The sequence below is a fragment of the Microbulbifer sp. Q7 genome (assembly GCF_001639145.1).
Lineage (GTDB): Bacteria > Pseudomonadota > Gammaproteobacteria > Pseudomonadales > Cellvibrionaceae > Microbulbifer.
This window is the reverse complement of sequence record NZ_LROY01000001.1, coordinates 982,915-1,213,600: the sequence shown is the minus strand read 5'-3', so window position 1 is coordinate 1,213,600 and position 230,686 is coordinate 982,915. Positions and strand designations below refer to the sequence as shown.

Annotated in this window: 194 protein-coding genes and 1 other RNA gene (2 of these 195 running past the window's edge); 90 read left to right on the top strand and 105 right to left on the bottom strand. The window is 58.5% G+C overall.

Translation table 11 applies throughout. From position 1 onward, the window contains the following. Positions 1 to 537, top strand: the 3' portion of a protein-coding gene (locus AU182_RS04920) for a hemerythrin domain-containing protein (RefSeq protein ID WP_066961380.1). 21 nt of this gene lie to the left of the window's left edge; the window shows 537 of its 558 coding nt (coding positions 22–558); the start codon falls outside the window, past its left edge; its stop codon occupies positions 535 to 537. A 41-nt stretch (positions 538 to 578) separates the two neighbouring features. On the opposite strand, the gene fnr is transcribed toward AU182_RS04920, so the two are convergent. The 5 genes from fnr to AU182_RS04895 form a co-directional block, all read right to left on the bottom strand. Then, positions 579 to 1,304, bottom strand: coding sequence for a fumarate/nitrate reduction transcriptional regulator Fnr (gene fnr / locus AU182_RS04915; RefSeq protein ID WP_066961377.1), 726 nt, complete (start codon positions 1,302 to 1,304; stop codon positions 579 to 581). 71 nt (positions 1,305 to 1,375) lie between these two features. Continuing rightward, positions 1,376 to 2,812: an oxygen-independent coproporphyrinogen III oxidase gene (hemN, locus tag AU182_RS04910; protein ID WP_082859218.1), complete on the bottom strand. Its 1,437-nt coding sequence runs from the start codon at positions 2,810 to 2,812 to the stop codon at positions 1,376 to 1,378. Positions 2,813 to 2,981: 169 nt separating this feature from the next. Beyond that, on the bottom strand, positions 2,982 to 3,671 hold the full coding sequence (locus AU182_RS04905) for an OmpW family protein (protein ID WP_066961374.1): 690 nt from the start codon (positions 3,669 to 3,671) through the stop codon (positions 2,982 to 2,984). Between the two features lie 157 nt (positions 3,672 to 3,828). Beyond that, the gene (mmsB, locus tag AU182_RS04900) at positions 3,829 to 4,737 is read right to left on the bottom strand and encodes a 3-hydroxyisobutyrate dehydrogenase (RefSeq protein WP_066961370.1); all 909 of its coding nucleotides are present in this window, start codon (positions 4,735 to 4,737) and stop codon (positions 3,829 to 3,831) included. 73 nt (positions 4,738 to 4,810) lie between these two features. Continuing rightward, positions 4,811 to 5,917: an enoyl-CoA hydratase/isomerase family protein gene (locus AU182_RS04895; protein ID WP_066961367.1), complete on the bottom strand. Its 1,107-nt coding sequence runs from the start codon at positions 5,915 to 5,917 to the stop codon at positions 4,811 to 4,813. Between the two features lie 569 nt (positions 5,918 to 6,486). Here AU182_RS04895 and ettA point away from each other — a divergent pair. The 3 genes from ettA (at position 6,487) to AU182_RS04875 (ending at position 10,785) form a co-directional block, all read left to right on the top strand. After that, positions 6,487 to 8,151, top strand: coding sequence for an energy-dependent translational throttle protein EttA (ettA, locus tag AU182_RS04885; RefSeq protein ID WP_066961362.1), 1,665 nt, complete (start codon positions 6,487 to 6,489; stop codon positions 8,149 to 8,151). Between the two features lie 214 nt (positions 8,152 to 8,365). Continuing rightward, on the top strand, positions 8,366 to 10,237 hold the full coding sequence (locus AU182_RS04880) for an ATP-binding protein (RefSeq protein WP_066961359.1): 1,872 nt from the start codon (positions 8,366 to 8,368) through the stop codon (positions 10,235 to 10,237). Positions 10,238 to 10,272: 35 nt separating this feature from the next. Next, positions 10,273 to 10,785, top strand: a complete 513-nt coding sequence (locus tag AU182_RS04875; RefSeq protein ID WP_066961356.1) for an NYN domain-containing protein — start codon at positions 10,273 to 10,275, stop codon at positions 10,783 to 10,785. 28 nt (positions 10,786 to 10,813) lie between these two features. Here AU182_RS04875 and AU182_RS04870 read toward each other — a convergent pair whose 3' ends face one another. Further along, positions 10,814 to 11,347 (bottom strand): DsrE family protein, encoded by a 534-nt coding sequence (locus AU182_RS04870; protein WP_066961353.1) that lies wholly within the window; start codon positions 11,345 to 11,347, stop codon positions 10,814 to 10,816. Between the two features lie 59 nt (positions 11,348 to 11,406). After that, positions 11,407 to 13,107: a diguanylate cyclase gene (locus AU182_RS04865; RefSeq protein ID WP_066961350.1), complete on the bottom strand. Its 1,701-nt coding sequence runs from the start codon at positions 13,105 to 13,107 to the stop codon at positions 11,407 to 11,409. A gap of 335 nt (positions 13,108 to 13,442) precedes the next feature. Here AU182_RS04865 and AU182_RS16190 point away from each other — a divergent pair, with 335 nt between their 5' ends. After that, on the top strand, positions 13,443 to 16,586 hold the full coding sequence (locus tag AU182_RS16190; RefSeq protein WP_082859217.1) for an autotransporter domain-containing protein: 3,144 nt from the start codon (positions 13,443 to 13,445) through the stop codon (positions 16,584 to 16,586). A gap of 126 nt (positions 16,587 to 16,712) precedes the next feature. Further along, positions 16,713 to 17,522, top strand: coding sequence for an MOSC domain-containing protein (locus AU182_RS04840; protein ID WP_066961342.1), 810 nt, complete (start codon positions 16,713 to 16,715; stop codon positions 17,520 to 17,522). A 68-nt stretch (positions 17,523 to 17,590) separates the two neighbouring features. On the opposite strand, the gene urtE is transcribed toward AU182_RS04840, so the two are convergent. The 6 genes from urtE to AU182_RS04810 form a co-directional block, all read right to left on the bottom strand. Next, on the bottom strand, positions 17,591 to 18,286 hold the full coding sequence (gene urtE / locus AU182_RS04835; RefSeq protein WP_066961333.1) for an urea ABC transporter ATP-binding subunit UrtE: 696 nt from the start codon (positions 18,284 to 18,286) through the stop codon (positions 17,591 to 17,593). After that, a complete protein-coding gene (gene urtD, locus AU182_RS04830) occupies positions 18,283 to 19,128 on the bottom strand; it encodes an urea ABC transporter ATP-binding protein UrtD (protein WP_066961330.1) in 846 nt (281 codons plus the stop codon). Before urtD ends, urtE begins: the two co-directional genes overlap by 4 nt. Next, positions 19,125 to 20,321, bottom strand: coding sequence for an urea ABC transporter permease subunit UrtC (urtC, locus tag AU182_RS04825; protein WP_066961327.1), 1,197 nt, complete (start codon positions 20,319 to 20,321; stop codon positions 19,125 to 19,127). Before urtC ends, urtD begins: the two co-directional genes overlap by 4 nt. Continuing rightward, entirely contained in the window at positions 20,318 to 21,940 is a 1,623-nt protein-coding gene (gene urtB / locus AU182_RS04820; RefSeq protein ID WP_227718120.1) for an urea ABC transporter permease subunit UrtB, read from the bottom strand. Before urtB ends, urtC begins: the two co-directional genes overlap by 4 nt. A gap of 282 nt (positions 21,941 to 22,222) precedes the next feature. Further along, positions 22,223 to 23,509, bottom strand: coding sequence for an urea ABC transporter substrate-binding protein (gene urtA, locus AU182_RS04815; RefSeq protein ID WP_255359336.1), 1,287 nt, complete (start codon positions 23,507 to 23,509; stop codon positions 22,223 to 22,225). Between the two features lie 65 nt (positions 23,510 to 23,574). Next, positions 23,575 to 24,732 (bottom strand): hypothetical protein, encoded by a 1,158-nt coding sequence (locus AU182_RS04810; protein WP_153039112.1) that lies wholly within the window; start codon positions 24,730 to 24,732, stop codon positions 23,575 to 23,577. A 264-nt stretch (positions 24,733 to 24,996) separates the two neighbouring features. Between AU182_RS04810 and AU182_RS04805 the strand changes: the two genes are divergently transcribed. Continuing rightward, entirely contained in the window at positions 24,997 to 28,404 is a 3,408-nt protein-coding gene (locus tag AU182_RS04805; RefSeq protein WP_066961325.1) for an ATP-binding protein, read from the top strand. After that, positions 28,401 to 29,351, top strand: a complete 951-nt coding sequence (locus AU182_RS04800) for a response regulator transcription factor (protein ID WP_066961323.1) — start codon at positions 28,401 to 28,403, stop codon at positions 29,349 to 29,351. Before AU182_RS04805 ends, AU182_RS04800 begins: the two co-directional genes overlap by 4 nt. A 155-nt stretch (positions 29,352 to 29,506) precedes the next feature. Here the strand turns inward: AU182_RS04800 and AU182_RS04795 are convergent, their stop codons facing one another. The 9 genes from AU182_RS04795 to AU182_RS04755 form a co-directional block, all read right to left on the bottom strand. Next, positions 29,507 to 29,713, bottom strand: coding sequence for a hypothetical protein (locus AU182_RS04795; protein ID WP_066961321.1), 207 nt, complete (start codon positions 29,711 to 29,713; stop codon positions 29,507 to 29,509). 37 nt (positions 29,714 to 29,750) lie between these two features. Continuing rightward, entirely contained in the window at positions 29,751 to 30,392 is a 642-nt protein-coding gene (gene ureG / locus AU182_RS04790) for an urease accessory protein UreG (protein ID WP_066961319.1), read from the bottom strand. 23 nt (positions 30,393 to 30,415) lie between these two features. Then, complete coding sequence (locus AU182_RS04785; protein ID WP_153039136.1) at positions 30,416 to 31,090, bottom strand: urease accessory UreF family protein; 675 nt, start codon at positions 31,088 to 31,090, stop codon at positions 30,416 to 30,418. Continuing rightward, positions 31,071 to 31,598 (bottom strand): urease accessory protein UreE, encoded by a 528-nt coding sequence (gene ureE / locus AU182_RS04780; RefSeq protein ID WP_066962182.1) that lies wholly within the window; start codon positions 31,596 to 31,598, stop codon positions 31,071 to 31,073. The genes AU182_RS04785 and ureE overlap by 20 nt, the downstream gene beginning before the upstream one ends. Before the next feature lie 29 nt (positions 31,599 to 31,627). Further along, positions 31,628 to 33,343 carry an urease subunit alpha gene (gene ureC, locus AU182_RS04775; RefSeq protein ID WP_066961314.1) on the bottom strand — a complete coding sequence of 572 codons (1,716 nt, stop codon included), beginning with the start codon at positions 33,341 to 33,343 and terminating at the stop codon, positions 31,628 to 31,630. Beyond that, the gene (locus AU182_RS04770; protein ID WP_066961311.1) at positions 33,340 to 33,675 is read right to left on the bottom strand and encodes an urease subunit beta; all 336 of its coding nucleotides are present in this window, start codon (positions 33,673 to 33,675) and stop codon (positions 33,340 to 33,342) included. The genes ureC and AU182_RS04770 overlap by 4 nt, the downstream gene beginning before the upstream one ends. 27 nt (positions 33,676 to 33,702) lie before the next feature. Continuing rightward, entirely contained in the window at positions 33,703 to 34,005 is a 303-nt protein-coding gene (locus AU182_RS04765) for an urease subunit gamma (RefSeq protein WP_066961307.1), read from the bottom strand. Positions 34,006 to 34,051: 46 nt separating this feature from the next. Further along, a complete protein-coding gene (locus tag AU182_RS04760) occupies positions 34,052 to 34,936 on the bottom strand; it encodes an urease accessory protein UreD (RefSeq protein WP_066961304.1) in 885 nt (294 codons plus the stop codon). 361 nt (positions 34,937 to 35,297) lie between these two features. Further along, on the bottom strand, positions 35,298 to 36,005 hold the full coding sequence (locus AU182_RS04755; protein WP_066961301.1) for a gamma-glutamyl-gamma-aminobutyrate hydrolase family protein: 708 nt from the start codon (positions 36,003 to 36,005) through the stop codon (positions 35,298 to 35,300). A gap of 178 nt (positions 36,006 to 36,183) precedes the next feature. On the opposite strand from AU182_RS04755, the gene AU182_RS04750 reads away from it, so the two are divergent. Then, positions 36,184 to 36,939 (top strand): OmpW family protein, encoded by a 756-nt coding sequence (locus AU182_RS04750; RefSeq protein ID WP_066961298.1) that lies wholly within the window; start codon positions 36,184 to 36,186, stop codon positions 36,937 to 36,939. Here the strand turns inward: AU182_RS04750 and AU182_RS04745 are convergent. After that, entirely contained in the window at positions 36,927 to 37,169 is a 243-nt protein-coding gene (locus tag AU182_RS04745) for a hypothetical protein (protein ID WP_066961295.1), read from the bottom strand. The two genes, AU182_RS04750 and AU182_RS04745, sit on opposite strands and share 13 nt — an antisense overlap. A gap of 59 nt (positions 37,170 to 37,228) precedes the next feature. On the opposite strand from AU182_RS04745, the gene AU182_RS04740 reads away from it, so the two are divergent. After that, positions 37,229 to 38,830 (top strand): AbgT family transporter, encoded by a 1,602-nt coding sequence (locus AU182_RS04740; RefSeq protein WP_066962179.1) that lies wholly within the window; start codon positions 37,229 to 37,231, stop codon positions 38,828 to 38,830. Positions 38,831 to 38,913: 83 nt separating this feature from the next. After that, on the top strand, positions 38,914 to 40,224 hold the full coding sequence (locus AU182_RS04735) for a M20 family metallopeptidase (RefSeq protein WP_066961292.1): 1,311 nt from the start codon (positions 38,914 to 38,916) through the stop codon (positions 40,222 to 40,224). Between the two features lie 52 nt (positions 40,225 to 40,276). On the opposite strand, the gene AU182_RS04730 is transcribed toward AU182_RS04735, so the two are convergent. Beyond that, the gene (locus AU182_RS04730) at positions 40,277 to 41,698 is read right to left on the bottom strand and encodes a DEAD/DEAH box helicase (protein ID WP_066961289.1); all 1,422 of its coding nucleotides are present in this window, start codon (positions 41,696 to 41,698) and stop codon (positions 40,277 to 40,279) included. Positions 41,699 to 42,254: 556 nt separating this feature from the next. Here AU182_RS04730 and AU182_RS04725 point away from each other — a divergent pair. After that, on the top strand, positions 42,255 to 43,172 hold the full coding sequence (locus AU182_RS04725; RefSeq protein WP_066961285.1) for a bile acid:sodium symporter family protein: 918 nt from the start codon (positions 42,255 to 42,257) through the stop codon (positions 43,170 to 43,172). Positions 43,173 to 43,200: 28 nt separating this feature from the next. Here the strand turns inward: AU182_RS04725 and AU182_RS04720 are convergent, their stop codons facing one another. Further along, entirely contained in the window at positions 43,201 to 43,893 is a 693-nt protein-coding gene (locus tag AU182_RS04720) for a Crp/Fnr family transcriptional regulator (RefSeq protein ID WP_066961282.1), read from the bottom strand. Between the two features lie 106 nt (positions 43,894 to 43,999). Between AU182_RS04720 and AU182_RS04715 the strand changes: the two genes are divergently transcribed. The 4 genes from AU182_RS04715 to AU182_RS04700 all read left to right on the top strand — a co-directional run bounded on the left by AU182_RS04715 (position 44,000) and on the right by AU182_RS04700 (position 47,186). Further along, a complete protein-coding gene (locus AU182_RS04715) occupies positions 44,000 to 44,773 on the top strand; it encodes a class II aldolase/adducin family protein (protein ID WP_066961280.1) in 774 nt (257 codons plus the stop codon). Positions 44,774 to 44,820: 47 nt separating this feature from the next. Further along, positions 44,821 to 45,429 carry an HD domain-containing protein gene (locus AU182_RS04710; protein WP_066961278.1) on the top strand — a complete coding sequence of 203 codons (609 nt, stop codon included), beginning with the start codon at positions 44,821 to 44,823 and terminating at the stop codon, positions 45,427 to 45,429. A 128-nt stretch (positions 45,430 to 45,557) separates the two neighbouring features. Then, complete coding sequence (locus tag AU182_RS04705) at positions 45,558 to 46,229, top strand: cupin domain-containing protein (RefSeq protein WP_066961275.1); 672 nt, start codon at positions 45,558 to 45,560, stop codon at positions 46,227 to 46,229. Between the two features lie 216 nt (positions 46,230 to 46,445). Continuing rightward, on the top strand, positions 46,446 to 47,186 hold the full coding sequence (locus AU182_RS04700) for a hypothetical protein (RefSeq protein WP_066961273.1): 741 nt from the start codon (positions 46,446 to 46,448) through the stop codon (positions 47,184 to 47,186). A gap of 421 nt (positions 47,187 to 47,607) precedes the next feature. Here the strand turns inward: AU182_RS04700 and AU182_RS04695 are convergent, their stop codons facing one another. Next, positions 47,608 to 49,509: a hypothetical protein gene (locus AU182_RS04695; protein ID WP_066961271.1), complete on the bottom strand. Its 1,902-nt coding sequence runs from the start codon at positions 49,507 to 49,509 to the stop codon at positions 47,608 to 47,610. A 262-nt stretch (positions 49,510 to 49,771) separates the two neighbouring features. On the opposite strand from AU182_RS04695, the gene AU182_RS04690 reads away from it, so the two are divergent. Beyond that, complete coding sequence (locus AU182_RS04690; RefSeq protein ID WP_066961268.1) at positions 49,772 to 50,857, top strand: AraC family transcriptional regulator; 1,086 nt, start codon at positions 49,772 to 49,774, stop codon at positions 50,855 to 50,857. A gap of 119 nt (positions 50,858 to 50,976) precedes the next feature. On the opposite strand, the gene AU182_RS04685 is transcribed toward AU182_RS04690, so the two are convergent. From AU182_RS04685 to AU182_RS04620, 14 genes are all read right to left on the bottom strand, one after another. Next, complete coding sequence (locus tag AU182_RS04685; protein WP_066961264.1) at positions 50,977 to 51,384, bottom strand: hypothetical protein; 408 nt, start codon at positions 51,382 to 51,384, stop codon at positions 50,977 to 50,979. A 2,248-nt stretch (positions 51,385 to 53,632) separates the two neighbouring features. After that, positions 53,633 to 54,121 (bottom strand): hypothetical protein, encoded by a 489-nt coding sequence (locus AU182_RS04675; protein ID WP_066961258.1) that lies wholly within the window; start codon positions 54,119 to 54,121, stop codon positions 53,633 to 53,635. Between the two features lie 101 nt (positions 54,122 to 54,222). Beyond that, positions 54,223 to 54,588, bottom strand: coding sequence for a Rap1a/Tai family immunity protein (locus tag AU182_RS16395; RefSeq protein ID WP_153039111.1), 366 nt, complete (start codon positions 54,586 to 54,588; stop codon positions 54,223 to 54,225). A 220-nt stretch (positions 54,589 to 54,808) separates the two neighbouring features. Beyond that, a complete protein-coding gene (gene parE / locus AU182_RS04670; protein ID WP_066961255.1) occupies positions 54,809 to 56,695 on the bottom strand; it encodes a DNA topoisomerase IV subunit B in 1,887 nt (628 codons plus the stop codon). Between the two features lie 55 nt (positions 56,696 to 56,750). Next, positions 56,751 to 57,398: a YqiA/YcfP family alpha/beta fold hydrolase gene (locus AU182_RS04665; RefSeq protein WP_066961252.1), complete on the bottom strand. Its 648-nt coding sequence runs from the start codon at positions 57,396 to 57,398 to the stop codon at positions 56,751 to 56,753. A 55-nt stretch (positions 57,399 to 57,453) separates the two neighbouring features. After that, positions 57,454 to 58,128, bottom strand: coding sequence for a hypothetical protein (locus tag AU182_RS04660; RefSeq protein WP_066961249.1), 675 nt, complete (start codon positions 58,126 to 58,128; stop codon positions 57,454 to 57,456). A gap of 232 nt (positions 58,129 to 58,360) precedes the next feature. Then, complete coding sequence (locus AU182_RS04655) at positions 58,361 to 59,170, bottom strand: phosphodiesterase (protein WP_066961247.1); 810 nt, start codon at positions 59,168 to 59,170, stop codon at positions 58,361 to 58,363. 52 nt (positions 59,171 to 59,222) lie between these two features. Further along, positions 59,223 to 59,777 (bottom strand): DUF1249 domain-containing protein, encoded by a 555-nt coding sequence (locus AU182_RS04650; protein WP_082859215.1) that lies wholly within the window; start codon positions 59,775 to 59,777, stop codon positions 59,223 to 59,225. 215 nt (positions 59,778 to 59,992) lie between these two features. Continuing rightward, positions 59,993 to 60,619: an NUDIX domain-containing protein gene (locus AU182_RS04645; protein WP_066961243.1), complete on the bottom strand. Its 627-nt coding sequence runs from the start codon at positions 60,617 to 60,619 to the stop codon at positions 59,993 to 59,995. A gap of 31 nt (positions 60,620 to 60,650) precedes the next feature. Beyond that, positions 60,651 to 61,229, bottom strand: coding sequence for a DUF4136 domain-containing protein (locus tag AU182_RS04640; protein ID WP_066961240.1), 579 nt, complete (start codon positions 61,227 to 61,229; stop codon positions 60,651 to 60,653). A gap of 107 nt (positions 61,230 to 61,336) precedes the next feature. Continuing rightward, complete coding sequence (locus tag AU182_RS04635; protein ID WP_066961237.1) at positions 61,337 to 61,900, bottom strand: DUF4136 domain-containing protein; 564 nt, start codon at positions 61,898 to 61,900, stop codon at positions 61,337 to 61,339. Between the two features lie 57 nt (positions 61,901 to 61,957). Beyond that, entirely contained in the window at positions 61,958 to 64,318 is a 2,361-nt protein-coding gene (locus AU182_RS04630) for a PqiB family protein (RefSeq protein WP_082859214.1), read from the bottom strand. Beyond that, positions 64,315 to 64,986, bottom strand: a complete 672-nt coding sequence (locus AU182_RS04625; protein ID WP_082859213.1) for a paraquat-inducible protein A — start codon at positions 64,984 to 64,986, stop codon at positions 64,315 to 64,317. Before AU182_RS04625 ends, AU182_RS04630 begins: the two co-directional genes overlap by 4 nt. After that, on the bottom strand, positions 64,983 to 65,699 hold the full coding sequence (locus AU182_RS04620) for a paraquat-inducible protein A (RefSeq protein WP_082859212.1): 717 nt from the start codon (positions 65,697 to 65,699) through the stop codon (positions 64,983 to 64,985). Before AU182_RS04620 ends, AU182_RS04625 begins: the two co-directional genes overlap by 4 nt. 468 nt (positions 65,700 to 66,167) lie before the next feature. On the opposite strand from AU182_RS04620, the gene AU182_RS04610 reads away from it, so the two are divergent. Both AU182_RS04610 and AU182_RS04605 read left to right on the top strand, forming a co-directional pair. Beyond that, positions 66,168 to 67,682 (top strand): TolC family outer membrane protein, encoded by a 1,515-nt coding sequence (locus tag AU182_RS04610; protein WP_082859211.1) that lies wholly within the window; start codon positions 66,168 to 66,170, stop codon positions 67,680 to 67,682. A gap of 207 nt (positions 67,683 to 67,889) precedes the next feature. After that, entirely contained in the window at positions 67,890 to 68,918 is a 1,029-nt protein-coding gene (locus AU182_RS04605) for an NAD-dependent epimerase (protein ID WP_066961232.1), read from the top strand. A gap of 90 nt (positions 68,919 to 69,008) precedes the next feature. Here AU182_RS04605 and AU182_RS04600 read toward each other — a convergent pair whose 3' ends face one another. Together AU182_RS04600 and AU182_RS04595 are read right to left on the bottom strand one after the other, a co-directional pair. Further along, positions 69,009 to 69,728, bottom strand: a complete 720-nt coding sequence (locus AU182_RS04600) for a 3-deoxy-D-manno-octulosonic acid kinase (RefSeq protein WP_066961229.1) — start codon at positions 69,726 to 69,728, stop codon at positions 69,009 to 69,011. A gap of 116 nt (positions 69,729 to 69,844) precedes the next feature. Then, a complete protein-coding gene (locus AU182_RS04595) occupies positions 69,845 to 70,750 on the bottom strand; it encodes a glycosyltransferase family A protein (RefSeq protein ID WP_066961226.1) in 906 nt (301 codons plus the stop codon). Between the two features lie 191 nt (positions 70,751 to 70,941). Between AU182_RS04595 and AU182_RS04590 the strand changes: the two genes are divergently transcribed. The 3 genes from AU182_RS04590 to AU182_RS04580 are packed head-to-tail and all read left to right on the top strand — an operon-like array spanning position 70,942 to position 73,448. Beyond that, positions 70,942 to 71,628 (top strand): hypothetical protein, encoded by a 687-nt coding sequence (locus tag AU182_RS04590; protein WP_153039110.1) that lies wholly within the window; start codon positions 70,942 to 70,944, stop codon positions 71,626 to 71,628. A gap of 30 nt (positions 71,629 to 71,658) precedes the next feature. After that, a complete protein-coding gene (locus AU182_RS04585; RefSeq protein WP_066961220.1) occupies positions 71,659 to 72,537 on the top strand; it encodes a glycosyltransferase family 2 protein in 879 nt (292 codons plus the stop codon). 11 nt (positions 72,538 to 72,548) lie between these two features. Beyond that, a complete protein-coding gene (locus tag AU182_RS04580; RefSeq protein ID WP_066961218.1) occupies positions 72,549 to 73,448 on the top strand; it encodes a glycosyltransferase in 900 nt (299 codons plus the stop codon). 88 nt (positions 73,449 to 73,536) lie between these two features. Here the strand turns inward: AU182_RS04580 and waaA are convergent, their stop codons facing one another. Next, positions 73,537 to 74,877 carry a lipid IV(A) 3-deoxy-D-manno-octulosonic acid transferase gene (gene waaA / locus AU182_RS04575; RefSeq protein WP_066961214.1) on the bottom strand — a complete coding sequence of 447 codons (1,341 nt, stop codon included), beginning with the start codon at positions 74,875 to 74,877 and terminating at the stop codon, positions 73,537 to 73,539. A gap of 255 nt (positions 74,878 to 75,132) precedes the next feature. Here waaA and AU182_RS04570 point away from each other — a divergent pair, with 255 nt between their 5' ends. Genes AU182_RS04570 through AU182_RS04560 form a run of 3 tightly spaced genes read left to right on the top strand, consistent with a single transcriptional unit; the run spans position 75,133 to position 78,274 of the window. Then, complete coding sequence (locus tag AU182_RS04570; protein WP_193754288.1) at positions 75,133 to 76,449, top strand: O-antigen ligase; 1,317 nt, start codon at positions 75,133 to 75,135, stop codon at positions 76,447 to 76,449. A gap of 32 nt (positions 76,450 to 76,481) precedes the next feature. After that, the gene (locus AU182_RS04565) at positions 76,482 to 77,609 is read left to right on the top strand and encodes a glycosyltransferase family 4 protein (protein ID WP_066961208.1); all 1,128 of its coding nucleotides are present in this window, start codon (positions 76,482 to 76,484) and stop codon (positions 77,607 to 77,609) included. Next, positions 77,606 to 78,274 (top strand): YrbL family protein, encoded by a 669-nt coding sequence (locus AU182_RS04560; RefSeq protein WP_066961205.1) that lies wholly within the window; start codon positions 77,606 to 77,608, stop codon positions 78,272 to 78,274. The genes AU182_RS04565 and AU182_RS04560 overlap by 4 nt, the downstream gene beginning before the upstream one ends. A 56-nt stretch (positions 78,275 to 78,330) precedes the next feature. Here AU182_RS04560 and AU182_RS04555 read toward each other — a convergent pair whose 3' ends face one another. Together AU182_RS04555 and AU182_RS04550 are read right to left on the bottom strand one after the other, a co-directional pair. Then, complete coding sequence (locus AU182_RS04555) at positions 78,331 to 79,449, bottom strand: glycosyltransferase family 4 protein (RefSeq protein WP_153039109.1); 1,119 nt, start codon at positions 79,447 to 79,449, stop codon at positions 78,331 to 78,333. A 2-nt stretch (positions 79,450 to 79,451) separates the two neighbouring features. Then, a complete protein-coding gene (locus AU182_RS04550; protein ID WP_082859209.1) occupies positions 79,452 to 80,387 on the bottom strand; it encodes an ELM1/GtrOC1 family putative glycosyltransferase in 936 nt (311 codons plus the stop codon). A 277-nt stretch (positions 80,388 to 80,664) separates the two neighbouring features. Between AU182_RS04550 and AU182_RS04545 the strand changes: the two genes are divergently transcribed. Together AU182_RS04545 and AU182_RS04540 are read left to right on the top strand one after the other, a co-directional pair. Then, positions 80,665 to 81,690 carry a glycosyltransferase gene (locus AU182_RS04545; protein WP_066962161.1) on the top strand — a complete coding sequence of 342 codons (1,026 nt, stop codon included), beginning with the start codon at positions 80,665 to 80,667 and terminating at the stop codon, positions 81,688 to 81,690. Positions 81,691 to 81,819: 129 nt separating this feature from the next. Further along, complete coding sequence (locus AU182_RS04540; protein ID WP_066961196.1) at positions 81,820 to 83,163, top strand: UDP-glucose/GDP-mannose dehydrogenase family protein; 1,344 nt, start codon at positions 81,820 to 81,822, stop codon at positions 83,161 to 83,163. Between the two features lie 211 nt (positions 83,164 to 83,374). On the opposite strand, the gene AU182_RS04535 is transcribed toward AU182_RS04540, so the two are convergent. The 3 genes from AU182_RS04535 to glnE all read right to left on the bottom strand — a co-directional run bounded on the left by AU182_RS04535 (position 83,375) and on the right by glnE (position 88,942). Next, the gene (locus tag AU182_RS04535) at positions 83,375 to 84,283 is read right to left on the bottom strand and encodes a hypothetical protein (protein WP_066961192.1); all 909 of its coding nucleotides are present in this window, start codon (positions 84,281 to 84,283) and stop codon (positions 83,375 to 83,377) included. 180 nt (positions 84,284 to 84,463) lie between these two features. Continuing rightward, on the bottom strand, positions 84,464 to 85,420 hold the full coding sequence (locus tag AU182_RS04530; protein WP_066961189.1) for a branched-chain amino acid transaminase: 957 nt from the start codon (positions 85,418 to 85,420) through the stop codon (positions 84,464 to 84,466). Between the two features lie 660 nt (positions 85,421 to 86,080). Further along, complete coding sequence (gene glnE / locus AU182_RS04525) at positions 86,081 to 88,942, bottom strand: bifunctional [glutamate--ammonia ligase]-adenylyl-L-tyrosine phosphorylase/[glutamate--ammonia-ligase] adenylyltransferase (protein WP_066961186.1); 2,862 nt, start codon at positions 88,940 to 88,942, stop codon at positions 86,081 to 86,083. Between the two features lie 574 nt (positions 88,943 to 89,516). On the opposite strand from glnE, the gene AU182_RS04520 reads away from it, so the two are divergent. The 3 genes from AU182_RS04520 to AU182_RS04510 are packed head-to-tail and all read left to right on the top strand — an operon-like array spanning position 89,517 to position 94,361. After that, positions 89,517 to 90,485 carry an ABC transporter ATP-binding protein gene (locus AU182_RS04520; protein ID WP_066961183.1) on the top strand — a complete coding sequence of 323 codons (969 nt, stop codon included), beginning with the start codon at positions 89,517 to 89,519 and terminating at the stop codon, positions 90,483 to 90,485. Then, positions 90,475 to 93,384, top strand: a complete 2,910-nt coding sequence (locus tag AU182_RS04515) for a Gldg family protein (RefSeq protein WP_066961180.1) — start codon at positions 90,475 to 90,477, stop codon at positions 93,382 to 93,384. The genes AU182_RS04520 and AU182_RS04515 overlap by 11 nt, the downstream gene beginning before the upstream one ends. A gap of 14 nt (positions 93,385 to 93,398) precedes the next feature. Further along, a complete protein-coding gene (locus AU182_RS04510) occupies positions 93,399 to 94,361 on the top strand; it encodes a DUF4340 domain-containing protein (RefSeq protein WP_066961178.1) in 963 nt (320 codons plus the stop codon). Positions 94,362 to 94,438: 77 nt separating this feature from the next. Here the strand turns inward: AU182_RS04510 and AU182_RS04505 are convergent, their stop codons facing one another. After that, positions 94,439 to 96,214 (bottom strand): GspE/PulE family protein, encoded by a 1,776-nt coding sequence (locus AU182_RS04505; RefSeq protein WP_066961175.1) that lies wholly within the window; start codon positions 96,212 to 96,214, stop codon positions 94,439 to 94,441. Positions 96,215 to 96,437: 223 nt separating this feature from the next. On the opposite strand from AU182_RS04505, the gene AU182_RS04500 reads away from it, so the two are divergent. The 3 genes from AU182_RS04500 to AU182_RS04490 all read left to right on the top strand — a co-directional run bounded on the left by AU182_RS04500 (position 96,438) and on the right by AU182_RS04490 (position 99,334). Then, positions 96,438 to 97,115, top strand: a complete 678-nt coding sequence (locus AU182_RS04500; RefSeq protein ID WP_066961173.1) for a TIGR00153 family protein — start codon at positions 96,438 to 96,440, stop codon at positions 97,113 to 97,115. Between the two features lie 15 nt (positions 97,116 to 97,130). Continuing rightward, a complete protein-coding gene (locus AU182_RS04495; RefSeq protein ID WP_066961171.1) occupies positions 97,131 to 98,408 on the top strand; it encodes an inorganic phosphate transporter in 1,278 nt (425 codons plus the stop codon). A 116-nt stretch (positions 98,409 to 98,524) separates the two neighbouring features. Beyond that, entirely contained in the window at positions 98,525 to 99,334 is an 810-nt protein-coding gene (locus tag AU182_RS04490; protein WP_066961168.1) for a PhzF family phenazine biosynthesis protein, read from the top strand. 17 nt (positions 99,335 to 99,351) lie between these two features. Here the strand turns inward: AU182_RS04490 and AU182_RS04485 are convergent, their stop codons facing one another. Then, a complete protein-coding gene (locus AU182_RS04485) occupies positions 99,352 to 100,617 on the bottom strand; it encodes a Xaa-Pro peptidase family protein (RefSeq protein WP_066961164.1) in 1,266 nt (421 codons plus the stop codon). Between the two features lie 114 nt (positions 100,618 to 100,731). Continuing rightward, on the bottom strand, positions 100,732 to 101,211 hold the full coding sequence (locus tag AU182_RS04480) for a DUF6314 family protein (protein WP_153039108.1): 480 nt from the start codon (positions 101,209 to 101,211) through the stop codon (positions 100,732 to 100,734). A 6-nt stretch (positions 101,212 to 101,217) separates the two neighbouring features. On the opposite strand from AU182_RS04480, the gene AU182_RS04475 reads away from it, so the two are divergent. The 4 genes from AU182_RS04475 to ilvD all read left to right on the top strand — a co-directional run bounded on the left by AU182_RS04475 (position 101,218) and on the right by ilvD (position 106,841). Beyond that, positions 101,218 to 102,087: a DMT family transporter gene (locus AU182_RS04475; RefSeq protein ID WP_066961161.1), complete on the top strand. Its 870-nt coding sequence runs from the start codon at positions 101,218 to 101,220 to the stop codon at positions 102,085 to 102,087. Between the two features lie 30 nt (positions 102,088 to 102,117). After that, on the top strand, positions 102,118 to 103,272 hold the full coding sequence (gene argE / locus AU182_RS04470) for an acetylornithine deacetylase (RefSeq protein ID WP_066961158.1): 1,155 nt from the start codon (positions 102,118 to 102,120) through the stop codon (positions 103,270 to 103,272). Between the two features lie 248 nt (positions 103,273 to 103,520). Beyond that, positions 103,521 to 104,834 carry an amino-acid N-acetyltransferase gene (gene argA / locus AU182_RS04465; protein ID WP_066962155.1) on the top strand — a complete coding sequence of 438 codons (1,314 nt, stop codon included), beginning with the start codon at positions 103,521 to 103,523 and terminating at the stop codon, positions 104,832 to 104,834. A gap of 171 nt (positions 104,835 to 105,005) precedes the next feature. Further along, positions 105,006 to 106,841: a dihydroxy-acid dehydratase gene (gene ilvD / locus AU182_RS04460; protein ID WP_066961155.1), complete on the top strand. Its 1,836-nt coding sequence runs from the start codon at positions 105,006 to 105,008 to the stop codon at positions 106,839 to 106,841. A 62-nt stretch (positions 106,842 to 106,903) separates the two neighbouring features. Here ilvD and AU182_RS04455 read toward each other — a convergent pair whose 3' ends face one another. The 10 genes from AU182_RS04455 to lgt all read right to left on the bottom strand — a co-directional run bounded on the left by AU182_RS04455 (position 106,904) and on the right by lgt (position 115,558). Further along, positions 106,904 to 107,461 (bottom strand): energy transducer TonB, encoded by a 558-nt coding sequence (locus AU182_RS04455; protein WP_227718119.1) that lies wholly within the window; start codon positions 107,459 to 107,461, stop codon positions 106,904 to 106,906. Positions 107,462 to 107,801: 340 nt separating this feature from the next. After that, complete coding sequence (locus AU182_RS04450; protein ID WP_066961152.1) at positions 107,802 to 109,139, bottom strand: lipopolysaccharide assembly protein LapB; 1,338 nt, start codon at positions 109,137 to 109,139, stop codon at positions 107,802 to 107,804. A gap of 13 nt (positions 109,140 to 109,152) precedes the next feature. Continuing rightward, positions 109,153 to 109,773 carry an energy transducer TonB gene (locus AU182_RS04445; RefSeq protein ID WP_066961150.1) on the bottom strand — a complete coding sequence of 207 codons (621 nt, stop codon included), beginning with the start codon at positions 109,771 to 109,773 and terminating at the stop codon, positions 109,153 to 109,155. Positions 109,774 to 109,778: 5 nt separating this feature from the next. Further along, a complete protein-coding gene (locus AU182_RS04440) occupies positions 109,779 to 110,180 on the bottom strand; it encodes a biopolymer transporter ExbD (RefSeq protein ID WP_066961147.1) in 402 nt (133 codons plus the stop codon). Between the two features lie 153 nt (positions 110,181 to 110,333). Continuing rightward, entirely contained in the window at positions 110,334 to 110,861 is a 528-nt protein-coding gene (locus AU182_RS04435; RefSeq protein ID WP_066961144.1) for a MotA/TolQ/ExbB proton channel family protein, read from the bottom strand. Between the two features lie 14 nt (positions 110,862 to 110,875). Continuing rightward, complete coding sequence (locus tag AU182_RS04430; RefSeq protein WP_066961141.1) at positions 110,876 to 112,246, bottom strand: MotA/TolQ/ExbB proton channel family protein; 1,371 nt, start codon at positions 112,244 to 112,246, stop codon at positions 110,876 to 110,878. After that, the gene (locus AU182_RS04425) at positions 112,243 to 113,025 is read right to left on the bottom strand and encodes a DUF3450 domain-containing protein (protein ID WP_066961138.1); all 783 of its coding nucleotides are present in this window, start codon (positions 113,023 to 113,025) and stop codon (positions 112,243 to 112,245) included. Before AU182_RS04425 ends, AU182_RS04430 begins: the two co-directional genes overlap by 4 nt. A gap of 273 nt (positions 113,026 to 113,298) precedes the next feature. Next, on the bottom strand, positions 113,299 to 113,805 hold the full coding sequence (gene folA, locus AU182_RS04420; RefSeq protein WP_066961135.1) for a type 3 dihydrofolate reductase: 507 nt from the start codon (positions 113,803 to 113,805) through the stop codon (positions 113,299 to 113,301). Further along, positions 113,805 to 114,638, bottom strand: coding sequence for a thymidylate synthase (locus tag AU182_RS04415; RefSeq protein WP_066961133.1), 834 nt, complete (start codon positions 114,636 to 114,638; stop codon positions 113,805 to 113,807). The genes folA and AU182_RS04415 overlap by 1 nt, the downstream gene beginning before the upstream one ends. 65 nt (positions 114,639 to 114,703) lie before the next feature. Further along, positions 114,704 to 115,558 carry a prolipoprotein diacylglyceryl transferase gene (gene lgt / locus AU182_RS04410; protein ID WP_066961130.1) on the bottom strand — a complete coding sequence of 285 codons (855 nt, stop codon included), beginning with the start codon at positions 115,556 to 115,558 and terminating at the stop codon, positions 114,704 to 114,706. Positions 115,559 to 115,625: 67 nt separating this feature from the next. Between lgt and AU182_RS04405 the strand changes: the two genes are divergently transcribed. From AU182_RS04405 to AU182_RS04385, 5 genes are all read left to right on the top strand, one after another. Further along, positions 115,626 to 116,447, top strand: coding sequence for an NRDE family protein (locus AU182_RS04405; protein WP_066961127.1), 822 nt, complete (start codon positions 115,626 to 115,628; stop codon positions 116,445 to 116,447). A gap of 431 nt (positions 116,448 to 116,878) precedes the next feature. Beyond that, positions 116,879 to 118,843 carry a murein L,D-transpeptidase gene (locus tag AU182_RS04400; protein WP_066961124.1) on the top strand — a complete coding sequence of 655 codons (1,965 nt, stop codon included), beginning with the start codon at positions 116,879 to 116,881 and terminating at the stop codon, positions 118,841 to 118,843. Positions 118,844 to 119,052: 209 nt separating this feature from the next. Beyond that, the gene (locus AU182_RS04395; protein ID WP_066961121.1) at positions 119,053 to 120,381 is read left to right on the top strand and encodes a murein L,D-transpeptidase; all 1,329 of its coding nucleotides are present in this window, start codon (positions 119,053 to 119,055) and stop codon (positions 120,379 to 120,381) included. A gap of 15 nt (positions 120,382 to 120,396) precedes the next feature. Beyond that, on the top strand, positions 120,397 to 121,920 hold the full coding sequence (locus AU182_RS04390; RefSeq protein WP_227718118.1) for a murein L,D-transpeptidase: 1,524 nt from the start codon (positions 120,397 to 120,399) through the stop codon (positions 121,918 to 121,920). A gap of 536 nt (positions 121,921 to 122,456) precedes the next feature. Then, complete coding sequence (locus AU182_RS04385; protein ID WP_066961118.1) at positions 122,457 to 122,990, top strand: DUF882 domain-containing protein; 534 nt, start codon at positions 122,457 to 122,459, stop codon at positions 122,988 to 122,990. A gap of 112 nt (positions 122,991 to 123,102) precedes the next feature. On the opposite strand, the gene AU182_RS04380 is transcribed toward AU182_RS04385, so the two are convergent. Together AU182_RS04380 and AU182_RS04375 are read right to left on the bottom strand one after the other, a co-directional pair. Beyond that, on the bottom strand, positions 123,103 to 124,314 hold the full coding sequence (locus AU182_RS04380) for an imelysin family protein (protein WP_227718117.1): 1,212 nt from the start codon (positions 124,312 to 124,314) through the stop codon (positions 123,103 to 123,105). A gap of 81 nt (positions 124,315 to 124,395) precedes the next feature. Further along, the gene (locus AU182_RS04375; protein WP_066961115.1) at positions 124,396 to 125,088 is read right to left on the bottom strand and encodes an HAD family phosphatase; all 693 of its coding nucleotides are present in this window, start codon (positions 125,086 to 125,088) and stop codon (positions 124,396 to 124,398) included. Between the two features lie 429 nt (positions 125,089 to 125,517). Here AU182_RS04375 and AU182_RS04370 point away from each other — a divergent pair, with 429 nt between their 5' ends. Together AU182_RS04370 and ptsP are read left to right on the top strand one after the other, a co-directional pair. Next, positions 125,518 to 126,021: an RNA pyrophosphohydrolase gene (locus tag AU182_RS04370; RefSeq protein WP_066962146.1), complete on the top strand. Its 504-nt coding sequence runs from the start codon at positions 125,518 to 125,520 to the stop codon at positions 126,019 to 126,021. A 102-nt stretch (positions 126,022 to 126,123) separates the two neighbouring features. Beyond that, on the top strand, positions 126,124 to 128,400 hold the full coding sequence (ptsP, locus tag AU182_RS04365; protein ID WP_066962143.1) for a phosphoenolpyruvate--protein phosphotransferase: 2,277 nt from the start codon (positions 126,124 to 126,126) through the stop codon (positions 128,398 to 128,400). A gap of 94 nt (positions 128,401 to 128,494) precedes the next feature. Here ptsP and gcvH read toward each other — a convergent pair whose 3' ends face one another. After that, a complete protein-coding gene (gene gcvH / locus AU182_RS04360) occupies positions 128,495 to 128,884 on the bottom strand; it encodes a glycine cleavage system protein GcvH (protein WP_066961112.1) in 390 nt (129 codons plus the stop codon). A gap of 105 nt (positions 128,885 to 128,989) precedes the next feature. Further along, positions 128,990 to 130,078 carry a glycine cleavage system aminomethyltransferase GcvT gene (gene gcvT / locus AU182_RS04355; RefSeq protein ID WP_066961109.1) on the bottom strand — a complete coding sequence of 363 codons (1,089 nt, stop codon included), beginning with the start codon at positions 130,076 to 130,078 and terminating at the stop codon, positions 128,990 to 128,992. Between the two features lie 342 nt (positions 130,079 to 130,420). On the opposite strand from gcvT, the gene AU182_RS04350 reads away from it, so the two are divergent. Both AU182_RS04350 and AU182_RS04345 read left to right on the top strand, forming a co-directional pair. Further along, complete coding sequence (locus AU182_RS04350) at positions 130,421 to 132,193, top strand: SLC13 family permease (RefSeq protein WP_066961106.1); 1,773 nt, start codon at positions 130,421 to 130,423, stop codon at positions 132,191 to 132,193. Between the two features lie 207 nt (positions 132,194 to 132,400). Beyond that, complete coding sequence (locus tag AU182_RS04345) at positions 132,401 to 133,057, top strand: 2OG-Fe(II) oxygenase (RefSeq protein ID WP_153039107.1); 657 nt, start codon at positions 132,401 to 132,403, stop codon at positions 133,055 to 133,057. 44 nt (positions 133,058 to 133,101) lie between these two features. Here the strand turns inward: AU182_RS04345 and AU182_RS04340 are convergent, their stop codons facing one another. The 6 genes from AU182_RS04340 to AU182_RS04315 all read right to left on the bottom strand — a co-directional run bounded on the left by AU182_RS04340 (position 133,102) and on the right by AU182_RS04315 (position 140,003). Then, positions 133,102 to 134,304: a hemolysin family protein gene (locus tag AU182_RS04340; protein ID WP_082859203.1), complete on the bottom strand. Its 1,203-nt coding sequence runs from the start codon at positions 134,302 to 134,304 to the stop codon at positions 133,102 to 133,104. 6 nt (positions 134,305 to 134,310) lie between these two features. Beyond that, positions 134,311 to 135,324 carry a rhomboid family intramembrane serine protease gene (locus AU182_RS04335; RefSeq protein ID WP_066961104.1) on the bottom strand — a complete coding sequence of 338 codons (1,014 nt, stop codon included), beginning with the start codon at positions 135,322 to 135,324 and terminating at the stop codon, positions 134,311 to 134,313. Between the two features lie 142 nt (positions 135,325 to 135,466). Beyond that, the gene (locus AU182_RS04330) at positions 135,467 to 136,702 is read right to left on the bottom strand and encodes a UbiH/UbiF/VisC/COQ6 family ubiquinone biosynthesis hydroxylase (RefSeq protein ID WP_066961101.1); all 1,236 of its coding nucleotides are present in this window, start codon (positions 136,700 to 136,702) and stop codon (positions 135,467 to 135,469) included. Positions 136,703 to 136,786: 84 nt separating this feature from the next. Continuing rightward, complete coding sequence (gene ubiH / locus AU182_RS04325) at positions 136,787 to 138,064, bottom strand: 2-octaprenyl-6-methoxyphenyl hydroxylase (RefSeq protein WP_066961098.1); 1,278 nt, start codon at positions 138,062 to 138,064, stop codon at positions 136,787 to 136,789. Continuing rightward, on the bottom strand, positions 138,061 to 139,395 hold the full coding sequence (pepP, locus tag AU182_RS04320) for a Xaa-Pro aminopeptidase (protein WP_066961095.1): 1,335 nt from the start codon (positions 139,393 to 139,395) through the stop codon (positions 138,061 to 138,063). Before pepP ends, ubiH begins: the two co-directional genes overlap by 4 nt. A gap of 23 nt (positions 139,396 to 139,418) precedes the next feature. Then, positions 139,419 to 140,003 (bottom strand): UPF0149 family protein, encoded by a 585-nt coding sequence (locus AU182_RS04315; protein WP_066961091.1) that lies wholly within the window; start codon positions 140,001 to 140,003, stop codon positions 139,419 to 139,421. Between the two features lie 322 nt (positions 140,004 to 140,325). Between AU182_RS04315 and AU182_RS04310 the strand changes: the two genes are divergently transcribed. The 4 genes from AU182_RS04310 (at position 140,326) to AU182_RS04295 (ending at position 141,890) form a co-directional block, all read left to right on the top strand. After that, positions 140,326 to 140,532, top strand: a complete 207-nt coding sequence (locus AU182_RS04310) for a TIGR02449 family protein (protein WP_066961088.1) — start codon at positions 140,326 to 140,328, stop codon at positions 140,530 to 140,532. Continuing rightward, positions 140,529 to 140,843 carry a cell division protein ZapA gene (locus AU182_RS04305; RefSeq protein ID WP_066961085.1) on the top strand — a complete coding sequence of 105 codons (315 nt, stop codon included), beginning with the start codon at positions 140,529 to 140,531 and terminating at the stop codon, positions 140,841 to 140,843. Before AU182_RS04310 ends, AU182_RS04305 begins: the two co-directional genes overlap by 4 nt. A gap of 177 nt (positions 140,844 to 141,020) precedes the next feature. Continuing rightward, positions 141,021 to 141,200, top strand: a non-coding RNA gene (gene ssrS / locus AU182_RS04300) — 6S RNA. A gap of 57 nt (positions 141,201 to 141,257) precedes the next feature. Then, positions 141,258 to 141,890, top strand: coding sequence for a 5-formyltetrahydrofolate cyclo-ligase (locus AU182_RS04295; RefSeq protein WP_066961081.1), 633 nt, complete (start codon positions 141,258 to 141,260; stop codon positions 141,888 to 141,890). A 109-nt stretch (positions 141,891 to 141,999) separates the two neighbouring features. Here the strand turns inward: AU182_RS04295 and AU182_RS16630 are convergent, their stop codons facing one another. Together AU182_RS16630 and ilvA are read right to left on the bottom strand one after the other, a co-directional pair. Beyond that, positions 142,000 to 142,140 carry a hypothetical protein gene (locus tag AU182_RS16630; RefSeq protein WP_162276141.1) on the bottom strand — a complete coding sequence of 47 codons (141 nt, stop codon included), beginning with the start codon at positions 142,138 to 142,140 and terminating at the stop codon, positions 142,000 to 142,002. Positions 142,141 to 142,483: 343 nt separating this feature from the next. Then, positions 142,484 to 144,022 carry a threonine ammonia-lyase, biosynthetic gene (ilvA, locus tag AU182_RS04290; protein ID WP_066961078.1) on the bottom strand — a complete coding sequence of 513 codons (1,539 nt, stop codon included), beginning with the start codon at positions 144,020 to 144,022 and terminating at the stop codon, positions 142,484 to 142,486. A gap of 148 nt (positions 144,023 to 144,170) precedes the next feature. On the opposite strand from ilvA, the gene rpiA reads away from it, so the two are divergent. From rpiA to AU182_RS04275, 3 genes are all read left to right on the top strand, one after another. Further along, on the top strand, positions 144,171 to 144,860 hold the full coding sequence (gene rpiA / locus AU182_RS04285; RefSeq protein ID WP_066961075.1) for a ribose-5-phosphate isomerase RpiA: 690 nt from the start codon (positions 144,171 to 144,173) through the stop codon (positions 144,858 to 144,860). Positions 144,861 to 144,878: 18 nt separating this feature from the next. Continuing rightward, positions 144,879 to 145,502: a transglycosylase SLT domain-containing protein gene (locus tag AU182_RS04280; RefSeq protein WP_066961072.1), complete on the top strand. Its 624-nt coding sequence runs from the start codon at positions 144,879 to 144,881 to the stop codon at positions 145,500 to 145,502. Positions 145,503 to 145,721: 219 nt separating this feature from the next. Beyond that, entirely contained in the window at positions 145,722 to 146,066 is a 345-nt protein-coding gene (locus AU182_RS04275; protein ID WP_066961069.1) for a DUF4168 domain-containing protein, read from the top strand. A 13-nt stretch (positions 146,067 to 146,079) separates the two neighbouring features. On the opposite strand, the gene AU182_RS04270 is transcribed toward AU182_RS04275, so the two are convergent. Beyond that, the gene (locus AU182_RS04270) at positions 146,080 to 146,406 is read right to left on the bottom strand and encodes a helix-turn-helix domain-containing protein (RefSeq protein ID WP_066962137.1); all 327 of its coding nucleotides are present in this window, start codon (positions 146,404 to 146,406) and stop codon (positions 146,080 to 146,082) included. 234 nt (positions 146,407 to 146,640) lie between these two features. Here AU182_RS04270 and AU182_RS04265 point away from each other — a divergent pair, with 234 nt between their 5' ends. Then, the gene (locus AU182_RS04265) at positions 146,641 to 147,696 is read left to right on the top strand and encodes an AraC family transcriptional regulator (RefSeq protein WP_227718116.1); all 1,056 of its coding nucleotides are present in this window, start codon (positions 146,641 to 146,643) and stop codon (positions 147,694 to 147,696) included. An 80-nt stretch (positions 147,697 to 147,776) separates the two neighbouring features. Here AU182_RS04265 and AU182_RS04260 read toward each other — a convergent pair whose 3' ends face one another. Further along, complete coding sequence (locus tag AU182_RS04260) at positions 147,777 to 149,000, bottom strand: OmpA family protein (protein WP_066961066.1); 1,224 nt, start codon at positions 148,998 to 149,000, stop codon at positions 147,777 to 147,779. A gap of 232 nt (positions 149,001 to 149,232) precedes the next feature. On the opposite strand from AU182_RS04260, the gene AU182_RS04255 reads away from it, so the two are divergent. After that, positions 149,233 to 150,561: a DASH family cryptochrome gene (locus AU182_RS04255; RefSeq protein ID WP_066961065.1), complete on the top strand. Its 1,329-nt coding sequence runs from the start codon at positions 149,233 to 149,235 to the stop codon at positions 150,559 to 150,561. Positions 150,562 to 150,571: 10 nt separating this feature from the next. On the opposite strand, the gene mnhG is transcribed toward AU182_RS04255, so the two are convergent. The 8 genes from mnhG to nhaA all read right to left on the bottom strand — a co-directional run bounded on the left by mnhG (position 150,572) and on the right by nhaA (position 157,821). Next, entirely contained in the window at positions 150,572 to 150,907 is a 336-nt protein-coding gene (gene mnhG, locus AU182_RS04250; protein WP_066961062.1) for a monovalent cation/H(+) antiporter subunit G, read from the bottom strand. After that, positions 150,900 to 151,265: a cation:proton antiporter gene (locus tag AU182_RS04245; protein WP_227718115.1), complete on the bottom strand. Its 366-nt coding sequence runs from the start codon at positions 151,263 to 151,265 to the stop codon at positions 150,900 to 150,902. The genes mnhG and AU182_RS04245 overlap by 8 nt, the downstream gene beginning before the upstream one ends. Then, entirely contained in the window at positions 151,265 to 151,738 is a 474-nt protein-coding gene (locus AU182_RS04240; protein ID WP_066961058.1) for a Na+/H+ antiporter subunit E, read from the bottom strand. Before AU182_RS04240 ends, AU182_RS04245 begins: the two co-directional genes overlap by 1 nt. A gap of 17 nt (positions 151,739 to 151,755) precedes the next feature. Further along, positions 151,756 to 153,276: a Na+/H+ antiporter subunit D gene (locus tag AU182_RS04235; protein ID WP_066961055.1), complete on the bottom strand. Its 1,521-nt coding sequence runs from the start codon at positions 153,274 to 153,276 to the stop codon at positions 151,756 to 151,758. Then, positions 153,276 to 153,668: a Na+/H+ antiporter subunit C gene (locus tag AU182_RS04230; protein ID WP_066961052.1), complete on the bottom strand. Its 393-nt coding sequence runs from the start codon at positions 153,666 to 153,668 to the stop codon at positions 153,276 to 153,278. The genes AU182_RS04235 and AU182_RS04230 overlap by 1 nt, the downstream gene beginning before the upstream one ends. Position 153,669: 1 nt before the next feature. Then, positions 153,670 to 154,086, bottom strand: coding sequence for a Na+/H+ antiporter subunit B (locus tag AU182_RS04225; RefSeq protein WP_066961049.1), 417 nt, complete (start codon positions 154,084 to 154,086; stop codon positions 153,670 to 153,672). Continuing rightward, entirely contained in the window at positions 154,083 to 156,395 is a 2,313-nt protein-coding gene (gene mbhE / locus AU182_RS04220; RefSeq protein ID WP_066961048.1) for a hydrogen gas-evolving membrane-bound hydrogenase subunit E, read from the bottom strand. Before mbhE ends, AU182_RS04225 begins: the two co-directional genes overlap by 4 nt. Positions 156,396 to 156,591: 196 nt before the next feature. Next, complete coding sequence (gene nhaA, locus AU182_RS04215) at positions 156,592 to 157,821, bottom strand: Na+/H+ antiporter NhaA (RefSeq protein ID WP_066962131.1); 1,230 nt, start codon at positions 157,819 to 157,821, stop codon at positions 156,592 to 156,594. A gap of 149 nt (positions 157,822 to 157,970) precedes the next feature. Between nhaA and AU182_RS04210 the strand changes: the two genes are divergently transcribed. Further along, positions 157,971 to 159,503, top strand: a complete 1,533-nt coding sequence (locus AU182_RS04210; protein ID WP_066961045.1) for a cryptochrome/photolyase family protein — start codon at positions 157,971 to 157,973, stop codon at positions 159,501 to 159,503. 114 nt (positions 159,504 to 159,617) lie between these two features. Further along, entirely contained in the window at positions 159,618 to 160,352 is a 735-nt protein-coding gene (locus tag AU182_RS16185) for a glycine zipper 2TM domain-containing protein (RefSeq protein WP_082859200.1), read from the top strand. 30 nt (positions 160,353 to 160,382) lie between these two features. Here AU182_RS16185 and AU182_RS04200 read toward each other — a convergent pair whose 3' ends face one another. The 4 genes from AU182_RS04200 to AU182_RS04185 form a co-directional block, all read right to left on the bottom strand. After that, entirely contained in the window at positions 160,383 to 161,024 is a 642-nt protein-coding gene (locus AU182_RS04200; RefSeq protein ID WP_066961042.1) for a 1-acyl-sn-glycerol-3-phosphate acyltransferase, read from the bottom strand. Between the two features lie 96 nt (positions 161,025 to 161,120). Beyond that, positions 161,121 to 162,386, bottom strand: coding sequence for an MFS transporter (locus AU182_RS04195; protein ID WP_066961039.1), 1,266 nt, complete (start codon positions 162,384 to 162,386; stop codon positions 161,121 to 161,123). Positions 162,387 to 162,603: 217 nt separating this feature from the next. Next, complete coding sequence (locus AU182_RS04190; protein ID WP_066961036.1) at positions 162,604 to 163,653, bottom strand: META domain-containing protein; 1,050 nt, start codon at positions 163,651 to 163,653, stop codon at positions 162,604 to 162,606. 109 nt (positions 163,654 to 163,762) lie between these two features. Continuing rightward, a complete protein-coding gene (locus AU182_RS04185) occupies positions 163,763 to 166,669 on the bottom strand; it encodes a pitrilysin family protein (protein ID WP_066961032.1) in 2,907 nt (968 codons plus the stop codon). Positions 166,670 to 167,077: 408 nt separating this feature from the next. On the opposite strand from AU182_RS04185, the gene AU182_RS04180 reads away from it, so the two are divergent. The 5 genes from AU182_RS04180 (at position 167,078) to AU182_RS04160 (ending at position 173,913) form a co-directional block, all read left to right on the top strand. Next, the gene (locus tag AU182_RS04180) at positions 167,078 to 168,163 is read left to right on the top strand and encodes a ComEC/Rec2 family competence protein (protein WP_066961029.1); all 1,086 of its coding nucleotides are present in this window, start codon (positions 167,078 to 167,080) and stop codon (positions 168,161 to 168,163) included. Next, positions 168,160 to 169,500, top strand: coding sequence for an ABC-three component system protein (locus AU182_RS04175; protein ID WP_066961026.1), 1,341 nt, complete (start codon positions 168,160 to 168,162; stop codon positions 169,498 to 169,500). The genes AU182_RS04180 and AU182_RS04175 overlap by 4 nt, the downstream gene beginning before the upstream one ends. Next, complete coding sequence (locus tag AU182_RS04170; RefSeq protein WP_066961023.1) at positions 169,493 to 170,065, top strand: ABC-three component system middle component 1; 573 nt, start codon at positions 169,493 to 169,495, stop codon at positions 170,063 to 170,065. The genes AU182_RS04175 and AU182_RS04170 overlap by 8 nt, the downstream gene beginning before the upstream one ends. Further along, positions 170,055 to 173,231 (top strand): AAA family ATPase, encoded by a 3,177-nt coding sequence (locus AU182_RS04165; RefSeq protein ID WP_066961020.1) that lies wholly within the window; start codon positions 170,055 to 170,057, stop codon positions 173,229 to 173,231. The genes AU182_RS04170 and AU182_RS04165 overlap by 11 nt, the downstream gene beginning before the upstream one ends. A gap of 424 nt (positions 173,232 to 173,655) precedes the next feature. Next, entirely contained in the window at positions 173,656 to 173,913 is a 258-nt protein-coding gene (locus AU182_RS04160; RefSeq protein WP_066961017.1) for a hypothetical protein, read from the top strand. 115 nt (positions 173,914 to 174,028) lie between these two features. On the opposite strand, the gene AU182_RS04155 is transcribed toward AU182_RS04160, so the two are convergent. Beyond that, positions 174,029 to 174,772, bottom strand: a complete 744-nt coding sequence (locus tag AU182_RS04155; protein ID WP_082859198.1) for a type 1 glutamine amidotransferase domain-containing protein — start codon at positions 174,770 to 174,772, stop codon at positions 174,029 to 174,031. A gap of 29 nt (positions 174,773 to 174,801) precedes the next feature. Then, the gene (locus AU182_RS04150; RefSeq protein ID WP_066961014.1) at positions 174,802 to 175,830 is read right to left on the bottom strand and encodes a Gfo/Idh/MocA family protein; all 1,029 of its coding nucleotides are present in this window, start codon (positions 175,828 to 175,830) and stop codon (positions 174,802 to 174,804) included. Between the two features lie 131 nt (positions 175,831 to 175,961). On the opposite strand from AU182_RS04150, the gene AU182_RS04145 reads away from it, so the two are divergent. From AU182_RS04145 to AU182_RS04100, 10 genes are all read left to right on the top strand, one after another. After that, complete coding sequence (locus AU182_RS04145) at positions 175,962 to 176,888, top strand: LysR family transcriptional regulator (RefSeq protein ID WP_066961011.1); 927 nt, start codon at positions 175,962 to 175,964, stop codon at positions 176,886 to 176,888. Positions 176,889 to 176,959: 71 nt separating this feature from the next. Then, positions 176,960 to 177,259: a hypothetical protein gene (locus AU182_RS04140; protein ID WP_227718114.1), complete on the top strand. Its 300-nt coding sequence runs from the start codon at positions 176,960 to 176,962 to the stop codon at positions 177,257 to 177,259. A gap of 34 nt (positions 177,260 to 177,293) precedes the next feature. Next, a complete protein-coding gene (locus AU182_RS04135) occupies positions 177,294 to 177,800 on the top strand; it encodes a GNAT family N-acetyltransferase (RefSeq protein WP_066961004.1) in 507 nt (168 codons plus the stop codon). A 64-nt stretch (positions 177,801 to 177,864) separates the two neighbouring features. Continuing rightward, positions 177,865 to 178,131, top strand: a complete 267-nt coding sequence (locus tag AU182_RS04130; RefSeq protein ID WP_066961001.1) for a hypothetical protein — start codon at positions 177,865 to 177,867, stop codon at positions 178,129 to 178,131. 383 nt (positions 178,132 to 178,514) lie between these two features. Next, positions 178,515 to 179,000: an RDD family protein gene (locus AU182_RS04125; RefSeq protein WP_066960998.1), complete on the top strand. Its 486-nt coding sequence runs from the start codon at positions 178,515 to 178,517 to the stop codon at positions 178,998 to 179,000. Positions 179,001 to 179,165: 165 nt separating this feature from the next. Continuing rightward, positions 179,166 to 179,891, top strand: a complete 726-nt coding sequence (locus AU182_RS04120) for an SIMPL domain-containing protein (RefSeq protein ID WP_082859197.1) — start codon at positions 179,166 to 179,168, stop codon at positions 179,889 to 179,891. Positions 179,892 to 180,052: 161 nt separating this feature from the next. After that, entirely contained in the window at positions 180,053 to 180,982 is a 930-nt protein-coding gene (locus AU182_RS04115) for a hypothetical protein (RefSeq protein ID WP_066960991.1), read from the top strand. Positions 180,983 to 181,264: 282 nt separating this feature from the next. Beyond that, positions 181,265 to 182,539, top strand: coding sequence for a DEAD/DEAH box helicase (locus tag AU182_RS04110; protein ID WP_082859196.1), 1,275 nt, complete (start codon positions 181,265 to 181,267; stop codon positions 182,537 to 182,539). Then, positions 182,536 to 182,904, top strand: coding sequence for a PH domain-containing protein (locus tag AU182_RS04105; RefSeq protein ID WP_066960988.1), 369 nt, complete (start codon positions 182,536 to 182,538; stop codon positions 182,902 to 182,904). The genes AU182_RS04110 and AU182_RS04105 overlap by 4 nt, the downstream gene beginning before the upstream one ends. A gap of 36 nt (positions 182,905 to 182,940) precedes the next feature. Further along, the gene (locus tag AU182_RS04100; protein WP_066960986.1) at positions 182,941 to 183,672 is read left to right on the top strand and encodes a spermidine synthase; all 732 of its coding nucleotides are present in this window, start codon (positions 182,941 to 182,943) and stop codon (positions 183,670 to 183,672) included. A gap of 71 nt (positions 183,673 to 183,743) precedes the next feature. Here AU182_RS04100 and AU182_RS04095 read toward each other — a convergent pair whose 3' ends face one another. Beyond that, on the bottom strand, positions 183,744 to 185,384 hold the full coding sequence (locus tag AU182_RS04095) for an acetolactate synthase large subunit (RefSeq protein ID WP_066962123.1): 1,641 nt from the start codon (positions 185,382 to 185,384) through the stop codon (positions 183,744 to 183,746). A gap of 178 nt (positions 185,385 to 185,562) precedes the next feature. On the opposite strand from AU182_RS04095, the gene AU182_RS04090 reads away from it, so the two are divergent. From AU182_RS04090 to AU182_RS04070, 5 genes are all read left to right on the top strand, one after another. Next, positions 185,563 to 186,378: a hypothetical protein gene (locus AU182_RS04090; RefSeq protein WP_066960982.1), complete on the top strand. Its 816-nt coding sequence runs from the start codon at positions 185,563 to 185,565 to the stop codon at positions 186,376 to 186,378. A 243-nt stretch (positions 186,379 to 186,621) separates the two neighbouring features. Continuing rightward, entirely contained in the window at positions 186,622 to 187,227 is a 606-nt protein-coding gene (locus tag AU182_RS04085) for a hypothetical protein (RefSeq protein ID WP_066960979.1), read from the top strand. 175 nt (positions 187,228 to 187,402) lie between these two features. Then, on the top strand, positions 187,403 to 189,010 hold the full coding sequence (locus AU182_RS04080; RefSeq protein WP_066960976.1) for an ABC-F family ATPase: 1,608 nt from the start codon (positions 187,403 to 187,405) through the stop codon (positions 189,008 to 189,010). A 156-nt stretch (positions 189,011 to 189,166) separates the two neighbouring features. Continuing rightward, on the top strand, positions 189,167 to 191,056 hold the full coding sequence (locus tag AU182_RS04075; protein ID WP_066960973.1) for a DUF4382 domain-containing protein: 1,890 nt from the start codon (positions 189,167 to 189,169) through the stop codon (positions 191,054 to 191,056). Between the two features lie 190 nt (positions 191,057 to 191,246). Continuing rightward, complete coding sequence (locus AU182_RS04070) at positions 191,247 to 191,456, top strand: cold-shock protein (RefSeq protein ID WP_066960971.1); 210 nt, start codon at positions 191,247 to 191,249, stop codon at positions 191,454 to 191,456. 74 nt (positions 191,457 to 191,530) lie between these two features. Here AU182_RS04070 and AU182_RS04065 read toward each other — a convergent pair whose 3' ends face one another. Together AU182_RS04065 and AU182_RS04060 are read right to left on the bottom strand one after the other, a co-directional pair. After that, positions 191,531 to 193,375, bottom strand: a complete 1,845-nt coding sequence (locus AU182_RS04065) for an ABC transporter transmembrane domain-containing protein (RefSeq protein WP_066960968.1) — start codon at positions 193,373 to 193,375, stop codon at positions 191,531 to 191,533. 71 nt (positions 193,376 to 193,446) lie between these two features. After that, a complete protein-coding gene (locus AU182_RS04060; RefSeq protein WP_227718113.1) occupies positions 193,447 to 193,866 on the bottom strand; it encodes a VOC family protein in 420 nt (139 codons plus the stop codon). A gap of 250 nt (positions 193,867 to 194,116) precedes the next feature. Here AU182_RS04060 and AU182_RS04055 point away from each other — a divergent pair, with 250 nt between their 5' ends. Together AU182_RS04055 and AU182_RS04050 are read left to right on the top strand one after the other, a co-directional pair. Beyond that, positions 194,117 to 194,539, top strand: a complete 423-nt coding sequence (locus AU182_RS04055) for a DUF3574 domain-containing protein (protein WP_066960962.1) — start codon at positions 194,117 to 194,119, stop codon at positions 194,537 to 194,539. Between the two features lie 206 nt (positions 194,540 to 194,745). Beyond that, the gene (locus AU182_RS04050; protein ID WP_082859195.1) at positions 194,746 to 195,669 is read left to right on the top strand and encodes a transglutaminase domain-containing protein; all 924 of its coding nucleotides are present in this window, start codon (positions 194,746 to 194,748) and stop codon (positions 195,667 to 195,669) included. A gap of 87 nt (positions 195,670 to 195,756) precedes the next feature. Here AU182_RS04050 and AU182_RS04045 read toward each other — a convergent pair whose 3' ends face one another. Next, a complete protein-coding gene (locus AU182_RS04045; RefSeq protein WP_193754286.1) occupies positions 195,757 to 197,949 on the bottom strand; it encodes a transporter substrate-binding domain-containing protein in 2,193 nt (730 codons plus the stop codon). Between the two features lie 323 nt (positions 197,950 to 198,272). On the opposite strand from AU182_RS04045, the gene AU182_RS04040 reads away from it, so the two are divergent. Then, positions 198,273 to 200,501, top strand: a complete 2,229-nt coding sequence (locus AU182_RS04040; RefSeq protein ID WP_066960956.1) for a hypothetical protein — start codon at positions 198,273 to 198,275, stop codon at positions 200,499 to 200,501. Positions 200,502 to 200,787: 286 nt separating this feature from the next. Further along, complete coding sequence (locus tag AU182_RS04035) at positions 200,788 to 203,247, top strand: choice-of-anchor D domain-containing protein (RefSeq protein WP_227718112.1); 2,460 nt, start codon at positions 200,788 to 200,790, stop codon at positions 203,245 to 203,247. 72 nt (positions 203,248 to 203,319) lie between these two features. On the opposite strand, the gene AU182_RS04030 is transcribed toward AU182_RS04035, so the two are convergent. The 6 genes from AU182_RS04030 to AU182_RS04005 all read right to left on the bottom strand — a co-directional run bounded on the left by AU182_RS04030 (position 203,320) and on the right by AU182_RS04005 (position 208,303). Further along, the gene (locus AU182_RS04030) at positions 203,320 to 204,066 is read right to left on the bottom strand and encodes a TerC family protein (protein WP_066960953.1); all 747 of its coding nucleotides are present in this window, start codon (positions 204,064 to 204,066) and stop codon (positions 203,320 to 203,322) included. Between the two features lie 84 nt (positions 204,067 to 204,150). Further along, a complete protein-coding gene (locus tag AU182_RS04025; protein ID WP_066960951.1) occupies positions 204,151 to 204,540 on the bottom strand; it encodes an STAS/SEC14 domain-containing protein in 390 nt (129 codons plus the stop codon). Between the two features lie 141 nt (positions 204,541 to 204,681). Then, positions 204,682 to 204,993, bottom strand: coding sequence for a hypothetical protein (locus tag AU182_RS04020; RefSeq protein WP_066960948.1), 312 nt, complete (start codon positions 204,991 to 204,993; stop codon positions 204,682 to 204,684). Positions 204,994 to 205,362: 369 nt separating this feature from the next. Next, entirely contained in the window at positions 205,363 to 206,880 is a 1,518-nt protein-coding gene (locus AU182_RS04015; RefSeq protein WP_066960944.1) for an aldehyde dehydrogenase, read from the bottom strand. A 98-nt stretch (positions 206,881 to 206,978) separates the two neighbouring features. Beyond that, a complete protein-coding gene (locus AU182_RS04010; protein WP_066960941.1) occupies positions 206,979 to 207,503 on the bottom strand; it encodes an asparaginase in 525 nt (174 codons plus the stop codon). A 137-nt stretch (positions 207,504 to 207,640) separates the two neighbouring features. Next, complete coding sequence (locus AU182_RS04005; RefSeq protein WP_066960938.1) at positions 207,641 to 208,303, bottom strand: fumarylacetoacetate hydrolase family protein; 663 nt, start codon at positions 208,301 to 208,303, stop codon at positions 207,641 to 207,643. Positions 208,304 to 208,458: 155 nt separating this feature from the next. On the opposite strand from AU182_RS04005, the gene serA reads away from it, so the two are divergent. Together serA and rarD are read left to right on the top strand one after the other, a co-directional pair. Beyond that, entirely contained in the window at positions 208,459 to 209,691 is a 1,233-nt protein-coding gene (serA, locus tag AU182_RS04000) for a phosphoglycerate dehydrogenase (protein ID WP_066960934.1), read from the top strand. A gap of 164 nt (positions 209,692 to 209,855) precedes the next feature. Beyond that, positions 209,856 to 210,767: an EamA family transporter RarD gene (gene rarD / locus AU182_RS03995; protein ID WP_066960931.1), complete on the top strand. Its 912-nt coding sequence runs from the start codon at positions 209,856 to 209,858 to the stop codon at positions 210,765 to 210,767. 27 nt (positions 210,768 to 210,794) lie between these two features. Here rarD and AU182_RS03990 read toward each other — a convergent pair whose 3' ends face one another. The 3 genes from AU182_RS03990 to AU182_RS03980 form a co-directional block, all read right to left on the bottom strand. Beyond that, on the bottom strand, positions 210,795 to 211,793 hold the full coding sequence (locus tag AU182_RS03990; RefSeq protein WP_227718111.1) for an alpha/beta hydrolase: 999 nt from the start codon (positions 211,791 to 211,793) through the stop codon (positions 210,795 to 210,797). 122 nt (positions 211,794 to 211,915) lie between these two features. Further along, positions 211,916 to 212,980, bottom strand: a complete 1,065-nt coding sequence (fba, locus tag AU182_RS03985) for a class II fructose-bisphosphate aldolase (RefSeq protein WP_066962110.1) — start codon at positions 212,978 to 212,980, stop codon at positions 211,916 to 211,918. Positions 212,981 to 213,189: 209 nt separating this feature from the next. Then, positions 213,190 to 214,353, bottom strand: coding sequence for a phosphoglycerate kinase (locus AU182_RS03980; protein ID WP_066960928.1), 1,164 nt, complete (start codon positions 214,351 to 214,353; stop codon positions 213,190 to 213,192). 401 nt (positions 214,354 to 214,754) lie between these two features. Between AU182_RS03980 and AU182_RS03975 the strand changes: the two genes are divergently transcribed. The 3 genes from AU182_RS03975 to AU182_RS03965 all read left to right on the top strand — a co-directional run bounded on the left by AU182_RS03975 (position 214,755) and on the right by AU182_RS03965 (position 217,358). Then, positions 214,755 to 214,949 (top strand): CPXCG motif-containing cysteine-rich protein, encoded by a 195-nt coding sequence (locus AU182_RS03975; protein ID WP_066960926.1) that lies wholly within the window; start codon positions 214,755 to 214,757, stop codon positions 214,947 to 214,949. A 261-nt stretch (positions 214,950 to 215,210) separates the two neighbouring features. Next, positions 215,211 to 216,773: a S8 family serine peptidase gene (locus AU182_RS03970; protein WP_066960923.1), complete on the top strand. Its 1,563-nt coding sequence runs from the start codon at positions 215,211 to 215,213 to the stop codon at positions 216,771 to 216,773. 186 nt (positions 216,774 to 216,959) lie between these two features. Further along, on the top strand, positions 216,960 to 217,358 hold the full coding sequence (locus tag AU182_RS03965) for a globin (protein WP_066960920.1): 399 nt from the start codon (positions 216,960 to 216,962) through the stop codon (positions 217,356 to 217,358). 126 nt (positions 217,359 to 217,484) lie between these two features. On the opposite strand, the gene AU182_RS03960 is transcribed toward AU182_RS03965, so the two are convergent. Continuing rightward, positions 217,485 to 217,823 carry a hypothetical protein gene (locus AU182_RS03960; RefSeq protein WP_066960917.1) on the bottom strand — a complete coding sequence of 113 codons (339 nt, stop codon included), beginning with the start codon at positions 217,821 to 217,823 and terminating at the stop codon, positions 217,485 to 217,487. Positions 217,824 to 218,272: 449 nt separating this feature from the next. Here AU182_RS03960 and AU182_RS03955 point away from each other — a divergent pair, with 449 nt between their 5' ends. From AU182_RS03955 to AU182_RS03945, 3 genes are all read left to right on the top strand, one after another. After that, positions 218,273 to 218,503: a DUF350 domain-containing protein gene (locus tag AU182_RS03955; RefSeq protein ID WP_043320183.1), complete on the top strand. Its 231-nt coding sequence runs from the start codon at positions 218,273 to 218,275 to the stop codon at positions 218,501 to 218,503. 9 nt (positions 218,504 to 218,512) lie between these two features. Then, the gene (locus AU182_RS03950) at positions 218,513 to 219,328 is read left to right on the top strand and encodes a transglutaminase domain-containing protein (protein ID WP_066960914.1); all 816 of its coding nucleotides are present in this window, start codon (positions 218,513 to 218,515) and stop codon (positions 219,326 to 219,328) included. 135 nt (positions 219,329 to 219,463) lie between these two features. Then, entirely contained in the window at positions 219,464 to 221,404 is a 1,941-nt protein-coding gene (locus AU182_RS03945; RefSeq protein WP_066960911.1) for a S8 family serine peptidase, read from the top strand. Positions 221,405 to 221,486: 82 nt separating this feature from the next. Here the strand turns inward: AU182_RS03945 and AU182_RS03940 are convergent, their stop codons facing one another. Together AU182_RS03940 and AU182_RS03935 are read right to left on the bottom strand one after the other, a co-directional pair. Then, on the bottom strand, positions 221,487 to 226,709 hold the full coding sequence (locus AU182_RS03940) for a PKD domain-containing protein (RefSeq protein WP_066960908.1): 5,223 nt from the start codon (positions 226,707 to 226,709) through the stop codon (positions 221,487 to 221,489). Between the two features lie 655 nt (positions 226,710 to 227,364). After that, positions 227,365 to 229,755, bottom strand: a complete 2,391-nt coding sequence (locus tag AU182_RS03935) for a zinc-dependent metalloprotease (protein WP_066960906.1) — start codon at positions 229,753 to 229,755, stop codon at positions 227,365 to 227,367. A gap of 273 nt (positions 229,756 to 230,028) precedes the next feature. On the opposite strand from AU182_RS03935, the gene AU182_RS03930 reads away from it, so the two are divergent. After that, positions 230,029 to 230,686: the 5' portion of a sulfite exporter TauE/SafE family protein gene (locus AU182_RS03930; protein ID WP_066960903.1), read on the top strand. The gene runs 161 nt beyond the window's last position; 658 of the gene's 819 nt are visible here — the first part of the coding sequence; the start codon lies at positions 230,029 to 230,031; the stop codon falls past the right edge of the window.

The window sequence follows — 230,686 nt, the reverse complement described above, 5'->3', positions numbered from 1 at the left end:
CTTTGCTGCGACCACAAACATATGCAGCGACTTCTCGAAGTATTTGAAGGTTTGCTGGAGCAACTGACCAAACAGGAACGGGATCCGGCGACGTTGGGAATGATTCTGGAGGCGCTGGATTACTTTTCCGTGTATCCGGACCAGTGGCACCACCCGATCGAGGACCTGGTGTTTGAGCACTTGCTGGGCAAGCCCGTCGATGTGCGCGATGTGATCAACAAGACCCTCAAGGAACACCACCAGATTGCGGCCGCCACCCGCAAAATGAGCAAACTGTTTAACGCCGTGGCCAACGATGCCGCCGTGGAACGAGAGGCGCTATTCGGCGCCGCGCGGGAATATATCGATTTGCAGCGCCGCCACCTGCAGCGTGAAAACGAAATCCTGTTCCCGCTGGTCGCCGACCTGCTGACTATTGATGAGTGGAATGCCATCCAGGATCGCCTGCGCGAACAGCAGAGCGTGCATTTCAACGCCGGCGTGAAGCGGCTGTACGACGCGATGTATGAGACGCTGGCGGAAGACACTGCCGCATAGCCGAGCAGAGGACACCGCCGCACAAGCGGCGGTGTAGGGGATTAGTTTTCGTAACTGCAGTGGGTGCCGGCGAGTTCGCTCAGAGCGATGAAATCCAGAATGGTCACCGAGCGCCCCTGCACCTGGATCAGCCCCTGCTTCTGAAAGCGGGAAATGAGTCGGCTGACGGTTTCTGCAGTCAACCCCAGGTAGTTGGCAATATCCATGCGCGGCATGGACAACACAAATTCGCTCGCGGAATAGCCACGGCGGGAGTAGCGGCTGGAGATATTCACCAGCAGCGCCGCGAGCCGACTGTCCGCCGAGCGCTTGCCCAGTAACAGCAGGGCTTCGTTCTCCTGCTTCAGTTCTTCGGAAAAGATGCTGTAAATCTGCTTTTGTAGCGCCGGCACCTGCTGCGCGAGTGCCTCCAGCTGGGTGAAGGGCAATACGCACACACTGCTGTCTTCCAGTGCTTCCGCAAACCCGGGATGTGAACCGCCGCTATAAGCGTCCAGACCCAGCAACTCCCCGGGCAACGCAAAATGCGTGACCTGGGTATCGCCGTCCGCACCAATCACCGCCGACTTGAAACTGCCCGAACGAATCGCGTACAGGCTGGCAAAGGGGTCACCGGCACGAAACAGGGTTTCGCCGGCCCTGACCACCCGTTTCTTGCGCGTCACCTGCTCCAGGCGGGCGATATCGTCATCGCTCAGGCCAACAGGCAGGCACAGCCGGCGCACGGAGCAACTGCCGCAACTGACCGCTGTCGAATTTTCTTTCATCGAAGTACCGTTTTCGCCACACGGCGCATATATCTGGTTTGCTATTGCGGAATTGTATCGATTCCCGACGTCTAAAGCACCCGCGAGTAAAGGGCTGACGGCTCGGTGCCGTGCAGATAGGTATCAAAGGCCGCGGCGGCATTGCGCAGGAACCAGCGTCCGCGCTCGGTGACGAAAAGGTCACTCTCGGTCTGCCCCAGCAATCCGTCGTCAAACATGGGCTGCAGGCGCGCCAGTTCCGGGGCAAACCCGTCGGCAAACGGCAACCCTGTGCGCTGTTCCAACGCCCGCTTGTCGAGGCGCAGGTGGCACATCAACTCCATGATCAACCACTGGCGCAGGCGGTCATCTTCGCTCAGCTGCCAGCCGCGACAGATGGCTTCGCCGCGTGCGTTGATTGCGCCGGCGTACTCTTTGAGACTGTGGTGGTTCTGCCAGTAACCATCGCGGCTGTAACTGATGGCCGAGGCCCCCAGACCGACCAGCGCATCCGCCGGCATCAGTGTATAACCCTGGAAGTTGCGCGCGAGGCGCCCTTCTGTGGCAGCAGTCGCGAGCGCATCATCCGGGCGCGCAAAGTGATCCATCCCCAGAAAGACGTAGCCGGCGTCCGTGAGTCGGCGGCTGGCCGCGAGCTGCATGGCAATTTTTTCGGCCGGCGGGGGCATCAGGTCGCTGTCGATCAGACGCTGTGCCTTGAAGCGATGGGGCAGATGGGCGTAGTGATACAGGGCAATGCGATCCGGCGCCAGGTCGAGCACGGCGTCGACCGTCTTTTCCAGGCTCGCCACATCCTGCCCCGGCAGGCCGTAAATCAGGTCGTAGGAAATAGAGCTGAACCCGCGCGCGCGCGCGCCTTCGGTCAGCGCCCGCACCTGCTCCACACTGCAGATGCGATTGATTGCCCGCTGAACGTCCGGATTAAAATCCTGAATGCCCAGGCTCAGGCGATTGAAGCCCAGCTCCCGCAGGGTATCCAAAGTTTCGATTTCCAGCGTGCGCGGATCGGCCTCGATGCTGTACTCCACATCGTCGCCAATGCGCAGGTCAAAAATTTCCCCCAGGCCCTCCATCAGGCGTCGCAGGTCGCCGTCGTTCAGGAAGGTCGGTGTGCCGCCCCCCAGGTGCAGCTGTACCACCGGCGCCCGCGCGACCCGGTCGCGGTACCACTGGGCCTCTTTCAGTACATTGTCGAGATAACTGGAGGCCAGGCCGTATTGCCGGGTGATGATCTTGTTGCAGGCGCAGAAGTAACACAGCGAACGACAAAACGGGATGTGCACATACAGTGACAGCGTTTCCACGTCCTTGAGTGCATGCCAGGGCTTTGCCGTGCCGTCGTCTCCCTGCATCGCGACAAAGCGGTCAGCGGTGGGATAAGAGGTGTAACGTGGACAGGGCCCCGCATAGCGGGACAGCAGTTCCGTGGAAAGGGGCGCAGTGGATTGGTCGCCCGCGCCGCGTGGCGTGCTGATGTCGGAAACTGCGGAGTCGCTTTGATCGACCATCGGAGGAGGCACCTCTTGTCCTTACTTGTGCGGGGAAGCGATTGTGCTTCGTACTGCCGCGTAAGGTACCGAGGCGGCCACCCCCGACACTTGATTTAGGTCAATTGCCGGGGGCTTAGCCTGTCGCTCAACGGCATTACCGTGAGCCACAGGCGTGCAGGAGAAACGGTTAGAAGCGGTAGCCAAACCCTGCGCTGTAGACCAGCGGATCCAGCTCAACGGCGGCGCTGATGGTGCCGACACCCGGCACGTCCACCGTGGCCTCGGTATCGATATCCATCCACCACACCGACAGGTTCAGTAACCAGCGCTGATCCGCGCCAAACGCGACATCGACACCGGCTTCGGCAGCAATGCCAGAGGAATTCTTCAGGGTTACCGAAGCGTCGCCGGTTGCGCCGAGGGAGGCAAAAATATCATTGGCCTCGCGGCTGACCTTTTCCTCAAAGAAGACCGTGTAATTCAGGCCCAGCCCCACGTAAGGCTGCACACGGGAAGAGGCCTGCAACGGGTAGTACTGCAGCACCACGGTAGGCGGCAGGTGACGGGTTTCCCCCAGGTCGAAGGTTTCGCCCAGGCCGGACACCTTCAGGTCATGGCTAAACGGCGTGGCTGCAATCACTTCCACTCCCCAGTGATCGCGCAACATATAGGTGCCGATCAGGCTCAGTGCCGTGCCGTCGTCAACGCCCGCGGCCGTCCCTTCCAGGGTGGCACCCCCCAAAGACAGTGCACTGGAACTCACCTCCGGGCTCACGGTAATTGCGCCACTGCGGAAAATAAAATCACCGCCGTCATAGGCAAAAGCGGAACCGGAAATACAGGCGGCCAGAGCAGTGCCAAGCACCATTTTTTTCATGATGATCTCCCAATCATTTATCTATGCTTCCGTCTCGCCGGCACGCTGTTTAGCGTTATTGGTGTGGCGCTTCTTTGAGACGGGCACAGGGTAACGATTGGGCACACGCGCCCTTTGATTCAAATCAATCGCACAGGACGCCGCGCTGATTTTTCTATCAGTCCCCCACCGGGCGACGAAACAGGTTTTGAATGGAAGAAAAGTCCAGTACCTGGTTGATGGGATCGCCACCGTGCAGCTGGTAAAGATTTTTGGCGAGTGCACCGAGCGGCGTCGAGGACGCGCTGCCTGCCGCCGTATCCATGGCGAGCCCCAGGTCTTTCAGCATCAAACCCACCGAAAAACCGCCCTCATAGTTACGCGCGGCGGGGACATTCTCCATCACGCCGGGATAAGGATTGTATTTCTCCAGCGACCAGTTACCACCGGAGCTGGCCCGCATGATGTCGGACAGCACCGCCGGATCAAGGCCGTTATCCACCCCCAGCTGCAACGCCTCGGCGGTGCCGATCATTTGAATGGCCAGCAGCATGTTGTTGCAGATTTTCGCCACCTGACCGCTGCCGGCAGGGCCCGCGTGAAAAACATTCGCACCCATGGCTTCCAGCACCGGACGCGCGCAGGCGATGGCGTTTTCATCACCGCCACACATAAATGACAGCGTACCCGCTGTCGCCGCTGCCGTGCCACCGGAAACCGGTGCGTCCAGCGCAGCAATGCCGCGCTCGCCGGCAGCGGCGATCAACTGGCGTGCATCGTTGGCGGCAATGGTAGAGCAGTCAATCAGCAGGGTTTCCGCATTCATCCCCTGCAGCAAACCATGCACCCCGAGGTACAAAGAGCGCACCGCTTCGCCGCTGGGCAACATGGACACTACCGCATCCGTACCTTCGATAGCCTCATGGGCGCTGTCCGCCTTTTGGCAACCGTTCGCTACCGCCTTCTCCAGCATGGGCGCGGACAGGTCGAAGGCGGTAACGTTAAAACCCTGCCGGACCAGGTTCGCAGCCATGGGGCCACCCATATTACCGAGGCCAATAAAGGCAATATTCTTAATCGGGTTCATGCTCTCAACTCCATCGATTTATTCTTTTTATTCAGCTGCTTGTTCAGCTCGCTGCTCTGCCAGAGTGGCGAATTTACAAATCCGCCAGGGGATGCTCTCCGTCCCACGGCGCGTGAAAGCACGCCTCTACCTGCTCCAGGGTGACGTCTTCGATCCGCGCAGGCTGCCACTGCGGGTTGCGATCCTTGTCGATCAACAGGGCACGCACCCCTTCTTTTACCTGCCCATTGCTGCACATATTCATGGCCAGTGCCAGTTCCATCTGCAGCACCTGTGCCAGCGACAGGTGTTTGCCGCGACGCAATTGCTCCCACACAATCCAGGCCGTCAGCGGGCAACCAGCCTTGAGTGTTTTGGCGGCGCGCTGCAGCCAGGGGTCTTCACCGCTGTAATTGACGATATCCCGGTAGACTTCTGGCAGGGTGGGAGCATCGGTGAGTTGCTGGATCGCATCGTAATGCGTGCGCAGATTGGGCGCCGGCTGCTCCGCTGCAGTCAGTTCCAGCGACTGCACGGCGCGGCTGACCAGTGTATGGTTCTCCGGGCCATTGTCAGCAAAAGGTTGCTCTGCCAGCCGATCGAGCAGCGCCCCCCTGGCCTCGCTCGGCAGCAAGCGATCCGCCATGCCGCAGTAGAGCGCATCGGTGCCATTGAACTGCGCACCGGTAAGGCCGAGAAACAGACCGGTACGGCCGGGCATGCGATTCAGGAACCAGCTACCCCCCACGTCCGGGAACAGGCCGATGGTGATTTCCGGCATGGCCATACGGGTGGTCTCGGTAACAATGCGATGGCTGGCACCACTCATGATCCCGATGCCGCCCCCCATAACAATGCCGCTGCCCCACACCACAATGGGCTTCGGATAGGTATGAATGCGGTAGTCGAGGCGATACTCGCGGGTGAAGAAGTCCTGCACAAACTGGCTCGCACCCTGCTCACCGTAACTTCCTGATGCCTTGTACAGTGCCACCACATCACCACCGGCACACAGGGCCTTGCCGCCGGCACCTTCGATCCAGATGCAGGCAACACTGTCATCAGATTCCCACACATCCAGCTGGGCTGCCATCCGGTCAATCATGTCCAGATTAAGTGCGTTCAGGGCTTTTGGCAGATTGAGCGTCAGTTTACCGATGGGGCCCTGACGCTCGACGATAAGAGGTGATTCCTGGGTCATACTGGTTCCCGCTTGTCTTATTTGGGGCAAAGTTAAACATAGATGGGGTGGTGGTGGCATTACCTCCTTCACCCTGCGATGTTCGGTGGTACGTCCTAACGCTCCTATGGTGGCGGCGAAGCACCGGGGAAAGGTTTTCAAAACCGCTGTGGATACATCCCTGTACGCTGCGTCGGCGACGTGGCCCGGCCGCTTCAACGCGGCGCCTTCGGCCCCTGTCGCCGACGCTTTTAAAAACCTTTCCCCGCCACTCCGCCTTAGCACTGACCTCCCTTACTTCGTAGCCGGCAACTCGGAAGACCGTAGAAAGCACGATACTCAAAGCAAAGGCGCTGATATCGGGAAACCCCTCGCAAGACGGTACGCGGCCTGGACGGCCGCGTCCGAGCCCCCATGGATGGGTTGAGGGGGGGCGCCTAGCTCGTGTCTCGCATGGGGTTTACCGGTAGCAGCGACGCCACTAAACCTGACCGAAAACCACCGCAGGGCTATCCGCCCCCCACAGGTTGAAGTTTCCCACCAACCTGATAACTTGCGCGCAAATTCTGACCGACTGGATTAGAGCTCTAATGGCTGAATACGTATACACAATGAACCGCGTGGGCAAGGTTGTTCCGCCCAAGCGTGAAATTCTGAAAGATATTTCCCTGTCCTTCTTCCCTGGCGCCAAAATCGGCGTACTCGGCCTCAACGGTGCCGGTAAGTCCACCCTGCTGCGCATCATGGCCGGGGTCGATCAGGACTATAACGGTGAAGCCCGCGCCATGCCCGGCATCAAGGTCGGCTACCTGCCGCAGGAGCCCCAGCTGGACCCCGCCAAGAACGTGCGCGGTAACGTCGAAGACGGCATGCGCGAAGCCATCGACGCCCTCGCCGGCCTGGAACAGGTCTACGCCGACTACGCCGAGCCCGACGCCGACTTCGACGCCCTGGCCAAAAAGCAGCAACAGTTCGAAGACATCATCCAGGCCTGGGACGCGCACAACCTGGAACACCGCCTCGAAGTGGCCGCCGACGCCCTGCGCCTGCCACCCTGGGACGCCGACGTGAACAACCTGTCCGGCGGTGAAAAGCGCCGTGTGGCCCTGTGCCGCCTGTTGCTGTCGCGCCCGGACATGCTGCTGCTGGACGAACCCACCAACCACCTGGATGCGGAATCCGTATTCTGGCTGGAGCGCTTCCTGCACGACTTCGACGGCACCGTGGTGGCCATTACCCACGACCGCTACTTCCTCGACAATGTGGCCGGCTGGATTCTGGAACTGGACCGCGGTTACGGTATTCCCTGGGAAGGTAACTACACCACCTGGCTGGAGCAGAAAGAGAAGCGCCTGGAGCAGGAGCAGAAAGGTGAACAGGCCCGTGCCAAGGCCATGCAGAAGGAACTGGAGTGGGCGCGACAGAACCCGAAGGGCCGCCAGTCCAAGAACAAGGCGCGCCTGTCCCGCCTCGAAGAAATGCAGTCCCAGGAATTCCAGGCCCGCAACGAGACCAACGAGATCTACATTCCGCCGGGCGAGCGCCTGGGTGACAATGTGATCGAGCTGGTCAACGTGAGCAAATCCTTCGGCGACCGCGTACTCATCGACAACCTGTCGTTCCGCGTACCCAAGGGTGCCATCGTCGGCATCGTCGGCGGTAACGGCGCCGGTAAATCCACCCTGTTCCGCATGATCACTGGCAAGGAGCAACCGGATTCCGGCGAAATCAAAATCGGTGAAACCGTGCAGATCGCCAGCGTCGACCAGAGCCGCGAGAACCTGGACGACAACAAGACCGTGTGGGAATGCATTTCCGACGGCCACGACCTGCTCAAGATCAACAACTACGAAGTGGGCTCGCGGAACTATATCGGCCGCTTCAACTTCAAGGGCAGCGATCAGCAGAAACGCGTCGGCGAACTCTCCGGTGGTGAGCGCGGTCGCCTGCACCTGGCCTACACCCTGAAACAGGGCGCCAACGTGCTGCTGCTGGACGAACCCTCCAACGACCTCGACATCGAAACCCTGCGCGCACTGGAAGAAGCCCTGCTGAGCTTCCCCGGCTGCGCCATGGTGATCTCGCACGATCGCTGGTTCCTCGACCGGGTGGCAACCCACATCCTCGCCTACGAGGGCGACAGCAACGTGGTGTTCTTCGAAGGCAACTATACCGAATACCACGAGGACTTCGTGGCGCGCAACGGTGAGAATGCTACGCCGCATCGGATGCAGTACAAAAAGCTCAAAACCTGATCGGTTTTAGAGAAAGCAAAGAAGCCCGCTCATGCGGGCTTTTTTGCGCCAAAACGTTTGTCAGCTTCTAATCAACGAAGAAAAAAATAACCAGCACGTCTTGTTACTCCCGGTAGATTTCCACTTTCCAGTGAATTTCACCGCTGTAGGATATTGCCTGAGCCAGCCAGCATGCGTAGTGTGATAGGCCTAAACGCCATTACAGAACTCCGCTATGATTTTTTCATCCCGGACCCAGTTCCCACTCAAGCGCTACTATCTGCCTGGGGGCCTTGCGGTTGTAACCTTATTGGGCATCAGCGAGTGGATGCTCGTCCTGTGGCTTCCACGCGACCAGGAGTTACTGGGTACGCTGGCAAGAATCTTCCTTGCCGTCGCCCTGGTTGGTATCGGCTGCTATCTGATGTATCGCCGGCACCGTCGGCTCATCGCGCGTCTCTCGGCGATGCTCACACATCAGGAAAGTCTGAACGCTCGCTATCAGCGGGAACTGCTGGAGCGGGAAGCCACTGAGCTGGCACTTTCTGATCAGCTTCAGTTTCTCCAGATCCTGATTGATGCCATCCCCGCGCCGATTTTCTACAAAAATGCCAAAGGTATTTATACCGGCTGCAACCGGGCATTCGAGGTCTTTCTTGGCAAGAGCCGGGAGAACATCGTTGGGCGGTCGGTTTACGGGGTTTCACCGGGTCCACAGGCGAAGATCTATCACGAAAAAGATATCGAACTGATGCTGCAGCGGGGGCAGCAGATCTACGAGGCACAAGTGGTCTATGCCGATGGCAGCCTGCATGACGTGATATTCAACAAGGCCGCCTATGAACTGGAAGATGGCCGCCTGGGGGGGCTGATTGGCGTCATCCTGGATATCACGGATCGCAAGGCGCTGGAACGGGAACTGGTTCAGGCCAAGGAAAAAGCAGAGTTCTACAGCCGCTCCAAGACCCAGTTTCTCACCAACATGAGTCACGAAATTCGCACACCGCTTAACGGTATTGTCGGTTTCAGCCAGTTGCTGTTGAACCGCAGTACAACGCGTGACCTCCCGCCAGAATTTCGCGGCTTTCTGGAAAAAATTGCCATCAGCGGTCAGGGGCTGGCGGAACTGGTCAATGATGTCCTGGACATCTCCCGCATCGAGGCCGGGAAAATCGAAGCCATTGATGAAGACTTCCAATTGCGCGGCCTGATCAAGAGCATCCTTGTTTCCTGTGAGTCGCTTGCCGCCAAAAAATCACTGCACTTTTCGTGCGATATGGATCCACGACTGCCCGAATTCGTCCGATGTGATCGCGGCAAGCTGTCACAGATACTGATCAACCTGATGGGCAATGCCATCAAGTTTTCACCGAAAGCGAGCACGATAGAAGTTAAATTTAATCAACAAACGGATCAGGCTGGCACAGAAATTCTACTCATCGAAGTTATCGATGATGGAATTGGCATCCCCACGGAACAGCGGGCGGTTATCTTTGAGCCGTTTGAGCAGGTAGACAAGTCCGCCGATGGGCAGGCCCGGGGCACCGGCCTGGGGCTTCCGATTACCCGCAGTCTGGTGGAACTTCTGGGCGGCGAGATCTGTTTGGACGGCGAACGCGAACGTGGAACCCGCTTTCAGGTGCGGCTACCACTGCGCTGTGGAAGTCCGGTGGCACCACAGCCAGAAAGTGATAACAGTGCCCTTGCAGAGCTGCGAGGCATCAGGGCGCTGATTGTCGAAGACAACGCGCTCAACCAGGCGCTGATGCAGGCCTTCTGCGATGATATAGGCGTAATCACCACATTTGTCACCAGCGGGCGTGAGGGCGTTGAAAAAGCACTGACGATACGCCCCGACCTGATATTTATGGATGTCCAGTTGCCCGGCCTGAACGGCCTTGAGGCCACCCGGGAAATTCGTCAGCTACCGGAAATCCGCCAGGTCCCAATTATCGGCCTCTCTGCCGCGGCCTTCAGTGAACAGAGAACTGCGGCACTGGAGGCGGGTATGGATGACTACCTGACCAAGCCCATTGCTTTCCCGCAGCTGATTTCTGCCATTCGGAAATACAAACGACACGCAGGGACTCCCGTCGAGACCCAGTAGGAAATATCGAAGCCGCAACCACAAGAAAGGCCCTGATGGATACCAGTGATCAAAATTCAAAACCCTGCGACGTCGAAAAAGTGGCAATTTTTGTGGATGTGCAGAATGTGTACTACACGGCCCGACAGACATTCCGCTGCAACTTCGATTACAACGCTTTCTGGTCCAGGGCCACACAAGGAAGACAGGTCACCACCGCCATTGCCTATGCCATTGATCGCGGTGATCCAAAGCAGCGGGAATTTCAAAATATACTCAGGGCCATCGGCTTCGAGGTAAAACTGAAACCCTATATCCAGCGCTCCGATGGCTCGGCAAAAGGCGACTGGGATGTGGGGATCACCATCGACGCGCTGGAATATGGCCGTGTCGCAGACACCGTCATTCTGGTTTCCGGCGATGGGGATTTTGATCTTCTGGTGAACAAGCTACGCTGCGACTACGGCAAAGTAGTCGAAGTGTATGGGGTTCGCGCACTGACCGCAGGCACACTGATCAGTGCCGCGAGCAGATTCATCCCCATCGACAACGAACTGCTACTGCGCTGACTGGAGAGGACACACCGCGGGTGCCCTTTTAAAACGGATTCAGAGTGTACCCTTGCTGCTGCAGCAGGGCGTTTGCCGTCATGGCTGACAGTGCCATATTGATGCCAGGTAGTAAGTGCGTATTTTCAATGCGGTGGTAAGCGGCCGACTGGCCACACAGGTGTATCGTCACACCATGTTCCTGTAGCGCCTTCAGCAGAGGTGCGTTGGGATTTTTAGCACCGAACTTTTCCTCAAACTGCTGATCATTGAGCAGGTCAAACCCCGCCTTACCATGCACCACCAGCGCCAGCGCAATCTGCTCAGGGGGAACCCCCGCGCGAGCCTGCATATTCAGGAAGCGGGCGAGACTCTCAAAACGGCGATTGGCTTTGTCTTTATCGCCCTGATCCGACACATCGAACACCACCTTGAATCGCTCCTGCCCCGACAGCGGCACGGTCTGCTTCACTTCCGCAACACCGCCATAATTCTTAATCACTGGTCCTTTGGAAAACTCTGCGGACAGCGCCAGCGGTGAGTTGAGTAAAATGGTAAGCAATATGCTGGCAGGGGTTTTCATACTGAATTCCTTCTGGGGGTCAAGTGCCGGGGGTTAGGCGATCGATACTTTCAGTGCGTTTATTGTGTCACCGCTGCCAATGTTGGCGGATTCACATCTGAATCACACTGCGCCAACTCAAACCGATTACGACCAGACTGTTTGGCGCGATACAGTGCGGCGTCAGCGGCTTCAATGAGCTGCACGGCGGAGGTATAGTTTTGGCGTTCGAACGAGGCAATACCGATACTTGCACTCAGCGATATTCCGTCCAGTGCCAGCTCCGACACCAGCTTGAGCAGTCGTTCGGCAACCGCGGATGCCTGCTCACGGTCGGTACGAGGCAGGAGGATTGCGAACTCCTCGCCGCCATAACGACAGGCCAATACCGGTTTGCGCACTTGCTTTCGTAACAGCTGCCCGACCGCACACAGGGCATCATCACCGCGGACATGCCCCAGTCGATCGTTAATCGCCTTGAAATGGTCGAGGTCAAGAAGTAGCAATGCCAGCGGTGTCCCACTGCGAGCGGCGAGGGTAAACTCCCGCGTCAACCGCTCATCAAAGTAGCGACGATTGAATAGCGTGGTTAACTGGTCCGTATAACCGTACCGCTGTATTTCCCCTACCCTGGCACCCAACGCCAGCGACAACAGCACCATTTCCACCAACGCCCCCACCTGAAAGGCGTTGTGGGTAAATGCGTTGTGCGGCACCAGGCCGAACGTTTTCAGCATGTAGATGACTACACTCACCAACAGAGCCGTCCACCCCACCAAAAAGTAACGCGCGGGAACCGAGCCGCGTAACAGGCTGATCACCCCCATCACCATGAACAGAATGGAAAGCACCAGGGTAAATAGCGCAAGCAACACGATCATCGGCCCATAACCGACGAAAGGTGCAATCGCCGTTAACGGGAACAGTGCGTACAGAATCCCACGGGCAACCCGGTCGGTACGCGGTGCCAGTCGGGGGCCAGAGCAAACAGTGCGCACAAACTGGATGCCGAAGATCAATGTCAGTCCGAGCAGAATCAGCAGGCTCTGATTGGCCAGCCAGGGGTTTCCGGGCCACAGGTACTGGAAAGAAACACCATTATGCACCCCGAAATAAAGCCCATAACTGATGGCATAACCCATGTAATAGGCGTAGGCCCGATCCCGCACGGCCAGAAAGAGGAACAGGTTATAGATCACCAGAACCAGGAAGCCACCGTAGTAGATACCGAGCAATAGTTGCTCTTTCCCCAGTTGCGGTAGAAATGCGGCCTCACTGCTGACACTAAGGCCGATATTCATCGAGCCCGCCGTCTGGTAGCGCAGGTAAAAGGTGTGTGTGGTATTCGCCGGTAGCGTGACCGGGAAAACGAAATCGCGCAAATTCAACGGCCGCGAGTTGAATGGGCGCCGGTCACCGGTTGCTGTATGCCGCCAGCCGCCATCAAGGGAAGGCTGCCAGAAATCCAGCTGGTCAATCAGTGGGTAATCCTGGCGAATGATCATCCCCAAGGGGGCATCGCTGGGATTCCGTAGAGTAATTGCTACCCAGTAGGCCGCGTCACTAAAACCAAAGTTTGCACTGGCACCACTCTGCCACCGCTGCTGTGTCGCCGCCCGAACATCCTGAAGCTCCAGCTTACCCGGCTCATCGACCAGGATTTGCAAATACGGAGCAAGGCTTTGCGGACCCTGCCCCTCCCCGGCAACAAACGGGCTCGCCCAGGCGCTCAGCGAAAGGCCGATCAGCGCCACTCCCCAAACCCACCGTGCGAACTCCATCGCGCTCACTTCCCACGCTTATTTTATTGAATAAATGACGCGGAATCGTACCACAGTGCCTGCGAAAACCCCGTCAAACACCGGTGCCGGCCTAAACTTGGGCCATCCCAATAACCAACTAAAGCTGTCAATACTGACATCCGCGGATCAACTACCACGGTCTGGCCAGAAACCGGCACACGGGTCACGGGAAATGACGCTGAGAAACACCTATGGATTTGACGCATCGACAGCCCAGCTACAGGGCAGCGCCCTTCGCACTCCTCGTCATCCTGCTTTGCACATCTGGCGTTTTGGCTCCCTGGGCACAAGCAGACTGCCAGCCGGTCCCGCCGATGTCCGGCGACACCATCACCTGCTCCGGTAGCGATCCTGGATTTGCGGTCGACAACCTCAGAGACTTAACGATTGATATTCTGCCGGGGGCCAGCCTGAATGGGACCATCGCCGCCACCGATGTGCGGACGCTCACCATCGACAATGCCGGCGTTCTCCAAAGTGTCAGCCTGCTCAACATTGGCCTGCTGAACTTTGACAATGTGGGAACCATCAACCAGGGGCTGGAGATGTCCGGCGATGGCGACCACAACATCGTCAACCGCGCCACAGGAAACATCAACCAGTTCCTGACCATTAATGGTGACGGTGACAATTCCGTCGTCAACCAGGGCACGCTGAACCAGGGTATTACGGCGTCTGGCAATGGTTCCCTGCGTATCACCAACGAGGCGAGCGCCACGATTAATTCGGGAATTCTGGTCACTGGTGACGCGGACACCATTGTCGACAACAGCGGCACCATTCAGGGCACAGCCGTGTCACTGGACGGTGGCAGTGACACCGTCATCAATCGCGCCGGTGCCCGTATCAACGCTCAGGTGGATCAGGGCTCGGGCGATGACACCTTCGTGATGGAGGGTGGCTTTGTAAATTCGGTGCAACAGGGCGACGGGAAAGATCAGGCGACGATCCTCGGCGGAGTGCTAACCAGCTATATGGCCGGTGCGGATAATGACGAGCTGACCTGGAGTGGCGGACAGGTCCGCAATCTGGATATGCAAGATGGCGACGATAACGTCCGCCTGATCGGGCTGACCGACACCAACCTGATGGGGTACCCCATCAATGGCGGTCTCGGAACGGACGAGCTGGAGTGGGAAAACACCATCGGTGGCCGACCCGACCGCTTGACCCAATGGGAACAGATCAGACTGCTCAGCGGGTCCGAACTGACCATGAATGGCGACCTGATACTTGGCGACAGTGGGACGAACACGGGCAGCCTTTTTATCGACCGCAGTGCCACACTGTTTGCCAACCAGGGCCAGAGACGAATCGCACCGGCGGTACCCGGCAATAGCGTTGACTTGAGAAACGCTGGCCTGATCGATATGACCGGTAATAACAGCCCCTTCGATATTCTCTCCCTCACCGGCGACTACCTCGGCCAGAATGGGCGCATGGCACTCGATACATTCCTGGCCAGTGATGACTCGCCCTCCGATTACTTGCGCACCATCGGCAATGAGCAGGGCTCTACCCAGCTGTTTATCAACAACACCAATGGCCCCGGCGCACTCACGGTTGCAGATGGCATTCTGGTCAATCTGGTCATCGACGGCCGCAGCACACCGAGTACTTTTTCCCTGGCGAACATTGTCGCTGCCGGGCCCTATGAATACTTGCTGTTTCGCGGAGGGGTAAGTGCGGGTACCGAGAACAACTGGTACCTGCGATCCCATATGGCCAATAGCTCGTCGAGTAGTTCGTCAAGCTCAAGCTCGGGCGGTTCCGGTAGCAGCTCGTCCAGCTCAAGCTCCGGTGGCAGCACTTCCAGCAGTTCCTCCGGCTCGTCGAGTTCCTCAGGCTCCAGTAGCGGGTCCAGCTCCTCTAGTAGCGGCTCCAGTAGCTCTTCTAGTGGTAGCTCCGGCGGCAGCACGTCCAGCAGCTCTTCCGGCTCGTCGAGTTCCTCCGGCTCCAGTAGCGGGTCCAGTTCCTCTAGCAGCAGCTCCAGTAGCTCGTCCAGCGGTAGCTCCGGTGGCAGCACTTCAAGTAGCTCTTCGAGCGGTAGCTCCGGCGGCAGCACGTCCAGCAGCTCTTCCGGCTCGTCGAGTTCCTCCGGCTCCAGTAGCGGGTCCAGTTCCTCTAGCAGCAGCTCCAGTAGCTCGTCCAGCGGTAGTTCCGGTGGCAGCACTTCAAGTAGCTCATCCAGCGGTAGCTCCGGCGGCAGCACGTCCAGCAGCTCTTCCGGCTCGTCGAGTTCCTCCGGCTCCAGTAGTGGGTCCAGTTCCTCGAGCAGCAGCTCCAGTAGCTCGTCCAGCGGTAGCTCCGGTGGCAGCACGTCCAGTAGTTCGTCCGGGTCTTCGAGCTCCTCGGGCTCCAGCTCCTCCGGAAGCTCTTCCGGCAGCAGCTCCAGCAGCGGCTCCAGTTCCTCCGGGAGCTCTTCCAGCAGCTCCAGTAGTTCGTCCAGTGGCAGCTCCAGCTCAAGCGGCAGCTCGTCGTCTGGCGGCACCGGGATCATCACTCCGATCTATCGGCCCGAGGTGCCCACCCATGTTGCACTGCCCTCGGTGAGTCGGGCTCTGACCATGGAGACCGTTGGCACGTTTCACGAGCGCGAGGGCGAGCAAGCTTGGTCCAAGCGCAATAACGGCAGCAGCGCGCTTTGGGTACGCGCTTTCGGCGACCAGCTCAAGCTCAGCCAGGGAGGCACCGTCGACCAGAAGTACGATGGGAACCTGTGGGGAATACAGCTCGGTGTTCCCATTTACGGTCGCAGCAGTGCCGGCGGGCAAAGGGATATATTCGGTGTGATGATCGGTCGCGGTGGCGCCAATGGCGATGTGAGCGGATTCGCGCTGGCGCAGAAAAACCTCGCAACCGGCAAGGTCGAGCTGGATCAACACAACCTGGGCGGCTACTGGACTCACCACTGGCCCGGCGGCGCCTACTTTGACGGCGTGCTGTTGTTATCCAGTTTTGACGGAGAGAGCCGCTCTTACCGAGGGGTGAGCGCGGATATCGATGGCAACGAAATTACGGCCTCCATGGAGGTGGGTATCCCCATTCCACTCGATGGGACCTGGACGCTGGAACCCCAGGGGCAACTGATCTGGCAACACCAAAACATGAGCGGTTCGCAGGACAGATTCTCAAATATCTCATTCGATAATGTAAATGCACTGACCGCACGCATCGGAGGTCGATTTGTTGCCGATATCCTGCATGGAAACAACTTGTGGCGCCCCTACTTCAAGGCCAACATCTGGCACGAAGACCACGGCTCCGACCCGGTCTATTTCAATACCACCCCCATATTCGTAGGCCGGGGGCAGACAATGCTGGAAACCGGGATCGGCCTGACGGTCGACTTCAGTGGCACAACCAGCCTGTTCGGCATCATCGACTACACCCAGGATATTGATTCCGGTGAACTGGAATCGTTCGAGGCGCGCTTGGGATTCCACAAAAAATGGTAGGCAGGGAAACATAGGATCAGGTTAATGTACGTGATGCGCGGCGTGGATTGCGCGACATACTTCAGGAAAGCATCAATCCATGAAAGAATCAGCGTATAAAAGAATCGACCTATTAAGGAATCGACGGTGCGAATCTCCGCGCTCTACCATTTTCCGGTTAAATCCCTGCAGGGGCACAAGTGCAAGTCTTTGCCACTGGACCAGTTCGGTGCGGTCAACGACCGCCGCTGGATGCTGGTAGACGACGAAAATCAGTTCGTTACCCAGCGCCGCCTGCGTTCCATGGCGCAACTCAAAGCCACGGTAACCGGGGTCGGCGTACGCCTGGAAAATGCCGAGGGGGTCAGTATTGATGTACCCCAGCCTGAGATTGGTGCCGATGTGAGAACGGTGCGGGTCTGGGATGACGATGTGCTTGCGCGCGATGCCGGCGATGCGGCCGCGCAGTGGTTGAGTGAGCAGCTAGGCACAGCGGTGCGTCTCGTCGCCATGGGTGAAGAATTCCAGCGGCCGTTGGCGTCGCCGCGGGAAGATCGTCAGGTGGGGTTTGCCGACGCTGCGCCACTGCTGGTGATCAGTCAGGCTTCTCTGGATGATCTCAACAGTCGCCTCGCCGAGCCGGTATCCATGCTGCGCTTCCGCCCCAACCTGGTGATCAGTGGCTGCGAACCCTTCGCTGAAGACCACTGGAAAACCCTCACGATCCATACCCATGACGGCCCCCTGGTATTCGATTGCACCCACCCCTGTGCGCGCTGCGCCATCCCCGGCCTGCATCCGTTTACCGGACGCGCGCAGAAAGAACCCCTGCGCACGCTGGCCAGCTACCGGCGTTGGGAAGACGGACAGATTTATTTTGGGATGAACCTGGCCCCGGCTTCCGCCGTGCAGGCACCGGCCAGCATACACATCGGTGACCGGGTGGAAGTGCGCTGACGCAATCGCGGGATCCTATACCGCGGGACTCTATACCGCCCGATTGCACTCCCCAATCCTGCCCCCGATTACACTGCCAGATATTGCCGAATCAGCGCATCGTCCAGGTTTGCCATCTTGTCCGCGGCCACCACCGAGCCTTTCTGCATCAGGCGGAACTCTTTACCCACCCGCCGCGCAAACCCCAGTTTCTGCTCCACAAGAATCACCGTCAGCCCGTCGCTCTCGTTCAGCTGCGTGACGACATCCCCGATCTGGCGAACGATATTCGGCTGGATACCCTCATTCGGCTCATCCAGAATCAGCACCTTGGGGTCAATCACCAGCGCGCGACCAATGGCCAGCTGCTGTTGCTGACCACCAGACAAGTCGCCACCGCGACGGTGCAGCATATCTTTCAATACCGGAAACAATTCGAACACCCGATCGGGAATTTTCTTCAGCCCGTCCCCCCGCGCCGGTAATCCGATCTGCAGATTTTCCTCCACCGTCAGCAGCGGAAAAATATCTCGCCCCTGGGGCACATAGCCAATGCCCATTTTGGCCCGCGCCTGCGCCGGGCTACCTTCAATCGGTTTACCCCGATACAGAATGCGCCCAGCGCTGGCCGGCAACAGACCCATCAGGCACTTCAGTAACGTCGTCTTACCGGCACCATTGCGGCCCATAATGCAGGTACAGGAGCCCTGCTCGATGTCCAGATCGAGATCCCACAGAATCTGGGTGCCGCCGTATTTCTGATTGAGTTTTTCAATCCGGATCATGCTTCCTCCCCGAGATACACTTCAATAACCTCGCGGTTGTTCTGTACCTGGTCCATCGTGCCCTCCGCCAGTACCGAGCCCTGATGCAGCACCGTGACGGTACGCGCAATACTGCGCACAAATTCCATATCGTGCTCCACCACAATCACCGTGTGCTTGCCCGCCAGAGAGGTAAGCAACTCCGCGGTGCGCTCGGTTTCTTCCGCGGTCATACCCGCCACCGGCTCATCCACCAGCAATAGCCGCGGCTCGGCGGCCAGTAACATGCCGATCTCCAGCCACTGTTTCTGACCGTGGGACAGGGACCCGGCCAACTGGTAGCGGGACTTCTCCAGGCCGATGATATTGAGCACCTCATCGATACGATCCCGCTCACTACCGGAGAGGCGCGCGGTGAGTGCACTCCACACACCCTTGCTCCCCTGCAGGGATAATTCCAGGTTGTGGAACACCGTGTGCGCTTCGAATACCGTGGGTTTCTGGAACTTCCGCCCGATGCCCAGCTGGGCAATTTCCGCCTCGTCGTGGGCCAGCAGGTCGATATTCTGGCCAAACCAGGCGCTGCCACTGTCGCAGGGTGTCTTGCCGGTAATCACATCCATCAGAGTGGTCTTGCCTGCCCCATTGGCGCCGATCAGGCAGCGCAGCTCCCCGTCGTTCACATACAGGGTGAGATCGTTTAACGCTTTGAAACCATCAAAGCTGACATTCAGCGACTCCAGATACAGAATGACATTCTTGGAGACATCCGGAGAGCGCCGGCGCGGCACCAGAAACGGCCACGCCGTATCCCGGCGCAGCAACTCCCGCGCGGGCCCGGTAATTGAATCGAAATTTGTCATGCGTTGACCTCCTGGGGGCCGATTCCTCCGCGGTTGCCCGCAGGGACTTTATCCTGCGCCGGCGGCACAGGGGCGTCATCAGGAGAGCGTTGCAACAAACCTGCCAGCCCTTTGGGCAGGTACACGGTAACGATCACAAACAAGGCGCCGAGGGCAAACAGCCAGCCGTCGGGCATAATGGCGGTAAAGCGGGTCTTGGCGTAGTTCACCAGCAAGGCGCCAACGATGGCGCCGTACAGCGTGCCGCGGCCACCCACCGCCACCCATACCACCACCTCAATGGAGTTGAGCGGGGTAAATTCACCGGGATTGATAATCCCCACCTGCGGTACATACAGTACGCCCGCCAGCGCCGCGATCAGTGCCGAGTACACGAACAGCCATACCTTGTAGTGTTCGGTGCGGTAGCCGAGAAAGCGCGCACGCGCCTCCGCATCCCGCACCGCCACAATCACGCGGCCAAGGCGCGACTGCACAATCGCGCGGCTGCTGATAAAGGCGATCACCACCAGCAGCGTGGTCGTCAGTAACAGCGCCACCCGTGTGCCATCGGCCTGCAAATCAAACCCGAGAATATCCTTGAAATCCGTGAGCCCGTTGTTGCCGCCGAACCCCATTTCATTGCGAAAAAACGCCAGCATCAGCGCATAGGTCAACGCCTGGGTCATGATGGACAGATATACGCCGGTCACCCGCGAGCGAAACGCCAGCCAGCCAAAGATAAAGGCCAGCAGCCCCGGCACGGCGAGTGCCACCAGCATGGCGAACCAGAACTGATCCATACCAAACCAGTACCACGGCAGTTCCTGCCAGTTTAAAAACACCATAAAGTCCGGCAGATCCGGATTGCCATACACACCGCGGTCACCAATCTGGCGCATCAGGTACATGCCCATGCCGTAACCGCCGAGCGCAAAGAACGCCCCGTGGCCGAGACTCAGGATGCCGCAATAGCCCCAGATGATATCCACCGCCATGGCCAACATGGCAAAGCATAGATATTTTCCCATCAGGGTGATGGTGTAAGTACTGACATACAACGGCGATTCCGCAGGCAACAACAGGTTGGCGGCAGACATGGCCAGCGTTGTTACCAGCAGTGCACCCACCAGAATGGAAGAACCCTTACCGGGCTGGCGCAGCTCAGTGAAGAGCCGGCCGATTTTGTTTATTGCGGTATTTACTGTGCTCATTCTGCGGCCCTCCCACGCTGGGGAAACAGCCCTTTGGGACGCTTCTGGATAAACAGAATCAGGCAGACCAGTACGATGATGTTTGCCAGCACCGCGCCCGTCGCCGGCTCGAGAAATTTATTCGCCACACCGAGCGAGAACCCACCCACCAGTGTACCGAGCAGATTACCCACACCACCGAATACCACCACCATGAACGAGTCGATGATGTATGCCTGCCCCAGATTCGGGCCCACATTGGTCAACTGCGACAGGGCAACACCGGCCACACCAGCAATGCCAGAGCCGAGTCCAAAGGTCATGGCGTCCACCATTTCCGTGCGAACACCCATGGCTTTTGCCATGTCACGATTTTGAGAGACCGCGCGCACGTTGAGCCCGAGCGAGGTTTTTTTCAACACCATCACCAGTGCCGCAAACACCGCCAGCGCAAACAGCAGGATATACAGACGGTTATAAGTAACAGAAAAGACTGGATTGATCGCCAGCGAGCCGCTCATCCACTCCGGGGTTACCACCTGCATATTCAGTGGCGAAAAAATACTGCGTACCGCTTGCTGCAAAATCAGGCTGATGCCAAATGTCGCCAGCAGGGTTTCCAGCGGCCGCCCCTGTAGATGACGGATGACACCGCGCTCGATCAGCACCCCCACGCTACCGGACACCAGAAAGGCCGCGGGCACTGCAATCAATAGTGAGTAGCCGATGGCTTCTGGCATCAGCTGCTGAATCACGTAGGTGGTGTAGGCGCCGAGCATGATCATTTCGCCGTGTGCCATATTGATCACACCCATTACACCAAACGTAATGGCAAGGCCGATGGCGGCCAGGACCAGCACAGAGCCGAGGCTGAGCCCAAAAAACAGCTGCTCCAGCTGGCCGTAGAATTCGATGCGCTCGGTAATTTTATCCAGCGCCTTTTGGGCTGCTGCCCTCACGGCATCATCCCCTTCATTTTCATTGTCAAGCAACCGGCGCAGTTGATTGCGCACCGGGGCCTCCAGGTGGTGGCTCATGGCGTTAATCGCCGCAACACGCTCATCGGTGACGTTACTTTCCCGTAGGCGCACCATGGCTTCCGCCAGGCTGATCAGGTCGGCAACCTCGGCACTTACCCCGGCCTCGGAGGCGCTTTGTAGCAGGCGCATGTTGTCGGTAGACAGATCGTCCAGCATGGCCAGTAGCGCCATGCGCTGCTGCTCGGGGTTGCCCTGCAGCAGATTGATCCGCGCGATGGCGTCGCGCAGCTGACCGCGCAGCCGGTTGTTTACGCGAATTTTCTTGATGTCCCGCCGCGCCTGTACCCCCAGATCTGCGCCAGTAAATACATCCCGACCGAGGTAATCGCCGGCGGTATTTTTGCTAACCGCCATCAGATTTCCGGTGGGCTTGTGATAGTGCAGATCACCGGCGAGCATGGTTTCAAACAGTGGCCGCATGGCGGCACCACCGGAATCCTCCAGCTGCTTCACCAGTTCCCCGGTCTCACGCAGGCTGGCCTTCGTTAACTGCTGTAGCGTGGCCTCCACGGCAGGTGGTACAGAGTGCGTCTGCGCCTGCACGCAAATGGCGGCAAATGCCGTCATCAGCAGGGCACAACTCAGTATCAATTTTTTCACAAAAAACTCCGCGACACGGCTCGGCCACAATGCGGCTCGTCACTGGGCAGAAATCGGTCTGCTCCGCGAGGATGATTTGCCAGGCACTGTAACCATACAAAAACGAAACAAGCCCCGGACAGTCCAATACATTAAGTATTGCCGGGGCTAACTCCCTAACCGAAGTGCTCTACAGGCAGAGAGCGCTTCGGCTAACCCTGTGATATGCGGTGAGCTCACTTGAGGTTTTTTCTTTCCATCATCCGTGAAGAAAAAAGGAACCACTCACCGTTATCGTCGGGATTACTGAACCTGGCCGCTGCAAGCTTCGGCCTTGGTGTTGTAATTGCCGCATTTGATGGGTGCGGTCCAGTCGGCGATCAGGTCTTTGGAGCCCGGCAGGAAGTCGGACCAGGCATCGCCGGGTACGACGTCGTCGGTTGCCCACACCACTTCAAACTGGCCGTCATCCTGGATCTCACCGATGAATACCGGCTTGGACAGGTGGTGATTTTTATTCATCTTGGCAACACCGCCGGTCAGATTGGGGAACTCGATACCGATCATCGCCTGTTCTACGGCATCCACTTCCGTGGTACCCGCTTTTTCCACCGCCTTGGCCCACATGTTGAAACCGATATAGGTGGCTTCCATAGGATCATTGGTTACGCGCTTTTCATCACCAATGAACTTCTTCCACTGCTGAACAAAGTAGTCGTTGGCCTCGCTATCGATACCCTGAAAGTAGTTCCATGCGGCCAGGTGCCCAACCAGCGGACCGGTATCGATACCGGAAAGTTCTTCCTCACCCACGGAAAACGCCACCACAGGAATGTCTTCGGAGCTCACGCCCTGGTTGGCGAGTTCTTTGTAGAACGGCACATTGGCGTCACCGTTAATAGTGGAGACCACGGCGGTCTTTTTACCCGCACTGCCGAACTTTTTGATATCGGACACGATGCTCTGCCAGTCGGAGTGACCGAATGGCGTATAGCTGATCATGATGTCTTCTTTGGCGACGCCACTGTCTGCCAGGTACGCCTCAAGAATCTTGTTGGTGGTGCGTGGATACACGTAGTCGGTGCCTGCGAGCACCCAGCGTTCAACTTCCAGGTCTGACATCAGGTAATCCACGGCAGGAATGGCCTGCTGGTTGGGGGAAGCGCCGGTGTAAAACACATTTTTGGAGGACTCTTCACCCTCGTACTGTACCGGGTAGAACATGAGTCCGTTCAGCTCCTCAATCACCGGCAGTACCGACTTGCGCGATACCGATGTCCAGCAGCCGAAGATGACATCGACCTTCTCTTTGGTGAGCAGCTCGCGCGCCTTCTCCGCAAATAGCGGCCAGTCGGAAGCCGGGTCAACCACCACCGCTTCCAGTTGTTTACCCAGCAGGCCGCCCTTGCGATTCTGCTCTTCCACCATCATCAGCACGGTGTCTTTGAGGGTAGTTTCACTGATGGCCATGGTGCCGGAGAGGGAGTGCAGCACACCCACTTTAATGGTCTCTGCGGCCAGTGCGGCGGCACTCACCACGCTGGTGCCCGCAGCGAAAGCCAGGCTGGCGATAATCTTTTTCATGTTCATGGAATGACTCCTTGTATTCTTTTTTGATGGCGCAGCACACCGTGGCGGCTGCGCGTGTACAGGTCTTAAAGCTGGACTTGCATACCGAGACTCAATACATCGACATCCGCGCCCGCATAGCCCGATGCATTGGCATCACCGGAAACAAAACTGAGGTTCAGGCGGGTGTTGTGGCCATTGACCACATAATTGAGGCCCAGCTCGGTGGAACTGCTGCTGTCGGCATCGGAGGGGCTGTTTTCCACGAGGCGCAGGTACGGCTGGAATTTGCCCGGGCCGACATTGCTCGGGAATAAATAGGCTGCGGTGGCAAATGCAGACTCGCCATCAAACAGGCAGAAGCAGTCGCCGGTCATCGGCTGGGAAGCGAGGGTGTAGTCCGCATCGAAGCTCTTGTACTCCGCCTCAACGGTGATCACTCCGCCGGCATCCAGTACGGTTTCCGACAGCATGTCGACTGTCCAGCCGGAGAAGTCACCGGCGGATTCTGCGCTGCCCACACCGTCTTCCTGACTTTGCAGGGAGAGTGCCAGGGTAAAGATATTGCCCAGGCCACCGTAGTAGGTGGAGCTGGTGTAGTACCCGGGGTTGGATTCCATATTCAGGAAGTTGTAGGCAAAGCGCGCGGCGTACAGCGGGTTCTCGTCCTGGTTGCTGTATTCGTCGAGGCCAATAAAGCTACCCGCGGCATACTGGAATTTACCGGCGGTGCCCCAGAAGGTAATCCCTTCGTCACGGCCGATCAGACCCGCCTGGCCGCCCTGGTCGGAGGCGTACAGCGGCTGGCGATACTGGTTCCAGCTGAGGGCATAGTAGGGGCCACTCATTTCAATTCGATCCGCAGGCGTCAGCATGCGCCCGGCCCAGATATTGAACGCGGGGCTGAATTCGAACTGGGCAATGGCATCCAGCACATCCACGGTATCGCCGTCCCGCTGCTGCAGGTTGAAGGTGAACTTCACCGTGTCACTCAGCTGGCCGGAGGTGTACACGCGGATATCCGGCATGGTGAACGCACTATCGCCTTCCACCGACTGGAACTGGGAGCGAAAGCCGGCACCGATACTGAATGTCTGGCCACCTTCGGACTCGAACTGTTTGGCGGCCGCCGGCAGCGACACCATGCTCGCGGCCAGCACACCCACCGCACAAGCACCACGCAACCAGGAGCTTCTCGACTGAAGCGCCTGTTGCGGTCGTTTTCCTGTTGAACACATCTCCATGGTCATCCCCTCTGTTGTCGTCTCGATTGGTTATTTTTTGGTGCTATCGATTATTCGACCGCAGGCACAGGGGAGCCATACGCGTATTGGGGCCGGTAACTACGTCATTTGACGGTTTCCAGAAATATGCGGAGACGTACACTAAAGATGGCAGGAAACCACACAGAATCCGGTATTCTTGTTGCATAAAAGAACAAATAACCAAGGCGGAACCCGGTGGTTGGAATATTTACGGGCAACGATAACGACGGGCAACAACACACCATGCGACCCGCACAACAGGTATTCCGCGTCCGGCGGACCTACAACAAGTGGGTCGGGGACGAGACCCTCGAAGACTTCGCACTGCGATTTACCGCGGTGCGCGGGCGCCGCTTTACCATTGAACAGGTAGCCAAAACCGCTCTGGGGGCCACCGCGTTTCTCGCACTGGAAGCGATCGCCGCTGCGGTCACCCTGAATTACGGGTTCGTCAATACGGTGGCGGCCATGCTCGCCGTGGCCGCGGTCATCTTCATCACCGGTTTCCCGATCACCTACTACGCCGCCAAACACGGGCTGGATATCGACCTGCTTACCCGCGGCGCCGGCTTCGGTTACCTCGGCTCCACCATCACCTCACTGATCTACGCCTCGTTCACGTTTATCTTTTTTGCCATCGAGGCCGCCATTCTCACCTCGGCCCTGCACGCCCTGCTGGGCATCCCTCCCGCCATCGGCTACATATTTTGCGCGGTCGCGGTCATCCCCATCGTGACCCACGGCATCCAGGCGGTAAGCAAATTCCAGATTGGCACCCAGCCCCTGTGGCTGCTGCTGCAGTGCCTGGCGCTGGGGATTGCGGCGTGGTTTGAACTGTCGCGGGTCGACGACTGGACCCAGTACACACCGCAACACAATCCCACGGGGGCGGCATTCGACTGGATGCTGTTTGGCGCAGCCAGTGCGGTGTTTTTTGCGATGGTGGCGCAGATTGGCGAACAGGTGGATTACCTGCGTTTTATGCCGGAGAAAACCCGGGAAAATCGCCGACGCTGGTGGTTCTGGCTAACCCTGGCCGGGCCGGGCTGGATCCTGATCGGGGTTATCAAGATGCTGTTTGGCTCGTTTCTCGCTTACCTCGCCATCACCGACGGCGCTTCGGCCGAGCAGGCCGCAGACCCGGTGTATATGTACCAGAGCGTCTTCAACTACGTGACTCAATCCCCCACCATGGCATTGATTCTGGCGGGCGTGATGGTGCTCATCTCACAGATGAAGATCAACGTCACCAACGCCTACGCAGGCTCCATCGCCTGGTCGAACTTTTTCTCACGGCTGACCCGCAGCCATCCCGGGCGAGTGGTGTGGCTGGTGTTCAATGTCAGCATCGCGCTGATTCTGATGGAGCTTGGTATTTACCGCGCACTGGAAGGCGTGCTCGGTATTTTTTCACTGGTCGCCATCAGCTGGCTGGGCTGCCTCGCCGCAGACCTGATGATCAACAAACCGCTGGGTATCAGTCCGTCCTACGTGGAGTTCAAGCGCTCGCACCTGTACGACTTCAACCCGGTGGGCGTGGGCTCCATGCTGCTGGCATCGGTGATCGGTATCGTGTGCTATCTGGGCCACTTTGGTGAGGGGGCGAAAAATTTCGCCAGCTTTATCTCTCTCGGCATCTGCTTTGTGATGGTTCCGCTGTTGGGCCTTGTCACCCGCGGCCATTTTTATCTCGCGCGTCACCAGGATTTTTTTGATGGCGATGATGCACCTGCGGGCAGCACCCATATCCAGTCCGCACAGACCTGCTGCATCTGCGAAAATGATTTCGAACCCGCCGACATGAGCCACTGCCCGGCCTACCGCGGCCCGATCTGCTCACTGTGTTGCTCCCTGGACTCCCGCTGCCTGGACGCCTGCAAACCGGATGCGCGCCTTTCCCAGCAGCTTGCCGCCTTTGCCAAAATGCTGGTGCCGGAACAGGTGGTGAACGGGGTGGACTCGCGGCTGGGGCGCTTTGCCTTTTTGTTGCTGGGTGCCAGCGTGGGGATTGCGGGGGTTCTGTCGCTGATTTACGGCCAGCTTCAGCCCGCCAGCGAGAGTGATGCCGCTTTGCTCAGCCAAGCGATGTGGACCCTGTTCGTGGTGCTGTTGCTAATCGCCGGTGTGCTCGCCTGGCTGTTCCTGCTGACCCACGACAGCCGCATCGTTGCGCAGATGGAGTCCAACCGCCAGACGCGCCTTTTGCTGAATGAAATCGAAGCGCACAAGGAAACCGACCGCGCCCTGCAGGCCGCAAAGGAGCAGGCGGACCGCGCCAACAGTGCCAAGAGCCGTTACCTCTCGGGCATCAGCCACGAGCTGCGCACCCCCCTGCAATCCATACTCGGCTATGCGCAACTGCTCAACCAGCAGCAGGATATTCCCGACAAACATCGCAATGGGCTGCGCATCATCAAGCGCAGCGGGGAGTACCTGACCGATTTGATTGAGGGTCTGCTGGATATTTCCAAAATTGAAGCGGGACGCCTGGATATCTATCGCAACCACGTGCGACTGCCCGAGTTACTCGAACAGATGGTGGACATGTTTCGTCCACAGGCCGAATCAAAAGGCGTGCGCTTCTATTTCCACATCCACAACCCGCTGCCAACGACGGTAATCGCCGATGAGAAGCGGCTGCGACAGATACTGATCAACCTCCTGTCCAACGCAATCAAGTATACCCGTGAGGGTAAGGTGGAATTCCACATCCGCTATCGCAATCAGGTGGCCGAGTTCACCATTGTTGATACCGGCGTGGGCATACACCGGGAAGACCAGGCGCGCATTCTCAAACCCTTTGAGCGGGTGCGCAACGGCACCACACCGGTGGCTACCGGCACCGGGCTGGGGCTGACCATTGCCTATCTGCTGACGGAAATCATGGGCGGCGAATTGCGCCTGGAAAGTGCAGTGGGCAAAGGCAGCCGCTTCACCGTGTCCCTGTTGCTGTCGTGGGTGGAGGACGAGCGCCGCAGTGAAGTACCGGAACGCCGCATCAGCGGCTATCGGGGTCCACGGCGCAGCGTGATGGTGGTGGACGACGAGCCGATTCACCGCGGGCTGATTGGCGACCTGCTGACCCCCCTGGGCTTTTCCATACTGGAGGCACAAAGCGGCGAGGATTGCCTGGCGCTGGTGCAGCATCAACGTCCGGATCTGTTTCTGCTGGATGTGACGATGCCGGGCATCAACGGGCTGGATCTTGCGCAGGAACTGCGCGCGCGCAAAATATCCGCGCCCATTGTCATGCTCTCGGCGGATGCCCAGGAGCGACACCTCACCCCCGGCGACAGTGAACCCGCCGATCACGATGCCTACCTGGTGAAACCCCTGGTGAACCAGAAGTTGTTCGACACCCTGGCTCGATTACTGAAACTGGAGTGGGTCTACGGGATGGATACCGACACGGCTATTCGGCCCACGTTAACCCCACCCACAGAAGCAGAAGTGCTTCCGGAGCATCCACTGGTAGCGGAGCTGTTGGCGTACGCCCGTATCGGCTACCGCAGCGGTGTGCACCGCACGCTCGACCGGCTTGCGGAAGCGTCGGTGATAAACGCACATCGAGTCGACGAATTCCGCCAGCTGGCGGACACCATGCGCTTCGAGCAGTTGAGCGAAGCGCTGGAAAACAAGGAGCGTGCATGAAAACCTGTGACGATACAGCGAGCCGCTCGCAACCGGCGGCGGACGCGCAAACCGGCGATATCGTGCTGGTAGTGGACGATTCGCCCGACACCCTGAGCCTGATTAACGATATTCTGGAGCAGGCTGGGATCGACGTGCTGGTCGCGCTGGATGGCAGCCAGGCGCTAAACATTGCCCGCCGCCTGCGCCCGGATATGATCCTGCTGGATGCGCTCATGCCGGGGCTGGATGGATTCGAAACCTGTCGCTTGCTGAAGGCCGACCCGGAGCTGGCATCGATTCCAGTGATTTTTATGACGGGGCTGACCGAATCGGAAAGCATTGTGCGGGGCCTCGAAAGTGGTGGCGTGGATTACCTGACCAAACCGATCCAGCCCAATGAATTACTGGCGCGCATGAAGGTACACCTGAGTAATGCGCGCCTGACCTCCAGCGCCCACCAGGCACTGGACTCGACGGGACAGTTTCTGTTTACGGTGGACACCGAAGGCCGCATGCACTGGGCTACCCCGCAAACCTATGCCCTGCTGAGTAGCGCCGGCGCACTGGAACCCGATGCGCAAGCGCAAGTTGCTGGGCATTTACAGGTTTGGCTTTCGCGCAATCCGGACGGAGGGCAGAAGCTGAAGCTCGAGGGTTTACGCCAGCCGCTGGCGGTGGTGTTTATCGAGCAGCGGGATGCAATGATGTTTTTATTAAAGCTGGTGGACGACGGCGGTCCCGCCGGTGAGGATATCTTGCGCGAGAAGTTGTCGCTCACCAAACGGGAGTCGGAGGTGTTGTTCTGGATTGCCAATGGCAAAACGAACCGGGAAATCGGTGAGATTCTCAGCGTGAGCCCACGCACGGTGAACAAACACCTGGAGGGAGTATTCTCCAAGCTCGGGGTGGAGAACCGGACCGCCGCGGCGGGCATTGCGATTCGGGCGATAAACCCGGATTCTTGAGTGATGGGGCTGACAGGGGCTGGCAGCGGCTAGCGGATGCTAGCGGCCTGGATAGCGGCAAAGCACCGGGTAACGCCTGTAAAAACCGTTACCCACCGCCCGTTCTTCGCGTCCCGGTGATTCGTCCGGAGCGCGTCGATTGCTGGTCTCGCGTATCACGGTTTTTCTGAGCGGCTTTTCACGGATTTTCTGATCAGGAAAACCGCCAACGCACTCACCGACAGCGCCATGGCAAGCCACAGCATATGGTGCATTTCGTGAATCACGCCAGCAGGCGCATGGCCTTCGTGAGCCTGGGAAAACAGGCTAAACGTGACGCAAACAAACGTGGTAAACACTAACAGGATTTTTTTCAGTTTCATGTTGCTCTCTACTTCTTGAATTTTATCAGGGGGTAACTTAAGCGATTGCGGGGATGGCCTTTTCTTCCAGCATGCCCTCGCGCACGATGAACTGGATAATCTCTTTCAAGCCCTTCTGCACTTTCAGGTTAGAAAAGACAAAGGGGCGCTCGCCGCGCATTTTTTTGGCATCCCGGTCCATGACTTCAAGCGAAGCGCCAACTAGAGGAGCCAGGTCGATCTTATTGATAATCAGCAGGTCGGAGCGGGTGATACCCGGGCCACCTTTACGCGGGATCTTGTCACCGGCGGATACGTCAATCACGTAGATGGTCAGGTCGGAAAGTTCCGGGCTAAAGGTGGCACTCAGGTTGTCCCCGCCGCTCTCCACAAAAACCACATCGAGCGCGCCGTGGCGGGCGATAAGCTCGTCGATAGCCGCCAGGTTCATCGACGCATCTTCACGAATGGCGGTGTGCGGGCAACCGCCCGTCTCCACACCGAGAATGCGATCCGCACTCAACGCCTCGTGCTGGGTGAGAAACTTTGCATCTTCCTGGGTGTAAATATCGTTGGTGACCACGGCGATGTCGTAGTGCTCGCGCATGGCGCCACACAGCTCACGCAACAGCGCCGTTTTGCCCGAGCCTACCGGGCCGCCGATGCCCACTCGCAGGGTCTGTTTGTTGGATGTGGTCATGGTATTGCTCTCCCAAATACGGATTAAGACCGGAACAGGCGACTGTACTGGTGCTCATGTTGCGCGCTGGCGATAGCGAGCGCGGGCAGGCCAGCACCGAGATCGGCATCTTGCAGCGCACGCGCGTGCAGGATGGCCGCAGGTACCTGTTGTTGTATTTCGCCAATCAATTGCTGGGCCTGCGTCTGCCCCAGCGGCACCAGTTTGGTCGCGGCGGCCACCTGATTCTCCAGCCATGCCCACACCAGGCCGAGTAGCGCGGCGTCCTCATTCAGCTGCCAGTGGTGGGCGGCGATGGCAAAGGCGGCCACGAAGCTGGTTTCTTTCTGGGTGAAGGGCTGCGCCACCTGCAGCTGCACCAGCAGCCGCACCAGGGCATTGCCGGTGGCGGTATCGGTCAGGCGCAGTTCGCGGGTTTCCCGGCAGGCAAGTGCGTAGTCATTCCAGTAGCGCAGCCGTTTCACGTCGTTGCCCTGCAGGGCCCGATGGCAGCGCAACAGAATGGGGCAGTCGACCTGTGCGAGGGATGCCTTCAACTGCACCGAGAGCCAGTCGCGGGTGTGATCCAGTGTTGTCACCCAACCGTCATCCACCGCATATTCCAGCCCCTGGGAGAAGGCATAGCCCCCAACCGGCAGGCTGGCGCTGGAGAGCTGCAGCAGGCGCAACAGCGCCGCGTCAGTGGTGGTGATGTTCATGATGACCGTGACTGTGTTGGTGGCCGCTGGAGTGGCCATGGGCATGCCCACCGCTGTAAGCACCGGACTCGGGGACAAATACCGCGTGTTCCCGCGTCAGGCTGAGCCCGAGCAGCTCAAGCATTTCTTCCAGTACGTGGTCGGGGGTAATCCGCAGCCATCGGCCACTATCTGCATTGCCAAGCTGCAGTTTTACGTGGCGGTTTCCCAGGTGATAGCAGGCGCGGCTAAACAGAAACCAGTCTTCACAGCGGGCGGTGGTTACCGGCTCTTCCGCCCCCACCACCTCCACCAGCTTGCCGCACTGGCTCTGTAGAATTTCACCTACCTGCAGCGGTTTTCCCCGCTCCAAGAAAATGCGCACTTCGCTGCCGTCGGTGGCCTGCGCGCGCAACCGGCCACGGTCACGCTGCAGGTGATCCAGCACCACAACATACTGTGCGGTTTTGCCGCTGTGGGTGCCAAGGCGTTGGTAAATATCCAGTGTCACGTTTGTGCTCCCGTTCATGCGCCGATCCACGCTGTTATCCAGAACCGTCAAAACAGTGTGTAGCGCTGGGCCAGTGGCAGTTCTGTGGCCGGCTCGCATGTCAACAACTCGCCATCGGCACGCACTTCATAGGTTTGCGGATCGACGCTGACGTCCGGCTGCCAGTCGTTCAGCAGCATGTCTTTCTTGCGGATATTGCGCGTATTTTTACACGCCACCAGATTGCGCTGCAGGCCCAGCTTTTGCCCCACGCTGTTTTCCAGCGCCGCCTGCGGCACAAAGGTCACCGAGGTTTTCGCCGCGGCCATTCCGTGGGCGCCGAACATGGGCCGGTAGTGCACGGGTTGTGGCGTGGGAATGGAAGCGTTGGGATCGCCCATGGGCGCGGCGGCAATCATCCCGCCTTTCAAAATCATCGAAGGTTTGATGCCGAAAAAGGCGGGCTTCCACAGTACCAGGTCCGCCAGTTTCCCAACCTCGATGGAGCCCACCTCGTGGGCAACGCCGTGGGTAATAGCGGGGTTGATGGTGTACTTGGCGATATAACGGCGCGCCCGGAAATTATCCGCGCCGGCGGTTTCACCGGAGCAGTCTTCTGCCAGGTTGCCGCGCTGCACTTTCATTTTGTGCGCGGTCTGCCAGGTGCGGGTAATCACTTCGCCCACACGGCCCATCGCCTGAGAATCCGATGCAATCATGCTGAAGGCGCCGAGGTCGTGAAAAATATCTTCGGCGGCAATGGTTTCCTTGCGAATGCGGGAATCGGCAAACGCAATATCTTCCGGAATGCTGGTGTCCAGGTGGTGGCACACCATCAGCATGTCGAGATGTTCGTCTACAGTGTTTACCGTGAACGGGCGCGTGGGATTGGTGGACGACGGCAGAACATTGTCCGACGCGCAGGCCTTGATAATGTCCGGCGCATGGCCGCCACCGGCCCCCTCCGTGTGATAGGTGTGAATCGCACGGCCCTTGAAGGCGCCGATGGTGTCATCCACAAAACCGGATTCGTTCAGGGTGTCAGTGTGAATCGCCACCTGCACATCGTATTTTTCCGCCACCGTCAGACAACAGTCGATCGCCGCCGGTGTAGTGCCCCAGTCTTCATGCAATTTCAGACCGCAGGCGCCGGCATCCAGCTGTTCTTCCAGGGCCTCTGGCAAACTCGCATTGCCCTTGCCGAGAAAGCCAAAGTTCATCGGCAGGCTGTCGGTAGCCTGCAGCATTTTGCCGATATTCCACGGGCCTGGGGTGCAGGTGGTGGCATTGGTGCCCGTCGCCGGACCAGTACCGCCGCCGATCATGGTGGTCACACCGGACATCAGCGCCTCTTCCACCTGTTGCGGACAGATAAAATGGATATGTGCATCGATGCCGCCCGCGGTCAGGATCGACCCTTCCCCGGCAATGATCTCGGTTCCCGGGCCGATAACGATCTCGACCCCGTCCTGCACATCCGGATTGCCCGCCTTGCCGATGCCCGCGATGCGCCCGTTTTTTACCGCAACGTCCGCCTTGACCACGCCCCAGTGGTCGAGAATCAGCGCGTTGGTGATAACCAGGTCAGGGGTCTCGGCGGACGGCCGCTGACTCTGCCCCATACCATCGCGAATGACCTTGCCACCGCCGAACTTCACCTCATCGCCGTAGCGCGTGAAGTCTTTCTCCACCTGTAACCAGAGTTCTGTATCCGCCAAGCGAACACGATCGCCGGTGGTGGGGCCGAACATCTGTGCGTAGCTTTCTCGATCCATGCTGCTCACGGTATTGGCTCTCCCACACTGTCCAGCGGCCCCATCACCGCACCGCGAAAGCCGTAGACTTCGCGGCGACCGGCATAGGCCACCAGTTCCACCTCACGGCCCTGTCCCGGCTCAAAGCGCACGGCAGTGCCCGAAGCAATATTGAGGTGAAACCCGCGCGCCTGCGCGCGCTCAAAACGCAGCGCCGGGTTGGTCTCAAAAAAATGGTAATGGGAGCCCACCTGAATCGGGCGATCACCGGTATTTTCTACCCGCAACCTGCGCGTCTCACGACCGGGATTGAGTTCGATGTCGCCCCGATCGGAAGCGACCTGGATTTCTCCGGGAATCATAGGTGCCCTTTTACTTTTTCGGTTGTATCAACTGATTGGGTTATGCACGGTGACCAGTTTGGTGCCGTCCGGGAAGGTCGCTTCAACCTGGACTTCGTGCACCAGCTCGGGCACGCCCTCCATGACCTGGTCCGCGTTCAAAATCTCGCGGCCATAGCCCATCAACTCGGCGACACTTTTGCCGTCCCGCGCACCTTCCATAATTTCCATGGTAATGAGCGCGACCGCCTCGGGATAATTCAGTTTCAAACCTCGCGCCAGCCGGCGCTCGGCAAGCAGGGCTGCGGTAAACACCAGTAGCTTGTCTTTTTCTCTCGGCAATAATTCCATGCAAAACCTGCAGTGCGTTTGCTCTAACTAAGTGGTTGGATCTTCATCAAGTGCGCCAGATTCTCGGAGCGCAGGGCGGGCGCCCCAGCCATTCCGGGCGCAACCGTTTCCATAATTCCGTGAACAGGCCGCGCACCTCGAATGCGCAACGTCCCAGTGCACGCACCACCAGCAGTTCGCCCACCAAAGTGATGCCCGCTACGCCGGTGTGGTTGTGTGCGGCGATCATGTCCCGGCATTCCTCCAGCCCGGATTCTTCCAGCGCTGCATCGAATGGGCCCATCACCAGAAGCCCGTTCACCGCCTGCCCCTGCAGGCCCGCACGCGCCTGTAAAATTTCCTCGCCGCACAGCCGCAGGGATTCCACCAGCAAGGGGGTACCTTCACGAAAAATTTCCAGCCGCTGTATCAGGGTGCCATCGGCAAACGGGGCATTGCAGGCGGGCAAGCCCAGTGAAGTAACCTCCCACCCCGCAAAACGCGCTCCCTGGGCAAGGTCAACACGCGTGTGCATGGCACCATTGGCGCCAGGGTAGGCAATATTCTCCAGTGGCAACCACTCGAGGCTCGCCCCCGCTTCAACCTGCAGCGCCGTGCTCTGGCACTGCAGCAAACCATCGTGGCGCGCGCGATAAACCCGGCCGGCGCCGGTGGTAGTGACCAGTGCCGCCGCGTCTTGTTGCACCTGTACCCGAATATCCAGCCGGTCCCCGGAAACCAGCCCTCCCGGCGGGTGCAACAGATACACATGGGCCAGGTCAGGACCCTCTGGATAAAAGGGCTTTTGCACATACAACGGCCCCGAATGCCGGTTGCGCGCCAGGCGACAGCCGCGAGGGCCACGCGCAAACTGCAGCTCCAGGTCCGCATGCCAGCGCTGCGCGCCGACGTTGTCGGTCATTCTCGGATCTGGTACGGCGAGTTGGTTCATACACACTCTGACGGCTGCTACCCGCCGCTTGGCCTGATGGCAACGACAGGTTGGATTCAAGGCCAATGGAAACAAGATTCCAGAGCGAGGGGTATGCGTCATTTGACGTAAGGCTCTACCGTAGCCGGGAGACGGAATAGCAACGGCAATGATGCCGGTGCCGCTGTGCGACCGGTTGCGGCTGCGTGGAAAGAAAAAAGAAAAAAGGAAAAAGTAAGAAAGAGAGAAAAGGAGAAAGGGAGAAAGAGAGAAAGAGGCAAAGAAGGAAAGAGACACCGGAGGGTATCCCGTGGCATCCGCAGGCGGGTGTATTGACCTGCCCCGGTGGCGCGCCCGCCTCCGGGGTCAGGTGTACCCCCGGTTAAGAGGCGTTCTTCAAAAAAGCCAGCATCCAGCGCGCCACCGAGCTGGTGTGAATATCGTTGGTCAGGGACTCCTTGCCCTTCTCGACCATATCTTCCCCGAAGACCTCTTTGCGTAACTCCATCAGCCCCTGGGAGTAGGGTTTGGTAAATTCAGGGTGGGCCTGCATGGTCAGCATGTGCTCACCCACCTGCAGCAACGCGTAAGGACAGAAATCACTGGAGGCGATCACCCGGGTGCCCGGCGCCGGCTTAATCACCTGGTCCTGATGGCTCACCAGCAGACTGAAAGAATCCTGCGGCTCCACCATCCACGACGGTGTTTCCTGCACCTCGTAACTATGCACCCCCACGCCCCAGCCTTTTTCCGATTTGCGGGTCTCGCCACCCAGCGCGTGGGCGATCAGCTGATGCCCGAAGCAGATCCCCAGGGTCGGCTTCCGGTGCGCGTGTAGCTCCCGCACAAACGCCATCAGCGGCGCTATCCAGGGCTGGTCATCGTACACGCCGGTTTTACTGCCGGTAATCAGGTAGGCATCGACCTCATCGATATCCTCCGGGTAGTGCCCGTGCTGCACCTCATAGGTCACAAATTCCAGAGACGGATCTTCGCGCTTGAGTAGGTCCGCAAACATCCCCGGGTATTCACCGAACTCCCCCACCAATTGTGGGCGCACATCGTCGGTCTTCAGAACACCAATCTTCATAGCCGCTCCGCTGTCATCCATTGCATCCAATTTTGTGATCACATTATTGCGCCAAGGCGATCGCCGAACAACTGGCAGCAGGCTGACACCGAAACAAACGCAAAAATATTGCGCGATCAAACCCGCAGCTAGACTAAAAGTGTTGTATCCAAACCCTTCGAAGTTCAAGGAGTGAATTATGCAAGCAGCCAGGAAGGCCGCCACCTTTACCGCCGTTGCACTCGCCGCCACCCTCGGCGCCAGCCAGTGTCTTGCCGATTACGAGCAGGGCGATGTCATCGTCCGTATCGGTTGGGGCCTGGTAGACCCCGATGACGATTCCGACTTGCTGCGTATCGACAACACCGTCGACCTGCTGGATACCCGGGTGTACGTGGACGATGGTGACAGCGCCACCTTCACCGGCACCTGGCTGTTTGCCGATCATTTTGGCCTCGGCCTGCTGGTCGCACTGCCGTTCGAGCACGATCTGTCCGTCGGTGGGCTGCCTGACCCGAATAATCCCGGCGACCTGCTGGGCAAGGTGGACCTGGGCAGTATCGAGCACCTGCCACCCACGCTCACCGTGCAGTGGTTCCCGGTGTGCAAAGAGTCCTGGGTACAGCCTTATGTGGGTATCGGCGTCAACTTCACCACCTTTATGGATGAAGACATCAGCAACGTCGCCCAGGACTACTTTGAGGATGTGCTCAATGCCTCCAGCAATGCCAGCCTGAAGCTGGATGACTCCTGGGGTCTCGCCGGCGAGGTGGGTATCGACATCATGTTTGGCCGCGACAGCAACTGGCTGTTCAACGCCGCTGTGTGGTACCTGGATATCGACACCAAGGCGAAGATCGACTTCCGCACCACCCAGGGCGCCAACACGCGCATTACCACGGATGTGGATATCGATCCGTTCGTGTATTCGATCGGCCTCGGCTACAAGTTCTGATTTCCGGCGTCTGCGGGCACCCCGATGCCCGCAGGCACGCCCCAGCCCTGCGCCTCCCACCCACCGGACGCCTCCCCAAGCCCGCTGACAAAGATTGCTTTCTGTGCCAGCTCACTGGCAGCATGCCCCCTGTTGCACCGATAATTGGGCGGAAGATTGCCCGAAATCGCGGCAGCCAGAACATAAAAACCGGAATCGCCGCCCCAAAAGGCATCGCTGTCATTTTTCATGTATGATTGCGCGCCAATTGATCATTTTTTGGCCGGCAGGCAACCTCACAGGAGAAATAATGACGACATCCACCTCCCCCAGTGACATCCAGCCCGCCGGCAACGGTAAGAAAACCGCCTTTACCCGCTTCCTCGATACCGTGGAATGGCTGGGTAACCTGCTCCCCCACCCGATTACCCTGTTTGCCATGTTCGCCGTGGGCGTGGTGATTCTGAGTGGTATCGCGGCCTTTTTCGGCCTGTCGGTGGATGACCCGCGCCCGGTGGGTGCCGCTGGTCGCGCCGCGGACGGCGTCATCCACGTGGTCAACCTATTGTCCGGGGAGGGGCTCAGAACCATTGTCACCACGCTGGTGACCAACTTCACCGGCTTCGCGCCGCTGGGCACGGTGCTGGTCGCCCTGCTGGGTGTCGGCATTGCCGAGCACTCCGGCCTGCTATCCGCCGCCGTGCGCGGCATGGTGCTGAAGGCCTCCAAGCGCACCGTCACGGTGATCGTGGTGTTTGCCGGCATCATCTCCAATACCGCCTCCGAACTCGGTTACGTGGTGCTGATCCCGCTGGCGGCGATGATCTTCCACTCCCTGGGCCGGCACCCCCTGGCCGGCCTCGCCGCCGCCTTCGCCGGTGTCTCTGGCGGCTACAGCGCAAACTTGCTGCTGGGCACCGTAGACCCGCTGCTGTCCGGCATCACCGAATCCGCCGCGCATATGATCGACCCCAACTATGTGGTGGGCCCGGAGGTGAACTGGTACTTCATGATCATCAGCACCTTCCTGATCACCGGCCTGGGCAGCTGGGTAACCCTCGCCATCGTCGAACCCAAACTGGGCAAATACGACAACAGCGAGGCCTCCGTCGACCTGTCCCAGGACAAGATGACCCAGCTGACCACCGAGGAAAAACGCGGCTTGAAGTTTGCCGGCCTGGCGGTACTGGGTGTGTGCGGTTTGCTGGCGCTCACCATCGTTCCCGAGTGGGGCGTACTGCGCAATCAGGAAACCGGTCTGGTATCTGGCTCCCCCTTCCTGAAAGGCATCGTGGCACTGATTGTGGTGTTCTTTGCGATCCCCGGCTTCGTCTACGGCAAGACCGTGGGCACCATGAAGAATGACCGCGATGTGATCGATGCCATGTCCAAGAGCATGGGCACCATGGGCATGTACATCGTGCTGGTGTTCTTTGCTGCCCAGTTTGTGGCCTTCTTCAAGATGACCAACCTGGGCACCATCTTTGCGGTACTGGGCGCCGAGGCCCTGCAGAGCATCGGTCTCACCGGCCCTGTGCTGTTTGTGTTCTTCATCATGATGTGTGGCATCGTGAACCTGAGCCTCGGCAGTGCCTCCGCGCAATGGGCGGTCACCGCGCCAATCTTTGTACCCATGCTGATGCTGTTGGGCTATGCGCCCGAGGTCATCCAGGCCGCCTACCGGATCGGCGATTCGGTCACCAATATCATCACCCCGATGATGAGCTACTTCGGCCTGATTGTGTCTTTCGCCACCCGTTACAAGAAAGATCTGGGCATGGGCACCCTGATTGCCACCATGATTCCCTATTCGATCTTCTTCTTTATCGGCTGGACCGCGCTGTTCTTCCTGTGGGTATTTGTCGCCGGCATGCCGGTTGGACCGGGCGCGGCGACCTACTTCACCATGTAACACCGGGCCATAAGGATTGATTCCGTTTGCAGTGCATGGTTTGCTTCACGGCTGGCCATGTACTGCAACACAGGATTCCACCGGTGAAAAAAACACTAATAGCCCTTTCTCTCTCCTCCCTGGCTTTTGCCACCTCCATTTCCACTGCACATGCGCAATCCGGCGATGCCGACCAACGGCTGGTACAGGCGGAGCCTAAAGTAATCGAGTGGCGTCGCCACTTGCACCAGAACCCGGAACTGGGCAATCGCGAATTCGAAACTGCCAAGTACATTACCGCCCACCTGAAATCACTGGGTATGGAAGTGGAAACCGGCGTTGCCCACACTGGTGTGGTCGCCCTGCTCAAGGGCGGCAAGCCCGGCCCCACCGTTGCGCTGCGCGCAGACATGGATGCACTGCCGGTGACCGAACAGGTGGATATTCCCTTCGCATCGAAAGCAAAGACCGAATACAACGGCGAGCAAGTGGGTGTGATGCACGCCTGCGGCCACGACACCCATGTTGCCATGCTGATGGGCGCGGCGCAGGTGCTGTCCGACATGCGCGATGAGCTGGCCGGCAACGTTCTGTTTATCTTCCAGCCCGCCGAAGAGGGCGCACCGGACGGTGAGGAAGGTGGCGCAGAGCTGATGCTGAAAGAGGGTCTGTTCAAGAAATACAAACCGGATGTGGCCTTTGGCCAGCACGTGACCTCCAGCCTGCCGGTGGGCGTGATCGGCTACCGCTCCGGGCCGCTGATGGCGAGCTCCGACGAATTCCGCATCAACGTGAAGGGCCGCCAGACCCACGGCTCACGCCCCTGGGGCGGGGTTGACCCGATCACCGCCGCGGCACAGATCGTTATGGGTACCCAGACCCTGGTAAGCCGCCAGATCGACATCACCAAGGAGCCGGCGGTGGTCTCCTACGGCGTGATCGACGGTGGAGTGCGTAACAACATCATCCCCGACAGCGTTTACCTGAACGGCACCATCCGCAACTTTGACATGGATAACCGCCAGGAGATTTTCAAACGCCTGAAAGTGACCGCGGAGAAAATCGCCGAAAGCAGCGGCGCAACCGCAGAGGTGGAAATCCTCGAAGGTTATCCGGTGACCGTGAACAACCCGGAGCTGACCGCAGCCGCGATCTCCACACTCAAAGCCGCCGCGGGCGACAAGAATGTCATGGTGATCCCGAAAATTACCGGTGCCGAAGATTTTTCCTTCTTCGCCAACGAAATCCCCGGCTTCTATTACTTCCTCGGGGTAACGCCTAAGGGTACCAACCCCGCCACCGCCCCCAGCAACCATTCGCCGCGTTTCTATGTGGATGAGAGTGCACTGGCGGTTGGTACCAGAACGCTCACGCAGCTGACTCTGGATTATTTCGCAAGCCAGAAAAAGCAGTAACCGGCAGGCACAAAAAAGGCGATCAATGATCGCCTTTTTTGGATTGCGGCATTTACGCCGTCTGCGTGCGCCGCTGCGGGCGACGTCGACGCTGCCCGGGCTTCGCGGCACCGTTACCATCCGCCGAGTTACCGGTGTTGCCAGAGCGATTGCCGCCACGGCCCTCTGAGCGACCCTCTGAGCGGCCATCTGCCGCACGGCCACCAGAGCTGCGGTTATCCGAGTTGCGGCCACCGCCGCCGCGCTTGCCGCCTGCCGGCTTGTTGCCGGAAGGCTTGCTCGCGCCGCCACGACGCACCTGACTGCCCTTGCCGGGCTTGCCACCGGATGCCGGCAGCTGGTGATCGGGCTCGAAGCCCTCAATCTCTTCGCGCTCGATCGGCTTCTTGATCAGCCTTTCGATATCCCACAACTGCTTGGCTTCATCGGCCGAAACCAGGGAAACCGCCTGGCCGCTGGCACCGGCGCGGCCGGTACGGCCGATGCGATGCACATAATCTTCCGGCACATTCGGCAGATCAAAGTTCACTACCTGTGGCAGCTGGTCGATATCGATTCCGCGCGCGGCGATATCCGTCGCCACCAGAATCTGTACCTTGCCCGCCTTGAAGTCCGCCAGTGCCTTGGTACGCGCATTCTGGCTTTTGTTGCCATGAATCGCCGCTGCGGGAATCCGGTTCTGCTCCAGCTGTTTGGCCAGACGGTTGGCGCCGTGCTTGGTGCGGCTGAATACCAACGCCTGGTGCCAGCCGTTTTCCTTGATCAGGTGGCACAGCAAATTCGCCTTGCGCGACTTGTCCACCGGGTGCAGCTTTTGCTGCACCGTCTTGGTGGTGGTGTTGCGCGGGCTTACGTCGATCTCGACCGGATCATTCACCAGGCCCTTGGCCAGGGTGCGGATTTCCGGAGAGAAGGTCGCGGAGAACAGCAGGTTCTGGCGCTTGGGCGGCAGTGCGCGCAGGATTTTCTTGATGTCGTGGATAAAGCCCATGTCCAGCATACGGTCGGCTTCGTCCAGCACCAGGGTTTCCAGCTGGTCAAACTTGATTGCACGCTGGTTGTAGAGGTCCAGCAGACGGCCGGGGGTAGCGACAAGAATGTCCGCACCACCGCGCAGGCGCATCATCTGCGGGTTGATCTTCACCCCGCCAAATACCACCGAGTGGCGCATGGGCAGGTACTGGCTGTAGCTCTGCACGTTGTCGAACACCTGCGCCGCCAGTTCGCGGGTCGGTGTCAGCACCAGTGCGCGCACCTGGTTATTACGCGCGCGTTCGCCGGCACTCAGCTTGTGCAGCAGCGGCAGGGTGAAACCGGCGGTTTTACCGGTGCCCGTCTGGGCGGCGGCCATCACGTCGCCGCCGCGCATGACCACCGGAATGGCCTGTTCCTGAATCGGAGTCGGTTTGGAATAGCCCTGTTCCGCAACAGCGCGCGCGATTTCCGGCGCGAGGCCGAGATCTTCAAAAAGCATAGAATTTCTTACTTGAGAGCGGCCGGCTGAACAATCGCACCGACCCGCGTTACGCCCGAGCCTGTTGCTCCGGGCAAAAATTGGAATGCTCATTCCGCCGCGCCCCTCTCAGGTTCAGAGTCAGGGCCGATGTTCCACGAAATGAGATTGGTTGCCGCCAAAGGCGTTAGCCGAAAATTCTTCTTCGGCAGGGTGCGGCATTCAGTAGAGAGGAATCGGACACACTGATTAGCACAGTGTTCCAGAAATGAGCCGAAAATCACTCCGGCCTACAGATGACGCAACTGGCATTAATGCCAGCCGCGGCACTATAACACAGCGCAACGGACTGCCCAGTTTTATTTCCACGGTCTCGCCCAAAATACCAACACCGAAGCTGTTTCGCGCCTTACCCGGGCCACCAGCCCCCCGCATCCGGGGCTTGGTGGAATCCGCACGAAATGTAAAACCGTTGACATTCTCGCCTCCGAGGGGTTCTCTAGAATGCCAATTGCTATGCACATAGCGTTTTTAGGCTATATAAAAAACATCTAATAATAATTTCCGGAGTTTTCCCATGGAATCGAGCCCTCTGATTTCGTACGGCCTGCCGATTGCCCTGTTTATCATCATGATCGGCATTGGTATGACGCTTACTGCACGTGACTTTCACCAGGTAACCGTCCGGCCTGGCGGGTTGGTCCTTGGGACCATCGCACAGATCCTGCTGATGCCCGCTGCGGCGTTTGCCCTGGCCTGGGCACTCTCGCTACCCCCAGCCATGGCGGTGGGACTGGTGATCATCGCCGCCTGCCCGGGCGGTACCACATCCAACCTGTTTACGCTGCTCGCGCGCGGTAATGTGGCGCTATCCATCGTTCTCACCATCTCCGCCAGCATGATCACCATCATGACTCTGCCGGTCTTCGCCAACTATGCCCTGGAGCTCTACTACGGCGCCCAGCAGCCCATCACCCTGCCCTTTCTGAAAACGGTGCTGATGCTTTCATTCATCGTATTGCTGCCAGTAACCATCGGTATGCTGATCAAGACACTGCGGCCATCCCTCGCCGCCCGCGCCGAGAGCGGGGTGAGCATTTTTGGCGGTCTGGTTCTGGCATTGCTGGTTATCGGCATTGTCTACGGTATTCGCGATCGTTTTCTCGACCTGATGGTACAGGCCGGTCCCGCCACCCTTGCCCTGAATATTCTGGGGATCGGCCTCGGGCTGCTGAGTGCGAAACTGGTGGGACTGGGTAAGCGTGAGGGACTCGCCATCGCGACGGAGCTGGGCATCAAGAACGGCACGCTGGGGCTGATGGTAACCCTGACACTGCTGCACTCCAACGACATGTCGGTACCCTCTGCGATCTACGGTGTGATTATGTTTCCAATCGGCTTTCTACTGGTCTCTTTTGGGCGCCACATTGTGAAGAAGGACGCGGCAGCGGAACCTCTGGCGGATAACGAAAAACCCGCAGCAGAGCTGAGCTGAGAACGGAGCAGCTGATCGACGGGCCGGATCAATCCAGCCCGTCCACATACGCCTGCAGGCGTGCCGTGTCAAAAATGGTGACGCGACCGTAATGAAATTCAATCAGTTCTGCCGACTCGATATTTTTAAGTACACGATGGACGCCCTGACGCGTCATCCCCATCATGTTGGCCAAAAGCTCCCGGGTGAGTGAAAAGCTCACTGCGACGCCCTGGTCGTCGCTGCGGTTGTGCATTTGTGCGAGAAATAATAGTCGACGGCCGATACGCGCCTCAGTACCGCGCAGCACATCGTCCTGAATCACCGACATGGTCGACCAAAGCCGGCGGCTCACCTGATCCAGCGCCACGGCATAGCCCTCCGGGAAGCGCTGCAGCAATGTGCGTAAGCCGTCACCCGGTATCTCCACTAGCTGACAGTCATCGTGTGCGGTCGCACCAAATACCCGCGGCATGCCCGGCGAGAATATCGTATCTCCAAACCAGGCCCCCACATCCAAAATCGCCAGAATCGCTTCCCGGCCACTGGCATTGCTGGAGCAGATACGCACCCGCCCTGAAGCAATGATACACAGGGAACTTTGCTGCGATGCCGGAAGGTAGATGACTTCTCCCGCCGCGTACTGGCGGGAGCGGCACACACCGGTCAATTCCCGCTTTGCCACATCACCGAGGCCACCGAGCAACGGACAGCTTTCGAGAATGGAAAAAGTGTCACTCATACGGTGATCTCACCAGAAGTGTAAAAAAGTTGACAGTCATCAGCGGCCGATGGCTTTTAAACTAAAGCCCAGAGCATAACAACAAACCGATGAAGGAGAGTCGCTCATGGCCCAAAATCTGGATGCCTTGCCATCGCTCGAAGGGAAGGTAAGTGCCGAAGAATGGCAGTTACGCGTTGACCTTGCCGCGGCCTACCGGCTGATCGCTCACTACGGCTGGGACGAAATCGTATTCACGCACCTGTCGGTCCGGATTCCCGGCCCCGACCACCATTTCCTGATCAACCCTTTTGGCTGCCTGTTCGATGAGATTACCGCGTCCAGTCTGGTCAAGATCGACCTGAACGGCGACAAGGTGGATGACAGTCCATTCCCCGTCAATCCTGCGGGTTTCACCATCCACAGCTGCATTCACCAGGCGCGCGAGGATGCGCAGTGTGTAATGCATACTCATACGGTGGAGGGGGTTGCCGTCGCCGCCCACAGCGAGGGGCTTTTGCCTCTATCCCAGCAATCGCTGTTTCCACTCTCCAGCCTGGCGTATCACGATTATGAAGGAATCGCTGTCCGCGAAGACGAAAAGGCACGGCTGGTCAGAGATCTCGGTGAAGCCAACTTTATGATCCTGCGCAATCACGGCCTGCTTACCTGTGCCTCCTCCATTGCCGACACATTCCTTTTTATGTTCATCCTGCAAAAGGCCTGCGAAATCCAGGTAGCGGCCCTTGCTGGCAATCGCCCCTTAACACCGGTGCCCCAGCCAATCATTGACAAAATTGTCAGCGAAGGAAACAAGGTCACCAGCAACCAGGGTGGCAAGGTCGCCTGGCCCGCACTGCTGCGTAAACTGGATCGCATTGATCCCAGCTATCGCAGATAACAGCGCTCACACTTCCACTCGCCTGCAGAATAGAGAGGTTAACCAACATGGAAAACAACGTGCGCACGCGCGCTGCATTCACCCATATGAAAGACGGCAGCGCGGAAGACTGGAAGTGTATCGCCGATGCGTTCCTTTCCTACGCTCGGGCACTGCCGGACCGTATTATTAGACACCTCAAGTTACTCGAAGGTGACTTCGGCGGCTTCCCCGTGGACCGCCTGACGCACTGCCTGCAAACAGCCACCCTCGCCTATCGTGATGGCAAAGACGAGGAATATATTGTCTGTGCCTTACTGCATGACATCGGCGACACGCTCGGCAGTTACAACCACGCGGATGTCGCCGCGGCAATACTGGAGCCATTCGTGAGTGACGCTAACCACTGGATGATCAAGCATCACGCAATCTTCCAGGGATACTACTTCTTTCACTACCTGGGAATGGATCGCAACCTGCGAGACAACTTCCGCGAGCATGAGTATTACGCGCGCACCATGCAGTTCATATCCCGATACGATGCACCGGCCTTCGATGCCAATGGTGAAATCCTGCCCCTGTCATTCTTCGAACCCATGCTCAGACGTGTTTTCGCACAGCCAAAGAAGTCGCTCTACAAGCAATCGCTGGAAAATCGCGACGACGAGGTCGCATGAAGGCAATCGTCCACGCTGTAGACCATCTGATCCCAGCTAGGGCTCAATATCGTGACCGCGGTTACAATCTGGCAATTACTCAGGATCCGTTTTATAAAGACCCACCTTGAACAACCACAGGGTTAACCATGGCCACGAAAATCAATGCAGATTTCAATGAACGGGTTGTGATTCGGCCAGACCAGTACCAATGGGTAGATTCTCCCATGCCCGGCGTTGAGCGCATGATGCTCGACAGAATTGGCGACGAGGTAGCAAGAGCGACCTCCATTGTGCGCTATCAGCCCTTCAGTGAATTTTCACCCCATGAGCATTCCGGCGGAGAAGAATTTTTTGTTCTGGATGGCGTATTTTCGGACGAGCACCAGGACTACGGAAAGGGCAGCTATGTGCGCAACCCCATCGGCACGGCTCACACCCCTAGAATCGGCAAAGAAGGCGCGACCATTTTCGTCAAACTGCACCAGTTCGACCAAGCCGACACGCAACAGAAGGTGATTGATACCAATACACAACCCTGGCTGCCGGGCCTGGTGGATGGCCTACAAGTCATGCCTTTGCACGAATTCCAGGGAGAACATGTCGCGCTCGTGAAGTGGGCACCTAATACGCGCTTCAATCCGCATCAACACTGGGGTGGCGAGGAGATCTTCGTATTGGAAGGTACCTTCCACGACGAGCACGGAAGCTACCCCAAGGGATCCTGGCTACGCAGCCCGCACCTCAGTCAGCACACCCCATTTACCAAAGAAGACGGCGCATTAATTTATGTCAAGACGGGCCATTTGACGAGCCGGTAGAAAACAGCACTCCAAATAAACCTGTCTATACTTTGAGCGGCCAATGCTTCCCAAGTAATCTTCAGTCGGAAGCCATGAGTGCCACAGCCAATACTCGCGCCAAGGATCTGGTGCGAATCCGCGTGCTCCGGGTCGTTTAATGCCGCATTCAGAATCCCCAAACGCCTGTAGCACGGATATTCATGTTTGCCGTGAAAAGGATTTACAGGCACGCCTATGCAAGAGCAATCCCACAACTCAAACGCTCGCGGTCTTCTGCTGACACAGGCACTATTTCAGCTGAAAACGCTGAAAATTCCGCTATTGGCCGTCGGCTGCTCCACGCTCGGAGTGCTATTGCTGCTATACGCCATTGCACAAACCAACGGCATCGCCATTGGTACCTTGACGCGCGACCCCACCGCGGTTCTGAAAGGGGAATTTTACGTAGGGGTTCTGTCGAACACGGGAATTCTTCTCTGGAGCGCAGCCGCCGCTATTTGCGTATTTTCCGGCAGCCTGCTGACACGCAACCCCCAAGCACTTCCCTGGGGTCAATTCCTGCGCGCTTCTGGCGCCTTTACCCTGCTGCTACTATTGGACGACCTGTTTCTGTTCCATGAGGAAATCGCGCCGCATTTTCTCAACATTCGCGAGCGCTATATACTACTGAGCTACGCAACCTTGATGGCGATCTACCTGGTGCGATTCTGGAAGATTATCCTTCGATCCGAATTTATACTCTTCGGCATAGCCGGCGGTTTCTTCGCCATGTCTGTGTTTATCGACAAAAATTCCTTCTCCTGGCTGCCCGACCCATTCCTACTGGAGGACGGCGCCAAGTTCGCCGGCATCGTATTCTGGCTGTTCTATTTCACACGCACATCGTTCAGAGCGCTCAATACCGTTGCAGCGCAGGCAATAGACACAGAAAAAGATCGACCTACCGAAGCTAAAACACTTGAAGCCATACCGTAGGTGCCCAACTACTAGTGGTAGATTTTTCCAGTAGCGCGAGATCGCCAACTAAAGGGATAAACGTTCAGCGGAATAATTACGTGATCAAGTAGGGTTGGCACTTAGCACCAAAGCCAACCCTTAGCTCTCGGACCGAATTTCAACTTGCCTTGTAACCCGAAAAAATTTATTTCCCGACAAAAATATGCCGTTCTGGCCGATACTTCCACGCCTGCGCTATGCGCGTCAGACGAGCCACACCCGGTTGCGCCAGATAGATTAATGCAGGCTTGACGTCCACATCAGAGACGAAATCTATTAACAAAATCCGTTGACTCAGCGCATTTTCTCGAAAGCCAGGCCAGTAAAATGCAGATTACTCTGCTTACAAGAAAAGCCCCACAAGGGGCTTTTTTACTGTTTGTTTTGTATAAACCTCTAACTATATCGATGTCTTACAGCCTAAATTAATCGTTGTGATCGGCTCATTTGTGGGCGTCTTGGTGAAAACCAGAGTCGCGAAATTAAACGTCCCACTGTCGCTACCATCACCCCCTCCACTAGAGTAAAAGGGTTCACTTTCAAAGCTGTCATAGTAATGCGAATTCGCAGACAACATTGTCAACTCATCTGCCGTAGGAATGGTCAATCCATCGCTCTCCCGAAAAAGTCGCGCACAAAGCGTTTTTAGCTTATTGGGAGACTTCTCGATACCGGACTTAAGCAAATCTTGTTTCGCCACTATTTCATTTAAGATGCCATCATTTATAACCAGCAACTCTTCAGTTGACCTCTTGTCCAACATCAGCATTCCTGGCGCAACATCCTTAGTCATTATTAGATCAGATTGGCCAGAGAATATTCGGACAAGCAAACGCTGTTTGGGCGCATCTGAGAACACGACTTTTATAGATTCACCATTTGTCGAAACATACGCTCTCGCACTGAACTTTGTCATACTGAGCGCCTGCAGTTTCAACTTTCTCTCTGATAGATCCGTAGCAGAATAGACCTTCAAATATAAATTTCCATCGCGCCAGCCCTTTGAAAGAAAAACTTCAGGTGGCACACTTTCCACAGCTTGCTTTTCCCCAAGCAGATCATCCACATAATTCGCGGCAAAATGCGGGAAACCATAGGTAAAGCCAGTGTGATGATTAAACCCTAAAGCATGACCAAGTTCATGCATATAGGTCACATAGTTGCCCTTAAAGACTGAATTCGCCTTTGCTAGACTGGCAAAGCCGGAACGGCCCTCTCCCCAAAATTGGTTCGGCATTCTTCCGCCGCCCAAGCCCACCCAACCCTTCTTATAGGTCTCCAATTTACCGACATCCAACCTGTGACCACTAGAGGCCAGACTGAACAAGTAACGCATCATGGATTCGCTAACGGAGTGCTTTACTCCACAGTTCTCGAATCTGCTACATACCTCACCACTTCCAGGTGTAAATCCCATATATGCCTGCTCAAAGGCAAAAGCATCGAGCACATCGGGCAGGTGATAAGTATTCATAAACCATTTGATGTTTGCCGATAGCGCCTTCAAGGTTTTCTGTTCTTCCAGAGTTGGATGGCGCACGCAAGACCACGACTCATCCCCAGATCTCGGTTCATCACAACTTTCGGTCTTTCCACGATAGGAGATATCGGCATTTAGTATTGGCGCAGTCTCTACATACTCCAAAATTCCTTCGGGCACGCCAGAGTAGGTTGTGCTGGAAAAATCTTTCAAAACACTATCGAATGTAATCTTCAGAGGAGAGGAACCAGCATCCGTAGAGCGCATTACAAGAATGGATGAAAAACTTCTTGATGTATTGTTCGTAACCTTGACCAGCCCATTCCCGAGAGACTCGACCCGAATGTCATTCGCCAGGTATCTGGTTTCGGCATTTGAAACTACGGAATCACTGCTGATCTCGGTGACATCAATTGAATCCAAACTCGAAGGTTTCACTAATAGCTCAACTTGAGCATACGACGACTCGCTGAACTTTGAACTCAGATTGGTACTCTGGCAGTTCTCTCCGCAGTCGAAATCCAGCCAAAACTGGTCGGAGTAAGCAGTAGTATCCTCCTCAGGAGGGATATCACTACCGGGAGGGCTCTCGCTTTCAGTTTCGTCGGGATCGCTACTTTGATCATCTTCAGATCCATCGGTCTCGTCATCAATGTCGTCTTCATCGTTATTGACCCCATCGTTATCGGAGTCATCGTCTGCTGGGGGATCGTTCTCGGTGACCTCCGGCGCAGGCTCTTCGATATCAAGCTCCTTCTTCGGCTCTTCTTTACAGGCCACGAGCAGCAATGAGCAGAGCAAAATCAAAATTTTAAACTTCATAACTTCCTCTTAAGGAAAAAAAACCTTAAACAAAATCTAAATTAGATGGAATTTCTCACAGGAGTGACAACCATCATCCATCAATAGAACTAACCGGCGCTGTTTGACTTCGAGAGGAACCCAAAAATGCCAGCGCTGAATGAACTCTAAATGTGGAGGAATTTTCAGCGTGTGACTTAGACGGCGTTTATCCCTTTTGACAGCGAGAATGAGCCGATATGACGAGGGCCGCACTTTTTGATTACAGCGGACATATTAAAATGTGGACTATAAAAATTTAGTTAAGAGTGAAAAAGGACTAACAGGTCAACAAATGGACAATGTTATCTCTCGGGAAAAAATGGAAGCGTTAATTAGTACGTCCGTACAACTTATTGGCGATCCAGGCTACGCCAGCTTTATACGATCGTACAACATACGCGAAATACGCCCAGGGTATGTTTCATTTTTTGATTACATCGCGATTTGGAAAAAACTGATAGCGAGCAATAATGACCCGCTATTGCCCTGCAAGATCGGGGAGCGGGCACACATCGCCGACCTGGGAGTCCCGGGTCTCATCATGATGCATTCAGGTACTCTCGCTCTTGCCCTAAAAAGTGCAGCATCATACAAGCAACTCATTTCAGATTGTTTTATCTTAACCTCTGACTTCAACAGCTCGGAATTGAAAGTTTCTCTTTCCGTAAAAGATCTCGATGAGGATTTTGACTGGCACCACGTGGTTCTGAATCTATTTTCGCAATTTATCAAGACCATCAACTTTCTTACAAATAATCTACACTCGGCAGAACTAAAGCTTGTTCGAGTAGGATTCTCTCGTGAAATAAAAAATCTGGAATCTGTGTATTCCAGCTACTTTCGATGCCCGACATATGGTTCTCAACCTGAAAACTATCTCGTAATCCCGATCCAAATATTGGAACTTCCCATACACAACTCACAAAAGCACCTTTTTGAGACATTGACAAAAATCGGAGATCGGTCGCTAGAATCATTGAGGCACAAGAACTATAGCTATAGCGTTCTCAGGACTCTCAGAACTTATACCTTTCCCGCTATGGCCAGAATCGATTCGGTATCGCAAAATTTAAATCTGAGTGCTGCTACGCTAAAGAGGAAGCTCCAAGCCGAAGACACATCCTTTTCGCAACTTAAGGATTCCCTCCTGTTGGACGAGGCGCAAAGAATCATTGATCTCGGATATTCCAGCCCGGACTATATTGCCAAAGCCCTTGGTTACTCGGACGGAAGCTCTTTCTCGAAGGCATTTAAACGCTGGACTGGCAGCACTTTGGAGGGTTACGTCAAGCGCAATCGTAGATTGGCTATACAGTCAGTCGAATAGCGGTACGCTTAGCTACCCCTATGTCTGGACGCTTTATTGGAGGATAAGGTGGGGGAAACAACCGCGCATGGGTTGAACAATATTAGCCATTGATATTACCCCGATAAAGTAGCCACTGGTCAGATGGTTTCGGAGATAAATTCATACACATTTTTTATGTCGCCTTTGGAAAAAATGGAACGGCTAAGAAATACATGATTTCCATTTTGGTCTACTAATAACAGACCTTTTTTATCCCATGCAGATCTTTCTTGATCAATGCTATCGAGACTAACCTCAATTTCTCCGCCCGCTGACGTGGTGTAGCAGATCTTGTCACGATAAACATTCACTTGCGAGAAGAATGGCTCAAACAACGCCATCAGCATAGTCAACGCCGCCAATATAACCAGATAGAAAAATGTTCCATAAAAGAACGTCTCGCTGACACCAAAATAGCCAAGCGCAGCCAGTACAATTGCGCCCGCAAATATTGGAAGAAGGCGGTTTAACGTCACTAAATGTAGTTTGGGTCTTACTTTGAGCATTCTTTCACCGAAGCCAATGGCAGTAGAGCTATTCAGATATGAGTATTAATATGAGGAAATAGCAGCGTGAAAAGTAGTTTGCCCGTTTTATCTAGGCAAGATCACCATAGTCACTTGTTCAGGTTTTCACTCTTTAGCTGGCTGTGGAATCTTACTCCGGAGGGCCCACATGTCATCTTTTTCACCGGTTGAAAGTCGTATTTGATCGTCATGACTACACAAATACTGGACCCTCTCCAAAGGCAAATTTGTCCAATTCGCGATGGATCTACTGGAGCGCCACTGATTCTGACGAGTATTTTCCTGCAACCAGGTACGGATTCTCTTGGCTTCAATGTAATCTACGCATTTTTTGTGTAGATACTGAATTAGGTACACGGTGATTCCGGCCAGCGAACCTCCAGTTGCACCTATTACGACCCCTTCTATTATTTTTTCTTCCATGGGCTAATTGAATCCTCACGCCGCGCTCAGCCGCGGATAACTTTGTGCGCTTTATGCGCAAAAATGGGAGCGTAGCGACCGCGCATAAAGTGCACAAAGTTAGCCGTCGGCTGCATTGCTTTGTTAAGATCCGGGACCATAGTCTTGGTCCCGCAAGAAAATTCTTAGCATGCAATTCACTGGAATTTCCACACCTCGAAACTGAAAACGGTCAGATCTATCTTTTATGTACCATACAGTAACAAGATTATCTCGGTATCGCCGATGAAGATCTGAGTTTATACACCTTATAGGTGACACTCCTCTACCGTAACGAAATGGCACCCCTTCAACGAAGTAGACGCGATCGTCCTCTTTAGATTTTCTTAGAACTCCAGTCGCAGTGCTAATTGAGCTACTTCTTTGATCAATGAGTTTTACATATTTTTCGACATAAAAGACGCTATACACAAAAAAGTAAAGACCTGCACCCCAGATAAATAGTGCGAACCCTACGATTGAAACAACTAAAGTACTCGGAGGCTTGAACAAATCCTTTATATTCTGGAAGTACTGCTGTTTATCTTCGCTCTTCATCAAGCCAATACATACGATGATATATACAACGAACATCTGAATGAGCGGGATAACGAGAAGCGGCCAAGAATACGAGATCGTCATTTCGTGAAATCTTAACGCCCACAGCAGGGGCGGCTTACCTTATGCGCGTTTTGCGCGAAAATGGGAGCGAAGCGACCGCGCAAAACGTGCATAAGGTAAGACGTCCCGCGGAGGCCCGAAGGGCCGGAGCTTCACTGCCTGTGATTGTTATGCACTACTCGCTAGGAGCCTGGAAAATAGCTTGCCCTGAGACCAAACAATGTTTTGCTCCATCTGTTGAAAACATTGCTTCACAGCGACTTTTCGAATTCGGCCACTCTTCCATCACGCTATTCAGTAAATCTACCTTCTCAGAAATATCATTGCTTCCTAGATAATAGAAAGTAAAGTTACCACGATTCGAGTATGCGGTTACTATACAAAACCTTACGCGACATGAATTTACAACTCTTTCTGAGTTTACTCGATCAATGCTCCAAAGAATAAACTGCCGATCATAGAAGCTCTTTATCTGAGGCTTAAATACCGTGCTGTAAGAACTAGGAAAGCCAGAAACGATATTGCAAAAATTTTCCTTGATTTGCTCATGCAACTCTCCGTATTGCATAACGCCCACAGCAGGGGCGGCTTATCTTATACGCGTTTTGCGCAAAAATGGGAGCGTAGCGACCGCGCAAAACGTGCATAAGGTAAGCCGTCCCGCGGAGGCCCGGAGGGCCGGAGCTTCACTGCCTGTGATTGTTAAGTTTACTCCACTGGGGTCATGACACACTGATTGGACTTGCACTCTAAAGTAAAAGGCAATGTGTAGACCCCACAAACGGCGGTGTCGATGTTTTCACAGTGAAACCGCATTTCTTCGATAGCTTTTTCTGCGTACCGCTTATTGATGGCTTCTGGTCCCGAACACCCCACACAGAGGTTCCCTATGGTTGTGCAATCAGAAGTAACTTCACAATACCTATAAGCTTCAGGGATACCGTAGATGTCCTTCTTGCTAGTCTGAAGATGACTGCTACAGCCAACCATTAAAACAACAAGCCCGAGAAGTAGAATTTTCACTCTCATTCCGGCCACCAAACTTAACGCCCAGCGCAGGCGCAGCCAGCGTGGAGCGCCTTTTGTGTTAATGTTTGAGCGACAGCGAGTAACACAAAACGTGCGTAACGTTGGCTGTCGCTCTGCCGCTGCTTGTTATGGTTTTTCACCCCTCGAAGCACCACAGGTAACGGTCCCGATAGTACTTGTAGGGATTGTCCAGCCGCACAATCGGTGAGTCTTCAAAGTTATACTGGATTAATGCAACATCGTAGATCCCGTGGTTTAGCTCCTCTTTATCAAAATTGCATTTCATTGACTTTCTCTTTCCTTTTGCAATTTTGATATAAAGAACATCACCCATCTCGCTATCATGAGCACTAAATATACCGTGCTCAATTTCCATTGTTTGCAAATCAAGATCAGCAAGCTTTGCCTTCTCCGACTCAGAGAAGCTGACGGGCTTTCCATCTATATACATAGAAATATTTCTTAGATCATCATTTTCCGGATCTAGATCTATCTTCACAGAAACATTTTCATATGGCTCAGGAAGAACTCCCTCTACATAGACATGATGAGAATGCAATTTGGTTGTGTCATAAGCTGCTGCAAACATTGGGAAGACAGCAAGCAAAAGTATGAAATTCTTCATGAGCTCTTGGGAACCATAACGCCCACAGCAGGGGCGGCTGAAGCGCAGCGTAAGCCGTCCCGAGGAGGCCCGAAGGGCCGGAGCTTTACTGCCTGTGATTGTTATACGTTGCACGGGAAGTTGACAATGTTTGCCATAGCTAGAACCTGGTGCCTGGGATAGCTTAGCTTCTCTCTATTATTCAACATCCAAGTAACTGTTTTCTCAGCAGCATCTTTTAAAGAAACACGCTTTGGAATGCAAAACATTCTTTTACCCTTATGTGTCAGTGGAGAAATTGCATCAGCGCCACCAAAACCTGACAGGTAGGAAATACAGATTGCGGCCCGCAATTTTCCATCTTCACTCAGTAGGACACCGTTTTTTCCATCGACTACTTTCTGACAATCAGCCAATAGATCATTGCCATCTTTTGCTTGTACAGAAATGGAGACAGTCAAAAGCAGAGCTGTGATTATATATTTCAATGGTGCTTCCTTACTTATGACGTATAACAGTTTTATTCAAAAGCCCCAGATATAGACATAATGGCTACATCTGGGCATGAGATGTCTAGATATAGCCATAATGCCTACATCTAGGCATGCCGTTCAAGCTGCCGATATGTCTATATCTAGCCATGGAGAGCAAGCATGGAAATTTGCGGTCTACGTAAACAACAAAGCCCCGCAAGGCGGGGCTTTGTGTTCAGCTTACTTCGGCAAGGTTTCCTTTGCTTTCCAGCCACTGCTTGCGGTCGCCGGCCCGCTTTTTCGCCAGCAGCATATCCAGCAACTGGTTGCTGTCGTCGCCAGCCTCAATAAACAGCTGTACCAGCCGGCGCGTGTTCGGGTCCATGGTGGTTTCACGCAGCTGCAGGGGGTTCATTTCACCCAGGCCCTTGAATCGGGTGACCTGAATTTTTCCTTTTTTCTTCTCGGCAGCGATACGATCGAGGATACCCTGGCGTTCGGCATCGTCGAGGGCGTAGTAGACGTCCTTGCCGATATCGATACGGAACAGGGGCGGCATGGCGACGTACACATGGCCATTGGTCACCAGTGGGCGGAAGTGGCGCAGGAACAGAGCACACAACAGAGTGGCAATGTGCAGACCGTCGGAGTCCGCATCGGCGAGGATACAGATTTTGTTGTAGCGCAGGCCTTCCAGGTTATCACTGCCGGGGTCGACGCCGAGGGCTACGGCAATATCGTGCACTTCCTGGCTGGCGAGAATTTCGCTGGAGTCTACTTCCCAGGTATTCAGGATTTTACCGCGCAGGGGCATGATGGCCTGGAACTCGCGGTCCCGCGCCTGCTTTGCGGAGCCGCCGGCGGAGTCCCCTTCCACCAGAAACAGTTCCGAGCGGGTGGTATCACCGCTGGAACAATCGGCGAGTTTGCCGGGCAGTGCCGGGCCCTGAGTGACCTTTTTGCGCGCGACTTTCTTTGCCGAGCGCAGGCGTTTTTGCGCGTTGCTGATACACAGCTCGGCGAGCTTATCACCCTCTTCGGTGTGCTGGTTGAGCCACAAACCAAACGCGTCTTTGGCCACGCCGGAGATAAACGCGGTGGCTTCGCGGGAGCTCAGGCGCTCTTTCGTTTGGCCGGAGAATTGGGGGTCGGCGAGCTTGGCGGAGAGCACGTAGGAGCACTGGTTCCAGATATCTTCCGGGCCCAGTTTGACGCCGCGCGGCAGCAGGTTGCGAATTTCGCAGTATTCGCGCATGGCATCGAGCAAACCGGCACGCAGGCCATTGACATGGGTGCCTCCCTGGGCGGTGGGGATCAGGTTTACGTATGATTCGACCGTGACCTCGCCGCCTTCCGGCAACCACTGTACCGCCCAGTCGGCCGCCTCAGTTTCCGCAGAGAAGTTGCCCACAAACGGTTCCGCGGGCAGCACTTCCCAGCCCTGGTTGGCTGCGGCCAAGTAGTCTTTGAGGCCGTCTTCGTAGTACCACTGATCGGACTCTCCGTCCTGCTCATTAATAAAGGTAACGCTGAGACCGGGGCAGAGCACTGCTTTGGCACGCAACAGGTGGCGCAGGCGTGGCACGGAGAATTTATACGAGTCGAAATATTTCGGGTCCGGCAGAAAACGGACGCTGGTACCGGTGGTGCGCTTGCCACATTCGCCCACCACTTCCAGGTCAGACGCCTTATCGCCATTCTGGAAGCCGATACGGTGCACCTTGCCATCGCGCTGGATGGTCACTTCCAGCACCTTGGACAGGGCGTTCACTACCGATACGCCCACCCCGTGCAGGCCACCGGAGAACTGGTAGTTGTTTTTGGAAAATTTGCCGCCGGCGTGCAGGGTAGAAAGAATCACTTCAACCCCGGGACGACCCTGCTCCGGATGGATGTCCACCGGCATACCGCGGCCGTCATCGCTGACAGAAACCGAGTGGTCCTTGTGCAGTACGACTTCAACTTTTTTCGCGTGGCCGGCGAGGGCCTCGTCGACACTGTTGTCGATCACTTCCTGGGCCAGGTGATTGGGCCGGGTGGTTTCGGTGTACATGCCCGGGCGCTTTCTCACCGGGTCCAGCCCCGTCAATACCTCGATGTCTTCTGCGGAGTAATTGGCCATAGAGTTTTGTTCGCCGTAACCGGCGCCTACTGCTTGGATCTTGTTGTGGGTTTATTCAATGATTCGGAAATAGGAAATCTACCAGTGCCGCGGTATAGCGGGCAAATCCCTGAAAGCTGTGATCGCCGTCCTCTTCGACAGTCTGGCGCTGGCCGCGGTAGAAATCCTCGGCTTCCCGGCAGTCCAGCGTCTCGTCCCCTCGCTGCGCCAGCAGCCAGTAGCGTGCCTGCAGGGGCCCGGCGATGGCGGATTCCAGTTGCTGCATCTTATCCACATCCGCGGGCTGCAGGCGATAGGTTTGTATCTCGCCACTGTAGGGCTTGAGGTCCTGCCCCACATAAGCGGGCATAAAGCGGGAGGGCGTGACCGCGGGATTGACCACCACCGCCGGCAGCCGATACTGCTCGGCCAGCCAGGTGCTCCAGAAGCCGCCCATGGAACTGCCGGTGAGCCCGATCGGCCCCTTATGAGTTTTGGCGAACTCCTTCACGGCGCTGCTGAGCGCCAGCGCCGCCTGCGCGGGGTATGGGGAAATCAGCGGTGCATAGAACACGATGTCCGGGCGGAATTCCTGCAACCACGCTTTGAGCAGCTGGCACTTGTGCGACTGGGGGGATGACAGAAAGCCGTGCAGGTAGATCAGCAGCGGGCGCTCGCCGGCCGGTGATTGATCAAGCACGTTAGAGGAATTATGTGACGACATGGCGGGGATTATAGCGGTGCCGCCGGCAGATGTACCGGCGGCAGTTCCCCGAGGCTTATCGCAGGGATTCGTCGAGGCTGGCAAACGCCCGGCGCAGGTCGACTTTCATGTCGCGCCAGAAGGTGACGCTGGTGAAGCGCTCGAAGCGGCCCCCTGGGCCGAGGTTGCCAAAGTTCTCGCCAATGTCGCGGCGATCACTGAAGCGCATGACGGGGTTGCCATTGCTGTCTTTAAGCTCCCCGGAGAGGGTGCCATAGGCGCTCTGATCGGTGTACACCCGCCACAGATAAGCCTGAGGTTCCAGTGGCGCGCCCAGGGAAAAGTGGCTCAGGTCGAGCTGAAAGACATAATCCGCTTCGGCGCGGTCTGCCACCAGTTCACTACGGCGTGGTGCGAGGAAGCGCTCACTGACGGCCTCACCCATCACCTCCTGCAGGCGCACCATATCCTTGTCACGCAGCTCATAATCCTTGGCGCGTAGCGGTGAGCCCGCGCGCGGGAAGCGCTTGGTATATTCCACGCCCACCGGCTCCAGGTAGACCTTGGCGCCACTGAGATCGAAGGCGTAGGCGGCGCTGACGTGATCAAGGCCGGTTTGTCGCGGCAACAGGCCATCGGCCTCATCTTCCGGGGTGGCGACCGGTTGCTGCGCGCAGCCGGCCAGAAACAGGGCGGTAAACAGCAACAGGGACAGTGTTTTTTTATACGTCGTTATAGGATTTATCTGCATGGTGACCTCACTTCCTGATGAACACGTGGGTGATTGCGGCTGGCAGCGCAGGGAGTGACGCTGTGCACTAGCCTCGCGCTAAATGTGCCCGGGACTCGGCCGCAGGAATCCGGTACCACTGAACCGCGAATTCACGTGCCATATTATGATAGAAGCATGGCTGCCGAGTCATGAAAGACAGGTTAAAAAGTGCAAAGGGACGATTGGCCTGAATTCTGCCATTCGCGCAGAGTCAGTACCCGGAGGACGCCAGATCCACGCTGTATTCTGCGATCGCCACCCGCTCGACGCCGGTCTCGTAGCTGCCATCGTCGCGCAGGTTAAACCAGCGGTATCCGGGCATTTCACTGTCGACGGCAAAAGGACCACTGCCAGGAGTGAACTGCACTGAGGTGGAAGGCGTGGCGTGCAGGCCGATGTGGCCCAGGTGACTGTCAAACTGCTGGTGCACATGCCCCCAGGCGATGGCGCGGACGTTTTCGAGCCCGCGAACCAGCGCGATGAGTTCTTCACGGCCCTGTTTCAGCATATGTCCGTCGATCCAGTGGCTGCCTACGGGCACCGGCTGGTGGTGCATCATCAGCATCAAAGGGTGTTCGCGGTGGTCCTCAAGCAGCTGACCGATACGCGCAAGCTCTTCGTCACTGAGACCGCCACTGATCTGCCCCGGCACACTGGTATCCAGCAGCAGCAGGCGCCACGCCCCCACGGACACTACTTCCGGCCGCCGCCTCGGAGCCAGCTCATCCATCTTACGGGGGGTGTCATGATTGCCGGGAAGCCAGTACCAGGGCGCGGTAACCGGCTGCATCTTGTGCAGAAAGCGACGGTACGCGGCTTCTGAGCCGTTGGCAGAGACGTCTCCGGTCACCACCAGCAAATCGGCCGATGTGGACGCCGTAGGGCCGGACACAGCGGAGAGCACCTCGCTCAGGGTGTGCCCGGTATCCAATCCCAGCAACTGGTAATCCGGCCGGCCACCAATATGGGGGTCGGTAATCTGGATCAGCCGGTGTGCCGGTTGTGCTGCGTCGATATTCAATGTCTCACCTTGCCGTCACATCCATGTTCGCGTGTGCGATGCCCGGCTGACTTCAGGTTGGACTTCCGCGGAATGGAAGCTCGACCTCGGCGCGGCCGTTTGCCAGGCAGTGCGCCAGCCACTCGCTCAGGTAGCGATTGACCTGCTGGCGCTCGTCTTCGTTGTGCATAGCCGGATTGGGGTAGCTGAAGTTCAGCCCATTGCCCCCGATCGGCCCCTGGCCATCCACCGCCACCACTTCGGCCATGCGCGCGTCGTGATACAGGCGCACGGTGATGGGGGGCGGGGTCAACCAGTCGTTTTCATTACCACCACTGTTCAGTGGCGCGGTCCGCAGGCATACCTCGGTGGTGTACCTGCTGCGCTCCAGCACGGTCACTTCGAGTGTGCCGTGCGGTATCCGGTAGGACCAGCTCTGGTGACTTGCCAGCTCCGGCAGCAACTTGCACAGCCGCAGATAATTGGCGTCACAGTCGGCGTGATAAGTCGTCAGGTCGACACGAAAGCGCGTCTTACCATGTGTCCCATGCGGCGCATTTAGCCCTTTCGAGCCCTGCGCTGAGCGCTGACTTGCCTTGCTGCGGCCAGTGCCTGCCGGTACTGCCATTATCGACACTCCTGTTGACTCCGCGCCGTGACTTATCTCTCAAATTGCCCGTGATGATGGGGAATCTAAGCGCCGAGGAAGAATTTTCGTACACTCCCGAGAAGATTTGCGGGTGAACACTCACTACACTGGCAGCCCCGGACAAGAATTGCCATTTGTCTGTAACTATCAGCCGGCACTGCCCTGTTAACTCCCAGGGGGGGCCATCTCGCCGGTCAGACTCCGAGGCGCGATCGGTTCAACTGCAGCCACTGCAGGCTGATGATGCTGGCAGCGTTGTCGACAATCCCATCATCACTGACCATGGCATCCAGCAGCATGTCCAGGGGAAAGACCCGCAGGCGAATATCCTCGTGCTCGTCCAGCAACCCGAAGTACCCCTCGGCATCACTGAGATCGGCACAGGCACAAAACAGGTGCATGCGCTCATTGGTACCTCCCGGGCTCGGCAGGTAACTGCGGATGAAGTGCAGGCTGTCGACCTGCAACCCGGCTTCCTCCTGCAGCTCTCGGTGGGCAACGTCTTCGAGGGACTCCCCCTCTTCCACCATGCCGGCCACCACTTCCAGGCACCAGGGGCCGGCCTCCCGTTCCAGGGCACCGACCCGGAACTGTTCGGTGAGCGCCACCAGCTGGCGTTCAGGGTCATACAGCAGCACCCCCACCGCGTGGCCACGCACGAACAGTTCGCGCTCCATTTCACCGCTCCAGCCGCCGCGAAAGAGGCGATGGCGCAAGCGCAATTTGTGAATCTGGAAAAAGCCGGCGTATCCCGCTTTACGGGAAATCACATCGACAGCACCGCGGGTAAATTGCGGCTTGAAATCTTTGCTTTCGCTCACGGATACGCCCTTAGTCCGCTAAATGGATCACTCAATCAAAACCGACGTCGTTATACGGCGGGAACCTGGCGAGAATCATCCCGGCCTCTTCCCGCAGACGGAACAGCTGCTGCTCGGGGGCAGCGTGGCGGCCTGCCACGGAAGGCATGCTGCCTCGCCAGAGGGGTGCCTGCTCGGGCGACAGTACATCCACGATCAGGGTGGACTCCCGGTATTCGCGCACGCGCAGAGGCGCTCGCCAGCCAAAGCCAAAATAGCGGTAGCCGCCGTAGATACTGAAGGGGTCTTCATACACGGCCACTTTGTCGCTGCTGAACAACTGCACGCGCACCAGAAAGTCCGCTTCTTCAGGCGTGGCCGCGGGCTGGTAACTGCCCTTGAGCACGTCGTTCACCGCCTGGCTGGCACGCTTGCTTTCAAACGGCGATACCGGGCCATTGGCCAGGGTATCCATCAGGTAGTAGCTGCGCAGATTGGCAAACTTGAAGGTGGGATCGTAATCCACGGCGACCGGGTTGGGGCTGGCACATCCGCCAAGCCCCACCACCAGAACCACGCCGAGGGCGGCGACGCGCAGGGTGCTGCGCAAAATAGAAGACAGTGAAGCCATATGCTCTCCTGTTGAGTTTGAGAGTCCCGGCTTCCCTGCCGAACTGAGGTTAACGAGTTATTTGGGGCTAGCCCCAGGATTGTTGCCCAGACGTGTTAAGGAACTCTTTAGCTGGCAGGCGGTAAATCTCGGAGCAGCTCCCCCACCGCTTTGTTGAGTATCCGCTGGCGTTCGCTTTTATCTTCCGGGCGCGCCATCAACTTGGTGGCACTGCCGCCCCAGATCGGCATGCCGTTTTGCGGGCCAATACCCACGGACAGGGTAATCCGCGGCGCACCGCTGCGATCCGGCAGTTCCACCACGCCGCGCTGGGCATTGCTGTCGAACTGCGCATCCCAGCTTTCGTTCTCTTCTTCGCTGGCGAATTCCTCTTCAATGACCGCCACCTGGTATTCCACCACCATCTGCGCGTTCGCCACGCTGGCCACCTGGCGGTAACCCCGGGCCTGCATCAGCGCGCCCACGGTACGGCGCAGCTCGGTATCCAGCTCCACCAGCTGGGCCGGTGCGCCGGTGTCGCCGGTCAAAATCTCGGTACCCCAGGCATAAGTCTGGAAACTCACCGGCGCCGAGCGCGACTCGATCCGATCAATCTTGGTGGGTGTACCGCAGCCAGCAAGTCCAACCGCTACCAGCAGACCTGCAAACAGGCTGGTTATTGTAATACGCATCCGTTCTCCCTATCTCGTATGAAAATGTATTCGACCACCCGGCAACACACCGGCTTGTTACTTGAAGCTGTCTTCCAGCGATGGGTAAAGCTCGATCTTGGGGCTCCACAGCAACCACTCGTCTTCCGGCTTTCCGTAGAGTGGATAATGGCTGCCCGATTCTACTTCAAGGCCCATCTCCGGATTATTCGGTGTGGCAAAGGCAATGCCACCGGCCAGCAATGCCTGCGCCGACTCAGTATGTACGTCCAGGCCGGTCATCACACCAAAATTCACATCCACGCCGCTGGCATTCCAGAACTTGCTGTGCTCGCGCACCAGCGTACGGTATTCCGGTTCTATATAAACATAGATGTACACCCGGTCTGCCAGTTCCCCCAGTTGATAGCCGGTCACCTGCCCGACCTTCACCTGGCGGTAATAGACCGGGCTGCCACGCTTGAGCGATCCGCGCCGCGGCGCGTCGAGGATCAGCGCCAGCCCGGGCATCATCATGGTATCCGCCAGGTCCGGTTCTGGCTTGGCCGCGAGGGCGACGAACTCGGTCTGCGGTTCGTTGCCAAGCCCGGGTTCCAGTTCCAGAAATGGCCCGGTGACCAGGGTATCCAGGTTGTCGACACCGTTCAGGCCGATCTTCGGCCCAACCACCCACAGGCGGGTACCCGTGCGGGCAAAACGCTCGGCACGGCGATAGAGTCGCGCCCGCGCGCGTACACCATCCATTTCATAGTTCAGGCGCAGGCGGGTAATCTCCCCCACCTGGATCCCCCGGTACCGCAGGGGTGTCCCCTCTTTCAGCCCCTCGTCTCCGGTGAGATCGATGTAGATATTGATGCCCTCTTCCATGGCGTCTTCGCGGCTGCTGTACAGGCGGAAGCTGTCTCCGGAGCGCGCTTTGGCGACACTCTTGCTGTGCTGGGGGCCACTGCCAAAGGCGATTCCGCCACGCACCACCGACAGCAACGAGTCGGTTTCCACTTTGACCCCCTGCAGGCTGGCGCTGGCGCGCACGCCACTGACGTTCCAGAAACGGCTGTCGCTGTCGACCAGATGTGCATACCGGGGCTCGATCACCACATACACAATCACACGGGAACCATCGCTCGCCAGCTCCATCCCCTGCACACGCCCCACCTCCATCTGGCGGTAGTACACCGACGCGCCGCGCTGGATAGAACCGGTATTGCGCGCGGTCAGTTGCAGGTGCAATCCCGGAGTACGGGCGTCGCGCGCCGGCGGCGAACTCGCTGCGTCAAAGGAGCGCAGCGAACGGTTACCGGTACGCAGGTCGACCTCGATCCGATTACCTTTCAGCAGGTCGTTGACACCGGAGGTGAAGTCCAGCGTGGGCGGAGCTAGCCAGAATCGTGTGTTTTCGGTCAGCAGGTCATCGGTAATCGGGTCCATCAGTACCTCGACTTCCATACCGTCGATGCTGCGATTGGCTTTGACCGCATTCACCTCCCCCACCCGAATCCCCTGGTAAAAAACCTGGGTGGAGCCTTCGGTCAGGCTGACGCCGCGATTGAAATTCAGGGTGATTGGAATGCCCGCATCCGCATCCGCAAAGCTTTTGTAGAGCTTGAATTCATTACCGTCCTCCGCCTTAGGCGTGTGGATCTGGGAGTCCGGCGTGTAGAAACTGACGCCGCCGGCGATCAGCGAGGCGAGGGATTCCATCTCCACAGTCACACCGCTGATACTGCCCTGAATCGAGACCCCGGAGGCATTCCAGAAGCGGCTGCCGCGGTGCACCAGGTCTGCATATTCCCGACGGATAAACAGGCCGATCTCCACCTCGTTGGCGCCTTCCGACAGGCGGTAGCTTTCCACCTGCCCCACTTCCAGCTGGCGAAAGTACACCGGCGAGCCGCGGCTCAGGGACGCCAGCCGCGGCGCCTTGAGGGTCACCCGCAGGCCATCCCCGCGCACATAGGCTGGCGGCTCAGGGACAGCAACAAAGTGTTTCTGGGTGGGACCGCTGCCCGGCTCGATGGCGATATAGTTCCCGGAGACCAGGGTTTCCAGCCCGCGCACACCGGTCAGCGAAACTTCCGGCTTGACCAGCCAGAACTTGCTTCCCCGGGTCAGCAGATAGCCGGCACTGTGGTTGAAGGAGACTTCGGCGAGTACGCCATCCTGGCCGTTCAGGTCCTTGGCGTTGGGCACCAGGCGAAAGTCATTCACCACCCCGATTTCCACCCCGGAGTATTTGACCGCGGTCTTGCCTTTCACCAGGCCTTCGCCCGATGAAAACAGGATGGTGACGCGAATGTCACCCTGGGTGAAATCCTTGTACAGCAGCCAGACGGCGATCAGTGCGGCAATCAGCGGCAACAGCCAAACCAGCGAGAGACCGCGACTGCGGCGCGCCAACCCTTCGGGCTGGGCGTCGTATTCCAACGGCGGTTCGCTCATTCATTCTCCCTGTGCGATTTATGCTGCGCGAGCCCGGGCTGCGCGGTTATTTTTTCTTCGTACACATCCCAGATCAGCCGCGGATCAAATGCGCGCACCGCGAGCATGGTCACCACCACCACGGTAGCGAAGGCGGTGCTGCCGGCACCGGCGGCCACATCCGCAATGGCGCCCATATCAACCAGCGCCACCAGAATCGAAATCATGAACAGATCCAGCAGCGACCAGCGCCCGATGGCATTCACCACCCGGTATATCCGCATTGCCTGCCGCGGTGACACATCCCAGCGCCGCTGTACGATCAGGCACAAAAGCACCAGCCCCACGAGCTTCATCACCGGTACCGCCACACTGGCGACGAACACGATCAGTGCAATGCCCCACAGACCGTTGTGATAGAGCTCCAGGGTGCCACCGACAATCGTGCTCGGGTCGCCGGACCCGAGATAAATGACGGTCATCACCGGCAAAACGTTGGCCGGAATCAGCAGCAGCGCGCCGGTAATCGTCAGCGCCCAGGTCAGCATGATGCTGCCGTCGATCCGTCCGTGCATGCGCGCCCCGCAGCGGGGGCACAGGCAGGAAGCCGCCGGCGGTTTGGGCACCAGCTGGCGACAACCGAGACACGTCCAGAATCCCTGAGACAGGGCGCGCGCCGGGCGGTTCACTGCGTGCCTCCGGTATCGGCGGGAGCGCTCTCGCCGGAATTTTTGGCATGCCGGGCGAGTCGCGCCCAGACGGTTTCCGCATCAAACGACACGGTGGCGGCACTGGATACCACCATCATCGCCACAAAACAGTAAAGCCCGGGCTCCACGGTCATCTTGCCCAGATCCGACATTTTCACCAGCGCCACGAGGATCCCGAGCATATACACATCCAGCATCCCCCACTCCTGCAAGTGGTGGTACCAGCGCAGCGCCCGCGCCACCGGCCTGGCCATCCCCGCCCAGGCGCTACCCCAGCTGATGAACGCCAACAGGAGAAACTTGCCCAGGGGCGCCAACACGCTGCAGAACAACACCAGCGATGCCAGCCAAAGGTAGCCCGCCGCAAACAGCGCCTGCACGCCATTCAGCAGGGTGTTTTCTGCGCCAAACGAGAACAGGGAAAATTCCAGCAGCGGCAGGGCTGCGGAGGGAATAAACAGCAACAGGCCGCTCAGGCTCAGGGCCGCGGTGTGCGCGACACTGCGATCCATATTGCGGTGCAGGGTGGCGCCACAGCGTGGGCAGAGCAGTCGCTGTCCGACCGGCGCGTGTGCGCGGGTAAACAGTAAATCGCATTGATGGCAGGCGCGTTTCCACCGCGCCGCCGGTTCCGTGAACCCACTGCGCCCGGAAACCGCACCATGTATGCCCTGCCAGGATTCTTGCCCCATGCTCCGCCCAAAACTCGCTTGCTGTCGAACCTTTCGACCCCGCCTGCATCCACTGCGGCCTTCCGCCGCGTCAGAGTCACCGGGAAGCGGGGTTGAACCCGGCGCGCAGACCGGCTCTTGGCAACCTTTGGTCACTGGACGCACATTCACGTCCTTTTAACGAAGATATACCAAATTGCGCCGGTCGTCGCCTCGACGCTCCTGCGCACCGGCGTTAAACTCTCGCGACTGAATGCTCAAATGACGTCCAAAAACGACGCTTGGACGTACAAGAGCACGGCCTGCACTGCCCGCGCGATAACAGGGCAGGCAGGCATGACAGGCATTTCAAATGTGCAGACACCGATAAAAGCACAGGATGTGAAATGACAAGCGGGGTTTGCCGAAAGCCGTGGGCGTATTTTTTCCAGCTCCGCAAACGCCACCAAAAAAATTGAAGACCGCAGCTGTCACAGGAAATCGAACGCAATGACAAGAAGTGCACAAGGGCGCATCGCTCACAAGCTGGGCCGCCCGATGAAATCTCTGCTCGCCGCGACCCTATTCGGACTGGGCGCCGGACTGGGAGCAGTTCAGGCCCAGGCGGACACGCTGTGGGACATCTATATGCAATCCCTCGACAACGATCCGCAACTGGCGGCCGACCGTGCTGCTTACCGCGCGGGCCTGGAAGCGAAAAACATTGCGCGCTCCGCGCTACTGCCCCAGGTGAACGCCGGCGCCGAATACAATCGAAATAAAACCAACTTCGACCGTATCGGCACCCAGATCAATCAGAACACCGGCAACCTGGTTGTGTTCAATCAGTTTGGCAACACCGACACGGACACCACCCTGTACAGCGCGCGCCTGGACCAGGCTATTTTCGATCTCCCTGCCTGGCTGGGCTATAAACAGGGCAAAACCTTCAGTGAGCGGGCAACGGCAGAATTCAGCGCCAACCAGCAGGACATGATGCTGCGTGTCGCCAATGCCTATTTTGACGTGCTGCGCGCCCACGATGTACTGCAGGCCGCGCTTGCCGAAGAGGAAGCCCTGGCCAAGCAGCTGGAGCAAACCCAGCAGCGTTTTGAGGTGGGCCTGACCGCCATCACCGATGTCTACGACTCCCGCTCTGCCTACGACAGCGCCGTGGCGCGCAGACTCACTGCACAGGACGACCTGCTGAGCCGTTTTGATGCCCTGTCGGTGCTCACCGGCAGGGATCACGATACGGTTGCGCCGCTGCAGCCGAATTTCACCGTAGCGCCGCCAAACCCAGCCGACCGCGCCTCCTGGGTGGAATTTGCCCTGGCCAACAACTTTACCCTGAAGGCCGCGCGCCTGGCAGCGGACGCCGCACGCTACGGCGCCCGCGCAGCAGCAGCGCAGCACCTGCCGACCCTGGATGGCTCGATCTCCTACCGCAACGTCGATGAAGAAGGCGACAGCGATGCCGGGGTGCGCCTGGGCTCCATCACTGAGTCCTTTCCGACCACACCGATCGACACCCAAACCGAGACCACCATTGCGGCGATCAATTTCAATATGCCGCTCTACACCGGTGGCCGCCTCAGCGCCAGCCGCCGCGAAGCCCGCAACCTGGCGTTTGAAGCGGAGGACATCCGCAACCTGACCGAGCGCAACACCATCCAGAACACCCGTACGCTGCACCGCGCGGTTACCACGGATACCAGCCGCGTGGAGGCCCGCGAGCAGGCGGTGATTTCCGCCAAGAGCGCACTGGATGCCACCCAGGCCGGTTATGAGGTGGGTACCCGCAATATCGTCGACGTGCTGCTCGCCCAGCGCACCCTGGCACTGGCGCGCACCGATTACGCGAACGCGCTCTACGACTACATCATCAATACCCTGAACCTGAAGCTGGTGGCTGGCCTGCTGGCTCCTGACGACCTGCAACAGCTGGATGCGCGGCTGAACCCTGCCTCTCCGGTTTCCCGCGCCCACATCCTCGATAGCGGCGCCACGGGCTTCAGCAAGTAACAGGCGCGGAAATAACGCCAACCTTCGCGCAGAAAAAAAAGGCCGGCACTGCTATAGTGCCGGCCTTTTTTGTGGGCTGACTACAATTGCGGAACGATCGGGGAGATTCGATCGAAGCCCCTGGCACCATGCGACCCGTTGCGGCGGGCGCTGTCATCCACGCCCCACAGGCTTATCTCAACTGACAAAATTCATGAAGTATCTGGCATGAAGTATCTGGTTACCGGCAACGCCGGCTTTATCGGCTTCCACGTGGCAAAGGCCCTGCTGGCGCGAGGAGACTCCGTCGTTGGCATCGACAACGTCAACGACTACTACGAAACCAGCCTGAAGGAAGATCGACTGAAGGCACTGGCGCAGCATGCCAGCGCGCAGGGCGACACCGTCGAGTACGAATTTGTGCGCGCCAATATTGCCGACAAGGCGATGATCGACGACTGCTTCCAGCGCCACCGCTTCGACCGGGTCATTCACCTGGCGGCCCAGGCGGGCGTGCGCCACTCGATCGAGCACCCGGAGGCCTACGTAGAAAGTAACCTCATCGGTTTTTTCAACCTGCTGGAAGCCTGCCGCCATGCGGGCACGCCGCACCTTTCCTACGCCAGCACCAGTAGTGTCTATGGCGGCAATACCACCATGCCATTCAGCGAAGACCACGGCGCAGACCACCCGCTGCAGTTTTATGCCGCGACCAAACGCGCCAATGAGTTGATGGCCCACAGCTACAGCCACCTGTTTCAGCTGCCCACCACCGGGTTGCGCTTCTTCACCGTCTACGGCCCCTGGGGGCGCCCGGATATGGCGCTGTTCAAATTCACCCGCCTGATCCTGGAAGGCAAACCCATCCCGGTGTTCAACCACGGCCACCACAGCCGCGACTTCACCTATATCGACGATATCGTCGAGGGCGTGATCAAATCTTCCGACCAGATCGCCGCGGCAGATCCCGCATGGTCCAGCGCCGAACCCACACCGGCCACCAGCAGCGCGCCCTTCCGGGTGTTCAATATCGGCAATGGCAACCCCGCCCAGCTGTCGGCGTATATCGATGCTCTGGAGGATGCACTGGGGAAAGAGGCCATTCGCGAGATGCTGCCGATGCAGCCGGGAGACATTCCGGATACCCACGCGGATACCCGCCGGCTACAACAGGCCACGGGCTACCGGCCAGACACCAGTGTGCAGGAAGGGGTACAGAAATTTGTAGACTGGTATCGGGGCTATTATTCGGTATAGCTATTCGGTATAGCTATTCGGTTTAGCTATTCGGTTTAGCTATTCGGTCCAGGCCCGGACGGTGACTCGGTCCCGACGGTAAACCGCCGCTCACTCACCGGCGGCATACCCCTTTTCCAGAGCTTGCCAGTTGTCTTCGGAGAAGTGGAACGGCGTATAGCGGCCCCGCAATTTATCCAGGGAGCGGCGCAGGCGCGACACATTAGAGCGCGCATCCTTGGCGGACAGGGTTTTGCGGATAACCCCTTTATCGAAGTCGATCAGATAGAAATCGCCGCTGCCAGTCAGCAGGATATTGCTGGCGTTGAGGTCGGCGTGGTACACATTGTTCCGGTGAAAACGCGCAATCAACTGACCAAGCTTTTCCCAGCGCCCATTGTCCAGTGGACGCGCACATAACACTTCTGTCAGGTTTTTCGAATCGGGCACCCGCTCGGTGATCAGGGCTGCGCGGTAGGCCAAAGGCGGCACACTCACACAGCGGGCGGCAGCCGGCCGCGGCACTGGCAGGCCCAGTGCGCGCATTTGCCGCAGCATGCTGAACTCCCGCCACACACGGGTGTTTTCCACACGGCTGTAGAGATACGTCTTTTCCACCAGCCGCCCGGCAAGGCCGCCACGATGGTACTGCTTGAACACCAGCGCCACACCATTGTGCTCAAACATGACCGCCGTGCCCCGCTCTACCGTCGCGCCGCCACTGTTGGCTTCAAGCCAGTCTCGCTGAAAAAGCTTCTCGCAATCGGCGCCGACGAGCTCATCGTCATAGATGACCCGGGCAAGCCCGTTGCTGAATTGCCGATACCCCACCGGAAACCCTCTCACTACGCTGCACCAATACCTGCGAAGTCAGCGCTTGTTGTTGATCGTTATTGTTTGTGGTTAATTTTTGTTGTCGGCACAGCCACCGACCCGCTTGCCCGCCGTCAGGATCGGGAGAACAACCCCCGCAGCTTGCGCTCCAGGCGATCCAACAGTTTCAGCCAGCCGGCGCCCTGCATGGGGTCATAGGCCCAAGGCACCTTAACATGGCCGCGCGTGGTCTTCAGGCAGTCTTCAGCCACTGGCAGCCGCGCAGGCTGGGCCGATTTCAAGGCCGCAACCTCCTGCTCGGACATTAGCTGCAAAGGGTACAAGCCGCAGCGCCGCGACCACTCGCCAAAACGCAGCGCCAGCGATTTCTGCTTGCCGCGATAGGCCCGCCCATTGGGCAACCACATGGAAAACGGCGCGCGCATACGGGCCATACGGCAGAAAAGCTTCGCCGCCTTGCGGTTGTTGACCGACTCACCCACCTCAAACTGCCAATTCACCTGCCGCAGCCGGCGCGGATCGGCAATCAACAGCGCGGAAAACCAGGTGCCGGTGGAGCGTTTGCGCGGGTACCAGAACCAGAAGTCGCGCTCCGTATCAAAACGAAAATCCCGGTCTGCTTTCTTCTTCAGGGAGATGCCCCGTACAAACGCCGGAGAAATAAACCCGAGATCCGGCTGTTGCGCAAAACTCTGGCGCAGCGCCTCTATGTCTTCATCGGACAGAGGGCGAACCATCTGCGTATCGTCCTGCAGGAAACAGACCAGCTCGTCGTCCGCGGCCATCTCATAGGCGGCCTGCATATTCGCATACAGCCCACCCAGCTTGTGACCAGACTCGACCGTTTTGTCCACAACCCGGTGCCGCTGACCAATTTCCGCCAGCACCCGCCGCGTATCCGGGTCGTCACTGCCGTCGTCGATGACGGTCAGTCCGCATTGCGGTGCGCAGGCTTCAATGGACCGGATACAGTTCTCGAGAAAGGGCCCGCGGTTATAGGAGAAGACAAAGATATGCATTTCCCGGCGTCCGTAAAAATTTGGCGCAGCATACCAGAAGTTGCGCCCTGCCAATGTCTGCCAGTCCGCAGATGTGTGGGCGCCGGGTCACCATTGCCACTAACATCTTACAGGTGCAGTCACCGGTAAAAACCCCTAGAATGCGCCGTTTTTGCGCCACGGATTCGGCCAAGCGCAACCCCGAGACCAGTATGACCAAGCCATTCGTCATCACCGGCTGCGGCCGATCCGGTACCACCTACACCGCGAGACTCCTGAGTCAGCTGGGGTGTACGTGTACCCACGAGCAATTCTTTACCGGCAGCAAACCGTCTTTGGTCCACACTCTGCTGGCGCGCGGTGGCTTGCGCAAACTGGGATGGCAACCGCCCGTCATTGGTGAGGCCGCATGGGAAGCCGCGCCCTGGCTACCGCAGCTTGCGGACGACACACTGGTGTTTCACCAGGTCCGCGATCCGCTGGAGTTCATTCGCTCCAGGCAGAAAAAAGGCTGGGTGCACGGCCGCTTCCGCAGCCGTCACCTCCCGCACATCCCGAAGATGAACAAAGCGCAATTTGCCGCGCTGCCTCTGGAGCAACAGGCCAGCTGGCTGGCCCGCTTCTGGATCGACTGGAATGCACTGGTAGAATCCCGCTCACACGGCAAGGAGTATCTCCGCTACCGGATCGAAGACTTCGACCTGCCGCTACTGCTGCGCATTCTCAACAAGATTGAGTTCGCCCATAGCGAGGCGAGCGTTGAACAAACCTTCAATGCACTGCCGCGGAACGTCAACACCCGTGGTCAGAAACGGGAAGATATCACCCTGGATCTGCTGCCTGGCACACTGCGCGACGAACTGACCCAGGCCGCCGGCCACTACGGCTATTCACTCTGATATCGTTAGATTGCACTGGAATTACCTGCCATGAAGATCTCCGTGATCATGACCACCTACAACTCTCCAGTCTGGCTGGAAAAAGTGTTGTGGGGGTATAGCTGCCAGAGCGAACCGCCACTGGAGGTCATCGTGGCGGATGACGGTTCCAGCGCGGAAACCGGCGAACTGGTGGCGCGTATGCGCGCCGAAACCGGACTGGACATCCGCCACATCTGGCAAAAAGACGACGGGTTCCGCAAATGCCGGATTCTCAATAAAGCGATCCTGCAAGCCCGCGGCGACTACATCGTGTTCACCGATGGCGACTGCATTCCCCGTGCCGATTTTCTCGCCGTGCACAAACGCCGCGCGGCACCCGGGTACTTCCTGTCCGGCAGCTACTTCAAACTGCCCATGAGCACCAGCGAATCAATCACTCGCGAAGACATCCTGTCCGGGCGCTGCTTTGACTACGGCTGGCTCAAGGCCAACGGCCTGAAGACCCGCCGCAAGACCCTGAAGCTGCGTGCCAGTGAACGCTGGGCACCCCTACTGAACCGGCTCACCCCCACCGCCTGCAATCTGAAAGGCTCCAACGCCTCCGCCTGGAAAGCCGATATCCTCAGGGTAAATGGCTTTGATGAGCGCATGGCCTGGGGCGGGCTCGATCGCGAATTTGGCGTGCGCCTGGAAAACGCCGGGGTCAAGCCACGCCACGTGCGCTTCGATGCCATCTGTATCCATCTGGATCATCCGCGCGGCTACGCCGACCCGCAAATTGTCGCCCGCAACAAAGCCCTGCGTGTGCGCGTTGCCAAGGAAGGTATCGTGGAAACCCCGCATGGCATACGCCAACTGGTTGAAAGTGGCTACGCCCCGAGCGAGCCGGATAGCAACCGGCCGATCACCCCCGACGCCCCTGTATAAGAGTCTCACCAATGAACGCCACCTCTCCAACGAAACACTGGTCGGACCCGATTGTCAGCCGTTTTCTGCGCCTGGCCGCCAGCGGCTGGGTGCCTGCCTCCCTGTTCCAGAAGCCCCTGCCCACGGAGAGCGAGCGTGCAGCGCGCACCGGCGTGCTGGATATCGAAGTGGTCAGCCACTGCTGGCAGTACTCCCACTTTCTGATCTACCAGCTGAGCTCGCTGGTGCTCTACCCGCCCACCAAGGCCACGGTCACCATGACCGTGTACTACAACAGTGAAGATACCCGCACCGCGGCGGTACTGGACTTTTTCGGCCGGCAGCAGGTGCCGGGGGTGACCTGGAACTGGCGCGAGCTACCCAAGGAATCCCTGTACCGCCGCGCCATTGGGCGCAACGAGGCCGCCCTGGCCACCAAGGCCGACTGGATCTGGTTTACCGACTGCGACCTGATGTTCCGCGAGCACTGTATCGACCGGCTGGCTGAGCTGCTGCAGGGCCGTCGCGACAGCCTGGTGTTCCCGTCCCGCGAGCGCATCACCTCGCTGCTCGCCGACGACGATCCCATGCTGAATTTTGACCCGGCAGAGCTGCGCGTTATCGAGATCGATGACACCCGCTTTGTGGAGCAGACCCGCGACCGCGCCACCGGGCCGCTGCAGATTGCCCACGGCGACGTCGCCCGCGCCGGCGGCTACTGCGATTGCCTGAGTTACTATCAGAAGCCCGCCGAACGCTGGTGCAAGGCCCACGAGGACCGGGCTTTCCGCTGGCTGCTGGGCACCCAGGGCGTGCCGCTGGATATTCCTGGGGTGTATCGCATACGCCATGTGAGCAAAGGCCGCTACACCGGCAGCAAGCTCAACACGCAGATTCGCAGCAGCGTGCGCAAGGCAACCGACAAGCACTGAGCGCCCGCACAAGTAGCCACAACAACAAAAAGGCCGACCGCTTTCGCGACCGGCCTTTTTCTGTTCAGGGCCTGGGTTTCAAAGCTCGTCACAAGGTCCGCATCAGCATTTCCACCTCGTCCACCGTACGCGCCAGGGCACCACTATTCTGGGCGGCCACCTCTCGCCCGCGGGCACCGGCAACCTCGCGCTTGTGCGCATCGCGCAGCCAGTCACCCACCTGCGCCGCCAGTTGCGGCGCATCGTCACACACTACCAGGCCGCCGGCCTCTTCCATCAGGTGCGCGACGGTACTGAAGTTGTGCAGATGGGGGCCCGATACCACCGGCACCCCCCAAGCCGCCGGCTCGATCATGTTGTGCCCACCCACCGGCACCAGGCTGCCGCCTACAAACGCCACGTCACAGGCGCCATAAAATCGCAGCAGCTCGCCCATGGTATCGCCCAGCAATACCTGATCTCTGGCACCCGGGGGAATCCCGTCACTGCGCCGCACTACTCGCAACCCCTGGTCGCGGCACAGGCGCGCCACACTGTCGAAACGCACCGGGTGGCGCGGCACCAGTACCAGCAGCAGACTGGGAAACTCCTCCTGCAGCGCCGCATAGGCCTGCAGTACTATTTCGTCTTCGCCACCGTGGGTACTTGCCGCCAGCCACACGGGCCGCCGTTCGGCGCCCCGCCATTGGTGGGCCAGCGCCTGCGCCTCGCTGATCTGTCCCGAACCGATATGCAGGTCAAACTTGATATTGCCTACCGCCACCACCTTGTCCGCGGGCACACCCAGCTGGATAAAGCGCTCGGCATCCGCCGGGTACTGGGCGACCACCCGGGAGAGATGACTCAGCATCTCGCGGCTCAGGCGCGAAAAACGTCCATAGCCGCGGGCCGACTTCGCGCTCAGGCGCCCGTTCACCAGAATGACCGGCGTGTTTCGCCGTTCGCAAATGGCCAGCAGGTTGGGCCACAACTCCGTCTCCATACTCACCAGAATACTGGGGCGCAGCGCCCCGAGGAACGGCGACAGGCACTCGGGCAGGTCAAACGGCAGGTAGTAATGCAGCAGGCGCCCGTTAAGAATGGGCTCGAGCGCGTCGTGCACCCGCTGGGAACCGGTGGGTGTGGTGGTGGTTACCAACCACTGCCAGCCCGGATGGCGGGCCGCCAGGACCTCGATCAGCGGCACCGCCGCCAGGGTTTCCCCTACGGACACGGAATGGATCCAGATCAGCGGCGCCCGGCTGGCACGGTCTGGCACCACACCGAAGCGCTCACGCCAGCGCCGGCGGGCCCCCGGACGATTGGGCACCAGCCCAAAGCGCTCACTCCAGCGCTTGCGGTAGGCCGGATCGGCGCGGCCACGCCACCACAGATGCAACAGCATCAGCGGCAGGGTAAGCCGGAAAAACCAGGTATAAAAATGGCGCATCAAAGTTACAGCAGGAGCCCATACACATTGTCAGAGTGGGGACAAATTCCGTGGACATGCCCCCCGTGTTTGGTAGCATTCTAACCCATCTGCGCGCCACTCTGGTGCGATCCAATTCCCGCAGTGTCAAACTCTGCTGTAGCCGAGCCAATCTTCCCAATGACCACACCGCCGATGAACCCTGCCGGGCAAGCCGCCCCAGTCAGCACCGTTTCGAGCAGACTCGACCCGCAGTATTGGTGGCAGCCCAATCGCTTGCTGCAGTCGCGCGCCTGGCTGCCGCTGATCGGCGTGCCCGCGCTGTTGATCTACGGTTTTTTCGGCATCAGCCTGGATTCCCTGCCGGAAAAAGCCGGGCGACTGGCGATGCTGTGTGGCCTGCTGATGCTGGCAATTTACGGGCGCCCACAACATGGGGTCTCCTTGCGGCGCTCCGGCATTTTGTGGCTCGCCATCGCCGCCATTGTTGTCGCTCTCATATCCTGGGCGTGCTCCTGGTTGACCCACCCGCAGTGGGCGGAGTCTTCGCTCAAGGTGCACCGGCTAACCAACTGGTTCGCGATGATTCCGGTGGCCATCCTGCTGGGCGGCAGCGCAAGAAATGCCGGTGCGCTGTGGTTTGCCGCACTCTGTGGCCTGCTGCTCTCGCCGTGGATTTCCGGTGGCGGCTGGCAGGAGTGGCAGCAGGGGCTGACCGGTGCACGTATCGACTTTGGGCTGCACAATGCACAGCACACCGCCATGCTGTTCGGCACCGCCGCATTGGGGCTGCTGGCCTTTGCCGCAGATATTTTGCGCAGTCGGCGGGGGGGCTGGGTAGTGCGTGCGGTCTGGCTGCTGGCGTTGACCACCTGTATTGCCGCCCTGCTACTGACACAAACACGGGGCGTTTGGGCCGGCATGCTGTTCGCACTGCTGGTGATTGTCTGCGCCGGTGTTGTCGTGCTGCACAAGCATTTCCAGAACCTTCGCCGCTACATACTATCAGCCACCATCGCAGTCTGCGGTGCGGCCACTCTGGTGGGCTACCTGAGTCTTGGCGACATTGTCGGCCAGCGTCTGGAGGCCGAGCAGGACACCATGCTCCAGGTACAGCAGGGGAACTTCGACGACCTCCCGCTGACCAGTACAGGTATTCGTCTCCGCACCTGGGCCGAGGCGCTGGACTGGATTGCCGAGCGCCCGCTGGTGGGTTGGGGCGGCAATGGACGCAGCCTCATTTTCGACCACTCCGAACACCTGCCTGCGGCGATCAAAGAAAATTTTGGCCACCTGCACAACAGTTATCTGGATCTGCTGGTGAACTTTGGCCTGCTGGGGCTGCTGCTACTCGGCGCACTGGTGTATTGGCTGGTCAGCCGCTGCCTGCGTTACTACCGGGCCGGTCTGATCTCCGGCAGCACCCTGACTTTCTGCCTTTCATTTACGGTGTTTTTTGCCATCATCAACCTGTTCGAATCCTACCTGTTTTACACCAGTGGCCGCTTTGTGCTCGCCCTGGTCGGTGGCGGGCTGCTAACCCAGATCTGGGCGGCAAAGCGCCGGCAGGCCGCCGCAAACGATCCGCGCTAGCGGCTGGGAATCGCGTAGGGGAGCGCTTTGCCTTGAAGGTTATTCAATTATTACCGGCACTGAATGCCGGCGGCGTCGAACGCGGCACCCTCGACATGGCCCGTGCGCTGGTGCAACAGGGCCACGAATCCATTGTTATTTCCAGCGGCGGCCGGCTGGTAGAGCAACTGGAAATGGAGGGCAGCCGACACATCACGCTGCCCATTCACAAAAAATCCCTGTCCAGCCTGTTGCAGGTGCGCCCCCTGCGCCAACGGATCCGCGCGCTGCAGCCGGATATCCTGCACGTCCGCTCCCGCGTGCCGGCGTGGATCACCTATCTGGCCTGGAACAAGCTCGACCCGGCCACGCGCCCCCGTCTGGTGAGCACCGCGCACGGCCTGTATTCGGTCAATCGCTATAGCGCGATCATGGCGCGCACCGAGCAGGTCATTGCCATTTCCGACTGCGTGAAGGACTACCTGCTCACTAACTACCCGCAGGATCTGTGCGCAGCGCCTGAGGTCATTTTCCGTGGGGTGGATACCCGCGAGTTTTCCCCGCAGGTTCCGGCCCCCGCAGGCTGGCTCGAAAACACCCTGGGGGAGTTTCCCGAATTGCGCGACCGCCGCTGGCTACTGCTGCCGGCGCGCCTGAGCCGCTGGAAAGGCCAGGAAGCGTTTATTGCCCTGATCGCGGAGCTGTCCCGGCAGGGAGAGGACGTTCAGGGAATCATTCTGGGCGAAGCGGAAAAAAACAAACAGCACTATGCCGAGGAGTTGCACGCGCTGGTGGCAAAGCACGGCATTGCCGGCAGGATCACCTTTACCGGCCACCGCAGCGATATCCGGGAGTGGTACCGGCACGCCGCGCTGGTGTACAACCTGTCGCAAAAGCCGGAGCCCTTCGGCCGCACGGTGATTGAAGCGCTGGCCATGCAGGTGCCGGTCATTGGTTATAACGTGGGCGGCCCGGCGGAATCCCTGCGTGCGGGCTTCCCACAGGGCTTGATTGAAAACGGCGACCGCCAGCAGCTGGTGAGTAAAACACGGGAGCTGCTGCACACTCCAGCCACGCCGCACCTGCCCGCAGCGTTTACCCTGCAGTACCAGGCACATCAGACCCTGGCACTCTACCAGCGCCTGATTGCGCGGAAACAGAACTCGGGAACGGCCGTTTGATTGATCTCAGCAACAGCACACCGTTTGCCTCGGGCGGCAACCGCCACTGCTACCACCATCCTCACTTTGCCGATCGCTGTGTCAAAGTCATGCGGCCCGGCCGCGTCGCGGAGCTTCGCCAGCGTGCGCCCTGGTACAAAGCCCTGGCCCGCGACAGCCAGTTCGACGATAACGCGCGGGAGCTGGCGGGCTACCAGCAGCGGGTTGTACGCAATGCGCCCGCAGACAGCCCGGTATGGGCCCATCTTCCCCGCTGGTACGGCATGACCGACACCAGCGCCGGACCGGGTGCAGTGTCGGAACTGCTGCTGGACGAACAGGGCACACCGGCGATGACGCTGGAAACCCATCTCACCCATTTCGGGCTGGACACCCCTATTCAGGGCGCGCTCGATCGCTTCTCGCAATGGCTGCGCGCCACCGGTGTGCTGAGCAAAAACCTGCTGCCGCACAATCTGGTGGTGGTGACTCGTAAAGGGCAAGCGGAACTCTATCTGGTAGATGGCCTCGGTAGCGCCGCGTTTCTGCCTCTACCGGAATATATTTCGGTATCGCGGAAACGCTATATCGAGCGGCGTATCGAGAAAATGTGGAAACGCATTCACTGGGAAATTTCCGATCGCAGTATTCCCTGGAAAAAAGCCGAGCGGCTCAAGGGAAACTGATCCCGGGCGGCCTTGCACCGTCCGTCATTACAAAGAACACGATGAGTAGAATAGGCTCAGGCCGAAGGCGCCAGCGCCGACAAAAATGCCTGTACCGCAGTCTTCCACTGGGCCGGTCCGCGCGCGAGTTCCGCTGCACGAGTGCCCATTTCCCGGCGCCCGGACTCGTCCCCCAGCAACTTCAGGATTGCCGCAGTGACGTCCTCCGGGTCCGCGCCATTGCACAGGGCGCCGTTACTCCCCTCAGTCACCGCGTCCACCGCGCCACCATCGCGCCCCGCCAACACCGGCACCCCATACCAGTTGGCCTCCCGATAGACGATGCCGAAACCTTCCACCGAACTGCCCTCGCGCCGCACCGGCATCACAAACAGGTCGCTGCGGTCGTACAGCGCCGCTTTTTGCGCATCATCCACCATCCCCAGAAAATGCACACAGTCCAGCACTCCCTGTTCGCGGGCCAGGTGTTCCAGGCGGGTGCGATCCTCGCCGCCACCGGCAACCAGATAAGTGACACCCGGGTAGGCCTGGCGGATCGCCGGCAGTGCGCGGATCACCATGTCCACGCCCTTGCGCGGTTCCAGGCGGGCCACCGTGGTGAGCACGGGAGACGCGTCCCCTACCCGGGCGCGTAGCTCAGCCTGCATTGTTTCCAGCACCGGAGGTTGTGGTCCGATGGGTGGGTTGATCACTATCAGCCGGGTTTTGCCCTGCAGATAGGGCGCAACCTGATCGGCGGTGTATGAGGAGTTGGCAATCACCGTATCGGCACACCGCAGCGCATTGCGGATTCGCGCGGCCTTGCGCGCGGATGGACGGGCCGGGAATTCCATGCCATGGGCGAGCACCGCCAACGGCACAGGCAACCCACCCAGCTTTTCCGCGCTTTTCCACGAATCCGCATACACCCCGGTAATAGCTGGAGCCGTGCTCCCCGACGCCTCGCCAGCCTGAATGGCCGTGCGTATTGCCGCCGCCTTGCGCCAGCGCCGCCAGGGCTTCCAGCCGGCAAAGCGGCGGACGTCATAACCGCAGGGACGAGGCTGCTCGTGCGTGCGCGCCTGATCCGCAAATACCGTTACGGGCTGGCCTGCGGCACACAGCGTATCCGCAAGGCCACCCATCAGCCCCTCGATACCACCGCGGTCCGGGGGAAAACATTGTGTGGCAATCAAAATCACTGCGCTGCCCCCGGCAAGGCGACCTGTGGTGCGGCCCACCCGCTGCGCCGCAGCAGCGCCTGCGCACACAGGACTTCCTGCGCCAGTGGCGCGCGCGGTTCGGGGTAGTGCGGCACCGCGCCGGGCACCTCTTCTGCAACATGGTCCGTCACCAGCCCCTCGTCCAGCAGCCGATCCACCGCCGAGCGGATCTTGTTGCGCGGATTACGGCTCGGCATGGGAATCACGCCCACCGGTGCCCGGCTTTGCAGCGCTTCAAAGATCATCGACACGCTGTCACCGGTCACCCAGATTTCCCCAGCGCGCGCCATCTGCTCTGCCAGCCAGCCCTCGGAGCACGCCTGCCAAGCATGCAGCTCGACGCCATTGCCGGCACACTGTGCCAGAGTATCCGGGGGCGTGCGGCGGCTGTCCGATACGATCCAGCGACGGGACCGCAGCAGTAGCTTGCTGGCCACGGCGGACACCTTCGCCGCATCCCAGTGAAAATGCTTGCTGGGCCCGCCGAGCAACAGCAGGGCGCGATCGGGCTCGGGGGGAAGGTCGGGAAGCGGCTCCGCCAGGGCGCCGCGTGTGAGAATCACGTTTTGCAGCGGTGGCGGCCGATCGTGTTCGGGAATAACCGCAAAGTCGAACCATGCCAGGGGCAGGGAGGGCTGCAGGATCACCACGCTGCGGCCGCCGAACAGGCTGCGTGCCCGCACCACCGGCCAATGGGTACGGTGGCCAGCGCCCAGAATGAAATCGGGTACCGGCAGCTGCGCCAGTGAGGGCGGGGCCTTGCGCCACAGCGGCAAGCGCACCTCGTCGCAGTTCAGGTCACAGCACACCAGCTGGTCCGCACCGAGTACTGCGCGCAGTCCACTCACCAGCGCCGCGCTCTGCTTCTCATGGGCGCGGTTGCCATCCATAAATCGCCAGATTGTCAGCAATGCGCCTGCCTCATACTGCCATCCCGTGCTCACCGGTAGAAAGCCGCATGCTACCGCAGCCGCCATATGGAATGAAGAGAGCGCGCCCTGAGACGCAGCCCCGGCCCGGCCAAACTGGGATCTGGCGCAATTGAACCGCAAGGGCCGGGCAGTATAATGCCCGGCACCGAGAAGCCATGTGACAAACCACGTGACAGACCATGTGGCAAACGATGTGGCAAACTATGCCGCAAACGATTCCATAAACGATGCCGCGACCGCTGGTGCCACCTCCCCTATGCGTATTCTTCACGTCGATAATCACCAGCACCGCAAGTACGGCTACATCCGGGTCAGCTGGGCGCTCAAGCTCTACACGGGCCTGATCCGTGCCGGCCACAATGTGCTGGCCTTCAGCGATCGCGACGTGGCCCGCTTCGAAGCCCCACTGGGTATCCGCGAACTGGGCAAAAAGAAGACCAATCGCCGGCTGCTGCAGACAGTGGATGCGTTTCAGCCGGAGCTGATCGTGTTCGGCCACTGCGACCTGATTGAAAACGACACCTTTGCCGAAATCCGCCGCCGGCATCCGAATATCCTGCTCGCGGCCTGCAATAACGATCCGCTATTCGTACCCCGCAATGCAGCGAACATCGAAAAGCGCTGCGCTATTGCCGACGCCATGTTCGTATCCACCGGCCCCAGCGAACTCCAACGATTTGCCGGCAACCGCGCCCGGCTTTGGCACATGCCGAACCCGGTGGACCCCAGCGTGGAACACGCCGATGTGAGCGCGATCGCCGGCGATGACCCGGCACTGGAGGCCGACCTGCTATTCTGCAGCAACTCCCGCCAGCATACCGAGCGCGGGCAGCTGGTCTCCCAGCTGCGCGAGCACTTGCCGCAAGACTTCCGCTTTCACACCCCCGGGCTCTTCGACCAGCCCACTCTGTGGGGGCTGGATTACGAAGGCAAGCTGGCGCGCAGTAAAATGGGCCTGAACCTGAACCGGCAGGAGGGCTTCCAGTGGTATTCTTCCGCCCGTATTGCGCAGCTGGCAGGCAATGGCCTGCTGGTCTTCACCCATGCGGCGGCGGGGTTTGACGATATCTTCCCGCCGGAGAGCCTGGCTTACTTCGATAGCGAAGACACACTGCAGCGCCAGTTGCTGGTATTTCACCAGGACGACGCCAGGCGTCGCCATTGGGCCGCAAATTGCAGAGCCTTCTTTCACCGGGAAATGAACAACACGCTGTTTGCCCAGTACATTGTGGAAGCGACAACGGATTCGAAATTCAGCCACGACTATGTCTGGATGCGGTGATCAAGCGACACATCACATCCACCTGACGGTGCTGCAGACTAATTGACGTCCCCCGTGTGCTGAACCCGCCTGACGAGGTATCGGGCACGGTATCGGGCCAATGGACAATAAAGGAATTGGAGAACGATTATGAATGTAACGGTTTTTGGCACCGGTTATGTGGGGCTGGTACAGGCGGCGGTATTGGCGGAAGCCGGCCACCGGGTTACCTGTATCGATATCGATGAAAACAAGATTGAACGCCTGAAACAGGGGCATATCCCCATTTTTGAGCCCGGGCTGGAGCCGCTGGTCAAACGCAACAATGAATCCGGCAACCTGACCTTCTCCACCAGCGCCGCCGAGGGTGTGGCCCACGGCGAGCTTATTTTCATCGCCGTAGGCACCCCGCCGGATGAAGACGGCTCCGCCGACCTGCGCTATGTCCTCACCGTGGCCCGCACCATAGCCGAGCACATGGACGGCAAAAAATACATCATCAACAAATCCACGGTTCCAGTGGGCACGGCGGACAAGGTGCGCGAGGAAGTCACCCGCACCCTGCAGGAGCGCAATGCCCTGAACCTGGAGTTTGATGTGATCTCCAACCCGGAATTCCTCAAGGAAGGCTCGGCGGTGGCGGACTGCATGAAGCCCGACCGCATTATTATCGGCACCTCCGAGAATGCGTCCGAGCAGAAGATGCGCCAGCTGTACGCTCCCTTCAACCGCAACCACGACAAAGTGATCGTGATGGATGTGCGCAGTGCCGAGCTGGCCAAGTACGCGGCCAACTGCATGCTCGCCACCAAGATCAGCTTTATGAACGAGATGGCGGTGATCGCCGACCGGGTGGGTGCGGATATCGAATCCGTGCGCCAGGGCATCGGCTCCGACCCGCGCATCGGCTACCACTTTATCTACCCGGGAATCGGCTACGGTGGTTCCTGTTTTCCGAAAGATGTGCAGGCCCTGAAAACCACCGCCACCCAGCTCGGCCTCGACCCGAAAGTGCTGAATGCGGTGGAGGAGCGCAACCACAAGCAGAAGCACTACCTGCTGGAAAAAATCATCGCGCGTTACGGCCAGGACCTCTCCGGCAAGACCTTCGCCCTGTGGGGACTTTCGTTCAAGCCCAACACCGACGATATGCGCGAGGCGCCGAGCCGTGTGCTGATGGAGAACCTGTGGGAGATGGGCGCCAAGGTCAGAGCCTTTGACCCGGAAGCGATGCAGGAATGCGAGCGCATTTACGGCAACCGCGACGAGCTACAGCTGTGCGGCACCCGCGACAGCGCCCTCTCCGGCGCCGACGCCCTGGTGATTGCCACCGAATGGCAGCAGTTCAAATCCCTCGACTACCAGACCGTGCGCGGCAGCCTGTCCGAGCCGGTCGTGTTCGATGGCCGCAACCTGTACCACCCGCTGGATATGGCAGAGGCCGGGTTTGAATACTACTGCGTGGGGCGTCCACAGGTGGCCAACAACGGCTAATACTTCCCAAGCGCCAAGCATCGGGGCTCGGAGTCTTGCCCGGTGGCGGCACCGCTACCGGGTATAGCTTTGCAAGACACGAGCTAGGCGCCCCCCGTTAACCCATCCATGGGGCTCTGCACCGCCATCCATGGCGGTGAAGGTCTTGCAAAGCTATACCCGGTATCGGCGCCTTCCCATCCAAATTCAGTGCACTAGTAACTGTCTGCATTTATCTCAGTAGCTTGTACAAATCGTAATGCTGGAACACGTCGCGTATTTTGCAGTCGTTGCCGCCTCGCTTGCGCCAGTTTTCTTTTCTCAACGCCGAACCCTGGCTGCCCGCCAGCGACAGAAATCTTGTGGTCCAGTCGCGGGAATCCAGTATCGGCGCACAAGGTGTGCCCTGCTTCAGGCTCATGGCCTTGAGCCAGATATCGTCTGCGTTGGGGCACAGGCGCATGAACTTCTCGGCATCAAAGGCATCCGGATGCAAGGCACCCGGAAAATAAAGTACGCCACCCACGCCGGTCGGAAACACCAGCGGTGACGGGTATTCGTCATCCTCGCTCCAGCGCCGGCCCGAGTCCCAGCTATCGTAGGGCTTCAACTTGCCCTGCCCGTCCAGGCGCATTTTATGGGCGCGGTGGCAGTGGATCGCATCCGGCGCCCGCAGGTAGGCACGGTACAGCTGGTCGATCATATCCGGCGGGTAAAGCGTGTCGTCATCCACGGTGATGATCAAGCTCTCGGGGAAGCGCTCAAACGCATAGCAGTATTTCTTGTAGGGCCCGAAGTCTTCATCCACGAAGAATACTTGCAAGCCCCGCTGCTTCTGCCGTTCGAGGCTCTCCGGCAGGATGCGGTCGGGGAAATTTCTGGTCGACAGCCACAACACCACCACGTCCGCCTTCACCCACTGCTGAAACAGGCTTTCCACCGCGTACACCACATCGTGGATCCGGCGATCAAACGAGGTCAGGGACACAACGATATTGTGCGCCTTGTCGTTACCCACCCCCATCTCGCGACTGGTCAACGCCTGCTGCTGCAGCAACTGCATGCGCAGGATCGACTCCAGCTTGCGGTTGTTGACCGCGTCGTGCTTGCGCAGGCGCTTCTTCATAAAATAGGAAAACATTCGACAAACCTTGTCCCGTCAACGACGGTTATTCGATGGGTTGTGTAACACCTGAGCGCCATTCTAAGGGATTCGTCTGGGGGCCTCTAGGGAAGGGCTCCCGCTGCGGCCCATAAAAAAGGGCGGCAACCCGGAGGTTGCCGCCCTTTTTTATTTCCGCCGGATACCAGCCGATGCCGATCAGGCAGAGGCCGCAATCGGCTCGCAGGTTTCGTGCACGTCACTGAGCCAGCCCATATGCGCCGGACTCCGGCCCTGTACGGCATCGAAGTACATCTGCTGTAAACGCTTGGTGATGGGGCCGCGGCGACCCGCGCCGATGGTGCGCCCGTCCAGCATCCGGATCGGCAGTACCTCCGCGGCGGTGCCGGTAAAAAAGGCTTCATCGGCGATGTAGACCTCGTCGCGGGTGATGCGTTTTTCCACCACCTTGTAGCCACATTCCTCCGCAAGCTGGATGACCGACTTACGGGTAATCCCGTCCAGGCAAGAGGTCAGTTCCGGGGTATAGATCACGCCGTCGCTGACCAGGAAGAAGTTCTCACCACTGCCCTCGGCCACATAGCCCTCCGGGTCCAGCAGCAGCGCTTCCTCACAGCCGTTGCGGATCGCCTCCTGCAGGGCGAGCATGGAGTTAATGTAGTTGCCGTTGGCCTTCGCCTTGCACATGGCAATGTTCACATGATGGCGGGTGTATGAAGAGGTATTGACCTTGATACCCAGCTCGCGCGCTTCCGGGGTCATGTAGCTCGGCCACTCCCAGGCAGCGACAATCACGTGGGTCTGTAGGGCATCGGCGCGCAGGCCCATACCTTCGGAGCCATAAAACGCCATCGGGCGCAGGTAGGCTTCTTTCAGCCCATTCTCGCGCACTACCAGTCGCTGGGCCTCATTCAGCTGCTCTTCCGCAAACGGCATGGGCATATTCATGATCTTGGCAGACCGGAACAGGCGGCGGGTATGTTCGTGCAGGCGGAAGATACTGGTGCCGCCATCAGCGGTCTCGTAGGCGCGCACGCCCTCGAACACGCCCATCCCGTAGTGCAGGGTGTGGGTCAGTACATGGACCCGGGCGTCGCGCCAGGGAACCAGTTCACCGTCAAACCAGATAACGCCGTCTCTATCGGCAAAAGACATGGGAAACTCCTACAAAATTCTATAAACGCACTCTGCAGGAACAGCCTGGGGGGAAGGAGCGGGAGCGGTCTACACCGGGTCGAGCCAATTCGCCTGCAGGCAGGCCCCTACAGTACAGAGCCTGATGAAAAACAGTTTAATCGGGCAGCGCTCACAGGCCGGGCAGCAGGCGACAATTTCACGCGCTCGCTCGGTCCGGCATCTGCTGCCTAGTTGTTGCAACGGTCTTTCTTTCCGCTTCGAATTGGTCACCGGATACAACCCCCGGCCGCTGTTGTAATGCCGGGCGATGACCTTCAGATCGGTAGGCTTTGTAGGCGTCGATCAAATGCGCGGCTTGGTGGGCCGGCATCAGGCCCGTCTCGGGGAGACATTCAGGGATGCGAATTTTATCGGGTTATCGCAAATTCGAGGGGCGCGCTGCGCCCGGGCCAGTGAGTCATATTGAACCATAAATTGCATAGCGACAATACCGTCTGAGCCGCGACGGTCCCGAGTTTACGATCATTGCTCCCGCCAGGGGGTTCGCATCTTCTCGCAACCATCGTTACCGCGTTTTCACGCAATTTTTATGCAGCCCAAATCCGGCACCGCCGCTTGTGAACCGAAAACACCCGGTTCCTGCACACGCCCCCACACCCAGCAACTCGTGTTAGCACCTCAGCCCAGCAACCGTTTCCACACCTGCTCAACATTTTCGCGCTCGGCAGGAAACCAGTCCACGGGGACCAGAGCGGGCAGTTGCTGCAACGCGAGGCGATGCCCTTCCGAACGATAGGCTTTGTAGGCCCCGGTCAGGTCTGCGGCCTTGGTTTCAGGCAGCAGGCCGGCCTCGGTCAGGCTCTGCAGAATCCGGATATTGTCGGTGTAGCGCACAATGGCAGGGGCCTTGTGGGCCCATGCCAGCGCGGTAAACTGCACGATAAATTCGATATCGATGATGCCACCCGGGCCGTGCTTCAGATCAAATTGCTGGCTGCCCGACTTGTCCAGATGCGCGCGCATTTTGTCCCGCATCTCAACCACTTCCCCGCGCAATTTCGGTTCGTCCCTTGGTTCGCACAGCAGCGTTAATCGCAGCGCTTCGAATGCCTCACCGAGGCGCGCACTGCCAGCAACCGGGCGCGTGCGCACCAGCGCCTGGTGTTCCCACGTCCAGGCGCTCTCGCGCTGGTATTTCTCGAACGCGGCCAGCGACGTCACCAGCAGGCCGGAGTTGCCCGACGGGCGCAGGCGGGTATCCACTTCGTACAGGGGGCCGCTCAGGGTTCGGGTCTGCAGGATATGGATCAGGCGCTGGGCGAGACGGGTGTAGAAACTCAGGTTGTCGATGGATCGTTCACCATCGGTGTATTGCTGCGGTTCGGCATCGTGCACAAACACGATATCCAGATCGGAACCGTGCCCCAGCTCCAGGCCACCCAGCTTGCCATAGGCAATGATCGCAAAGCGCATATCGTCGGCGTTCGCCCCGCCGGGCAAGCCGTGTTTTTCCGTCATCTGCTGCCACGCGAGCGCCAGAGACTGCTGCAGGATCGCCTCCCCCAGCCAGGTGAGGGAATCGCTCACCTTCATCAGCGGCAGGGCGCCGGTCACCTCCTGCGCGGCAATACGCAGGCTCTGGCTTTGCTTGAACAGGCGCAGGGCTTCCATCTGCCCCTCCAGGTCATCCGGCTCCACGCGCAGCATTTCCTGACGCAGGTCGTCGGCAATATCCCCGGCGGTAGAGGGCGCCAGCAGGCGGCGCTGGTCGAGCATTTCGTCAAGCAGGATCGGGTGACGGGCGAGCTGCTCGGCGATCCATGGCGACGCGGCGCACAGCTGCAGCAGCTGCGCCAGCACCGGCGGGTTTTCATTGATCAACACCAGATAGGCACTGCGACGCAGAATGGAGCGCAGCAGGGGCATCACCCGCTCCAGTGCCAGTAACGGCTCGCCGACTTCAGAAGCGGAAGCCAGTAACAGCGGCATGGTCTGGTCCAGGCGCTGGCGGCTGGAGGCCGGCAACGCACTGACAATGCGGTCACTGTGCAGGGCAACGATGCAATCCAGCGCTTGGGACGCGGGCTGGAAGCCGGTTTGGTGCAATTTCTCCAGCCAGCTGTCGCGGTCGGCGTTGCGCTCGCAGCCGGCCCACAGCAACTGCCACTGATCATTTGCAGTCAGCTCGGCAGACTCCTCCGGCGGCGCAATCACCTCGTCAAATTCATGCTCGATGATTGCGCGCGCGGCATCCAGTTTTTCCGCCAGCAGAGACCAGGAGGCATAGCCCAGCGCAAACGCCAGCTGTTCCCGCCGCGGCATTTCCGCCGGCAGGGTCTGGGTTTGCTGGTCACGCTCCGCTTGCAGGCCGTGCTCCACCCGGCGCAGCAACAAATAGGCATCCCGCAACTGTTCGGCACTGCCCGCCGGCAAATGTCCATCGACTTCCAACAGTGGCAACACCTTTAAAATGTTGCGCACCCGCAGGTCCGGCTCGCGCCCGCCGCGAATCAGCTGGAATGCCTGGACAATAAATTCCACCTCGCGAATACCGCCGCGACCGAGCTTGATGTTGTCCGTCATACCGCGGGCGCGGACCTGGCGCTGGATCAGGGTTTTCATTTCCCGCAGCGCCTCGATCACACTGAAGTCGATGTAGCGGCGGTAGGTAAACGGGCGCAGCAACTCCATCAGTTCTTCCGCCGCTTCCGCCGCACCAGCGCCGCTCATGGCCACCGGGCGCGCCTTGATCATGGCGTAACGCTCCCACTCGCGGCCCTGGGTCTGGTAGTAATCCTCCAGCGCAGCGTAGTGGCTCACCAGCGGCCCGCTGTCGCCGTAGGGACGAAGGCGCATATCTACGCGGAACACAAAACCGTCGGCGGTAACGGTATCCAGGGATTTGATCAGGCGCTGGCCCAGGCGCTGGAACCAGGCCTGGTTTTCCAGGGGCTTGTCACCGTCGCTCTGGCCAGGCTCCGGGTAGGCAAAAATGAGATCGATATCGGAAGACAGGTTCAGCTCCCGCGCCCCGAGCTTGCCCATGCCCAGCACGATCATCGGCTGTACCGCACCCTCGCGGCTGCGCGGCTCGCCGTGGCGCTCCACCATTCTCGCCCGGTGCCAATCGAGCGCCGCCTGAATACACACCTCCGCCAGTTGGGTCAGCCGCCCACAGGCGGTGGGAATATCCCACTGACCGGCAAAGTCCCGCCAGATCACCTCACAGTTCACCCGGTTGCGCAGATTGCGCAGTGTTTTTTCCAGCTGCTCTTCCGATTCGATTTCCGCCAGGTCCGGCGCCGCCAGCCCGCAGTCCTCCTCACGGACAAAGCCCGCCAGCCACTCGGGGTGGCGACTGCACTGCTGCACAAAGAAATCCGAGCCCACAAACGCGCGCACCAGCGCCTGGCTCGTCTCATCACCCACCAGCGCCTCAACCAACGCCACCTGCTCCGCCCCCACAGCGGCGCACCAATCCTCCCAGCGCTGAGTAAACAGTGCCTGATGCTGTGGCAGGCAGAACTCCTTCAATGACATGGGCAACTCCATCTAAATCCTGAGCGGCGAGTTTGGTAAGCGTAAACCTGAATTGAAAAACAGGGGATGAAAACCAAAGTGTACACCGGGAGTCGCAGGATTCCTCGCCAGCACACCACCACAGCCTTGAACTTTCCCCGCCAGGCCCTATCTAACCCTCGATCAACAACCAGCGATCGATCGTCTGAACCTTGTTTTTATTGCGGGCCGACCCGTTTTACGAGCATGACTATTTCGACTGATTACACTCAACCATTAAAACATCCCCAGGCCGCAGCCCCTCGTCGCAGCGCCGTCCGACGCGCCATCTACCTGCCCATCTCGCGTCCACCACCGTAATCAATTTCGAGCAAATACCACATCACCTCGCGCGAAGGTGGCGATGTCCGGTACAGCTTTGCGAGACCGTCTGCGGCCAGGACGGCCGCAGCCGAGCCCCCAGGGATGGGTTAACGGGGGGGCGCCTAGCTCGTGTCTCGCAAAGCTGTACCGGACAGCGGCACCGCCACGGAGCTGATTAAAACCCTTAAGCGTTACCACCACCCCCTGACAACCAAACCAAAAGGAGGACAAGGTGCTGGAAGTCACCCACCTCAGCCGTTGTTATGGCGAATTCAAAGCCGTCGACGGCGTCAGTTTTACAATCGACAAAGGCGAAATTGTCGGCCTGCTCGGCCACAACGGCGCCGGCAAAACCACCATCATGAAAATGCTCTCCGGCTACCTCGAACCGGATACCGGTAGCGTCCGCATTGATGGCATCGACATGGCCGACAAGCCCAAAACCCTGCAGCGGCAATTGGGCTACCTGCCGGAAAACCTCCCCGTGTATGGCGAAATGACCGTCGCCGACTACCTGGATTACGCCGCCTCATTAAAAGGCCTCGACGGCCGCGAAAAGATTGATGAAATCCGCCGCGCCATCAATGCCACCGAACTCGCCGACAAACTGCACGCCCGCATCCACACCCTCTCGCGGGGCTACAAACAGCGCGTCGGCGTCGCCCAGGCCATACTCGGCCGGCCGCGGCTACTGATCCTCGACGAGCCCACCAACGGCCTCGACCCCACCCAGACCCGGCAGATGCGCGCACTGATCAAAGAGATCGCCCGCGAAGCCACCGTCATCCTCTCCACCCACATCATGCAGGAAGTGGAAGCCCTGTGTGATCGCGTGCTGATTATTCACCGCGGCCAACTCGCCGTGGACGAAAAACTCGAGCACCTGCGCAACGCCAACCGCATCTTGCTTGAGACCTCCGCCACCGACGCCCGCGAAATTCTCGGCCGCCTCGGCAAGGACGAAGGTATCGAAAGTATTGAGCCACTGGCCAAGGCCGGACAGTTCCGCATCGCATTGACCGGGGAGGCCAACCTGCGCTCTACCTGCGCGGTGATTGCCCGCACTCTTATCGCCGCCGGTGGCGAACTGTACCGGTTGCAACCGGAGCAACAGGATCTGGAAAGCCTGTTCCGCCAGGTCAACGAAAGCCAAGCACCCGCACAACAAAAACAACAGGAGGCACTGGAAAATGCGGCCTGATAACACCTCACCGGTCAGCGGCAAGCGCCTGATCAAACGCGTGGCCGGCAAAGAACTCACCCTGTTTTTCGCGTCCCCGGTGGCCTATCTGTTTCTCGCCACCTTTGCCGCCGTCAGCCTGTTCGTATTTTTCTGGGGCGAAGCCTTCTTTGCCCGCAATATCGCCGACGTGCGCCCGCTGTTCGAGTGGATGCCCCTGCTGCTGATCTTCCTCACCAGCGCGCTCACCATGCGCCTGTGGAGCGACGAGCGCGCCAAGGGCACCCTGGAACATATCCTCACCCAGCCCGCACCCCTGTGGCAGTTTGTAGTAGGTAAATTCGTCGCCTGCCTGGCACTGCTGGGAATTGCCCTCGCCATCACGTTGCCGCTGCCGGTCACCGTGGCGACAATCGGCGACCTGGACTGGGGGCCGGTATGGGCCGGTTACCTGGCCACCTTCCTGCTGGGTGCGGCTTACCTGAGCATCGGCCTGTTCGTCTCCGCCCGCGCCAGTAACCAGATTGTCAGCCTGATTGTGGCCTCGGCCCTGTGCGGGGTTTTCTACCTGATTGGCACACCGCTGCTCACGGACTTTTTCGGCAACAGCGCCGGTGAGTGGCTGCGCAGCCTCAGTACCAGCGCGCGCTTTGATGCCATCACCCGCGGCGTCATCGACCTGCCGGATCTGTATTACTACCTGAGCCTGTGCGCGGTATTCCTGTCCCTCAACACCCTGGTGCTGGAGCGCGAGCGCTGGGCCATCGGCGGCAATCGCAAACACCGCCAGGCCTGGCAGGCGGTGACCGCGCTGCTGGTGGTCAACGCCCTCGGCGCGAATTTATGGCTGGGGCAACTGAAGTCCCTGCGCGCGGATGTCACCGAAGGCAAGCTGTATTCCATTTCCCCGGCCACCCAGCAGTACCTGAACCAGTTGCAGGAACCGCTGCTGATCCGCGGCTATTTCAGCGGCAAAACCCACCCACTGCTGGCCCCGCTGGTGCCGCAGATGCGCGACCTGTTGCGGGAGTACGAAGTGGCCGGCGATGGCCGCGTGCGCGTGGAAATCATCGACCCGACACAGGAGCCGGAACTGGAGGAGGAAGCCAACCGGAAATACGGCATCGCCCCGGTGCCCTTCCAGGTGGCGGATCGCTACCAGGCCTCCATCGTCAGTTCCTACTTTGACGTGCTGGTACAGTACGGGGACGAATACGAGGTACTGGGTTTCCGCGACCTGATCGAGGTCAACGCCGATCGGGAAACCGATGTGGACGTGCAACTGCGCAACCCGGAGTACGACCTCACCCGCGCGGTGAAAAAAGTCCTGCAGAGCTACCAGAGCGAGGGCAATCTGTTCGACACTGTGCAGGGCAAGTTGGCGTTTACCGCCTACGTCTCCGCCGACGAACAGCTGCCGGATCAGCTGATGGAATTTAAACAATCCATCCGCGAGTCTGTGGAAAAAATCCAGGCGGATGCCGGCGAGCGTCTGAGCGTCGAATTTATCGACCCCGAAGCGGACGGCGGCAAAGTAGCCCGGCAGATCGCCGAGGACTACGGCTTCCAGCCCATGGCCGCAAGCCTGATCGGGCGGCCCTTCTATTTTTATTTAACCCTCGCCCGCGACGATCAACATGACAAAGTGGTGCAGATACCGCTGGACGACCTCAGCGCGGACACCTTCGAGCGCAACCTGGAGGCAGGCATCAAACGCTTCGCCAGCGGCTTTACCAAAACCGTAGCACTGGTGACGCCGGCGGACGATTTCCGCCAGGGTATGGGCGCTGGAGCCCGCTTCAGCCAGCTGGAAACCTTGTTGGGTGCCGAGCTGAACGTGGAACGCGAGGACCTGAGTGATGGCCGCGTCTCCGGCAACGCCGACATCCTGATGCTGCTGGCACCGCGCAATCTGAGCGAGAAAGCCCTGTACGCGGTGGACCAGTTCCTGATGCAGGGCGGCACCGTGATCGCCGCCACCTCCCCGTACAGCGCGGACCTGTCCAACCGCAGCCTGCGCCTGAACCGGGTCAACAGCGGTCTGGAACAGTGGCTCCAACATATGGGGCTTGAGGTCGACAGCAAACTGGTACTGGACCCGCAGAACAGCGCCTTCCCGGTACCGGTGACCCGCAACGTGGGCGGTTTCCAGCTGCAGGAACTGCGCATGCTGGATTACCCCTATTTTATCGACGTGCGCGGCGACGGCCTGAACGCCGACAACCCCATCACCGGCAACCTGCCCCAGGCCACCCTGAGCTGGGCCTCGCCCATTCGCGTGGACGAGGAAAAATCCGCCGGACGCAACGTCACCCCGCTACTGCACAGCTCGCAGGAGTCCTGGCTGTCCAGCAGCACCAGTGTGATGCCGCGTTATGTGGACGGGCAGATCAGCGCCTTTACCCCGGAGGGCGAGCGCGCCGCGCACCTGCTGGGCGTGGTCAGCGCCGGGCGCTTTGACTCTTATTTCGCCGACAAACCCTCGCCGCTGGCCCAGCAGCCCGAAGAGGCGTCAGCCGAAGACGGGGAGAATGCCAGCGACGCCGGCAAGTTGGAAAACCTGCCCAGCCAGATCAGCCGCTCGCCGGAGTCCGCGCGCATTATCCTGTTCGCGTCCAACGACTTCCTGCGGGATCAGGTGGTGCGCATGAGTGGTGCCGCCGCCGGTGGCGACTACCTCAATACCCTGCAACTGGCCGCCAACAGTGTGGACTGGTCCCTGGAGGATGCGGGCCTGCTCAGCATCCGCGCGCGCAGCCACTTCAACCGCACCCTGCCTCCCATGGAGCAGGACAGCCGCCTGTTCTGGGAATCCCTGAACTATATCGCCGCACTGCTGGCCCTGGGCGTCGTCGCCCTGATCCAGCACCTGCGCAATCGCGCCCGCCAGCAGCGCTATCAACAGCTGCTGGCCGGCTGAGGAGGAACTGAAGCATGAAAAATCTGCAAATGGCCCTGAGCGGTGTGCTGGCACTACAGCTGGTGCTGGCCGCCGGCCTGTTCTGGGAGTCCAGCTCACGGCAACAGGCGCAGGCACAATCCACACCATTGGTGCAGGCGGAAACCGACGCGCTGCAACGACTGGAAATTGTCGGCGAAAAAGAAAGCGTGACACTGGTGAAACAAGAGGACCAGTGGCAGCTGCCGGGGTTGCACGATTTGCCAGTCGACCGCGACAAGCTCGACACCCTGCTGGAAAAACTCAACGCGCTGAAAGGAACCTGGCCTATCGCCACCAGTAACAGTGCCCGCGAGCGCTTCGAAGTGGCGGAAGACAAATTCCGCAAACGACTGAAGCTGTACACCGCGGAAGGGGATGATCCCGCACTGGAGCTGTTCGTCGGCACCTCCCCCGGCTTCCGCAAGGTGCATGTGCGCCGCGCCGGCGACGATGCGATCTATGCGGTAGAGCTCAACAGCTTCGACCTGCCTTCAACCGCCGACAACTGGCTGGATAAAACCCTGCTGGCCGCCGGCGACCTGACGCGCATCCAGGGCCCGGATTACACCCTGGAAAAAAGTGAGGACGGCTGGGCGTTTGCCGCAGACAACGGGGAAGAAACACCGGCGGTCGACCCGGGCAAGGCCCGCGAACTGGCCACCGCGCTCGAGAAACTGCGTATCACCAAAGCGGTCGACGAGGCTCCAGAGGTGGAGGCAACGGAGTTTGTGGTGAAGGCCGGCAATGGCGAGCGCCGCTATCACTTCGCCAGCGCGGACGACAAATACTATGTACGCCGCGATGACCGCGATCAGCTGTTTGAAACCGCCAAATACGATTTCGATCGGGTGATGGACAAACGCCACCAGGATCTGGTGTTGGTGGAGCGGGAAGACGAGGAGCAGACCGCAGAAGAGGAACCAGACGCGAGTGAGGAGGATCAAGCAAAAAGCTGAACCCCACTCGATGCACCATCAAAAAACCCGCGCCAATGCGCGGGTTTTTTAGGTTACAGGCTCGAATATACGCTGGCTTAAAACGCAATATCCGGCGGCGGTGCCACCCGCAGTACTTCCTGCACGGTAGTGATACCCGCGGCCACTTTGCGCGCGCCGGACAAGCGCAGGCTGTTCATGCCCTCGCGCATACCCTGGCGACGAACCTGCTGCAGGTCACAGTCGTGGGTTACCAGCGCCTGCACGCCTTCGCTGAACGGCAGAATTTCGTAGATGCCCTGACGGCCGCGATAGCCGGTATTGCGGCAATCCAGACAGCCCTCCGGCTGATACACCACTTCCGGCTTCGGCGCCTTCCAGGGTTTCACCAATGCCTGCCAGTCCTCGTCGCTTACTTCCGTCTTGCGTTTGCAGCTTGGGCACAGCGTTCTCACCAACCGCTGGGCCATCACCCCCAGCACCGTGGATTTCAGCAGGTAGTGGGGCAGGCCAAGATCCAGCAGACGGGTCACCGCGGTGGGGGCGTCGTTGGTGTGCAGAGTAGAAATCACCAGGTGGCCAGTGAGCGCCGCCTGCACCGCCATCTGTGCGGTTTCCAGGTCGCGGATCTCACCCACCATGATGATGTCCGGGTCCTGACGCATCAGGGTGCGGATACCGGCGGCGAAATCCAGGCCAATGCTGTGATGCACCTGGGTCTGGTTAAAGCTGTCTTCCACCATCTCGATGGGGTCTTCGATGGTTGACACGTTCACCTCGGTGGAGGCCAGCTGCTTGAGTGCGGTGTACAGGGTGGTGGTTTTACCGGAGCCGGTGGGGCCGGTCACCAAGACGATGCCGTTGGGGCGGGACAACATGGTCTGCCAGCGGGCCAGGTCGTCACCGGCGAGGCCGAGGTCGAGGTAGGAGCGCGCCAGCACTTCCGGATCGAAAATCCGCATCACCAGTTTTTCCCCGAACGCCGTGGGCAGCGTCGACAGACGCAGCTCCACCTCACTGCCATCGGGGCGCTTGGTCTTGATACGCCCGTCCTGGGGCTTGCGCTTCTCCGCCACATTCATGCGCCCGAGAATTTTCAGGCGACTGGTGACCGCGGCGTTGACCTGATCCGGCAGTTCGTGGATCGGGTGCAACACGCCGTCGATGCGGAAGCGGATACGGCCGATGTTGCGGCGCGGCTCAATATGGATATCACTGGCGCGCTGGTCGAAGGCGTGCTGCAGCAGCCAGTCCACAATATTAACGATGTGCTGGTCGTTGGCTTCCGGGTCCTTGAGATTACCGAGCTCCAGCAACTGCTCGAAGTTGCCCGCCCCGGAGCTGCCCTTGAGGCCGCTGGCGCCGGAAATGGAGTTGGCCAGGGAGTAGAACTCGGTGCCGTAGCGCTTGATATCCGCCGGGTCCGCCACCACCCGCTGTACGGTGCGGCCGCTGGTGTGCTCCAGCTGTTCTTCCCAACCAGACGTGTAGGGTTGCGCGGTGGCCACCAGCAGCATTTCCTTGGTGGCCTCCACACACAGGATCTGGTGGCGCTTGGCAAACTGGAAACTCATCACCTCGGTGACTTCCGCTACATTCACCTTGAGCGGGTCGATGTGGTAGAGGCCGTGCGACGACGTGTCCGCCAGCCACTGGGTCAGAGTGGCGGCGTCCAGGGCCTTGCCGGGCTTTTTCTGGTTGGGCAGCTCACAGCTGGCGATGTAAGACAGCGGGTGCATCTGCGCCTGCTCGGCGCTGCGTGGCGTGCCGATCAACCGGTTGGCATCCAGGCGGCTCACATAGCCCTGGCTCACCAGGTCCTCCAGCAACCCCGGCAGGTCGAGGGTTCGGTCTGCCATTCTGCTTACAGCCATACCATGTTTCCCGTTTGCGCTTATTATGAGGGGGCATTGTAGCGCTTACGGCGGTCAGCAACAGTGCAGCAGGTCCACCTCAGGGCAGTGGAACCACAGCGTCACTGTGACCTGCGCACATGTTGGGGTACCATGCCGCCCAATTCGGCCGTCTCTTGTTCTGCCAAGAGTCCAACCAAGCGGCTTTTCAATCAACTGTCAGGACCGGAAAAAGGAACAGACCATGCCCCTGTCCAATATCGCCAACCTGTTCGGCCGCTCGCCGATCAAGCCGATCAAGGAGCACATGGCGACCGCCCACGAGGCGTCAGCGGATCTGGTGCCCTTCTTTGAAGCCCTTATGCAGGGCGACTTCAGCACTGCCAAAACCATTCAGCAACGGATCTCCGCCAGCGAGAACCGCGCCGACGACATCAAAAAAGACCTGCGCCTGCACCTACCGGACAGCCTGTTTATGCCGGTCTCCCGCAGCGATCTGCTGGAGCTGCTGCACGTGCAGGACAAGGTCGCCAACAAGGCCCAGGACATCGCCGGCCTAACCATTGGCCGCCAGATGCAGTTCCCGGAATCCATGCACCCCATGATGACCACCTTTGTCGAAAGTGCCGTGGCCACCTCTGCCCAGGCGCTGACAGCCATCAACGAGCTGGACGAACTGCTGGAATCCGGCTTTTCCGGCCGCGAAGTGGATATCGCCCGCCGCATGACGGAAGAACTGGACGACCTCGAACGCAAGTCCGACGAACTCGAAGTAAAAGTGCGCGCGGCACTGTTCAAATTAGAAAAAGACCTGCCGCCGGTAGACGTGATTTTCCTCTACCGGGTGATCGAGTGGGTCGGAGACCTGGCAGATGAGGCCCACGGCGTGGGTAACCGATTGCAGTTGCTACTGGCGCGCTAAGCGGGGAGAGAAAACGTGGATATCATTGCTCAATACGGCCATATCTTTCTGATTCTGGCCTGTGTGTTCGGATTTTTCATGGCCTGGGGTGTGGGCGCCAACGATGTGGCCAACGCCATGGGCACCTCCGTGGGCTCCCGCGCACTGACCATCAAACAGGCGATTATCATCGCCATGATCTTCGAGTTTGCCGGCGCCTATCTGGCCGGCGGTGAAGTGACCTCGACCATCCGCAAGGGCATCATTGCCCCGGACCTGTTTAACGACACACCAGAGCTACTGGTGTACGGCATGCTCTCCGCCCTGCTGGCTGCGGGCACCTGGCTGATGATCGCCAGTATCCTGGGCTGGCCGGTTTCCACCACCCACTCCATTGTCGGCGCCATTGTCGGCTTCTCTGCGGTGGGTATCTCGGTGGACGCGGTGGCCTGGGGCAAGGTGGCCAGTATTGTGGCCAGCTGGGTGGTCTCACCGGTGCTCGCCGGTACCATCTCGTTCTTGTTATTCAGAAGCGTGCAGCGACTGATCCTCAACACCGAAGACCCCTTCACCAACGCCAAGCGCTACATCCCAGTCTATATGTTTGCGGTGGGCTGGATGATCTCCATGGTGACCCTCACCAAGGGCCTCAAGCACGTCTTCAAAGATGCGGGTATTACCCTGAGTTTCCTGCAGGACGCGCTGATTGCCGGGGTGATGGGTCTGGTGGTCATGGCCATCGGCATGGTGCTGCTGAAGCGCATCAAGCGCGATCCAGCGATGGAAAAAGACAATCGCTTTGCCAACGTGGAGCGCGTGTTTGCCATCCTGATGATCTTCACCGCCTGTGCCATGGCATTTGCCCACGGTTCCAACGATGTGGCTAATGCCGTCGGCCCGCTGGCCGCGGTGGTGAACACCGTGCAACAGGGCACGGTTACTGCCAAAGCGGTGATGCCACCGTGGATCCTGCTGCTGGGTGGTGCCGGTATCGTGGTGGGCCTCGCCACCTACGGTTTCAAGGTAATGGCGACCATCGGCCGCAAGATTACCGAGCTGACCCCGAGCCGCGGGTTTGCCGCCGAGCTGGGTGCGGCTGCCACCGTGGTACTCGCCTCCGGCACCGGCCTGCCCATCTCCACCACCCACACTCTGGTGGGAGCGGTACTGGGGGTTGGTCTGGCACGCGGTATAGGCGCGCTCAACCTGCGCATGATCACTACCATCGCCGCCTCTTGGATTGTCACCCTGCCCGCGGGTGCCGGCCTGGCGATCCTGTTCTTCTTCTTCTTCAAGGGCGTCTTTAGTTGGTAAAAAGGGGCTGCTAAAACGGCAGAGGGTAATGGCAATTACCCACCGCCCCTGATACAAAAGGGAGTGCCTCCGAGCGCTCCCTTTTTTTATGCTGGTAATGTGAGAAGGACTCCTCCATGCAACTGCCCATCTACCAGGCCGACGCCTTTACCTCGGAACTCTTTCGCGGCAACCCCGCCGCCTATGTACCGCTGACCCGCTGGCTCGACGACCGACTGCTGCAACAGATCGCCGCCGAGAACAACCTCGCGGAAACCGCGTTCACCGTCCCTGCCGGCCACGGCTTCGAGCTGCGCTGGTTTACCCCCGGCGAAGAGGTCCCCTTGTGTGGCCACGCCACCCTGGTCACTGCGCACCTGCTGTGGACGGAACTGGGTTTTATTGACGATGAAATACACTTCTTCACCCGCAGCGGCGAACTGATCGTGCGCCGGGAAAGAGAGGGTGAAGGGGAGCGGCTGGCCCTTGATTTCCCGGCCCAGAACATCCAGCCGATCAGCCTCGGCAAAGAATACGCCGAAGCGCTGAACGCCGAGCCCCTGTCGGCCATGGAGGTCCCCGGTTCCGACGACCAGCTACTGGTGGAGTTTGCCTCCGCGAACATCGTCGCCGGACTCGATCCAGATATGCGCGCCGTGGCCAGGCTTCCCTACAAGGGGGTAATCTGTACCGCGCCCGGTGATGGATTTGACTGTGACTTCGTCAGCCGCTTCTTCGCCCCGGCAATTGGCATTGATGAAGACCCGGTAACCGGTTCTGCCCACACTTATATGGTGCCTTTCTGGGCAACAAAGCTGGATAAGACGTCACTCAAGGCGAAACAGATTTCAGCCCGCGGTGGCGAGCTGGATTGCGCGCTGAAGGGGGAGCGGGTGATCATGCGCGGACGCGCCGTTACCTATCTGCGCGGGCAGATCACCCTCTAGCGGGAATTTGCCTGGGATCAACCCAGGCGCCCCAGTGGGCTGGCGAGGCTGTCTGGCGGTACGGTAAACCAGGCAGGCCCCTTCTCCGTCATGTACAGGCAGTCTTCCAGACGCACACCGAACTCACCCGGCAGATAAATGCCCGGTTCATTGGAAAAACACATGCCCGGTGCCAACTCGGTTTTTTCGCCGCGCACAAAATTCACCGGCTCGTGCCCTTCCATGCCAATGCCGTGGCCGGTGCGATGGGACAGTCCGGGCAGACGGTAATCCGGCCCGAAGCCATTTTTCAGATAGAACGCGCGCACCGCGTCGTCGACACTGCCCGCCGGCGCACCGAGCTTGGCGGCCTCAAACGCCACATTCTGCCCCTCGCGCACCAGCTGCCAGATTTTTTGCTGTTTTTTGCTGGGCTCCCCGTACACGAAGGTGCGGGAAATGTCCGACTGGTAACCTTCGACACTGCAGCCGCAGTCCATCAGCACAATCTGGCCTTCGCGAATCTGCTGCGGCTGATCGGTGCCGTGGGGATAGGCGCTGCCCTCGCCAAACAGGGCCATGGTCCACACGCCCTGCCCGCCCAGGCTGGTCTGCGCCTCGCGCATCCGCTGGTTGACGTCGGCCGGTGTCATCCCCGGGCGCAACTGCTTCCACACCATGCCATAGGCGGCCAGGGTAATTTCGTTGGCCTTTTTCATCAGCGCCAGCTCTGCCGGACTCTTGACCATACGGCAGCCGCGGGTAACCGGGTCGGCACTCACCAGCTTGAACCCGGGCAGGGCGTCTCGCAGGCCGTCGGCCACAAACCAGCGCACCGAGGCCTCAAGGCCAAGGGTGCCGCTCTTGATGCCGCGGTCCTTGAGCACCGAAGCCACCCGCGCAAACGGGCTCTCGTGTTCGTGCCAGGTGCGTACATCCTCGCCAAAGGTCATGGACTCGCGCACCGAGGGCTCTTCAAAAAATGGCGTCACCACGGCAATATCGCCGCGCCGGGGAATCACCACACAGGTCAGGCGCTCCGAGCGCCACCAGCGAATCCCGGCGAAGTACAGCATGGCGGCACCGGGTTCCAGCACCATGGCATCGATACCGGCCTTGCCCATCAGCGCTTGCGCCTTCTCGACCCGCGCCTGCCGCTCGGACACTTGAATCGGCTGTACGCCGGCGAGCAGGGATTTGGGCTTTGGCTCGGCGGGCGCGGCGTCGGTGGCGGCGCGCAGTGGCAGTGCCGGCGTCATCGCCAGCAGCGCGGCGGTTTTTATTAGTTGGCGCTTGGTGGGCATGTCACGTTCTCCACGGGTATCCATCACGAGACTATCGGTCAGGAGAAAATGGGTCAGAATAATATGGGTAAGAATGGGGACGAGGGTATCCTGTTTTCACGGTAAAAACAGGGTCTACCAGTAGTGATAATGCAAACGCTCGTTTTTGCGCGGCCCGTGAATCTGCCAGATCAATTCGATTTCATCCGCGTGCAGAATCAGGTCAGCGGTGTAGGTATCCTCACCACACAAGTGCGGTGCCTGGTGGCGAAACCCGTGCTCGGTCATCGGTGCAAGGTTGAACAGGAGCACCGGCTGCGCACGCCGCAGGTGTTCAAGGCGAACAACGGCGGGGCAACGGGTCCAGCGGTAAGTGTTCTGCAGGTCAATCTTATGACCATCCGCATCGGTAAATTCTGCCCGCTCGGCGAACAGGGTATGGGCTCCGCAACTGGTAACCGTCACATCCCCACGGCCGTGACCTCGCCAGTTGGTTTTTGAACCGGGCCCGTTGCTGGCAGTAAAACTGAACGCCCGCACCTTTTGCAGGCGCGCAACCAATTGCGCTAACGCGGTTAACGCTTTGTAATCCACCAGCGAATTCAATGGAAACACCTGTTCATGCTACTTCTGATCATTGTCACCCTACTGTGGGCCTTTTCTTTCAGCCTGATCGGGGTCTACCTGGCAGGCCAGGTGGACAGCTATTTTTCCGTGCTCACCCGTGTGCTGCTGGCAACCCTGGTCTTTCTGCCCTTTCTCAACTGGCGCACGCCACCGCGCACCGCCGTAACCCTGATGGCCATTGGTGCCATTCAGCTGGGTCTGATGTACCTGTTCTACTACCAGTCGTTTCTTTTGCTGAGCGTGCCGGAAGTACTGCTGTTTACTATTTTCACACCGGTATATATTGCGCTGATCTACAACCTGCTGGCGCGCCGGCTCTCGCTGCGCAATAGCCTGTGGAACCTGCTGGTGGCCGCGATTGCTGTGGCCGGTGCCGCCATTATCCGCTGGGATAGCCTGAGCGATGATTACTGGCTCGGCTTTTTGGTGGTTCAAGGCGCCAACCTGTGCTTCGCCAGCGGCCAGGTAGCCTACAGGCAGTTTATGCAATCCAGCGGCGAGCGTGGCAAGTCGCTGCCGCCGCGACAGACGTTCGGCTGGTTTTTTATCGGCGCCAGTATTGTGGCCGCCATTGCCTGGCTACTACTGGGCAAGCCGCAGTACCCCACCGGTGCGGTGCAATGGAGCGTGCTACTCTGGCTCGGCGCAGTGGCGTCCGGTATCGGCTACTTTCTGTGGAACAAGGGTGCCACACAGGTTTCCCCGGCCACGCTGGCGGCCATGAACAATGTATTGATTCCCGCGGGCCTGATCGTCAACCTGCTGATCTGGAACCGCGATGCGAACCTGCCGCGACTGATCGCCGGCGGACTCTTAATTGTCGCCGCCGTCGCCCTCAGCGAGTGGCGCAACAAACATCCCTAGACAACGCGTTCACACGCAAGGAAAGGTTCCATGAGCACCCGCACGCTGCCAAACCTACAGAGCCAGCTGCAACAACTGGTGGCCAGCCCCAGTGTCAGCGCCACCAATCCCAAGCTGGATATGGGCAACCGCGGCGTTATCGACCTGTTGGCCGCATGGCTTGAGACGCTCGGTTTTTCCGTGCAGATCATGCCCATGGAAGACCAGTCCCACAAAGCCAACCTGATCGCCACCCTCGGCAGTGGCGATGGCGGCCTGGTGCTTGCCGGGCATACCGACACGGTGCCCTACGACGACAACCGCTGGCAATCGGACCCCTTCAAACTGAGCGAGCGCGACAACCGCTGGTACGGTCTTGGCAGCACCGACATGAAGGGCTTTTTCCCGCTGGCCATTGAAGCCGCCAAAGCCTTTGCCGGCAAACCCCTGCAGCAGCCGCTGATCATTCTCGCCACCGCCGACGAGGAAACCTCCATGTCCGGCGCCCGCGCACTGGTCAAGGCGGGTTTGCCCAAGGCCCGCTACGCCATTATCGGCGAGCCCACGGGCCTGAAACCCATCCGCATGCACAAGGGCATGATGATGGAGCGCCTGCGGATCACTGGCCAGGCGGGACACTCCTCCAACCCTGCGTACGGCGCCAGCGCGCTGGAAGCGATGCACACCGCGATGTCTGAAATCCTGAAATTGCGCGGTGAGTGGCAGGAGCGTTACCAGAATCCGGGGTTTGCGGTGCAGGTACCCACTCTCAACCTCGGCTGCATCCACGGTGGCGACAATCCCAATCGCATTTGCGGGCATACGGAGTTGCAGTTCGACCTGCGTCCATTACCCGGCATGCCCATGGACGAGTTGCGTGGCGAGTTGCACCAGCGACTGAAAAACGTGGTGGGCGGTGACAAGATTCAGCTGGAGCTGGATTCCTTGATCGGCGGTGTGGAGGCGTTCGAAGAGCCGGCCCAGTCCGAGCTGGTACAGGTGGCCGAGCAGCTGACCGGGCACAGTGCCGAGAGCGTGGCCTTTGCCACCGAGGCGCCTTTCCTGCAGAAGCTGGGGATGCAGACCATTGTGCTTGGGCCCGGTGATATCGATCAGGCACACCAGCCCGACGAGTATCTCGGATTGGAGCGGATTGATCCGATGGTGGAAGTGTTAAAGGGCATGATTGGGCGATTTTGCCTGTAGTGGTACCTGTCATTTCGATCCGGTGGCGGCGTCGCTACCGGGTACGGGTTTGTGAGACACGCCGTGAACCCGTCCCTGGGGGCTCTTCTAAAACATCCCTGTTTTAGAAGGTCTCACAAACCCGTACCCGGCATCGACGCCTTCGCGTGAACTATTGAGATTTTCCCATCCCAAAGTAATCAACGGAAGTCCGCAGAAAATACGGTATATTGTGCAAACTTCCGTTCCATCTTTTGAATGCTAAAACCGTGAATACAGAAACCACGACCCTCAACTGGTTCCGAAACGCCGCGCCTTATATCAATGATCTGCGCGGGCGAACCCTGGTGGTAGCGATTCCCGGGGAAGGCTTTGAGCACGAAAACTTTCGCAATCTGGTGCACGACCTCACATTGCTGATCAGCCTGGGCGTGAAACTGGTACTGGTCCACGGCGCCCGTGTACAGGTCAATGAGGCTCTGGAAAAAGCCGGCATAGAAAGCCGCTTTCAGGGCAACACCCGCATTACCGACCGGGAAACCCTGGAGGTTATCAAGGCGGCGGTAGGCAAATTGCGCTTTGAAATTGAAGCGGCCTTTTCCCAGGGGCTGCCAGACTCCCCCATGGCGCGCTCGGCACTGAAAGTGGTGTCCGGCAACTTCGTTACCGCACGCCCGGTGGGCATCATTGATGGGACCGACATGCGCTGGACCGGCCAGGTACGGCGTATGGAAGTGCAGGCCATCGGCCGCGCGCTGGAGGGAAATTCGCTAGTACTGTTGTCGCCGTTCGGCACCTCCCTGACCGGCGAACTGTTCAATCTCAACTACCTCGATCTCGCCGCAGAAGCCGCCAAGGCGCTGCGCGCCGAGAAACTGATTCTGTTCCGCGACCTCCCGCAACTGGCGGTCGATGGCCAGCCCGTGTATGACCTGAGTATTCATCAGGCCGAAGACGTAGCAGATAGCGTAGACAGCGAAACACTCACCTGCGCCATCCGTGCGTGCAACGCCGGCACCCAGCGCGTGCACCTGCTCAGCTACGCCGACAACGGCGCGCTACTGCAAGAGCTGCTCAGCCGCGAAGGCGCCGGCACCATGATCTACCGGGACAGCTACGAGGTGATTCGTCGCGCCCGCATTAATGACGTGGGCGGCATCCTCGGGCTGATTCGGCCGCTGGAAAAACAGGGCATTCTGGTGCGCCGCTCGCGGGAAAAACTGGAATCCGAAATCGACCATTTTACGCTGGTAGAGGTGGACGGCACGCCGGTGGCCTGCGCGGCGCTGTATCCCATTCTGGACGACCAGGGAGATACCATTGCGGCCGAGATCGCCTGCGTAGCCATTCACCCGGAGTTCCGTGGCGGCGGTCGTGGCGCCAAACTGCTGCAACACCTGGAGCGGCAGGCTCGCGCACTGGACCTCGACGAAATCTACGTACTCACCACCCAGACCGAGCACTGGTTTATCGAGCGGGGTTTTACACAAGTCGACGTCGGCGATCTGCCTACCAGCCGCAAGTCCCTGTACAACATTCAGCGAAATTCCCGCGTATTACGCAAGCCTCTGCAAACGCAATAGGCTTGCAAAAATACACGAAGGGAACGGACAGGAGTTGCGCTTAATCCAACCTTTTTACAGGGCCGCGCAATATTTCTCCCGTTTTGCTAATCTGTCGCGCTCTCGGGTGCAACCGCGCCCCGCCTGCAAGCCAGGTCCGTTATCCATTGTCCAGAAAATTTAAGAACTGCTATGCCCCAGTACCGCTCTCGCACTACCACCGCCGGCCGCAATATGGCCGGCGCCCGCGCCCTTTGGCGCGCCACCGGCATGACGGATGACGATTTCCAGAAACCGATCATCGCCGTGGCCAACTCCTTCACCCAGTTCGTGCCCGGGCACGTACACCTGAAGGATATGGGCCAGCTGGTGGCACGGGAAATCGAGAAGGCCGGCGGTGTCGCCAAGGAATTCAACACCATTGCCGTGGACGACGGTATCGCCATGGGCCATGACGGCATGCTCTACAGCCTGCCGAGCCGCGAGATCATCGCCGACTCCGTGGAGTACATGGTCAACGCGCACTGTGCCGATGCCCTGGTGTGCATCTCCAACTGCGACAAGATCACCCCCGGAATGCTGATGGCCGCGATGCGCCTGAACATCCCGGTTATTTTTGTCTCCGGTGGGCCCATGGAGGCAGGCAAGACCAAACTCGCTAAGCACAAGCTGGATTTGGTGGATGCCATGGTGATTGCGGCAACCGACGATGCCAGCGACGAACAAGTGGCCGAATACGAGCGCTCCGCCTGCCCAACCTGCGGTTCCTGCTCGGGGATGTTCACCGCCAATTCCATGAACTGCCTGACCGAGGCATTGGGCTTGTCCCTGCCCGGCAACGGCACCATGCTCGCCACCCACGCGGATCGTGAGCAACTGTTCCTGCGCGCGGGTCGCGAAATCGTCGCGCTGGCGAAACGCTATTACGAACAGGACGACGAGCGCGCACTGCCGCGCACCATCGCCAACCACGCCGCCTTCAGTAACGCCATGGCACTGGATATCGCCATGGGGGGCTCCACCAACACCATCCTGCACCTGTTGGCCGCTGCGCAGGAGGGGGAAGTGGACTTCACCCTGGCTGACATCGACCGCCTGTCGCGGAAGATTCCACAGCTTTGCAAAGTGGCGCCGAACACCCAGAAATACCATATCGAAGACGTACACCGCGCCGGTGGCGTCATGTCGATACTGGGCGAACTGGATGCCGGCGGCCTGCTGGATAGCAGCCTGCCGACGGTGCACAGCCATTCGCTGAGGGAAGCACTGGAGCAATGGGATATCCGCCGCACCGATGACCCGGCGGTACACAAGTTCTTCCGCGCCGGCCCCGCAGGCATTCGTACCCAGCAGGCATTCAGCCAGGATTGTCGCTGGAACAATCTGGACGGCGATCGTGAGCACGGCTGTATCCGTTCGGTGGAGCATGCCTACTCAGCCGAAGGCGGCCTCGCGGTGCTATTTGGCAACCTGGCACCGGATGGCTGCGTGGTAAAAACCTCCGGAGTCGAAGAGGAGCTGTGGCACTTTGAAGGCCCGGCACATGTGGTCGAAAGCCAGGAAGACGCCGTGGCGCACATTCTTGAGGGCAAGGTGCAGGAAGGGGAAGCGGTGATTGTGCGCTATGAGGGCCCCAAAGGCGGCCCCGGCATGCAGGAAATGCTCTATCCCACCAGTTACCTGAAGTCCAAGGGACTCGGCAAGTCCTGCGCACTGATTACCGACGGTCGCTTCTCCGGCGGCACCTCAGGCCTGTCCATCGGCCATGTGTCACCGGAAGCCGCGGGCGGTGGCAACATCGCACTGGTGCAAAACGGGGACCTGGTGCGCATTGATATTCCCAAGCGCCTGATCGAGGTGGATATTCCGGAAGCGGAACTGCAGCGTCGCCGTGAGGCCATGCATGCGAAGGGCAGCGAGGGCTGGAAGCCGGCAAAAGTGCGGCCACGCAAAGTCAGCCGGGCACTGAAAGCATATGCACTATTGGCCACCAGCGCGGATCGGGGCGCCGTACGCGAAATCAATTGACGGCTAATGCCTATCAAGAAAATAGCGGGCAAACGCCCGCTATTTTTTTGCCTCGGTCGCGCCTACTCCGCCAGCTTGAATGTAATCCTGTTGCGCACCCCGTGTTTCTCTACCGGGTTCCCGTCCACCAGAGTCGGCCGATATTTAAAGCGCTCAACCGCATTGAGTGCCGAGCTGTTGAAGACTTCCGTAGGCGCACCGGCACTGTCAAAGCCGCCCACAACCCGCGGGTCTCTCACGCTACCGCTGCGGGTGATCGTAAACTCCACCACCACATAACCCTCGATTCCCTGAGCCAATGCTCGGCGGGGATAGCGGGGCGCTGGCTTGTAGAACGGTAACGGGTCAGAACTTACGATACCAGGGTCAATGGTTTGCTGAGTTACGACCGGTGGCCCCACAGAAATCGGCACTTGCGCCGGCTCCAGTGTGCGCTCAACAGGTTGCGGCTTCACCGGTGGTGGCAGCTGCTGCGGTTTGCGGATGGGGTCTACCCGCTCCACGGTGCGCTTCATTTCCGGCAAATGAATGGGAGCCACCTTGGGCGGCAAAACCTCCGGGGGCTCCTGGTAGTCGGTTGCGATCAGTTGCGCCATTCCCAGCAGCAACAGTCCGGTCACCGCGACTGCAAGCACAACGTTACGGACAACGGTTGCGGATCTGACTGAGAACGAAAACGCGAGTGGGGGATACGGCCGCGTGGCCATGGATAAGCGATAAGCCTGTTCCATAAACACCTCTCCTTGTTATTTTCAGGTGTTGATTGGTCGCACCGGACAGAATCGGCGGTGCGGAGGAAAAAGCTGATCAGCTACTTTCAGTATTTAGTTGATTCTGGCGAAAATGCAAATAATTCCCATTAATCGCTCAATATAGCGCCAAATCACAAATTTCAGGCAAAAAAAAGCCGCACAATGTGCGGCTTTTTCGGTTCGCGTAAAGCGTTGGCCGATGTAGCAATTACATCGCCAGCTGCTTTTCACGCTCCTGCTCACCTTCAACGAAACTAATCCACTGCTTGGCAAACTTTTCAGAACGTTTGTCATCCAGGGCTTTCTTGAAGTTTTTCAGCGATTCATCGTACTTTTTCAGGTTGGCATTCGCCATGCCCAGTATGATGTAGAGCTGATCCGGGCGCTTGATGCCACCCTTCTTCAGCGCCTTGGCGCCCATATCAATGGCGGTCTCATTCTTGTCCAGGTCCAGGTAAATACCGGCCAGACGGGAATAGATATCGCCCTTGTCGGACATGCCTGCTGCGGCTTCCAGTTCCGGAATCGACTTCTGCAGCTCCTGAGACATCTGGTAGGCCTGAGCCAGGGTTTCCAGATTTTTCGAGGTGCGCTCAATCTTCTTCTCTTTGATGCCCTTGTCGATGACCTTGGCACCTTTGTACGGCATCTCCGCACCCATAAAGAGATAGGCCATGTTCAACAGCTCTTTCTCTTTCTGCAGGGCACCGGCGATATAGGCGGCTTCCATCATGTGAAGCATATCGTCTTCACGTTTCAGCTCACCGTACATACCCGCCAGCTGCTTGTAGTACTCCCCTTTCGGGTAGTGCTTCACCAGCTTCTCAAGCACCTTGGCTACGTTTTTGTAGTCACTTTGCTCGTAGTAGAAGTAGCGCTGCAGCTGGAACCAGTTTTCCTTGGGCGTTTTGCCTTCCTGCTCGTACAAGGAGATGGCTTTGCTGATATCTGCCATGGCGGCCTTCGCGTTGCCCACCTGGTGGTAGGCCTGAGCGCGCAGAGCGTAAGAATCCGCAGTAACGTTGTCGGCCACCTTGAACCACTGGTTCAGGTAGTTCAGCGCCTGCTTGTAGTCTTCCTGTACAAAGTACAGCTGAGCCACGGTCAACAGGGTACCCACTTCCAGTGCCACCGGCAGGTTTTGCGCACCCTGCTGCAGCACCTTCTTGTAGTAGGTGATCGCCTGCGGATAGCGTTCCATGCTGTAGTAAACGAAGCCGTAGAAGTAGTACATCTGGGCGGTTTCATAACCGTTGTACTTGTCCTTACCGGCTTCCATTTCCTTCAGCGCTGCCAGCGCTGCCGGCCAGTTCTGGGCATCGGCAGCTTCCTGCACTTTACCCAGCTTTTTGAACACGTTTTCACGCATGGCCGGCACTTTGCGGGTCTTCTGCTCGCTCTGGGCTTCCGCCTGAGCGAAACCAGCAGACACGCCAGCGGCTTCCAGTACAGTAACGCTCACTGCTGGCGCCAGTACCAGGGGCAGCGCTACGGACGTGCGCAGGACGAACTTGGACAGGCCTTTCGTCACGGTCGTCATATTCATATGCGTCCCCTATTTATTGCGCCATATTGAAGCTGATCTTGGTTTTTACACCAGGCACTTCAATCGGCTCGCCATCAACAACCCGCGGCTTGTACTTGTACTTCAGCGCAGACTTCACCGCAGCGCGGTTGAAGATTGTGGTCGGGTTGCCATCTTTGGTGAAGGCTTCCACCACACGCGGATCACGTACAGAACCGTTCTTGGTCACCGTATATTCCACAACAACCCAACCCTCGATGCCACGCTGCAGTGCACGACGCGGATACTGAGGCTGAACCTTTACGATCGGCAGGTAGTCACCTTCAGAGGCGAAGCCACCGATGCCACCCACTCTCAGGTCGGCGTTGGCCGCAGGCGCAGACATGTTCAGGGCATTGTCTACATCCGGCTGGTCAAACTCCGGCTCCGGCATATCGGGCGGCGGCTGCTCAGGCTCGTTGGGCTTATCCGGTTTGCTGGTATCGTATTTTGTTTCGATCTTCGTCTCCGGCATCACAACGTCAGCCACCTTGATCTGCTCCTCGTCGTCAGGAGCTTTCATGTTGGCTTCGATCAGCGCATGCATGGTGAAGATCAGGGCAAAAGTGGTGGCTACCGCCAGCGCACCCGCCCCTGCTAGTCTTACCGGGTTCATAGCTGTTAACTCTTCTCTGTAGCGACCGACACTTTCTCGATTCCGATCTTCCTGGCCGCGTCTGCGATCAGGGCAACCTTCTCGATACTCGCCTTTTTATCGGGCTGAATCACCAACCACCCTTTCGGGTTTTCTGCGTAGAGACGTTCCAGGGTGTTTTTCACCAGGCGATCATCTACCTTCTCTTTGGCGATCCAGATTTCGTTGTTGTCGTTAATCGCTACCAGAATAGAGGCGGCTTTGAGATCAGCGGTCGTCGCTTCCGGCTTCAGTACATCGACACCCGGCTCTTTGATAAAAGTCGCGGTGACGATGAAGAAGATCAGCATGATGAACACCACGTCCAGCATGGGCGTGAGGTCAATCGCTTGGCCTTCTTCTTCTGCCGTAGTCTTTTTTCTGCTCATTGCAACTCTCTCTAGCGAAATGCTAATAGCGAGATTTGGCCCTGCAGAGCTCCCAGCACACGGATCGTGCAACCGGAAGCTCCCTCTCTGGCTAAACCTTCTCGGCTACCGGTATAACCCTTGCGGGCACTGCGGTAGCGCTATTGTGGTGCCTTAGTGATCCATCGTCAGATGGTCTTCCAGCAACTGTGTTTCACGCTGTGCGGTACGAGTGATGTAGGTATTGGCAAACACCCCAGACAGTGCGGTCACCATGCCCGCCATAGTCGGGATGGTGGCCATGGATACACCACTGGCCATTTGCTTGGCATCACCGCCGCCGGTAATCGCGAGAACTTCGAACACGTTGATCATGCCCCAGACCGTACCCAGCAGGCCGAACAACGGCGCGAGGGCAACACAGGTCTGAATCATGTCCAAGTTGCTGTCAATTTTCTCGGATACCCGGGAAACCAGCGCGTAGCGGATCTGGTGGGCACCCCAGGACTTGCGCTCGGGGCGCGCCTCCCAGGTGTCCACAGCGCCCTGAACATCACGCTTCAGGCCACTCTTGAAGTAGAAGAACCGCTCGAAAATCAGCGTCCACATGAAGAAGGTCAGGCCGGCGATCAGAAGTAGTACTGGCCCGCCCGACGCCATAAAGGCGACAACGGCGGCCCATGCGTCATTTAATGCGTGCATGTTGCCGCCTCCTCTTATTTACGCTCAGCGTTTTCTGCAACGATACCGGCACTCTGCTCGTCCAGGATGTGCAGGATGCGCTTGGCACGGCCGTTAACCACGGTGTGCAGCAGCACAGTTGGGATAGCCACACACAGACCCAGAACGGTAGTTACCAGTGCAGAGGAAATACCGCCGGCCATAGCCTTGGGATCGCCCGCGCCGAAGATGGTGATTGCCTGGAAGGTGACGATCATACCGGTCACGGTACCCAGCAGACCCAGCAGCGGAGCCACCATGGCGATAATCTTCAGCAGGTTCAGACCGGATTCGATGGCCGGACGCTCTTTCAGCACCGCTTCTTCCATCTTCAGTTCCAGAGTCTCACCGTCAACGCCTTTGTTCTCTTCGGCCACAGCCAGAACACGACCCAGCGGGTTGTTGGTGTTCGGGGTGGAGGAGCGCAGCTGGGCGTTCACCTTGGCGTTAACACCGGACAGTACGATCAGACGCCATACGGCCAGCAGGATAGCGAATACACCCACCGCGGTGATGATGTAACCCACTTTGTCACCCTGGTGCCAGCGCTCAACGATGCTCGGGCTGTTGATCATGGCCTTCAGGTAAGAGCCGCCGGTAGGACCGGTGGGGTCAACACCGAACGCGGTGAAGCCGCTGGTGGCGTTCTGCAGGTTGGAAGCCATTTTCTGGTAGTGGCCGTCAGGCTGACGGATCAGCTCGGCCAGCTTCAGGCTGTCGTTCATTTCCAGGTACTTACCGTTGGAAACCACGTTGAAGTTACCAACACGCACCACTTCCTGCTGGGCCTGCTCGCCGTCGGGCAGAATTACGGTGCTGTTGAACTTCACAACCTTGCCAGACTCAACGGTCTCACGCTGCAGTTCGTACCACAGACGCTCGATTTCCTGAATAGTTGGCAGCTTGGTCGCGGAGTTCATTTTGTCGATCAGCTGATCGAGGAACTCGGCACGGCCCGGGTACTGGGCAGAAACCAGGGAGCCGTCCAGGTTTGCGCGCAGGTCACCAGCGGTAGAAGTCAGGTGGCCGAACAGCTCTTTCAGAGAGCCGAGGCGCTCGTCCAGCTGCTGACGCTTCTGCTGGACCAGCAGCTCCTGTTCTTCGTACTTCTTCTCCAGCGCCGCGGAGCGGGCTTCTTCAGAGGTACGAGTGTTTTCTGCCTGGCTCAGCAGGGAGGCCTGGTTGGCCTTCTGACGGCGGAAGTCAGCTTCGCGCTTTTTGTGCTCGGCAGACTCGGAGATTTTGGAGCTCTGAACCATCTTCAGCAGCTGGTCCAGAGAAGATGCTTTGTCCTGGGCTACAGCGGAAACACTGATCAGGCCAGCGGCAGCAACAGCTAGGACGCGTTTGGCGATAGAGGTTTTCATTGCGCAGCCTCCGGAGCCGGAATCGGCATAGTCATGATATCGGTAGTGGCCTGTTTCTTGGCGATCTTCAGACCCTGCATGATGGCGCGGCGGTAGTCGCCGGAATCCACTTCAACCCAAGCTTTCTGGTCTTTGTCGTAAGCCAGGGAGATCTTGGAGTCGGTGGTTTGGGCCACCAGAGCGATACGACCGATCTGCAGTACGTTTACTTCGCGGTCCTGACCGTTGACGTTCAGGGTGTCGCCGTAGCTGTCGATCTTACGCGCGTATTCCGCTTCGAAATTGTACAGTTCCAGCACCTGACGGAATTTCTCCGCTACAGTGATATCGGAACGGTCCATATTGTTTTTAACACCTTCGAGGTTGGACTTACGCTCGGCCAGCTTGAAGGGGGCGTCCAGTTCAATGAACTGCTCCAGACCGTCCAGCATACGCAGGATCAGCGGCTGGATCTGACGCTCGATAACGGTTACCTGGTCAATGGACTCATTGAGGTCCTTGATCACCGACAACTGGTTGGCCAGCTGCTTTTCGAGCTGACGGTTGTATACACGCAGGCCGTCAATCTCTCTGTTCACAACCTTGAACTGCTGCAGCAGGTCAGAGGTTTCCTGAGCGATCTTGTCGATGCGCTTTTGAGATGCGGTGGCAGCAGCAGTTTTCTGCTCGCCGACCTTGAGGACAGTGTTGATAGTGTCCGCAGTGGCTACGCTACCGTACAGTGCGCCGGCAGACAGCGCAGTGGTCAGCGCCACAGCCATGAATCGCTTGGTTTTCATTAGACCCCCCAGTGGGTTCAATATTTCACAACATGGTCGCGATGGATTAGCTGCCACAACGCGGTAGTTTTTGGTTTGAAGACAGCTAAGAGCCGCACATTGTAAACAGCCGATTTGATTATTCAAATGCGGAATGACCGCATTCGCCAACCTGTGTAGCTGAGTAACACCCGGGTAACACTATCGGGGCTCATGCACACATATGCGGCGGCCTACATTGTGCAACATTTGACCAAATCTACCCGATAGAGCATTTTTTGGTCAAACTGTTTTTTATTTAAACCTGTCGTACTGGACTAAGCAGTAGTTATATTCGTCCCGCTCCGAGGCCGGGTAACAGTCCCGGCTGACCTCCTGCCAGCGCTCGTCGAGCGCGGGAAAGAAGGCATCCCCGTCGACCTCAGCATCCACTTCGGTCACATACAGGCGATCGGCCAGCGGCATGGCCTGGCGGTAAATTTCAGCGCCCCCGATCACCATGACCTCATCAACCGCCTCGCGGGCAGCCACTTCCAGCGCGGACTCCAGCGAGCCAACGACGGTGACCCCCTCGGCACGCCAGTCGGGATTGCGTGTGATAACGATATTCTGCCGCCCCGGCAGTGGGCGGCCGATGGACTCAAAGGTCTTGCGGCCCATGACCACGGGCTTGCCGAGGGTGGTGCGCTTGAAGAACTGCAGGTCACCGGAGATGCGCCATGGCAAGGTATTTTCCCGCCCAATGGCGCGGTTGCGCGCCATTGCCACGATCATCGCCAGGGTCGGTGCCGGCGCGGCCATTACACGGCCACCGGCGCAGGGATGTGCGGATGGGCCTCATAGCCCCGCAGCTCGAAGTCTTCAAAGCGGAAATCGAACAGGTCATCCACGTCCGGGTTCAGCACCATCTGCGGCAGAGGCAACGGCTCCCGTGACAACTGTTCTTCCACCTGCTGCATATGGTTCGAATAGAGGTGCGCGTCCCCAAAGGTATGCACGAAGTCACCCGGTTGCAGGCCACACACCTGTGCCAGCATCAGGGTCAGCAGGCTGTAAGAGGCAATATTGAACGGCACTCCGAGGAAGATATCCGCACTGCGCTGGTACAGCTGGCAACTGAGCTTGCCGTCTGCCACATAAAACTGGAACAGCGCATGACAGGGTGCCAGGGCCATTTTGCCGGCGCGGGCATTATCACTCGGCGAAACGCCCTCGTCGGGCAGGTCGGAAGGATTCCAGGCGCTAACGATCAGGCGGCGAGAATCCGGGCGGGTCTTCAACTGCTGCACCAGATCGCTGATCTGGTCGATATGGCGACCGTCGGCGGTGGGCCAGGAGCGCCACTGATAGCCGTACACCGGCCCGAGATCGCCGTCTTCGGTGGCCCACTCGTCCCAGATACGCACACCGTTTTCCTTCAGATAGCCAATATTGGTGTCCCCTTTCAGGAACCACAGCAACTCGTGAATGATGGAACGCACGTGGCATTTCTTGGTGGTAACCAGCGGAAACCCCTCCGCGAGGTCAAAGCGCATCTGGTAGCCAAAGACACTGCGGGTTCCAGTACCGGTACGGTCACTTTTCACGGTGCCGTTGTCGCGCACGTGGCGCATCAGATCGAGATATTGCTTCATTTATATACACATTTTTTAAAATCGGGTCACACCGGCACCCCGGGGTGCCGGGCCGCGGCACGGTATCACTTGGCCGCGCTTTTCTTGAGCTTGGCCGCGGGTTTTTCCCCGCCTTCGGTCTGGCCGCGCCCCGCGGGCAACGGCTGGGTGCGGTAGCTCCACACCAGCAGGATGATACCGGCGGCGATCATCGGCAGGCACAGCAGCTGACCGCGGGTCATCCACCCGAACATCACCTCGATACCCACATCCGGCTGGCGCACAAACTCCACCAGGAAGCGGAAGATGCCATACAGGAGGATGAACAGGCCACCCACCGCGAGCCGCGGACGCGGTTTGCTGGAGTAGATCCACAACACCACAAACAGTACCAGCCCCTCCAGGAAGGCCTGGTACAGCTGGGACGGATGGCGCACCAGCAACTCCGGATCCCGCGGGAATACCATACCCCAGGGGGCATCAGTCTCCCGGCCCCACAGCTCCTGACCGATGAAATTACCGATGCGTCCCAGGCCGAGGCCGATGGGAACCAGCGGTGCGACAAAATCGATCAGCGCGGGGAAGGTGGTGCCTATCTTGCGCGCATAGATGGTGGCTGCCAGCATCACGCCGATCAGCCCTCCGTGGAAGCTCATGCCCCCTTCCCACACCTTGAACAGGCTGAGCGGGTGCGCGATCAGTTCATTGAAGTTATAAAAGAACATGTACCCGAAACGGCCACCCACCACCACGCCAATGGCACAAAACAGGATCAAATCTTCCACCTCGGACTTGATCACCGGCGACCACGGCTTCTGCGCCCGGCGCATGGCCAACCACCACGCCACCGCAAACCCGGTCAGGTACATCAGGCCATACCAGTGGATCTTGAGGGGGCCGATGGCCACCGCGACGGGATCAATCTCGGGATAAGTGAGCATACTCGAACCGCAGTTATTCAAAGTGGGCGTTATTATGGCATTGAGGAAATAACGATTGCGAGATGCTATGTGCCTGCTTTTGATCGCCTACCAGCAGCATCCCCAGTACCCGCTGCTGCTGCTGGCCAACCGGGATGAGTTCTACCGGCGCCCGGCGGCACCGGCCCATGCATGGCCAGACCGCGAGATTACCGCAGGGCGCGACCTGCAGGCGGGCGGTACCTGGCTGGGCATTGCGCCGACCGGGCGGGTGGCGGCGGTAACCAATATCCGCGAGCCGGGCGTACCGGAACCAGAGCGGGTACTGTCTCGCGGGGAAATCCCCACGCAGTTTCTCTGCGGCGATCAGCCCCCGCAAGAGTATGCGGCGGCCCTGCCCGGTGCCCGCTACCGCGGCTTCAACGCGATACTGTTCGACCATCGGCACAACAACGTGCTTGCCTGTGCCGGCAATCGCCATGCCCCCTTCACGTTCTCTGCCGGCGTCCACGGCATCTCCAATGGCGCCCCGGACGCCCCCTGGCCCAAGGTTCGCCTTGGCTGCCAGCGGCTGGCTTGCCTGCTCGAGACCCTGCCGGACCGGTTGGACGCGCACAATTTCGTCGCCCCGGCACTGACACTGCTGACCGACGACACTCCGGCAGAGGCCAACCAACTGCCCGATACCGGGGTGGGCCCCGCCATGGAGGCGGCGCTTTCCCCTATTTTTGTCCGTATCCGCGATGGCGATCCCGCGGGCACAGACCACGGCTTACCTGGTGGATATGGAACCCGCGCCAGCACACTGGTGGCCGTCGACAGGTTCGGCAGCGTCCAGCTGTGGGAGCAGACTTACATTGACGGTCAGGCCAGCGGCAGCCCGCGCTATTTTCATCACTCCGCTGGCTGAGCGGCGTGCGCGCACCCGCCATAGGCCGGCAATTCATCGCGGCGCGCATGCCCATTCCCACATCCGGGCTTTATCCGCCTGTTTACACCAGATGTCGTGTTAATCGACTCCGATGCCCTCCATGTTCGCGCCCTTCAACCCGCTCACCACCTCTCCCCTAAGGTGAAGTGAATTTCACGCCAAGCAAATTTCGGATTTGTTGCCATACTTAATTTCACAGGCAGGCGGATGTTGAGATACGCGCAAAACGGTCTCCAGCTTCGCCTCAATAAAAGGAAGGTCGCGCGGGATGCTCGACTCAGGTGTGCCGTCGCTGGAGGTTGCTCCGGGGACTGTCAGGGAGAGGCGCGCCGAAGGTTGGGAAGGTATGAACGATCGGGCTCCCGGCTTCCGCACTGTAAACCGGCGCCCTGCTGTATCGCTGAGGTACCATGTCATATTTCATTCCAGAGCGTCGCAAACACAAATCACCGCTGCCGTTGATTTTTCTCGGCAGCCTGTGCGTGTTCGCCCTCTATTACGCTTTCACTGCCAATCAGAAAACGGTCCCGGTACTACCGGAGAGTGCCGTGCGCCCGCATCTGGTGAACTGGCTGGAGGACAATCCAGACGCATGGCCGGCACAGGACCCGATCTTCAATCCGGTGCAGGTACGGCGCATCTACCGCCGCACCGATTACCGGTTGCTGTGGTTCGATAACTACAGCCTGAGTGACACTGCCAACGACCTGCTCAAACAGCTCACGGCATCCAGCTCCGGCAATCCCAGCAGTATGGTGGACTACCGCTACCACCTCGGGTACTTCGACCGCACCCTGCGGGATACGCCCCAGCGCCTGCAGATGGCAGCCGTGCTCGATGTACTGCTGACCGATGCATTCATCTCCTATGCCCAGGACACGCAGCTGGACAAGCTCAATCCCCGCGCGCCGAAACACCAGCCGCGCCTGCGCCGCAAAGACATCACCCCGGTCAACCTGACCGACGGCGGTTTCCAGATGGCCAGTGCCCGCGCCGATGCCAGCGATGCACTGCTGCTTGCCAATAACGACAGCGGCCGCCAGTACTTTCGCGGCTACAACCGTGGCGACCAGGCTCGTGGCAACCAGGGCGTCGATCGCTCGCGCTACTACACCCAGCGTCAGCCCAGCCAGCGGACCAACACCTACAGTACCGGCTCCCGCTACGGCAGCAGCCATTCCGCGCGCTATTCGACCCGCAGTTATCCACAAAACTATCCGCGTGTGATGCCCCGCTTCCGCAGCCTGCAGGACGACGGCTCCGGTCTGAATCCGTCGCACGGCGAGGGCCTCTATGTCGAGGAAAACACCCCGTTCGGCAGTGACGCTCAGGCCCTGCGCGAGCAGCTGGCACGCTACCGCAACATGGCCGCCTCCGGTCGCTGGCGCCCGCTGCCCGCTGGCCCCGCAATGACCATCGGCGCCAAGCACAACAACGTGATTCACCTGCGCCACCTGCTGTCGGTGTACGGGGATTACTACGGCTACGGTGACATGAACAGCAAGAAGTTCGACCAGAGCCTGCATCAGGCCGTGGTGCGCTTCCAGATTCGGCACGGCCTGAAGCCCGACGGCATCGTCGGCAAGCAGACCCGCGAACGCCTGAACATTTCGCCCTCCGCGCGCGCGCATATTATCGAGACCAATATTCGCCGCCGGGAAAAGCTGCCAGCCAACCTTGGAGACCGCTTCATTCAGGTCAACATTCCCGGTTACTCGCTCAACTACGTCGAACATGACCGCATCAAGCTCTCCATGAACGTGGTGGTGGGCAAGAAAATCCACCAGACACCGGAGATCAATACCCGCGTGGCCCGCGTGGTGTTCAACCCCACCTGGACGGTGCCCCGCAGTATTCTGGTCAAGGAGATTCTGCCCAAGGCTCGCGCCAACCCCCACGGCATGGAAAACATGGGATACCGTGTGGTCAATGGCAGCGGTGAATACCTGCCCCTCACCTCCCAGAACCTGGGGCGGGCAGCCGCCGGAGGCTTCCTGATGCGCCAGAAAGGCGGTGAGCAGAATATCCTCGGACGGATCAAATTCGAGATCCCCAACTCCGACGAGATTTACCTGCACGACACCCGCGCCAAGAGCCTGTTCGGCCTCACCGACCGCGACTACAGCCACGGCTGCGTGCGCCTGGCAAAACCGCGCCAGCTAGCGGAGGCCCTGCTGCGCGAAGAGCCCGGTGACTGGAGCCGCTACCGCATCGAGCAGCTGACCACCGGCGACGAAACCACCGAAGTGCGTATGAGCAAGAATGTGAAGGTCTACCTCACCTACTGGACCGCCTGGGTCGATGGTCAGGGCCGCATGCACTTCCGCCCGGACATCTATGGCAAGGATGGCCTTGCGGTGAACCAGTTCCAGTAACCGCTTACTTCCCTCTTCTCTCACTGCCCACCACACTGCCGGGCGGAGGATCCGTCCGGCAGTTATTTCGATTCCGCTAAAAAGCCCCCCTCCGCATACCCCAATCTTATTTGGCGCCATTCCAGTCACAAGTTACCAATTACAGACAGCGGGTTCGCCCGATATGTAATAGGCCACGCGGCCGATTGAGACTTGTTCAGGGGTCAACGATGGGTAACAGACTGGGTATTCAATTGAATCTGGGCGCTGCGGTGGTGTTCTCGCTCTCCCTCGAGACGGTTGCATTGGACGATGCGACGACGCTGACGCCTTCCCCCGCCAATGGCGCGCAACAGGAAGGAACTGAACAGCAGGTCACACCCCCGCCATCATCACCATTCGCCACCGTTGCCGGGTCCTATAGCCCCTTCACCCCCTACGGGCGCCAGTACGCACTAATGCGCGAGGAGCTGGCCCGCTATCGCGCATTGAGTGAGGGCGATGACTGGCAGCCGCTGCCGAAAGGTCAGACGCTGGCCCCGGGAGTGCGCGACCCGCAAGTCCGGGCACTGCGCAGTCTGCTGATGCAATACGGTGACCTGCCAACCACCAATGACATGGCCAGCATCACAGGCGGCGATGGCAAAGCCGACAACCGCAAGCAAGACCCCGAGCTGTTCGACAACCAGGTGCGCCGCGCAGTTGAGCGGTTTCAGCGCCGGCATGGCCTGCGCGCCGATGGCATCGTCGACCGCGCCACCCGCGAGCACCTGAACACCCCACCGGACCAGCGCCTCGCTACCCTGCAGGCAAATCTCGAGCGCTGGCAAAAAATGCCAAAAGACCTCGGGCCCCGACACATCGTGGTCAACATCCCGGATTACACCCTGCGCCTGATCGAAGGCGAGCAGGAGCAGTACCGCATGCGCGTGGTGGTGGGAAAACCCAAACACCAGACGCCCCAGTTGAGTACCCGACTGACCCGCGTGGTGTTCAACCCCACCTGGACAGTCCCCATCAATATTGCCGTGCGCGAGCTGCTACCCAAAGGGACCGCCACGCTCTCTGCCGGCGGCTATCGGCTGGTCAACAACCGCGGCAAGTCCGTGCCGTTCAGCGGCAGAAACCTGCGCGCCCTGCGCCTCGGCAGCGTGGCGCTGCAACAGCGCGGTGGCGAGGGCAACGCGCTTGGACGCTTCAAATTCATCATCCCCAACCAACAGGCCATTTTTCTCCACGACACACAGCGAAAAGAACTGTTCAGCCGCAGCCAGCGCGCTTATAGCCACGGTTGTATCCGCCTGGAAAAGCCGCAGGAGTTTGCCCAGATCGTGCTCGCCAACCAGGGCTCAAAGCCCGGCAAATGGAACGCGGAGCGGCTGGTCCGCTACACCACCGGCAGCGGCAGCCGCACGCGCGCCGTGGCACTGGATCAGCCCATTCCCGTGCATATCGTTTACTGGACCGCGTGGGTGGATGAAGAGGGGCTATTGAATTTCCGCCCGGACATCTACGGCCGCGATCGTCCGGCGGACAGTGAAACCAGCGCAGCACGATGAGGAATGGGGGTTCCCATGAGCCGTAACACGATGAGCCGTAACACGATTGCCAAACACCATTGTCGACACACCCGCGCCGGCCATTTTTATACGATTGTGGCGGCGAGCTGCTGTGCCCTGATGCTGACCGCGGAAAACCCGCTCGCCAGTGAGCACGCAGCGCCGCCCGTGCCCCCCGCCGCGGATGCGGCGCCCGAGGAGAATGCCCCCGACACACAATCCGGGGGACAATCCGCAACACCGCCACAAGAACGCAGTGATCGACCCGATCGCAGCGACACTCGCGAGAATGCCGGGACCAATGGGAATACCGCCAGTGGGAATACCGACAGCACCGAAAAAACAGACACCACCAGCGAGCCCCCCGTGGACGACAGTGCGCAGCAGACGCCCCTGACCGCGGCACCGGATGCGGCATCGGGCCCCCGCACAGAACCTGCACCCGAATCCGTACCCGGGCCCACGGCCGGCGCCGACAGTGCGGTGAACTTTGCCACCGCCGGCAAGATCCTGCGCGAACAGGCGGCACGCTACCGGGCGTTCGCCGGGAAATGGCAGCCCATCGACCCCGGCGCACCGCTGCAGGCCGGCGACCAGGGACCCCGGGTTGCCCAGTTGCGCCAGCTGCTGCAACTTTTTGGCGACTATGCCGGCCAGCCCGGGCCCATCACCGCATCCGTACTGAACCCGAACCGCTTTGACGCGGGGCTGCAACTGGCGGTGGAGTCCTATCAGCGCCGCCACGGCATACCGGTCTCGGGCATCGTCGGCAGGGCCACCCTGAAAGAGCTTGCGCGCACTCCGGAGGAACTGGCACAGCGTCTGGAGGTCAATGCCGAGCGCTGGGACAAGCTCCCCGACAATCCCGGTAAACGCTATATTCTGGTCAACGTACCGGACTACCAATTGCAGCTGATCGAGCAGCAGCGCGTTGTGCTGTCGATGAAAACCGTGGTGGGTAAAAGCAGCAAACGCACGCCGGATCTGAACACCAAGGTGGTCTCGGTGGTTTTCAACCCCACCTGGACGGTGCCCCGCAGCATTTTGCTCACCGACCTGCTGCCCAAGGCACGCAACAATCCCGAGGCCATGCACAAGCGCGGCTATCGGGTGGTCCGTTACGGCACCAACACCACCACCCCCATCAATGACGAGAGCATCCAGAGCGCGGCCAGCGGCAAGGCTACCCTGCGCCAGATCTCCGGACCCGGCAACACACTTGGCCGGGTGAAATTTGTCATTCCCAACAAACAGGCCATCTTCCTGCACGACACCCAGGCCCAGAGCCTGTTCGAGCAGCACCACCGCGCTTACAGCCACGGCTGTATTCGCCTGGAGCAGCCCGAGGAGCTGGCATACGCCCTGCTCGGCCCACAGGGCTGGGACCGAACCCGGGTTGCGCAGTCAACCACGGGCGATGAATCAGTGACGATTAAAGTGGAAGAACCGCCCAAGCTCTTCATTACCTATCTCACCGCCTGGGTGGACGGTCTCGGCAAGGTGCAGTTCCGTCCGGACGTCTACCACCGGGATAAATGACCAAAGAAGCCGATGTCGTACCCAAACGCTAACTCAGGCCCCTTTTCACCCGGGGCCTGAGTAATCTGTCCGCCCCCGCCCTGCCCCCCTACCGACGCATTTCAGCCGAATTTCCTGCCACCCACCGGTCATATTCCACCCAGCCACGGCCCCAACAGCCGCCATTTGCCCTTTAAAATGGGCGTTTCCCCGCCAAACCGCCGCTCGAAACCCGGTAGTTTCATCTTGTGCGGCGCACAACCCCCAACCTGGAACTGGCCGGTCGCAGAAAAATTAATTCCTACATCTGACAACGCTGTCATGCCAATTTAGGGGGTTCTGTCCCGGTGCGCGGCAAAAAAAATCCGCGTGCCGTAGTGCACTAGAACATAATCACCAGGTTATTTTTTGATCAATTCGCGATAAGCCCGGATCTGTTTGTAACCAGTGATCGTTTTTCGTACAGTGCAGCCATACCGAGCAGCACCGGAAGCCACTCGAAGACTAGAAGCCCATGACGGCAACACTCACTACTAAAGCAAAGGCGGTAACAGGGTATGAAAGAACTTTCACGACGCAGGTTTTTAGCAGTTTCTGCAGCTACCGCGGCGGCGGTTTCAGCCGGCCCCGCACTGGCAAAGGTAGGCAAGTCGCGCACCCTTAAAATGCGCAACCTGCACACCGGTGAGCGCCTCAGCACCGCTTACTGGGCGGACGGCGACTACGCAAGCAGCGGCCTGAAGCAATTCAACCGCCTGCTGCGCGACCACCGCGCCAACGAAGTGACACGTATGGACCCGAAACTGTTCGATATCGTGTACAAGATCAAAGAGAAGCTGAACTACAACGGCGAAGTCGAGATTATCTCCGGATATCGTTCGCCGAAAACCAACGCCAAGCTGCGTGCAGCGGGCCGAGGTGTGGCGCGACGCAGCTACCACACCCGCGGTATGGCACTGGATATTCGTATGCCCGGTGTCTCACTGTCCAAGGTTCGCCAGGCGGCGATCGACCTGAAGGCCGGCGGTGTGGGTTACTACCCGAAGAGTAACTTCGTACACGTCGACACTGGTCCGGTTCGTCGCTGGTAATCACCAGCTGCGCTGGCGCTACGCCAGCCAGGCCCAACAAAAAACCCAGGCATTGCCTGGGTTTTTTGCGTCTGTCTTTTGGTAAGTGAGGAAGCGGGCCCTGTGCCGGCGACTACTCAGCGTCGGGCATGCTCAGGCTGACCGGCGTCATTTCCTCATCCTTGGCTGGCACCTGGGTGTCACCGGAGATCAGCCCCAGCAGGGCCTCCACCTGGTGACGGCTGCGCTGCAATTCCGCGGGCGCTGCCAGCTCGATGGGGTCTTCCATCTTTAATAGCCGCTCTTCCAGTTGCGCAAATGTCTGCGCCAGTGCTGAGGTCTGGTGACGATCCAACAACAGGTCTGCCAGACCACCGCCACCCTCCGGCAGCCAGCTGGCTTGAAGGTTGCGCAGTATGGACAGCAGTGCCTGCTTGGAATCGGCGGCGAGCGGGCTCTCCACATCGCTTTCGGAACTCTCGGGCATCCGCGGCAGCACCTCACTGCGCAACAGCTCGATATGTGTGCCGCGGATCGCCTGCAGGCGTGCGGCGGGTTCCCTCGACAGATACCGCTGCGACAGGTCGTTGGCGGCAAGCGGCCAGCGCGCGGCCAAGGCCGCCAGGTCTTCACTGATCCCTTGGGTGATCAGACGAGTCAGCTCGCGGCGCCGGTTGGCGGCCTGCGCTTCTGGCTGCTCGCCACCACTGGCCCTGGCAAACTGCTCTGCCGAGCGTTCACTGGTGGGCCCCCAAAGCATGACTTCCAGCGCATGGAAACCGGTGCTGGCCTCTTCATGCGCGGTGAGACGATGCTGCTTGCGCAGATTGGTCAGGGTGAGCTCGATGGCGGTGTCGTTAACGATGCCACTGGTGGAATACCCCGGTACTGTATCCAGATACCCGGCCTGCACCGGCCAGCTGTTCAACGCCAGCAACAGCTCATTACCCTGCTGCTGCAGGTCCGCCGGCGCAAACGCCACCTTGATGAACGGCAGTGCGCCGGAGAACTCACGGTGCGCATCCAGCCACGCCAGTTTGGCCGTCTCGAGATGATCTTCCGTCGGCGCTTCCAGCAGCTGCCCCACCGCCCGCTCCAGGGCCTGGCCGGCGGCCTGCAGATCGATCACCTGCGCCTGTCCAGCTTGCCAGTACTCCGATGAGAAGGCTTCGGCTGCCGCCTTGTTGATCGCCTGCACCTCTGCCGCGGGGGTATCACTGTCCGCGCGGGGTTCCGATGCCTCGCGCGCACAACCACCGGTCAGCAACAGGACGCCGATCAGCGCGAGGGTCAGGGAGTGTCCCCGGGAAAAGAACGATGAAGACTTGATGACTGCGTTTTTCACGGTATTTCCGAACTGGTTACTGAGCGTGTTTAAAAGTAATTACTGCGTCAGGGCAATGGCGCGTGCGGTTGCCCTGCCCGGTCACCAGCGCAGGGCACTGGCAAAATCTTCCTGGTCACCGCGCAGGCTGATCACCTGCCAGCCCCGGGTCAGCGCCTCTTCGCGCAGCTGCGCGTCGGGGTCCACGGCAACCGGATGCTCCACCTGCATCAACAGCGGCAGATCATTGATGGAGTCGCTGTAAAACCACTTCTCACCCTCCGCATAATGCGGGTACTGGTCCAGCCACTGCTGCAGTCGTACGACCTTGCCCTCCTGAAAGCAGGGATGCCCGGCCACGCGCCCGGTAAATTCGCCATCCACCTCTTCCGGCTCGGTGGCCAGCAAGGTATCCACCCCCAAGCGGGTGGCGATGGGCTCAACCACAAAGCGATTGGTGGCGGTAATGATCATGATGTGATGGCCCGCGTCCCGGTGTCGCTGTATCAGGGTTTCCGCATGAGGCAACCAGATGTCGCTGATCACCTCGTGCATGAATTCTCGCTGCAGGTTTTGCAGCTGCCCCCGGGACAGCTGCGCCAGCGGCTCCAGGGCAAACGCGAGATAGGCAAAGATGTCGAGATCGCCGCGCTGGTAATCCCGGTAGAAGCGGTCGTTCTCACTGCGGAAGCGGTCGCCGTCCACACATTCGCGGGTTACCAGGAACTCCCCCCAGGCGTGATCGCTGTCGCCGCCTATCAGGGTGTTATCCAGGTCAAAAATCGCCAGCTGCACAAAAATCTCCTTTATTGACTATAGGGCACCGGTGACGCGCAGGTTGCCCAAAAGACAACTTTTTGCGCCAACCCGACCCTGTCGCGCCCTTGCGAGCAAGCCCACTGCGCCCGTTGCGCGCGCCCAAGGCGGCAGATTTTACCCCGCCACGACAGGGGTTACACCGACCGGCTTCACCGAATTGCTGTAAATCGGCCGCTGTGGAACAATGCAGGACATTACGGTGCAGAGGTATTCCTTGCCTCGCGTAATGCACCGACAAAATTTGAGGACGGCATTTTGGGCGACGGCAAGCAGACTCCCGCCGGGCGTAAAAATCGCCGCAGACCCGCCAGAGCTTCCGCGCGCAACGACAAATCCGGCGGCGGAAAAGCTTCCCGCCCCCAAGGTGCGGGAAACACTGGTGCAGCTACGGACAACAGCAGCAATATCGACAGCGAGGGCTTTCGCCCCAACGTCGGCATCATTGTCCTGAACGAGCGCGGCCAGGCCCTCTGGGCGCGCAGGGTAGGCGGCAAAGACGCTTGGCAGTTCCCACAGGGCGGCATCAATCCCGGTGAGACTCCCGAACAGGCACTCTATCGCGAGCTCTACGAAGAGGTAGGCCTCACCCGCAGCCAGGTTACCCTGCTTGCCAGCACCCGTGGCTGGCTGCGCTACCGGCTGCCCCAGCGGCTGGTGCGGCGCCGCTCGGAACCACTCTGCATTGGGCAAAAACAGAAGTGGTATTTGTTGCAGCTGAATGCCGAGGAAAGCAACATCAGCTTCAACAATGGCTACAAACCGGAATTTGATCACTGGCGATGGGTGAGTTACTGGCACCCTTTGACCAAGGTGGTGACCTTCAAACGGGAGGTCTACCGGCGCGCGCTCACCGAGCTGGCGCCCACACAATTACAATTGGAAAGACGCTGGCTGCAGCGCGACCAGTAACCCGGCACCCATTGCGGACTACCGCGGTCGTTGCGGGCACGCTCAGCCAGGATCGACGCCGCCAGTTCGCGGCGCCGAACACGTACGGCGAGGATGGCCACTTTGCTCGATTTACTGCGCAGTATCGTTCAGGAAGTAAACACCGCCCGGGATCTCACCACGGCGCTCGATATCATCGTGCGGCGGGTGCGGGCGGTAATGAACACCCGCGTCTGCTCGGTCTACCTGCGCGACAAGCAATCCGGCAACTACGTGCTGATGGCCACCGAAGGGCTCAATCAGGATGCCGTCGGCCAGGTACATCTGGCCCCCGGCGAAGGGCTGGTGGGTAACGTCGCCACCCGCGAAGAGCCGATCAACCTCGAACACGCCGAGGCCCACCCCGCATTCCAGTACTTCCCCGCTACCGGCGAGGAGCGCTACTCCGCTTTTCTCGGCACCCCCATCATCCATCACCGCAACGTACTCGGTGTATTAGTAGTGCAGCAGGCGGAGCGCCGCCGCTTTGACGAGGGTGAAGAGGCCTTTCTTGTCACCCTCTCAGCGCAGCTCGCCGGGGTCATCGCCCACGCCGAGGCCACCGGCGCCCTTATCAACATGGGGCAGCAGCGTAGCGAGGCAAAATTCGTTGGCCTTGCCGCCTCCCCGGGTATCGCCATCGGCCGCGCGCACATTGTCGCGCCGCCGGCCAACCTGGCGACGGTGCCTTACGCTTGTACCATGGACGTGGACGCCGAACTCAAGCTGTTCTACCAGTCACTGGCGGCCGCACGGGATGAGATCCGCGATGTGGGCGAGCGGCTGAAGAACGACTTGAACAAAGAAGAGCGCGCCCTGTTCGACGCCTATATCAGCATGCTCGACGACAGTTCCATTGCCGTCGAAGTGTGCGAACGCATTCGCCAGCAGCTGACCGCCAGCCGTGCCTGGGCGGAAGTCATGCTGGAGCATGTGCGGCGTTTTGAAGCCATGTCGGATTCCTATTTCCGCGAGCGCGCCGCGGATGTACGCGACCTCGGTGCACGGGTGCTGATGCACCTGCGCCAGCAGGAACACAGCCTGCGCGAATACCCCGACAACACCATCCTGATCGGCGAAGAACTCACCGCCTCGGTACTGGCGGATGTGCCGCGGGAGAAACTTGCCGGGCTGGTGTCCATCAAAGGCTCGTCCAACAGCCACGTTTCCATTATTGCCCGCGCCATGGGCGTACCCGCGGTGATGGGGGCGCAGGAGCTGCCCTGGGAACAGATCGACGGCGTCGACCTGGTGGTAGATGGCTACCGCGGTGAGCTGCATATCCACCCCAGCCCGGAACTCAGGCGCCGCTACGATGCCATTGTGGAAGAGGAGCGCGAGCTGGCACGCAACCTGGACCACCTTGCCAAGCTCCCCTGTGAAACCGCCGATGGCCACCGCATCCGCCTGTGGGTGAACACGGGCCTGATGGCAGACGTAGTACGCTCGCTGGAGCGCGGTGCCGAGGGCGTTGGCCTGTACCGCACCGAAGTGCCGTTTCTACTGCGCGACCGCTTTCCCTCGGAAGAAGAGCAGCGGGAAATTTACCGCGAACAGTTGCAGGCCTTCGCCCCGCGCCCGGTGACCATGCGCACCCTGGATATCGGTGGCGACAAGGCACTCACCTACTTCCCCATCGAGGAAACCAACCCCTTCCTGGGCTGGCGCGGCATCCGTGTCACCCTGGACCATCCGGAAATTTTCCTGGGGCAGGTGCGCGCCATGATGAAAGCGAGCCTGGGCCTCGACAACCTGCGCATCATGTTGCCGATGATCAGCGGCGTGGGCGAACTGGAAGCCGCGCGCAAACTCGTGGATCGCGCCTACGATGAACTGGTCGATGAAGGTTACGCCATCCAGCGTCCTCCGCTCGGCATCATGATCGAGGTGCCCTCGGCGGTGTACCAGGCGCGGGAACTGGCCAAGCGGGTAGACTTCATGTCGGTGGGCAGCAACGACCTGACCCAGTACCTGCTGGCCGTGGATCGCAACAACAGCCGCGTGGCGGGTATCTACCACAGTTTCCATCCGGCGGTGCTGCAGGCGCTGTTGCAGGTGGTGACCGCGGGCCATGAAACCAGCACCAAGGTGGGCATTTGCGGCGAGCTCGCGGGCGACCCGGGCGGTGCGCTGCTGCTCGTTGCCATGGGCTACGACGTGCTCTCCATGAACGCCACCAACCTGCCGCGGGTAAAAGCCGCTCTGCGGGAAGTCAACAAATCGGATCTCGACCGCCTGTTACAGCAGGTGCTGAAAATGGAGTGTCCGGAACAGATTGAGGAAAAGCTGCGCGGGTATTTGCAGGACCTGGGAATTGGCGGGCTGGTGCAGCCTCAGCAGTCAGAAGAGAACTCCAGCTAGGCCGGTGGTAGCCTTTTCAATACAAAACCCATCATTCAAACAAAAACGCCGGGCACAATGCCCGGCGTTTTTGTTTCGGAAACAGAAGGGAAGCTTAGCCCTCGTCCGCTTCCGCCTTGTACGCGTCTGCGTCCAGCAGCTTGTCCAGCTCGCTCTCGTCGCTCGGCTTGATCTTGAAAAACCAGCCATCGTCGTACGGGCTGGAGTTGACGGTTTCAGGCTCGTCTTCCAGCGCTTCATTGACCGCGATTACTTCGCCGGAAATCGGCGCGTAGATGTCGCTGGCGGCTTTTACCGACTCAACCACACCCGCCTCTTCACCCGCGGACAGAGTCTGCCCCACTTCCGGGGTTTCCACGTACACCACGTCACCCAGGGAGTCCTGCGCGTGGTCGCTGATGCCCACGGTCACGGTGCCATCTTCTTCCAGGCGCGCCCACTCGTGGCTGGAGGCGTATTTCAGTTCGCTGCGAATCTCGCTCATGGGTTCTTCCCTCAAAAAAGCTCAAAATTAGCTGTAAACGGTCTATTTAAAAACGGATATCCAGAAAATCACGCAATGGCTGCAGCGCAATCTCCAGCCGGGTGCTTACACCAGCGACTTGCCGTTGCGCACAAAGCTCGGTTTTACCACCCGCACCGGGATCAGCTTGTTGCGGATCTCTACCTGCGCGGTCTCTCCCACACTCACCGGCACCCGGGCCATGGCAATAGAGAAGCCCAGGGTGGGGGAGAAGGTGCCGCTGGTGATGATACCGCGGCGATCGGTGCCGTCCACCACAACCTGCTGCCCGGCGCGCAGAACACCGCGCTCTTCGAGCACCAGGCCCACCAGTTTGTTCTCCACCCCGGCGGCTTTTTCCTGCTCGAGCGCCTCGCGGCCGATAAACGTGCGATCCTGCGGTTCCCACGCAATGGTCCAGGCCATGTTGGCCTGCAGCGGCGAGGTGTCATCGTCCATCTCATGGCCGTACAGGTTCATACCCGCCTCCAGGCGCAGGGTGTCGCGCGCACCGAGACCGCAGGGCGCCACACCGGCGTCCGCCAGGGCCTGCCAGAAGCCTGGGGCATCCTCGTTGTTGAGCATGATTTCGAGGCCGTCTTCGCCGGTATAGCCGGTGCGCGCCACGAACCAGTCACCGCGCGCGAAGCTGTTGAACACCTTGAGACCGTCGATCGCCGCCGTCCAGTCGATGCCCATTACTTCCTTCACCTTGTCGATGGCATCCGGGCCCTGAATGGCAATCATCGCCAGGTGCGGGCGCTCACTCAGGGTCACATCAAAAGCGCTTGCCTGCTGGTTCATCCACGCCAGGTCTTTTTCGCGGGTAGCGCAGTTTACAACCACGCGGTAACCCGGATCGCGCAGGTAAACGATCAGGTCATCCACCACACCGCCCTGCTCATTCAGCATACCGGTGTAGAGCGCCTTGCCGGGGTTGCCGTCCAGCTTTGCCACATCATTGGCCAACAGCGTGCGCAGGAAATCCCGCGCGCCTTCGCCATCCACGTCCACCACGGTCATATGGGACACATCGAACATGCCCGCGCCCTTGCGCACCTTGTGGTGTTCGTCGAGCTGTGAACCGTAATGCAGCGGCATATCCCAGCCACCGAAATCCACCATTTTGCCGCCCATGGCAACGTGGGCATCGTAAAGCGCGGTTTTATTTCCCATTCTGTGCTGAATCCCGTGTTTTGAACTGTTTCTATCCCTTTGAAGGCGCGAACCACCTGCAGCGTATCGCCTGGGCCTTGTCAGGCGCCTTGCCGGGAAAGCCGCGTATTCTACCGGCGGCGCAACGGCCGTTACCAGATGCCGATACTCTGCAAAGCCTAGCAGCAGTAGTGAAAAATATTATCTGCTGGCGCTTATGAAGCAGTCTTCACGCACCAAAGGGACTGAAGCAGGGCAGCGCTATCGGCAGGGTTCTATCAATATGCGAAAAAATAACTTTTTGTGCCAAAGGCTTTGCAGTAGTTTTAGCCGTCTACTGCCCCACAATAAACACATGCTGCTATGGATTGGTCTGGCTGGTTTTCCCTATTTCTCGTTTTCGCCGTACTGGCCACACTGATCGCGACGCGTATTCAGGCCTATCTGGTGATGATGGCGGCACTCACGCTATTGAGTGTCACCGGCATACTCTCGCCCACAGAAGCCCTGTCCGGTTTCAGCAACAGCGGGCTGATCACTGTGGCGGCCATGTTCGTGGTAGCCGCCGGCATCCACGCGTCTGGCGGTATCGACATGATGGTGAAACACCTGCTGGGGCGCCCCGGTACGGTACGCACAGCCATGTTGCGGGTATTCGCCCCGGTGGTGGCGCTGTCTGGCTACCTCAACAACACCCCGGTGGTCGCCACCATGATCCCCGCCCTCAACGCCTGGGCCAAGCGGATTGATGTCGCCCCTTCCAAACTGATGATCCCCCTCAGTTACGGCGCTATCTTGGGCGGCACTCTCACCCTGATTGGTACCAGCACCAATCTGGTGGTTAACGGTCAGTACCAGGCCATTACCGGCAACGAGGGCTTTTCCCTGTTTTCCATCGCCGCCGTGGGGCTACCCGCCGCGCTGGTGGGTATCGTGTTCATGCTGGTGTTCTTCCCCCGCTGGCTACCGGACAGACGCGAAAAGAAACCCTTCGGCAACCTGCGGGAATTCACCCTTGAGGTGGCCATCGACAGCAGCGGGCCGCTGGTCGGCAAGACGGTGGAAGACGCCGGCCTGCGCGGATTGCGCCGGGTGTATCTGGTGGAAATCGACCGCGCCGGCCAGATCATTACCCCGGTGCGCTCGGAAGAAGTCCTGCGCGGCGGCGATCGGCTGGTGTTCGCCGGTGACACAGAGGCCATCTCCGACCTGCTGCGGGTGCGCGGCATTGTGCCGTCGGATCACCACGATGAACAGGACGCGCAACCTGCCGGGGTGGAGGAACGCCGGCTGGTGGAAGCGGTGGTGTCCCCGCACTGCGAGGTAATCGGCAAAAGTATCCGCGAAGCCGAATTTCGCAAACGCTATGGTGCCGCGGTACTGGCGGTGGCCCGGGAAGGACAGCGGGTAGCGGGTAACCTCGGCAGCATCAAGCTGAAAGCCGGCGACTCCCTGCTGCTGGAGGCCCGCCCGGGGTTTGTATTGCGCCAGCGCTACAGTAAAGATTTCCTGCTGATTAACGACCTGGAGGCGGAGAGCCCGCGGCACGAAAAAGGGGTCACCGCCTGGCTGATACTCATCGCCATGGTGCTCGGCGCGGGCAGCGGCCTGATCAGTATGCTGAATGCCGCCCTGATCGGAGCCGGCGCCATGCTCGTCACCCGCTGCTGTTCGGTGGCCCAGGCACAAAAAAGCCTCGACCTGCCGGTACTGATCACCATCGCCGCGTCCTTTGCCCTGGGGGTTGCCCTGCAGAAAACCGGGGTGGCCGCGGTATTGGCCGAAGGCGTAATCTCCCTGTCTTACGGCCACCCCTGGCTGATGCTGATCCTGGTTTACCTGTGTGTCTCGCTGCTCACCGAAATGGTCACCAACAATGCGGCGGCGATTATCATGGTGCCCATCGTGCTGCAGATTACCGCCGCCGCGGGCCTCAACCCGGAGCCGTTTATGTTCGCGGTGATGATGGCGGCCTCGGCGAGTTTCGCCACCCCACTGGGCTACCAGACCAACCTGATGGTGTACGGCCCCGGTGGTTACGTGTTCTCCGATTACCTGAAAGTGGGCATTCCCATGAACCTGCTGATTGGCGCAGTGACGATTGCGGTTCTGCTGACCGGCTGGGACCTCACCTAGCCGGTTATCCACGCGCCTGCTGCGGCAATTATTTGCTGGCGCCTCGGGGCAAGCGGCGGTATAAAAGCCGCCCTGATCAACCCCTGTGCCCAATGGCCACGTCCTTGCCAGCACCCGCCGGCCCGGCCAGCTCCCCGCACAGCACAATCGGAATCAACCGGATTGAATACAGCGCTTTACTCTGCGGCACCCGCCGCGGAATCCCCCGTGGACAACATTTGGCAACGCGGCCCCGACGACCACGACCCCCTCGACCAGATTGCCAGCGCACTGCGGGAGACCGGTTACATCGTACTGCCCGCGCCATTGCCGCCGGCATTACTGGGATCACTGCTGCGGCATTTCCGCTCCATCGACCGCGCGCGTTTCCAGGCTGCAGGCATCGGCCGAGAGCAGGAGCACCAGCTCAACCAGTTTGTGCGCACCGATGAAATTTTCTGGCTGGACCGAAGCAACCTGGCGGTTGCCGCCTACCTGAGCTGGGCGGAAACCCTGCGGCTGGGTTTGAACCGCCGGCTGTTCCTGGGATTGTTTGATTACGAGTGCCACTACGCCCGATACAACCGCGGCAGCTACTACAAAAAGCACGTGGACGCATTCAAGGGCGACACCAACCGGATCGTGAGTACCGTGCTGTACCTCACCCCCAACTGGCAGCCCAAAGACGGTGGTGAGCTACAGATCTATGCGCCAGACAGCGATACGGTCATCGAAAAAGTCGCACCGCGTTTTGGGCAGATGGTGATTTTCCTTTCCGAGGAGTTTCCCCACGAAGTGCTCACCAGCCACCGGCCGCGCTACAGCGTTACCGGCTGGTTCCGTGTGAACAATAGCCTGGGAGAGACCATCGACCCGGCGCGCTAGGCGGCGGGCCGTGCAAACACCGGGGCGGCAAGTCGATGCCGGTATTAGTTTTCGTCACGCCCCCTGGCATTTTTATTCGTGCTGTCGGCCTCCGCATCCGAGGTCGGTGACGCCGCATCTTCATCCAGCTGCCGCCGGATTTCTTCGCGCAACAGATCCTCGGGGTCCTCGCCCTCCTGCTCCCGTTGCGCCATCTCGTCCACCAGCAAGCCGTAGCGCTTCGAGCGCCAGCGCCACAGGCGTTTCGCCAGTGCCTGACGATCCGGGGTTTTGTCCGCTTCGTCGACGATCTCCTCGCCCAGCAGGGTTTCCAGAATATCCTCGAGGGTCACCAGGCCTTCGAGGCTGCCGTACTCGTCTACCACCGCGGTAATCTGCACGCGCCTGGCGAGCATTTTGTGAAATACCTGATAGATAGCAGCGGTTTCCGGCAGCATCAGCAGATCCCGGCGCAGGCTGCGCAGGGTGTCCTCGCTGTCACCGCGGGCGTAGGCCTGCAACAGGTCTTGCTTCAGCACAAAGCCCACCACCAGGTCCGGGTCGTCCTGTTCGTACACCGGGATGCGCGAGAAGCGGCTTTTCTCCACCTGCTCATAGGCATCCGCCACGGTCATATCCTGAGACAGGGAAAAGACCACAGTGCGCGGGGTCATCACCTCGCGCACCGTATGATCGCGCAAGGTAAAAAACAGGTTGTGCAGAATACTGGACTCGTGCCGCTCCAGCTGACCTTCCGCCTCGCCGATTTGCGCCATCACGGCAAACTCTTCGCGGCTGAACCCTGTCAGGGTGGGCCCGTGGGCGAGCCCGCGTGTCAAACGCTCGGAGAGCCATACAAACGGCTTCAGCACGATCACCAGGTAGCGCAGCACATACGCGGTGGCCGGCGCCAACTGCCGCCAGTACACCGCGCCCAACGTCTTCGGAATGATTTCAGAAAACACCAGAATCAGCAGGGTGAGTACCGCCGAGGCAATGCCCAGATATTGATTGCCAAACACCGCGGCCGCCTGCGCGCCGGCACCGGCGGCACCCACGGTATGGGCGACGGTGTTCAGTGTGAGGATCGCCGCCAGCGGCGCATTGATATCTTCTTTCAGCCTGCGCAATACACGACCGGACCGGTGTCCCTCCCGCTCCAGCAGGCTCACATAGGGGCGCGTGACGCTGAGAATAACCGCCTCGGCAATCGAGCAGAGAAAGGAGAACCCGAGGGCAATCAGTACGTAAGTAATCAGTAGCAGCATGGTCGATCAGAATTCTTGTCGAGTATTGGCTGCGTCGCTGTCACGACGCGCATCCGTAGCGGAGAAATAGCGGCGTGCACCACCGCCCATGCAAAACACAAGGGCGAGCAGCAGGCCCGCAGCAAAGCCGCCGATATGCGCGGCATTGGCGATACCGCCGGGAATAAAGTAATCGACGATACCTACCATGCACACCAGCAGCCATACCACTGCTATCCACAGTAGTGACGGCGGCACATCCCGCCAGCGCGGCTGCCAGCGCTGAATAACAAACGCTGCGCCGATCAGGGCGTACACCACCCCGGACATGCCGCCGAACAGATTCTGCGGCGCCCAGTAGTACTGGGCCAGGTTGGAAACCGGCGCGCTCAGTAAAACCAGCAATGCAAACCACCCGCTACCGGCACGGGCCTCCAGCGAACGCCCCACAATCCACACGCCGAGTGCGTTAAACAGCGCGTGCGGCAGGGAAAAATGCACGATGGCCGGGGTCCACAAGCGCCAGAATTCCCCCCGCGACAAATGCCAGGCAAGGGACGATTGCGCCGCACCAAAATCACCGGCCCCCTGTGGGAAAATGACCAGCGGCTCCGCCCAACCCTGACGCAACATAAACCAGCCGATAAAACACAACGCGATCAACATCAAGCTGACGGGTGTCTGGCGCAGCGACCACTGCGGTATCACCGACACGGGCGCCTCGCCCTGCGTATTGGATGCCGGCGCTTCCCCGGCGGCCTCTCCCGCGCCCTGTGCATCCTCGCCCGCAGCCGACTCCCCCGCGGGGGCCGCCTCATCGTAGGTGTGCACCTGGATCTGTGCGAGATCGACTTCTCCCGCCTGCCAGCGCGCCAGCAACTGTCCCATGGGCTCCACCAGTTGTGGAGCCAGGCTCGCCACACACTGGCGATTGTTTTCCTCACTGATACGCAGTGGCAGCTGGTGGCGCCGGATAAAGTCCGCCACCGCTGACAGGTCTTTGCTCAGGGGAAATTCACAAATGGTGATCCAATGACTCAAATCGGGGCCTACTCGAATAAAACGATGCGATGGCGGGACTCTATCAAATTTCCCCAGCGGATTCCGGCGCAGTAGCAGCGGGCACAAAAAACGCGGCGTGTGTGCCGCGTTTTTTCATTTCCTGTGCAACGCTGCAAGCGCCTTACACCGACATGGCGCGCATGATGATGCGTTTTTTGAGCAGCGGGCTCGCGTCTACCATGCTCAGCCCGGTATTACGCAACCAGCGCCAGTGCAGATCACCGGCGCCAAACAGGGATTTGAACGTGCTCATGGCCTTGAGTGTCGCTGCATTTTCGCCGCGGCGACGGCGCTGATAACGGGTCAGTACGGAGGCATGCGCCGGAGAAATATCCCGCTTCAGTGCACGGTCGATTTCCTCACTCAGCACCAGCACATCCATTAATCCAAGGTTCACCCCTTGTCCCGCGAGCGGATGAATATTGTGAGCCGCATCGCCGATCAATACGGCACCGGGGCCAAAATACGATTCCGCATGACGCGCGCGCAACGCGAACGAAAAGCGTTCACTGACCCACTCAACAGCGCCGAGGCGGCTTTCAAATGCTTTTTCCAGGTTGAGTGCAAACGCCTTGTCATCGAGCATCACCAGCTCGCGTGCCAGGCTGTCGTCCGCGGACCAGACCACCGCGCAGTGGCGATCATCCCCCAGCCCGGCGAGCGGCAGAAACGCCAGTGGGCCAGTGTCCAGAAAGCGCTGCCAGGCGGTGGACTGATGGGATCGCTCACAGCGCGCCACACACACCAGCGCGGTCTGCTGGTACTCCACATCCCGGGTGCGAATACGCAGCAGATCGCGCACCCGCGAGCGTGCGCCATCGGCACCAATTAACAGACGGGTAGTCAGTACCGGGGACTGGTTGTCCAACCCCTCGACCGCGTCCCGATCCGGGCTCCGCGCCTGCAGATGCCACAAACCACAATCCCGCCACCAGCTCTCCAGCTTGAAACCGGTCACCAGATCGATATTGCTTAACTCTGCGATGCGCTCGCGCAGGGCGGCGAGAATCACACTGTTTTCCACGATGTGCCCAAGGTTGGGTAATTTCACATCGCGGCAATCAAACCACACGGAGCCGGTGCCTTCCGCGTCCCACACCCGCATCTGGGTGTACGGGCATTCGCGCTTGCCGGCGAACAGTTGCCAGGCGCCCACTTCTTCCAGCAGCTGGCGCGACGCTTCGGTAAGCGCCACCACGCGGGCATCGTAGCTATCTTCCCGAACTTGCGGATCCGTGTTCGATGCCTCCAGCAGCGAAATACGCATCTGTGGGTGTCGCACTGCCAGCAAAGCCGCCTGTGCCATCCCCACCATGCCACCACCGACGATGGTCACGTCCATTCGCTGTCTGTTCATAGGCCGTTGTTCTCCGGGAATGAAAAATTCGAGAGCGCGGACAGGCCCTTGTCCGCCATTGCAAGATCCACCGTTATAGTGTGGTTAGAGCGCAAGTCCAGCAGCCTGACGGGCAAAACCGGCACGCAAGGCAGGCGCCAGCGCCAGGCCCAGCAGTCCCGCCTGGCGCAGCCCCCCAAGCAACAGACTGCGGGAGGCGAAAAGTGGCGGGATGCGGTCACTGAAACCGATGGTCAACTGCTGGTCATGTTGACGTTCGCGCCAATAAGCCTCAAGTAAGTTTAGCTCGCCCGGGCCAGATTGCCGGAAATCCGCCGCCGGCTCCGCCATTGCGCGGCCGATGACGCGGGCCAGGGCGTCGCAGTCGCGCAGGGTCAGATTGAAACCCTGGCCAGCCACCGGATGCAGAAAGTGCGCGCAGTTGCCCACCAGCGCCACCCCGCGGCGCACCTGCTCGCGCGCCAGGGATAGTTTTAGCGGGTAGCCCTGCACCTGCCCGGCGCGCACGAAACGTCCGGCACGCCAGCCGAAGGTCTGTTGCAGGTGGCTCAGAAAGTCCTTCTCGGAAAGCCCGGCAACCCGCTCCCAGTCTTCTTCCTCACAGGTCCACACCAGCGCCGCCCGATGCTCGCCATCGCGCTTCGGCAGCGGTAACAATGCCATGGGGCCCCGCTCGGTAAAGCGCTCAAACGCCACACCGCCGTGATCCTGCTGCAGGCCAACCGTGGTCACCAGTGCATGCTGGTGGTAGTCCACTTCCTCGGTGGCAATGCCCAGCCGCCGACACAGCGGCGAGTCGACGCCGTCCGCCACCACCAGCAGGCGCGCCTGTAAAGATTGCGCGGCAGCGGTTTCATCACCAACCGGGCGCCAGGACAACTGCGCACCTGCAGCGGTCATGGTCACATCCGCAACCTCCGCCGGGGACAACACCCTGACGCCGGTATTTTCCAGCGCGCGATACAGCAGCGGACCAAGTGCCGCATTCTCAACCACCGCGCCAAGCATGCCCGCATAGCTGGCGGCGGACTCACGCGCAGCGTTCAGGCTCGCACTCATGCTGTGGCCGCGATCGGAAACCTGCACCCGGGTAATCGGCGCTGCGTATTCGCGCAGCGCCGACCACACACCCAGCTCGTCAAAAATCTGCAGGCTACCGGCAGCAATGGCGGTGGCCCGGGTATCGAAACTCGGCAGATTCAAGGCGGCGGTGTCGTCGGGTAGCGGGTGGCGCTCCAGCAGTGAAATGTTCAGCCCAGGGCAGTGATGGGCAAGCAGCAGCGCCAGACTGGCGCCGGCCATACCACCGCCAACAATGACCACATCAGTATCTGCCGTGGCGGCTGCGGTGTGCTGCGTCATAATAAAGCCTCCTGTACCAGATCGCCGGCGCGCATCAGGTACTCGATATCCGCAATGGCTTTCGGTGCCGCCGCGGAAAGAATCTGGGTTCCGTCTTTTAACAGGGCCACATCGTCTTCAATGCGAATCCCGATGCCGCGAAATTTCTCCGGGACGTCGCTCTCGTCGGCCGCAATATAAATACCCGGCTCCACCGTCATGGTCATGCCCGGTTCCAGTTGACGCCACTGGCCGTGCACCTTGTAGTCCCCCACATCGTGCACATCCATTCCCAACCAGTGACCGACACGGTGCATGTAAAAACGGCGATAGGCACCGGATTCGATCAGCCCGTGAACATCGCCTTTCAGCAAACCGAGATCTTTCAGCCCGCGGACGATCACTTCCACACTGGCGAGATGCGGATGATCCCAGTCGTTGCCGGCAACAATTTTTTCGATCGCCGCCTGCTGGCTGGCCAGCACAATTTCATACACCGCTTTTTGCGGACCACTGAAGCGGCCGTTGACGGGAAATGTACGGGTAATATCCGCCGCATAGCCGCGGTATTCACAGCCCGCATCAATCAGCACCAGATCGCCGTTGCGCAGCGGCGCACTGTTGGCGATGTAATGCATCACCAGCGCGTTGCGCCCGCCGCCCACAATGCTCGGGTAAGCAGGCTCACGTGCGCCACCGGACGCAAAGGCGTGTAACAGTTCCGCTTCCAGCTGGTACTCGTACATGCCCGGCTGGCAACGCTGCATGGCATGGCGGTGGCCTTCCGCACTGATCTCCGCCGCCTTTGCCATCAGGCGAATTTCCGCAGCACTCTTGAACAGCCGCAAATCGTGCAACTGCGGATCCAGGCTCACCATCTCCGGCGCCGATACCGCGCCCGGCGCACGCTCCAGAGCCTGCAGATAACCCTGCAGGCGACGATCGAGCTGGGGAAAGCGCCCCATGGTGTAGTAAATCAGATCCCGGCCTTCCAGCAGGCCGGGCAAAATGTCGTCCAGGTCTCCGATAGGGAAGGCATCGCACAGGCCGCAAAACTCGGCGGCGCGCTCCGGTCCCAGGCGCGGACCGTCCCACATTTCTTTTTCTGCATCCCGCTCCCGACAAAACAGCAGCGTTTCCCCCTGCGCGCGTCCGGGAATCAGCACCAGCAGGGACTCCGGCTCGTTGAACCCGGTGAGATAGGAAAAATCGCTGTCCTGACGAAAGGGAAAAAACGTATCGCGCGAGCGCAGCTGCTCACGGGCCGCTGGCACAATCGCCAGACTGTTTGACTCCAGCCCTTCGACAAGACGCTGCCGGCGGCGGGCGTACTCAGCTTTGGAAATATTCATGGGGAAAACGCCAGGTTCCAAACTCAATGCAACGTGGGGCCCGCAGGTTTATCGCCACTCTGGCCAGGATCGCTCTCGGCAGACGGTGGGTTGCATTCCACAAAGATATTCAGTGCCGCCATGCGCACATATTCCTGCACCTCAAAAAATTCCCGCTCCTGTTCCGGGCCATTTTCAAGTGAGGTCGCGTCCAGCTGGGCAATCTCGGCAAAATCCTTCAGCGCCTCACTGGACGTCGCCGGCAGTTCGCCGGTGTATTTACCGACACCAAAGCCGTGTAAAAACCCTTCACACCAGAGGCACAGTGTTTGACCGCGCTCGGCCAGCTCTTCACCGGTGCTGAGCAGGGGCTGGAATGCAAAATTCTTGTCAGACAGGTCTTGCAGGCTCTGCTCGACGAGTTTCAGGCTGTCGCGTGCCAGATCTGCGGGCAGCGCTTCCAGGTCGAGAAACTCCGCCGTTTCATTTTTCCAGCGGCCCTTGTCGGGGCGCGCACCGGCGGCGAGCAGACCGCAAATAAAGCCGTGCAGTTCGCTCGGTCCGATTTTACCGCCAGCGGCGACTATCTGATTAGCGAGATCGTCAAACGAAACCTGCGCTGCGGACATAAATACTCCTGAAGACCTCTGCGAATCGCGGCGGAGAATGCGCAATCACTCTCACCGAAATGCATCCGCAATCTGCTGTAAATTTGAACGGCGACCGGGAAATCTGGCTGCCAATACGGACAATGGGAGCGCGCGGCGAGGATGTGCGAATAAATCACCAAACTGGCGAAATATTGACTACTCACGCCCCATATAAATGGCACATAGACCCTGAGGACAATTGACCCTCCCATACACCGGCAATATAGTAGCGGAATCCCCCGCCTCGCGCAGGTGGCAGACGGTTCGCTGACATGGGGGGACCACGGAACACGCAGGAATTATGGATAAAATACAGGCGTTAGAACTCAAGCTGGATACACTGTTGCAACAGTGCCAGCAGCTGGCTGCAGACAATCGCGCGCTGCGCGAGCAGGCGGGCCAGTGGCAGCAAGAGCGCCAACGGCTGATTAAAAACAATGAAGTGGCTCGCAGCCGGGTTGAAACAATGATCAACCGGCTCAAGGGCCTGGGCCAAGATAACGGATGAGCAGTAAAGCGCACAATTCAGCGACGGTTGCGGTAACGATTCTCGACAAGGAGTATCGTGTTGCCTGCTCGGAAGAAGAGCAGCCCGGCCTGCAGGCGTCTGCAAAACTGCTCAACGAGCGCATGGCGAAAATTCGCAACAGTGGCACGGTAATCGGCGCCGAGCGTATTGCGGTCATGGCGGCGCTCAATATTGCCCACGAACTCATTCAGGCCAAGGCAGACCTGGCCCGGCAACCGGTGGAAGAACAGATGCTCGACCGGTTGCATGAAAAAGTACAGGCCGCGCTGGAAAAGTTCGACACCATCTAAGCCCGTCACTCGGCCTGCCGCTGTGCAGGCCGCTTCGCCCGCCCCCAACGTTTCCCCGTACTCCGCAAAAAACCGCATGCCCCGCGGCAATTCCGGCCTCACTTGACTATCGCAAAAATGCACCTTTTGCCGGGAAAGTCCGTTTAGCCAAGTCTGCCCACAAGGGGTATACTCTTTCTTGCCCTGAAGTGTTGGCCAGTTGACTATGTCCTGAGCCGATAATTCTACCCTGGAGGATCCCAGCGGATGTTGGTGTGCAAGTCCGCCTTGTAGCGGAAAGCCTTATGCATTCCGGGAGCCCCCACCTTGAGCCTTACGGTTCAAGGCTATGTCATCAGCCGCACCTTCGGGGCCCCAATTTCCCTTCCCGCTGTGGTCCGCCGTGACCCTGGCAATCCGGGCGCAGAAAACACGATGGCAATGTCCGATTCCGCCACCCCATCCAACGCGACATTATCTGGCACAAAACCCTCCAAACAGCAGCTGCGCCGACAAATCCGCGCCGCCCGCCGGGCACTGAGTGCACACCGGCAACGCCTGGCCAGTCGCAAGCTATGCGCGCGGCTGGCGCTGTGCCCGGAGGTGAAACGAGCGCGCCACATCGGCCTTTACTGGCCGATGGACGGCGAGATTGATCCGCGCCCACTACTGGAGCGCTTTCCGCACAAGCGTTTTTACCTGCCGGCGTTGCCTCGCGCGGCGCGTACCGCCATGTTGTTTTTACACTGGCCCGGCACAACCCCGCGCTACCGCAATCGCTATGGCATTCCCGAGCCCGTCTTGGGCCGCTCCAGCGCCATCCGCGCAGACCGGCTGGACCTGGTGCTACTCCCCCTGGTTGCCTTCGATCCCAGCGGTGCACGGCTAGGCATGGGGGCCGGTTACTACGACCGCACTTTTGCGTTCAAACAGCTGCGCCCGGGCAGCGGGCCGGCTTTGGTGGGGGTTGCCCACCAGCTACAGTGTGTCGACCACCTGCCGGTAGAGCCCTGGGACATCCCCCTGAAGCTGGTGGCCACCGACCAGAGGGTTTACCGCACCCTCTAACCGGCCCCGAATCGTGCAGACACAAACCCTGCAGACACAAAAAAGCCGAACCGCTGCGAGCAGGGTTCGGCTTTTTTGCTTTGGCATCAGCCAGCGACGGGCGTAAGGGTCAGCGAGTGACCACTCCCTGCTGCAGGGCTGCCGGGGCTTCTTCTTCGTCGGAAGAGAACACCTCGGTCAGACCGGAACTGCTCAGCAGTACGCCCGCAACAAAGACAACTACTGCGAGTGTCAATGCATCGGGTTTCATGGGGACCATCCTGTAAGATTTGAATTCTTTTTGTTTGCGAACTCTTTCGTTATTACCTGGCGATCTTCGCCGCCAGTGGCGATTTGGACCCCAACCAGCCAAAAAGTTCAGACTACAAACGGGGCATTTGCCGCCAATCTGCTCCTTTCAGCGGGCCTCTCCGGGCCAATCACCGATCAAAAGATACGCGATTAGTGCCCAAATAGTAACCCGTCAAGGTCTTTTTTTTGAGAAAACGCTCACATTTTTAGAATTGCAAGTTCGACAGGTCGAGCGCGGTGATCTACTCGTCGCAAAAAATGCGGACCAAAGCACGATTTCGGCGCCATTCGCCCACTTTTACTCAGTTTTCTTCCGTTTCCCGGGCCTGCGACAGGAAGAAACGGTAGGCAGGATTTTCGGTTTCCTCCCAGAAGGGATAGTGCAACTGGTCCAGCAAAGCCCTGAGTGCCGCGCGCTCGTCTGCGGCCACCTCCAGTCCCACCAGTACCCGCCCATAGGCGGCGCCGTGGTTGCGATAGTGGAACAGGGTGATGTTCCAGCGGCCCGCCAGCTGCTCGAGAAACTTGCGCAGGGCGCCGGGGCGCTCGGGAAATTCAAAGCGGTATACCACCTCGTCCTCAATGCCGGGCGCACGCCCGCCCACAAGATGGCGAATATGCAGTTTGGCCATTTCGTTGTCGGTCAGGTCCGTCACCTCGTAGCCGCGCTGCTGGAGCTGGCTCACCAGCTGCTGGCGGTCGGCATCGGTGGATACCTGCATCCCCACGAAGATATGCGCTGCGCCGCTGTTGGCGTAGCGGTAATTAAACTCTGTGATGGAGCGGTCGCCCAGGTCGCGGCAAAACTGCAGGTAACTGCCCGGTTTTTCGGGGATGGTGACTGCCAGTACCGCCTCGCGCTTCTCGCCGATCTCGGTGCGCTCGCTGATATAGCGCAGGCGGTCAAAATTGGTATTGGCCCCGCTGCAGACCGTCGCCAGCGCCTGGTTCTGCACGCCACTCTGGTCCGCGTACTTCTTCAGCCCGGCGAGCCCCACGGCGCCGGCGGGCTCGGCTATGGAGCGGGTATCTTCGAAAATATCCTTGATAGCCGCACAGATTTCATCGGTGGTCACCGTGATGACGCCATCGATGGTCTCGCGCAGCACGCGGTAGGTTTCCTCGCCGATCTGCGCCACGGCGACGCCATCGGCAAATAGCCCCACCTGGGGCAGGCGCCCCTCGCGGTTGCCCTGGGCCATCGCCAGTTTCAGACACGCGGCGTCTTCCGGCTCCACCGCGTAGACCTTGATTTCCGGACGCACATACTTGATGTAGGCGGCCATGCCGGCGGCGAGGCCACCACCACCCACGGGGATAAAAACAGCGTCCAGGTGGCCCGGATGCTGGCGCAGCAGCTCCATCGCCACCGTGCCCTGGCCGGCGATGACATCGGGGTCATCGTACGGGTGGATAAATACCAGGTCGCGCTCCTCCACCAGCTGTCTCGCTAGCGCCGCCGCCTCGTCGAAGGTGTCCCCGTGCAACACGACTTCCGCACCGCGCATACGCACGGCATTGACCTTGATCGCCGGGGTCGTCGACGGCATCACGATGGTGGCACGCACCCCCAGCTGCTGCGCGCCCAGCGCCAGCCCCTGGGCATGATTACCCGCAGACGCCGCAATCACGCCCTTGGCGCGCTGCTCGGGGGCCAGCTGCAGGAGTTTGTTGTAGGCGCCGCGAATCTTGAAGGAGAACACCGGTTGCAGGTCTTCCCGCTTCAGCAGAATACGGTTGCCAACACGGTGCGACAGCTGGCGCATGGGCTCCAGCGGGGTTTCGATGGCGACATCGTAAATGCGCGCGTCTAAAATGCGCTTGATATAGGACTTGGGCATGACAGAAATCGGCAGCCGGTGGATGTTAGGGAGCCCGCCAGTCTAATCGCTATGCAGCAGCAAAGCCACATCAAAGCCTGTTTTGCGCGAGAAAATATTCGCAATCGGGCATTTTTATCGCAAATATTGCACAAGGACGCTTCTCCCCATGACAGAGCCCACGAACCAGGATCAACTCAAGCAGGACGTCGCCCGCGCCGCAGTGGAATACATCACCCCCATGCTGGACGCCGATACCATTGTGGGTGTCGGTACCGGCTCCACCGCCAATTACTTCATCGACTTTCTGGCGGAAAAAAAGGGCCTGTTTGACGGTACCGTCGCCAGCTCGGAAGCCTCGGCCGAACGCCTGAAGTCCCATGGCATTCCAGTGTACGACCTGAACGCGGTGGACGGCATTCGGGTGTACGTGGATGGCGCCGATGAAACCAACCCCCTGCTGCAGCTGATCAAGGGCGGCGGCGCGGCGCTGACCCGGGAAAAGATCGTCGCCGCCTGTTCGGAAGAGTTTGTCTGTATTGCTGACGATAGCAAGTGGGTGCCGGTGCTGGGCAATTTCCCCCTGCCGGTGGAAGTGATCCCTATGGCGCGCTCCTATGTGGCCCGCGAAATCGTCAAGCTCGGCGGCGACCCGGTCTATCGCGAGGGCGTGACCACCGACAATGGCAATGTCATCCTCGACGTGCACAATATGCAGATCGCCAAGCCCCTGGAGCTGGAAGACGCCATCAACAACATTACCGGCGTAGTGACCAACGGCCTGTTTGCCGCGCGCCCCGCCGACGTACTGCTGCTGGGGACAGCCGAGGGTGTAAAGACGGTCAAGTCCAAGATTTAAGCAATAATTTGAGAGCTGATGATTCACAAGAATAAGAAAGGAAAACTGGCGCTGCTTGCCCTGCCGCTACTGGCGGCAGGTTGCGCCACCACCCCGCCGAGCAATACCGACAATATCTGCGAGATTTTTCGCGAGAAAGATGGCTGGTATCACGACGCGGCCCAGTCTGCGCGCAAGTGGAACACCCCGATCGCCACCATGATGGCGACCCTGCACCAGGAATCCCGCTTCGTACACGATGCAAAACCGCCGCGCACCAAGATCCTGTGGATCATTCCCGGCCCGCGCCCGTCAGATGCCTACGGTTACCCACAGGCCCTCGGCACCACCTGGAAAAGTTATCAGCGCTCCACCGGCAACTATCGCGGTGACCGCGACGATTTCGAGGACGCGATCGACTTTGTCGGCTGGTATCACAACACCAGCCAGCGCCAGTGTCGCATCAAGCCCAATGACACCTACCACCTGTACCTCGCCTACCACGAAGGACAGGGTGGCTTTAACCGCCGCACCTACCGCAACAAAAAATGGCTACAGAAAGTGGCTCACAAGGTATCCGCGCGGGCGAGCACCTACCAACGACAGCTGAATAGTTGCGAAGCTTCCCTCAAGAAGCGTAAAAAATTTCTCGGCCTGTTCTGAGCAGGCCGCGGCATCAGCGCACAAACCCACTGCCGCCGGACTCATCTGGCGGCGAATCACACAAGCCTCCGTGAATAACAACTACCCTTTGCAGACAGCGCTTTGCCACCGCGATGTACTCTTAAAAACGGATCCCAGATCAAGGCCCTGTAGCCCTCATCCAACGCTGGGCGTGCAAATCCGCACAGAAGCGTTTTCATCGATAACGAGAGGTGCTTCATGAAGCCGACCGCCATCTATTCCGCCGCACTTGCTCTGGCTCTCGCCGTTTCCAGTGCCTTCGCCGAAACCGCCGTTAGTGATGCCCAACTGCAGAAATTTGCCGATGCCTATCGCTCCATCGTTACCCTGAGCCAGGAATACGCGCCCAAAATCAAGGCCGCCGCCGACGCCGCTGCCGCAGAAGCGATTAATGTGGAAGCCCAGTCGAAAATGGTGGCCGCGGTACAGAGCGCCGGCCTGAGCAAGGAAGAGTACCAGGGCATTGCCACGCAACTGCGCAATGACCCGGCCCTGCTGCAGAAGGTCAATGTCATCCTGCAGCAAGCCGCCAAGCAGCAGTAATCGCCAACTCTGGTTACTCCGGCGCCGGAATTTGCTCCGGCGCCACATCAAGCACCCGCACGATATCTGCAAGATGGGCACACACCCAGTTGCGATCAATGGATCCCCAGTCTTTCAGCGCATAGTAACCGTCGTTATTGCGCACCCCCTGCTGCACAAATTCCACCCGGGTACCGTGCCCCGGTAGCCCCTTGGCAATCACATCCTGAATAGTCCGGCGCGGCCAGCCCGTCGCCTCCTCCAGCGCGGGATTGTTCGGGCGCGACAGTCGCTCAATCAAATACGTGATCAGCAGGCGCCGACAAATAGTGGGGTTGAGGTCGACCTCGTGAGCAGACATTGCGCTTTCCTTCTCGCCGTTGGTGGGGTGCGGATACCCCATTTGTAGCACATCGAGCCCCCAAAATCCTGTGCGGCCAGGTAAGTCCTCCGGCGCGACCCGGGACTTTGTTATGCACCTTTTTGCATAATCTTGCATAATCCGCTCCGCGTGCCCGCTGAATACTGCATTGCAGTGGGCCTCACAGAGACCAATAAACCTGGATTACTTCTCACCGACAGCGGAAGCGTGACTGTGGAAACCGAAACCCTCGTTCCGAACACGGATCAGCCAGCAATCGAGTACAGGGCACCGGGCATTCTGGCGGCGGCCGTCTTTGCCCATCTCGCTGGCGCCAGCGCCGCCGGCATTGACTGCGACCAGCTGCTGCGCGATGCCGGCATCGACCTCGCCAGTGCCTCAGAGGCCGACGCGCGTATCGGCCGCGAGCAGCTTGCACACCTGCTGCGCCTGCTGTGGGATCAGCTCGGCGATGAATCCGGCGGCTACCTGGCGCGCCCGTGGCTACCGGGCACCTTTGCCATGATGGGCCACGCCACCATCACCTGCCCCACGTTGCGCCGCGCGTTACTGCGCTCGAGCCGTTTTGTGGCCATGGTCAGCGACGATCTGCATATCAAGCTGGTGGAGAACGGTGAAGAAGCCCAGCTGATCTTCCACCATGAAAACCACAAACAGCTTCCCAACCAGAACTTCGTCGAGTCCATGGCGGTGATCTGGCTGCGCTTTTTCAGCTGGATGATCGACCGCACTATTCTGCTGGAACGGGTGCACCTGGCCTTCCCACCGCCAGATTACGACGAAGACTACAACGACATGTTTCCCTGCCGGCACTACTTTCACCAGCCGGAAACCTGCCTGGTGTTCAGCACGCGCTACCTGAGCATGCCGCTCACCCGTGACGCCCAGCAGTTGAGCGAGTTTCTGGCCCGTGCACCGGAATGCCTGCTGACCCAGTACAAGTCCGACAACAGCTACACCGGCCGCATCCGCCGCATGCTGCAGGGTGACAACGGCATCGAGAACCTGGCACTGGACGATGTGGCCGAACGCTTGTTCACCTCCCCGCAGACGCTGCGTCGCCGCCTCAAGGACGAGGGCAACAGCTGGCAAGACATCAAAGACTCTGTGCGCCGCGACATGGCCATGTACCAGCTCAAGCAACAGGAAACCCCGGTGGCCGACATTGCCGAGCGGCTCGGTTTTTCCGAACCCAGCGCCTTCAACCGCGCCTTCAAAAAATGGACGGGGCTCGCACCCGGCGCCTACCGCGAAAAGCATCGCGACTGAACCGGACACATAAAAAAACCGCGGCGAACCGCGGTTTTTTTATGTGTGGCGTCAAAGCGCCAGTACCTTGGTTGAATCGATCACTCGGTAAACGAATCCACCTTCACCAGAATTCGGCGATTCATCTGCTTTCCTTCCTCGGTATTGTTGTCGGCCACCGGATTCGCCGACCCCATACCCACGGCCTTCACGCGCTCCTCATCGATACCGGAGTTAACCAGCAGGGCTCGCACCCCTTTGGCGCGCGCTTCCGACAGGGTCTGATTCGCAGCGGCATCGCCATCGCTATCGGTATAACCCTCGATAGTGATCTTGAGCCCAGGATTTTCCTGCATGATGTTGATCAGCGCCTGCACATCTGGAGCTGACGCACTGTTGGGCATGCTGCCATCGGTCGGGAATTCAATGTTCAGCAGGAACTCGCGGCGCGGATCGCGGTTGGCATCGCTCAAATACGCACGGAACGACTGCTCAAAATTTTCGGTGGTGACGGGCGCATCCGGTACCGTGGTGGTGCCGCCGTTCAGTGTGGGATCCGTGGGCGTTTCCTCCACAATCACCTCATCCTGCTGCATCACACCGCCGGTGCCATCGTCCACTTTTTCTTTCTTGGCGCACATATTCAGCGCCCACAGAACCCCCAGTGCAATCAGCAGCGGCCACAGCCATTTACCAAAGCCGCTTTTTCTCGCCGGTGGTGTGTTGTGCGCGGCATGCGCCGCCTGGCGCGGTGAGGTTTCCACCACGGCGCGCTCTGCCAGTTCATCCAGGTTATCGGCGCCCAGCTCTTTCAGCAGGCCCGGCGGCAACTGATCGCGAATATGGGTTTTCTGCCCCAGCAGCAACGCCGCCAGGCCTTCCATATTCAGGCCTTTGCTTTTCACCAGTTTGCCCACCATCGACATGACAATGGGCGCTGCAATCCGAATGAGGGAACCACTTTTGGTACGGTCCAGGCCCAGCGCCGAGGAAATGACATCGCCGACCGCGTTGTGGCTTGTGCCGAATACCGAGTCCAGCACATTGCCACCCACCTCCTGCAGACTGGTCATTTTGTCTGCGCTGGAAAAGATATCGGCGGGAGAGGACAGATCCATATCGGTGCTTTTGACGGCCATATTCAGCAAGGTACCGAGACCGCTTTCACTGCCCGCCTTGTTCAGCATGCCCGCCAGCACGGAGGCCGCCCCGGTGGTGAACGCAGGCTCGGCTTTGCCGTCCCCGAGGCCCAGCGCATTACCCAAAGCATCGAGCCCCGATTGGCCCAAATGGCGCACCGCCATTTCCAGAAGATTATCAGCCATTTGCATACCTCATGTTTGCCGTCGCGATTGTCATTGGCGACATCACTCTCAACAGTGTACGGCATCAAAATCCTCGGGTTAGGCCGTTTCAGAATAAGAAAATGCCAGCCAATCAGCATTTTAAATGCAAATCGTTCTCCCCCCTGCGCCATGCGATACTGTAAATATTGCGCGCATGGGCTAATTTGTTCAGACCAGCCATTCCACACATTCGGGGTTCACCACAGCGAGAATGAATAACCTAGTCTGGTTCCGCAATGATTTGCGCAGCAGTGATCACCCGGGGCTGTACGAAGCCTGCCAGAGCGCGCAACAGAATAGCGGCAAGGTACTGGGGCTCTACTGCCTGGACCCCCGCCATTTCGCCAGGGACCAATACGGTTTTCGGCGCACCGAAAAATTCCGCGCGCAATTCCTGCTGCAAACCCTGAGTGACCTGCAGCGGCAACTTGCCTCGCTCAATATCCCGCTCTTGATTGCGCACGAGCACCCTGAGGTAGCAATCCCCGGGGTGGTCGACACCTTCGGCATCAGTGATATTTATCTGCAACAGGAATGGACGCGCGACGAGCAACGGGTACGGGACTCGGTCATGACAGCCGCTGGCATGACCACCGTAAAAGCGCATGAATTCTACGGGCAGTTCCTGCTCCATCCGGAAGACCTGCCCTTTTCCCCGCAACAGCTGCCTGGGGTTTTCACCGCCTTCCGTAAGGCCTGCGAACAACAATGGAGCGTACGCCCACCGGTGCCCCGCCCCTCGCCCATGCCCGCACCGAACTGGCAGCCGGCCACACAGGCGGACTGCCCGCTGACGCTGCCAACATTTGAGCAGCTGGGGCTTTCCGAATTCACTCCCGACACGCGCAGCGCTTTTCCTTTTTCCGGTGGCGGTGCCGCTGCCCAGCAACGGATTCAACATTATTTCTGGGAAACGGAAAATCTGGCGCGCTACAAACACACCCGCGATGGACTGGTCGGCAGTGACTACAGCAGCAAGCTGTCACCCTGGCTGGCCAACGGCAGCCTCTCGGCGCGCCAGCTGTACTGGCAGATCAAAGAGTTCGAACGCGACGTGAAAGCCAACGAAGACACTTACTGGCTGGTGTTTGAACTAATGTGGCGGGACTACTTCAAGTATGTGAGCCTCAAGCATGGCGATCGGATTTTCCAGCTCGGCGGCATTTTGGAAAAAGACTACCCGTGGCAGAACGATCCGGACGAGCTGGCGCGCTGGATCAATGGCGACACGCAATACGACTTCGTCAATGCCAACATGCGGGAAATCGCCGCAACCGGCTGGATGAGTAACCGCGGCCGCCAGAATGTGGCCAGCTATTTTGCCCGCGAACGCCAACAAGACTGGCGCATTGGCGCCGCCTACTTTGAAAGCCTGCTGCTGGACTACGACGTGCACAGTAACTATGGCAACTGGATGTACAACAGCGGGGTGGGCAACGACCCGCGGGACCGCCGCTTCGATATCGAACGCCAGGCCAGTATTTACGACAAAGACCGGCGCTACCGAGACCTGTGGCTGGCACCGGCCGCTGCGTCATAGCCAGCTACTGTTACTGTTGTTCGCGCGATGCTGACTCCGATGGCCCAGTGGTATCCCCTTTCCACATGGGGGAACCGGTGCGATACGCCGCACGGGCAATCATATGCGCCCCCACGGGCACCGTCAGCAGCAGAAAGAGGATGGCCGCAACAACCCGCGCCGTCACCCTCGCGTCCTGCAATTGAATCGCCACTGCCGCCAACAGCAACCCGCAACAGAGCGTGGCCGCTTTGCCCGAGGTGCTCATGCGCGTGTAAATGTCCGGCATGCGCACCAGCCCCAACGCTGCGGTAAATCCGAAAAAACTCCCACTCACAATCAACAGGGCCAGTAGCCATTCAATCATCACGCTGCTCCCTCTCCGTCGCGCCGGATTCTCCCTTTTTGGTACTCTCGGACGAAGCCGCCTCGAACTGCCGCTGCTCCACGAAGTGTCCGAACGCCACCGTGACCAGAAAGGCGACCAGCGCCAGGGCGATTGCAGCATCCAGGTACACGTCGCGCCCGGAGGCGATCGCCAGCAATGCGCAATAGGCCACGGCGAGAATATTCAACACATCGAGCGCCACCACCCGGTCGGCCAATGTCGGCCCGCGCGCAATGCGAAGAAAGCACAGCCCCAGCGCCAGCAGCAGCAGCCAGGAAGCCAGATCGATCGCCAGCGCCAGCAGTGGTGAATTGCCCTCCACTATCGCCTGTAACATCAGTCGAACACCTCTCGCACTCTCCGCTCCATGCCTCCGCGCAGCTCCTGCAGAAATGCCTGCTCACTGCGGGCAAACATCGCGTGCACATACAGCACGCCCTCCTCGGGGTCCACGTCCAGCACCAGCGTACCGGGCGTGAGTGAGATCAACTGCGACAACAATAATAAGTGGTTGCGCTCTCGCAGCTCGGTGTCCACTCGGATTACCCGCGGCTGGCTTTTGCGCACAGGCGACAGAACCTCTCTGGTCGCACGAAAACCGGAGGCAACCAGCTCTTTGAGAAAAAACACCAGCAGACCGAGTATACGTGGCAGGCGACGAAAATAGCCGCGACTGATTTTGCGCACCGGCGACATGGCCATGGCCGCATAGCCCACCACAAACCCGGCCACGAAATTCGCCAGTGAAGCATCGGCGGTGAGTGCGCACCAGCTGATCGCAAGCAGAATATTCATCAGAAACAGTTTCATAAAAAGCTCCCTTGCCGCTATCGCGCGGCGGGCGACAACACCGCGCGAATGTAGCCAGACGGATCAAGCAGCTCGTCGGCAGCAGCCTGAGAAAACTCCACCAGTGGTTGCGGGAAAAGCCCCATTGCCAGCGTAATGGCGACCAGAAAAATCGCCGGGGCCATGCGCTGGAAGCGTTCCGCGCGCGGTAGTGCGGAGATCGGTAATGGTGTGCCAGCATCCTCTGTAGATCGTGGATGCGGTTTCCAAAAGGCCTCGCTCCAAATCTTGCTCATGGAAAACAGCGTCAGCGCACCGGTGACAAGCGCGATGGCTGCCACCCAGTAGGCGGCCTGATGCAGGCTGGCATTAACCAGCATCAGCTTGGCCCAAAAGCCGGAGAGTGGCGGGAAACCCGCCAGGCTGAACGCGGCAATAAAAAACACCGTCGCCAGCAGTGGGCTCGCGCGGTAGAGCCCGCCGATTTTCAGCAGCTCGAAACTGCCCGCCATGCGTTTTGCCGTGCCGCTAATTAAAAGAAGATTGGTTTTGGCGACGATATTGTGCGCCATATAGAACACGGTGCCGGCGAGAGCCAGGGGGCTGAACAGCGCCAGCCCCAGTACCAGAAAGCCGATCTGGCTGACAATATGAAACGCAAGGATGCGCCGAAATTCATAGTGTGCCGCAGCGCCCAGCACGCCGCTGAGCATCGTCGCCAGCGCCGCAACCAGTAACAGCTCTCGCGCGAAGCCGAAGTCCGCGGGAAAAATTACGGTGAAGGTGCGTATCAATGCATACACACCCACCTTGGTGAGCAATCCGGCAAATACCGCGGTAACCGCCACCGGCGGTACGTGGTACGACGCCGGCAACCAGAAGTACAACGGAAAAAGCGCAGCCTTGATACCGAACGCAACAATCAATAGCACCGCCAGCATATGGGTGGCCGCTGGCTGGTCGATCTCTGCCAGGGCGAGGTGGAGCGCAGCCATATTCAGGGTGCCGGTCAATCCGTAGATCATGCCGATCGCCATCAACATAAACAGCGTGGAAACCAGGTTCAGGGCCACATACTTGACCCCGCCATCGAGCTGCTCCCGCTCCCCACCCAATACCAGCAGCGCAAACGAGGCGATCAGCATGACCTCGAACCAGACGTACAGATTGAACAGGTCACCGGTGACAAAACTGCCGCACACTCCCGCCAGCAGTAATTGATAAAAGCCGTGGAAACCCAGCGTCTCTCGGTGCTGGTCGACGTCGGCCAGCGCAAACACCGCCACCGACAAACCCACCAGCGCGGCCAGCAAGAGCATAATCGCGCTCAGGCGATCAACCACCAGTGTGATACCAAACGGCGCCGGCCAGTTGCCCATCTGCGCCGCCACCGGCCCTTGATCCAGCGCCTGCATAAAAATGCTCACCGCAATGAGCAGCAAGCCCGCACAACCCGCCATGCTCAATCTGCGGGAAAGTTGCGGCTGACGCCGGGCAACGAAAGCCAACAGGCCTATGGCGATGGGCCACAAAAACGGTAGCGCCAGCAGCCAACCCATCAATCCCCCCGGTGCCCAGTCGAGGACCCAGTCGAGGGCTCAGGCAGGGGCTCCGCCAGGCGCATGTTGTCCGCATCGATGGTGCCCAGCTCGCGGTAGCATCCCACCACCAGCGCGAGCGTAAACGCCAGCAGGCCAAAACCGATCACAATAGCCGTGAGGATCATCGCCTGGGGCAGGGCATTCGCCACTGGCTCCACCGGCGCCTCCGCCCCCTTGGGAATCAGTGGCGGCACCACACGGGTCAGGCGCCCGGCAACAAAAATCACCAGATTGGCCGCGTTGCTAAGCAGAATCAGCCCGAACAGGTAGCACAGCAGGTTGGACGCCAGCATCAGGTAGACACCGGTGGCGGTCATCACGCCAATCACGATCACCAGGGCCGACTCCATGTCAGTCCTCCTCAAGGGTGAAGAACAACGCCAGTACCGACCCCAGCACCGCCAGGTATATACCGACATCAAAGAGTAAAACGGTACTCAGCGGGATCCCTTTCTCACCATCACCGCCACCAACAAACAGCCACAGACCGGTAAACGGGGGCTGCCCCTGCAGGGCGCCGGGCACCGCCGATGCGATTGACAGCATTGCGCCCAGGGTCGCCAGCCTCACCGGCGGCACACGCAGTGCCGCCCGGGCTTCCCGCAGGCTCCATGCCAGGGCGTACAGGATGAATGCCGCAGCCGCAATCAGGCCGGCAATAAAACCACCGCCGGGGAAGTTATGTCCGCGCAACAGCATGTACACCGAGAACAGTAGGATCAGGGCCACCAGCAAGCGCGTTGCGCCCTGCAGAATCACCGAATTCATGGCGGCGCCTCTCCCTGCTGTGAGCGTTCGTCGTGCCCCTTTTTGCGTGTATGGCGCAACAGGGCGGCAGCGCCCACCGCCGCGACCAGTACCACGACCACTTCGCCGAATGTGTCCAGTGCACGGAAGTCCACCAGGATCACATTCACGATGTTGCGCCCAAACGCTTCCGGCACCGCAGCGAGTTCAAAGTATTCCTTGGTGGGGCTCACCAGTGGCTGCTGGATCACGGCCAGTAACACGAAGCTCACGCTCGTGCCCACCAGCAATGCAATCAGCGCATCCCGGTATCGTGGGCGAGTACCCCGTACCGCCATCGAGTGCGGCAGACGATGCAGTGTCATCGCCACCAGTACCAGGAACAGGGTTTCCACCAGCAACTGAGTAATCGCCACATCCGGCGCGCCGAAGAACAGATAGATCAAGGCCACACCCACCCCCATGCCGCCGAGACTGCAAATGGCCGTGAGCGGCGCACGGGAACCCATCGCCACCAGTGCGCCGGTCAGCACCAGCGCCATTGCCGCCCACTCCTTGAGTGTGAGCCGCTCCCAGTTGAAGCTGGTATCAAAGCCGCCCGTGTGCAGGAGCGCCCAGCCCAGCCCCAGCGCGACGGTGGTAAACACCACCGCCATGTAATGCTTGAGCACGCCGTGCTGCAGCCACCGAGTCTGTGCGGCCGCCGCGTGCTTGAATCCCGCGAGCCCGCGATCCCACTGGACGTCCATGCGCGCAGGCAGCCGCCTTGCCAGGCGATGCAAGCGTGCCCGCAAACGGTCCTGCAGCAGGTACACGGCCAGGCCCAGCAGTAGCGTGGCAACACTCATCATCAACGGCAGGTTGACCCCGTGCCAGAGCTTCAGTTTGACCACTTCCGGGCGACCGAGAATGGCGGTAACCGCCGGCTGCACCAGGCTGTCAGCCACCAGCGCCGGCGCCACCCCAAAGGCAAACCCCAGTAGCGCGAGGACCAGTGCGGGCACCCACAGACCCGGGCTAGCCTCACGGGTCGTCGACAGGTTGGGAGGCAGGCGTCCGCAAAAAGGCCGCAACACCACCGTGGCGGATACCGCTACGATCAGGGCATTGGCAAATACCGCGGCAAACGCCACCAGCATGGGACCTTCGGTAATGGCCAGCGCCCCCTCGTACTTGAGTTCCTTGCCAATAAATCCGAGAAATGGCGGAAACCCTGCCATCGACAGGCCCGCTGCGAGGGCTATACCAAAGGTTACCGGCATCCGCCGGAACAGCCCGCCGAGCGCGTGTAATTCCCGCGTCCCGGTCTGGTGATCGATCATACCTACCACCATGAACAGCGCTGCCTTGTACAGCGAGTGCACCAGTACAAAGGTAATTGCCGCGGCGATCGCCACACTGGCATCCGAGCCGAGAAACATGGTGAGGGTCCCCAGTGCCACCACCGTGGTGTAAGCAAGTGCCAACTTCAGATCCGTCTGGCGCAGCGCCAGAATCGCCGCCACGATCGCCGTTACCGCCCCTACCACGGTCAATATCCACATCCAGGGCCCAGTGCCGCCGAGTACCGGATGCAGTCGCGCCAGCAGGTAAATTCCCGCCTTCACCATGGTGGCGGAATGGAGATACGCGCTGACGGGAGTGGGAGCCGCCATGGCATTGGGCAGCCAGAAATGCAGCGGCATCTGCGCCGACTTGGTAAAAGCGCCGATCAGTACAAGAACCAGAATCGGTACGTAAAGCGCATGCCCCTGCACAAGGTCCCGCGCCGAGAGCACTTCGGCCAGGTCATAGGTACCGGCGGCGGATCCCAGCAGGATCAGCCCCGCCAGCAGTGCCAGCCCGCCCAGTGCCGTAATCAGCAGTGCCTGCAGCGCGGAGCGCCGTGCCGTTGCACTCTCGTGGTTGAACCCGATCAGCAGGTAGCTGGCAACCGTGGTGACCTCCCAGAACACAAACAGTGTGATCAGGTTGCCCGCCAGCACCAGCCCGAGCATGCCAATCATGAACAGCAACAGGTACAGGAAAAAACGCTTGAGCAACGGATGGCTGCGCAAGTAGAAGGTGGCATACAGGGAGACGAAAAAGCCCACGCCGCTGACCAGCAGGGCAAACAGCAGGCTCAGGCCATCGACCAGGAAGGCGAAATCAACGCCGAGGCTCGGCACCCAGCGGACCGCAAACACCAACGGCGCCTCGGCGCGCACGGCGCCGATCAGTGACACCAGCCACAGTGCTACGGCGAGAGAAAAGAGAAGTAGTGCCAGCGACCAGAGTGTGTCACCCCATCCTGAGGGACGCTGATCGCCGGCGTGCACATCGGTATACATCGCAGTCCGTGCGCGGCACGCGTCCGATACCCGGGAAAGGAATCACGTGACGGTTTAAGTCCATGGGGGAAGCCCCATTGTGTGCGAAAAGTATAGACGGGGTGCAGACCACGGCGGCGCCGATTTCTCGGCACCGCCGCTGCTATGCAATGGGTAGGCAATGATGACGAAATAGTTACCCGGTGAAGGGCCGCCGTCAGCTCGTGGCTGCGCTTTCCAGTCCGCGGGCAGCCTCGCCGGACGCCGCGCGCTTGCGCAGCGCGTAGCGCAGCACCAGATACCCTGCCACACCAGACATCAGCGAGCCCGCCAGAATGCCGACACGCTCATCAAAGAAGCGGTCGATGCCACTCTGCTCGAATGCCAGCGAACCAATAAACAGGCTCATGGTGAAGCCGATACCACACAGCATCGCCACCCCGTAGAGCATCAGCCAGTTCATATCTTTTGGCAGCTGGGTCCAGCCCAGTCGCACCGCCAGCCAACACAGGCTCAGGATACCCAGCTGGTTGCCGAGGAACAGCCCCAGGGCAATGCCCACCGGCACTCCGTGCAACAGGTACTGAGAATCGGTAGCACCGAAGGTCACCCCGGCATTGGCAAAGGCGAACACCGGCAGAATCATAAAGGTGACGATCGGGTGAATCCCATGCTCCAGCTCCCGCAGCGGTGAGCGCCCGGGATGCTTGCGCGACTTCATCGGGATAAACATCGCCAGCAACACCCCGGCGAGGGTCGCATGCACCCCGCTCTTCAGCATCGACGCCCACATCACCAGGCCGACCAGCAGATAGGCGCGGCGATTCTCGACACCGACGAACTTCATCAGCGACAGCACCACAAGGCAGCTACCGGCAACGGACAGCGCCAGCATGGAAATATTATCGGTGTAGAACAGCGCGATGATGATGATGGCGCCGACATCGTCGAAGATTGCCAGCGAGGCGAGGAACACCTTCGCCGCGCGGGGCACACTCGGCCCGAGCAGGGACAGCACCCCGAGGGCAAAGGCGATATCGGTCGCCGCGGGAATGGCCCAACCCTGCACCGCCCGCGGGTCGTCCCAGTTAAATGCCACATAGATCAATGCCGGGAACAGCATACCGCCAATGGCACCGATCCCCGGCAGGACGACCTGTGAGGGCCGCGACAGCTCTCCCTCGGTCATCTCACGCTTGAGTTCCAGTCCGATCAGAAAGAAGAATACCGCCATCAAGCCGTCGTTGATCCACAACAGCAAGGGTTTGTCGATACTGAACTCGGCAATGGAGACTTGCACCGGTGTCTGCAGCAGCAGGGCATACAGCGGTTCCAGCGGCGAGTTCGCCAGCAGGATGGCGAAAAGCGCGGCGGCGATCAGCAAGATTCCGCCGGCGGCCTCCATCTGGAAAAAGCGTTGGATCGCGCCGGTGTTGAGTGTCTTCATCTCGAAAACGGTCCCCCGATTGATTGTTCGAATAAAATGCATCCCTTCCAGTGGATTAGCTACGCTGACTGGCACAATATGGATTTGTCTGCTACAAACCAATTTCAACCCATGAGCGTCAAAATCTCCCTCGACCTGAGGAGCCCGCCTTGAAAACCCTCAGGCTGATCCTCGGTGATCAGCTCAACCATAAGCATTCGTGGTATCGCAACGACGACGCAGACACCCTCTATTTCCTTGCCGAAATGCGCCAGGAAACCGATTACGTCAAACATCACATTCAGAAAGTAGTGGCCTTTTTTGAGGCCATGCAGGGGTTTGCCAGCTGGCTGGAGTCCCGCGGCAAGCAGGTCGTTTACTATCCCTTGGATCACCCGGACAACACCCAGAAACTGGGCAGCAATATTGCCGGGCTGATTGAGCAACACGGAATCGAAAAATTTGAATACCAGCTACCGGATGAATACCGACTCGACCAACAACTCAAGCAGCTTGCCGACGACCTGAGTATCGAAACCGAAGCGTTTGACAGCGAGCACTTCCTCACCGGGCGCGACGAACTCGCGGCGTTTTTTGCCGATAAGCAATCCTTACTGATGGAGAGCTTTTACCGGCATATGCGCCGCAAGCACGACATCCTGATGGATGGTGACAAGCCCGAGGGCGGCAAGTGGAATTTCGATGAGAGCAATCGCAAAAAGTGGAAGGGCGAGCCAGAAATTCCACACGAAAAGGGGTTCCGCAAAGATGTGCGGGCAACCCTAAAGCGGATTGAAGACGCCGGTGTGAAAACCATTGGCGAAATCGAACCCGAGCGGTTCAGCTGGCCCACCACCCGCGAGGACTGCCTCAAGGTACTGCGCTATTTCTGCGACACCCTGCTGGTTCACTTCGGCGACTTTCAGGATGCGATGGACCCGGAACAGGTCTACCTGTTCCACAGCCGTCTCAGCTTCGCCATGAACAGCAAGTTATTGCACCCACGGGAAGTCATCAATGCGGTGATCGAACACTGGCAGCAAAATCGCAAGCGCATTTCCATTAACGAAGTGGAAGGGTTCGTGCGGCAGATTCTCGGCTGGCGGGAGTACATGCGCGGGATCTACTGGCGGGAGATGCCCGGCTACCAGCGCTGCAACCGCCTGCGTAACAACAACGACCTGCCAGACTTCTACTGGACCGCGGACACCAAAATGCGCTGCCTGCACCACGCCATCAACAACAGCCTGCAGCACGCCTACGCCCACCATATCCAGCGCCTGATGATCACCGGCAACTTTGCCCTGCTCACCCAGGTACATCCGGACCAGGTGGACGCCTGGTATCTGGGTATTTATATCGACGCCATCGAATGGGTGGAAATCACCAATACCCGCGGTATGAGCCAGTTCGCCGACGGTGGCCTGGTAGCCACCAAGCCGTACATCTCCAGCGGCAGCTACATCAACAAAATGAGTAATTACTGCCAGGATTGCCACTACAAGGTGAAGGAGAAAACCGGCGAAGACGCCTGCCCGTTCAACAGCCTCTACTGGCACTTTCTTGCCGACAAGCGCGAGCACTTCAAAGAAAACCACCGCATGGCCATGATGCTAAGCCTGCTGGACAAGATGGATAAAGACGAGCTCGACGCGCTGCAAAAGCGCGCCCGACTGATCATCCGCGACCCAGACCGCTTCTAGTCGTGTTCTTTTCCCGGCCCCGTGCGCCCAGAAACGCCAACGCATTCACTGTCTGTTCAGATCGCCGTTGTTACTATCCGCGCCATAGATTCAGATAAGAACAGCGGACTCACTATGAAACTCATGACCACCGCCCTCGCCGCGCTGATTTGCGGCACTCTCTCCATCAGCGCCTTCGCCGAGCCGCCCGAGGGCCGCGGCTGGAAGAAGCACAAGCAGAAGCACTACAAGGAAGAATACTGGGACGGCAACTGCAAGGTGGAGCGCAAGTGGAAGCGCAATGGGGACTACAAGGAAGAGCGCACCTGCCGGGCGCCCCGCGACTACGGTCACCATCATCACGGCCGCCAGCCAGTACGTGTGGTGGTGCTGCCACCCTGGTTTGACCAGCGCGCCCCGGAACCGGAATACCGCCCCGAGTGGCGGCCAGCGCCGCCTCCCCAGCACACCACCGTATCCCGCTGTAACAGCGACAAGGTGGGCAGCGTACTGGGCGGTCTGATTGGCGGTGTGATCGGGCACCAGATTGGCGACGGCCGCGGCAACACCGCAGCCACAATTGGCGGCGCCATCGCAGGGGTACTGATTGGCGGCAACGTCGGTCGCAAAATGGACCAGCGCAACCAGGCGTGTGTCGGGCAGGTGCTGGAATTCGCCCCCGAAGGCGAGCGCGTCAGCTGGCAGAACCCGAATGGCTATGAGCAGTACGCCGTGACGCCCGGCGCCTTCGAGCAACGCGGTGACCAGTACTGCCGCTCGTTTGTCACCGAGGTGATCGGGCAGAACACCCAGAGCGCGCAGAGCGTGGCCTGCCGCCGGTCCGATGGCAGCTGGGTTCCGGCCGGCTGAGACACCGGCAACCAGCGCACGCCCGCACCGCTACTCTGCGGCGGGCGTGCAGCCCTTGGCGAGCAGCGCCTCCCCCTCCGCAGCCGGTGCCAGCTGCTTCGCAATCCCGCCCATGATCAAATCGGTCAGTGTTTCCAGATCCGGCTTTTCAGAAGATTCCGGAAAAGGAATGGGCGCACCCACGCGGACTTCACAAGGGTGGATCTTCGGTAGCCAGCGGCCCTTCGGCAGCACCTCGTAAAGCCCGTGCAAGCCGACAGGAATTACCGGCACCTTCGCATTACGCCAGAAAAAAGCCGCACCGCTGAGCCCGGCCATGAGTGTTCCATCCGGTGAACGCGTGCCTTCGGGGAAAAGCGCGAGGATATGCCCCTGCTTCAATACCTGCATCGACCGCTTGATGGACTGCTTGCCGGGCCTGTCGCGATTGACCGGGATGGACTCACCATGGCGTACCATCCAGCCGAGTAGCGGGCTTTCAAACAATTCCTCCTTGGCAAGAAAAAAGGTTTTCAGGCCAAGTTCTTTGCGGAACAGTGTGTGCAACAGTAGCCAGTCAAAATGACTCAGATGGTTGGACACCAGGATAAAAGGCCCTTTACCAATCTTCTCAATATTGGTCAGCTTCAACCTGCATAATTTGGTGAGATAGAACCACACCAGATTTTCCATCACCCTGCCACAAAATGCGCTCAACGCCCTGCTCCCGAAAACCGATTATTGAATGGACTTTATCCGTAGCCCCATGCGAAACACATGCCACTTGCCTCAGCCAGTGGCGCCCACGGTGACCGCAGAAGCGGCCTCACTTTCATTGGCTACCGCATCAAGTTTGAAAAACAGCCCGTAGAGCAGAATGGCTGCGCCCAGCATCACCGCGCCTACGGGGAAAATAACCCGGTAGCTGTCAAAATAGTCGATGGTAAAGCCGATACTGGCACTCGCCGCAATCTGGCCGACGGCGATACTCAGGTAATAGATGCCCGAGAAAGTCCCGCCGAGCCCCGGCGGATGCAATCGCGCCAGTAAAGAAAACGGAATCACCATCACGATCGAAAGGCCCACCCCGAAAAACAGCGACAGTAGATAGGCGCCCTCAATGGACGTCACAAACCAGCCAAGCAGCATTCCGCCCAAGGGCGCGCTCAAGCCCAACGCCAGCACCACCCCCGGACCGAAACGGGATATCAGGCGCACCACCGCGGGCGTGACCAGCACCGCCGTGATCGAGGCGATGGCCAGGGTATAGAACGCGGGTTGGGCAGCGGGCGCGCTTTCCATTCCGGTGAAGCGCTCCACACCCAAAACCTCGTGAATGGTGAACAGGAAAAAGAACGACGAGATCAGCTGCAGGCTGAAATGGCAGCACATCATCGCCGGGAAAAAGGCGCGCGCCGGTGGTCGCAGCAGATAGTGGAAGTAACCCGGCCCCGGGGAAGTCTGGGTGCGCAATCGCGGCCGGGTACGGCGCACAAAACCGAAATACGCGGCCAAACTACCGACGGCCGCCAATAGCGCGGCGAGTAAAAAGGGAACCTGCAAACCAACAGCCACCAGTAAAGGCACCAGCAGGTAAAACAGCATAATGGTCACACTGCGCACCAGTGCCATGCTACCCGTCACCTTGTGACGCTGGGTATCCGGTACCCGCTCGCTCAGCAGCGCCGTGTTACTGGACTGGAAAATATTCACCCCGACCCACGCACCGGCGATCGCCACGCCAGCAATCCACAGACTGGGAGAAAACGGCATGGCAGCCAGTGCAATCACCGCGACAAGTGCACCGGTGAGCAGGAATGGCGTACGGGTGTTGAAGCGGCGCTGGACTCGATCGCTATAGAAACCCGACAGTAACTGCAGCGGAATCATGGCGGGCCCAAGGGCCAGCAATAATCCAACTTGCGTAGGCGTCGCGTGCAGGCTTTCCAGCAGAATAGGAAAGTACGTATTGCTGATCACCCAGGTGCATTGATAAACCAGCGCCGACAGCGCAAAAAAGGCCACCGCACCTTTTGACAGCGGTAAAACATGCATATTCGCTCTTCCTTGAGGAGCCGGCATCTCTGCTGCAGTAGAATTGGCGTCGAAAAGATAGGGGTGCGCATTTTATCTGAGCGCGCAAAAGCGCAACAGTGTGAGTGCGTGCTTATGGGCGTTTATCGGTGCCTGTGCCGCAATATGCCGAAAAGTAGCTAACCGAAATAATGCGCTAACGCCCGATCGATAAGGCAAGAGATGGGTAATTCCCCCCTCAGCCGCCGTAAATCACCGCATCCGGTATGGTGTAGCGCTCGCTGCCGACCCGGATCAGGTAGTTGTCGTCTTTGCGCGTGACGCTGAATTCCGGGTAGCCATCCCCCTGTGAGGTATCAGCGCCCGTGGCCACACCCATGCGGAAAAACAGTGCCCGCTTGCGGCCATCCGGGCGGGTGATGACTACCGTGGCAAAGCCGCCACCGGCGCGGGCCACACCAAACTCGCACCAGGTATCGCCACAGGGCACCTTGCCGGTGGCATCGAAGTCGGCTTTACCCGCGCGCAGGGCGGAGTCGTCGTCACCCGCGGGCATGGTGCCATCGGGAGCAATGGCGGGCCGCAGGTAGTCCGCGGCCACATAACCCACCGCCCTCCCACCAAACTGCTGCACATTGCACCACAGGCGGCCGCCCACGTTTTCACAACCGAGGTTGTCCAGACGATCGCCGTTGGCAAAGCGGCTGACAATACGCGCGCTGGCGGAAGCGGCGGCCCTGAGATTCAGCCCCGAGGGCGCGTCGGTCACTTCCCACACTCGCGGGCCGCCGTTGGCGATGCTTGTCTTGGGTGGAACCGGGTCGAACACGTAGATGCCGGCGTCGGCCTGCAAACTGAGGGCTAACCGGCCCTCACGCAGGCTATAGCCGCGCAGCATGGGCGCATCCCGGGCAAACTTTTCGCCCAGGTTATTGCCCGGGCACAGCGCCGTGGTGGCGGCCACCGGGCCCAGCTCGATGTGACCATTGGACGGATCGGCCGATGGTTTCAACTGCCAGCGGCCACTGCCCCGATTGCAGTCGAGCTGCATGCTGACGCTGCCATCGGCTCCGAAGCGCAGCTGCACGCTGCGCGGTGAGTCTGGCCGCAGGGAGCCGACCTCGTCGCTCATGGAGCGGAACTCCGCCAGACGCCATGCGGTGTCTTCCAGCACACCGGCATGGGCAGAGAGCGTACCCGCCGCCCATAAACCACATAGCGCCGCGACAGACCGGGTCACACCGCGCAGCGGCCACTTTTGAGGATTCAGGCGGAGAGTTTTGAACATGGTTGCACTCGCATCACATTGGCCACTTGACGGGATTCGCACCCGGCGCGGCTGCGCAATCCATTTCCCAGTTTAGAGTGCGCAGCCCGTAATGGTTTCCCCGGGCGCGTTAGAAATTACTCGCCAGGGATGCCTCATCCAGCAGCGTCACCTCGCCCAGCCCCAGCTTTTGCAGTGGCTCGAGCTGGGTGGCGCGGTCACCCACCACCACCCAGATCATCGAGCCGGGCAGCATGTATTGCTCGGCGATTTTCTGCACCTTGGCCACGGTCATGGCATTGGCGGTGGCCTCGCGCTCGCGCACATAGTCGGCGGGCCAGCCGTAGGTGCTCATGTTCTCCAGCAGGCCCAGCTTGGCACCGGCGGTCTCAAACGCGCGCGCGTTGCTGCGCACCAGATAGGAACGGGAGGTGTCCAGGTCCCGCTCGGTATAGGTGGGCGCGTAGTTGCTGAGAATGTCGTGGATCAGCTGCACCGATTCCGCAGTGACATTGGCGCGCACGCTGGTACCGATCATGAAATCGCCCCAGGTCTTTTCCCCATCCACCACGGAGCGAATACCGTAGGTGTACCCCTTGCCCTCGCGCAGCTGCTGGGTCAGGCGCGAGGCAAAGCGGCCACCGCCGAGAATGTAGTTGGTGAACACCGCTGGGTAATAGTCCTCGGATACAGCGGACATCACGGGGCGGCCAATGCGCAGCACCGACTGCTTTGCACCGGGCACGTCGATAAAGTAGATGCCCGGTTTCGCCGGTGCAGGTTTGGGGTCCGACACGGTGACCGCCTTTGCCGGCCAGCGCTTGGCCAGGCCGTTCGCCGCCTGCAGGAAATCCGCCTGCGGAATGTCTCCCACCACAAGCAGGCGCGCCACCGACGGCGACAGGGTGTTTTTATAGAATGCCTTCAGGTCATCCATGGTGATGTCGGCAACGGACGCCTCGGTACCGAGGCCGCTGTAGCCACGGATACTGTCTTTACCGTGCAGCAAACACGCGAAGTTTTTGCTGGCAATGGCATTGGGCTCGGCGGCAGCGCGCTGGATCTGGCTGGCCACACTTTTCTTCGCCAGCACCAGCTCGTCTTTATCCCAGCGGGGCTCCAGCAGCATTTCCTCCAGCAAGGCAAAGACGTCGTTGAAGTTGCGCGCCAGGGTGGTCACATCGAAGCGGAATGCATTCTGGCCGGCGGACACATTGATACTGGCACCGAGCATCTGAATCGCGGTTTCCAGTTCTTCCGGGGTGCGCTTGGCGGTGCCGCGCTCCATCAGCATGGCGGTGAGGTTGGCCACGCCGGTTTTGTCGATACTCTCCTGCAGCTGGCCGCCGTCGATCACCAGGCTGAACAGCACCGTGGGCACTTCACTGTTTTCGATACCGAACACATCAACGCCATTGGCCAGTTCGCTCTGCCACACATCCGGCACAGTGGTCTGCGCGGGCTCGCCGTAGGCCGGCTCTTTTGCGCGGTCGATCTTCGACGGGGTTCTCGCATAGTCCGCCTGTGCGGACGGGTCCACCGCCTCCTCGGCGCCATTCACGATCTTCTCTTCCACCACCTGTGCCTCGGTGGAATCCGCCAGTGCCAGCGCCTGCTCGCCCTTGGGGACAAAGCTCACCGCCACGAAAGGCTTGTCCTGAATGTATTGCTGGTACACGCGCTGCACGTCTTCCGCGGTCACCGCCAGCAGGCGCGCGATGTCTTCGGTCACGTAACCCGGGTCATCGGCATAAATCTGGTATTGCGCCAACTGGAAGCCCTTGCCCAGCACGCTGGAGAGGCTGTTGTAAAACGCCACCTCCTGGCCGGCCTTGATGCGTTCCAGATCCTGCTCGGCAATGCCCTCTTTTTCAAACAGCGCGAAGGCCTTCTGGATGCCCGCATACACCGTATCCAGGTCGCGGCCCGCAAATGCCTGCACCTCCAGTTGCACCTGCCCCGCCAGCTCCGACTGGTAAGCCCCCATGGCCACCAGCGAAGTGAGCTGCTCGTCTTCCACCAGCACCCGGTACAGCGGCGCGCGCTTGCCGCTGGAGAGGTATTCCGACAGCACCGCCAGCGGGTAGCTGTCTTCGCTGTAGCGCGGCACCGTGGGCCAGGCCAGGGTCAGCTGGGGCTGGCGGGCGAAGTTGTCCTCGTAATAGCGGCGCTTGGTTTCCTTCAGGGTGACCGGCTGCTTGGGCGCGCGCTCGATGGCCTCGCCCGCGGGGATCTCACCGAAGTACTTCCGCACCAGCGCCTTGGCCTGCTCGGGATCAAAATCCCCGGCCACCACCAAGGTCACGTTGTTGGGCACATACCAGCGGCGGAAGAAGGTCTTCACATCGTCCAGGGTGGCATTGTCCAGATCCTCCAGCGAACCGATCACCTGCCAGCTGTAGGGGTGGCCCTGCGGGTAGAGGTTGCGATCGATCACATACTGGCTGTGGCCATAGGGGCGGTTATCCACAGCCTGGCGCTTCTCGTTCTTCACCACCTGCTTCTCTTTCGCCAGCACCGGCTCGGTCACCGTATTGATAAACCAGCCCAGCTTGTCCGCCTCCGCCCACAGCATCTTCTCCAGCGCATCCTTGGGCACCGTCTGGTAGTAATTGGTGACATCGCGGGAAGTGGAGCCATTGGCCCCGGAACCGCCAATACGCGCACTCATCGCATCCAGCCCACCCTTGCCCAGGTTCTCCGACTCCAGGAACAGCAGGTGCTCGAACAGATGGGCAAAGCCGGTACGCCCCTCCTTCTCCCGCGCCGAACCCACATGGGCGGTCAGCGACACCGCCACCACCGGATCGGAGTGGTCGATGTGGAACAGCACATTGAGGCCGTTATCCAGCTGGAACTGCTGGTAGTCGATGGCGAACTCGGGCTTGGCTTCTTGCTCGGCCGGACCCTTGGACGCCGCCTCTGTCTGCGGCTTCGGCTCGGACTGGGTACTGGAGCGGTCGCAGCCGAACAGGCCGAGGGCCGGGATGGAAAGTGCGGTCAGCAGCGCCAGGGAGGCGGTAAGGTTGCGGGGCATGGGGCGGTCCTTTGCATTGTTATGCAGAGGAAGATAGCAGGAGTGGTGACGAGCGGCGACAATCACGCAGTTAGTGAATACACACAAACTAAATCAGGCGAAGTTACAGACCTCCAACTACCACCGATATCATGCTATAACCCGCAACACAATAAATGGGGCGCCCGTCACACTATGAAGCTCTATCCCTCCCTCAGATAAGTCATTTTTTATGAACTTTAAGGTGGATACGAGCAATTTTGATCGACTTGGTTCTCGTGGCTAGAGGTACTAGCACCAAACCTTTCCGTAACCACGAGAATCTAATCTCAGATCGCCTACGGCGAAAACCGAAAATTAATTCAATCCAGACTAAATATAAATAGCACCTCGATTTAATCTGAACAAACAAAAACATTTCGATTAAAGATGAAGTTAAAAGTACTAAAAGCCAACAATGGAGATGCTTTCCTAATCTCATGGGTATTTGAAGGCAAAAGAAAAAATATTCTAATCGACGGAGGAAAGTCCTCCACATATAAGAGAGCCACGCTTAAAGGAGATCTATTTCGAACTCTTTCCAAGATTGAAGAGCAGGGAGAACGTATAGATCTGTTAGTCTTGACCCATGTAGATGACGATCATATTGGCGGAGTTCTTAGCGCTTTCAAAAATAATGAATTGCTACGAGCGCTATGCGATAAAGTTTGGTTTAACTCTGGCCTGCTGATTAGCGAGCACTTCGCCAATGAAGCAGAGCCCTCTCACGAGTTATTATTTGAATTCAACAGTGCGGACGCGCACACAAGAAGCAGCACGAGCATTAGACAGGGCGTAAGCTTCGAAAGCATTATTACGGAGCTTGGAATCTGGCATCGAAAAATTATAAAAAGTGAAAATTTTTATAAAATATATGGAGCGAAATTTTACATATTATCTCCAACCATAGAAAAACTTGAATCTTTGCTGATAAAGTGGAAAAAGGAAATTCCGAGCTCATTCACAGCTTCTCGAAATACAGATTATGGAAATACATTTACACAATTGTTAGCTAACGATAAATTTCAGGGAGACAACTCAATTCACAATGGAAGCTCGATAGCAATCCTAGTTGAACTGGAAAGTAAGCGGCTATTGATGCTTGGCGATGCTCACGATGAAACAATCGTCAACGCAATAAAAAACCTCAAGGATGAAAAAGAAGCTAATTACTCAGAAAGTAACCCATTGAAAGTGGATTACGTGAAATTATCTCACCACGGAAGTCGCCACAACACCAGCCCGCAATTCTTAAAACTAATCGAATCCGATAACTTCATTCTATCTACGGATGGATCCGCTCACAGTCTGCCACACAAATTAACATTAGCAAGAATCCACAAGCAGTTTCCGAATGCAACGATATGGTTTAACTACGAAAAAATAATTCGGGAAATATTCACAGTTGAAGAGCAAAAAGAGCTTGTTGACTCTGGATTCTCTTTGGAAGTGATTGAAAGCACGATTGAACTATGAATGAATATTTTTCTGAAAAAGCAAAAAAGCATGTGGTTAAGGTTTCACAGGGAAGCGGCGTACTGATTCAGCCGAAAACTCTTGAATTTAGTTACGTTCTGACAGCGAAGCATGTGGTCAACGAAGAAGAATTTCCCGAGCTTCAAGACATAGAAGTCACCGATAGACGAGGACAAAGAATTCGCGTATTACAGCGCATCTTAGATGCTAACAGTGACGATGATATTGCAATATTGAAAGTTGAATTCCAAGCAGGCCTAGAGCTAGGCTATTTTTATGAAGATTTAAATATAGAAATGGGAGTCTATATATACGGCTATCCTTCCAACAGAAGCCTTGGGCTTGGAGAGGTAGATGAGCCATCAACATATAGGCTTTCACTCCTAGATTTTCGAAATAACGACGTTCTTGAATTCAGGAACGATTCGATAGCGCTACACGAGGATGTTTCTGGCTACTCCGGAAGCGGAATTTTTTATTTCAACAACAGTATCCAAAAGGTTCAAATACTTGGCATTCAAAATCGAATGGCAGAAGCTGAGTCTAATGACGGCCATATTCGTGGATATTCAATAAGAAAGTTTATTGCGCTAATAGATAGCCAAGACCTGGAAAAGCTAAAACCTCCGTATTTATCGAGCTTTAGTCATAGTGAATCATCCTTATTTAGCGATCTAGCCCTATCCATGGATACGAGCTTAGATATAGTTAAACGGCACCTGAAGGATTTACTGTCGCAGCATAATATAAACAACTCGCAAATTATCACGCCTGAAGAAATAATAGACAGATTCAAGGAGAGCCTACTTTCTCATCAACAGCTTGAAGAGGATTTATACCAGCCTCAAATGTGGATCTGGTTTCTAGAATTCCTTTCGGTTTACTTATCCCTTAACCAGCCCGACAGGCAACAGGAAAATTGGGAAGCTATTTTTCTGACGAGTATTTTTCAGCGTTTTCGCGTTATCTACACTCATAAGCAAACAAATTTTAGGCGGCTATATCGAGAGTACATTGCCTTCACCGACTTTTCCTCGATGCCAACCAACGCTAAGGTTTTGATATTCGCAAATGGCGATAAACCACCGTCACCCATTCTGGATGAAAGGCTAAAAGAGATACCTAGAGATATTTCCATAGGGTTAGATAGGCACCAAATTGACACTGTTCGCAACAATAAAAAATTACCAAATCCGTTAATTCATTGGCCAAAGTTAAACGAAGATTGTCTAGCTGATAAAGAACATGAAATAGCGGATATTAATCTGGTAGAGCAACCAGATGCATTAGACCAATTGATTGAATGTGGATATGGCGGAGTTCTCAGAGATGAATAAGCATCAAATCAGCTTCAAAAGAAAAAGAATAGATTTTCTTTCAGAGCAAGATTTGGATACCGATTTTTCTGCATATGAGGTTGAGTTTTACCCCGATGCGAAGGCCACCTGCATTTGCTGCCTGAACACTGACGCTCAGTTCATAAAAGAATCTTGGCGTGATGTGATGGACTTTGCTGTTAACGATTACATGGTGAATAACCTTAGTGAATTTGAAGCTTGGAATACATATCTAGTTTTCCTTAGCCATCAAGAACTCGAAAAAGAAGTTCAGTATGAAATTGAGAATGATAAGTTTTCGATGCGAAAGCTATTCATTCAAATCTCTGAACGTTACGCTGAGGATAGTAGAGATGCAGAACTTATATCGCTTTTGAATAAAAAACTACTTCTTCATGACGTAGATTTGGGCAAAGGTGCCGCTCCAGCGAGCGAACCCGAAAAAAATATAAGCTCAATAAGTCTTGATATCTTGAAGAAGGGACTAGCGGGAGAGCGAAATAAAGAAATAAAAAACAGCTGGCTAGAATCCAAAATAGCGGACAGAAAAAACGATGAAAATTAAGCGCATTGAAATTCAGGCATTTAAATCATACCTAGATGCCAAAGATGGTACTTTTGATTTCTCTATTGATGCCAATAAAGTAGCTAGATTCGTTTCGATATATGCACCAAATGGATTTGGGAAAACTTCTTTTTGTGATGCTGTCGACTATGCAATTACAGAAAAAATTCATCGTTACTCACGAATGAAACAAATCGAAAGTTCGAATGTAGATGAAGTTAGACAGCATAATATTGAAGGAGAGCGCCAATATCTCATTAGAAATAAGTTCGCTGACGATAGTCTAGATACAAGAGTCACAGTTGAAGTCGACAATCGTAAAGAACCTTTTGAAAGCATATATAAGGCAGCTCGCTCAGGCCGAGCCGATTACAATGTAAAAAAAGAAGCAAGGAAGGAAACAGCCTTTTTTGAGGGCGCAATGCTATATCAAGAGGCAATTGATAGCTTTTTAAGAGAATCCAATCCTTCAAGTCGCTTTTCGAAGCTAGCCCAGAGTGATGAGGAGCTACTCGAAGTCAGTAATAAGCGTGCTGCCCTCCTCTCATTCAAAAGTGACATTAAAAAAAAGGCAGATGAGCTATGTAAAGCGCAGATAGAGGCACAAGAAAAAATTGACAAACTCCTAAACGAAAAAAAGGGTGTGTCAACTATAAACAATTATATCTCTACTTTAAATTCCTCCCTAAGTACACATGTTTTGTCTGAGATAGACATAGATAAAGGGTTTTCTCACGATGACATAGAACATATGCATCAAAAAATTATTGTCGCCGATAGTTTACTAAATCAAAGGATACACTCATCCTCCAAGCGAAAAGCTTCTTTATCTCTTCATTTGTCAAAGTTAGACAGCCACATAGAATATTTTCATGAACTAAATAAGATTAGGGAAAATATTGAATCACTCAAAGCTGCTTTAAACTCTTATAATGAGTCGGAACGACTCTCAAAAATTAAAAAAAACCACATTGAAGCGTTAGAAATTTTAGAAAGACGCTTAGCCGATATTGACGAATATGCAAGGATGGCAAATGCCTACCACTTGGAAAACAAAAAATATTTGGACCTAAAATCCGATCATGAAAAAACACTAAGACTTATATCTGAAAACTCACACACAATTAAAAAGCTTAAAGTCAAGGATGAAAAAGTTGAACATGAAAAACAGGAAAAAGTAGATAAATTACGTGATACCGAAAATAAAAAAAGTAGAGCAAATGAAATTTTCAATGAAATCACTGCTTTAGAGGAAAAAATAAAACGTTCGAACATGGAAAAGGGTTCCATTGCGCAAAATATTTTTAATCTAAGAAAAAAATCGGAAAAACTAATATCCGAAAAAGAAAAAATAGATAATTTTAAAATAACAGAACAACTACAGCCTGAAGACACACTTTTTTTGGAAAGAGAGACAGTAAATTCACTCCGGAATATACAGGCGAAATACATTGAAGACACATCAAAATCACAAACTGAAGTTGCGCGATTAAGAAAGCTTAATAGTGACTTATCTAGCACTAGAGAGTATTCCGATCAGCTAAAAACTCTGATAAAGAAAGCTCATGATATAGTCATAAAAACACAACTATCCGATTGCCCAGTTTGTCAGTACTCATATGGTAGCCACTCAAAATTAGAGAGCCAACTGGCATCCAATCCACTTTTGAGCTCAAAAGAAAAAGAATTGCTTAAAGAAATCTCCGCCTGTGAAGCAAGGATCAACTTACTTACTAAAAGCTCCGAAAAGAACCAGATTGCCTTCAATGAGAATATTGAAAAAATCATTCAAAACTACCAAAACAAAATAATTTTCATTAGAAGACAACAAGAAACTTATCAAAAGGAAGAATATAAATTAGCAATCGAAAACAAAGAGTCGATTGAGCGATTGGAAACTATTAAGAACGAGGTGTCACACCAAACAAGAACCGATTTTGAAAAAAATCAAAAAGCCTTATCGGAAAAGCTCACCAAAGATATACATGATATTTCAAAATTCAAGTCTGAAATAGAAAACAAGATTACAACAGAGTCAATGTCCGCAAGGCAACTGGAAGATAAAATTCTCAACATCAAACTTGATCTCGAGAAACAAGAAAACACTCTTTCCAAATATTCGGATCTTGAAAGGTTCATAGCCAAAAATAAATGGCGCTGTAGAAGCGGCGAAGATTTCAACAACTTGCTCTTACCCCAAAAGAGAAAACTTTTGGAGGATATTAGAATTGAAAAAGAAAATTCCATCGCAACTAAAATTAAAATAACGTTGGAGTCCGAAAAAATCCCACCTATTCTTTCAGGCCTTTCAAGCTCTGAACTTAAAAATAGGATTGAACATGCCCTACTATCTCAAAATAAATTAAATGAGAATCTTGCTGAATTTAGAACCATATTACTCAGCCTAGGAATCAAAAATGAACACCTTCCAGAGAAGGAATTTATCAGAAATTGCCTGAATGAAGAGATATCAAAACATAACGAGGAATTAAAAAGATTTGATTCGGAAAAATCCAATCTAGAAACTATCGAAAGACTTACAAAAGAAATATCGGGAAACGAAGGAATTAAAAGCTTAGAAAAGAAAAAAACAATATTGGAAAGAAAAATTGAGGCAACCAAGAGCATAATATCTGAAATTGATACAGACATCGAAAATCTAGGGAGACACATAGAAAATAAAGTTGACCTATTCTTTAAAACCGACCTCATAAACAAAATTTACCGAGCTATTGACCCACACCCTGAATTTAAAAATATTCGCTTTGAATGTAAGTCTGACGATAAACCAAAACTACTAATCAAGGCTGAAACTATCGATGGTAACGCTAGCGCGTCACCAGTTTTGAGCTTTAGTTCAGCACAAGTAAATGTTTTGGCGCTTAGCATCTTCTTAGCAAGGGCGTTAAACCTTAAAGATGATGATGGAAACCCAGTAGACTGTATTTTCATCGATGACCCAGTTCAATCTATTGATTCTATTAACACCCTTAGCCTCATTGACTTATTTAGGGCTCTCACAGTCAGATTTGATAAGCAAATTATCGTAACTACACACGATGAAAATTTTCATGAATTGTTAAAAAAGAAAATGCCTAAGAAACAATTCCCTTCGAAATATTTAAGACTAGAGTCATTTGGTAAAGTTGCAGTGGATGCGACGTAATTTCTTTGGCATGTGTCGACATGCCTTCTCACGATCGCACAGTCCGGAAGGATTCGCTATCTATCGAATCCATACTGCTGGTGACGATTGCTTGGTTTCAAGGACAAGTATTGACTTAACACTATAAATCCCATGAATTTCGTTGCACTTATAAACGAAGAACTTTCAGTAGATTGCAGGCATATCCCCGTCAGCCTGATAGGCCCCTCTATAAAGTCGTCTTGGCTCAAGGGACTTTGGGGCGAGCCACTGTTTACCTTCGTTGGCAGGCTACGGTTACCCTCAAGCGTGTACCAGCGAGCTCACAACGTAACCTTGCAGACTCCAAATGGGATCACGCAGATGGATCTCATCTTCGTGTCCCCTTCGGCACCTTCGTGCTCGAAACGAAAATTTGCAACACTGGATATGATGCTGGAACCACGTGAGAAAACGCCCTGGGCGTGATATCCAGGTCGCGCTGGCGTGGCAGGTGTATGAGAAAGACGGCCGGTTTATCGCGCGTCACCCGGGCAGTGTGCGCGGATGCAAGTCGCTGCTGATCAGTTATCCACAGGAGCGCAACGGCTTGGTATTGCTGACCAATGCGGCGGAAGCGCCGCGGTTTGAAATTGCCGACAAGCTGACACAAACCTTGCCCGATACGGGGTCTGACAATAACTCCCCACATATCAAGATTTAGCTGTACCGTGCCTCTGTAGGGTATTACTTCTCGCCTATACAGAAAAGCCCGGTGACCGCCTGTGCAAGTTTCAACACAGGCAGTCACCGGGCTTTTTGCGTTTACGGGCTAGCGTTTACTTCTTCAGGGCCTTGGCCAGCACCTGACCCAGCTCCGCCGCAGACTGCGGATTCTGGCCGGTGATGATGCGGCCGTCCTGTACCACGAAGCTTTCCCACGCTTTGCCTTCCTGGTAGTTGGCGCCGAGGGCTGTCAGTTCGTCCTGCAGCAGGTAGGGCACTACGTCTGCCAGGCCTACCGCTTTTTCTTCCACATTGCTGAAGCCCGCGACTTTCTTGCCGGCAATAATCGGCTTGCCATCTGGGCCGGTGACGTTCAGCAGCGCGGCCGGGCCGTGGCACAGTGCCGCCACATAACCGCCGTCAGCATAAATGGCGGAGGCAACGCTGTTCACCGCGGGGCTCTTGGGGAAGTCCCACACGGTGCCGTGGCCGCCGGCGAACAGGATAGCCTGGTAGCGCTTGGGGCTGACGTCCGCGAGCTTGCGGGTGTTGTCCAGCAGGCTGCGGGTTTGCGGGCTGGCGAGGAATTCAAAGTTCACCGCGTCGTCATCCGCCAGGCTGCGCGCGTCCACCGGTACCGCACCGCCCTTGATGCTGGCGATTTCCACCTCGAAGCCCGCCTTTTTCAGCTCGTGGTAGGGGTGGGTCAGTTCCGACAGCCACAGGCCGGTTTTCTCGTCGGTATCCCCCATCTGCTCGTGGCTGGTGGCCACGATCAATACCCGCGGCGCGGCCAGAGCGAGACTGGCGGTGGTCGCCAGGCAGAGTGCGATAAATAACGAAACGAGCTTTTTCATACGTTTACTCCTTGTGGATTGAAGGTGATTCAGTTGTCCTGCAAGCCAGTGGCAACACAAAACTGGTCGAGCAACTCCTGTGTCTTTATTGCACGCTGGGCAACCGCTTGATTGCGCTCTCTGTCATTCTGCAGAACCTGTGCGGCGAAATTCTCAACCATGTGAACTACCTGCGGTTGCGCAGTTTCGGTCGGTACGCGCCGGTACTCCGTCGGGGTTGCCATTTCCTGCCTGAGATTAAAGCCCGTCACATGCTTCGGGTTGCTGAAGGCAAATCCGTCTTTCCAATCGAGCACAAAGTCGTCCAGCTGGATCATCCCCGTTTCACCGATGATATCCAGGTCCATCAGGCACACACCGGCGTCATAGCCGAAGTCAAAACTGGACGTCTGGCCGCTGGCAAATTCTACCAAGCCAGCACCACCCACAATGGCGCCGCTTTCTGCATCGCGACGTAACGCGCCGCACATGCTCTTCACCGGGGATTCAGGGCGCATGTATTCCACGATGGCGCGCATGCTGTACCAGGCCATGTCCCCCACGGCGCCGGTGGGCTCTTTGGCCGGGTCAAAGCGAATGTTGCTGCGATCCATAAACGGGAAGAAGAACGAAGTGCGGATACGGTTGACGTTGCCAAGCTCAGCCTGCTGGTGCTCTACGACCGCCTGCGTCCGCGGATGGTGGGTAAAGTGGGTAGCATCCATAAATGCAAGCCCTTTCGCGGAGGCGAGTGCGGCAATGCGCTTGACCGAATCGCTACTGATGAATGGCTTTTCGCTGATCAGGTGTTTGCCCGCTTCCAACGCGGCAAGGCAAATCTCCTCGCGGCCGGCGGTAGGGGTCGCGATGTAAACCGCATCGACGCTGTCTTCCTGAATCAGCTGCCGCCAATCGTCGAATACCATTGGCACACTGTGCTCCGCGGCAAATTCCTGCGCCTTTTCACGGCGACGGCTCGCCACCGCGACCAGGCTGGCATTGGCTGATTGCTGGATCGCTTTCGCAACAACAGCGGCAATCATGCCGCTGCCGATGACTCCGAATCGAATTAGGGACATTTGAATTCTCCGTAGACTAGCTTGAGGGGTAGCCTGCCCCGCTAGTGCGAGCCGCTACCGAATTTGGAGCCATGCTATGGTGAATCCTGATATAAGATAATTCGATTAATTGAATTACAGCCTTTCAAAATATGAATATCAGAAACAAGGACCTGAACCTGCTCAAGCTGTTCCAGGTGCTGTACGAAGAGCGCAACGCCTCGGTGGCCGCGGAGCGTATGAACCTGAGCCAGCCAGCGCTGAGCCATAAACTGGCCAAGCTGCGCAGTGAGTTCGACGACACCCTGTTTGCCCGCGCCCCGCGCGGACTGACACCGACGCCGCGGGCACACCAGCTGGCACCGCAGATCCAGGCGCTGGTGCGCTCACTGGAATCCTTTTACGACTACTGCGACGAAGAGAGCTTCCTGCAGCGGGAAGACCGCGTGCATATTTTTAGTACCGACTTCATCGAGCAGTTACTGGTCCCCAGGCTGCTGCCGGAGATCAGTGAGCAGGCACCCCGGCTGCAGCTGGTGTTTCACAACACCCGCGGCCGCCTGCCGCGCTCCGAGCTGGAAACCGGTGCCTGCGATATCGCCATCGCGGGCTTCTTCGAGCAATTACCCGCCTCCTTCTACCAGCAAAAGGTGCGCAAGGAAGGATTCTGTGTACTGGCAAGCGACAACAACCGGCATATAGAAGGGAAACTGGACCTCAAGGCGTTCCTGGCCTGTGGGCACCTGGTCACTACCCTGACCGGTGACCTGGACGGTATTGTGGACAAGAAACTGAACAAGCTCGGACACCAGCGGCGCATCGTGGCGGGGCTGTCGAGCTTCCTGTCCCCTGCCACCACCATCGAGGCCAGCGACCTGCTGATCACCTGCCTGAACTCGGTGGCGGAACAGGCCTGCCGCAGCCTGCCCGACCTGGTGACCTATCCCTGCCCGGTGAAATTACCGGACGTGGACATACTGCAGATCTGGCACCAGCGCACCCAGGACGATCCGTTGCGGGCCTGGCTGCGCCAGCGTATCAAGGCGGCGATGGCGGGAGGGCCAAGCGTCAAATCCTGACCCGACTCGGGCTGCGCTATATTGCTTCCGGCCCTGCTACAATCGCGCCAAAATATTCAGCAGGAAATATTATGGAACATAAAATCCTTGAGGTGTTTTTAGCCAACCAGTGGCTGACCATACCCATATTTATCATTCTGGTAATCGGCGTTACTTTGTTCTGGTTCGGTGGCCTGATGGCTGCGCTGACGGCGCTGGGGAATAGCCGCTGGGTTTGGGGGCTGTCGTCGATCGTTCTGGGGCCGATTACCGGGCTTCCGTACGCGCTGATTTACAAAGAAGCCTCCTACGCGAAGTCACTGATGATCAAGGGGCTGATTTGCCTGTTGGCGGGGCTGGCGCTGTCACTCGTGGCATGGGCCATCACCTGACCGTAAAAATGCTAACCCGCACGGAGAGGCCCAATTGAGTATTAGCATCCGCAAAGAGCAGCCCGGCGATGCCCAAGCCATCCATGAGGTGACCGTCGCGGCTTTCCGTAACGCACCTCACACCGACCACACGGAGCAGTTTATCGTTGAGGCACTGCGGAAGTCCGGTGCACTGGCGATTTCTCTGGTCGCTGAAGAGGAAGGCAATATCCTGGGTCATGTAGCGCTCTCGCCCGTTAGTATCTCGGACGGCACCAGCGGCTGGTACGGGCTCGGCCCCATCTCTGTCCACCCCAACTATCAGGGTCGCGGCATTGGCACAGCGCTTATGCAGGCGGCGATTCGGGAACTGAAAAGCAACGATGCCGGAGGCTGCGTTTTGCTCGGCGATCCTAACTATTATCAGCGCTTTGGTTTCGAGCCAAGTGAGGCGCTGATTCTCCCCGAGGTGCCACCGGAATATTTCCAGGCGCTGTTATTACGCGGCCCTTTGCCCAAAGGAATTGTTACCTATGATGCATCCTTTTCCGCGCAGGGCTAGCGAAGCGGACGTGTGAAGTTCCAGTATTATTTACGTTATTTTTTTGGCTGCTGAGGAAACGATGATGTTCACCGAGCGAGAACTGAAGTTAATAAAAAGGGCGGAAGCGCGTGTTAAGCAGGCTGTTATGTTCAGATTGATGGCGATCGTCATTGCGCTGGTACTGATCGCGCTGTTTTTCCTCGGCTATTTGAACCCTGAAGAGTTAGCATTCAGTGCGTTTGGACTGGCTCTGCTTTCGTTCATCGCACCGCAACTGGGCGGCGCGCCAAAATACGAGGAGCTCGTTGCGGTACTCGCCAAACAGCGCAAGCAACAGCAATCATCGTAGGCAAGCCCGATGCCCACGCTCCCATGAGCCGGTCATGGCGCTAATCAGTGCCCGCCGCTCGCACAGCCCGACGGGCCAATATCCGCAATTCGGGCCAGCCAGTCATTTAGGCTGGATCGTTCGCTTATCCACTTTATTCTCATGCCGGCCAAATACGTCGAACCAGAATATGCGACGGAAAATTTTCGGCCGGATTTCCACGTAGCGAATAGGGGCACCATTTCCATGCTCTACAGGGTTTGTAAGTGCAAACTGCGAAAATTACACGCGCTTACACGGCCTCGCCAGCACAAAAACAACGTGTTATAAAAGGTGCCAACAATAATATTTGATGCGCATCCCATTTCTTGTTTGGAGCCCATCACCGCCAACACGGAAATGTTATGCGCACCGCTGGCCCTCCCCCTCCAGACATTCCACTCGAATACACCGGCTTCTGGCCGCGCGTGGGTGCCTCGATCATTGATACCCTGATGTTCATGGTCATCACCCTGCCGCTTCTGCTGGTAATTTACGGCTGGGCCTACATAGAGAGCGACGCGCTCTTCCTTGGCACCGCCGATGTGCTGATCAATTGGGTGTTCCCGTGTATCGCGATCATTGCCTTCTGGGTGTACAAACAGGCAACCCCCGGCAAGATGCTTCTCGAAGCCAAAATTGTCGACGCCACCACCGGCGATAAGCCCAGCCTGAAGCAATACATCATCCGTTATCTCGGCTACTTCATCTCCACCATTCCTCTGGGGCTCGGGCTGCTGTGGGTAGCCTGGGACGAGCGCAAGCAGGGCTGGCATGACAAGATGGCCAGAACGGTAGTGGTCAACCCGGAGAAAAAAGCTTCGGCAAATGATCAGGTCGCATCGAGTTGATTGATACATGCCCCGACGCCAGTTGGGGCATTTTTGGAAGACTCTCAAGGGTTCACCTGCGCCTACTAGAGTGTTGTAGTCAAACCCTCTAGTTTCTCGCATTTTCTGCAATACGCTATTGCGCGCTTGCGGCTGACCCCGCAGCACGCTCTACGAGGAACTCGCATGAAAGCATTGCTCTTCGCTATATCCCTTTTCCTTCCTCTCGTCGCGTCCACGAATCCTGTCCCGGACTTTCCGTTTGTGATCGTCACTGAAACACTGGAGAAACAGGTAAAGCCCGATTTTGCGACGGTGCGCTTCAGTATCCTGGCCTATGACGAATCCGCCAATGAGGCCATGCAGCAGCTTACACAGAGCGCGGCACAAATGCTGGAGGCACTGGGCAAGTATGGCGTGCTCGCCACGCAACTGGAATCCACGCAGATCGACAAGAACACCAAGCGGGCGAGAAAGGACGGGGCCTACAACCTGGAGATCCTGGGTTATGAAGTTCAGCAGGGGTTCAACCTGAAGATAACCGACCTCGAACACTATCCGGGCATTATGAATACGCTGGTCAGGCTGGATGGTGTTCAGGACATCGATGCGCTCTTTGAGACCGATAATGAGGAGGAGCACCAGGCCCAGATGATCAGGGAACTGAGCGCAAAAGCACGCGCAAAGGCCGATGCTCTCGCTCAGGCCCAGTCCAGAAAGGTAAAAAGTGTCTACGGTATTACCACGGAGAGTAACTTTGGTGAGGCCTACGCCATCTTTTCCCTGCAGTACAACCCAGAAGTATACGGCCTCGCAAAATCCTCCGCTGCGTACGGTATGAACCTGATTATGGCGGTGCCAGAATTCATCAAGGTGGGCCAACGGGTGACGGCAATCTACGAGCTTAAGTAAATTGCGCCGCCGCACCACCCAAACGAAGATAAATAGTTCCGTTATCCACTTTATTCACGTGTAGTGGCCATTTACTTACCTGTTATTTTTCGAGCCAAACTATAGAATCAGCCCGCAAAATCAATGTGACGCAATTCACACAATATAGATAAGGACATATCGTGAAATATTTGTGGGCCCTTCTTTTCTTTTCGACCAGCGCATTGGGTTCCGAGCTGCTTGAAAACTCCTCCAACATGGCTTTCGTGAACGGCAAAAGCAGTACCGGCCGCACCATGGTGGATTACCATTTGCTGCAAAAAAGCCTGTACCTGACTGATGGTGAAGAAGCCGATGAAGCTGACCGACAGGAAGAGTGCTCCCTTTCCACCAGCGTATTCTGCGGTGGGATCCTCTATACCACAGCGACCGAGGGGTGGTTTAAAGACTTCACCATCCTGCCCGGCTCCGGCGGTGAGCAGCAAATCAAGATTACGCCCTACCGCGGCAACCTGATTCTCGGTGAGAACCTTGCCCTGCCGTTGACCATTTATATGTCTGAGGTCTCGGACAGCGTCGATAGCGAAGACGTCAATGCGATCAAGCTTATCAACCCTGAACAGGGCCGCTTCAACTTCAATCTCAAATATGCCGGGCGCTATCGCATCGGCAACTTCTGCAAGTTTAACGACCCCAGCGACGGTAACTGTGCGGTGAGCCTCACCGCCGGTATGCGGTATCTCGGTCTGCGCCAGTTGAACGAACAGGAAGAGTTGGAAATCGAGCACTACTGGGGGTCATATGTCGAACTGGCCAATACCTGGCTGTTTAAGATTCAGGATCCATCCCTGCAGGGTTTTATCGGCGAAGTGGCGCTGAAGCTTAACGCTTCCTACCTGTCGCAAAATATTGAAGACGGCAGCACGCTGTTCCCCGGCGCCACCGATGCGGCAGGCGAGCCGATTGCCTTCGAGGAAGATTTCCTGTCTTACGGTGCGACGCTGACGTTCAAAATGAACGAGAAATTCAGTATCCGCACCCAGTACATCAAGTCCGACCAAGACGATCTGCTCGGCGACCGATCCTCCTTCGGTATTACCTACGATATCTAACGATTGCTCCCAGGCGGCCAGCCGCCTGTTCGTGCCCCGCCCCAAATCACGGGATGACAGGTGATTTGGGGCAGGCCGCGCCAACCCGAAGCAGGAATCTCCTTCTTCAAAACCCTACCCCCGCCAGTTTGGGCGTTCGCCGCCAGCACTCCCGTTAACTAGACTTATCGGTTCTACGCCGCCCGGCAATGACTGCGCCGCCCGTGGGCTTTACTGTTACCATGCCGCCCGTTAACCCGCCGCCAACCACTGCCCGGCCCACCCCCCCCACAGAGACAGCAGATGACATTCGACACCCTGGGATTGAGCGACCCGATCCTGCAGGCCCTTGAAGACAAAGGCTATACCACCCCCACCGAGATCCAGCGCAAGGCGGTGCCCGCCATCCGCGCCGGCCGGGATGTGATTGCGACGGCGCAGACAGGCACCGGCAAGACCGCCGCGTTTGTGTTGCCGATGCTGGACGCCCTCGCCGGCCCGCGCAAACGCCGGGCAAAGCGCCTGCGTGCGCTGATTCTGGTGCCCACCCGAGAACTGGCCTTGCAGGTGCAGGACAATATCGAGCAATACGGCAAGTACCTGTCAGTGGCGTCCATGGCAATGGTGGGCGGTGTGGACCTGGCGCCGCAAAAGCAGCAGCTGATCGACGGTGTGGATATTGTGGTGGCTACCCCCGGCCGCCTACTGGACCTGGCACACCAGCGTGCGCTGTATTTCGATGAGCTGGAAATCCTGGTACTGGACGAAGCCGACCGCATGCTGGACATGGGGTTTATCGACGACCTCGACAAGATCATTGCGCGCCTGCCGCAACAGCGTCAGAGCCTGCTGTTCTCGGCAACCCTGTCGAAACAGGTGAAGTCGCTGGCGGAGTCTGTGGTCGACAACCCGCTGGAAGTCGCCATCGACAGCCACCAGAAAACCGCGCCCAAGATTTCCCAGTGGCTGATTGCGGTGGACAAGCACAACAAGTCGGCACTGCTCAGCCATCTGGTGCAGGAGCGCCACTGGACCCAGGCGCTGATCTTTATCCGCACCCAGCACGGCGCGGCAAAGCTGGTGAGCCAGCTGGAAAAACGCGGTATCCGGGCGGAGTCCATTCACGGCGGCAAGAGCCAGGCGTCGCGCTCCAAGATACTGGCGGATTTCAAATCCGGTGCCATCCCGATTCTGGTCGCGACTGGTGTGGCCGCGCGCGGTATTGATATCGACGAGCTGGCGCGGGTGGTGAATTACGATATGCCTGACGATGCCGACGAGTATATCCATCGCATCGGCCGCACCGGCCGCGCCGGCTCCTCCGGTGAGGCGGTATCGCTGGTTTCCAAGGACGATTTCAAGCGCTTGTGTGCGGTGGAGCGGCGGCTGGGCAAAATCATCGAGCGGGTGACCGTGGAAGCATTCCCGGTGGTGAAAGACCTGCCCGCCTCGAATTTAAACTTCCGCCCGAAAAGTGGTAAAACGTCTAGGCCTGTAAAACAAGACCGTCCAGCGGCGAAGCCGGACAAGACGTCCAAGCCCGACCAAACGACTCCCTGGGGAAGCATTAAGAAATGATCGACTTCGAAAACAAGAGCCTGTTCAAGCTCAAGCAGAATCCGAGCTTTGCCGAAAAAGTCGCACCGCTGCTGCTCGACGGTGAAGAGATACTGGACTCCTTCAAGTCCATGCGCGACGGGGTGGTGTTTACCAGCAAGCGCATTATCGCGGTCAACGTGCAGGGCATCACCGGCAGCAAGAAGGATTTCACTTCCCTGCCCTACAAGAACATCGTCGCCTACTCTGTGGAGACCTCGGGCACGTTCGATATCGACAGTGAGCTGGAGCTGTATTTTTCCGCACTGGGCAAGGTGCGTTTTGAATTCAGCGGCAAGGCGCGGCTGATGGATATTGCCCACTATATCGGCCGCTACGCCCTCTGAACCCGACCGCTTTCCACCCACCCAGACGAGCCCGCCATGTCCCTGTTATTTGAAGAGATCGATAGCCAGCCTTCCCCCCTGGGAGAGATTTCCCTGCGCAGAAGGCGCATACCCGCGCTGGGGGATCGGGATATCTACGAGGTAAAGCTGGGCGATGAGTTTTTGATGTCGAGCATGTTCGTGGCCGCAGAGGAAGCGCTGGCCACCCTCGGTTTGGCGCAGTGCAAGGGCGACGGACTGCAGGTGGTGGTGGGCGGCCTGGGGCTGGGTTATACCGCCGTGGCCGCGCTGCAGGATCCGCGCGTGGCGGAATTGCTGGTGGTGGACGCGCTGGAAACGGTAATTGGCTGGCACAAGGCGGAGCTGGTGCCACTGGGCAAGACGCTGAACGCCGACCCCAGAAACCGTTATGTGCACGGCAGTTTTTTTGATCTGGCGACGGCACCGGCCACGGGCTTTGACCCGGACCACCCGGGTAAAAAGCTGGATGCCATTTTGCTGGATATCGACCACTCCCCCACGGAATACCTGAATGCCGCCAACGCCAGCTTCTACACCACCGAAAACCTGGCACTGATGGCGCAACAGTTAAAACCCGGCGGTGTGTTTGCCATGTGGTCACAGAACCTGCCGGACCCGCAGTTTGAGGCGCTGCTGAAGACGGTGTTTGACACGGTGGAATCCCACGTGGTGTCGTTCTACAACCCGTTTATGAGTGGCGATTCCACCAATTCCGTGTATGTCTGCCGCAAGGGAACAGCCGGCTGACAAAGTGACGGTCGCCGCCCAGCGCTGACCAAGCACGACACCTGGCACTCAACCTTTCACCAGACCTTTCATTAAACCTTGCGCGACAGCTCGCGAATCTCACGGTTGAGAATCCGGTCGTTGTCCTGGTAGTCCACCGGCACGTCGATCAGGTGGACACCGCCCTCCTGTCGACAGCGCTCAATGGTGGGCTGCAATTCTTCGGTGGCTTCGATGCGGTGACCACTGGCACCGTAGGCTTGCGCATAGGCGACAAAATCCGGGTTACCGAAATCCAGGCCGAAGTCGTGGAAGTCCATCTGCGCCTGCTTCCATTTGATCATGCCGTAGCCATCGTCCCGCAGCAACAGGATGACGAGGTCGAGCTTGAGACGCACTGCGGTTTCAAGCTCTTGCGAGTTCATCATGAACCCGCCGTCGCCACAGATGGCGAGCACGCTCCGCTCCGGGTAGACCAGCTTGGCGGCCATGGCCGATGGCAGCCCGGCGCCCATGGTGGCGAGGGCGTTATCGAGCAGTACGGTATTGGGGGCATGCGCCTGGTAATTGCGTGCGAACCAGATTTTGTACATGCCGTTATCCAGCGCGATGATGCCATCAGCGGGCACCGCCTCGCGCACCTCCTTCACCAGCCGCTGCGGTTTGACCGGGAAGCTATCGTCCTGCGCACCTTCCTGTATGTGTTTTTGCAGCGCATTGCGAATGCGGTGGGCATCGGCAAAACTCCAGTGGCTTTGCGGTTCCAGCCGCTCCTTTAACTGCCACAGGCTGTTGGCAATATCCCCAACCACTTCAATCTGCGGGAAGTACACCGGGTCTACCTCTGCAGAACTGAAATTGATGTGCACCACGGCGGGGCCGCCGGGGCGCATGAAGAATGGCGGTTTCTCTACCACGTCGTGGCCGACGTTGATGATGAGGTCCGCCTGGTCGATGGCGCGATGCACGAAGTCGCCATCGGAGAGCGCGGTATTGCCAATAAAGTGGCTGCTGGCCTCGTCAATCACGCCCTTGCCCATCTGTGTGGTCACTACGGGAATGCCAAGCTTTTCTACCAGCTCGCGCAACATTTTGGCGGTGAGCTTGCGGTTGGCACCGGCACCGATCAGCAGCAGCGGTTTGCGTGCGGCGGAGATGGCCTGGGCGGCCTGGCGCACGGCTTTTTCCTCGGCGATGGGGCGGCGGGTATAGCTGGGCTCCAGCACCGGCATGGTGGAGTGTTCCTGGGCAATGTCTTCCGGTAATTCCAGGTGTGTGGCGCCGGGGCGCTCTTCCTCCGCGTGCCGGAAGGCTTCGCGCACGTGCGCCGGCACATTGTCGCCACTGACGATCACCTTGGTGAACTTGGTGAGCGGCTGCATCATGTCGACGATGTCGATAATCTGAAACTGGCCTTGCTTGGAGCTTTTAATGGGCTTCTGGCCAGTGACCATTACCATGGGCATGGCGCCAAGCTGGGCGTAGGCGGCTGCGGTAACCAGGTTGGTGGCGCCTGGCCCGAGGGTGGAGAGACAGACTCCGGCATTGCCGGTGAGTCGACCATAGGTGGCCGCCATAAAGCCCGCCGCCTGCTCGTGACGCCCGATGATCAACTTGATTTTGGAGCCGCGCAGGGATTCCAGCAGATCGAGGTTTTCTTCCCCGGGAATGCCGAATACAAATTCCACACCTTCTGCCTCCAGCGCACGAACAAACAAGTCGGATGCTTTCACCACAATTCCCCCCAAGATTGACTGACTGTGCCCCCGGCTGACGCGTTATTTCGCGCAAGCGCGCGGGCGCGCGTTGACTAGCAGGGTAGCAGAATGGCGGCTAACTGACCCCCGCTCATGCCGCTTGGGCAAAACCCGCTGGAATAGGCCAATATTGCTGAAAACCGGGATTTTTTGCATGGCATTTACCGATTCCCTGAACCAGCTCTCACTGCCTGTATTCGGCGGTCTTTCCGTCCTGTTGGTGCTGGTGTCCATGTTTATCGGCTCTCGCCTCGGCTTGCGCAGTGCCGACAACGGCAATCTCAGCGACGCCTCCATTGGCAGTGCGGTGGCGGCAATTCTCGCTCTGCTGGCGTTTCTGCTGGCCTTTACCTTCAACTCCACCGCGGAACGCTTTATTCAGCGCAAGGCGCTGTTGCTGGACGAGGTAAACGCCATATCCACCACTTACCTGCGCGCAGACCTGCTCCCCCTGCAGCAACGGCGCGAGGCCCGCGCGCTACTGGCGGAGTACGCAACACTGCGCGATATCGATCCGAGACGCACCGAGGACTTGCCGCAACTGCTGGCACGCAGCAAGGCGATTCACGCAGCGCTGTGGAACATTGTGGCCGGGCTGAACGATGCCCAATACGATGCCGTGCGGCTTGGCAAATTTCTCGACTCCCTCAATGCGGTGATTGATTTCAACACCTCCAGAATTCATGTGGGTAGCCGCTACCGGATTCCCACCCCCATGTGGGGGGCGCTCGCGCTGGTGACCGCGCTGGCCATGTTCGGCATCGGCTTCCAGCTCGGTGCCGGACGGCGCGGGTCGCTGCAAATCAATCTCGCCCTGGCGTTTTCCTTTTCGATTGTGATCCTGCTGATCGCCGACCTCGACCGCGCCGCCCAGGGCTTGCTCATCATCGATCAGGCACCCATGTCCGAGCTCAGCCAGGAGTTGCAGGAGGCGGAACGGAAAGCGGCGAATCCCCCGTCAGACGATTAATACAGCGCGAACCACGCCGGGATGCGGCCCCGGGCACCCCGCATGCACTTTCGCCCCCAGTCGCGCTCGTCACTACCTACTTTTCATAATCGTCATTTAACGGTAATAATTGTTTCACACTCAAAAAATTCACCCGCACCAGCAAGACACGGAAGCACGAGCTGGTCGCTCACAAATGGCGTGCAATTTTTCGAATTATCGAGCGCGAGGGCTACCGTCGTGCACTTGAAACAGGGAAGTTTCATGAAAACGAGTATTCGCTCCCGCACTACCGGGAAAACCGTCGTCAATGGCATTTACGAAACCCGCAAGGTCTTGCTGAAAATTGGCACCGAGTCGGTGGCCAAGTACTACAAGCAGCGCCCCGGGGTGAAGCGGCGTTATCGCGTGGAAAAATTAGCCCTGCAGCGCATGCGCGGCATCGCCGGTATTCCCCGTTTGATACGCAGTGTTGATACCTCGCGCCTGCTAGAGATGTCCCGCCTGCCGGGCACTTCGGCCACCGCACTGAGTGAAGGTAACCTTCGCGACCTGGCGGCCCTGGTCGAAAAAATGCTGGCCGCCGGGGTGGCGCGCCACTCCCTGCCATTGCGCGACATCCTTGTCGATACGCACGGCAATGTTGGGCTGGTGGACTTTGAGCGCTCCACACTGCGCCCCCGCCTGTGGCGCCCGGACTGGAGCATTGCCAAGGCGGTGACCCGCTACCACCTCTACCGGCTGTTTGCCGAGCAACAACCCCAGCTGCTGAACCCGCAACAGTGGCGGCTGGTAAATATCGGGCGCAAGCTGCGCAGCCCCGTGAGCCTGTTCCACGCCTGGACCAAGTCGCTGCGCAAGCCGGCTTAGCAGCCCTGTATACGGATCAGCCGATGCTCAACCGGCTGCAACGCTCATTTTTTAGACGGTTTTCTCGACACTCCGCCCGCCAGCCCTTATAGTGCGCGGCCCGCCACGCCTGTGGTGGCCACCAGCGATAACGCTCAGCAATACCGCCCACCTTCTTGCCCCCGGGAATAGTCTCTTGATCACCACCGCCAATATCACCATGCAGTTTGGTGCCCAGCCGCTGTTTGAAAACATTTCTGCCAAGTTCGGCAACGGCAACCGCTATGGCCTGATCGGCGCCAATGGCTGTGGCAAGTCCACCTTCATGAAGATCCTGAGCGGCGCGCTGGCGCCGTCTGCGGGCAATGTGTCCATCGAGCCCGGCTGTACCGTCGGTGTACTGAGCCAGGACCAGTTCGCGTTTGAAGAGTACTCGGTGGTCGACACGGTCATCATGGGCGACAGCCGCCTGTGGGCGATCAAGCAGGAGCGCGACCGTATCTATTCGCTGCCGGAAATGAGCGAAGCGGAAGGCATGCGCGTGGCAGACCTGGAGGTCCAGTTCGCCGAGCTGGACGGCTACAGCGCCGAGAGCCGCGCCGGTGAGATCCTGCTGGAGGCGGGCATTGAGGAGTCCCTGCACTTCGGTTCCATGAAGCAGGTGGCACCGGGCTGGAAGGTGCGCGTGCTGCTGGCGCAGGCCCTGTTTGCCGACCCGGATATCCTGCTGCTGGACGAGCCCACCAACAACCTGGATATCCACACCATCCACTGGTTGGCGGAGGTGCTGAACCAGCGCCGCTCTACCATGATCATCATTTCCCACGATCGCCACTTCCTGAATCAGGTCTGCACCCATATGGCGGATATCGATTACGGCGAGCTGCGTATCTTCCCCGGGAACTACGAGGATTTTGTTGCGGCCTCCACCCTGATTCAGGACCAGCTGCACGCGGAAAACGCGAAGAAGAGCGCCGAGCTGGAAGAACTGCAGTCGTTTGTAAACCGCTTCTCGGCCAATGCCTCCAAGGCCAAACAGGCCAGCTCCCGCGCCAAGAAGATGGAAAAAATTAAACTGGAGGAAGTAAAACCCTCCAGCCGCGTCAAACCCTACATCACCTTCGAACAGTGCAAGAAACTGCACCGCCAGGCGCTGATTCTGGAAGATCTGGCCCACGGCTACGACGGTGAAACCCTGTTTGCCGGTGGTGAGATGATTCTGGAGGCCGGCGCCCGCCTCGCCGTGATCGGCGAAAACGGCGTGGGCAAGACCACCTTGCTGCGCTGCCTGGTGGATCAGCTGCAGGCCAATAGCGGCGTGGTGAAATGGTCCGAAAACGCGGCCATCGGCTACTGCCCGCAGGACAGCAGCGCGGATTTTGACAACGACCTGACCATCTTCGAATGGATGTCCCAGTGGCGCACCCCCAAGCATGACGACCTGGCGGTGCGGGGTATGCTCGGGCGCCTGCTGTTTACCGCAGACGACGCCAACAAGAAGGCGCGGGTGTGCTCCGGTGGGGAAAAGAACCGCCTGTTGTTTGGCAAGCTGATGATGATGGACAACAACGTGCTCATCATGGACGAGCCCACCAACCACCTGGATATGGAATCCATCGAGGCGCTCAACAAGGCCCTGAGCCAGTATGAAGGCACCCTGATTTTCGTCAGCCACGACCGCCAGTTTGTCTCCTCCCTGGCCACCCGGGTGCTGGAGATCAAAGACCACCAGCTGGTGGACTTCCAGGGTACCTACGACGAATACCTGGCAGACCGGGCGCGGGCGGAAGCACGCGCGGCCTGAGGCCGCTGGGCGCCCTCAGCGGCCCACCGCAAAGGCATCACGAAGGCATAACGAAGGCAGCGCGGGGATTAAATTCCCGCCTTTTGCCCCCGGCTGTCAACCGATGGACCTGTACGCCCGTTAACTAGGGGTGACAATAATCCATTGGAGCCACCGATGAACGAACATAATTCCACCTCGCGCCTGTGGCGCATTCTCTCCACGTTGTTGCTGGCGCTGGCGCTGACCGCCTGCGGTAGCGGCAACGGCAGCGATGACACGGCGCAAGCCCCCGAGACCGACATTCCCCCGCCCAGTGGCGCTGTGTGCGAAACCGCTGACGACGACCCCACCTCCAGTGAATGCGGCCAGGTACTGGTGAGCATGACCGATGCCGAGGGTGACTTTGTCCGCTACGCCGTAGATGTGCGCTCTTTGAGCCTGGAGCGCCGGGATGGCACCGTGGTGGAAGTGTTACCCCGCACCACCACCGTGGACTTCAGCCAGTATGTCGAGCTTTCAGAGCTGGTCACCGCAGCCACTGTGCCGGTGGGCAACTACGTCGCGAGTACCATCACCCTGGATTTCAGCGCCGCTGACATTCAGGTGGAAGTGGATGGCAGTGCCGCCCCGGCGCAGGTTGTGGATGCCAGTGGCGCACCGGTCACAGAAGTCACCCTCGACCTGCAATTCGACACCCTGAAGCCGTTGAGCATCACCCCGGGAGTACCGGCCTCGCTGACAGTAGATTTCAATCTGGCCGCGTCTCACCTGGTAGACACCAGTGTCTCGCCGGCGCGGGCGGAGCTGCACCCGGTACTCACCGCGGCACTGGATCCCGTCGAACAGAAGGAATTCCGTATTCGCGGCCCGCTGATCCGTGTGGATGAGTCCGACAATAGTTACCGGCTGGCACTGCGGCCCTTTTACCGCCAGGAAGGACGCTTCGGCGGCATCAACATCGCCACCACCGCAGAGACCAGCTGGGACATCAACGGGGAAAGCTACACCGGCGCCACCGGCCTGAGTGCGCTGGCGGAGCAGTCCAGTGGCACCGCAACCCTCGCGTTTGGTGCTTACGACGCCGATACTCAGGCGTTCACCGCCGAGATCGTATATGCGGGCAGCAGCCTGCCAGGGGGCACCCTGGATGCCGTTCACGGCCATGTGGTGGCGCGCAGCGGCGATGAAGTCACCCTCAAGGGGGCGCGCCTGATTCGTGCCGATGGCAGTGTGGTGTTCAATGACACAGTGACATTACAGCTGGGCGAGAGCACCCGTGTGCGCAAGTCCCGCTACCCGATGGCGCTACTGGGGACCGACAGCCTCTCCGTTGGCCAGCGCATCAGTGCCCTGGGCACCTGGGATGGCGAGCGCCTGGATGCCAGCGAGGGCGCCGTACGCCTGCGCCTGACCAGCGTCAGCGCCACCCTCAATCATTCGGCCGACGCCGAACTGGAAGTGACCGCCCTGGCCTTTGGCGCCCGCGGGGTGGACCTGTTCGACTTCACCGGCACCGGTATCGACCCGGACAACGACGCCGACCCCGCCCGTTACCAGATAAACCTCGGCGGAATAAACCCCGGCAGCCTGACGTCTGGTGCGCCACTGCGTATCCGTGGTTTTGCCAGCCCCTTCGGCAGTGCACCGGCGGACTTCGATGCCGTGTCTGTGGTGGACTACAGCAATGCCGCCGCACAGCTGCTGGTAAGCTGGGCCGGGGAGGGTAGCAACAGTGCCCTGACGCAACTGGATGCCAACGGCCTGCAGCTCAATCTGGACCCCGAACTGCTCGGCACGGCCCACCACCTGCGTCGAGGTGGCATTCGCACCGACCTGCTGGCGATGACCGAACAGCCCCTACTCGCCCCCGCCTTTGACCGCGGTGTCTTTGCCCTGGTGCAGGACGGCGAGGTCACTATGCATGGCAACTTCGGCAATTTTGCCACCGATCTCGGCACAAGGCTCGACAATGGCGCCCAAGTTAAGCTACTGCACGGTGCCGGGGGCTTCCGGGACGGGCAGTTTAATTTCATGACAATTTCAGTGATCTTGCGTAATTTATAGACAGGAGGGCCACTTCCCTATAAAGTGGCCCCCGCTAGAAAGAAAGACTTTTATTGATACCGCTACATCGCAGTCGTACTCGCAACGCCACGTTCTTTTATTACCGTGACCTGCAGTTACTAAGAGCCTTTACCTCAAGCACCACCCGCCTCTCGTAGGCAACACTCTTTTTAATTTCAGGAAATTAGATATGTCTAATACAGTAACTGGCACCGTTAAATGGTTCGACGAAGCAAAAGGTTTTGGTTTTATTGAGCAGCAGTCCGGTCCGGACGTTTTCGCTCACTTCAGCGCCATCTCCAGCAGCGGTTTCCGCACCCTGACTGAAGGCCAAGCCGTTGAGTTCACCGTAACTCAAGGCAAAAAAGGCCCGCAGGCTGAAAACATCGTAGTGGTATAAGACCCTACCGATGTAAAAAACGGGCCCTTCGGGGCCCGTTTTTGTTTGTGTACGATTTCCGCTATCCCACCATCTTATTCCACCAACGGCTTGTGCCGCTCCGCATCCTGAAACTGCAACTCCGCCAGCCGCTTGTACAACGGCGATTTCTCGATCAGCTCCCAGTGGCTGCCCTGTGCCACCAGCTTTCCTTCGTGTAACACCGCAATACTGTCCGCGTGCAGAATCGTCGCCAGCCGATGGGCGATGATAATGGTGGTGCGTCCCTGCATCAGGGTCTCCAGCGCCTGTTGTACGTGGTGCTCACTCTCTGCATCCAGCGCGCTGGTGGCCTCGTCCAGCAGCAGGATTTTCGGATCTTTGAGTATCGCGCGGGCAATGGCGATGCGCTGCCGCTGCCCGCCCGACAGACGCGCCCCCTGCTCGCCCAGATGACTGTTGTAGCCGTCTGGCAGCTGCTCGATAAATTCGTGGGCGTGGGCGGCTTTGGCGGCGGCAACCACCGCCGCATCGCTGGCCGCGGGGTTGCCGTAGCGAATGTTGTACCAGACATCCGCGGTAAACAGCGCCGGCTGTTGTGGCACCACGGCCATTTGCCGACGCAGGCTCGTGGTATCCAGTTCGCGGATGTCCACGCCATCCAAAGTGATGCAGCCACGCTGTGGATCGTAAAAGCGCTGTAATAATTCCAGCACCGTGGATTTGCCCGCTCCCGATGGGCCAACCAGCGCCAAGCTCTTGCCCGCGGCGACGGTCAGGCCCAACTGTTGCAGGGCGGGGTGCTCTGGCCGGGAGGGATAACTGAAGTCCACCGCCTCGAGCGCCAGCAACCCCGCGCCTGTGTGCGCAGTGGTGGCGGCCGCTGGCTCGCCACGGCTCGCCGGAATTTCCGCCTCCACCTGCAACAGGTCTATCAGACGCTCGGTGGCGCCGGTGGCGCGCTGCAGTTCACCGTAGACCTCGGAGATGGTCGCTACCGCCGAGCCCATCAACATGGCATAGAACACGAACGCGGCCAGGTCACCGCTGCTCATGCGCCCGGCAATCATGTCGTTCCCGCCCACCCACAGCAGCGCACTCACGGCACCGAACATCAACAGGATCACCACGGCAATCAGCAGTGAGCGTTGCCGGACGCGCCGCTTGGCCACATCGAACGCCGCTTCCACCTCACTGGCGAACGCCTGTTTTTCATAGGGCTCGCGGGTGTAACTCTGCACGGTCTTGATGTGCTGGATAATCTCACCGGCGTAACTGCCCACATCGGCGATGGAATCCTGGCTGGCCTTGGAGAGCTTCCGCACCCGCCGCCCGTACAGCACGATGGGCAGCAACACCAGCGGCACGCCCACCAGCACCATCAGGCTCAGCTTCAGGTTGGTGAACAGCAGCAGAATCAGTGCACCCACGAACATCAGCACACTGCGCAGCGCCATGGAAAAGGAGGTGCCGATAATATGCTGCAGCAGAGTGGTATCGGTGGTGAGGCGGGACATAATCTCGCCGCTGCGATTGGTTTCAAAATAACTGGGGTGCAGGGTCACGATATGATCGAACACCGCCTTGCGCAGGTCCGCCACCACACGCTCCCCCAGCCACGACACCAAATAGTGCCGCGCATAGGTGCCCACGGCCATCAGCCCGGCCAGCACCAAGAGAACGAGTACCGCCCGGGACAGCGACTGGCTGGAGTCCCCGGTGAGGCCTTCATCCACCAGCAGGCGGACGCCCTGACCAATCGACAGGGTGATGCCCGCGGTAAACACCAGCGCAACTGCCGCCCCCAGCAGCACCATTTTGTAGGGCCGCATAAATTGCCACAGCGCAACCAGCATTTGCCGCGCACTCATCGCAGCGGACTTGGACTCAGGGGCGTTGGTTTGTGGATCGTGACTGGCTGGCGCGCTGGGGCTCGGCATAAACTTCTCGCGGTTGGCAACAGCTCCGAGTATGCGGGTGATGGTGGCCGCTTGAAAGTGAGAATCGGCGGCTAGCGGAACATTAACTCCGGGTTGACCATGGTTTTCATTTCCAGCACGTTGCCGTTGGGATCGGTTATGAAAAACGTTTCCTGCTCATACTCGTTCCCCTCAAAGCGCCGATAGGGCTTGTCGAGGTATTCCAGCCCGGCAGCCTCGATACGCGCCTTCAGTGCCTGGAATTCATCGTTCGGCAGGTGCGCGCCAAAGTGCGGCACCGCAACGGCGCCCATGTCGACGTCGTGACGCACATTCGGCAGTTGCTCCTCACTCTGGTGCAGGGTGAGTTCGTTGCCCCAGAAATCAATATCCACCCAGCGCCCCGCCTCGCTGTTGCCGCTTTTACAACCCAATACATCGCAGTAGAAGGCTTTGGTCGTCTCCAGGTCACCGGCCGGGATGGCCAGGTGCATGCAGTTGGATTTCATCATCTCTCCCCTCTCGATCTTCAACCGGAATGGTTGGTGGTCTGCACAGGTATGGTGAATTTTAGTCAACGCTATTTTAAATAGGTTGCGCCATTCGCGATGCGGCAACACCACTGGCACCTTAATCGACTAAGCCAAACCCGCCGCGTGCACCGACCGGACTCAGCTATATTGAGTTCGAAGCAGACCACCGGGGCATCGTCACCCCGGCAGGAAAACCGTACGCACGATTTGGGCCGCTACCCTGGAGACTATGCAAAGCACACGCATGAAAAACCTGGCGGCCGCGTTCGCCATGACGGTACTGACAGCCTGTGGCAGTCCGGCGACACTGCGCTGCCAGGCGGGAGAATCCCTGCAATTCCACGACCTGCTGTATTTTGGCACCGAGCGCAGTGAACAGCGGCCGGTGACCGAGGCGGAATGGGGCGAGTTTGTGCAACAGGTGCTGACGGTTCACTTCCCGGATGGTCTCACGGTACTCACCGGAACCGGCCAGTGGACATCGGGCACCGGTAATATCGTGCGCGAGCGAAGCCATGTACTTTCCCTGGTACACAACGGCAACACCGAGAGCGAAGCCTCCATCACCACACTGATCAATACCTACAAAACCCGTTTCGACCAGGAGTCGGTGTTGCGGGTACGCAGTGCCGCCTGCGTCGCCTTCCGCTAAACCGCCGCCGCGTTAATCCCCGAACCCACGCTGCTCTATTTTTGCGCAGCTCCGCTCATCCACTCATCGCCTCGCTGCCTTCGCCCTGCCGCAGAGGGTCCGAGCTGAACCTCAACTTAACGCACCAATTAGCATCTTCATCGACACGGCGAATCTATCCCGAGATTTTTGTGCGTCCATAAGCGCACAAACAGGAGAAAATAGCGATGCGATGGATAGCGATATTGGCGGTGATAATGCAGGTTGGCTGTGCAGGCAGCCACCGGGTAGCGGCGAGCGCGGCGCCGGAGATGAACACGGCCGTGGTGGAAACCGCGCTCACACAGAATCGGTACGGGGCAACCGGGCTTGCCCTCCCGGATAACGCCACCGACGGCAACAACGCCCTGTATGCGCAGGGTTTGCTGGCTCTGAGCCCGGAGATGAAAGCCTTTGTGGCATCGGTCGACCCATCGCTTTCCCCGCAGCGACGGTTTCGCCGTCTCGTGCGCACGCTGAAAATGGATCGGTTTGAACTGGAGTACGACCTGAACAACACCACCACCGCGGCGGAGGCGTTTGCGCAGCGCCGGGGTAACTGTATTTCATTTGCCGCACTGATTGTGGCACTGGCACGGGAGGTGGGGCTGGAGGCGCACTTCAATCGGGTGGAAGCACCTCAGGAGCGACGGGCCACGGCGGGCGCCCGGGGCAAGGTACTGGTGCAAAACATTTTGCACATCAATGCGGAAGTCACGTACGGCTGGACCACACGGGTGTTCGAGTTCAACTTCGAGCCTCGCCCGGATTTCCCCCATCACCGTCTGGCCGACGAAACAGTACAGGCGCTCTACCTGAACAACCGCGCCCTGGAACTGGCCAAGACCAAACAGTGGGACGGAGCGCTGTCCATGCTGTCGGAGGCGATTACACTCACACCGGCGACCAGCCTGTTGTGGAACAGTCTCGGCTACATTCACCGGCAAACCGGCAACCTGGAACTGGCTGAAATCAGTTACACCCAGGCACTCGCCCTCGACAGTGACAACCAGGCAGCCAGAAATAATCTGCGCCGGGTATACGAACTGCAAAGCAAGCGCAGCCTGTCACGGGCGGCTGAACGCGCCGACCAGCAAGAACAGGGCTCTTGATCTCGCGCCCTGTAGCGCAGCGATTTTCTTCGGGAAAGTTATCACGAACGTGCGGCGCGCCCTTAACGAGCGCGCCGGGAAAATGCACTACAGGGACTGTTCCGACAACCGCTCCTGCCGCGCTACGGACAGGTAACCGAAGTAGCGATCGCGAATCTCCCGCACATAATTTACCGGCTCCCGTCCCCGCACGTAGCCAAAGCGGGCTTTTTTGTAATACTCCGGCTTGGATAAAAGCAACATGGCCTCTTCAACATTATCGAACCAGCGGTTCGGGTCTTTGCCGAGCTGCTCGGCGAGTACGCGGGCGTCCCGCACATGGCCATGTCCGGCGTTGTAGGCTGCCAGGGTAAAGTAGATCTTCTGGTCGAAGGGCAGGCTGCGGGGAAAACGCTCCTCCAGCCATCCCATGTAGGCGACCCCTGCACGAATACTGTTTTCCGGCTCATACAGCCCGCTGATACCCATTTGCCGTGCGGTGCGCGGCATCACCTGCATCAGGCCGCGGGCGCCGGCGAATGACCGCGCTTTCGGATTGAAGCGGCTTTCCTGATACATCTGCGACACCACCATGCGCCAGTCCTTGTCGGCAGGCTGCGCGTATTTGCGCACCAGCGAATCGTAGGGAGACAGCATGCTGGTATCCCGCAGGCGCTCGCGCTGCTTTTTTTCCAGGCGTTTATTTTCGCGGAAGTATTTGTTGTAGGTGACGTTGAAAAACAGCCCGCGGTCGTACTTGTTGAGGAAGCCGTTCAGCTGCTCCAGCAGCCGCGGCTGATCCCCGCGCACCGCCCAGGCAATATCCCGCTCGCCGGAAATATCCCCCACCACCCCGAAATCGTCGCGGTAGGTCTGCTCAATGGCCACCAGATGGGAATCCACCACGGTGTAGTCGTAACGGCCTTCCGCCACCGCATCAATCAGTTGTTCGGTGGTGGCACCCGCTACGGGTAAAAGATCGACCGGTTCCTGCGCGGAGGCCAGCAATCCGGTCAGGTTGGTGTAATAGCTACTGAACGGATTGACCGCAACGGTCTTGCCGTTGAGCCGTTGGGCGACCGGTACTGCAGCGACCGCATCCACGCCGTCGCTATGGCTATCGTTATCCGGCAGGTTGTCCACCGCGGTTACCAGCTGTTCGGTCACCTGCATATAGGGCCGGGTAAATACCAGCCCCTGCGCTTTACGCGCGTCTGTCACCGTCAGCGACGCCGCAATCAAATCGCCCTGCCCCGCGGCCAGGGCTTCTGCCAAATCCACATCCGGGCCGGGCACCACCATACTGAGCCGCAGGCCATGGTCGCGGGCAAAGCGCTGCAACAATTCATAATCAAACCCCATCAGCTCGCCACGCCACATGAAATAGGACGCGGGGTGATTGCGGGTCAGCACACGCAGGGTGCGGGTTTGCTGGATTTCGTCCCAGTCGCGCAGGGCACTGGCCCGTCGCTGGGCGGCGATCAGATGCTGTTCGGTAAAATATTCATTCAATGCCCGCTCGAGTTTCTGGCCATTGCGGCGCACCGCCCAGGCGATGGCGCGGCGGCTGTCTCGCAGGTCCTCGGCCTGCAGGCCCGGGTAATCCACGAGCAGTACTTCCGCGAGATTGCTGTCGATAACGGTGGCATCAAACGTGCCTTCCACCACCCCTTCGAGCAGTTCATCCTGGGTCACCGGCCCCTCGAGAAACCGCGGGGTGAGCACCCGGGATTCCGTGCTCTGCTGTTGCAGCGTTTCGGCAAAAGCACTGCCTTTTCTCAGCGCTACCTGAAGCTCGCCCTGATCGGTATCGGTTGCGCGGCGGGTAATCAGTTGCTCCTGCACATATTCCAGTGGTCGCGTGAAGGCGACCTGCCGGGCCCGCGCCGGTGTGCGGGAAAAATTCACCGCGATCAGGTCGCCGCGCCCATCGATCAAGGCGGGGATCAGCTGCGCAAAGTTATCGACATACACCCACTGGGGCTCGAGCCCATGTTGGTGCGCAAATTTTTCCGCGAGCGCCCGCCACTCGCCGGTGGGCAGACCATCCCGTGGCAGCGACTCTTCTTCCAGCCCCAGTGGTGCCAGCAGGCGTAGTGTTCCACGCGCCTTGATGGCTTCCAGGTCTCCACGCTCGATATAATTTTCAAACGCGGGGACAAGCTCTTCATCCGACGCCGCCAAATCTGAAGTAAGCTGCTCTGCTGCGGCCTCCTGGCCTTCCTCCTGCCCTCGAGCCTCGTCACCGCCCTTGTTCGTCTTCTCACCGCTACAGGCGGCGACAAGCAGGAGCATCGCCATGCTGCAGGCCCGGAATACTGCCCAGCTAGCCCGCACCCTTGTTTCCCTACCTGCGATAACAACCATCTCGGCAAACCCCTCATTGCTGTTGAGCGAGCCATTAATGTCTCACAAACTGTGATGCATTTCGAATTCGATCGAATTTTGCACAGAACGGGAAGCGAAGAATTGACTCTGGCCCTATTGGGACTCGACAGGTGGCGCTAACTGGGAATACGGGTTTGCGAGAACCTTAATCGGAGTTCTCAGGTTGCGCGCTGATCACCACGTATTTTCTCGCGTGCGATAGCCATCCACCCATATGACATGTGTGATCAAGAATAATGAAAAATCTTCGACACCTCACAATGGCGGCACTACTCAGTGCTTGCGCCACACCTAGCCTGAACGCCGCAACACTGCTCGATGAAGACTTTCAGGACGGCAACATAGCCGGCTGGAACACTTCGGGCACCGTTTATGCCAACGCCTATTACGGCAACTACTCGATTGGGCTGCGGGGACGCACCGCCAGTGCCACCTACACACTGTCTACCACAGGCTACGTCAACGTTAATATCGCGCTGGATATTTCCGCCTACTCGCTCGAATACGGCGAGACCTGTGTTGCAGAAGTTTCCAACAATGGCGGTAACTCGTGGGTAACGGCGATCACCCTGTACAACGGGCAAGATAACAGTGCTTTATATAGCGCAAACTCAGTGGCCATCGACGCTGACAACAAGTCCCAGCTGATGATTCGCTACCGCAATGGCGGCAATGACTATTACGATTATTGCTACGGCGACAATCTTCTCATCACCGGCGATGTGGCCAGCGGCGGAGGAAGTAGCGGTAGTGGCAGTAATGATGACTACTATGACGAGCTCACCGGTTCCGGCAATGTATCACGCAGCCTGCTGAGCTATTCCACTCTGACAACGGGTAGCGACCCCGGCAGCCGGGTAGATCTCTCCGCATACACGCTTCCACAGAATGCGGCGCACCCGGAACATGCCTTCGCGGGCATCCTCACCTTGAGCGGTGAAGCTACCGGTGGCAGTTTTTACGAAGTCAAAGATACCTACAACTACACGGGCAGCAGCGACAATACGCGTAAACACTTGCCCGAGTTCGAGTTTCAATTCATCCAGACCGGCAGCCATATTTTTCCTTTACAACGGGGCTCTATCGCCAGTGCGCACCCGAATTGGGAGTATGTACTGACACCGGGCCGCGTGTGGCAAGAAGCCAGTGACAATGGCTACAGTCGTGCCGCCATCCCTTTTGCCCTGCAACAGCGCAATGCGAACTGCATGCACAACGGGGTGATGACGTTCCTGTTCAAGGAAGACGGCTCTACTTCCAAGGTGGCCTACCAGATCAGTAGCGAAACCTGTCTCTACTTCAAAGCCGATTGGTGGGGGCTACTCGGTGCCGCCTACACACCGGAAACTATCGCCGGCCAGGGCCAGCTGATTCAGGATTACCAGGCAGAAATCGCCGCGCGCATACCGACCAAGCCGCTGTCTGCGCTAAGCACCGATTATCCGGGTACCGATCCCTCGGCTTTCGAAGCCCCTAGCGGCACTGATGCCAGCCACGTTTCCACGGCGGGCTTTATTTATGGCGGTGTGCATTACCGAGGTGACTGTGTAACGCGCTATGGCAATTATCCATACTGTGACTCCATGGTGGTGCCATCCTACTCCACTGCAAAATCTTTCTTTGCCGGTGTGGCCATGATGCGCCTGGAAAAGCTCTACCCGGGTGCGCGCAACACCACCGTCTCGAGCCACGTACCGGCGTGCAACAGTAATGGCAACTGGTCGGATGTAACACTGAATAACTTACTGGACATGGCAACGGGTAACTACGACAGCGCCACCTACATGTCGGACGAGGGCGCTTCACACACCGACGGCCTGTTCCTCACCGACAGTCACAGCAGCAAGATCAGCTATAGCTGCACCCAGTACACGCGAAAAGCGACGCCCGGTAACCAGTGGGTATATCACACGTCTGATACCTATATTGCCGGAACACATATGAACGATTACCTGCAGGATCAGCTGGGTAGCAGTGCCGATATTTTTGCTGACACCATTGTTGCCGACCTTTGGGAGCCTATCGGTGTGAGCCCCACGGGCCTGTACACACGCCGCACATACGATTCGGTAGCACAACCGTTTTCAGGCTGGGGGTTGATGTGGTTGCCGGATGACCTGGCAAAAATCGCACGCTTTGTGGGCATCGATAATGGTGAAATCAATAGCCAGCAAATGTTGGACAGCGCTGAGCTCGATGCGGCCCTGCAACGCAACAGCCTCGACTCCGGTACCGTACCACTTACCGACTATCGCTATAACAACGGTTTCTGGGCACACAATGTGGCTGGCGATCTGAGTGGTTGCAGTGGAAATCAGTGGATCCCATTCCTGTCAGGCTTTGGCGGAATCACCGTGGTTCTGCTGCCGAACGACAGCGTGTACTACTACTTCAGTGACAATGACACCTACTTCTGGCTCGAAGCCGTTCAGGCAGCACACCAGATCCAGAGCGCCTGCCAGTAAACACAGCGGCCTTTGCTACATCACTCAGGCGGGCCCTACCCAGGGCTCGCCTCAATTGCACCAGCAACCTTCCTAATGGAAATTTTCGCGCCTGTTTTTTTCTGGCTCCACCCGATTCGAATAGCTGGTCCTATAGAAAAAAGCCATCTCCCCTCATGTTACCTGCATGCAACTTCGCAATTCCCTGTGCGAGGCTGTATTGCAGTTCCACAAAAATAATCAAGGTGCGAATATGAAATCGAGAAACCAACAACCCCGGGCAAGGCTCTCGGCTGCCTTTATATTTTTGAGTACAGCCAGCATCGCCAGTGTCCAGGCGGAGACGCTGTATTCCGATAATTTTTCCAGCGGTGACATCAGTGGCTGGAGCGCCATAGGCAATGTGGATGCACACAACGGAACATTGCGCTTGCGCGGAGGTTCCAGCGCGAGCCATACACTTTCCACCGCGGGCTATTCTGCCGTTTCCGTTGCCCTGACCATGTCTGCAGGCTCTCTTGAAAATAATGAATTCTGCTACGGCGAAATTTCGACCGACGGCGGCAGTAGCTGGACAACGGCGTTAACCATTGCCAATGGCGACGACAACGGTACCCAGTTTAGCGCCAACAGCGCACCCGCGGGCATCGACAACAATATCAGCGTGCAATTGCGCTTTCGCGGAACCGGCTCTACGACGGGAGATTACTGCTATGGTCACCAGGCGCTGGTTACCGGCACTGGAGGCGCTCCTACCGATCCGGATATCGCCACACCCGGTTCCGTGAATTTCCCCAGCACAGCCCCCGGTAGCAGCAGCAACCAGGTTGTCACCGTTTCCAATGAAGGCTCCGCGGCTCTGGTGATTAGCAATACCACCACCCCGGCAGCACCTTTCAGCATTACCAGCAACAACTGCGCGACGGTCTCCGCAGGTAGCAGCTGCGCCATTTCATTAGCGTTTGCACCGTCGGCCGAAGGCAGTTTCAGCAGCGGTATCACCCTGACTTCCAACGACCCGGACGAGTCCAGTGTTACCATCGCGCTGAGCGGTTCGGCCGTGGAAGGCGGCGGCAGTGTAGAAGACTTTGACCCACTCACTGGCAATGGCAATGTCTCGCGCTCTGCTTTGACGATGACCACCTTGATTAACGGCAGCGACCCGGGCAGTCTCGTGGACTTCTCCCATTACGCGGTGCCCGCCCAGGCGGCCATGCCGACTAACCAGTTTGAAGGCTCGCTGGAGCTGTTCGGAGAGGCGACCGGTGGCGCCTTCGACGAACACAAAGACACCTTCCGCTACACTGGCTCCCAGGATACAACGCGCAAACACCTGCCGGAATTCAATTTCGAATTCGTGCAGACCGGCAGCCATATCGTACCCAGCGAACGCGGGTCTATTCCCAGCGCCCATCCGGAATGGGAATACGTGCTGACACCGGGGCGCGTGTGGAACGAGAACGGCGATGCCGGCTACAGCCGCGTGGCCCTGCCGTTTGCGCTACAGCAGAAAAATGCCAACTGCATGCACAATGGTGTGATGAGCTTCCTGTTCAAGGACGATGGCTCTACCTCCGATGTGACCTACCAGATCGCCAGCGAAACCTGCCTCTACTACCAGTTTGATATGTGGGGACAGCTCTCGGCGAGCTATACCCCAGGTACGGTTGCGAACAGCACGGCGCTGGTGAGTGCGTATCAAGCGGAAGTTGCGGCGCGCATGCCCACCAAACCGTTGAGCGCACTCGCACAGGATTACCCTGGCACCAACCCTGCGGCCTTCGCCACCCCGGACGGCAAGGACCCCGCTGCTATCTCGCTGGTCGGTTTCGTCATCGATGGCACCCATTATGTGGGCGGCTGCAGTACACGCCGGGGGACCTACCCCTATTGTGAGGCGCTGGTGGTGCCGTCTTACTCCAGCGCAAAATCCGTATTTGCGGGCGGTGCGCTGATGCGCCTGGAGCAGAAGTACCCGGGAACGTTCAATCAATCCATCGGCAGCTACATCAGTGAATGCAACACCAATGGTAACTGGAATGACGTGACCTTTGGCAACGCCCTCGACATGGGCACCGGCAATTACAAACTCGCCAGTTACATGAGTGATGAAGGGGCAAGCCATACCAATGACCTGTTCCTGCCGGAAGACCACGCCAGCAAGATCAGCTACAGCTGCACGGAATATCCTCGCAAGGCGGCCCCCGGTACCAAGTGGGTGTACCACACATCCGATACCTACATTCTGGGCACCGCGATGAATGCGTATGTGAAGGGTATCGAGGGCAGTAGCAGTGATATTTTCCAGGATATTCTGATTGATGAGGTACTGGCACCTCTGGGCGTCAGCCCCACCGCCGAATTCACTCGCCGCACCTACGACAGTATTCAACAGGCGTTTACCGGCTGGGGCTTGATGTGGCTTCGGGACGATGTGGCGAAAATCGGTAACTTTTTGGCCGGCAGCAGCCAGTCCGTCTTGCATCAAGGGCAGCTGGATGCCGCGCTACAGCGCGATGCCAGTGACCGGGGTCTGGAGCCGCTGACCGATTACAAATACAACAACGGCTTCTGGGCCCATGAAATCAGTAGCAACATCAGTGGTTGCAGTAACCCGCTGTGGCTGCCGTTCATGTCCGGTTACGGCGGCATCTCGGTGCTGATCCTGCCCAATAATTCACTGTATTACTACTTCGGAGACGATGACGAATACAAGTGGATGGAAGCGGCGCAGGAGGCACACAGCATTCGCAGCCTCTGCCAATAATGCGCATCAATAAAACTCGGGAACAAAAAAGGGGCGATCCATTCGCCCCTTTTTTTATTTACCCTGACGGGCTCAGTCTGCCCGTATCGGTTTGTGTAACTTGACCGCTTTCGCCTTTTTGCTGCGCACACGGATGTTCAGCATTTCCACCATCATCGAGAAGGCCATGGCAAAGTAGATGTATCCTTTGGGCACGTGTACATCGAAGCCCTCAATAATCAGCGTGACACCGACCAGGATTAAAAACGATAGCGCGAGCATTTTAATGGTGGGGTGCCGATCGACAAAATCACCGATGGGTTTAGCCGCCACCAGCATCACCGCCACGGCCAGGATAATGGCGATCGCCATAATCGAGATGTGGTCAACAAGCCCCACCGCGGTAATCACCGAGTCCAGCGAAAACACAATATCCAGGATGGCGATCTGCGCAAGCACCATACCGTAGGTTGCGGTGGCCGTGCTGGTGGTTTCACCATCGACGCCCTCCAGGCTGTTATGAATTTCGTGGGTTGCCTTGAACAGCAGGAACAGGCCACCGCTTATCAGGATAAAATCCCGTCCGGAAATTTCTTCACCCAACACGGTGAACCACGTCTCGGTCAGCCCCATGATCCAGGCTATGCAGAACAGTAGTGCCAGGCGGGTAATCATTGCCAGTGCCAGGCCGATAAAGCGCGCGGATTCACGCTGCTTTTCCGGGAGGCGCCCAACCAGGATGGAAATAAAGATGATGTTGTCGATCCCCAGAACGATTTCCAGAGCAGCCAGCGTGGCCAGTGCAATCCAAGCCTCGGGGCTGGCAATCCATTCGAACATGCCAAGTTTCCTGTATTTATTGTAATAGTTGCCCGCACAGCCCCCGCCGGAGGCCGTATCGGTGAAAGTAAATTAGAGGGGAGTTTACGAGGTTTCTTTCAGCCACGCCAAGGCGGGCGCCTTGTCTTCAAAGAAGCGGGCTTCGCCTCCGATAAACCAGGTGCCGATTTTGGCCGCGGTTTCCTGCCAGGCCTTGCTGCCCACCATGGCCACCTTGTTGAACTTACGACCGTGCTTTACACCGAGTTTCAGATCATCCCAGGCAGCACGGATTTCCCAACCTTCCAGTTCGCGCACGTCCATCAGCACATCAATCTTGGGCTGCTCCATCCCCGCAATGGCGGTTTCGAGCATGGGCACCAGGGTTTCGTAGTCTTCGTGCTCCAGCTTGCCGCGCGCGTGCATCGTCAACAGCACCCGCTGGTTGCCGGTGCGTTCGATACTGACAGAAAAGCCGTGGTGGTAGTCGCTCATGTTCACTCCTATTCCATCGAGGTGCCCGTGAAATACATACAGGTTCAACACGCTGGTATAGGGTGAAACAAGCCGGGGAACAAGCCCCCGGCGGCAGTACAATTGACGAGTGAGACTCGCGAGAGTAATAGGCGAGTGAGATTAGCGGGAAAGGATATCGACAATCTCGTGCGTCGCATGTACCAGGCGGATCAGCTCGCCTTCAATACGCACCGTTACCAGACCGCGGGAGTCCACCGGGTGTACCACCACCGCGTGACGATAGATCTCATCCTCCAGTACATAGCCCGGAGCGAGTTTTTTCTTCCAACCAGGGGGTAGCTCACCGCCGCGCTCGACTTTCTTTTGCAGCCCGGGGGGTAACTCGCCGTTCTTGTCCGGCTTGGCCATCGCATTGGCGGTGGCAAACATCAGCGCAGATACAACCAGAGATGTGGTGAGTTGCTTCAACATATCGATTTCCTTGCTCGTTGGTTCGAGTGAATCTGGAGCCCATTTGATGCCTGACCGGCACCTTGCAGGATATTCCCATCCTACACCGCGACGCTCCGCCCCCGTCCGAGGTAAATCACAGTTTCAGACTGCGGGAGAAAGAGTACCCCAATGAAGCTGACCCCAAGCTGAATACAAAAAAGGGCCGCGTGTGCGGCCCAAAGGAGTCAATAGTGGCAAACCCATACTGGAATCGCTGAAAAACGTAGCGAGCGGGTGCCTGGTGGTGGCCGCCGGAGCGGAGGCAGCGGAGTGTATAAGTCATACATGAGCATGCCGAGCACCGCCGGACGCCGCCAGGCGCGCGCGCAGTAGTTTTTCAGTGATTCCTCAGCTGATGTCGATCCAGGTGGACTTTAGCTCGCAGTATTTGTCCAGCGCGTGCAGGGACTTGTCGCGGCCGTTGCCGGACTGCTTGAAGCCGCCGAAGGGCACGGTGATGTCGCCGCCAAAGTAGTTGTTGATCCACACAGAACCGGCACGGATGTCGCGGGCCATGCGGTGTGCGCGACTGATATCTTTGGTCCACACACCGGAAGCGAGGCCGTAGATGGAATCGTTTGCGATTCTCAGAGCCTCTTCCTCGGTTTCAAACTCGATAATGGAAAGTACCGGCCCGAAGATTTCCTCGCGCGCGATGGTCATGTCGCCGTTCACGCCCCTGAAGATGGTCGGCTCGTAGTAGTGACCGCCCTCAACCGCATCTGCCGGCTTGCCGCCGCACACCAGCTGTGCGCCCTGCTCCAGACCCTTCGCCACATAGAATTCGACGGTATCGAACTGGCTCTGGTCGATCAGCGCACCCATCACACTGTTGGGATCCTGCGGGTGGCCGGGCTTGAAACGCTCGGAGGCTTTTTTCACCTTCTCGATGAAGGTATCGGCAATGCCTTTCTCCACCAGCAGGCGAGTGCCGGCGGTGCAGGTTTCGCCCTGGTTGTAGAACACTGCCAGTGCCGCGGCTTCCGCGGCCTTGTCCAGGTCCGCGTCGGCAAACACGATGTTCGGGCTCTTGCCGCCCAGCTCAAGGAAGGTGCGCTTGAGGTTGGACTGGCCGGAGTATTCGGTCAGGGTCTTGCCCACTTCGGTGGAGCCGGTGAACGTCAGGCCGTCGATATCCATGTGCAGGCCCAGGGCTTTACCCAGGGTGCTACCGGGGCCGGGCAGCACGTTCAGCACGCCGTCGGGCAGACCGGCCTGCTTGGCGAGCCCGGCCAGCTTGATGGCGGTGAGCGGGGTATTGGACGCGGGCTTCAGAATCACGCTGTTACCGGTGGCCAGCGCCGGGCCCAGCTTCCACGCTGTGGTGGACAGCGGGAAGTTCCACGGCACGATGGCGGCAACCACGCCCAGCGGCATGCGGGTGATCAGGCCGATCTCGGTGGGGCCGGTGGGGGCGATTTCATCGTAAATCTTGTCGATGGCCTCGGCGTTCCAGCGAATGGTGGTGACCGCGCTGGGCACGTCCACATTCATGGTATCGCTGATGGGCTTACCGGCATCGAGGCTTTCCAGCAGGGCAATTTCCTCGCGATGTTCCTCGATCAGCTCGGCAAAGCGCACCAGGATTTTCTTGCGCTCCATTGGCGGCATGTGCGACCAGACACCGGATTCAAAGGTATCGCGCGCGACCTTGACCGCGAGCTCGGCATCTTCCGGACCACAGCTGGCAATCTGCGCCAGCTCGCGACCATCGGCGGGGCTGGTGGAAGCGCGGGTCTTGCCGGAGAGGGCGTCCACGTACTCGCCATTGATAAAGGCCCGCCCCTCGATGGTGAGGGCATCGGCCATGGCGAGCCACTCCTGAAGCGTCTGCGGGGTCGGCTTATTCTTTGCCTTGTCGGTCATGGCACACCTCGTGTGAAGTCTGAGATTAATAACTGAAGGATTATTCAGTTTATACCTAAAATGTGATCACAAATCAAAGCCTGACGGCCTGCGGCGATTCAGACCGCCTCAAATGTGCCGGTTTCGAGGTTTTTGCGCGCGCCGGGAATTGGAAAGACCCGGTTGTGGAACGCGATGTAGAAGCCGGGCTGCACCAGGCGCGCGGTGAGCAGCGCTTCGGTGACGTTCTGGCGGGCGTCGGAGTCGATGAACCCCATGGGGCGCATGGCGCCGGTGAATACCACCGGCACCTTGGGAGTCCCCAGCTTGGCGTAGCAGTATTCGGCGGTGACGGACATGGTGTCGGTGCCGTGCAGGATAACGATGGGGTCGCCCTGCTCGGCGGTGTGCTCGATGGCCTCACAGATCTGATCGCGGTCGCTGTCGTCCATTTCCAGCGAGTCCTTGTTGAGGACACTCTCCAGCTCAAGATTGGTGTAAGGCAGGCGCAGGCTGCTGATAAGGCCGTCGCGAATAATCGAGGCGCGATTCTTCAGCGTGCCCTCGGATTCGCAGTAGCTTTTTTCGATGGTGCCGCCGGTGGTGAGAATGCGAACGGTGGCTTTCTGGTTGAGATCTGTCATCGCTTTTCCCGCTGAATGAGTACAAAAATGCGCATATTAGTGGTGGTTTTGGAATGGGACAATCTTAGCCTGCCATTTATGTCACAACACGCCCTACCCGCCTCGCACACCCACAGGGAGTGCACCGGGGGCCGCCATCACACCACCGAGGTTTCCACCCGCAGCCAGTCGTCTTCCAGCCCCATGGCAAGCCGGTCGCCCACGGACAGCTCACCCACCCCCGCCGGGGTGCCGGTGAGCACCACATCCCCGGGCAGCAGCGTAAAGTGGCTGCTGATATAGGCCACCAGGTCGAGGATGGGCGTGAGCATGTGGCTGGATTTGCCACGCTGGCGGACTTCACCGTTTAGCCACAGGGTATAGGTGAGATTGTCCCAGTCCGGCAGCCAGTCGAGTTTTACAAAGGGGGACAGGGGGCAGGCGCCATCGAAGCCTTTGGCCTTCTCCCATGGATGGCCCTGCTTTTTAAGCGCGGATTGCAAGTCACGCAGGGTCAGGTCCAGGGCCAGCCCCAGCCCGGCGATGGCACCCGGCACATCCGCGGCATTGGCTTCAGTCAGCGGTTCGCCAATCAACAGCGCCAGCTCGCCCTCAAAGTGACAGCTGCCCCGCCCCCGTGGCAGGTGCACTGGCTCCGCCATGGAGACCGCCGCTGTGGCCGGCTTGATAAACAGCAGCGGCTCCTCGGGTACCGGGTTATTCAGCTCCTCGGCGTGGGCCGCGTAATTGCGCCCGACGCACACTATCTTGTTTAACGTGAGATCGACGGGACTATTGCAGGTAAAAGTGTGCTTATACATAACCAAATTCGATAACTAGGATAAAAATTGCGTATAAAGCTTTGTAAAGCCCTTGTGGTATGATGCCGCCCTCGCCGGGTTCCCGGCGGTCTCCAAACCTATTTCGATAACCTTTCGCGAACACCCTTTTATCGCGCTCGGCCAAGAGACCCGTTATGGCTCCACAGATTTCTCTTCAGAAAGACAAAATCCGTATTCTGCTACTGGAAGGCGTACACCAGTCTGCGGTGGATCTGCTGTCTTCCCGCGGCTACACCAATGTGGAATATATCAAGACCGCCCTGCCGGAAGATGAACTGATCGAGAAGATTGCCGATGCGCATTTTGTCGGGATTCGCTCCCGCACCCAGCTGACCCGCAAGGTGCTGGAGAACGCCAGCAAGCTGATCGCCGTGGGCTGCTTCTGCATCGGCACCAATCAGGTGGACCTGGAAGCCGCCACCGACCTCGGCATCGCGGTATTCAACGCGCCCTACTCCAACACCCGAAGCGTAGCTGAACTGGTGATCGCCGAGGCGATCATGCTGCTGCGCGGCATCCCCGAAAAGAACATGGTGTGCCACCGTGGCGGATGGCAGAAATCGGCGGTCGGCTCGTACGAGGCCCGCGGCAAAACCCTGGGTATCATCGGCTACGGCGCCATCGGTTCGCAAACTTCCGTACTGGCGGAAGGCATCGGCATGCGGGTGATCTTCTTTGATGTGGTCACCAAGTTGCCCCTGGGCAACGCCAGCCAGGTCAACAGTCTGGACGAACTGCTGGCCCAGTCTGACGTGGTTTCCCTGCACGTGCCAGAACTGCCCTCCACCAAGTGGATGATCGGCGCCGAACAGATCGCCAAAATGAAGAAGGGCGCCATTCTGCTGAACGCCTCCCGCGGCACCGTGGTGGAAATCGAACCGCTGGCAGAAGCACTGAAAAGCGGCCACCTCTCCGGCACCGCCATCGACGTTTTCCCGGTGGAGCCCCGCGGCAACGACGACGAATTCCTGTCGCCCCTGCGCGGGATCGACAACGCCCTACTGACGCCCCACGTAGGCGGTTCAACCGTAGAGGCCCAGGAAAACATTGGTGTGGAAGTGTCCGACAAGCTGGCGCTCTACTCCGACAACGGCACCACCACCAGCTCGGTGAATTTCCCGGAAGTGGCGCTGCCGAGCCACGCTGGCGCACACCGCCTGCTGCACATCCACAAGAACGTGCCCGGGGTACTCGGCGCGATCAACCAGGTGTTTTCCGACAACGGCATCAACATCTCCGCCCAGTTCCTGCAGACCAACGAAACCGTGGGCTATGTAGTGATCGACGTGGATGCAGAATACTCCGACCTGGCGCTGGAAAAGCTGAAGAATATCCCCGGCACCCTGCGCTGCCGCGTACTGTTCTGATCAACCCCGAAGCCGCTATCTGACAGGCTCCCGGCGGGTCTGTTAGACTCCCGCAAACCCGGCGGTGGTGTACCTGCTACACCACCGCCGGGTTTCTTGTTTTTTGTCTTCCCGAACCACCGTCTCAGGCTGCGCGGGCCGCCTGTGAGCCAGGGCTACTCTTCGTGCACAACAATCAGCAGAACTCCGATTCCGCCGCCACAGGTTTGCTGGCGGGTTTGGGCGCGTACCTTATCTGGGGCATAGCGCCGCTCTATTTCAAATTGCTGGGCGATCTCTCGGCGCCGGAGATCCTCGCCCACCGCAGTATCTGGTCGCTGTTGCTGGCACTGGTGCTGCTGGCGGCACTGGGCAAGCTGAAGGGGCTGCGCGCGGTTCTGACCTCGCGCACCACCCTGCTGGCGCTGCTGGTGTCCACCGCACTGATCAGCACCAACTGGCTTATCTTCATCTGGGCGGTGGTGAATGACCACCTGCTGGATGCGAGCCTCGGTTACTACATCAACCCGCTGATCAGCGTATTGCTTGGGGTACTGGTACTCGGCGAGCGCTTGCGACCGCTGCAGTGGATCGCCGTGGCCCTGGCCACACTGGGTATTGGTTACGAACTGTGGCAGTTCGGCAGCCTGCCGCTGGTGGCCCTCGGCGTTGCACTGACGTTTGGTTTTTACGGGCTGGTGCGCAAGAAAACACCGGTGGACAGCCTCACCGGGTTAACCGTGGAAACCCTGTTCCTGCTGCCGCTGGCGGTGGGCTTTCTGTTCTGGACCACCAGCCCCACCAGCAACCTGCTGAACAATTCCTGGGAACTGAATGGCCTGCTACTCCTGGCCGGCCCCATTACCCTGACACCGCTGCTGCTGTTTAACATCGCCGCACGCCGCCTCAACCTCTCCACCCTGGGCTTCCTGCAGTACCTTGGGCCAACGATTATGTTTTTCCTCGCGGTACTGCTGTACAACGAGCCGTTTGATAAGGCCAAGCTGGTGACCTTTATCTTTGTGTGGACGGCTCTGGGCTTTTACTCGGTGGACGCCCTGATGCAGCGGCGCAAGCGTCGCGCACTGAGAAACTAATAAGAAACGAGACGATTTAACCCGCCCTCAGGGCTGGTCCAGCCAGGCATCGAGGGCGGCGAGAATCTGCTGTCGGTAGGGCTGGGTCTCGTTGATCATCTGGTGGCGGGCGCCGCGGATGATGACCCGCTTGCTATTGGGGAAGCGGTCGCGAATGACGCGCATGTTGTAGCGCCAGTCGACGGTCTGGTCGTCGGTCCCCTGCACCACCAGGATTGGCCGGCGGTTGCGGTGGGTTTTGGGGAACACCTTCAGCCAATCCACCATGGCCCCGAGCCAGCGGATCGACATTACCGGCGACTGCAGCGGGTCGCGATGGGCCTGGCGTCGTGCAAACTCGGCGTCATGGGTGTTGATATTGAACCCGCGACTCGGGCGCGGCATCAGATAGCGGCCGAGATAGAACATCCACTTGCGCAGATGCCAGTTGGCGGGCCGCACCAGCGGGGCCAACAACATGATTTTGTCAAAGGGCTGCCACAGGCTGAACTGCAAATAACTCAGCAGCGTCGCACCGCCGGTGCTCTGCCCCAACCCATGCCAGGGTTCTGGCACCTTGCCCTGCGCCCGGCGCAGCAACGCCTCCAGCACCTCCCGGTACTGCAGAAAGGTATCGATGGCCACCGGCTCGCCACTGGAAAGCCCGTGCCCGGGAAAGTCCACCGCAACCACATTGAAACCACGCTGCAGGCCATACCGGATGGCGGCGCCGTAAATTCCGGTGTGGTCGAAATAACCGTGGCAGATAAACAGGGTGCCCCGGGGCTCGGCCACCAGCCAGTACTGGGCAACCAGTTCGAATCCGGCGGCCTTGAAGGTGCCGATGCCGGTGCCCGCGGCTTCGTCAAAATTCAGGTGGTAATAAGTGCGGTAGGAGGCCACCGACCCGGGAAGGGGCTGATCACAGGCAAAGTCCAGCGCGGGCAATTCCTTGCGCAGCGCCGAGTAATCCGGCCGGCGAATGACCGGCGTGGGCTCGATAGCATTAAAGTCTTTCAGCAGATCCATGACCCAATGGTACTGCATTTTAAAACGAAAAAGGGCGAACCGAAGTTCACCCTTTTGCTGCATCCCCGAAAATCGCGGGGCTCTAAAATCGCCGCGCGGACGCCACCCGGCGCACGCGCGGTAAATTTTAGACGTGCCCGTCAATTAATCTTGGGCACCAGTTCACCCTTCTCATAGCGCTGGTACATGGCTTCCAGGCTAATGGGTTTGATCTTGCTCGCGTTGCCGGCGGTGCCGAAGGACTCGTAGCGGGCCAGGCAGATGTCTTTCATTGCCTGGGTAGTGGCCTTGAGGAACTTGCGCGGGTCGAATTCCGCCGGGTTCTGGGCCAGGAAGCGACGCACCGCGCCGGTGGAGGCGAGACGCAGGTCGGTATCGATATTGACCTTGCGCACACCGTGCTTGATGCCCTCGCAGATCTGCTCGACGGGCACACCGTAGGTTTCCGGAATCTCACCGCCGAACTCGTTGATGACCTTCAGCCACTCCTGGGGCACCGAGGAGGACCCGTGCATCACCAGATGGGTATCCGGAATGCGCGCGTGGATTTCCTTGATGCGATCGATGGCAAGAATGTCGCCGGTGGGCGGACGGGTGAACTTGTAGGCGCCGTGGCTGGTGCCGCAGGCAATGGCAAGGGCGTCCACCTGGGTCTTCTTGACGAAATCCGCGGCTTCTTCCGGGTCGGTCAGCAGCTGGTCGTGGGACAGCACACCCTCGGCGCCAACACCGTCTTCCTCACCGGCCATACCGGTTTCCAGGGAGCCGAGGCAACCCAGCTCACCCTCGACAGACGCACCACAGGCGTGGGCCATTTCGACAGCGCGCTTGGTTACGTCCACGTTGTACTCGTAGGAGGATGGGGTTTTGCCATCTTCCATCAGTGAGCCGTCCATCATCACCGAGCTGAAGCCCAGCTGCAGGGAACGCTGGCAAACGGCGGGACTGGTGCCGTGGTCCTGGTGCATCACCACCGGGATGTGCGGAAACTCTTCCACGGCAGCCAGGATCAGGTGACGCAGGAAAGGCGCACCGGCATATTTACGGGCACCGGCAGAGGCCTGGACGATCACCGGGGAGTCGGTTTCATCGGCCGCCTCCATGATCGCGCGCATCTGCTCCAGGTTGTTGACGTTGAACGCCGGCACGCCGTAGCCGTGTTCGGCCGCGTGATCCAGCAGCTGACGCAAGCTGATTAAAGCCATGAAAAAACCCTTTCTCGTCGATATAAAATTGGTATTTGGTACTGCATGTGCGTGCGATTCCTGAGCGGGGCCCGGTCGCATCTCTTTTTTAATCGGGTACTGCTTTCTGGGTACCTCGGTATCTACATCCGTATCTACAACATCTAAAACAACATCAAAACCGCAGGCCGCTAGCGAGGTGGCGCCCGCAGGCGCCACCTGCCACACACTTAGTCGTTGGCGCGGCTTTCCAGCATGGCGACCGCCGGCAGTACTTTGCCTTCCACGTACTCGAGGAAAGCACCACCCCCAGTAGAAATATAGGAAACCTGCTCGGCAATGCCGTATTTGTCCACGGCCGCCAGGGTGTCGCCGCCGCCAGCGATGGAGAAAGCGTCACTATCGGCAATTGCCCTGGACAGGCGCTCAGTGCCGCCACCGAACTGATCAAATTCAAACACACCCACCGGGCCATTCCAGATAATGGTCTTGGCGCTCTTCAGGATTTCCGCCAGCGCCGCAGACGAATCCGGGCCGATATCGAAAATCATGTCGTCTTCTGCAACTGCGTCAGCGGCTTTGGTTTCTGCCGCCGCGGACTCGCTGAACGCCTTGCCGGTGACCACATCGCTGGGTAGCGGGATATCGCATTTCTGCATCAGGCCCTTGGCGGTGTCGAGCAGGTCGTGCTCACACAGGGATTTACCCACCGGCTTGCCCGCCGCCGCGAGGAAGGTGTTGGCAATACCGCCACCCACAATCAGTTGGTCCACTTTGTCCGACAGGCTCTCAAGCACCGTCAGCTTGGTCGACACTTTGGAGCCGCCAACGATGGCCACCATGGGGCGCGCGGGCTCGGCCAGGGCTTTCTCCAGGGCATCCAGCTCTGCGGCCAGCAGCGGGCCAGCGCAGGCAACCGGCGCGAATTTAGCCACGCCATGGGTGGACGCCTGGGCGCGGTGCGCGGTGCCGAAGGCATCCATCACGAAGATGTCGCACAGGCTGGCGTACTGCTTGGCCAGCGCCTCATCGTCTTTTTTCTCGCCCTTGTTGAAGCGAACGTTTTCCAGCAGGGCCACGTCACCGTCTGCAAGTTCCACGCCGTTCTGCCAGTCTTTGATGACCGGCACATCCTTGCCCAGTAATTTGCTCAGGTGGGCGGCGACCGGTTCCAGGGAGAATTCTTCGGCGTATTCGCCTTCGGTGGGGCGCCCCAGGTGAGACATCAGCAGGACTTTGGCACCGGCATCGGAAGCGGCCTTGATGGTGGGGAGTGCCGCGCGAATACGCGCATCGGAGGTAACTGCACCGTCTTTCACCGGCACGTTCAGGTCTTCACGGATCAGTACACGCTTACCCGCCAGATCCTGGTCCTTCATCAATTTAACCGCCATAGCCAATCCTCATTTGCTGGTTGCTGAATACTCACTCACCCGATTTGCTACCGGGAGAAAGCGGGCGCGGATTATACGCCCTGTACCCCTCGGCGGTCACCGCTGCTGCGGTCATTGCGGCACCACTGGCCAGGCGGCGCAGTATATCAACCGGTTTTGTAAATGGATTACCGCACAGCAGGAATACAGGGGTGACACCGTTGTCATTTTTACAAGAAGGCAAAAAACACAGTAATTGCACTTGCCGCCAGGCATGGCGGGCCGGAAGAACGTAGATTTATGCCATGGCCCGCCGTCAATTCGCGGCCAACCACGTGAGCAAATGCTATTTATGTAACAGGTTCTTGCGAGGCTAGAAGCCGGCCAGATTTCAACCAGTAGACACCGGGAAGTCGTCAACCATGTTCACCGTAGAAGAATTCAGCGACCGATGCCCCTATTGTGGCGAGACCATCCTGCTGATGATCGACACCTCAGCCGGCAGCCGCCACTACATCGAAGACTGTGCCGTATGCTGCCGCCCCATTCAGGTACTGGTGAGCGTGGACCTGGAGGGGGACTGGCAAGTGCAGTTAAAACACGAGAACGACGTGTAATCGCCCTGCACCCTGTGTCGCGAGCAGACGAACAATACCGCAACCCCCTCCAGCACCTTGTCACCGTTTTCCACCTCGAAATTCCTTTTTGCTAAGCACCCCCCAATACGCGGCACGGGCCGTTGGTGGTGCGCACAAAGCTGCTAAATTTTAGCTACCGGCTGTACGCCAGTCCCAATTCCAATGGGCACTGAATGGCAAGCAGCCAGTTTTCCAATCCAACAATAAGAAGTACCAGACAAAACTGGAGCTCCACAAAGAATGAAAAAAATAATTCCAACCCTGTTCGCCAGCGCGCTCGCCCTGTCGTTGGCCGGCCAGGCCAGTGCCGCCGACGAGCGCTATATCATCAAGTTCAAGGAAGGTAAGGGCCAGGCCGTCAAATCCATGATGGAAAAGAATGGCGGCCGCTCCGCCCTGGCACTGCAAAAACGCAACGCCATGGCCGCGAACCTACCGGCCAAGGCCCTCAGCGCGCTGCGTAACAATCCGAATGTGGAATACGTGGAACAGGATGTAAAACGCTACCCGATGGCGGAAACCGTTCCCTTTGGCATCCCCATGGTACAGGCCGACCAGCTCAGCGATGCCATGGCCGGCAACCAGACCGTGTGCATCATCGACTCGGGCTATTCAATCAATCACGAGGATCTTCCCAGTGGCAATGTGACCGGTAATTACGACGCCGGTACCGGAGACTGGTTCACCGATGAAGACGGCCACGGTACCCATGTCGCCGGCACCATTGCCGCCATTGGGGGCAACGGCAAGGGGGTTGTGGGCGTAAACCCCAATGGCAACCTCAACCTGCATATCGTCAAAGTCTTTGGCGCTGACGGCTGGGCTTATTCTTCCTCACTGGTGGCCGCGGCGGACGAGTGTGCGGCAAACGGCGCAACGGTAATCAACATGAGCCTGGGCGGCACCTTCAAGTCCCGCACCGAAGAGCGTGCCTTCGCCGACCTGTATAACCAGAATGTGCTGTCCATTGCTGCCGCCGGTAACGACGGCAACACCCGTCACTCCTACCCGGCATCTTACGACGCAGTGGTCTCGGTAGCGGCCATTGATAGCAGCAAGATGATCGCGGACTTTTCCCAGCAGACCGACCAGGTTGAATTGTCCGGCCCCGGTGTCGACGTGCTGTCTTCCGTACCCGTGGGCATGGGCCTTTCGACCACCCTCAGCGTCGGCGGCAGCGCCATCGAAGCGGCCGGCATGGATGAAAGCCCCATGGGTAATGTCACCGGTAACCTGATGGATTGCGGCCTGGGCGAGTCTGCCTGTGCCGGTGCGGCGGGCCAGATCTGCCTGATCTCCCGCGGCAACATCAGTTTTGCGGAAAAAGTGCAGGCCTGTGAGGCCGGTGGCGGCATCGGCGCAGTCATCTACAACAATGAACCGGGCATTCTGTACGGCACCATGGGCGGCGTTGCCACCAGCATCCCATCTGCGGGCATTTCCGATACCGATGGCGCAGCGCTTCTGGGCCAGCTGGGCAGCAGCGCCAATCTGGCCGTTGAGCCGAGTGACTATGCCTACTTCAACGGTACCTCCATGGCGACGCCGCATGTAGCCGGCGTCAGTGCGCTGGTTTGGAGCCACTTTCCCAGCTGTTCCGCTAGCCAGATCCGCTCGGCGCTCACCAGTACTGCGGAAGATCTGGGTGCGGCCGGCCGCGACAATGCCTATGGCTACGGGCTGGTACAGGCCAAAGCTGCTGTGGATTACCTGACCGCGAACGGCTGTGGCGGTGATGGCGGTGATAACGGTGGCGGCGGCGGTGGCGGCAAGCCCTGCAAAGGCAGAAACTGCACGCAGTAATCGGTATAACCACACCACAAGGGGCCTTCGGGCCCCTTTTTTATTGCCGGCCTCTCCAGCCTGGTTGCTCGTCTCCGCCCCCTTGAAAATGATCTGGATCAATTTTGCCGTGATGACCACCGCTAGAATCCGCGGTTGCCTGCGCCTGTGTGCGCAAAAATAACAACAGCCAGGGGGGTACCGGCAATGGGAAATGCCGACAGTGATATCGTTTTTCAGAGCTATGGCCGCTGCTGCAATAACGAACGCTTCTTCATCGACTTTTACGACCGCTTTATGAGCAGCTCTGAAGTCATCCGCTCGCTGTTCACACACACCGACATGCCGGCACAGCGCCACCTGCTGCGCAATGGCATCTTGCAACTGGTGCTGCACGCCCGCGGCATGCCGGATACCAAACTGCGCGCCCTCGGGTGCAGCCACTCGCGCAAGGGACACAACATCCGTCCGGAATGGTATGGCTTGTGGCTGGACGCATTACTTGCCACTCTGCGCCAGTACGACCCCCAGTTTGATGAAGCGACCGAACTCGCCTGGCGCCGCGCCATCGGCCCCGGCATTGAGCTGATCCGCGCAGCCTACTGAGCGGCAGCCCACTCATTAGCGGGCGTGCAATCCACACACAATAAAAAAGGTCTGCCAGTTCCCCGGCAGACCTTTTTCCTCTCCCTCAATCGATTGAGAGTTACGATTGAGAGTTACGATTGAGCGTTACTGCTGCAGATCACGGATGCAGCTGTTGTACTCATTGATGTACACCTGGCTACCGCGATTGGGCACCTCATTGGATTTATCCGCAGCCGCATTACGACAGCCCTCAATCTGGTCACCGGTCAGACCGGTACCCGGCAGAGTCTGACTGCGCTGATACATATGCGCTTGCGATACACGGTCCTTATGCGCCTGCACAGTGGGCTGAGGAACCTGATAGAACATGCCGGTTTCCTCATTGAACTGGTAGAAGTTATCGCCGCTGTGCCAATAGGTTTTACCCAAAATCTGCACTTCCGAAGCACCAGCCGGCAGCTGAGACATCGGTTGCTGTGCCATCGCGACACCAGAGAGCGAACAAAACAGAACTACAGGTAGTAAATAACGCATGGAGAACACCTCCTCTTTCAACGTGTCCGGAAGTCTACTCAGCGAAAATACCGTTCCCAACAAAAAACCCGCTAAAATCCCGCCTATCTGAAACTGTAACGGCAACTTTGGTCAGGGGTTTTGCTTCGATCAACTTATCACTGCTGTTCTACCCTCAAAGCCTTTTGGTATGCACTGGTTTCCTCCAGTGCGGTGCTTCCGGAGCACGGTTTTTCCTGGTGTAAAAATGCTTTTCTGCACACTTTTTTGTCTGCAGGCCCACCTCCAGCCACGTTTGTACCGGGAAGGGCCCCGATTGCACTGCGAAACCCAAGGTACACGGGTCGCAAACAGCGGGCAGAAAAGCCGCGGCGCTTATGCTCTAATTGCCCAAAATTGACCGACATGGACCGAATCACGTGCAATCTGAATTCCTCACTGCAACCCTGTTTAATCTTGGACTGAACCTGCTGTATACCCTGCTGGCGTTACTGATTGGCATGGTGGCGCTGCTGATCATCGACAAAAAGCTGCTGAAGCACGTAGACATCGAAGGGGAACTGAAGAACGGCAATATCGCCGTGGCTATTTTTGCCTCAACGATCCTGATCTTCGTCGCATTGATTATTTCTTTCGGGCTAAAAGGCTAGGCGCTGGCAGTGAGGTGGTTACTTGCCAGCGCCCTGCTGGCCATAGTGCTGTTGCTGCCGGAAGTTGTGCGACAGTGGCAACATTTGCCTGCGCAACACACCTTGCAGGAGCGCAAGCTGGTATCCGTGCGCGGCGAGCCGGAGACACCCGGCGTGCGCGACAACCAGCGGGGTACGGTAGTCGTACCCGGCACCAGCGCCCCACTCACGGAGGCCATGGTGCAGCAGGCGGTAGGACAGCGCTCCGAACACGACAGCAGCTACATCTCGGTATGGAACTGGCAGGGCCTGGAATCGGTTACCGCATCCGCGCGTGGCCTCGACAAGCTGCATCATTTCGCCAACAGCTACCTGGTGGGCTTTCAACCGTTTGAAACCAAAGCGCTGTGGGTACCCCTGTACACCCTGGCAACCCGCAAGGAATATCAGTACGACCATCTGCAGTACGCCGGGCTCGCGGATATCTGGCAGACCTCGCGCCAGGCCTATTACCAGAAACGCGGAGACTGTGAAGACCATGCCATCCTGCTCGCCGACTGGCTGATCAACCTCGGCATTGATGCGCGCGTCGCCCTGGGCACGCACAGGGGGCAGGGCCATGCCTGGGTGATCGCCATTGTCGACGACACCGAATACCTGCTGGAAGCCACTAGCAAGCGCCGCCAGTCCACATGGCAGGCCATGCCACTGGCGGCACTCGCAGAGGGCTACGAGGTCGAGTTCCAGTTCAACCGGGACTACTTCTGGGCCAAGACCACCTCCGCCCCCACCCGCCGCTACCGCGGCAAGCACTGGATTAAAAAATCTCAGTTTATTCGCGGGTGATGCCCGGCATCCGCGTGCGATCTCGCAATTCTGGCCAGCACGCACCCGCCTGCTAGGCTTAAATGAGTGGCGCCAGGATGGTGCTGTGATCAGTCCGGCGCGTCTTCCCGCGTCCAGCAGTACAAGGATGTAACCGTGGCCTTTTTTTCCGTTCGGCGCGCATCGGCGAGCCTGTGTTTTGCCCTCGCCGCGCTCTTCTCGGTGACTTCCACCGCACAAGCATCTCCCGACATTTCCAGCGCGAGCTCTGCGCCCCATGCGCAGCAGCTTATTCTGCAATTCGCGCTGCCCCGCCAGGATCGCAACGCACCGGAAATCGCGGCCAATCTGTCCAGTATTGCCGGAGTGAAACTGCACTACCGCCGCAGCCTCGCCAACGGACAATTCGATGTATTGCGACTGCAACACCCGCTCGCCCCAGCCAGCTTGCAGAGGCTGGTCAGTGCCCTGAGCAACCAGCCCGGCGTGCTTTCGGTAGAGGTGGACCAGCTGATGCAGCATACCGCGGTACCGGGAGATAGCCGCTACAACGAGCAGTGGCATTATTTTGAGGCCACCGGAGGTATTAACCTTGAGACGGCCTGGGATACCCACGACGGCAGCGGTGTGGTGGTAGCGGTGATCGATACCGGCATTACCGACCATTCGGATTTGAATGACAACATTATCCTGGGCTACGACTTCATCGATGACACCGCAGTGGCCAATGATGGCGACGGCCGCGACAGCGACCCTAGCGATCCCGGCGACTGGCTGCGCGCGTGGGAGTGTGGTTTCTTCAATCCATCCCAGCCGCGCAACAGTAGCTGGCACGGTACCCATGTGGCCGGCACCATTGCCGCTTTGACCAACAACAACCGCGGCGTTGCCGGTGTCGCCCACGGGGCCAGGGTACTGGTCGCCCGGGTACTCGGAAAATGCGGCGGCTACACGTCCGACATTATCGATGCCATCGTATGGACGAGTGGCGGTAACGTGCCCGGTGTGCCCACCAATAACACCCCGGCGCAGGTCATCAATCTCAGCCTTGGCGGCACGGGCAGCTGCAGCACGGCTATGCAAAATGCGATCAACACCGCGCGCAGCAATGGTGCCACCGTGGTGACGGCGGCCGGCAACAGCAACGCAGATGCCGGCGATTTTTCTCCCGCAAACTGCAATGGCGTCGTGACGGTGGCGGCTACGGATCGCGAGGGCAATCGCGCGTCCTATTCCAACTACGGAACGTCCATCGATCTCAGCGCGCCGGGTGGCGAAACCAGCACCAGCGGTAACGGCGTTCTCTCCACCCTCAACAGTGGCACTCAGGGGCCGGCGGGAGAAAACTACCGGTTCTATCAGGGCACCAGTATGGCAGCGCCCCATGTGGCCGGCGTGGCCGCGCTGCTGTATCAGGCAAACCCCGACCTTTCTCCCGACCAGGTGCGCGACGCACTGCGCGACACCGCGCGGGACTTGCCCGGTAACTGCAGCGGCGGTTGCGGTGCCGGAATCCTGGATGCCCGTGCCGCGCTCAATGCGGTCAGTGATGGCAATCAGCCGCCGGTTGTGGGATTCACGTGTGTGGACGAGGCACTGACCATTGACTGCCAGGATCAAAGCAGCGATGCCGACGGTAATATCACCGCGTGGGACTGGGATTTTGGTGATGGCAACCGCAGCAGCGTCCAGCACCCCAGTCACACCTACGGTGCGGCCGGCACCTATTCCGTATCCCTGACCGTCACCGACGACGGGGGCACCAGCGCCACCCGCAGCCAGACCGTCACGGTCACCGACCCGAACACCAGTACCCCGAACCAGGCTCCAATTGCCGACTTTACCTTCTCGGTCTCCCGCACGACTGCCAGCTTTACCGATACCAGTAGCGACGCCGACGGCACCATTGAAAGCTGGCACTGGGATTTTGGCGATGGCAGCAGTTCCAGTGCGCAGAACCCGAGTCATGAATACGCGGAAGATGGCACCTACAGCGTAACCCTGACCGTCACCGACGACGCCGGCGAAAGCCACTCGGTTACCAAAAGTGTTAACGCAACCTGCCGCTTCCGTTGGGGCGGGCGCTGCTACTTTTAAGCACCAAACATACGACCATAAAAAACGGCGCCATGCGCCGTTTTTTATGGTAAGACATTACGAATCGCGCAGTAGCGCTGGATTATTCCGTCACCTGCTGTAGGCGATGACCAATTCCGTCTGGCAATACAACATACAGCTGACCACTTCCCTGCAACAAATATTTTGGATCGGTATAGCTGGCGTCTGTGCCCAGAAGTTCGAAACTACTGAGATAATCGTATTCGTACAAAATACCGTCCATACCAATTGCATGCAGGCTTCCAGTTGCCGGATCAAACGCCACCTGCTCAACCCCCGCCCCCGCACTGGTCATGCTCAGCACATAGGTCAAATCCGAGGCGAGGAATACATCGCCACCGCGGGTGACCACATGCTGCGAATCCGGCGTGGCCCAGACATTACCCGCCATGCGGTGATCTCCGTGATACGGCGAATCCCCCTCACTGACAATACCCGCGCTACTGATCGAAAATTTCTCGATATCCGAAGGTGAGAGATCCGTATCCGCAGCAAATACAGCATTTTGTGAAGGGTGTAGTGCGAGCCGCGAGCGGTGACGAATACCCGTGGAACCCAACTTGCTACCAGTCGCCGTATCGTAGAGATGAATCTCGGTCCACTGGCCCGAGCCGGACGATATGGCCATCAGTCCATCATCGGTCGCGATCAGGTCGTAGGGATCAATACCGACCGCAAGAGTATTGGTGTGTGCCTGCAGCTCCAGATCAAATTCAGCCACGTAGCCGAATTGATCTTGCTCCCAGCGTGTTCCGCTGTGCGCATGGGCCAACAGGGCAAGATATAGCTTGCTGCCATCCGGAGTGATAGCCAACTGATCAGGCATAAACGGAAGCTCGAAATAACGTTCGGTCAAGCCACTAATGAGGTCCACTACGTACAACCGTTGCGCCGACTTATCGCTGAAATACGCTTTGTCCCGTGCAGGGTCGGCAACGTGATCGGTAATCGCGAAATTCAACTCATAAGCGGTGCTGTCGGAGACCGCCGTGCCTGTATCCGTACCCTGTGTCACGGAGATCTGCTGCTGAGCGGTGGCGGTATAGCCAGCAGAATCCACTACCTGCAGACGCACGGTCACATTTCCGGATAGCAGGAAGCGATGCTCCAATGTTGCTATTGTAGAGAAGCCATTGTCCCACTGGCCATCGCCGTCTATATCCCAGCGGAAGCGTAAATTGGTACCGTCTTCCGCATCCACGCTGGCGCTGGCATCAAACATGAAGTCATCCGCGGTGGTTCCGGCATCGGGCCCGTAACTGAAGGATGCCGTCGGTGGACTGCTCGATCCACATCCGACGCAGGGATGGGCGGTTTCATTCAGCTGGGATGAGGCACCGCCCTCCACCACGGTAAACACGCTACTGCCAACCGCGGCGATAAACTGCGTATCGGCAGCAACGGCCAGACTACCCACCGGAAGCCACGAGGTCATATTGAAATATTGTGCGGTGCCGTCTGACAGCAGCGCAAATGCCATGTCTTCGGTGACATCGAAAAACAACTGCTCGATCAGGATACCGGTACCCGTTAGCTCTGCCACGAATTCCATATCCGACGCACGGAACAGGTCACCACCGCGTGTAATGACATAGCTTCCATCGGGCGTGGCCCACACGTTTCCGCGCATGCGGTGGCTACCGTGGTAGGGCGAGTCCCCAAGGTTGGAAATACCACTGCCGCTGATATCGAACTTTTCGATATCCGAGGGGGAAACGTCCGTATCTGCAGCAAATACTGCTTCCTGAGACGGGTGTAAGGCAAGACGGGACGCCTGCCGGATTGAGCTGGAGCCGAGGAGAGCACCACTGCTAACATCGTAGGCGTGGATGTAGGTCCACTGGCCCGAACCGGATGAAACCACCAGCTTGCCGCCGTCGGTCGCCACCAGGTCATAAGGATCAACACTGACCAACAGAGTGTTCACCTGGCTCTGTAATTCCAGATCAAATTCCGCGATATAACCGTACTGCTCTTCCTCCCACCAATAGCTGCTGTGTTCCTGCACCAGTAGCGCCAGATACAGCTTGTTGCCATCCGGTGTCATTGTCAGGCGTTCCGGCATCTGCTCAAACTCAAAGTAACGCTCGGTCAAGCCCGTAAGGAGATCAACCACATACAAACGACGCGCAGATTTATCGCTGATGTAGGCCTTGCTACGGGCAAGGTCCACTTCCATATCCGTAGCACTGAAATCCAGCTGATAGGGAATGCTATCAGTGACCGGTATTCCCGGATCAATACCTTGTTCTACGACGATATTCTGAGTGGACGTCGCCACCAGTCCACCGCTATCACGCACCTGCAGGCGCACAGGATAACTTCCGGCGAGAACATACTTGTGCTCACGGGTGGCAGACGAAGAAAATTCTGCATCCCAGCTCCCATCGCCATCGAAATCCCAGCGATAGCTCAGGGCACTTCCGTCTTCAGCGTCCGAACTTGCCGAGGCGTCGAATATATGCACAGCTACTGTCGTAGCCGCACCGGCATTTACCGAGAACACCGACACCGGCGGTGTATTTGCGCCGCATCCAATACATGGGTGTGCAGAAGAAACCAATTGATACCCACTGCCAGAATCCGCTACAGCTACCAGCTCGTCGTCGATGATCGACAACCATTCGGTACCAACGGCCGACGCCAGGGTCCCTACGGGCATCCAGCTACTCATGTTGAAGTACTGGATATTGTTTTCCGTGGTCACGGCAAATACCGTGTTCTCCACTTCATCAAAAATCAGCTGATCAATATAGACGCTCTCGGAGGTCATGCTGGCGACATAGGTCATGTCCGATGTCTTGAATATATCGCCACCACGGGAAACCAGATAATTGCCATCCGGCGTGACCCAGACGCCTCCACGTACGCGATGATCGCCGTGATACGGTGAATCGCCGACAAGCTCAATACCGGCACCGCGGATATCAAATTTCGAAAAATCGGAAGGTGAAGAATCCGTGGTGGCCGCGAATACCCAATCCTGTGACGGGTGCAGGCTCAGCCTGGAAGCCTGGCGAATGGAGCTGCTACCAAGGAGACCGCCGGTTTCCGCATCGTAGGCAAAAATATTGGTCCACTGTCCGGAGCCGGAGGCGATGATCAGCTTGCCCGCATCTGTGGCCACCAGATCGAAAGGATCTACATCCACTTTCAATGTCTTGGTGTGCGCAAGTATCTCCAGGTCAAACTGTGCAATGTAGCCATACTGGTCTTCGTCCCACCAGTAAGAACTGTGCTCCTGAGCCAGCAGGGCCAGATACATTTTACTGCCGTCCGGTGTCATCGCCATACGCTCGGGCATCAGATCGAACTCGAAATAGCGCTCGGTCAGCCCACTGGCAAGGTTGACTACGTAAAGCCGCTTGGCGCTTTTATCGGAGATATACAGTAGTCCGCGCGCCCGATCCTCCAAAACCTGAGTCACATCGAAGTTCAGGCTGTCAGCGACACTGTCGTCAACCACAATCCCGCTGTCCACGCCCTGGATGACATTGATGCTTTTTATGGTGCTCGCAACCAAGCCACCCTGGTCTTTTACCTGCAGGCGTACAAACCGGCTCCCTGCAATCCGGAAACGATGCTCAAACAGGGCCTCCGGAGAAAATCCGGTCTCCCACTGGCCATCGTTATCGATGTCCCAGCGGTACTTGAGTGATTCCCCCGTTTCTGCATCGTCACTAAGGGATGCATCAAAAACATAGGTATCGGTGGTATCCCCATTCGTGGGAGTAAAACCGAATTGCGCCATGGGCGCGGTATTTTCGAAACACCTGGTGCAAGGGTGTGGCTTTCTGAGGGTGATCAGCTCACCCCGATCAAGAATGAAATAGGTAATGGTTGTTGCGTCAGTTGCCATGCCAATAACACTGCCAAGCACAACGTCACTGGCTATAACCTCAAACGTAGTAAGGTTTAAAATCAGCACACTACTGTCTGAAAGAACCACCCATGCCAGATTCTGTAGCGTGTCAAAATGGACCGCGATTATGAGTTTCGATAATGGAGCAATACTTTTGACAAACGACAAATCATTGGCGTTGTATAAATCTCCGGCACCCGCCAGAAGATATTTTTCGTCAGGTGTGGCCCATATATCATAGCCCATACGATGTTCGTAACTATGGGGCACATCAGAGATGCGAGTGATGCCAGCACCGCTGAAATCAAACTTGTCGATGCGGGAGGAACTGTCTCTCACCGTGAACAGTGATTGCTCGGATGGCAGAATTGCAATCTGCGAACGCTGGTAAATATTGCCAGCTCTCGCTAGTTCGGCGCCAGTATCGGCGTCGAACGCGATAATATTGCCCCACTGTCCAGACCCCGGGGTTATGATTAATTTACCGTTATCGGTTACCACCAGGTCGTAGGGGTCAACTTTCAGGGTAAGTGTTTTAACCACCTTGCGACTGTTCAGGTCAACAATGGCTACATACCCGATCTGGTCTTCGTCCCACCAGTAAGAACTGTGCTCCCGCTCCAGTAGCGCGATATACAGCTTGCTGCCATCGGACGAAGCCGTCATGCGCTCCGGCATTTTGTCGAAGGCCAGAGTTTGCACAACTTCACCGGACTTCAAATCCAGCACATCGAGTGCATTGCGATCTTTTATCGAGACATACAAGAGATTGTGTTGGGCATCTACAAAACTGTGTGCCGCTGAGCCCAGGTCGCTACGACTAATGACGACAAATTCACGATGTTCATCCAGCGCATCTTCGAGGCCATCGGCATCGTCGTCGGTATCGGTGTTGTCACCGATACGATCGCCATCAAAATCATCTTGCTCCTGCGGGTTCCAGGGCAGGTGGTCGAGCGCATCAATGGTGCCGTCGTTGTCATCATCCGGGTCATCGACATTCGCCAGCCCGTCGCCGTCGATATCGAGAATCGGTGAATCCGCCAGCGCACGTTCGAAATGCAAAATAGCATTCAAACGGGATACGCGCAGTGCATCCACGCCCAAGGCTTCAAGCAGCGCCTGCACCTTTTCCGAGGTGACGAATTCTGCATACGGCTGGTCGAGATCAGAGAGCTCGAGGCCGGCGCTGGTAACGGCGTCGGCTCGTACCGCGGAAATATTGATGTGATCCTGTATGTCACCGTCGTCGTCCAGAGACTGCAGCAGCACCAGGGTATTGACCAATGCCGGATCACTGAAATCCGTAGCAGAAAAAAGGTCCAGCGGTGTCATGACTGGTTGCGCGGGCAGCTCTGGAAACGTGATGCTGCCCAGAGTAAAGGTAATGTTGTCGTCAGGCTGGTACTCGAAAGCACCCAAGGTATCGGTCGTCCCCTTCAGCCCAGAATCTGTAGTGTATGAAAGTCCTGCTACGGGGCTGTCAAAAAAAATGCCCTGCTCAGGTTCTACGATACCTCCGCTGGAGCTGCTCGAACTGCCAGAACCACCTGAGCTACTAGAACTACTTGAGCTACTGGAACTACTTGAACTGCTCGAGCTACCGGAGCTGCTTGAACTGCTCGAGCTACTGGAGCCGCTAGAGCTTCCAGAGCTACTTGAGCTAAGCCCCCCTCCTCCGCTCGAATCACTACCGGATCCACCACCACAGGCGGCCAGCAGTAAAATCAGGGCTACGGTAGCGATGCGCAACACACGATTGAATACCCAATCATTCATGACTAATCCAGACTATCTTTATTTTTGAGCTTTATACGTAGGAACCAGGATTTACTGGCGGATAGGGGGGTATCAGGTATCGCCGGAGATAGCCCGCAGTCACACTGCACCAAATCGTGGAAGATAACGAGCAAGGCTAAAGCAATGATTGCCGCAATGTCCATACGGCTGTAATGACGTGTAATCGAAATGTATTGGGTTGGAGTCAGCCGCTCAGGGGGGAAGCCCGACATAAATGACATTTATCCCATTTACGTCGGGCGTAGTAAGGCTGATGCTCAGCGGTTAATGCTGCAGCTTATATAGGGGAACCCGGCGGCATGGGCTTCAGGTCACCCTTGTCCACCTCCAGATCGCCATTCATAAATGATGCGATGCGGTTGGCCTCGTAAAAATAGTGCGCGTTATAACCTTGGGGATCATCCCCAAACAGTTTCATTTCGCCGATCGCGTGCTGGAATTTTGCCAGCTCAAAACTGGCGCGAGCGCGGGCCGATTCGGGTGCTTTATTGTTGTTCGCGAGCACCATCAGCTGATGGATATACACATGGTTAACGCGCTGATGGATGGCCGCTTCCAGCCCAGTGTAGTCTTCACTGGCCAGTGCCTGCGCCGTCAGCTGTGCCAGCAGCGTGTTGAAGCCGGGGCCCTCGCCTCGCCGTGCCTGCTGCTGTTGCAGACGCGCGGCGCGCTCCGGGTGCAGCAGGATGGAGAACGTGTGGCCGGCGGCGGCTTCGGCCATGGCGATCGCGTCAAAGGCCACACCGGTGTAGGCAGGGAAACTTTCGATTGTGCGCTCGTAGCCGTAGGATTTGGGCGGCAGCAGGCCTAACACCTTTTCCGGTAATGTCAGAAATTCCGGCTTCAGGGTAGACGCCAGCGCGTCGATGGCCTGCTGCTGGCGGTCGCCCGCCACCATGGTGTAACTCTCAGTGCCGGCATCGTTATACAGATAGTTGTAATCGAGGCCCCCGATCAGTTTGCCCACGGCTTCCGCCTGGTAACGATGCCCGTAATACACCGGCACCAGGGTTTCATCCAGGGAAGAGCGGGCCACATCCGGCCGGTTGGCGGCGGTGGAGAAGTTTTCCAGCGCGTGACGACGCAGCTGCGTCATGCGCTGAAACTCTTCCAATACGTCGCCGCCGTTATCCCACAGGTGGGACCCCGCGTGGGCGTTATTGATGGCCCGTGAATCCGGGTCGGAGATAAAGCGCAGCTTCTGCTTCTCGGCCTCGCTGAGTACGCCGGCGAGGTATTCCGCTTCATTACCATCGGCAATGCCATAGCCGTAGCGCACCGCCAGCTTGTCCCAGCTACCGATACCGGTGGCGTAGGCCTCGCCCAGCTCTAGATCGCGCCCGCTCAGGGTAACCAGGGGTGCCGGGTAATCCATGACCGAGGCACGGCCTTCCGCGCTGGCAATAAAGTTGTGTGCAATACCCAGGGTGTGCCCCACTTCATGGGCTGACAGCTGGCGAATGCGGGCAAGCGCCATGGCCTTCAGGTTTTCAACATCCGCATCTTTGCTGTCATAAGGCTGCAGCAGGCCCTGGGCGATGAGCAAGTCCTGACGTACTCGCAGGGAGCCGAGGGTGACATTCCCCTTGAGAATCTCACCGGTGCGTGGATCGTAAACAGAATAGCCATAAGACCAGCCGCGGGTAGAGCGGTGCACCCAGTTGATCACGTTGTAGCGCACATCCAGTGGGTCCGCATCTTCCGGCAGGATTTTCACCTGGAACGCATTTTCAAAACCGGCCGCTTCAAATGCCTGGTTCCACCAGCTTGCGCCTTCGATCAGTGCACTGCGCACCGGTTCCGGCACACCGGAATCCACGTAGTAAACGATGGGCTCCACTGCTTCGTTGCTGCCCGCGTTCTTCTCCAGGCGGTGACGGAAAATCAACCGCTGGTCCATTGGCTGGTCGATTGCCGTTGCGTAGTCACGATACTGCAGCGGAAAGTAGCCACTGCGACTGTGAAACTTGCGCGGCTGATAGCCATCATCTGGCAGAGCCACCAGGGATATGTGTTGGCGCAGGGTGACCAGTTCCGGCGTCGGCACCACTTCTTTCATGTAATTGCCGGGCTCGCTGCCGGCGAACGTCAGCTGCGCCTCAAACTCGGTGTTCTGGGGAAAACTCTTGGTCCGCGGGAGAAAGATCGCTGACTTGCCGGCGTCGATCTGGTAACTGCCCTGCTTGGCGTCTTTCAGCCGCTTTGCGATACCGTGCTGGTCGCTCAGCAGGAACGGGGTGAAATCCACGAGCACGCCGCGCCCTTCTTCGGCAATCACTTCAAAGCCCCACAGTACAGAGGTGGCGAAGGCTTCCTCCACCGCCCGGCGCTCCGCCGGATTATCGGACTGGGCGCGATACCCCAGATTGACCTGATGAATCAGGACCTTGTTGCCAACCCGTTCAAACTTGACCACGCGGCTTTCACCGGCCTGATTGCGGTCCAGGCCCACAGGGTTTGAGCCCAGCCCCTGGGCGAGGCCGGTCACCAGCAGCAGTTCCCGGTCGAACTGGTCAACCTGTAACAGGATGCGCCCTTTGGATTCATCCCAGTAGAAGTCGAACAGCCCCTGCTGCTTCTGCATATTTGCGGTCAGGCTGCTGATAGTTTCAGCCTGCACACCGATACTGAAGACCAGTGCTACCAGCATGATTATTCTTTTGAACATTTCTCCCCCGGCTGTGCCTTGCGGAATTTTTGTGGCTGAGTTTGTTAGATCAGGCGACGAAGATAACCAGCCGCCGCACATCCGTAAACCTCCGCAGAGCATTTCGGTCTACTGCGGAGCGAAAAAAGCGCTCTACAGGGCTTCACCGGAGCCATTCTTCACCACCGCGTAGCGACCGCGGGATTCGCTTCACCGCATCCATTTACCTCAGGCGCTTATTGGCACAGTTAATGCTTTTGAAAGGGTGTTCAATAAAGAACACCGGGAGAGCCAATGACCGTCGAAGAAGTATCACTTTTTATCCTGCTGCTCTGCGTCGCGGGCCTGATTGCCGGCATCACCGCTGGATTGTTCGGCAATGGCGGCGGCTTTGTGGTGGTACCCGCGCTATTAGCGGTGTTTCCATTCCTGCACAGCGCGTCGGATGAAATGATGCGTGTGGCGGTCGGCACATCCCTTGCGTCCATCGTGGTGTCGTCGGCGCGCTCGGTACAGGCACACAACAAACGGGGCGCGGTGGACTTCAAGGTGCTGCGGGACTGGTCGGTGTGGATTGTGCTCGGCGTGGGCGCCGGGCTATATATCGCGTCGTTTACCGACAGCAAGAGCCTGGTGTACGTCTTCGCTGCCGGCGTCCTGCTGTACTCCATTTACTTTCTGTTTCCCCACCTGTTCGACGGTCTCAAGGGCAAGCTGGAGATGCCAACCGGGTTTGCGCGGGCGGGGCTGGCAAGCTTTCTCGGTGGGTTTTCCTCGCTGCTGGGTATCGGCGGCGGCACTATCACGGTAATGACCATGGTGCTGTGCAACCGGCCGGCGCACCAGGCCGTGGCGACCGCCTCCGGAATCGGCTTCCTGATCGGCCTGCCTGGCGCGATTGGATTCCTCATTATGGGGCTCAACGCACCGAATCTGCCCATAGGCTCGATCG

Bases quoted from the DNA above. Each gene is read 5' to 3' on its own strand.
- fnr (WP_066961377.1), bottom strand. From the start codon at position 1,304: ATGAAAGAAAATTCGACAGCGGTCAGTTGCGGCAGTTGCTCCGTGCGC.
- hemN (WP_082859218.1), bottom strand. From the start codon at position 2,812: ATGGTCGATCAAAGCGACTCCGCAGTTTCCGACATCAGCACGCCACGC.
- AU182_RS04905 (WP_066961374.1), bottom strand. From the start codon at position 3,671: ATGAAAAAAATGGTGCTTGGCACTGCTCTGGCCGCCTGTATTTCCGGT.
- mmsB (WP_066961370.1), bottom strand. From the start codon at position 4,737: ATGAACCCGATTAAGAATATTGCCTTTATTGGCCTCGGTAATATGGGT.
- AU182_RS04895 (WP_066961367.1), bottom strand. From the start codon at position 5,917: ATGACCCAGGAATCACCTCTTATCGTCGAGCGTCAGGGCCCCATCGGT.
- ettA (WP_066961362.1), top strand. From the start codon at position 6,487: ATGGCTGAATACGTATACACAATGAACCGCGTGGGCAAGGTTGTTCCG.
- AU182_RS04880 (WP_066961359.1), top strand. From the start codon at position 8,366: ATGATTTTTTCATCCCGGACCCAGTTCCCACTCAAGCGCTACTATCTG.
- AU182_RS04875 (WP_066961356.1), top strand. From the start codon at position 10,273: ATGGATACCAGTGATCAAAATTCAAAACCCTGCGACGTCGAAAAAGTG.
- AU182_RS04870 (WP_066961353.1), bottom strand. From the start codon at position 11,347: ATGAAAACCCCTGCCAGCATATTGCTTACCATTTTACTCAACTCACCG.
- AU182_RS04865 (WP_066961350.1), bottom strand. From the start codon at position 13,107: ATGGAGTTCGCACGGTGGGTTTGGGGAGTGGCGCTGATCGGCCTTTCG.
- AU182_RS16190 (WP_082859217.1), top strand. From the start codon at position 13,443: ATGTCCGGCGACACCATCACCTGCTCCGGTAGCGATCCTGGATTTGCG.
- urtE (WP_066961333.1), bottom strand. From the start codon at position 18,286: ATGATCCGGATTGAAAAACTCAATCAGAAATACGGCGGCACCCAGATT.
- urtD (WP_066961330.1), bottom strand. From the start codon at position 19,128: ATGACAAATTTCGATTCAATTACCGGGCCCGCGCGGGAGTTGCTGCGC.
- urtC (WP_066961327.1), bottom strand. From the start codon at position 20,321: ATGAGCACAGTAAATACCGCAATAAACAAAATCGGCCGGCTCTTCACT.
- urtA (WP_255359336.1), bottom strand. From the start codon at position 23,509: ATGAACATGAAAAAGATTATCGCCAGCCTGGCTTTCGCTGCGGGCACC.
- AU182_RS04810 (WP_153039112.1), bottom strand. From the start codon at position 24,732: ATGGAGATGTGTTCAACAGGAAAACGACCGCAACAGGCGCTTCAGTCG.
- AU182_RS04805 (WP_066961325.1), top strand. From the start codon at position 24,997: ATGCGACCCGCACAACAGGTATTCCGCGTCCGGCGGACCTACAACAAG.
- AU182_RS04800 (WP_066961323.1), top strand. From the start codon at position 28,401: ATGAAAACCTGTGACGATACAGCGAGCCGCTCGCAACCGGCGGCGGAC.
- AU182_RS04795 (WP_066961321.1), bottom strand. From the start codon at position 29,713: ATGAAACTGAAAAAAATCCTGTTAGTGTTTACCACGTTTGTTTGCGTC.
- ureG (WP_066961319.1), bottom strand. From the start codon at position 30,392: ATGACCACATCCAACAAACAGACCCTGCGAGTGGGCATCGGCGGCCCG.
- AU182_RS04785 (WP_153039136.1), bottom strand. From the start codon at position 31,090: ATGAACATCACCACCACTGACGCGGCGCTGTTGCGCCTGCTGCAGCTC.
- ureE (WP_066962182.1), bottom strand. From the start codon at position 31,598: ATGAACGGGAGCACAAACGTGACACTGGATATTTACCAACGCCTTGGC.
- AU182_RS04770 (WP_066961311.1), bottom strand. From the start codon at position 33,675: ATGATTCCCGGAGAAATCCAGGTCGCTTCCGATCGGGGCGACATCGAA.
- AU182_RS04765 (WP_066961307.1), bottom strand. From the start codon at position 34,005: ATGGAATTATTGCCGAGAGAAAAAGACAAGCTACTGGTGTTTACCGCA.
- AU182_RS04760 (WP_066961304.1), bottom strand. From the start codon at position 34,936: ATGAACCAACTCGCCGTACCAGATCCGAGAATGACCGACAACGTCGGC.
- AU182_RS04755 (WP_066961301.1), bottom strand. From the start codon at position 36,005: ATGAAGATTGGTGTTCTGAAGACCGACGATGTGCGCCCACAATTGGTG.
- AU182_RS04750 (WP_066961298.1), top strand. From the start codon at position 36,184: ATGCAAGCAGCCAGGAAGGCCGCCACCTTTACCGCCGTTGCACTCGCC.
- AU182_RS04745 (WP_066961295.1), bottom strand. From the start codon at position 37,169: ATGAAAAATGACAGCGATGCCTTTTGGGGCGGCGATTCCGGTTTTTAT.
- AU182_RS04740 (WP_066962179.1), top strand. From the start codon at position 37,229: ATGACGACATCCACCTCCCCCAGTGACATCCAGCCCGCCGGCAACGGT.
- AU182_RS04730 (WP_066961289.1), bottom strand. From the start codon at position 41,698: ATGCTTTTTGAAGATCTCGGCCTCGCGCCGGAAATCGCGCGCGCTGTT.
- AU182_RS04725 (WP_066961285.1), top strand. From the start codon at position 42,255: ATGGAATCGAGCCCTCTGATTTCGTACGGCCTGCCGATTGCCCTGTTT.
- AU182_RS04720 (WP_066961282.1), bottom strand. From the start codon at position 43,893: ATGAGTGACACTTTTTCCATTCTCGAAAGCTGTCCGTTGCTCGGTGGC.
- AU182_RS04715 (WP_066961280.1), top strand. From the start codon at position 44,000: ATGGCCCAAAATCTGGATGCCTTGCCATCGCTCGAAGGGAAGGTAAGT.
- AU182_RS04710 (WP_066961278.1), top strand. From the start codon at position 44,821: ATGGAAAACAACGTGCGCACGCGCGCTGCATTCACCCATATGAAAGAC.
- AU182_RS04705 (WP_066961275.1), top strand. From the start codon at position 45,558: ATGGCCACGAAAATCAATGCAGATTTCAATGAACGGGTTGTGATTCGG.
- AU182_RS04700 (WP_066961273.1), top strand. From the start codon at position 46,446: ATGCAAGAGCAATCCCACAACTCAAACGCTCGCGGTCTTCTGCTGACA.
- AU182_RS04695 (WP_066961271.1), bottom strand. From the start codon at position 49,509: ATGAAGTTTAAAATTTTGATTTTGCTCTGCTCATTGCTGCTCGTGGCC.
- AU182_RS04685 (WP_066961264.1), bottom strand. From the start codon at position 51,384: ATGCTCAAAGTAAGACCCAAACTACATTTAGTGACGTTAAACCGCCTT.
- AU182_RS04675 (WP_066961258.1), bottom strand. From the start codon at position 54,121: ATGAAGAATTTCATACTTTTGCTTGCTGTCTTCCCAATGTTTGCAGCA.
- parE (WP_066961255.1), bottom strand. From the start codon at position 56,695: ATGGCCAATTACTCCGCAGAAGACATCGAGGTATTGACGGGGCTGGAC.
- AU182_RS04665 (WP_066961252.1), bottom strand. From the start codon at position 57,398: ATGTCGTCACATAATTCCTCTAACGTGCTTGATCAATCACCGGCCGGC.
- AU182_RS04660 (WP_066961249.1), bottom strand. From the start codon at position 58,128: ATGCAGATAAATCCTATAACGACGTATAAAAAAACACTGTCCCTGTTG.
- AU182_RS04650 (WP_082859215.1), bottom strand. From the start codon at position 59,777: ATGGCAGTACCGGCAGGCACTGGCCGCAGCAAGGCAAGTCAGCGCTCA.
- AU182_RS04640 (WP_066961240.1), bottom strand. From the start codon at position 61,229: ATGGCTTCACTGTCTTCTATTTTGCGCAGCACCCTGCGCGTCGCCGCC.
- AU182_RS04635 (WP_066961237.1), bottom strand. From the start codon at position 61,900: ATGCGTATTACAATAACCAGCCTGTTTGCAGGTCTGCTGGTAGCGGTT.
- AU182_RS04630 (WP_082859214.1), bottom strand. From the start codon at position 64,318: ATGAGCGAACCGCCGTTGGAATACGACGCCCAGCCCGAAGGGTTGGCG.
- AU182_RS04620 (WP_082859212.1), bottom strand. From the start codon at position 65,699: ATGGGGCAAGAATCCTGGCAGGGCATACATGGTGCGGTTTCCGGGCGC.
- AU182_RS04610 (WP_082859211.1), top strand. From the start codon at position 66,168: ATGACAAGAAGTGCACAAGGGCGCATCGCTCACAAGCTGGGCCGCCCG.
- AU182_RS04605 (WP_066961232.1), top strand. From the start codon at position 67,890: ATGAAGTATCTGGTTACCGGCAACGCCGGCTTTATCGGCTTCCACGTG.
- AU182_RS04595 (WP_066961226.1), bottom strand. From the start codon at position 70,750: ATGCATATCTTTGTCTTCTCCTATAACCGCGGGCCCTTTCTCGAGAAC.
- AU182_RS04590 (WP_153039110.1), top strand. From the start codon at position 70,942: ATGACCAAGCCATTCGTCATCACCGGCTGCGGCCGATCCGGTACCACC.
- AU182_RS04585 (WP_066961220.1), top strand. From the start codon at position 71,659: ATGAAGATCTCCGTGATCATGACCACCTACAACTCTCCAGTCTGGCTG.
- AU182_RS04580 (WP_066961218.1), top strand. From the start codon at position 72,549: ATGAACGCCACCTCTCCAACGAAACACTGGTCGGACCCGATTGTCAGC.
- waaA (WP_066961214.1), bottom strand. From the start codon at position 74,877: ATGCGCCATTTTTATACCTGGTTTTTCCGGCTTACCCTGCCGCTGATG.
- AU182_RS04545 (WP_066962161.1), top strand. From the start codon at position 80,665: ATGCGTATTCTTCACGTCGATAATCACCAGCACCGCAAGTACGGCTAC.
- AU182_RS04540 (WP_066961196.1), top strand. From the start codon at position 81,820: ATGAATGTAACGGTTTTTGGCACCGGTTATGTGGGGCTGGTACAGGCG.
- AU182_RS04535 (WP_066961192.1), bottom strand. From the start codon at position 84,283: ATGTTTTCCTATTTTATGAAGAAGCGCCTGCGCAAGCACGACGCGGTC.
- AU182_RS04530 (WP_066961189.1), bottom strand. From the start codon at position 85,420: ATGTCTTTTGCCGATAGAGACGGCGTTATCTGGTTTGACGGTGAACTG.
- glnE (WP_066961186.1), bottom strand. From the start codon at position 88,942: ATGTCATTGAAGGAGTTCTGCCTGCCACAGCATCAGGCACTGTTTACT.
- AU182_RS04515 (WP_066961180.1), top strand. From the start codon at position 90,475: ATGCGGCCTGATAACACCTCACCGGTCAGCGGCAAGCGCCTGATCAAA.
- AU182_RS04510 (WP_066961178.1), top strand. From the start codon at position 93,399: ATGAAAAATCTGCAAATGGCCCTGAGCGGTGTGCTGGCACTACAGCTG.
- AU182_RS04505 (WP_066961175.1), bottom strand. From the start codon at position 96,214: ATGGCTGTAAGCAGAATGGCAGACCGAACCCTCGACCTGCCGGGGTTG.
- AU182_RS04500 (WP_066961173.1), top strand. From the start codon at position 96,438: ATGCCCCTGTCCAATATCGCCAACCTGTTCGGCCGCTCGCCGATCAAG.
- AU182_RS04490 (WP_066961168.1), top strand. From the start codon at position 98,525: ATGCAACTGCCCATCTACCAGGCCGACGCCTTTACCTCGGAACTCTTT.
- AU182_RS04485 (WP_066961164.1), bottom strand. From the start codon at position 100,617: ATGCCCACCAAGCGCCAACTAATAAAAACCGCCGCGCTGCTGGCGATG.
- AU182_RS04475 (WP_066961161.1), top strand. From the start codon at position 101,218: ATGCTACTTCTGATCATTGTCACCCTACTGTGGGCCTTTTCTTTCAGC.
- argE (WP_066961158.1), top strand. From the start codon at position 102,118: ATGAGCACCCGCACGCTGCCAAACCTACAGAGCCAGCTGCAACAACTG.
- ilvD (WP_066961155.1), top strand. From the start codon at position 105,006: ATGCCCCAGTACCGCTCTCGCACTACCACCGCCGGCCGCAATATGGCC.
- AU182_RS04450 (WP_066961152.1), bottom strand. From the start codon at position 109,139: ATGAATATGACGACCGTGACGAAAGGCCTGTCCAAGTTCGTCCTGCGC.
- AU182_RS04445 (WP_066961150.1), bottom strand. From the start codon at position 109,773: ATGAACCCGGTAAGACTAGCAGGGGCGGGTGCGCTGGCGGTAGCCACC.
- AU182_RS04440 (WP_066961147.1), bottom strand. From the start codon at position 110,180: ATGAGCAGAAAAAAGACTACGGCAGAAGAAGAAGGCCAAGCGATTGAC.
- AU182_RS04435 (WP_066961144.1), bottom strand. From the start codon at position 110,861: ATGCACGCATTAAATGACGCATGGGCCGCCGTTGTCGCCTTTATGGCG.
- AU182_RS04430 (WP_066961141.1), bottom strand. From the start codon at position 112,246: ATGAAAACCTCTATCGCCAAACGCGTCCTAGCTGTTGCTGCCGCTGGC.
- AU182_RS04425 (WP_066961138.1), bottom strand. From the start codon at position 113,025: ATGAAAACCAAGCGATTCATGGCTGTGGCGCTGACCACTGCGCTGTCT.
- folA (WP_066961135.1), bottom strand. From the start codon at position 113,805: ATGGCCGCGCCGGCACCGACCCTGGCGATGATCGTGGCAATGGCGCGC.
- AU182_RS04415 (WP_066961133.1), bottom strand. From the start codon at position 114,638: ATGAAGCAATATCTCGATCTGATGCGCCACGTGCGCGACAACGGCACC.
- lgt (WP_066961130.1), bottom strand. From the start codon at position 115,558: ATGCTCACTTATCCCGAGATTGATCCCGTCGCGGTGGCCATCGGCCCC.
- AU182_RS04405 (WP_066961127.1), top strand. From the start codon at position 115,626: ATGTGCCTGCTTTTGATCGCCTACCAGCAGCATCCCCAGTACCCGCTG.
- AU182_RS04400 (WP_066961124.1), top strand. From the start codon at position 116,879: ATGTCATATTTCATTCCAGAGCGTCGCAAACACAAATCACCGCTGCCG.
- AU182_RS04395 (WP_066961121.1), top strand. From the start codon at position 119,053: ATGGGTAACAGACTGGGTATTCAATTGAATCTGGGCGCTGCGGTGGTG.
- AU182_RS04390 (WP_227718118.1), top strand. From the start codon at position 120,397: ATGAGCCGTAACACGATGAGCCGTAACACGATTGCCAAACACCATTGT.
- AU182_RS04385 (WP_066961118.1), top strand. From the start codon at position 122,457: ATGAAAGAACTTTCACGACGCAGGTTTTTAGCAGTTTCTGCAGCTACC.
- gcvH (WP_066961112.1), bottom strand. From the start codon at position 128,884: ATGAGCGAGATTCGCAGCGAACTGAAATACGCCTCCAGCCACGAGTGG.
- gcvT (WP_066961109.1), bottom strand. From the start codon at position 130,078: ATGGGAAATAAAACCGCGCTTTACGATGCCCACGTTGCCATGGGCGGC.
- AU182_RS04350 (WP_066961106.1), top strand. From the start codon at position 130,421: ATGGATTGGTCTGGCTGGTTTTCCCTATTTCTCGTTTTCGCCGTACTG.
- AU182_RS04340 (WP_082859203.1), bottom strand. From the start codon at position 134,304: ATGCTGCTACTGATTACTTACGTACTGATTGCCCTCGGGTTCTCCTTT.
- AU182_RS04330 (WP_066961101.1), bottom strand. From the start codon at position 136,702: ATGAACAGACAGCGAATGGACGTGACCATCGTCGGTGGTGGCATGGTG.
- ubiH (WP_066961098.1), bottom strand. From the start codon at position 138,064: ATGACGCAGCACACCGCAGCCGCCACGGCAGATACTGATGTGGTCATT.
- pepP (WP_066961095.1), bottom strand. From the start codon at position 139,395: ATGAATATTTCCAAAGCTGAGTACGCCCGCCGCCGGCAGCGTCTTGTC.
- AU182_RS04315 (WP_066961091.1), bottom strand. From the start codon at position 140,003: ATGTCCGCAGCGCAGGTTTCGTTTGACGATCTCGCTAATCAGATAGTC.
- AU182_RS04310 (WP_066961088.1), top strand. From the start codon at position 140,326: ATGGATAAAATACAGGCGTTAGAACTCAAGCTGGATACACTGTTGCAA.
- AU182_RS04305 (WP_066961085.1), top strand. From the start codon at position 140,529: ATGAGCAGTAAAGCGCACAATTCAGCGACGGTTGCGGTAACGATTCTC.
- AU182_RS04295 (WP_066961081.1), top strand. From the start codon at position 141,258: ATGGCAATGTCCGATTCCGCCACCCCATCCAACGCGACATTATCTGGC.
- AU182_RS16630 (WP_162276141.1), bottom strand. From the start codon at position 142,140: ATGAAACCCGATGCATTGACACTCGCAGTAGTTGTCTTTGTTGCGGGC.
- ilvA (WP_066961078.1), bottom strand. From the start codon at position 144,022: ATGCCCAAGTCCTATATCAAGCGCATTTTAGACGCGCGCATTTACGAT.
- rpiA (WP_066961075.1), top strand. From the start codon at position 144,171: ATGACAGAGCCCACGAACCAGGATCAACTCAAGCAGGACGTCGCCCGC.
- AU182_RS04280 (WP_066961072.1), top strand. From the start codon at position 144,879: ATGATTCACAAGAATAAGAAAGGAAAACTGGCGCTGCTTGCCCTGCCG.
- AU182_RS04275 (WP_066961069.1), top strand. From the start codon at position 145,722: ATGAAGCCGACCGCCATCTATTCCGCCGCACTTGCTCTGGCTCTCGCC.
- AU182_RS04270 (WP_066962137.1), bottom strand. From the start codon at position 146,406: ATGTCTGCTCACGAGGTCGACCTCAACCCCACTATTTGTCGGCGCCTG.
- AU182_RS04260 (WP_066961066.1), bottom strand. From the start codon at position 149,000: ATGGCTGATAATCTTCTGGAAATGGCGGTGCGCCATTTGGGCCAATCG.
- AU182_RS04255 (WP_066961065.1), top strand. From the start codon at position 149,233: ATGAATAACCTAGTCTGGTTCCGCAATGATTTGCGCAGCAGTGATCAC.
- mnhG (WP_066961062.1), bottom strand. From the start codon at position 150,907: ATGATTGAATGGCTACTGGCCCTGTTGATTGTGAGTGGGAGTTTTTTC.
- AU182_RS04245 (WP_227718115.1), bottom strand. From the start codon at position 151,265: ATGTTACAGGCGATAGTGGAGGGCAATTCACCACTGCTGGCGCTGGCG.
- AU182_RS04240 (WP_066961058.1), bottom strand. From the start codon at position 151,738: ATGAAACTGTTTCTGATGAATATTCTGCTTGCGATCAGCTGGTGCGCA.
- AU182_RS04235 (WP_066961055.1), bottom strand. From the start codon at position 153,276: ATGGGTTGGCTGCTGGCGCTACCGTTTTTGTGGCCCATCGCCATAGGC.
- AU182_RS04230 (WP_066961052.1), bottom strand. From the start codon at position 153,668: ATGGAGTCGGCCCTGGTGATCGTGATTGGCGTGATGACCGCCACCGGT.
- AU182_RS04225 (WP_066961049.1), bottom strand. From the start codon at position 154,086: ATGAATTCGGTGATTCTGCAGGGCGCAACGCGCTTGCTGGTGGCCCTG.
- mbhE (WP_066961048.1), bottom strand. From the start codon at position 156,395: ATGTATACCGATGTGCACGCCGGCGATCAGCGTCCCTCAGGATGGGGT.
- nhaA (WP_066962131.1), bottom strand. From the start codon at position 157,821: ATGAAGACACTCAACACCGGCGCGATCCAACGCTTTTTCCAGATGGAG.
- AU182_RS16185 (WP_082859200.1), top strand. From the start codon at position 159,618: ATGAAACTCATGACCACCGCCCTCGCCGCGCTGATTTGCGGCACTCTC.
- AU182_RS04200 (WP_066961042.1), bottom strand. From the start codon at position 161,024: ATGGAAAATCTGGTGTGGTTCTATCTCACCAAATTATGCAGGTTGAAG.
- AU182_RS04195 (WP_066961039.1), bottom strand. From the start codon at position 162,386: ATGCATGTTTTACCGCTGTCAAAAGGTGCGGTGGCCTTTTTTGCGCTG.
- AU182_RS04190 (WP_066961036.1), bottom strand. From the start codon at position 163,653: ATGTTCAAAACTCTCCGCCTGAATCCTCAAAAGTGGCCGCTGCGCGGT.
- AU182_RS04185 (WP_066961032.1), bottom strand. From the start codon at position 166,669: ATGCCCCGCAACCTTACCGCCTCCCTGGCGCTGCTGACCGCACTTTCC.
- AU182_RS04180 (WP_066961029.1), top strand. From the start codon at position 167,078: ATGAAGTTAAAAGTACTAAAAGCCAACAATGGAGATGCTTTCCTAATC.
- AU182_RS04175 (WP_066961026.1), top strand. From the start codon at position 168,160: ATGAATGAATATTTTTCTGAAAAAGCAAAAAAGCATGTGGTTAAGGTT.
- AU182_RS04170 (WP_066961023.1), top strand. From the start codon at position 169,493: ATGAATAAGCATCAAATCAGCTTCAAAAGAAAAAGAATAGATTTTCTT.
- AU182_RS04165 (WP_066961020.1), top strand. From the start codon at position 170,055: ATGAAAATTAAGCGCATTGAAATTCAGGCATTTAAATCATACCTAGAT.
- AU182_RS04155 (WP_082859198.1), bottom strand. From the start codon at position 174,772: ATGAAAAAGCTCGTTTCGTTATTTATCGCACTCTGCCTGGCGACCACC.
- AU182_RS04150 (WP_066961014.1), bottom strand. From the start codon at position 175,830: ATGTCCCTAATTCGATTCGGAGTCATCGGCAGCGGCATGATTGCCGCT.
- AU182_RS04145 (WP_066961011.1), top strand. From the start codon at position 175,962: ATGAATATCAGAAACAAGGACCTGAACCTGCTCAAGCTGTTCCAGGTG.
- AU182_RS04140 (WP_227718114.1), top strand. From the start codon at position 176,960: ATGGAACATAAAATCCTTGAGGTGTTTTTAGCCAACCAGTGGCTGACC.
- AU182_RS04130 (WP_066961001.1), top strand. From the start codon at position 177,865: ATGTTCACCGAGCGAGAACTGAAGTTAATAAAAAGGGCGGAAGCGCGT.
- AU182_RS04125 (WP_066960998.1), top strand. From the start codon at position 178,515: ATGCGCACCGCTGGCCCTCCCCCTCCAGACATTCCACTCGAATACACC.
- AU182_RS04120 (WP_082859197.1), top strand. From the start codon at position 179,166: ATGAAAGCATTGCTCTTCGCTATATCCCTTTTCCTTCCTCTCGTCGCG.
- AU182_RS04110 (WP_082859196.1), top strand. From the start codon at position 181,265: ATGACATTCGACACCCTGGGATTGAGCGACCCGATCCTGCAGGCCCTT.
- AU182_RS04105 (WP_066960988.1), top strand. From the start codon at position 182,536: ATGATCGACTTCGAAAACAAGAGCCTGTTCAAGCTCAAGCAGAATCCG.
- AU182_RS04100 (WP_066960986.1), top strand. From the start codon at position 182,941: ATGTCCCTGTTATTTGAAGAGATCGATAGCCAGCCTTCCCCCCTGGGA.
- AU182_RS04090 (WP_066960982.1), top strand. From the start codon at position 185,563: ATGGCATTTACCGATTCCCTGAACCAGCTCTCACTGCCTGTATTCGGC.
- AU182_RS04085 (WP_066960979.1), top strand. From the start codon at position 186,622: ATGAAAACGAGTATTCGCTCCCGCACTACCGGGAAAACCGTCGTCAAT.
- AU182_RS04075 (WP_066960973.1), top strand. From the start codon at position 189,167: ATGAACGAACATAATTCCACCTCGCGCCTGTGGCGCATTCTCTCCACG.
- AU182_RS04070 (WP_066960971.1), top strand. From the start codon at position 191,247: ATGTCTAATACAGTAACTGGCACCGTTAAATGGTTCGACGAAGCAAAA.
- AU182_RS04065 (WP_066960968.1), bottom strand. From the start codon at position 193,375: ATGCCGAGCCCCAGCGCGCCAGCCAGTCACGATCCACAAACCAACGCC.
- AU182_RS04060 (WP_227718113.1), bottom strand. From the start codon at position 193,866: ATGATGAAATCCAACTGCATGCACCTGGCCATCCCGGCCGGTGACCTG.
- AU182_RS04055 (WP_066960962.1), top strand. From the start codon at position 194,117: ATGCAAAGCACACGCATGAAAAACCTGGCGGCCGCGTTCGCCATGACG.
- AU182_RS04050 (WP_082859195.1), top strand. From the start codon at position 194,746: ATGCGATGGATAGCGATATTGGCGGTGATAATGCAGGTTGGCTGTGCA.
- AU182_RS04045 (WP_193754286.1), bottom strand. From the start codon at position 197,949: ATGGCGATGCTCCTGCTTGTCGCCGCCTGTAGCGGTGAGAAGACGAAC.
- AU182_RS04040 (WP_066960956.1), top strand. From the start codon at position 198,273: ATGAAAAATCTTCGACACCTCACAATGGCGGCACTACTCAGTGCTTGC.
- AU182_RS04030 (WP_066960953.1), bottom strand. From the start codon at position 204,066: ATGTTCGAATGGATTGCCAGCCCCGAGGCTTGGATTGCACTGGCCACG.
- AU182_RS04025 (WP_066960951.1), bottom strand. From the start codon at position 204,540: ATGAGCGACTACCACCACGGCTTTTCTGTCAGTATCGAACGCACCGGC.
- AU182_RS04020 (WP_066960948.1), bottom strand. From the start codon at position 204,993: ATGTTGAAGCAACTCACCACATCTCTGGTTGTATCTGCGCTGATGTTT.
- AU182_RS04015 (WP_066960944.1), bottom strand. From the start codon at position 206,880: ATGACCGACAAGGCAAAGAATAAGCCGACCCCGCAGACGCTTCAGGAG.
- AU182_RS04010 (WP_066960941.1), bottom strand. From the start codon at position 207,503: ATGACAGATCTCAACCAGAAAGCCACCGTTCGCATTCTCACCACCGGC.
- AU182_RS04005 (WP_066960938.1), bottom strand. From the start codon at position 208,303: ATGTATAAGCACACTTTTACCTGCAATAGTCCCGTCGATCTCACGTTA.
- serA (WP_066960934.1), top strand. From the start codon at position 208,459: ATGGCTCCACAGATTTCTCTTCAGAAAGACAAAATCCGTATTCTGCTA.
- AU182_RS03990 (WP_227718111.1), bottom strand. From the start codon at position 211,793: ATGCAGTACCATTGGGTCATGGATCTGCTGAAAGACTTTAATGCTATC.
- fba (WP_066962110.1), bottom strand. From the start codon at position 212,980: ATGGCTTTAATCAGCTTGCGTCAGCTGCTGGATCACGCGGCCGAACAC.
- AU182_RS03980 (WP_066960928.1), bottom strand. From the start codon at position 214,353: ATGGCGGTTAAATTGATGAAGGACCAGGATCTGGCGGGTAAGCGTGTA.
- AU182_RS03975 (WP_066960926.1), top strand. From the start codon at position 214,755: ATGTTCACCGTAGAAGAATTCAGCGACCGATGCCCCTATTGTGGCGAG.
- AU182_RS03970 (WP_066960923.1), top strand. From the start codon at position 215,211: ATGAAAAAAATAATTCCAACCCTGTTCGCCAGCGCGCTCGCCCTGTCG.
- AU182_RS03965 (WP_066960920.1), top strand. From the start codon at position 216,960: ATGGGAAATGCCGACAGTGATATCGTTTTTCAGAGCTATGGCCGCTGC.
- AU182_RS03960 (WP_066960917.1), bottom strand. From the start codon at position 217,823: ATGGCACAGCAACCGATGTCTCAGCTGCCGGCTGGTGCTTCGGAAGTG.
- AU182_RS03935 (WP_066960906.1), bottom strand. From the start codon at position 229,755: ATGTTCAAAAGAATAATCATGCTGGTAGCACTGGTCTTCAGTATCGGT.